195 protein-coding genes, 1 tRNA gene, 1 pseudogene and 1 riboswitch (1 of these 198 running past the window's edge) are annotated in these 230,686 nt (G+C 47.4%); of the genes and pseudogenes, 87 read left to right on the top strand and 110 right to left on the bottom strand.

Going from position 1 to position 230,686, the window contains the following annotated elements; translation table 11 throughout:
* On the top strand, positions 1 to 4,915 hold the 3' portion of the coding sequence (locus Q365_RS0103545; protein WP_028022053.1) for a hypothetical protein. Its footprint begins 3,020 nt before the window's first position; 4,915 of the gene's 7,935 nt are visible here — the last part of the coding sequence; its start codon lies off the left edge, out of view; it ends in the stop codon at positions 4,913 to 4,915.
* A gap of 201 nt (positions 4,916 to 5,116) precedes the next feature.
* On the opposite strand, the gene Q365_RS0103540 is transcribed toward Q365_RS0103545, so the two are convergent.
* The gene (locus tag Q365_RS0103540; RefSeq protein WP_028022052.1) at positions 5,117 to 6,316 is read right to left on the bottom strand and encodes an acetate/propionate family kinase; all 1,200 of its coding nucleotides are present in this window, start codon (positions 6,314 to 6,316) and stop codon (positions 5,117 to 5,119) included.
* A 244-nt stretch (positions 6,317 to 6,560) separates the two neighbouring features.
* Positions 6,561 to 7,022 (bottom strand): TetR/AcrR family transcriptional regulator, encoded by a 462-nt coding sequence (locus Q365_RS0103530; protein WP_028022051.1) that lies wholly within the window; start codon positions 7,020 to 7,022, stop codon positions 6,561 to 6,563.
* Positions 7,023 to 7,476: 454 nt separating this feature from the next.
* On the opposite strand from Q365_RS0103530, the gene Q365_RS0103525 reads away from it, so the two are divergent.
* Positions 7,477 to 9,123, top strand: coding sequence for an AMP-binding protein (locus Q365_RS0103525; RefSeq protein ID WP_028022050.1), 1,647 nt, complete (start codon positions 7,477 to 7,479; stop codon positions 9,121 to 9,123).
* A 198-nt stretch (positions 9,124 to 9,321) separates the two neighbouring features.
* Positions 9,322 to 9,618 (top strand): DUF406 family protein, encoded by a 297-nt coding sequence (locus Q365_RS0103520; protein ID WP_028022049.1) that lies wholly within the window; start codon positions 9,322 to 9,324, stop codon positions 9,616 to 9,618.
* 132 nt (positions 9,619 to 9,750) lie between these two features.
* Here Q365_RS0103520 and Q365_RS0103515 read toward each other — a convergent pair whose 3' ends face one another.
* Complete coding sequence (locus Q365_RS0103515; RefSeq protein ID WP_035024322.1) at positions 9,751 to 13,803, bottom strand: hybrid sensor histidine kinase/response regulator; 4,053 nt, start codon at positions 13,801 to 13,803, stop codon at positions 9,751 to 9,753.
* A 165-nt stretch (positions 13,804 to 13,968) separates the two neighbouring features.
* Between Q365_RS0103515 and Q365_RS0103510 the strand changes: the two genes are divergently transcribed.
* Positions 13,969 to 14,856 (top strand): DMT family transporter, encoded by an 888-nt coding sequence (locus Q365_RS0103510; protein ID WP_245621482.1) that lies wholly within the window; start codon positions 13,969 to 13,971, stop codon positions 14,854 to 14,856.
* Positions 14,857 to 14,969: 113 nt separating this feature from the next.
* Here Q365_RS0103510 and Q365_RS0103505 read toward each other — a convergent pair whose 3' ends face one another.
* The 3 genes from Q365_RS0103505 to Q365_RS0103490 all read right to left on the bottom strand — a co-directional run bounded on the left by Q365_RS0103505 (position 14,970) and on the right by Q365_RS0103490 (position 17,866).
* Positions 14,970 to 15,578, bottom strand: a complete 609-nt coding sequence (locus tag Q365_RS0103505; protein ID WP_028022046.1) for a DNA-J related domain-containing protein — start codon at positions 15,576 to 15,578, stop codon at positions 14,970 to 14,972.
* Positions 15,579 to 16,032: 454 nt separating this feature from the next.
* A complete protein-coding gene (gcvT, locus tag Q365_RS0103495) occupies positions 16,033 to 17,151 on the bottom strand; it encodes a glycine cleavage system aminomethyltransferase GcvT (RefSeq protein WP_028022044.1) in 1,119 nt (372 codons plus the stop codon).
* Positions 17,152 to 17,233: 82 nt separating this feature from the next.
* The gene (locus Q365_RS0103490; protein WP_028022043.1) at positions 17,234 to 17,866 is read right to left on the bottom strand and encodes a helix-turn-helix domain-containing protein; all 633 of its coding nucleotides are present in this window, start codon (positions 17,864 to 17,866) and stop codon (positions 17,234 to 17,236) included.
* Positions 17,867 to 18,499: 633 nt separating this feature from the next.
* On the opposite strand from Q365_RS0103490, the gene Q365_RS0103485 reads away from it, so the two are divergent.
* The 3 genes from Q365_RS0103485 to gcvP all read left to right on the top strand — a co-directional run bounded on the left by Q365_RS0103485 (position 18,500) and on the right by gcvP (position 23,305).
* A complete protein-coding gene (locus Q365_RS0103485; protein WP_028022042.1) occupies positions 18,500 to 19,900 on the top strand; it encodes an L-serine ammonia-lyase in 1,401 nt (466 codons plus the stop codon).
* A gap of 147 nt (positions 19,901 to 20,047) precedes the next feature.
* Complete coding sequence (gene gcvH, locus Q365_RS0103480; protein ID WP_028022041.1) at positions 20,048 to 20,425, top strand: glycine cleavage system protein GcvH; 378 nt, start codon at positions 20,048 to 20,050, stop codon at positions 20,423 to 20,425.
* A 15-nt stretch (positions 20,426 to 20,440) separates the two neighbouring features.
* Positions 20,441 to 23,305, top strand: a complete 2,865-nt coding sequence (gene gcvP, locus Q365_RS0103475; protein WP_028022040.1) for an aminomethyl-transferring glycine dehydrogenase — start codon at positions 20,441 to 20,443, stop codon at positions 23,303 to 23,305.
* Positions 23,306 to 23,414: 109 nt separating this feature from the next.
* Here gcvP and Q365_RS0103470 read toward each other — a convergent pair whose 3' ends face one another.
* The 3 genes from Q365_RS0103470 to Q365_RS0103460 form a co-directional block, all read right to left on the bottom strand.
* Positions 23,415 to 24,293, bottom strand: a complete 879-nt coding sequence (locus tag Q365_RS0103470) for an aldo/keto reductase (protein WP_028022039.1) — start codon at positions 24,291 to 24,293, stop codon at positions 23,415 to 23,417.
* 582 nt (positions 24,294 to 24,875) lie between these two features.
* Positions 24,876 to 25,889 (bottom strand): linear amide C-N hydrolase, encoded by a 1,014-nt coding sequence (locus tag Q365_RS0103465; protein ID WP_245621481.1) that lies wholly within the window; start codon positions 25,887 to 25,889, stop codon positions 24,876 to 24,878.
* Between the two features lie 89 nt (positions 25,890 to 25,978).
* Positions 25,979 to 26,872, bottom strand: coding sequence for a LysR family transcriptional regulator (locus tag Q365_RS0103460; RefSeq protein ID WP_028022037.1), 894 nt, complete (start codon positions 26,870 to 26,872; stop codon positions 25,979 to 25,981).
* A 520-nt stretch (positions 26,873 to 27,392) separates the two neighbouring features.
* Between Q365_RS0103460 and Q365_RS0103455 the strand changes: the two genes are divergently transcribed.
* Positions 27,393 to 27,809: a hypothetical protein gene (locus Q365_RS0103455; protein ID WP_028022036.1), complete on the top strand. Its 417-nt coding sequence runs from the start codon at positions 27,393 to 27,395 to the stop codon at positions 27,807 to 27,809.
* 340 nt (positions 27,810 to 28,149) lie between these two features.
* On the top strand, positions 28,150 to 28,371 hold the full coding sequence (locus tag Q365_RS27405; protein WP_035024317.1) for an EexN family lipoprotein: 222 nt from the start codon (positions 28,150 to 28,152) through the stop codon (positions 28,369 to 28,371).
* A gap of 131 nt (positions 28,372 to 28,502) precedes the next feature.
* On the opposite strand, the gene Q365_RS0103445 is transcribed toward Q365_RS27405, so the two are convergent.
* Entirely contained in the window at positions 28,503 to 29,000 is a 498-nt protein-coding gene (locus Q365_RS0103445; protein ID WP_028022035.1) for a hypothetical protein, read from the bottom strand.
* 352 nt (positions 29,001 to 29,352) lie between these two features.
* Between Q365_RS0103445 and Q365_RS0103440 the strand changes: the two genes are divergently transcribed.
* The 4 genes from Q365_RS0103440 to Q365_RS0103425 all read left to right on the top strand — a co-directional run bounded on the left by Q365_RS0103440 (position 29,353) and on the right by Q365_RS0103425 (position 31,654).
* Positions 29,353 to 29,577, top strand: a complete 225-nt coding sequence (locus Q365_RS0103440; protein WP_028022034.1) for a hypothetical protein — start codon at positions 29,353 to 29,355, stop codon at positions 29,575 to 29,577.
* Positions 29,577 to 29,948: a hypothetical protein gene (locus Q365_RS0103435; protein ID WP_028022033.1), complete on the top strand. Its 372-nt coding sequence runs from the start codon at positions 29,577 to 29,579 to the stop codon at positions 29,946 to 29,948. Before Q365_RS0103440 ends, Q365_RS0103435 begins: the two co-directional genes overlap by 1 nt.
* Before the next feature lie 114 nt (positions 29,949 to 30,062).
* Positions 30,063 to 30,911 (top strand): AraC family transcriptional regulator, encoded by an 849-nt coding sequence (locus tag Q365_RS0103430; RefSeq protein ID WP_028022032.1) that lies wholly within the window; start codon positions 30,063 to 30,065, stop codon positions 30,909 to 30,911.
* Positions 30,912 to 31,051: 140 nt separating this feature from the next.
* A complete protein-coding gene (locus Q365_RS0103425) occupies positions 31,052 to 31,654 on the top strand; it encodes a LysE family translocator (protein ID WP_028022031.1) in 603 nt (200 codons plus the stop codon).
* A gap of 89 nt (positions 31,655 to 31,743) precedes the next feature.
* On the opposite strand, the gene Q365_RS0103420 is transcribed toward Q365_RS0103425, so the two are convergent.
* Both Q365_RS0103420 and Q365_RS0103415 read right to left on the bottom strand, forming a co-directional pair.
* On the bottom strand, positions 31,744 to 32,850 hold the full coding sequence (locus Q365_RS0103420) for a M20/M25/M40 family metallo-hydrolase (RefSeq protein ID WP_028022030.1): 1,107 nt from the start codon (positions 32,848 to 32,850) through the stop codon (positions 31,744 to 31,746).
* 230 nt (positions 32,851 to 33,080) lie between these two features.
* Positions 33,081 to 33,737: a glutathione S-transferase family protein gene (locus tag Q365_RS0103415; RefSeq protein ID WP_028022029.1), complete on the bottom strand. Its 657-nt coding sequence runs from the start codon at positions 33,735 to 33,737 to the stop codon at positions 33,081 to 33,083.
* A gap of 146 nt (positions 33,738 to 33,883) precedes the next feature.
* Here Q365_RS0103415 and Q365_RS0103410 point away from each other — a divergent pair, with 146 nt between their 5' ends.
* Positions 33,884 to 34,759, top strand: coding sequence for a LysR family transcriptional regulator (locus tag Q365_RS0103410; protein WP_028022028.1), 876 nt, complete (start codon positions 33,884 to 33,886; stop codon positions 34,757 to 34,759).
* 116 nt (positions 34,760 to 34,875) lie between these two features.
* On the opposite strand, the gene Q365_RS0103405 is transcribed toward Q365_RS0103410, so the two are convergent.
* Positions 34,876 to 35,499 (bottom strand): LysE family translocator, encoded by a 624-nt coding sequence (locus Q365_RS0103405; protein ID WP_028022027.1) that lies wholly within the window; start codon positions 35,497 to 35,499, stop codon positions 34,876 to 34,878.
* 259 nt (positions 35,500 to 35,758) lie between these two features.
* On the opposite strand from Q365_RS0103405, the gene Q365_RS0103400 reads away from it, so the two are divergent.
* The gene (locus Q365_RS0103400) at positions 35,759 to 36,139 is read left to right on the top strand and encodes a hypothetical protein (protein ID WP_028022026.1); all 381 of its coding nucleotides are present in this window, start codon (positions 35,759 to 35,761) and stop codon (positions 36,137 to 36,139) included.
* Positions 36,140 to 36,246: 107 nt separating this feature from the next.
* Here the strand turns inward: Q365_RS0103400 and Q365_RS25335 are convergent, their stop codons facing one another.
* From Q365_RS25335 to Q365_RS0103380, 4 genes are all read right to left on the bottom strand, one after another.
* The gene (locus Q365_RS25335) at positions 36,247 to 38,235 is read right to left on the bottom strand and encodes a diguanylate cyclase domain-containing protein (RefSeq protein ID WP_081796124.1); all 1,989 of its coding nucleotides are present in this window, start codon (positions 38,233 to 38,235) and stop codon (positions 36,247 to 36,249) included.
* The gene (locus Q365_RS0103390; RefSeq protein WP_028022025.1) at positions 38,232 to 38,780 is read right to left on the bottom strand and encodes a YfiR family protein; all 549 of its coding nucleotides are present in this window, start codon (positions 38,778 to 38,780) and stop codon (positions 38,232 to 38,234) included. Before Q365_RS0103390 ends, Q365_RS25335 begins: the two co-directional genes overlap by 4 nt.
* A 28-nt stretch (positions 38,781 to 38,808) precedes the next feature.
* Positions 38,809 to 40,965 carry a TonB-dependent receptor plug domain-containing protein gene (locus tag Q365_RS0103385; RefSeq protein ID WP_028022024.1) on the bottom strand — a complete coding sequence of 719 codons (2,157 nt, stop codon included), beginning with the start codon at positions 40,963 to 40,965 and terminating at the stop codon, positions 38,809 to 38,811.
* Between the two features lie 359 nt (positions 40,966 to 41,324).
* Entirely contained in the window at positions 41,325 to 41,870 is a 546-nt protein-coding gene (locus Q365_RS0103380; RefSeq protein WP_035024446.1) for an NUDIX domain-containing protein, read from the bottom strand.
* 509 nt (positions 41,871 to 42,379) lie between these two features.
* On the opposite strand from Q365_RS0103380, the gene efpL reads away from it, so the two are divergent.
* Positions 42,380 to 42,946 carry an elongation factor P-like protein EfpL gene (efpL, locus tag Q365_RS0103375; RefSeq protein ID WP_028022022.1) on the top strand — a complete coding sequence of 189 codons (567 nt, stop codon included), beginning with the start codon at positions 42,380 to 42,382 and terminating at the stop codon, positions 42,944 to 42,946.
* Between the two features lie 167 nt (positions 42,947 to 43,113).
* On the opposite strand, the gene Q365_RS0103370 is transcribed toward efpL, so the two are convergent.
* The 6 genes from Q365_RS0103370 to Q365_RS0103345 all read right to left on the bottom strand — a co-directional run bounded on the left by Q365_RS0103370 (position 43,114) and on the right by Q365_RS0103345 (position 50,263).
* Entirely contained in the window at positions 43,114 to 43,839 is a 726-nt protein-coding gene (locus Q365_RS0103370) for a DUF3726 domain-containing protein (protein WP_028022021.1), read from the bottom strand.
* Positions 43,836 to 45,548 (bottom strand): hypothetical protein, encoded by a 1,713-nt coding sequence (locus Q365_RS0103365; RefSeq protein WP_028022020.1) that lies wholly within the window; start codon positions 45,546 to 45,548, stop codon positions 43,836 to 43,838. The genes Q365_RS0103370 and Q365_RS0103365 overlap by 4 nt, the downstream gene beginning before the upstream one ends.
* A gap of 120 nt (positions 45,549 to 45,668) precedes the next feature.
* Positions 45,669 to 47,240 (bottom strand): BCCT family transporter, encoded by a 1,572-nt coding sequence (locus Q365_RS0103360; RefSeq protein WP_028022019.1) that lies wholly within the window; start codon positions 47,238 to 47,240, stop codon positions 45,669 to 45,671.
* Positions 47,241 to 47,308: 68 nt separating this feature from the next.
* The gene (locus Q365_RS0103355) at positions 47,309 to 48,298 is read right to left on the bottom strand and encodes a membrane dipeptidase (RefSeq protein ID WP_028022018.1); all 990 of its coding nucleotides are present in this window, start codon (positions 48,296 to 48,298) and stop codon (positions 47,309 to 47,311) included.
* A 37-nt stretch (positions 48,299 to 48,335) separates the two neighbouring features.
* Positions 48,336 to 49,784: an aldehyde dehydrogenase family protein gene (locus Q365_RS0103350; RefSeq protein ID WP_028022017.1), complete on the bottom strand. Its 1,449-nt coding sequence runs from the start codon at positions 49,782 to 49,784 to the stop codon at positions 48,336 to 48,338.
* Positions 49,785 to 49,858: 74 nt separating this feature from the next.
* Entirely contained in the window at positions 49,859 to 50,263 is a 405-nt protein-coding gene (locus tag Q365_RS0103345; protein WP_028022016.1) for a RidA family protein, read from the bottom strand.
* Positions 50,264 to 50,403: 140 nt separating this feature from the next.
* Here Q365_RS0103345 and Q365_RS0103340 point away from each other — a divergent pair, with 140 nt between their 5' ends.
* The 4 genes from Q365_RS0103340 (at position 50,404) to Q365_RS0103325 (ending at position 54,114) form a co-directional block, all read left to right on the top strand.
* Entirely contained in the window at positions 50,404 to 51,303 is a 900-nt protein-coding gene (locus Q365_RS0103340; RefSeq protein WP_028022015.1) for a LysR family transcriptional regulator, read from the top strand.
* Between the two features lie 304 nt (positions 51,304 to 51,607).
* A complete protein-coding gene (trxC, locus tag Q365_RS0103335; RefSeq protein WP_028022014.1) occupies positions 51,608 to 52,036 on the top strand; it encodes a thioredoxin TrxC in 429 nt (142 codons plus the stop codon).
* Between the two features lie 286 nt (positions 52,037 to 52,322).
* Positions 52,323 to 52,703 carry a hypothetical protein gene (locus Q365_RS0103330; RefSeq protein ID WP_028022013.1) on the top strand — a complete coding sequence of 127 codons (381 nt, stop codon included), beginning with the start codon at positions 52,323 to 52,325 and terminating at the stop codon, positions 52,701 to 52,703.
* Positions 52,704 to 52,725: 22 nt separating this feature from the next.
* Positions 52,726 to 54,114: a class II fumarate hydratase gene (locus Q365_RS0103325; RefSeq protein ID WP_028022012.1), complete on the top strand. Its 1,389-nt coding sequence runs from the start codon at positions 52,726 to 52,728 to the stop codon at positions 54,112 to 54,114.
* Between the two features lie 156 nt (positions 54,115 to 54,270).
* Here Q365_RS0103325 and Q365_RS0103320 read toward each other — a convergent pair whose 3' ends face one another.
* Together Q365_RS0103320 and Q365_RS26640 are read right to left on the bottom strand one after the other, a co-directional pair.
* Positions 54,271 to 54,513, bottom strand: coding sequence for a hypothetical protein (locus tag Q365_RS0103320; RefSeq protein WP_028022011.1), 243 nt, complete (start codon positions 54,511 to 54,513; stop codon positions 54,271 to 54,273).
* Positions 54,514 to 54,527: 14 nt separating this feature from the next.
* On the bottom strand, positions 54,528 to 54,686 hold the full coding sequence (locus tag Q365_RS26640; protein WP_155858979.1) for a hypothetical protein: 159 nt from the start codon (positions 54,684 to 54,686) through the stop codon (positions 54,528 to 54,530).
* Between the two features lie 176 nt (positions 54,687 to 54,862).
* Here Q365_RS26640 and Q365_RS0103310 point away from each other — a divergent pair, with 176 nt between their 5' ends.
* Entirely contained in the window at positions 54,863 to 55,894 is a 1,032-nt protein-coding gene (locus Q365_RS0103310; protein ID WP_028022009.1) for an extracellular solute-binding protein, read from the top strand.
* An 818-nt stretch (positions 55,895 to 56,712) separates the two neighbouring features.
* The gene (locus Q365_RS0103305) at positions 56,713 to 58,437 is read left to right on the top strand and encodes a hypothetical protein (RefSeq protein WP_035024307.1); all 1,725 of its coding nucleotides are present in this window, start codon (positions 56,713 to 56,715) and stop codon (positions 58,435 to 58,437) included.
* A gap of 136 nt (positions 58,438 to 58,573) precedes the next feature.
* On the opposite strand, the gene pcp is transcribed toward Q365_RS0103305, so the two are convergent.
* The 3 genes from pcp to Q365_RS0103290 are packed head-to-tail and all read right to left on the bottom strand — an operon-like array spanning position 58,574 to position 60,852.
* The gene (gene pcp, locus Q365_RS0103300) at positions 58,574 to 59,212 is read right to left on the bottom strand and encodes a pyroglutamyl-peptidase I (RefSeq protein WP_028022007.1); all 639 of its coding nucleotides are present in this window, start codon (positions 59,210 to 59,212) and stop codon (positions 58,574 to 58,576) included.
* An 8-nt stretch (positions 59,213 to 59,220) separates the two neighbouring features.
* Positions 59,221 to 60,126 (bottom strand): DUF979 domain-containing protein, encoded by a 906-nt coding sequence (locus Q365_RS0103295; protein ID WP_028022006.1) that lies wholly within the window; start codon positions 60,124 to 60,126, stop codon positions 59,221 to 59,223.
* Positions 60,127 to 60,129: 3 nt separating this feature from the next.
* Positions 60,130 to 60,852, bottom strand: coding sequence for a DUF969 domain-containing protein (locus Q365_RS0103290; protein WP_028022005.1), 723 nt, complete (start codon positions 60,850 to 60,852; stop codon positions 60,130 to 60,132).
* 454 nt (positions 60,853 to 61,306) lie between these two features.
* Between Q365_RS0103290 and Q365_RS0103285 the strand changes: the two genes are divergently transcribed.
* A complete protein-coding gene (locus tag Q365_RS0103285) occupies positions 61,307 to 61,879 on the top strand; it encodes a hypothetical protein (protein WP_028022004.1) in 573 nt (190 codons plus the stop codon).
* A 121-nt stretch (positions 61,880 to 62,000) separates the two neighbouring features.
* Positions 62,001 to 62,528: a L,D-transpeptidase family protein gene (locus Q365_RS0103280; RefSeq protein ID WP_155858978.1), complete on the top strand. Its 528-nt coding sequence runs from the start codon at positions 62,001 to 62,003 to the stop codon at positions 62,526 to 62,528.
* Positions 62,529 to 62,647: 119 nt separating this feature from the next.
* Here Q365_RS0103280 and gbpA read toward each other — a convergent pair whose 3' ends face one another.
* The 5 genes from gbpA to Q365_RS0103255 all read right to left on the bottom strand — a co-directional run bounded on the left by gbpA (position 62,648) and on the right by Q365_RS0103255 (position 68,307).
* The gene (gene gbpA, locus Q365_RS0103275) at positions 62,648 to 64,222 is read right to left on the bottom strand and encodes an N-acetylglucosamine-binding protein GbpA (protein WP_028022002.1); all 1,575 of its coding nucleotides are present in this window, start codon (positions 64,220 to 64,222) and stop codon (positions 62,648 to 62,650) included.
* Positions 64,223 to 64,367: 145 nt separating this feature from the next.
* Positions 64,368 to 64,470, bottom strand: a riboswitch (cyclic di-GMP riboswitch).
* Positions 64,471 to 64,754: 284 nt separating this feature from the next.
* Entirely contained in the window at positions 64,755 to 65,234 is a 480-nt protein-coding gene (locus Q365_RS0103270; RefSeq protein ID WP_028022001.1) for a GNAT family N-acetyltransferase, read from the bottom strand.
* Complete coding sequence (locus Q365_RS0103265) at positions 65,234 to 67,210, bottom strand: monovalent cation:proton antiporter-2 (CPA2) family protein (protein WP_028022000.1); 1,977 nt, start codon at positions 67,208 to 67,210, stop codon at positions 65,234 to 65,236. The genes Q365_RS0103270 and Q365_RS0103265 overlap by 1 nt, the downstream gene beginning before the upstream one ends.
* Positions 67,207 to 67,860 (bottom strand): NAD(P)H-dependent oxidoreductase, encoded by a 654-nt coding sequence (locus Q365_RS0103260; RefSeq protein WP_035024304.1) that lies wholly within the window; start codon positions 67,858 to 67,860, stop codon positions 67,207 to 67,209. Before Q365_RS0103260 ends, Q365_RS0103265 begins: the two co-directional genes overlap by 4 nt.
* Positions 67,861 to 67,947: 87 nt before the next feature.
* Complete coding sequence (locus tag Q365_RS0103255) at positions 67,948 to 68,307, bottom strand: winged helix-turn-helix transcriptional regulator (protein ID WP_028021998.1); 360 nt, start codon at positions 68,305 to 68,307, stop codon at positions 67,948 to 67,950.
* Positions 68,308 to 68,772: 465 nt separating this feature from the next.
* On the opposite strand from Q365_RS0103255, the gene Q365_RS0103250 reads away from it, so the two are divergent.
* Both Q365_RS0103250 and Q365_RS0103245 read left to right on the top strand, forming a co-directional pair.
* Positions 68,773 to 69,357, top strand: a complete 585-nt coding sequence (locus tag Q365_RS0103250) for an NAD(P)H-dependent oxidoreductase (protein WP_028021997.1) — start codon at positions 68,773 to 68,775, stop codon at positions 69,355 to 69,357.
* 2 nt (positions 69,358 to 69,359) lie between these two features.
* Entirely contained in the window at positions 69,360 to 69,899 is a 540-nt protein-coding gene (locus Q365_RS0103245; protein WP_028021996.1) for a redoxin family protein, read from the top strand.
* A 115-nt stretch (positions 69,900 to 70,014) separates the two neighbouring features.
* Here Q365_RS0103245 and Q365_RS0103240 read toward each other — a convergent pair whose 3' ends face one another.
* Both Q365_RS0103240 and Q365_RS0103235 read right to left on the bottom strand, forming a co-directional pair.
* On the bottom strand, positions 70,015 to 70,389 hold the full coding sequence (locus Q365_RS0103240) for a DUF7079 family protein (RefSeq protein WP_028021995.1): 375 nt from the start codon (positions 70,387 to 70,389) through the stop codon (positions 70,015 to 70,017).
* A gap of 80 nt (positions 70,390 to 70,469) precedes the next feature.
* Positions 70,470 to 71,102 carry a LysE family translocator gene (locus tag Q365_RS0103235; RefSeq protein ID WP_028021994.1) on the bottom strand — a complete coding sequence of 211 codons (633 nt, stop codon included), beginning with the start codon at positions 71,100 to 71,102 and terminating at the stop codon, positions 70,470 to 70,472.
* A gap of 106 nt (positions 71,103 to 71,208) precedes the next feature.
* Between Q365_RS0103235 and Q365_RS0103230 the strand changes: the two genes are divergently transcribed.
* The 3 genes from Q365_RS0103230 (at position 71,209) to Q365_RS0103220 (ending at position 73,922) form a co-directional block, all read left to right on the top strand.
* Positions 71,209 to 71,646, top strand: coding sequence for a thiol-disulfide oxidoreductase DCC family protein (locus tag Q365_RS0103230; RefSeq protein ID WP_028021993.1), 438 nt, complete (start codon positions 71,209 to 71,211; stop codon positions 71,644 to 71,646).
* A gap of 213 nt (positions 71,647 to 71,859) precedes the next feature.
* Positions 71,860 to 72,558, top strand: a complete 699-nt coding sequence (locus Q365_RS0103225; RefSeq protein ID WP_028021992.1) for a PilZ domain-containing protein — start codon at positions 71,860 to 71,862, stop codon at positions 72,556 to 72,558.
* 71 nt (positions 72,559 to 72,629) lie between these two features.
* Positions 72,630 to 73,922: an alpha/beta fold hydrolase gene (locus tag Q365_RS0103220; RefSeq protein WP_028021991.1), complete on the top strand. Its 1,293-nt coding sequence runs from the start codon at positions 72,630 to 72,632 to the stop codon at positions 73,920 to 73,922.
* Between the two features lie 72 nt (positions 73,923 to 73,994).
* On the opposite strand, the gene Q365_RS0103215 is transcribed toward Q365_RS0103220, so the two are convergent.
* Positions 73,995 to 75,902 (bottom strand): methyl-accepting chemotaxis protein, encoded by a 1,908-nt coding sequence (locus Q365_RS0103215; protein WP_028021990.1) that lies wholly within the window; start codon positions 75,900 to 75,902, stop codon positions 73,995 to 73,997.
* A 453-nt stretch (positions 75,903 to 76,355) separates the two neighbouring features.
* Between Q365_RS0103215 and rarD the strand changes: the two genes are divergently transcribed.
* On the top strand, positions 76,356 to 77,255 hold the full coding sequence (gene rarD / locus Q365_RS0103210; protein ID WP_028021989.1) for an EamA family transporter RarD: 900 nt from the start codon (positions 76,356 to 76,358) through the stop codon (positions 77,253 to 77,255).
* A gap of 90 nt (positions 77,256 to 77,345) precedes the next feature.
* On the opposite strand, the gene Q365_RS0103205 is transcribed toward rarD, so the two are convergent.
* From Q365_RS0103205 to Q365_RS0103195, 3 genes are all read right to left on the bottom strand, one after another.
* On the bottom strand, positions 77,346 to 80,495 hold the full coding sequence (locus Q365_RS0103205; RefSeq protein ID WP_028021988.1) for an efflux RND transporter permease subunit: 3,150 nt from the start codon (positions 80,493 to 80,495) through the stop codon (positions 77,346 to 77,348).
* Positions 80,496 to 80,501: 6 nt separating this feature from the next.
* Positions 80,502 to 81,623 carry an efflux RND transporter periplasmic adaptor subunit gene (locus Q365_RS0103200; protein ID WP_035024301.1) on the bottom strand — a complete coding sequence of 374 codons (1,122 nt, stop codon included), beginning with the start codon at positions 81,621 to 81,623 and terminating at the stop codon, positions 80,502 to 80,504.
* 380 nt (positions 81,624 to 82,003) lie between these two features.
* Positions 82,004 to 82,528, bottom strand: coding sequence for an NADPH-dependent FMN reductase (locus Q365_RS0103195; protein WP_028021986.1), 525 nt, complete (start codon positions 82,526 to 82,528; stop codon positions 82,004 to 82,006).
* 499 nt (positions 82,529 to 83,027) lie between these two features.
* Here Q365_RS0103195 and Q365_RS0103190 point away from each other — a divergent pair, with 499 nt between their 5' ends.
* Positions 83,028 to 84,395: an ABC transporter substrate-binding protein gene (locus tag Q365_RS0103190; RefSeq protein WP_245621480.1), complete on the top strand. Its 1,368-nt coding sequence runs from the start codon at positions 83,028 to 83,030 to the stop codon at positions 84,393 to 84,395.
* 81 nt (positions 84,396 to 84,476) lie between these two features.
* Positions 84,477 to 87,380: a methyl-accepting chemotaxis protein gene (locus Q365_RS0103185; protein ID WP_028021984.1), complete on the top strand. Its 2,904-nt coding sequence runs from the start codon at positions 84,477 to 84,479 to the stop codon at positions 87,378 to 87,380.
* Between the two features lie 104 nt (positions 87,381 to 87,484).
* Here the strand turns inward: Q365_RS0103185 and Q365_RS0103180 are convergent, their stop codons facing one another.
* The gene (locus tag Q365_RS0103180) at positions 87,485 to 88,849 is read right to left on the bottom strand and encodes an MATE family efflux transporter (protein WP_028021983.1); all 1,365 of its coding nucleotides are present in this window, start codon (positions 88,847 to 88,849) and stop codon (positions 87,485 to 87,487) included.
* A 106-nt stretch (positions 88,850 to 88,955) separates the two neighbouring features.
* On the opposite strand from Q365_RS0103180, the gene Q365_RS0103175 reads away from it, so the two are divergent.
* Positions 88,956 to 89,843, top strand: coding sequence for a LysR family transcriptional regulator (locus tag Q365_RS0103175; RefSeq protein ID WP_028021982.1), 888 nt, complete (start codon positions 88,956 to 88,958; stop codon positions 89,841 to 89,843).
* A gap of 43 nt (positions 89,844 to 89,886) precedes the next feature.
* Positions 89,887 to 90,660, top strand: a complete 774-nt coding sequence (locus tag Q365_RS25330) for a heparin lyase I family protein (RefSeq protein ID WP_081796123.1) — start codon at positions 89,887 to 89,889, stop codon at positions 90,658 to 90,660.
* 109 nt (positions 90,661 to 90,769) lie between these two features.
* Here Q365_RS25330 and Q365_RS0103165 read toward each other — a convergent pair whose 3' ends face one another.
* The 6 genes from Q365_RS0103165 to Q365_RS0103135 form a co-directional block, all read right to left on the bottom strand.
* Complete coding sequence (locus tag Q365_RS0103165; protein ID WP_028021981.1) at positions 90,770 to 91,249, bottom strand: DUF3299 domain-containing protein; 480 nt, start codon at positions 91,247 to 91,249, stop codon at positions 90,770 to 90,772.
* Positions 91,250 to 91,253: 4 nt separating this feature from the next.
* Positions 91,254 to 92,510: an ABC transporter permease gene (locus Q365_RS0103160; RefSeq protein ID WP_028021980.1), complete on the bottom strand. Its 1,257-nt coding sequence runs from the start codon at positions 92,508 to 92,510 to the stop codon at positions 91,254 to 91,256.
* Positions 92,511 to 93,203: an ABC transporter ATP-binding protein gene (locus Q365_RS0103155; protein WP_028021979.1), complete on the bottom strand. Its 693-nt coding sequence runs from the start codon at positions 93,201 to 93,203 to the stop codon at positions 92,511 to 92,513.
* A gap of 39 nt (positions 93,204 to 93,242) precedes the next feature.
* Positions 93,243 to 94,025 carry a zinc uptake protein ZrgA gene (gene zrgA, locus Q365_RS0103150; RefSeq protein ID WP_028021978.1) on the bottom strand — a complete coding sequence of 261 codons (783 nt, stop codon included), beginning with the start codon at positions 94,023 to 94,025 and terminating at the stop codon, positions 93,243 to 93,245.
* A gap of 495 nt (positions 94,026 to 94,520) precedes the next feature.
* Positions 94,521 to 94,596, bottom strand: a tRNA-Asn gene (locus Q365_RS0103140).
* Positions 94,597 to 94,744: 148 nt separating this feature from the next.
* Positions 94,745 to 95,719 carry a Gfo/Idh/MocA family protein gene (locus tag Q365_RS0103135; protein ID WP_035024298.1) on the bottom strand — a complete coding sequence of 325 codons (975 nt, stop codon included), beginning with the start codon at positions 95,717 to 95,719 and terminating at the stop codon, positions 94,745 to 94,747.
* 280 nt (positions 95,720 to 95,999) lie between these two features.
* On the opposite strand from Q365_RS0103135, the gene Q365_RS26635 reads away from it, so the two are divergent.
* The 8 genes from Q365_RS26635 to Q365_RS0103095 all read left to right on the top strand — a co-directional run bounded on the left by Q365_RS26635 (position 96,000) and on the right by Q365_RS0103095 (position 105,194).
* Positions 96,000 to 96,668, top strand: coding sequence for a hypothetical protein (locus tag Q365_RS26635; RefSeq protein WP_245621479.1), 669 nt, complete (start codon positions 96,000 to 96,002; stop codon positions 96,666 to 96,668).
* A 217-nt stretch (positions 96,669 to 96,885) separates the two neighbouring features.
* Positions 96,886 to 97,494, top strand: coding sequence for a tetratricopeptide repeat protein (locus tag Q365_RS0103125; RefSeq protein ID WP_028021976.1), 609 nt, complete (start codon positions 96,886 to 96,888; stop codon positions 97,492 to 97,494).
* A gap of 106 nt (positions 97,495 to 97,600) precedes the next feature.
* Entirely contained in the window at positions 97,601 to 99,565 is a 1,965-nt protein-coding gene (locus Q365_RS0103120; protein ID WP_028021975.1) for an alkaline phosphatase D family protein, read from the top strand.
* 58 nt (positions 99,566 to 99,623) lie between these two features.
* On the top strand, positions 99,624 to 99,887 hold the full coding sequence (locus Q365_RS0103115) for a DUF2960 family protein (RefSeq protein ID WP_028021974.1): 264 nt from the start codon (positions 99,624 to 99,626) through the stop codon (positions 99,885 to 99,887).
* 283 nt (positions 99,888 to 100,170) lie between these two features.
* Positions 100,171 to 100,407, top strand: coding sequence for a YdcH family protein (locus Q365_RS0103110; RefSeq protein WP_028021973.1), 237 nt, complete (start codon positions 100,171 to 100,173; stop codon positions 100,405 to 100,407).
* 333 nt (positions 100,408 to 100,740) lie between these two features.
* The gene (locus Q365_RS0103105) at positions 100,741 to 102,753 is read left to right on the top strand and encodes a GGDEF domain-containing protein (RefSeq protein WP_028021972.1); all 2,013 of its coding nucleotides are present in this window, start codon (positions 100,741 to 100,743) and stop codon (positions 102,751 to 102,753) included.
* Between the two features lie 79 nt (positions 102,754 to 102,832).
* Positions 102,833 to 104,035 carry a PQQ-dependent sugar dehydrogenase gene (locus tag Q365_RS0103100; RefSeq protein WP_245621478.1) on the top strand — a complete coding sequence of 401 codons (1,203 nt, stop codon included), beginning with the start codon at positions 102,833 to 102,835 and terminating at the stop codon, positions 104,033 to 104,035.
* A gap of 379 nt (positions 104,036 to 104,414) precedes the next feature.
* The gene (locus tag Q365_RS0103095) at positions 104,415 to 105,194 is read left to right on the top strand and encodes a substrate-binding periplasmic protein (protein ID WP_245621477.1); all 780 of its coding nucleotides are present in this window, start codon (positions 104,415 to 104,417) and stop codon (positions 105,192 to 105,194) included.
* Between the two features lie 148 nt (positions 105,195 to 105,342).
* On the opposite strand, the gene Q365_RS0103090 is transcribed toward Q365_RS0103095, so the two are convergent.
* A complete protein-coding gene (locus Q365_RS0103090) occupies positions 105,343 to 106,650 on the bottom strand; it encodes a glycoside hydrolase family 18 protein (RefSeq protein WP_028021969.1) in 1,308 nt (435 codons plus the stop codon).
* 392 nt (positions 106,651 to 107,042) lie between these two features.
* On the opposite strand from Q365_RS0103090, the gene Q365_RS0103085 reads away from it, so the two are divergent.
* The 3 genes from Q365_RS0103085 to Q365_RS0103070 all read left to right on the top strand — a co-directional run bounded on the left by Q365_RS0103085 (position 107,043) and on the right by Q365_RS0103070 (position 110,718).
* Positions 107,043 to 107,546 (top strand): hypothetical protein, encoded by a 504-nt coding sequence (locus Q365_RS0103085; protein WP_028021968.1) that lies wholly within the window; start codon positions 107,043 to 107,045, stop codon positions 107,544 to 107,546.
* Between the two features lie 192 nt (positions 107,547 to 107,738).
* On the top strand, positions 107,739 to 108,605 hold the full coding sequence (locus tag Q365_RS0103080) for a lipase family protein (RefSeq protein ID WP_028021967.1): 867 nt from the start codon (positions 107,739 to 107,741) through the stop codon (positions 108,603 to 108,605).
* 442 nt (positions 108,606 to 109,047) lie between these two features.
* A complete protein-coding gene (locus Q365_RS0103070; protein ID WP_035024293.1) occupies positions 109,048 to 110,718 on the top strand; it encodes a VCBS protein in 1,671 nt (556 codons plus the stop codon).
* 82 nt (positions 110,719 to 110,800) lie between these two features.
* On the opposite strand, the gene Q365_RS0103065 is transcribed toward Q365_RS0103070, so the two are convergent.
* Complete coding sequence (locus tag Q365_RS0103065) at positions 110,801 to 111,259, bottom strand: YaiI/YqxD family protein (protein WP_028021965.1); 459 nt, start codon at positions 111,257 to 111,259, stop codon at positions 110,801 to 110,803.
* An 82-nt stretch (positions 111,260 to 111,341) separates the two neighbouring features.
* On the bottom strand, positions 111,342 to 111,665 hold the full coding sequence (locus tag Q365_RS0103060) for a c-type cytochrome (protein WP_407637567.1): 324 nt from the start codon (positions 111,663 to 111,665) through the stop codon (positions 111,342 to 111,344).
* Between the two features lie 441 nt (positions 111,666 to 112,106).
* Here Q365_RS0103060 and Q365_RS0103055 point away from each other — a divergent pair, with 441 nt between their 5' ends.
* Positions 112,107 to 113,924, top strand: coding sequence for a PhoX family protein (locus Q365_RS0103055; RefSeq protein ID WP_211254235.1), 1,818 nt, complete (start codon positions 112,107 to 112,109; stop codon positions 113,922 to 113,924).
* A 128-nt stretch (positions 113,925 to 114,052) separates the two neighbouring features.
* Here the strand turns inward: Q365_RS0103055 and Q365_RS0103045 are convergent, their stop codons facing one another.
* Complete coding sequence (locus tag Q365_RS0103045; protein WP_028021962.1) at positions 114,053 to 114,520, bottom strand: Mpo1 family 2-hydroxy fatty acid dioxygenase; 468 nt, start codon at positions 114,518 to 114,520, stop codon at positions 114,053 to 114,055.
* A 796-nt stretch (positions 114,521 to 115,316) separates the two neighbouring features.
* Between Q365_RS0103045 and katG the strand changes: the two genes are divergently transcribed.
* The 4 genes from katG to Q365_RS0103025 all read left to right on the top strand — a co-directional run bounded on the left by katG (position 115,317) and on the right by Q365_RS0103025 (position 121,771).
* On the top strand, positions 115,317 to 117,527 hold the full coding sequence (gene katG, locus Q365_RS0103040) for a catalase/peroxidase HPI (RefSeq protein WP_028021961.1): 2,211 nt from the start codon (positions 115,317 to 115,319) through the stop codon (positions 117,525 to 117,527).
* A 328-nt stretch (positions 117,528 to 117,855) separates the two neighbouring features.
* Positions 117,856 to 118,425: an S-(hydroxymethyl)glutathione synthase gene (gene gfa / locus Q365_RS0103035; protein ID WP_211254230.1), complete on the top strand. Its 570-nt coding sequence runs from the start codon at positions 117,856 to 117,858 to the stop codon at positions 118,423 to 118,425.
* A 288-nt stretch (positions 118,426 to 118,713) separates the two neighbouring features.
* A complete protein-coding gene (locus Q365_RS25320; protein ID WP_211254229.1) occupies positions 118,714 to 121,341 on the top strand; it encodes a hypothetical protein in 2,628 nt (875 codons plus the stop codon).
* 85 nt (positions 121,342 to 121,426) lie between these two features.
* A complete protein-coding gene (locus Q365_RS0103025; protein WP_028021959.1) occupies positions 121,427 to 121,771 on the top strand; it encodes a DUF1840 domain-containing protein in 345 nt (114 codons plus the stop codon).
* A gap of 194 nt (positions 121,772 to 121,965) precedes the next feature.
* Here the strand turns inward: Q365_RS0103025 and Q365_RS0103020 are convergent, their stop codons facing one another.
* The 4 genes from Q365_RS0103020 to Q365_RS0103005 all read right to left on the bottom strand — a co-directional run bounded on the left by Q365_RS0103020 (position 121,966) and on the right by Q365_RS0103005 (position 123,536).
* Positions 121,966 to 122,388 carry a hypothetical protein gene (locus Q365_RS0103020; RefSeq protein WP_028021958.1) on the bottom strand — a complete coding sequence of 141 codons (423 nt, stop codon included), beginning with the start codon at positions 122,386 to 122,388 and terminating at the stop codon, positions 121,966 to 121,968.
* A gap of 161 nt (positions 122,389 to 122,549) precedes the next feature.
* On the bottom strand, positions 122,550 to 122,840 hold the full coding sequence (locus Q365_RS0103015) for a YciI family protein (protein WP_028021957.1): 291 nt from the start codon (positions 122,838 to 122,840) through the stop codon (positions 122,550 to 122,552).
* Between the two features lie 10 nt (positions 122,841 to 122,850).
* Positions 122,851 to 123,177 (bottom strand): antibiotic biosynthesis monooxygenase family protein, encoded by a 327-nt coding sequence (locus tag Q365_RS0103010; protein WP_028021956.1) that lies wholly within the window; start codon positions 123,175 to 123,177, stop codon positions 122,851 to 122,853.
* Entirely contained in the window at positions 123,174 to 123,536 is a 363-nt protein-coding gene (locus Q365_RS0103005) for an NIPSNAP family protein (RefSeq protein ID WP_035024288.1), read from the bottom strand. The genes Q365_RS0103010 and Q365_RS0103005 overlap by 4 nt, the downstream gene beginning before the upstream one ends.
* Before the next feature lie 123 nt (positions 123,537 to 123,659).
* Between Q365_RS0103005 and Q365_RS0103000 the strand changes: the two genes are divergently transcribed.
* The 3 genes from Q365_RS0103000 (at position 123,660) to Q365_RS0102990 (ending at position 125,386) form a co-directional block, all read left to right on the top strand.
* Positions 123,660 to 124,358 (top strand): ArsR/SmtB family transcription factor, encoded by a 699-nt coding sequence (locus Q365_RS0103000; protein WP_028021954.1) that lies wholly within the window; start codon positions 123,660 to 123,662, stop codon positions 124,356 to 124,358.
* A gap of 63 nt (positions 124,359 to 124,421) precedes the next feature.
* Positions 124,422 to 124,631, top strand: coding sequence for a hypothetical protein (locus Q365_RS0102995; RefSeq protein WP_028021953.1), 210 nt, complete (start codon positions 124,422 to 124,424; stop codon positions 124,629 to 124,631).
* 221 nt (positions 124,632 to 124,852) lie between these two features.
* Positions 124,853 to 125,386, top strand: a complete 534-nt coding sequence (locus tag Q365_RS0102990) for a P-loop NTPase family protein (protein ID WP_028021952.1) — start codon at positions 124,853 to 124,855, stop codon at positions 125,384 to 125,386.
* Positions 125,387 to 125,467: 81 nt separating this feature from the next.
* Here the strand turns inward: Q365_RS0102990 and Q365_RS0102985 are convergent, their stop codons facing one another.
* From Q365_RS0102985 to Q365_RS0102960, 6 genes are all read right to left on the bottom strand, one after another.
* Positions 125,468 to 126,559, bottom strand: a complete 1,092-nt coding sequence (locus Q365_RS0102985; protein ID WP_028021951.1) for a TRAP transporter substrate-binding protein — start codon at positions 126,557 to 126,559, stop codon at positions 125,468 to 125,470.
* Positions 126,560 to 126,648: 89 nt separating this feature from the next.
* Complete coding sequence (locus tag Q365_RS0102980; RefSeq protein WP_028021950.1) at positions 126,649 to 127,935, bottom strand: TRAP transporter large permease; 1,287 nt, start codon at positions 127,933 to 127,935, stop codon at positions 126,649 to 126,651.
* A 42-nt stretch (positions 127,936 to 127,977) separates the two neighbouring features.
* Positions 127,978 to 128,502, bottom strand: coding sequence for a TRAP transporter small permease (locus Q365_RS0102975; RefSeq protein WP_028021949.1), 525 nt, complete (start codon positions 128,500 to 128,502; stop codon positions 127,978 to 127,980).
* The gene (locus Q365_RS0102970) at positions 128,502 to 128,978 is read right to left on the bottom strand and encodes a flavin reductase family protein (RefSeq protein ID WP_028021948.1); all 477 of its coding nucleotides are present in this window, start codon (positions 128,976 to 128,978) and stop codon (positions 128,502 to 128,504) included. The genes Q365_RS0102975 and Q365_RS0102970 overlap by 1 nt, the downstream gene beginning before the upstream one ends.
* Entirely contained in the window at positions 128,975 to 129,877 is a 903-nt protein-coding gene (locus Q365_RS0102965) for an aldo/keto reductase (protein ID WP_028021947.1), read from the bottom strand. The genes Q365_RS0102970 and Q365_RS0102965 overlap by 4 nt, the downstream gene beginning before the upstream one ends.
* Positions 129,874 to 131,034, bottom strand: coding sequence for an LLM class flavin-dependent oxidoreductase (locus Q365_RS0102960; RefSeq protein WP_245621476.1), 1,161 nt, complete (start codon positions 131,032 to 131,034; stop codon positions 129,874 to 129,876). The genes Q365_RS0102965 and Q365_RS0102960 overlap by 4 nt, the downstream gene beginning before the upstream one ends.
* A 305-nt stretch (positions 131,035 to 131,339) precedes the next feature.
* Between Q365_RS0102960 and Q365_RS0102955 the strand changes: the two genes are divergently transcribed.
* Together Q365_RS0102955 and Q365_RS0102950 are read left to right on the top strand one after the other, a co-directional pair.
* Positions 131,340 to 132,047: a GntR family transcriptional regulator gene (locus Q365_RS0102955; RefSeq protein WP_028021945.1), complete on the top strand. Its 708-nt coding sequence runs from the start codon at positions 131,340 to 131,342 to the stop codon at positions 132,045 to 132,047.
* A gap of 189 nt (positions 132,048 to 132,236) precedes the next feature.
* Positions 132,237 to 133,364, top strand: a complete 1,128-nt coding sequence (locus tag Q365_RS0102950; protein WP_028021944.1) for a Gfo/Idh/MocA family protein — start codon at positions 132,237 to 132,239, stop codon at positions 133,362 to 133,364.
* Between the two features lie 106 nt (positions 133,365 to 133,470).
* Here the strand turns inward: Q365_RS0102950 and Q365_RS0102945 are convergent, their stop codons facing one another.
* Genes Q365_RS0102945 through Q365_RS0102925 form a run of 5 tightly spaced genes read right to left on the bottom strand, consistent with a single transcriptional unit; the run spans position 133,471 to position 142,904 of the window.
* Entirely contained in the window at positions 133,471 to 134,535 is a 1,065-nt protein-coding gene (locus Q365_RS0102945; protein WP_028021943.1) for a toxic anion resistance protein, read from the bottom strand.
* Positions 134,536 to 134,550: 15 nt separating this feature from the next.
* On the bottom strand, positions 134,551 to 135,255 hold the full coding sequence (locus Q365_RS0102940) for a phospholipase D-like domain-containing protein (RefSeq protein ID WP_035024287.1): 705 nt from the start codon (positions 135,253 to 135,255) through the stop codon (positions 134,551 to 134,553).
* Positions 135,256 to 140,121, bottom strand: a complete 4,866-nt coding sequence (locus tag Q365_RS0102935; protein WP_028021941.1) for a DNA repair ATPase — start codon at positions 140,119 to 140,121, stop codon at positions 135,256 to 135,258. It abuts the gene before it with no gap.
* Positions 140,122 to 140,180: 59 nt separating this feature from the next.
* Positions 140,181 to 142,265 carry a flotillin family protein gene (locus tag Q365_RS0102930; RefSeq protein WP_028021940.1) on the bottom strand — a complete coding sequence of 695 codons (2,085 nt, stop codon included), beginning with the start codon at positions 142,263 to 142,265 and terminating at the stop codon, positions 140,181 to 140,183.
* Between the two features lie 24 nt (positions 142,266 to 142,289).
* A complete protein-coding gene (locus Q365_RS0102925) occupies positions 142,290 to 142,904 on the bottom strand; it encodes a hypothetical protein (RefSeq protein ID WP_028021939.1) in 615 nt (204 codons plus the stop codon).
* Between the two features lie 588 nt (positions 142,905 to 143,492).
* Here Q365_RS0102925 and Q365_RS0102920 point away from each other — a divergent pair.
* Positions 143,493 to 144,269 carry a siderophore-interacting protein gene (locus Q365_RS0102920; RefSeq protein WP_028021938.1) on the top strand — a complete coding sequence of 259 codons (777 nt, stop codon included), beginning with the start codon at positions 143,493 to 143,495 and terminating at the stop codon, positions 144,267 to 144,269.
* 85 nt (positions 144,270 to 144,354) lie between these two features.
* Here the strand turns inward: Q365_RS0102920 and Q365_RS0102915 are convergent, their stop codons facing one another.
* From Q365_RS0102915 to Q365_RS0102900, 4 genes are read right to left on the bottom strand one after another with little or no spacing between them, the layout of a single operon-like run.
* Positions 144,355 to 144,600, bottom strand: a complete 246-nt coding sequence (locus Q365_RS0102915) for a formate dehydrogenase subunit delta (protein ID WP_028021937.1) — start codon at positions 144,598 to 144,600, stop codon at positions 144,355 to 144,357.
* A complete protein-coding gene (gene fdhF, locus Q365_RS0102910) occupies positions 144,601 to 147,474 on the bottom strand; it encodes a formate dehydrogenase subunit alpha (RefSeq protein WP_028021936.1) in 2,874 nt (957 codons plus the stop codon). It abuts the gene before it with no gap.
* 52 nt (positions 147,475 to 147,526) lie between these two features.
* Positions 147,527 to 149,104 carry a formate dehydrogenase beta subunit gene (locus tag Q365_RS0102905; RefSeq protein ID WP_028021935.1) on the bottom strand — a complete coding sequence of 526 codons (1,578 nt, stop codon included), beginning with the start codon at positions 149,102 to 149,104 and terminating at the stop codon, positions 147,527 to 147,529.
* Positions 149,101 to 149,640 carry a formate dehydrogenase subunit gamma gene (locus Q365_RS0102900; protein WP_028021934.1) on the bottom strand — a complete coding sequence of 180 codons (540 nt, stop codon included), beginning with the start codon at positions 149,638 to 149,640 and terminating at the stop codon, positions 149,101 to 149,103. The genes Q365_RS0102905 and Q365_RS0102900 overlap by 4 nt, the downstream gene beginning before the upstream one ends.
* Positions 149,641 to 149,903: 263 nt before the next feature.
* Between Q365_RS0102900 and Q365_RS0102895 the strand changes: the two genes are divergently transcribed.
* Both Q365_RS0102895 and Q365_RS0102890 read left to right on the top strand, forming a co-directional pair.
* Positions 149,904 to 150,995, top strand: a complete 1,092-nt coding sequence (locus Q365_RS0102895; protein ID WP_028021933.1) for a PfkB family carbohydrate kinase — start codon at positions 149,904 to 149,906, stop codon at positions 150,993 to 150,995.
* Positions 150,989 to 151,906, top strand: coding sequence for a pseudouridine-5'-phosphate glycosidase (locus tag Q365_RS0102890; protein ID WP_028021932.1), 918 nt, complete (start codon positions 150,989 to 150,991; stop codon positions 151,904 to 151,906). The genes Q365_RS0102895 and Q365_RS0102890 overlap by 7 nt, the downstream gene beginning before the upstream one ends.
* A 14-nt stretch (positions 151,907 to 151,920) precedes the next feature.
* On the opposite strand, the gene Q365_RS26630 is transcribed toward Q365_RS0102890, so the two are convergent.
* Positions 151,921 to 152,058 (bottom strand): hypothetical protein, encoded by a 138-nt coding sequence (locus Q365_RS26630; RefSeq protein WP_155858977.1) that lies wholly within the window; start codon positions 152,056 to 152,058, stop codon positions 151,921 to 151,923.
* A 243-nt stretch (positions 152,059 to 152,301) separates the two neighbouring features.
* Between Q365_RS26630 and gbdR the strand changes: the two genes are divergently transcribed.
* Both gbdR and Q365_RS0102880 read left to right on the top strand, forming a co-directional pair.
* Entirely contained in the window at positions 152,302 to 153,336 is a 1,035-nt protein-coding gene (gbdR, locus tag Q365_RS0102885; RefSeq protein ID WP_028021931.1) for a choline metabolism transcriptional regulator GbdR, read from the top strand.
* A gap of 538 nt (positions 153,337 to 153,874) precedes the next feature.
* Entirely contained in the window at positions 153,875 to 154,561 is a 687-nt protein-coding gene (locus tag Q365_RS0102880) for an SDR family oxidoreductase (protein WP_028021930.1), read from the top strand.
* 83 nt (positions 154,562 to 154,644) lie between these two features.
* Here the strand turns inward: Q365_RS0102880 and Q365_RS0102875 are convergent, their stop codons facing one another.
* The 3 genes from Q365_RS0102875 to Q365_RS0102860 all read right to left on the bottom strand — a co-directional run bounded on the left by Q365_RS0102875 (position 154,645) and on the right by Q365_RS0102860 (position 157,674).
* Entirely contained in the window at positions 154,645 to 155,106 is a 462-nt protein-coding gene (locus tag Q365_RS0102875) for an Hsp20 family protein (protein ID WP_211254234.1), read from the bottom strand.
* 673 nt (positions 155,107 to 155,779) lie between these two features.
* Entirely contained in the window at positions 155,780 to 156,544 is a 765-nt protein-coding gene (locus tag Q365_RS0102865; protein WP_028021927.1) for a helix-turn-helix domain-containing protein, read from the bottom strand.
* Positions 156,545 to 156,768: 224 nt separating this feature from the next.
* A complete protein-coding gene (locus Q365_RS0102860; protein ID WP_028021926.1) occupies positions 156,769 to 157,674 on the bottom strand; it encodes an AraC family transcriptional regulator in 906 nt (301 codons plus the stop codon).
* A gap of 275 nt (positions 157,675 to 157,949) precedes the next feature.
* Here Q365_RS0102860 and Q365_RS0102855 point away from each other — a divergent pair, with 275 nt between their 5' ends.
* A complete protein-coding gene (locus Q365_RS0102855) occupies positions 157,950 to 158,303 on the top strand; it encodes a DUF6404 family protein (protein WP_028021925.1) in 354 nt (117 codons plus the stop codon).
* A gap of 155 nt (positions 158,304 to 158,458) precedes the next feature.
* On the opposite strand, the gene Q365_RS0102850 is transcribed toward Q365_RS0102855, so the two are convergent.
* From Q365_RS0102850 to Q365_RS0102835, 4 genes are all read right to left on the bottom strand, one after another.
* Positions 158,459 to 159,307: an ABC transporter permease gene (locus Q365_RS0102850; RefSeq protein WP_028021924.1), complete on the bottom strand. Its 849-nt coding sequence runs from the start codon at positions 159,305 to 159,307 to the stop codon at positions 158,459 to 158,461.
* A gap of 8 nt (positions 159,308 to 159,315) precedes the next feature.
* Complete coding sequence (locus Q365_RS0102845) at positions 159,316 to 160,572, bottom strand: ABC transporter permease (RefSeq protein ID WP_028021923.1); 1,257 nt, start codon at positions 160,570 to 160,572, stop codon at positions 159,316 to 159,318.
* Positions 160,573 to 160,643: 71 nt separating this feature from the next.
* Complete coding sequence (locus tag Q365_RS0102840; RefSeq protein ID WP_028021922.1) at positions 160,644 to 161,732, bottom strand: extracellular solute-binding protein; 1,089 nt, start codon at positions 161,730 to 161,732, stop codon at positions 160,644 to 160,646.
* 185 nt (positions 161,733 to 161,917) lie between these two features.
* On the bottom strand, positions 161,918 to 163,030 hold the full coding sequence (locus Q365_RS0102835) for an ABC transporter ATP-binding protein (protein WP_028021921.1): 1,113 nt from the start codon (positions 163,028 to 163,030) through the stop codon (positions 161,918 to 161,920).
* Positions 163,031 to 163,647: 617 nt separating this feature from the next.
* Here Q365_RS0102835 and Q365_RS0102830 point away from each other — a divergent pair.
* Positions 163,648 to 164,634: an ABC transporter substrate-binding protein gene (locus Q365_RS0102830; RefSeq protein WP_028021920.1), complete on the top strand. Its 987-nt coding sequence runs from the start codon at positions 163,648 to 163,650 to the stop codon at positions 164,632 to 164,634.
* 162 nt (positions 164,635 to 164,796) lie between these two features.
* Here Q365_RS0102830 and Q365_RS0102825 read toward each other — a convergent pair whose 3' ends face one another.
* On the bottom strand, positions 164,797 to 165,321 hold the full coding sequence (locus Q365_RS0102825; protein WP_028021919.1) for a hypothetical protein: 525 nt from the start codon (positions 165,319 to 165,321) through the stop codon (positions 164,797 to 164,799).
* Positions 165,322 to 165,648: 327 nt separating this feature from the next.
* Positions 165,649 to 166,425 (bottom strand): ribonuclease H family protein, encoded by a 777-nt coding sequence (locus Q365_RS0102820; RefSeq protein ID WP_028021918.1) that lies wholly within the window; start codon positions 166,423 to 166,425, stop codon positions 165,649 to 165,651.
* A gap of 234 nt (positions 166,426 to 166,659) precedes the next feature.
* Here Q365_RS0102820 and Q365_RS0102815 point away from each other — a divergent pair, with 234 nt between their 5' ends.
* Entirely contained in the window at positions 166,660 to 167,007 is a 348-nt protein-coding gene (locus Q365_RS0102815; protein ID WP_028021917.1) for a DOPA 4,5-dioxygenase family protein, read from the top strand.
* Positions 167,008 to 167,157: 150 nt separating this feature from the next.
* Complete coding sequence (locus Q365_RS0102810) at positions 167,158 to 167,724, top strand: DUF6151 family protein (RefSeq protein ID WP_028021916.1); 567 nt, start codon at positions 167,158 to 167,160, stop codon at positions 167,722 to 167,724.
* On the opposite strand, the gene Q365_RS0102805 is transcribed toward Q365_RS0102810, so the two are convergent.
* Positions 167,721 to 168,596 carry an AAA family ATPase gene (locus tag Q365_RS0102805; RefSeq protein WP_245621475.1) on the bottom strand — a complete coding sequence of 292 codons (876 nt, stop codon included), beginning with the start codon at positions 168,594 to 168,596 and terminating at the stop codon, positions 167,721 to 167,723. The genes Q365_RS0102810 and Q365_RS0102805 overlap by 4 nt on opposite strands.
* Positions 168,597 to 168,673: 77 nt before the next feature.
* On the opposite strand from Q365_RS0102805, the gene Q365_RS0102800 reads away from it, so the two are divergent.
* On the top strand, positions 168,674 to 170,392 hold the full coding sequence (locus Q365_RS0102800) for an RluA family pseudouridine synthase (protein ID WP_028021914.1): 1,719 nt from the start codon (positions 168,674 to 168,676) through the stop codon (positions 170,390 to 170,392).
* A 54-nt stretch (positions 170,393 to 170,446) separates the two neighbouring features.
* Here Q365_RS0102800 and Q365_RS0102795 read toward each other — a convergent pair whose 3' ends face one another.
* On the bottom strand, positions 170,447 to 171,013 hold the full coding sequence (locus tag Q365_RS0102795; RefSeq protein ID WP_028021913.1) for a TetR/AcrR family transcriptional regulator: 567 nt from the start codon (positions 171,011 to 171,013) through the stop codon (positions 170,447 to 170,449).
* Between the two features lie 142 nt (positions 171,014 to 171,155).
* On the opposite strand from Q365_RS0102795, the gene Q365_RS0102790 reads away from it, so the two are divergent.
* Positions 171,156 to 171,611, top strand: coding sequence for a cupin domain-containing protein (locus Q365_RS0102790; RefSeq protein ID WP_028021912.1), 456 nt, complete (start codon positions 171,156 to 171,158; stop codon positions 171,609 to 171,611).
* A 127-nt stretch (positions 171,612 to 171,738) separates the two neighbouring features.
* Here the strand turns inward: Q365_RS0102790 and Q365_RS0102785 are convergent, their stop codons facing one another.
* On the bottom strand, positions 171,739 to 172,071 hold the full coding sequence (locus tag Q365_RS0102785; protein WP_245621496.1) for a rhodanese-like domain-containing protein: 333 nt from the start codon (positions 172,069 to 172,071) through the stop codon (positions 171,739 to 171,741).
* Between the two features lie 202 nt (positions 172,072 to 172,273).
* Positions 172,274 to 173,164, bottom strand: coding sequence for a LysR family transcriptional regulator (locus tag Q365_RS0102780; protein ID WP_028021910.1), 891 nt, complete (start codon positions 173,162 to 173,164; stop codon positions 172,274 to 172,276).
* A gap of 126 nt (positions 173,165 to 173,290) precedes the next feature.
* On the opposite strand from Q365_RS0102780, the gene Q365_RS0102775 reads away from it, so the two are divergent.
* The 3 genes from Q365_RS0102775 (at position 173,291) to Q365_RS0102765 (ending at position 176,081) form a co-directional block, all read left to right on the top strand.
* Complete coding sequence (locus Q365_RS0102775; protein ID WP_028021909.1) at positions 173,291 to 174,220, top strand: NADP-dependent oxidoreductase; 930 nt, start codon at positions 173,291 to 173,293, stop codon at positions 174,218 to 174,220.
* A gap of 545 nt (positions 174,221 to 174,765) precedes the next feature.
* Positions 174,766 to 175,560, top strand: coding sequence for a hypothetical protein (locus tag Q365_RS25315; RefSeq protein WP_051563719.1), 795 nt, complete (start codon positions 174,766 to 174,768; stop codon positions 175,558 to 175,560).
* Positions 175,561 to 175,613: 53 nt separating this feature from the next.
* Positions 175,614 to 176,081: a hypothetical protein gene (locus Q365_RS0102765; protein ID WP_155858976.1), complete on the top strand. Its 468-nt coding sequence runs from the start codon at positions 175,614 to 175,616 to the stop codon at positions 176,079 to 176,081.
* A gap of 143 nt (positions 176,082 to 176,224) precedes the next feature.
* Here the strand turns inward: Q365_RS0102765 and Q365_RS0102760 are convergent, their stop codons facing one another.
* Positions 176,225 to 176,653 (bottom strand): hypothetical protein, encoded by a 429-nt coding sequence (locus Q365_RS0102760; RefSeq protein WP_028021907.1) that lies wholly within the window; start codon positions 176,651 to 176,653, stop codon positions 176,225 to 176,227.
* Positions 176,654 to 176,745: 92 nt separating this feature from the next.
* Here Q365_RS0102760 and Q365_RS0102755 point away from each other — a divergent pair, with 92 nt between their 5' ends.
* On the top strand, positions 176,746 to 177,180 hold the full coding sequence (locus Q365_RS0102755) for an Rrf2 family transcriptional regulator (protein WP_162176365.1): 435 nt from the start codon (positions 176,746 to 176,748) through the stop codon (positions 177,178 to 177,180).
* 185 nt (positions 177,181 to 177,365) lie between these two features.
* Here the strand turns inward: Q365_RS0102755 and Q365_RS0102750 are convergent, their stop codons facing one another.
* The 3 genes from Q365_RS0102750 to Q365_RS0102740 form a co-directional block, all read right to left on the bottom strand.
* The gene (locus Q365_RS0102750) at positions 177,366 to 177,683 is read right to left on the bottom strand and encodes a heavy metal-binding domain-containing protein (RefSeq protein WP_028021905.1); all 318 of its coding nucleotides are present in this window, start codon (positions 177,681 to 177,683) and stop codon (positions 177,366 to 177,368) included.
* Positions 177,684 to 178,132: 449 nt separating this feature from the next.
* On the bottom strand, positions 178,133 to 179,146 hold the full coding sequence (locus tag Q365_RS0102745; RefSeq protein WP_028021904.1) for an alpha/beta hydrolase family protein: 1,014 nt from the start codon (positions 179,144 to 179,146) through the stop codon (positions 178,133 to 178,135).
* Between the two features lie 371 nt (positions 179,147 to 179,517).
* On the bottom strand, positions 179,518 to 181,101 hold the full coding sequence (locus Q365_RS0102740) for an alkaline phosphatase D family protein (RefSeq protein ID WP_028021903.1): 1,584 nt from the start codon (positions 181,099 to 181,101) through the stop codon (positions 179,518 to 179,520).
* A 222-nt stretch (positions 181,102 to 181,323) separates the two neighbouring features.
* Here Q365_RS0102740 and Q365_RS27095 point away from each other — a divergent pair.
* Positions 181,324 to 181,404: pseudogene (locus tag Q365_RS27095) on the top strand (Mobile element protein); the annotation flags it as partial.
* A gap of 13 nt (positions 181,405 to 181,417) precedes the next feature.
* Complete coding sequence (locus Q365_RS26625; protein WP_155858975.1) at positions 181,418 to 181,558, top strand: hypothetical protein; 141 nt, start codon at positions 181,418 to 181,420, stop codon at positions 181,556 to 181,558.
* Positions 181,559 to 181,588: 30 nt separating this feature from the next.
* Here the strand turns inward: Q365_RS26625 and Q365_RS0102730 are convergent, their stop codons facing one another.
* Complete coding sequence (locus Q365_RS0102730) at positions 181,589 to 182,278, bottom strand: DUF1826 domain-containing protein (RefSeq protein WP_028021902.1); 690 nt, start codon at positions 182,276 to 182,278, stop codon at positions 181,589 to 181,591.
* Between the two features lie 4 nt (positions 182,279 to 182,282).
* Positions 182,283 to 183,488 carry a zinc metallochaperone GTPase ZigA gene (zigA, locus tag Q365_RS0102725; protein ID WP_028021901.1) on the bottom strand — a complete coding sequence of 402 codons (1,206 nt, stop codon included), beginning with the start codon at positions 183,486 to 183,488 and terminating at the stop codon, positions 182,283 to 182,285.
* A 210-nt stretch (positions 183,489 to 183,698) separates the two neighbouring features.
* On the opposite strand from zigA, the gene Q365_RS0102720 reads away from it, so the two are divergent.
* From Q365_RS0102720 to Q365_RS0102710, 3 genes are all read left to right on the top strand, one after another.
* A complete protein-coding gene (locus Q365_RS0102720) occupies positions 183,699 to 184,907 on the top strand; it encodes a low temperature requirement protein A (RefSeq protein ID WP_028021900.1) in 1,209 nt (402 codons plus the stop codon).
* Positions 184,908 to 184,913: 6 nt separating this feature from the next.
* Positions 184,914 to 185,684 carry an ion transporter gene (locus tag Q365_RS0102715; protein ID WP_028021899.1) on the top strand — a complete coding sequence of 257 codons (771 nt, stop codon included), beginning with the start codon at positions 184,914 to 184,916 and terminating at the stop codon, positions 185,682 to 185,684.
* Positions 185,685 to 185,933: 249 nt separating this feature from the next.
* Positions 185,934 to 186,503, top strand: coding sequence for a hypothetical protein (locus Q365_RS0102710; RefSeq protein WP_245621474.1), 570 nt, complete (start codon positions 185,934 to 185,936; stop codon positions 186,501 to 186,503).
* A 97-nt stretch (positions 186,504 to 186,600) separates the two neighbouring features.
* On the opposite strand, the gene Q365_RS0102705 is transcribed toward Q365_RS0102710, so the two are convergent.
* Both Q365_RS0102705 and Q365_RS0102700 read right to left on the bottom strand, forming a co-directional pair.
* Complete coding sequence (locus Q365_RS0102705; RefSeq protein ID WP_028021897.1) at positions 186,601 to 187,146, bottom strand: nucleotidyltransferase family protein; 546 nt, start codon at positions 187,144 to 187,146, stop codon at positions 186,601 to 186,603.
* A 49-nt stretch (positions 187,147 to 187,195) separates the two neighbouring features.
* Positions 187,196 to 187,828: a LysE family translocator gene (locus Q365_RS0102700; RefSeq protein WP_028021896.1), complete on the bottom strand. Its 633-nt coding sequence runs from the start codon at positions 187,826 to 187,828 to the stop codon at positions 187,196 to 187,198.
* Positions 187,829 to 188,208: 380 nt separating this feature from the next.
* On the opposite strand from Q365_RS0102700, the gene Q365_RS0102695 reads away from it, so the two are divergent.
* The 3 genes from Q365_RS0102695 (at position 188,209) to Q365_RS0102685 (ending at position 193,066) form a co-directional block, all read left to right on the top strand.
* Positions 188,209 to 189,312 (top strand): efflux RND transporter periplasmic adaptor subunit, encoded by a 1,104-nt coding sequence (locus Q365_RS0102695; RefSeq protein ID WP_028021895.1) that lies wholly within the window; start codon positions 188,209 to 188,211, stop codon positions 189,310 to 189,312.
* A gap of 10 nt (positions 189,313 to 189,322) precedes the next feature.
* Positions 189,323 to 192,439: an efflux RND transporter permease subunit gene (locus Q365_RS0102690; RefSeq protein WP_028021894.1), complete on the top strand. Its 3,117-nt coding sequence runs from the start codon at positions 189,323 to 189,325 to the stop codon at positions 192,437 to 192,439.
* Positions 192,440 to 192,574: 135 nt separating this feature from the next.
* Positions 192,575 to 193,066, top strand: a complete 492-nt coding sequence (locus Q365_RS0102685) for a peptidylprolyl isomerase (protein WP_028021893.1) — start codon at positions 192,575 to 192,577, stop codon at positions 193,064 to 193,066.
* Positions 193,067 to 193,151: 85 nt separating this feature from the next.
* Here the strand turns inward: Q365_RS0102685 and rodA are convergent, their stop codons facing one another.
* From rodA to Q365_RS0102670, 3 genes are all read right to left on the bottom strand, one after another.
* Positions 193,152 to 194,273, bottom strand: a complete 1,122-nt coding sequence (rodA, locus tag Q365_RS0102680; protein WP_028021892.1) for a rod shape-determining protein RodA — start codon at positions 194,271 to 194,273, stop codon at positions 193,152 to 193,154.
* 65 nt (positions 194,274 to 194,338) lie between these two features.
* A complete protein-coding gene (locus tag Q365_RS0102675) occupies positions 194,339 to 195,010 on the bottom strand; it encodes a DedA family protein (protein WP_028021891.1) in 672 nt (223 codons plus the stop codon).
* 119 nt (positions 195,011 to 195,129) lie between these two features.
* Complete coding sequence (locus tag Q365_RS0102670) at positions 195,130 to 195,507, bottom strand: hypothetical protein (RefSeq protein WP_028021890.1); 378 nt, start codon at positions 195,505 to 195,507, stop codon at positions 195,130 to 195,132.
* Between the two features lie 424 nt (positions 195,508 to 195,931).
* On the opposite strand from Q365_RS0102670, the gene Q365_RS0102665 reads away from it, so the two are divergent.
* Positions 195,932 to 196,261 carry a DHCW motif cupin fold protein gene (locus tag Q365_RS0102665; RefSeq protein WP_028021889.1) on the top strand — a complete coding sequence of 110 codons (330 nt, stop codon included), beginning with the start codon at positions 195,932 to 195,934 and terminating at the stop codon, positions 196,259 to 196,261.
* Positions 196,262 to 196,386: 125 nt separating this feature from the next.
* Here the strand turns inward: Q365_RS0102665 and rlmF are convergent, their stop codons facing one another.
* From rlmF to Q365_RS25310, 3 genes are all read right to left on the bottom strand, one after another.
* Positions 196,387 to 197,427 (bottom strand): 23S rRNA (adenine(1618)-N(6))-methyltransferase RlmF, encoded by a 1,041-nt coding sequence (gene rlmF, locus Q365_RS0102660; RefSeq protein ID WP_028021888.1) that lies wholly within the window; start codon positions 197,425 to 197,427, stop codon positions 196,387 to 196,389.
* Positions 197,428 to 197,561: 134 nt separating this feature from the next.
* On the bottom strand, positions 197,562 to 197,951 hold the full coding sequence (locus Q365_RS0102655; RefSeq protein ID WP_028021887.1) for a cupin domain-containing protein: 390 nt from the start codon (positions 197,949 to 197,951) through the stop codon (positions 197,562 to 197,564).
* A gap of 102 nt (positions 197,952 to 198,053) precedes the next feature.
* Entirely contained in the window at positions 198,054 to 198,431 is a 378-nt protein-coding gene (locus Q365_RS25310) for a YkvA family protein (RefSeq protein ID WP_051563718.1), read from the bottom strand.
* Positions 198,432 to 198,685: 254 nt separating this feature from the next.
* Between Q365_RS25310 and Q365_RS0102645 the strand changes: the two genes are divergently transcribed.
* Positions 198,686 to 199,714: an ion channel gene (locus Q365_RS0102645; RefSeq protein ID WP_028021886.1), complete on the top strand. Its 1,029-nt coding sequence runs from the start codon at positions 198,686 to 198,688 to the stop codon at positions 199,712 to 199,714.
* A 112-nt stretch (positions 199,715 to 199,826) separates the two neighbouring features.
* On the opposite strand, the gene Q365_RS0102640 is transcribed toward Q365_RS0102645, so the two are convergent.
* The 7 genes from Q365_RS0102640 to Q365_RS0102610 all read right to left on the bottom strand — a co-directional run bounded on the left by Q365_RS0102640 (position 199,827) and on the right by Q365_RS0102610 (position 212,690).
* A complete protein-coding gene (locus Q365_RS0102640) occupies positions 199,827 to 200,417 on the bottom strand; it encodes an OmpA family protein (RefSeq protein ID WP_028021885.1) in 591 nt (196 codons plus the stop codon).
* On the bottom strand, positions 200,417 to 201,823 hold the full coding sequence (locus Q365_RS0102635) for a TolC family outer membrane protein (protein WP_028021884.1): 1,407 nt from the start codon (positions 201,821 to 201,823) through the stop codon (positions 200,417 to 200,419). Before Q365_RS0102635 ends, Q365_RS0102640 begins: the two co-directional genes overlap by 1 nt.
* A 22-nt stretch (positions 201,824 to 201,845) precedes the next feature.
* Entirely contained in the window at positions 201,846 to 203,228 is a 1,383-nt protein-coding gene (locus Q365_RS0102630; protein WP_028021883.1) for an HlyD family type I secretion periplasmic adaptor subunit, read from the bottom strand.
* Entirely contained in the window at positions 203,221 to 205,395 is a 2,175-nt protein-coding gene (locus Q365_RS0102625; protein WP_028021882.1) for a type I secretion system permease/ATPase, read from the bottom strand. The genes Q365_RS0102630 and Q365_RS0102625 overlap by 8 nt, the downstream gene beginning before the upstream one ends.
* A gap of 81 nt (positions 205,396 to 205,476) precedes the next feature.
* Positions 205,477 to 209,196, bottom strand: coding sequence for a retention module-containing protein (locus Q365_RS0102620; RefSeq protein ID WP_028021881.1), 3,720 nt, complete (start codon positions 209,194 to 209,196; stop codon positions 205,477 to 205,479).
* Between the two features lie 1,223 nt (positions 209,197 to 210,419).
* On the bottom strand, positions 210,420 to 211,400 hold the full coding sequence (locus tag Q365_RS0102615; protein WP_028021880.1) for a GTPase family protein: 981 nt from the start codon (positions 211,398 to 211,400) through the stop codon (positions 210,420 to 210,422).
* 246 nt (positions 211,401 to 211,646) lie between these two features.
* Positions 211,647 to 212,690 carry a GTPase family protein gene (locus Q365_RS0102610; protein WP_028021879.1) on the bottom strand — a complete coding sequence of 348 codons (1,044 nt, stop codon included), beginning with the start codon at positions 212,688 to 212,690 and terminating at the stop codon, positions 211,647 to 211,649.
* Positions 212,691 to 213,261: 571 nt separating this feature from the next.
* Here Q365_RS0102610 and Q365_RS0102600 point away from each other — a divergent pair.
* The 3 genes from Q365_RS0102600 to Q365_RS0102590 all read left to right on the top strand — a co-directional run bounded on the left by Q365_RS0102600 (position 213,262) and on the right by Q365_RS0102590 (position 216,855).
* Entirely contained in the window at positions 213,262 to 214,662 is a 1,401-nt protein-coding gene (locus tag Q365_RS0102600; protein WP_028021877.1) for a tryptophanase, read from the top strand.
* Positions 214,663 to 214,862: 200 nt separating this feature from the next.
* Positions 214,863 to 215,522, top strand: a complete 660-nt coding sequence (locus Q365_RS0102595) for a response regulator transcription factor (RefSeq protein WP_028021876.1) — start codon at positions 214,863 to 214,865, stop codon at positions 215,520 to 215,522.
* Positions 215,512 to 216,855 (top strand): ATP-binding protein, encoded by a 1,344-nt coding sequence (locus tag Q365_RS0102590; RefSeq protein ID WP_028021875.1) that lies wholly within the window; start codon positions 215,512 to 215,514, stop codon positions 216,853 to 216,855. The genes Q365_RS0102595 and Q365_RS0102590 overlap by 11 nt, the downstream gene beginning before the upstream one ends.
* A gap of 96 nt (positions 216,856 to 216,951) precedes the next feature.
* Here Q365_RS0102590 and Q365_RS0102585 read toward each other — a convergent pair whose 3' ends face one another.
* The 5 genes from Q365_RS0102585 to malX form a co-directional block, all read right to left on the bottom strand.
* A complete protein-coding gene (locus Q365_RS0102585) occupies positions 216,952 to 218,229 on the bottom strand; it encodes an LssY C-terminal domain-containing protein (protein ID WP_028021874.1) in 1,278 nt (425 codons plus the stop codon).
* 65 nt (positions 218,230 to 218,294) lie between these two features.
* Positions 218,295 to 219,026 (bottom strand): glycosyltransferase family 2 protein, encoded by a 732-nt coding sequence (locus tag Q365_RS0102580; protein ID WP_028021873.1) that lies wholly within the window; start codon positions 219,024 to 219,026, stop codon positions 218,295 to 218,297.
* Positions 219,027 to 219,257: 231 nt separating this feature from the next.
* Complete coding sequence (locus tag Q365_RS0102570; RefSeq protein WP_028021871.1) at positions 219,258 to 220,865, bottom strand: glycoside hydrolase family 3 N-terminal domain-containing protein; 1,608 nt, start codon at positions 220,863 to 220,865, stop codon at positions 219,258 to 219,260.
* A gap of 358 nt (positions 220,866 to 221,223) precedes the next feature.
* Positions 221,224 to 222,402, bottom strand: a complete 1,179-nt coding sequence (locus tag Q365_RS0102565; protein WP_028021870.1) for a MalY/PatB family protein — start codon at positions 222,400 to 222,402, stop codon at positions 221,224 to 221,226.
* Positions 222,403 to 222,481: 79 nt separating this feature from the next.
* Positions 222,482 to 224,056, bottom strand: a complete 1,575-nt coding sequence (gene malX, locus Q365_RS0102560; protein ID WP_028021869.1) for a maltose/glucose-specific PTS transporter subunit IIBC — start codon at positions 224,054 to 224,056, stop codon at positions 222,482 to 222,484.
* Between the two features lie 217 nt (positions 224,057 to 224,273).
* On the opposite strand from malX, the gene malI reads away from it, so the two are divergent.
* From malI to Q365_RS0102540, 4 genes are all read left to right on the top strand, one after another.
* A complete protein-coding gene (gene malI, locus Q365_RS0102555; protein WP_081796119.1) occupies positions 224,274 to 225,323 on the top strand; it encodes a Mal regulon transcriptional regulator MalI in 1,050 nt (349 codons plus the stop codon).
* A gap of 118 nt (positions 225,324 to 225,441) precedes the next feature.
* Positions 225,442 to 226,524 (top strand): site-2 protease family protein, encoded by a 1,083-nt coding sequence (locus Q365_RS0102550; RefSeq protein WP_028021867.1) that lies wholly within the window; start codon positions 225,442 to 225,444, stop codon positions 226,522 to 226,524.
* 331 nt (positions 226,525 to 226,855) lie between these two features.
* Positions 226,856 to 228,565, top strand: a complete 1,710-nt coding sequence (locus Q365_RS0102545) for a hypothetical protein (protein WP_028021866.1) — start codon at positions 226,856 to 226,858, stop codon at positions 228,563 to 228,565.
* 193 nt (positions 228,566 to 228,758) lie between these two features.
* The gene (locus Q365_RS0102540; protein WP_155858974.1) at positions 228,759 to 229,544 is read left to right on the top strand and encodes a class I SAM-dependent DNA methyltransferase; all 786 of its coding nucleotides are present in this window, start codon (positions 228,759 to 228,761) and stop codon (positions 229,542 to 229,544) included.
* Between the two features lie 89 nt (positions 229,545 to 229,633).
* Here the strand turns inward: Q365_RS0102540 and Q365_RS0102535 are convergent, their stop codons facing one another.
* Positions 229,634 to 230,389 (bottom strand): hypothetical protein, encoded by a 756-nt coding sequence (locus Q365_RS0102535; protein ID WP_028021864.1) that lies wholly within the window; start codon positions 230,387 to 230,389, stop codon positions 229,634 to 229,636.
* Positions 230,390 to 230,686 lie beyond the last annotated feature (297 nt).

Below are 230,686 nucleotides of genomic sequence, written 5' to 3'. Positions count from 1 at the left end.
AAAGAATTTGCACTCAGTTGAAGGTTTACCTAGTGAAGGGGATTTAATTGGTCAGTTCGCGAAACTGGATGCGTCGGGCAATGCGTTTCAGTTTGGTACAGCAACGTTGAAAGCATCCGAGACAAGGGAATTTCACGACCAACGCGGCCTTTTAATATCGCCTCATCAATTCGAATTCGCAGACACAACTATTGCTCGGGAATTGCAAGTTCACGGTGAAAAGGTAACGCTATTGTCTGCGAAAAAGCCTTATTCTTGCGACGCAAATACATCTCTTAGGTTTTGGTTCAGCGATGTACCACTTGAAGAGTCCTCCAAAGAACTGCATCCACGCGCACGATTAGACAATAACAATGAGCAAGATAATTGGAGTCGTCACACAGTCAATGCCAACAGCTATCTCAATACGCCTTTTCAAGGCTTTCGTTGGTGGTTAGGATATAACGAGGAAATATATAAAACCGACGTCATCACTGTTGACGGCATCCGCTTTACTCCGCTTACTCTTCACAACGTAAAACGTGGAAAAGACGAACTGACCATTGAAATTATTGGCCAGCCATTTTTGTTAGTGAATACCCAAAACCCTGACACTGTACCTCCGAGAGGCAGTGATGGATTGCTAAAACTGGTGCTTACCATTTCTGGTGACACATTTACCTCCCGCTTCGAGACGTTCAATAGCACCTCGATTCGTTGGCCTTTAGCCTATCGTGCTGGCTTTGACGACCCCGTTCCAGTGCTGACATTAAAGCAATGGCCTAACACTGACGTGCCTTCTGAAGACAATGGTGAGTTGCAAGTAACACTACTTGGCACAACTCTTCGCATTCCACTTAAAGTTCATTTTGAAAAACAAGGGACGACAAGGTCTCTCAAGGCTGTATTCGAAAACAACAATTGTCATAAGGGAGAGTTGACGGTTTGTAGAGCATTTATTGACGCTGAAGAAAATGGTCTAGGGCAGTTGGCACTAAAAGCTGCAGATCTAAAAATTAAGGCTACTATCTCTGACAGCCTTAACAGCGATATTTACATCTATACAACTATCACGTTAGACCTGAAGCAACCATCAATGCCAGTCACGCATGCGGATGGCACTGTCACCACCCCATTGTTTTCCGAGGCCGTAAACATTCGCGTTGCACCCGAAACCGTGGTAATGGATAACACGGGGCTTCATTTTCTCTGGAACACGGGCAACGAGAAGGTTGTAGATAGCGAGCCATTCACCCCAAGTAGCATTCAAGGCATTTTTTCCGCAGGTATTTCATTGCCGAGTATTGAGAAAGATAAGAAAGATCGGGGTGAGTTTCGATTTCGGCTAAACAACGCAGTTTTGGAAGCAAAGGCTACTTTGTCTGTATTCAACCCAAATCTCACCAATCCAAAAGCTTCGACCCAGTCGAGCCTTACGCTTCAAAAAACACGGAGTGACAATAACTTCCGTCTCTATGGCTCAATTCCTGTGCAAAACTTCTTCACATGGCCCGAAATTGCAATGCCTGACGACCTTGTAAGTGGATGGAACAAGCTAGAACTCGATGCTTCCAGCACTGAGATAATAAAGCATACCGCTAACATCATATTAGAGGGGCAACCGTTTCATCGCTTTTCAGGGAAAAACCTGAAATTTGCTGCACGTGTCAAACATAGCCTGCATTGGGGTGGTCGAGAAAATGACCGTCCGCAGTTGTCCTGGATTCAGTACCAAGTGGTCAGGCTATTGAACGTTCAGGTTCTCAGCTCGAACCTCAGGAAACTGGACGAAGGTCATCCAGACAGAGGGGAATGTTCGATATTTGCCATCATCAAGCCCAAAAATTTAAACCTTGAAGACACAAACCTATCCAAAATGTTATTCCGTCAAAAAGTGGCTAAACACAGTGCACTTAATGGAACACTTCGCCAAAAATGGCTTGATGAAAACGTCGAAAATGGGCTTGTGGTTGACCTTTCTGCGCATCATCAGCTAGATTTTGCGGAAAACGGAGAAAGAGATTGGGTTGTTTTACCACTCCCCTTCTCAAGCATTCTTACTGCAAATCGTTGGCAGCCTGACGATGAGTTCCTGGACATTTTTCGCACAAAATTGGCGCACCCTGAATCCATATGGGTACATGGAACGGATCTTCCCCTGCCTGGCACAATCGCTAGACCAAGCAGGGAAATGTTATCCCAGGCCCGAAAATCAGTCACCGATACCACCCATAACAAACACCCTGGTGATGCCCCCGCCTGCGCTTTAGGACTTCCCGAGCTATTGGCCTCCAACGATGCCATAGTCCCTTATGAAACGCGTTCGGTTTTTCAGTCGTTCGTACTGATAAAACGCAGCCATAAAACGGTGCTCGCAGGGCTCCACTACCCGGCGTTACATCAGGTATTGATCTTAGGTGTTCTCGGTAAGCGTAAGCCAGACAACAATCCTCAAGGCTTTACGTTTTCACAGGGAGGTAGCAGTGCCGCCCCAACTTCTGAGTCAGGAGAAACAAATTTACAGTCGCTGCTTGCTTCAATGAAACACTATGCACAGAGCTTGGCAGGTCACTTGGTTGCCTCCCCTACAAGTGAAGTCAATGACGCTCAAAATGACGCTAAAAGCTCTAAATCAGAATCTTACGAGCTGATTGTCCATGTCGCTGCTCGTGATGGAAGAAAGATCCTTGAACTCAGCAAACAGCAAATAAAAATGACTATAGAGGGTGAAGATAATCTGCAGCGAGAGAAACGTTGGGCTTATCAAACTATCCAGCGGTTAGCTCCATGGAGCTCCTCCGGCACGCTCACACGCAGACACAATGATGGTGACAGCGATTTCTTTGTAATATCGAAAGACACAGAAAAAGCCCTAAGCAGCGCTGTAAAAAATATCCGCCCCAGTGCTGCAACTCCACTCCCAAGATTAACCCCACCTCAGGCTCAGCGAATTACACCACCCAGCGAGAAAAACATTTCTGTGCCCGACTATCTGGTTGCTGGCTTTTCTCCAATACGAACGCAAGCCGCACTATGGGCAAGTGAGGACAATGTGCTGTTTGGAACCGAAACGGATGGCCCAAGGCTAACTGCAACAGCTTCTGAAACCGTTTGGCAATTGCACCATGGCGCTGCTGCCTATCTTACCAAATCTGGGGAAAAAAAGATTTCAATGCGAATGCATAACCGCACTCAAGTCTCGTTCCGTGAGGCTGAAGTGTGGCATGAAAAACAGGAATCACAGCGATTGACTAGTGCTCTGCCAGACAATTTCCAAGCGCGTTTGCCAGATGGCATGCTTCCAACAGCACACCTTCACAAATCACCGGATGAAACGGCTTCATACATGCAAACGATACTCCCAGGCAGATCATTTACCGCAAGGTTGGCAGATAGAGCAGGAGCCTGGGCCGATACGCGACTTGGTCTCGATTTCTCCGGCCTGCGTGCATCTGAAGTGCCAATCAATATCAAACTACCCCGTCCTCCCTTATTGGCTGCCAACGACAGGACACGTGCGAGCTCTCATGAAAAAGGGGAAATCGTAGCGGCAGGAACCGACCCATTGCTTATTTTGCATGGCCCACGGGCGCAAAAGCCAAGCATTAACGGTAGCTACGATGGCTTAGACCGTTCTCCCCGATCAGCTTGGGCCTCATCATTCAAGGTTGGGTCTCCTTCTCGTGGGTTGATAGGTCGTGAATGGAATGGCGTTCTGTCATTCGAATTACTGGCTGGAACAAGTCTTGAAAAATGGCTAGTGAATAAGGCTGAAGCGCGTTTAGAGGGCGAAGTGTTTAGCCTTGACCTCCAACACATTGAGAAGATACTGAACACAGCTCAAAAGGCAGCTCAGGGTGAAATAGAACATCAGAAAGTCACGCTCGCACACGATCTCTATCCGTTTAGTCTTTCAACAAAGCAATCACTTCTCAGTGCGGCGATGAGCAAACCACCAGCTACACCGATAGAGGTAATCATCGAAGTGAAATCAGACGGAGACAATTCAATAGAGCGCCAATTACGCTTTGAGCTTCTCACTGCCAGTGGCGAACTCAGCTCGACAGAAATACCCGTATATCTGCGATTTGACGACCCTGAATACAACGATCGGCTAAATGGCATTGCAAAAATGGACTTCTGCCCTGTTGGAGTTGCCGAAAAAGTAGATCTGGTCTTTGCCGCCGACCTTAACGATGTCAGGAAAAATGACAGATTGGAGCTGGCTCTTGGGCTACGCCAAGACGATAGCGAAGAGACCAATGCATCAATAACATTTGGTGGAGGTTCAATCAGTAACAACATTGCCACACTCAAAGACAACGTTTTGGAATTGGCCGTATACCGTAACAGAACGTCGAATGGCCAACCTCAGAACGAGGAAATGGCAAAATTTGGCTGGCCCAACGCTATTGATGGTAGGGATCATTTGTCCTACACGCTGGAGCTCGATAACTATGAACTCCTACCGGACGACATTTTGGAACTTCGTGTTGTTTTGAAAACCGCATCATCGAATGGCAAAGACAACGCCAAAATGCACAATCAACTGTTCTTCGACGTGGTCGACAAACCGCTACATCCACAAAATCCCTCAAACTTTGCCATGCTTCAGCTCTCTGTTATTAAAGAGGAAAGTGAGGTTAAGGACACTGAGAAAAAGGACAAAAAAGAACAGCAAGAAAAACCGACAGAAAAATACCAGCTTTCTGCGCCACTTTACGCCGCAAGTCCCTCTGCCACAATTTTAGAAATCGTCGATCCTCAAGATCTGCTCGATGGCATTGTAAGACGTAGAGCTATTTATCAGTGGCGAAGTTTTATTCCCAGACAACAGACGTATTTGACCACGGTACAAAAGATAGCAGCATCAGGCTCGAGTTGGATTGACCCTGATCTTGCAGAAGGTTGGATAAGAGTTGGGGAGAACGATTAGTTAATTCTCTTTTATGATAGAAAGCGGTTAGTGAAAAAGTATGCCTGCTTCTTATTATCCGCTACCCGCTCTTACATAGAACAGTAACAGGTTAAGGCTAGTAACTTTTTTATTAGCAGCACAAAATGTATTAGCAGACGACTCAAAAAAAGCCGCTGATTCTCATCAGCGGCTATTCATATAACCATTCGGTGTCGTTACTTACTTAGCAAAGCTAGCCGCTTGTGAAGCGATAACGAACTCTTCGTTGGTTGGTACAACAATCGCTACCGCGCCCATCATTTCTGATTTCGCGATGATGCCACCATTGCCGAAGCGTGCCGCTTCGTTGCCCGCTTCATCTTCAACAAAGCCCAACAGTTTCAGGTTGCTTAGGATTTCACGACGGATTGGCAGCGAGTTTTCGCCGATACCACCGGTGAAGATAATCGCGTCTAGGCTGTCTAGAGGGATCAGGTAAGAACCGATGTATTTCGCCACACGGTAGGTGAATACTTCAAACGCCAGCTTCGAACCTTCGTGACCGCTTTCCATGGCTTCAAGAATGCCACGTGCGTCAGAAGTTAGGCCAGACACACCCAAGAAACCGGATTTCTTGTTCAGTGCTTCGAATACTTTCTCTTGGCTCCAGCCTTTTTTCAGCAGGAACTCAATGATGCCTGGGTCAAGGTCACCACAACGTGTGCCCATCATCAAACCAGAAAGCGGCGTAAAGCCCATTGAGGTATCAACTGATTGACCGTTGCGCACTGCACAAACAGATGCACCGTTACCTAGGTGAACAGAAATGAAGTTAGCTTCATCGATGTTCTTGTCCAATACCTTCGCGGCTTCGCGGCTAACAAAGTAGTGGCTTGTGCCGTGGAATCCGTAACGACGAATGCCGTAATCTTTGTAAAGCTCATTAGAGATTGCACCAGTGAAGGCTTTCTCTGGCATGGTTTGGTGGAATGCAGTATCAAACACAGCCACTTGTGGCAGGCTTGGGAACGCCTTCATCGCAGCACGAATGCCCATGACGTTGGCTGGGTTGTGCAGCGGAGCCAGATCGCTCAACGCATCAATCTCTGCCACAACACTTTCATCAAGCAAGGTCGCAGTAGCAAACTTCTCGCCACCGTGAACAACACGGTGACCGATAGCAACCAATCGGCTACCCACGTCCATGCTTTCGACCAATTCAACGATGAGACCCACCGCTTTTTCGTGGTGGCTACCACCTTGCTCAAGCATAACTTCTTGCTTGTCTTGTCCTTCGCGCTTCCAGCTAATACGCGCATCGTCAAGGCCGAAGCACTCACCAAGGCCAGATAACATCGCCTCGCCGGTTTGTGCATCCATCAATGCGAATTTAAGAGAGGAACTGCCTGCGTTCAGGACGAGTACTAGTGAATTGCTCATGAAAAATCTCGTTGGCAAATGGGTGATACGGAACGTTCAGAATACCCATTATTCAATTATTTTTGAGCTACTCAACTTTTATTTGAACGATAAGGTGTTTTTCACCCTTTTACTGTCTCAGATCAAGAATGGGTGCATTTCTAGAAAAAAAACACAGCGCCAATAAAGAGGTATGAACAAAAAACGCCCACTAGGGACGCCTTTATAAAAGAAGTGTTGTTGCCTTGCATCGATGACTCAGCGGTCACGCCATGGTAAGCAGTGATTTACCCAGCAGCCATTCAAATTCTTTTTCGAATTCTTCACCGTATCGATTGCAGCAAACATCATGCAGTTTCTGGCTCGCATGACTCGTGAACTCGACGGCATTCTCTGACGAAACAGTGTGCAGAAAAAAGAGACGGAGTACCGCGGTAAAACGATTATCTGAGCGAAGCGCTGTTAACCAGCTTTCAATAAACGAACGCTTATCACCTTCAAGGTCGAGCCGATCAATCAATATTCCTAGCAACCTGTCATCAAGACGCGTGATGAAATCGGTCTTCTTTGGAAAATGATGACTAATCCCAGTGCGTGATATACCCGTCTGCTGGCTAAGCGTCGTGTATGACATCTTGTCGTAACCCAACGTCACCAATTGATCGACCACAGCGTCAAGTATCAAGCGAATCGTGATTTCTGTATCTTCCTTGCTTCTCTTTGGCATCGTTTTATCCCTGTTTCATGGCTTCTGTAACTCATAAAAAACCAAGACATAGCGACAATTGCCGCGAGCGCTTTTAGTAGTGTTATCGCTTTGCTGTATGTCTTGATTCTGCATCACACAAAAGAGTTACCGACCACCAACCCTTAAGCTAACGATCTTAAAGATAGTACATGCGTTTATTTTTTGAGCAAAAGTAAGCCAAAATTCCGAGAAGCGTGAACAGGGTTAGATTTGTCGTCACATCAATCACCCAATCCTGTAACGTACTGAAAGCAAAATGCTATTGTTATACTTAAAAACAGTTTTAAAAGCACTGAGCGTTACCTGCATCAAAATTTGAACAAGCGTTTGAATGAATCACTTGACGTTAGCGCAACAAAATCCTTAATTTAACACTTCGATAACATAGAATTAAAACTATTACTCTATTCCCTACAGCTATACGGGGTCCTTTATGGCTCAATCAAAACCTTACCAACAAGCACTGCGCTGGGCTGAAGAACGTCCTAATGAGATTTTTCTTCGCCAAATCATTAATCGCCAGTTCACGGACTTCACGTATTCTGATGTCGTCGACCAAGCCTTAAGAATGGTATCGGCGTTAAGGGGGATGGGATTAGAGCCAGGGGACAAAGTCGGGCTTATCTCTAAAAACTGCGCCGAGTGGTTTATCACCGATCTCGCGTTGATGCTTGGAAGCTATGTCAGCGTTCCTATTTTTCCGACCGCAGGCAGCGACACCATTGGTCATTGTCTTGACCACTCAGAAGCCAAATTGCTATTCGTCGGCAAACTCGACGACACGAAAGCACTAAAAGAAACGCTAGAAACTCGCAGTAAGTTACCCACTATTGCGCTCCCCTACCCAACCATTCATTGTGGTTACGACTGGGGCGATTTAATTGCGCAGCATAGCCGAGCTGACGTTAACCCTGACCACAAAGACGACGACTTAATGTCGATTGTTTATACGTCAGGAACATCAGGTTTGCCGAAAGGTGCCATGCTCACCCACGGTGCGTTTGCTTGGTCATCACAGCAGCTGATCAACCATATCGGCATGAAAGACGGCGAGCGACTGTTCTCGTATCTACCCCTCGCGCACATCACAGAGCGTGTTTACATCTTGGGTACGGCATTGCTATCAGGTATCTGTACGGCGTTCCCAGAGTCTCTTGATACGTTTATTGACGATGTGAAAATGCATCGCCCTACTTTATTTATCTCTGTGCCTCGATTGTGGACACTGTTCCAGCAACGTATTCAGCAAAAGCTACCACCAGCCAAACTGAATCTGTTGTTGAAAATCCCTGTTGTGTCAGGGTTGATAAAAAAGAAAATTGCACAGAATCTCGGCCTAGACCAAGCGCGCGTGCTGGGTTGTGGCTCGGCGCCAGTTTCAGCCGCACTGTTAGAATGGTACGAAAAGCTCGGTCTGCACATTACCGAAGCCTGGGGTATGACTGAGGCTTTCGCTTACACCACCCTAAATTACCCTTTTAGAGCTGATAAAATCGGCACTGTGGGCAATGCAGGGCCCGGCATTGAACTGCGCATCGCAGCCGATGGTGAAATCTTGGCGAAAAGTCAGGGACTTTTTGCTGGGTACTACAAAAATCCAGAAGCGAGTGCAGAATCTATTATCGACGGTTGGCTGCACACTGGCGATATTGGCGACATTGATCAAGATGGTTACCTCACCATCCAAGGGCGTAAAAATGATACGTTCAAAACTGCCAAAGGTAAGTTTGTTAGCCCTGTTCCAATTGAAAAGCGCCTGTTTGAACTTAGTAACGTAGAAATGATGTGTTTGGTGGGTTCAGGTATGCCAGGCCCAATTCTGCTGGCTCTTCCTCATCAATTCCCTAACTTTGACCGTGCGCGCTATGAGCGCAAAGTGACGAATGCCATCGAGACCATTAACAAAGAGTTGGAATCACACGCGAAAATCAAAGGTGTGTTGATGATCAAAGAAGCGTGGAGCATTGAAAACGGCCTACTAACACCAACGTTGAAAATTCGCCGTCACTTACTTGAAAAACAGTACCACGATGTGGGCGCCAGCTGGCCGTCTGATAAATTGGTGCAGTGGGAAGAGTAAACTCCTCTCTTTATTACACTTCAATGATTTAAACGGGCCCTATGGCCCGTTTTTCATTTATCGCGGCCAGTACTCTTTCGATTTTTACTTTCTCTCGCTCGGAAAAAACCCTACAAAACGCACCGTTAAATGTAGTAATATTACGTCAAATATATCAGGCGATGACTATCCTCATCCCTAACATCGAGAGAGTGATCAATGAGCCAGGAAGAAATTCAAGTATGTGATGCTTGTGGTGTAACCGCTGAAATGGGTTACGTGATCAGCGAAGGCGACGACGTTGCTGAAGTCGAAATCTTTGCAACTGATAAAGCTGCTGCCCTCGCTGAGTTTGGTGCATACCTTGCACTTGCAAAAGAAGTTAATGACGCAGTGATTCATGATCTCGATGCAGAAGCTGATTTTTCCTTCAGCCCACTGAGCGTTAAACTGAAGTTCGAGTGCAGTGCTGAAAAGCTGATTTTCGAATTGCGTAGCCGCTCACTGGCAAAATAAGTCATATCTTGGTGTCCTCGACACACCAATGTTATGCAAAACAGACTGAAGAAAGGCCGCCAATGTTGTTCATTGGCGGCCTTTTAATTTTAGAGCGACAAGGTATTACCTTTCAAAACAAGGTATGGCCATTTAAAACAAGGTTGGCGTGTCTTCCTCTTCATCAACACCCAACGTTGCTAATACGGCTTCAAGTTTCTTCGCGGCAACTTCATACTCAAACTTACGAATGGCGTCTTCGACAGACGCGAGATCGACATTCATACTCTTCGAGCTTTCTTTAATACCTGAAATGAAATCAACGGCCTGCGTGTCAAAGTTGTTGAGCAAGATCTTCAGTTGTTCGAGTTCAATTCGAAACTCCCTCGGGGTATACCCTGCAAAAGCGGCTTCTTCCTCAACTTTTTTCTCTTTTTCTACCGGAATGTATGTTTTGATTTCTTTCAAACACACTTCGATTTTATCCATCAGCACAGGATCCATTTTAAGATCCGACCCTGATTGATCTTCCAATGTTCCAGCGATAACCGCCAAGCCCTTCGCTGACACATTGGCGGCAGCACCTTTTAATGAATGCGCAAACATTTCAACATCGTCTCGGTTTCCGTCAGCCAATGCTTGTCGGATTTTATCAATTACCGCCAATTTGGTGTCGGTGAATGCACCGATCACTTTCCAATACGCCGTTGCATTACCACCAATACGCTGTATGCCTTCGTTCGCATCCAGCACTAAGGGGTCAATGTTCGCCATATCCGCGTGGGTTTCTAGTGCCTCGGATTTAGGTGCGTTCATCACCACAGAGGTTTTAACGGTTTCTTTCGATGCCGCGGTCCAACGGCGAATCGCTGAAATCAACTCGTCAACATCAATTGGCTTAGAAACGTGGTCATTCATGCCCGCTTCTTTACATTGCTTAACGTCTCGCTCCATCGCATTGGCTGTCATTGCTACGATTGGCATGTCAGCAAGAGATTCAATCTCTCGGATTTTTTGAGTGGCTGTCACGCCATCCATGACAGGCATTTGCATGTCCATGAGCACAATATCAAATCGTTGCTCTTGCACCATGTCGAGCGCAATCTGGCCGTTGTCAGCCACTTCTATCGTTGGGTTAAATTGCTCCAGTATTCCTTTGGCAACTTCTTGGTTAATCATGTTGTCTTCCACCAGCAAGATATTCAAGCCGCTGAAATCTATGTCTTCGGAGACTTCTTCATGAGCATCTCGACTATTGAGAAGTTTCAGTTCCTCCTGCCCAAACGCTTCCATTAATGCATCAAACAACGACGACGGGTTAATTGGTTTCACCAATGACGCATCAAAGATGTTTTGGATGTCGTCACCAATCAACCCAGCATCCTCGCCATACGCACTGGCCAGAATCACTTTCGGCATTTTCCCAATGTCTAATGCGTGGATCTGCAATGTGGCTTCATCTCCATTGATGCCCGGCATCTTCCAGTCCATCACCACCACATCGAAACCATCATTACCTTCATCTGCTGATTGCACTTCAAACACGGCCTCTTCACCGTTTGATACAGCAGCAACGCGTAAATCCAAGTTATCAAGCAACGCATACATGATGTCTCGTGACGCTTGGTTGTCATCCACCACCAGCACACGTTTATCATTAAGCACTGTGGTTCTTGCCACTTGCTCTTTGATACTCGCTTCGCTTCGACCACATCGAATGGTGAATGAGAACGTTGAACCATGTCCTGGTTCACTCTCCACCCATATCCGACCGCCCATCAATTCAACAAAGCTCTTGGATATGGTTAAGCCCAACCCTGTGCCACCATATTTACGGGTAATTGACCCGTCCGCCTGTGAGAACGACTGGAACAAACGCCCAAGCTGCTCTTCAGACATACCAATGCCTGAATCTTGAATGTCGAATTGAACTTCCACCATATCGTCACATTCAGACAATTTCTTCGCCCGAATGATGATTTCACCGCTTTCGGTAAACTTCACCGAATTACCGGTCAAGTTGATGATGATTTGGCCCAAGCGCAAAGGATCACCCACCAGATCGTCAGGCAGGTCGGGATCGATATCGAATATCAATTCCAAATCTTTTTCTTTCGCTTTTACAGAAATGATATTGCTGATGTTGTCGAGCACTTCACTGAAGCGGAAGCCGATATGTTCAACAGATAGTTTCCCAGCTTCAATTTTGGAAAAGTCCAAAATGTCATTGATAATGCCCAACAGAGATTTACCCGCTTTCTCTATATTACCGACATAATTTCGCTGCTTATCATTCAAATCCGTCAATAACGCAAGGTGCGACATCCCTAGTATCGCGTTCATTGGCGTACGAATTTCGTGACTCATATTGGCGAGGAACTCACCTTTTGCCTTACTGGCTTCGTTGGCCTGATCTTTTGCGGAGATCAAATCAGATTCCAAACGTTTCTGAGTCGTGACATCAACGAATAACCCAACAATGCCTAGCGGTTCTCCATCACTGCCAAAGTAAGTCGCTTCATATACGGTCAAGATGCGAATATCACCGCTAGGATTGGGCAGTTCAATGTCATAAACACTCGACCCAGGGCTCTCCAGCAATGCGGTTTCTTTTTCGCTGAACATGCTCGCGACATCACTAGGGAACAACTCACTCGGCGCTTTATCCACCACATCGACATAAAACAGTCCGAGGAAATCGGTAAACGCATCGTTCACGCCAATGTATACGCCGTTGGTATTTCTGAAATAGGTCGGGTTAGGAATCGCATTGATAATTTGCTGGTTCAGTTTGAGCTGTTCAGAAACGCGCTGCTCGGCTTCAAGTTGTAGCTCAGAGTTAATGGTGAGCTGTATGCCTACCGCCAAATCTTCCTGCGCTTCCAGCAACCAATCAATTTCCTGATCAGTAAAGGAACGCGTTGAACCTAACTCAAGCACACCGACCATGTCGTTATTGACGACAAGTGGCATGAAATACATCTCTTCCAACCGCAACTCTCCGGCTGGCAGCATCAAAGAGAACTTATCTTTTTCATTTCGAATACGCAGATATTCTTTGGTGAGCATAATCGTGCGATGGAAAGAGACCGACTCAACGTCCATCTCTTTGGTGGTTTCGTCGATCCCGACGCCACCAACCAAATGCAGTTTCTCGTTTCGATGAACATAAATCGCCACATACGGCAATTCGAGACGTTGCGAATAGAAGTTCGCAACTTGTAAGCCGAGATCTTTGGTATCAGAACAGCCACGAATAAGGTCGGAAAACGCCTTAATCTGTCGACTAAATTCAAATCGCTGAGCAATCTCAGCCAACACTTCATTTTGCGCCGCGGCGAGGTCTTTCAGCTCACCTTGGCTGTCTACATCGAGTTTGAACTCAAATTCCTTGTTACGGACTTTGTTGACGATCACGCGGCGAATATTGTCGAGCGGTTTAAGGAAGCGATACCACAGCAGCACAGTGGAAAGACCAACGGTCAATATCAATAGGAATGACATGGAGGTGGCCACACCGTCCATATTACTGCGCTGCTGAATGAGTTCATCCAATTTGCTGCGCGTTGTTTTATTGATGATGTCGTAAAAGGCACCAATGGGCCCCATGATTTTGTTTTTTTCATGGATATACTCAGGGCCAAAAAGCATATCTTGAGCCAGTTGTCTATCAGGGATAACGCGCTCAAAACCTCGTGCGGTTCGCTTTCTGCCTTGCACAATCGACATGGCATCTTGCTCAATGGATATTAGTGCCTGAGACCGCGAAAGCGCCTGTGTTAAGAAAGACATATGCGCTTCACTGATGCCCGACTCTCGCAAGCGGCTCAACAAAGACGGATAGTCAGGACGGATAGGAATATCGGGTTCTTGGACTTCATAATTTGGATCGGACAATTGCGCCCAGTAATCGAAATTGTAGCTTTCTGGCAGTGGTAAATGCCCTTCTCGGACCGCGTTGACATGATCAAACAAATGACGCCAGCGCTTGTTGGAGGTTATCGCATAGTTGCGCGCAAACTGTGTGAGCAAATCTGAACTGTTCTTAAGTTCGGTCGCTAACCTAAATTGTTGGTAACGTTGCTCGTAGATCAAATTGATCTCTTTAGACAGCGCCTCCGAACGGAGATTGGCGGAAATTATTAGCACACCAAGCAGGAGAATAAATCCCATCAATGCAAAGAATATGTGACGAATCGATCTCATTTTGTCTCCAAGGATCTCGAATTGGTGACACTACCTCAGATAAGCGTAGACCCCTAGTCGCTGTTGATAAAGTGAGAAAAAGCAAAAGCATGATTGCACTTACGATTGGAACGCGTCATAAATGAACATGTCATTAACGGTTTATTGATGTAATAGGCACAGGGAGTGTATGCATTGGCACCGATTTACAAAGGAACGCTAGCCATGATGGCTGGCGTTGGCATATTGAGTGTTGATAGCCTTCTCATTCGCTTAATTGAATCATCCGGTTGGACGCTGCTGTTCTGGCGAGGAATCATTTCGGCCTTGGTGGTGTTAGCTTTTACGATGGCAACAAAACCTGAACAAACCCTGAAAGCCCTTCGCAAACCCTCTAAAAGCTTACTGATAGGTTCAGTGGCATTCTCTCTTTCGACAGTATGTTTTGTGTTGTCTATTGAACACACTCAAGTTGCCAGCACGCTCATTATCATCAACGTCAGCCCTTTAATCTGCGCTGCACTTGCTTTTGTTTTCCTAAAAGAAACCATCGAATTGCGCACCTTGATTGCCATTGTGGCGGCAACACTAGGCATTGTGTTTGTTTTCTACGGTAAAGCCCTGCCTAATGCCTCATTTGGCAATATGTTGGCCTTGGTCACGGCATTAATGCTCGCTATCTATTTCGTGGTGTTGCGAGAAAGCAAAAGTGAAAATGCGCCCCTGTTTTTGGTTTTTGGCGGGCTATGTACCGCAATGATTGCGATACTCGCAGGCGCGGAGCCACTCTCGCTAACATCACAAGAGTGGGTTTATGTCATCATCCTATGCGCGGTTGTGGTTCCTTCCGCGTTTATCCTGATATCCATTGGCCCGAAATTTCTTCCGGCAGCTCATGCCAATCTGTTCATGCTATTAGAGGCGATACTGGGACCACTGTTTGTATGGATGGTGCTGGGTGAAGTGCCCAGTGACAAGGTACTGATTGGCGGAAGTATTGTTATGCTAACCTTAGTGCTGTTTACCCTGTCATCGGCAAAGAGCCGACACTCGCTCAATAAAAAACCCAGCTAGTGATTCGCTGGGTTTCGGACTCTCTTCATCAGTTATCAAGAAGTCATTAACAAGACGTGGTTAACAATGCGCGCTTAACAAGACGCGGTTAACAATACATGATTATCCAGCAACTAGAGCCTTAAGCTCTGCCACGCCTCACACATGGTTCTGAATGTTTCCGCATTGCCTTCAGGGCGATCGGGGTGCCATTTCAGAGCCATTTTGCGCCATTGGCGGCGGATCTCAGTGTCAGTGGCACTGTCTGACAAACCCAATGCGTTTAGAGCATTTCGTCGTTCGACCGTTGTTTCGCTACAATGCCCAACATGCTGTTGATAGCGTTTCCAGAACGACTTCAGAAGTTCCCGTACATCTTCTGTTTGTGCATCATAGTTTTTCCAATCCATGTAATACTCGCGAAGCGGATCATCACGATTAACTTCATGCTGAACGAATCCTGCCCCCGCCCCTCGCCACATTAAACGAATATCCATTGATTCAACCTGCAGCCATTGATTTGGCAACAGGGATTCCTGCAATTGGTAGAGCGCGTTCATGATAAGGAAATTGCGCTTGAACAGATCCAATTGGGGATCATCATCCAAATGGTCCATGATGGTATTTTTCTGAAGTTCAGCCATCAGGTAGTGAACTTTCCAGCTCTCATTGGAGCCTTCTAGCACACTGAGTATTGGCCAGATCAGAGGGTTATCAATCTCATCCCGTTGTTCTGCAAGCATACTGCTATATCTCCTATCGACATCATGTCGTACATATAAGACATTAATCCAAATCTCTGTGAATCGCTCGCAAAATTCCATTGTTCTGCAATGAGTCACATCTCTATGTTGCCCTTTGCCTTGCATTCCATTTTGCTAATGATAAAAGGCTCAATACTCATTGCATAGAAAATGCCAGCTTTAGCATGATGTGTAAAAATATCTGACAGTCTCTCGGTGGGCAATTTGCAGTGTGTTGAGAACAAAGCAAAAAGGCCAGAGCGTTTGCTCTGGCCTTTCATTGGTCATTTCATTATTGCGACAATACGACGATGTCGTTCTAACCACCAACAGCGCATAGCGGCAACAAGTGGTGGCATACATGGCGGCAAAAAACTGACGCTGTTGTGCCACTGATTGTGTAGATGGTTATGCTGGCGACGCTTAGGGTTACATTATCCGCCTTAAGGTTACATTATCCGCGATAGTACCGTTGCGGTACGAATGGCATCTTTTCGATCACCATTGGTAACTTCTTACCACGGACTTCCGCAAACACTTCTGTGCCCAATACTGCTAGCTCAGTCGTCACGTAACCCATTGCAACGGGTTGGCCTTTGGTTGGCCCGAATGTACCGCTCGTCACGATACCAATTTCATTGTCATCGGCATCAAACAGTTTTGCGCCTTCACGAACAGGGGCTTTACTCGTGCCTAACAAGCCAACGCGTTTGCGTTGAACATCTTTGGTGGCAATTTGGTCGAGTACAATGTCTGCACCAGGGAAACCACCAGTACGTTCACCATCAGCACGGCGAGGCTTGCTGATCGCCCAAAGCAAACTTGCTTCGACTGGCGTCGTTGTCGTGTCAATGTCATGACCATAGAGGCATAGGCCACATTCAAGGCGTAATGAATCACGCGCGCCAAGACCAATCCATTCAACATCATCATGCGCGAGCAATTGACGAGCAAAAGCATCAGCTTGATCGGCAGGCACTGAGATTTCATAGCCATCTTCGCCGGTGTAACCCGAGCGGCTCACCAAACATTCAACGCCACCGAGATCCATAGCAGCCGCATCCATAAATACCATGTCAGCCACGGCGGGGTTCACGGTGGCTAAAATGGCAGCCGCTTTAGGGCCTTGAAGTGCCAGCAATGCGCGATCTTCAATCACTTCCAGAGATACGTCATTTGGCAGATTGGCTCGAAGATGCGCAATGTCTTGGTCTTTGCACGCAGCATTCACCACAACAAACAGATGGTCGCCAAAGTTTGCCACCATCAGGTCGTCCATTAGGCCACCTTGATCATTGGTAAACATGGCGTAACGCTGTTTGCCTGAAGGCAAGTCGATAATGTCGACAGGAACCAAGGCTTCTAATGCTTTCGCAGCATTTTCGCCATGCAGACGAACTTGCCCCATGTGTGACACATCGAATAGACCTGCGTTTTCACGACAATGAATGTGCTCCTTGCGCACGCCCAACGCGTATTGAACAGGCATATCGTAGCCAGCAAATGGCACCATTTTCGCACCCATCTCAACGTGCAAATCGTATAGCGGTGTTTTCAAAAGATCTTGAGACATGTTTCACTCCATGATCACGGCTTCTGCCGACGTTCTCACTGTCCACTACGTCACGTAGCGGCATTAATTTTTTCCTAAACCGTCAAGACGCGGTTACCCATAAAATCAGGGCATCTTCTTCACTGACCGAGGTAAGCATATGGCCCATTGCAGCGTCGTAATAAACGCTATCGCCCTCGTTCAACTCTATCGATTCATAAAATTCCGAAAAGAAAGCAATGCTGCCTTCCAACACCAACAAGAACTCTTCACCATCGTGTCGAATCCACTCGTCATACTCTTCAAAAGAACGTGCGCGGACACGAGATTTGAAAGGGAACATTTTCTTATTGGTTAATTGCGACGCCAACAGTTCATGCTCATACGTGCCTGTTGGTCGCATCTTGCCTTCATTAACGCGCGTAACGTCTCGGCGGCCCATCGCTTTGGTCTGTTTTGGCGGCGCGAAGAGTTGCGGAATATCAATACTCAACCCCGCCGCCAGCTTTTGCATGGCTTGAAAGGTCGGTGATATTTGTTCATTTTCAATCTTAGACAAGGTAGAACGCGCCAAACCAGTTAGCTTGCTCGCTTCTTCTAACGTCAGTCCACTGCCCGTTCGAATTTCCTTCAGCCTTTCACCGAGTTTTAGCGGTGCGATATGGGCATCCGCTTGACCATTCGATCTTTCAATGGTTACTGACGGATACACATCCTGTGCATCTGAATCTGTCATTGTTCGTCCCTCACCTTGCCGATTCTTCACAACGCCTTACTCGCGATTCTGTGGCACGGCCATTTTTACACGAGATTACGTTTACTCAATACGGGCAAGTTAACATTTTTAACAAAAAGTTTCCTATAGGAAACTTACGTATTTACCTTAGCGCCCTCAATGGAGAAGTCCAGCGCGATCCCTATTGATAGGAATCATGGCTATTCAGACCGCAAAATACACATCAAAACAAGAAACGAATTAAATCATTGTTTTTATTGATAATTAATTATTTATTCGTCATTTATAATTGCAATTCTTTCAGCAAAATAGTAAAAAGGCAAACGATTGCGTGAGATGGGTCGCCAAGTGACGATGAACTGGCGATTGAAACTCAGAACTGTCTATGAGATCACATTGAGAGTTTCCTATAAGAAATTTTGTTTTGCAGGCCGCAAATTCGAGTTGTATGTTACGCAAATGTTGATGCCAAAATAACGATAACGAACCACTGTTGCTATACCCAAAGTAGTGATGTGTTGAAACACACGCTAATAGACAACACGGTGCGAAGATAAGGCCACAACACATGACACGGTTCAGTCACAACGATGACATCCGTGATGCATAACCTACAAAGCAAGGATACGTGCGATGAGCCATAGCATGTTTGACCTGTTTAAAATTGGCGTAGGCCCATCAAGCTCCCACACAGTGGGACCTATGTTGGCAAGCGCCCGATTCGCTTCTGCTTTACGTGATAACGAACTGCTACACAGTGTGGAAAAGGTACGTGTCGAGCTATATGGCTCACTCGCCTTGACCGGAAAAGGCCACGCAACAGACGTTGCATGTGTTATGGGATTGATGGGGGAATGGCCAGACACCATAAACTCAGATGACATCCCCACCATGACAGCCATGGTGAAAGGCAGCAAAGAGTTACCGTTAGACGGACATCGCTTTATTCCGTTCGACTGGGAGACTGATTTGGTCTTCCATTTCGACAAGGTGCTCCCAGAGCACCCAAATGGTATGACGCTAACGGCTTTTGGGGAAAGCGATGAAGAGTTGCTCTCTTGCACGTACTTCTCTGTAGGCGGAGGTTTTGTCGTTAAGAAAGGTGAGACAGATGCACTCGCTTCTGATTTCAAACCGCCCTTTCCTTTTAGCAGCGCGGTTGAGTTGCTTGCTCATTGTGAAAGTGAACAAAAATCGATTTCACAAATCATGTTTCTTAACGAATTGGCACGAGCCAAACATGATGACAAAAAGGCAACGATAAACTCGGTCAACGAGCAGGTCGACGCAATATGGGAAGTCATGCTTGCCTGCATTGAACGCGGCATTGTTGAAGATGGTGTCTTGCCCGGCGGGTTGGAACTGAAGCGACGCGCCAAGAAATTACATGACTCTATCTTGAAGAAAGACACTGACGGTTTGCCTGTCGACACGAACGATTGGGTCAACATGTACGCGATGGCGGTCAATGAAGAAAATGCCGCAGGTGGACGTGTTGTAACGGCACCAACAAACGGTGCTGCGGGTGTCATTCCTGCTGTGTTGGCTTACTACAATAAATTTGTATCGCCAAACAATGATGAAGGTATACGCACATTTTTAGCCACTGCTGCGGCGATTGGTTCACTGTACAAAACCAATGCCTCTATTTCCGCGGCAGAAGTCGGTTGCCAAGGTGAAATTGGCGTGGCGTGTTCGATGGCTGCTGCTGGGTTAGCCGCTGCCATGGATGCCACACCAGAGCAAATTGAAAACGCAGCTGAAATCGGCATGGAACATAACCTTGGCCTAACCTGCGACCCGATTAATGGCCTCGTACAAGTGCCATGTATAGAACGCAACACCATGGGCGCAGTGAAGGCAATTAACGCAACGCGACTCGCCCTCAGTGGTGATGGCAGCCACCATGTTTCGCTCGATAGCGTGATTAAAACCATGCATGAGACGGGGCTAGACATGATGAGTAAATACAAAGAAACATCGCAAGGCGGCTTAGCAACGAACGCTATCGCTATCAACGTCGTCGCTTGTTAAGAGATTTCGCGTGTTAACAAACACCACGAACATATAGGTGTTCAGTTGGAAAAACTGAATACCTAAACCTGAACACCTAGGAAGCCCGAATTTTCTGTTGCTTGAGTAACAGACAACAATTAACTCGTTTCATACGGAGATGTAAAAATGGATGCAACCCTGAAGTTTTCTGAGAGCCATGAGTGGGTAAAAGACAATGGCGACGGCACTGTAACTGTTGGTATTTCTGAGCACGCTCAACAGCTTCTTGGCGATGTCGTTTTTGTCGATCTGCCAGAAGTCGGCAGCGACGTCGAAGTTGGCGAAGGCTTTTCTCTCGTAGAATCTGTAAAAGCCGCATCTGATATTTACGGCCCAGTAAACGGTGAAGTCGTTGAAGTGAACGAGAATCTCGAAGACAGCCCAGAGCTAGTCAACGAAGAACCTTTTGAAGGCGGCTGGATTGCAAAAATCAAGCTCGCAGATGACAGCAACCTTGATCATCTGATGAATGCTGACGCTTACCAAGAAACCATCGAAGACTAATTCAGGAGTCAGGTCATGACAGAATCACGCCTACTCGATCAACTTCAACCACATGCTGAGTTTGCGACTCGTCACAATGGTCCGCGTGAAGCCGACCAACAAGAGATGCTAAAAACCGTTAACGCCACCAGCGTCGAGCATTTGATTGAAGAAACCGTGCCCGCTGGCATTCGTTTGCCACAACCGCTAGACCTTGATGACGCATTGAGCGAAGTCGCTATGCTGCAAAAGCTTAAAGCCATTGCGAGCAAGAACGTCATCAAGCGCAGCTTTATTGGTCAAGGTTACTACGGCACACATACGCCACACCCAATTTTGCGCAACGTACTAGAAAACCCAGGTTGGTACACCGCCTATACGCCATACCAGCCAGAGATCTCTCAAGGTCGTCTTGAATCACTGTTGAACTTCCAACAAATGGTGATGGATTTGACGGGCATGGATCTGGCGAACGCCTCTCTACTGGACGAAGCAACCGCAGCTGCCGAAGCCATGACCTTGTGTAAGCGTGGCGGTAAAAGCAAAAGCAATGCATTCTTCGTTGCAGACAACGTTCACCCTCAAACGCTGGACGTGATCAACACTCGCGCCCTGTTCATGGGCTTTGATGTGATTGTCGGCCCAGAAGAGTCATTGTCAACGCATGATGTTTTTGGCGCATTGCTGCAATACCCTGGCACCACAGGGCAAGTCCGTGATTTGACCGACTTGATTGCTGCTGCACAAGCCAAGAAAACCTTAGTCGCAGTCGCTACCGACCTTCTCTCATTGACCCTGCTAAAAGCACCGGGTGAAATGGGCGCAGACGTGGTGATTGGTTCGGCGCAACGTTTCGGCGTGCCAATGGGCTTTGGTGGTCCACATGCTGCATTTATGGCAACACGTGACAAACTCAAGCGCACCATGCCAGGCCGCGTGATTGGCGTCTCGGTTGATACTAAAGGCAACCAAGCGCTGCGTATGGCAATGCAAACACGCGAACAACATATTCGCCGTGAAAAAGCCACGTCAAATATCTGTACCGCTCAGGCGTTACTGGCGAACATGGCGGCTTTCTACGCTGTGTATCATGGTCCAGAAGGCTTGAAGAAAATCGCGCGTCGCGTACATCACCTGACAGCATTGGCAGCCGCTGCGTTTAACCACGCTGGCGTGACACTTGCCTACCATGATTTCTTCGACACCATCACCTTGAACACAGGCGCAGAAACAGATGCCTTGTTCCAGAAAGCGCAAGATGCAGGCTTCAACCTACGCAAGCTTGATGGTCAACTCGGTGTAAGCCTTGATGAAACCACCACGCTTGAAGAAATCGATGGGTTAGTTGCAGCCATGACGGGCGAATCGAACGTCGCGCAATTTGCTTCTTCCGTCGAAGCAGATGAGTTCGCCGCGATTCCAGAATCTTGCCGCCGTACCAGCGATTACCTGACTCACCCAGTGTTTAACACACACCAAAGTGAAACGCAGTTAATGCGCTACATGAAGAAGCTTGAAAACAAAGACTTCTCACTGACGCACGGCATGATCCCGCTCGGTAGCTGCACCATGAAGCTAAACGCGGCGGCAGAGATGATCCCAGTCACATGGCCTGAATTCGGTGCGCTGCACCCGTTCGTGCCTGCTGACCAAGCACTTGGTTACAACGAACTCGCTGACTCTCTCAACAAAATGCTATGCGAAATCACTGGTTATGACGCCATGTCGCTTCAGCCAAACTCTGGCGCACAGGGCGAATACGCAGGCTTGATTGCCATTCAGCGCTATCACGAAAGCCGCGGTGATGCACAGCGTAACGTGTGTCTGATCCCAAGCTCTGCGCATGGTACCAACCCAGCATCAGCCGCCATGGTTTCCATGAAAGTAGTAGTTGTGGGTTGTGATGACAACGGCAACATCGATGTGAACGATCTGAAAGCGAAGATCGAAAAACACCGCAACGAATTGTCATGCATCATGATCACCTACCCTTCCACGCACGGTGTGTATGAAGAAGCGGTTCAAGAAGTGTGTGAATTGGTCCACGAAGCAGGCGGTCAGGTTTACCTAGACGGTGCAAACATGAATGCACAGGTCGGCCTCACGACGCCCGGCTTCATTGGCTCCGATGTTTCTCACCTGAACTTGCACAAAACCTTCTGCATTCCGCACGGCGGCGGCGGTCCGGGTATGGGCCCAATCGGTGTGAAATCGCACCTTGCGCCTTTCTTGCCAGGTCACGTCGAAGACGGCTCCAACTACGCAGTTTCTGCCGCGCAACTCGGTAGCGCCTCTATCTTGCCAATCTCGTGGGCATACATTGCCATGATGGGTGAAGAAGGCCTGACTGAAGCCACTAAGATAGCCATTCTAAGCGCGAACTACGTGATGGAGCGTTTACGCCCATATTATCCAGTGTTGTACCGCGGTACACACGGTCGTATTGCGCATGAGTGCATCATTGATATTCGTCCGCTGAAAGATGCGTCGGGCATTTCAGAAGAGGACATCGCAAAACGTTTGATGGACTTTGGTTTCCACGCGCCAACCATGTCGTTCCCCGTTGCGGGCACGCTCATGATTGAGCCAACAGAAAGTGAAGACAAAGCAGAGCTAGATCGCTTCTGTGACGCCATGATTGCGATTCGTGAAGAAATTGCCAAAGTGCAAGATGGTGAATGGCCTTTGGAAAACAACCCATTGGTTAACGCCCCTCACACACAAGCAGACCTCATGGCGAACGAATGGGAACGCCCATACAGCCGTGAACAAGCGTGCTTCCCGAGCGAACAAGCAAAAGCAGCCAAATACTGGCCAACCGTCAACCGTGTCGACAACGTTTACGGTGACCGTAACCTGATTTGTTCTTGCCCAAGCATTGAAAGCTACATGGAAGACTGATCGTCCTGATTGCTTCTAACCAAGTCAGGTTCTGACTTGAATAAGAAAAGGCGAACCGCTCGGTTCGCCTTTTTAGTGTTTGTTCTTTTACCTGTTAAGTGAGGTGACATTAAGCAACGTCATGGCCCACAGCAGCAGCCCAAATTTGATACCACTGCTCTTTTGAAAGCGCTAAATTAATTGAATCTACCAATGGTGCAATATTTTCAATCTTGCTAGAACCAGTAATGATTCTAGGCTGACACGGCAATTTAAACACCCATGCGTATACAACCTGTGAAATTGAGACTGCGCCAATTTCCTCTGCAATTTCATTCAACACTTTTGTCAGCCTAGCTGTCACAGGATGACTCTCATCAAAGAGTTTCCCTCCACCTAAACAAGACCAAATCATTGGGCTAACTTGATTTTGATAGCATTGATCAAACAAGCCATTATCAAGTGCTTCCGTATTAAATGGAGAAAACTCAATTTGGTTGGTGCATAGCTTGACGTCCAAGGCGTTTTGCAACAGGTTGAACTGCGTGACATTAAAGTTTGAAACACCAAAGTTCCTAACTTTTCCAGCGTTCTTCAATTCATTAAACGCTTCATTGACCTCTTGGACATTCATCAAGTAGTCAGGACGATGTAAAAGCAACGTATCAATATAGTCAGTTTTTAGATCCTTTAGCGAGTTATCAACTGATTTAATGATGGTTGATTTATCAGAATCATAGTGGCTAGTGCTCTTCGCATCTAAAGAACCAGGACCAACACCACGAATACCGCATTTCGTGATTATTTTGGTCTGATCTCTGAGGGAGTCTGAAAGTGCCATCGCCTCACCAAAAGCCGCTTCACTACGATAAACGTAGGCATGATCGAACGTCGTAATTCCACACTCAATAAGCTGATTTATAAAGTAATTCAACTCATTAGAAGACTTACCCCAAAGAGATGTTCGCCAGAATCCAGCTATCAGCTGTTCATTGATGTTTTCATTCATTACACTCTTCCCAAATTAAAATATTCGTCTTCACTTATCTTGGATTCTTCATTAGATGAATGATTAATCCACTTGTCATTTAGGGCTCTTGGTGCCGATGGTACAAGCTTTATTATCCCCTAAACCATGACACCCAAGTATAAATAAAATGACGGAAAATTTAAATAAAAAGCGCAATTAAATCTAATAGTTGTGGTAGAACACAATGAAAATCTAAAGCGAGCTTACAGAAAAATAGAAATCACACCAGAAGCTTATTAAAGTAGGTGAATTAAAATACACCACAAACAAATTAATTAATGCATTAACGAATGACTTGAATATTGATATTTATCGACAAAAAAACCAAAAATGAAAATATTAACGAAATAAATCCCACTGTTGGTTTTAGATATATCTACAAGCATCCTCAACCTTTCACCTCAGCCTGTAGAACAAAGAAAAATCGTGAACCCTTAAAACTTTTTTCATTGCGTTGACGCTCGTCTATGCATCACCGAGTGACGTTTACCTACACTCTATAATCGCGGTTAGATAGCTAGGCATCGTATCCAACAATGCCTGGCTACCATGGCTAACGCGTTACTTCTCTACCACGTCCAATTGCCCCATATCTGACTCAATGAGTGATGCTTCAAAAGATGTTCCCATCAACTCATACACATTGAAACGCACAGTGTTCCAGTTCTCACCAAAATTATATTCAAAGACACTGTCACCGGTTTCTAGGCTTTGTGAGAGAGTCCACTCGGTCGCATAACCTGTCATGCCCTCACCAAAATCCATATAAGGTGCATCTGCCGGTACTCTGTAAGGTACAGTCGAGAGCTTCATCATGCCGTTGAATGCACTGCTTGGCTCGTCTAGCTGGCTTAGGAAGTAACTTGCGTGAACAAAACGGCTGCGTGATGCACTATTACCATTTGAACCGAATGTCAGATTACGGTCCGCCGATTCCCACTTTGGGGTCAACTCTTTTAGATTGTCGATGTGCTCTTGCATTGACGGGTCATTTGTCATGACCGCGGCCTCTTCCCCACGGTAAATTTTTAGCCCATCAGGGTCCATTTCAATCACTGCTCGGTCGCCACTTTTGTCCGTAATTGACCAGTGCAGGACAATATCAGCGGGCATTCCTTCTAACTTTAGGTAACCGTAATCAAGCGTTGGTAAGGCTTCAACAGCTTCTGCAACAGAGGCATAGTTAGTGATGATATATTCACTCAACGTCAGCTGTGAGATTTGACTAGACTTTGATACCGCGTCCATCGTCATCGGGCGGTAGTAAAGCGTGTTGACCTGAAGACCTTCACTATTCACGCCGTCATGTACCAGATCCAAGCCGTATGGAAGTACCGCGACCACATCATATTTCACGGTGTAATCTATACCCGCACTTGGACCTTGGATATAGCGAGTCTCGCCTTTTACAATGCCACCTAAACGGGGATTAGTTGCTTCCATCCAATCGTTTGTACGTGACGTAATGGTGCCATGGTCTTCGGTGTTCCATGCAACAGAAGTACAGGCATGTGCTGCGCCAGCCGTCAAACCCGCCATTAAAATACCAAGCGCAAGAGGTTTTAATTTCATCATATTAAGTCCCACCAAAATTGTTGTTTCGTTGAGGAACATAGTATGGGTAAGTTGAAAATTACCAAACTCGCATCATGATGGAAAAGCCATCACATTAGCTCATATTTATTTACTCGCTGCTTAATTTGCTCAATAACGAACGACGCAACGGGGCCCATCGACTTTGACGCCTGCCAGCAGATAACGGGAAATCGTAACGTATTATTGAGTTCTTTGATTGGAATGACGTCTAGGTGTTTAGCGGCAATATCGTCACTGACTGAGTGCGAAGGCAGCATGGCCCATCCCTCGCCTGATTTAAGTAAACTGACCAATGTTGGCAAGCTATCAAACACCTGCACCTGATTGGAGGTACACACGGTTTTTGCTACGCCACTGTGATAGTAGTCTTTGAGCACGAGCTGATGTAAATGCTGCAAGCTGGCCATGCCTTGAGGTCTGTGACGGCGAATAAAGTCTTTGCTTGCGCACAGGGTATAAGGCATTTGAAACAGATAGGTAAAATCTAGTGATGTTACCGAATCACCCATTGGGTTAACAACCAAAGCTAGGTCAGCCTCTCTATTGCTTAATATTTTCAATATGTTGTCATTACTGTCTTTTAACCAGTGAACACGCACTTGTTGATAATGCTGTCTCAATTGAATCATGGTATCGACAATGATTTGGGCAGGCAGCTGCTCTGAATAGTAGATTTTCAGCTCTGTTTCTACGCCCTTTGATTGGTACAAACAGAGTTGCTCAAAAGCACTTGAGGCAACAGCTAGCGCTTTCGCTTGTTGGTATATTTTCTCTCCATCAGACGTCAATGATGGGTAGCGACCGCTTCGATCAAACAGCACTAAATCAATCTCGATTTCGAGGTTCGCAATCGTCTGCCCCAATGTTGTTCGGTGTTTCCCAATTTGTTTGGCAGCAGCGCTGAACGAGCCACTATCCGCAACGGCAATAAACGCTTCAACTTGGTCATAAGTGATATTCATAGAAACAAAGCCAACGCTGACATGAGGACTTTATAATCACATTACAGGCATGTTTGAGCAACAAAATCGGACGGTACAACGTTAGAATTGAGAGAAAGCAGACCTTTGAATTACGCCATTTTAAAGACCGGAATCCGTGTTAACTCGGGACGTTCCTAAACTGCTTTAATCAAAATCAGCTTTTGTGCGCACGACTATTGACGTCGAAATGTCAGTGATTCAGTGATAATGATGAACGTCGACCAGCCATTTTGGCCTCCGTCATTGCAATGGGTTTCGTTCGGATATTGGATGGCGGGTTGGCGGAAATCGGTTCCTAATCTATTGATGCAAAGACAAATTAAAGGAACAATAGCCACAGTTGATAAATGAAGGTTACAGTAGTACCCTTCAATTAGGTTAGTTGGAAACCTGCCTCGCAAAAGCAATCGTACCAACGTATAAACTAGAATTAGCAAGCATTTCACTTGCATATCATCCCACAACCAATAGCGAGCAGGTTGTATACAAGGAGGACGATATGCGTCATCAAGACGATTCCGATCTTAAATTGTGGCTTCGCGAAGCCAAGTTTCTACAAAAAGCAGCTCAATCTGATTCACTGGCGCAATCTCTGCCGGTACTTAGGCGTTTGCTTGAATCCAAGGTATTAACCAATATCACCTTGCCAGAACTCAAGCGTCACTCTGCGACCATTCAACGTAAACATCTACTTCATATGCTGGCAGCCGAGAATGGTGAAAGCTGTTGGGCGGACTTTAAAAAAATCATATCCGCAGCGCCGCAAGGCACCATTCTCCCCTATAGCACTGAACAGCTAGATGCCGGTTACTTGGTTCACTGGTTCTCTTCAGTTTCGGATGCGAAAGGCTACACCCATCAGCACGGCGGGAAAGTGGTCAAGGTGGGGTGTCAGGCAGCCGTAGTGCCAGAATAAGATCAAGCGCAACTTAAACGGAGGAACACCCTCCGTTTTTTTGATCGAGGGTTACAATGTGTCCACTTCCCCCAATGCTAAGACAGTCTAAACTGGAGTTTTCTGCCTTTTAAAGTGCCTGTCCGTGTTTCATTTTTAAAATCAGTGAACACCAGCCACTTCTTTTCATATGTGATTCGTAATCCTATTCCTCAACACCAAATGGCGCGCATTTTTAACCAAAATGAATTAAGTCATTTACATAGGTCACCTTTCCACCACGCAAAAAACAGAGGATTATTTCCTCTTAAAATCAACTTCTCTCAGTATTTTCCAGATTGAATTTAATGAGGTCTTAAAAATGAAACTATATGCCTTACCTTTATTGGTTTTCGTTGTTTCTGGTTGCGCTGAAGATGAGGTACCTCGAGACAGGGATTGGTACATGAGCAATGTCGATGCAATGAAAGTGAAAGTTGAAGAGTGTAAAAATGATGCACGAATTGCAGACACTCCAAACTGCAAGAATGCTCTTAATGCAATTTCACAGCTCGCGATCCTTGACATGTTTAAAACCAACTGATGAATTAACATTTTTCTGTCTGTCATTTCTTACTGAAAATACCCCTATTCGAGCCAGCCACACCTGTCTGGCTCTATATTCCCCCCCCCCAACCTTTCACTCTTTAACCATCGGTTTTCGATTAACGCCAATCACATCGTTTCTAGCCATGCTTTTATTTCTGTGTCCGCTGAGTGAATCCACATTTCCCAATTCAACATCTCTTGTTTAAAGGCATCATCGGTCAGTTTGGCAACACTGTCATTGGCTTCTTTGTTTAACGCGGTCATGGTGTAAGTGATTTCAACGGACGACGATTCGCCTTTTGAATCAATATTGATGTCAATTGTCGCGACGCTGACGCCTTCTGCAACTCGGACATATCCAATGTGGCCATTCTGTTCGTTGTAATCAGTGACGACAAATATCGTATTGTTATCGGAGGCATTCAAAAACGTATCCCCGGTATGGAAACCGTCACCTTTGATAAGAATGGGTAACCAATTCGGAGTCCAAAGCACTTCACCTTGCGCGGTGAAAAGCCTTGCTGCTTGGTGAAGAGGAAAATCCACGATGATCTTGTGCGTGCGGCTGACAGTGAGTGTTTGTTCCAAGAGTATCTGTGCCGTTGTCGTTGATTTCGTATTCATCAATTCATACCTCTCTATTGGGTTATGCCAAACCTGCAACCATTAACGATGGCAGATCCAAAATGTAACGCCTGTACCAATAGGCGGGTCAACAGTATTTGAACAAAAAACAGCCCCCACTTCCTTCTTACACGAAGCTTAGAGGTAAATTCTTTCACTGTTTCTGCTGGTTGATAATGATTAAAACCGCATCAAACCACTGGCAATAGGTTGACCAAGATCGCAAAACAACCCACTTTCACTACCCTTCCGGTTCCCAAACCGTAGTCTGAAACCACCCAAGCAGCAGAAACAAGCTATTCCGTTTCAAGTTGCAGCACGGGATTCTGACAGGGAAACCAAGGAGGGCGACATGGCAGAACAAAACCACACGCTTTACTGTGATGACTGTGGACAGGTAACGCCACACACGCACATTCAACTTGAGCCGCGAAAGATCTCGCCAGACAGCACGCTCTTTCAACGCGCTACGATTGTTCTTTCGAACTCAATGGATTTAATGCTCGGCAGCTCTTATGAACAGTGCACATGCTGTGGTTCAACATTTGGGCACACCGACAGTATTGGCGGTATTTAATGCAGTTAGACGCACTTTCTGACCTTCTGAATAACAATGGCTTCAACGCAACAATGAAAGACGGCAATGTCCGTGTGCATTCAGGATGGGCGGTGTTGCCCATCACCATCAAACACGACAAAGCCAAAGACACCCTTGCCGTAACCTACAATCAGATCGGGCAACTGCTTTGCGCTGTGATATTTGTGGTTCAGTGCTTTATGTTTCTTGGCTCAGGTGCGTTTTTCTCCGCAGGGCTGGCTGGCTCGGTCGTTTTCTTATGCGCAATGAACGTGATTCTCACCGACTCTGCGGCAAAAGAAATACGCCAGCATTTACGACAAATATCCCTTCCGCCCGAAGAGGTTCAATCAATCAACTTATCGGAATAGATCGTTTATACCCAAGTAACCTCTCTCTCAATCAAGCAATTTTGTTCAAGTTTTGGTTCCCTTCGATACATATACTTTGCAAAGATGTTAAGTAAGTAACGGGGGGGAATCACCATGACGACACAAAATCATTTTCAATTTGCTCAAAGCCAACACCTTGATGGTGTGTCTGTGCTTGACGCAAATATGTGTGATTTCTCCTACGACAAACACGCCCATGAAGAATTTTCGATTGGGGTGACCTTGCAAGGTCGGCAAGATTTCTTCTGTCAGGGGGCATACCACAAGAACCCTGCAGGTTCGGTGTTGCTCTTTAATCCTGAAGATGTTCATGATGGGCAGTCAGGTGGGCAGCAAGATCTTGAATATTTAATGCTGTATGTGCACCCAAGCAGTGTCGAAAGCCAATTCAAAGCGCTTGGGGTTAAAGACCCATCCAGCCTGCGCATTGACGGCTGTCTCATCGACAGCATGGCACTGCGCAACCAAGCATTGATTATGTCGTCTCTGATTAAAGACCCAACAAGTAACCGGATCGAGCAAGAGTCCGCGCTATTTCAACTCTCTCATGCCATGGTTTCCTGCTCGGGTTTTCTTGAAGATGTCGTGCCAGCACGACGACAAGAAACCCTGCTGCTTCGCGCCAAAGATTTCATTCAAGCCAATATCGATAAAGACATTTCCATTGATGACATTGCAAACGCGGCGTCTTTGTCTAAGTTCCACTTTATTCGCCTTTTCCGAGCACAGTTCGGTATTACTCCGCATCAATATGTCCTCAACTGCCGCATCAATGGTGCGAGGAAGGCGTTGGAATCTGGTATGCAATCGAGCGACGTCGCGCAAGCATTTGGCTTCTCTGATAGTAGTCACTTCAACCGCCGTTTTAAGCGAGTATTTGGTATGACGCCGAAGCAATATCAACTCCAAGTGAGGGCACTACCGCCTCCTGTCCTCGATTAGCGCTTAGCCCGCTATCAGCTCAACAACAGAGCGACGGCTTTACGTAGCCACTGATAACAAAGCAATTATCCAACACTCTCTGCTTCAGCCCGCACGCTGAGGACGCTTTCTCTCGCCTTCATTAATGAGGTTACATTGCCATGCTAGAAATTTTCGCCTACGCCATTGGCATTATGTATTCGCCTGGCCCCGTCAATCTACTGGGCCTCAATGGCGGTATTCAGGGTAAAACCAAACAAAACCTCCCTTACTTTACGGGCGTCGCCATTGCCATGCTGATTCTGTTTGTTTCATTAAATGTGGTCGGAGGGTCATTGGTAACGGAGGATTCGCTGCCTTTCGTTAGCGCGGCGGGGTGTGGGTATATTCTCTACATTGCCAGTAAGTTAATGGTCGCTCGGGTGCAAATCGATAATAAGGAAATCGATGATTCACTGACATTCAAAGATGGCTTGGTACTGCAATTGCTCAATCCGAAAGGCCTTATTGCGACATTGCCTATTGTGACCATTCAGTTTCCTGCCGCGGGTATTCATGGCACAAGCAGCCTATTCTGGATTTTTGTATTAAGTATCTTGGCCTTTGGCGCACCCACCTCATATTCGGTGATTGGCGGCTTGATAGGTCGTCGTATTCGGCAGCCCAACTATTTTCGTGTGTTCAACGTGTTAATGGCGCTCATGCTCGCCTTCGTTGCCATCGATATTTTCTACCAAAATGTTTATACCCCTTGGTTCAAATAGAAAAATCAAGATTCATTGGCTCATATCACTTTGATTTAGATAGAAAAAAACCGCCAGAACTCGGCGGTTTTTTCATTTATTGTCAATGCTTATCGTGTCACGTATGCACGAACAAATTCACTGATAGACACAAGGTCGCTCACAGCAATGAATTCTTCCGTGGTGTGGACTTTTGCCATGCCAGTAGACATGTTCACCGTCAGCAGACCTTTCTCGTTGAATACGTTCGCGTCAGAACCGCCACCCGTAGGTTTGGTCACAGGCTCAATGCCAATCGATTCAAACGCAGCTTTGATGGCAACAACGTGTGGGTTGTCATCAGCAATGCGGTAAGCATTGTAAGAACGCGTTGATTCGATTTGGATACCAGCTCCGTGCTTTTCAGCCGCGGCTTCAAACGTCGACACCATGTGCTCAACTTGTTTCGCCAGTTTACTGTCGTCTAGCGAGCGTGCTTCCGCTTCGATGTAAAGCTCAGGCATCACGATGTTAGTCGCTTGACCGCCGCGCACGACACCGATATTCGCGGTGGTTTCTTCATCAATACGGCTCAGGGTCATGTTACTGATCGCATCAGAGGCAACGGTCAGTGCATTGATGCCGGTTTCTGGTGCCAAGCCCGCGTGCGCTGGTTTGCCTTTGATGGTGATCTTCAGGCTTTGTTGACCCGGCGCAGTGGTGATGATGGTGCCGATAGGGCCCCCTGAATCCAACACGATCGCTTGTTGTGATTCAATCATGCCGATGTCGAAATGCTTCGCGCCTTCAAGGCCAAGTTCTTCATAAACCGTGAACGCCACTTCAATCGTTTTGTGGGCGTCACCGCTTTCTTGAATAGAACGCACCGCTTCCATGACCGCGGCAATACCTGATTTGTCATCACCACCCAGAATGGTCTCGCCATTTGAACGAATAATGCCATCTTCGATGATTGGCTCAATGCCGTTGCCCGGAGTGACTGTGTCCATGTGGCTGCTGAAAATAATGCTGCCTTCCAACGTGCCTTGTAATTTTCCGTAGATGTTAAAACCGTTAGAAATGGTGTCAGGAACAGGCAGTTTAGTCACTGCGAAGCCCATTTGACCCAGTTGTTCAGCCAGTGCTTCAGCAACGGCTTTTTCATTGCCAGATTCACTGTCAATTTTCACTAGCTCAATAAAATGCTCAACCAGTCTTTCTTGATTAATCTTTGTCATCAGAGTGCAACTTCTTTTCTACGGGATGAAGGCACACCTTAAACTGAAGCGCGGCGCATTTTATATGGGTTACATCAAAGAAATATTCGATTTGGTGAGAATATATACCCAAGCAACCTGAATCCTGCATCTTCAAGTTGCTTGGGTATAAACAAACAAAAAAAGACGGGCAAACGCCCGCCAAAAGTATGGTAACTGGTGGCATCGTTCATTGATGCCGAATTGTGCGTTTACCCGATTTCTGTGCCTGCTTCGTCTTCGGCAACCACAGAGGTGTCAGATTTCGATTCAGCGATCCATTGCTGTAAAGCAGCATGATTTAATACATGATTGGCGTAGGCTTGCGCATCATCAGATAGCGCCACGCCATAGGTGATAAAGCGCAACACAACAGGCGCGAACATGACATCCGCGATGGAATACTCGCCAAATAGCCAACCGCCGTTGTTTCCGAATTCTTGCCACTGTCCCGCCCAGATCTCATCGATGCGGGCCACGTCTTTTTGGCAAGCCTCTGACGGTGTGATTTTGCGTCGCCCACGAATGTTCATTGGCATTTCATTACGCAGAGCCATAAAACCAGAATGCATTTCTGCGGAGAAAGCGCGGGCTTTGGCGCGTTGTGCAACGTCAGCAGGCCAGCCTTTACCAGCCAGATATTGATCGTTGACGTACTCACAAATCGCCAACGAATCCCATACCTCTATCGAACCGTCTACCAATACGGGGACTTTTGCAGCGCCTGAGTGTTTGGCGATCTCTGCATAGAAATTGTCTGTAAATAACTCAAGTTCAATTTCATCGAACTCGATGTCGAAACCACGTAATACAAGCCAGCCACGCAGTGACCACGTCGAATAGTTTTTGTTAGCAATGATGAGTTTCATGGCACATTCCTTTGCAGTGAGATAGGTTAGGACGAGTTCAGTATGCAAGGTTGTGATGATGGTTTCTAACGCATAGTCTTGATACTTAATATTTGAATCGTTGATACTATCGACAACGAGGCAAGGTTTAGATAAGCGAGTGATGCATGGATATTGATTCACTGAGAAGTTTTTTAGCCATTGTGGACACTGGCAGTTTCACCCGAGCAGCGGCGCAGATTCACCGCACGCAATCGGCGATCAGCATGCAAATAAAGCGGCTTGAGGAAGAGTTAGACAGCCCACTGTTTGATCGTGAAAAGCGCCCTCTCAGCTTGAGCTTGTCTGGGCAACGTCTTGTCAGCCATGCGCGCCGCCTTGTTGCTGGGCATGATGAGGCTCTCGATACGTTCAAGCGCGAAGACACGTCACGCCCTATCCGGTTGGGCTGCCCTGATGACTATGCCAAATCCTTATTACCCGAATTTATTAACGCGCTTCGCTCACTGATTGGTGACCAAACCTTTGATGTTCTGTGTGCATCTAGCACGCGCCTGAGACAACGCTTAGATAGCGGTGAGTTGGACATGGCGATTCTTACCCGCTCACCAGATTCTGATGAAGGCTGGCTGCTCAAACATGACAAAGGTGTATGGGTAAGCGGCAGTGATGCGACTTTACTTAATCGTCGCCCTTTACCGGTGGCGTTGTTCGACAAAAACTGTAAGTTTCACTCCACCGCATTAGACGGATTAGGCAAGCTCGGTATTGAGGTGGACTTGGTTGCATTTACCACCAGTGCTTCCACCCTGCATGGTTTAGCGCGTGCCAATCTCGCGATTTCTGCCATGGCATCCGGCAGCGTCCCACCTGACTTACAAATCATCGCCAGTGCCAATCTTCCCCCTTTGCCGGCGGTCGATATTGTGGTGGTGACCACGAGTCGCTCTCACCCACTGATTTCACCGGCTATTATTTCGCAAATATCTCACCATTTTTTGGACAGCCCAGACAGCACACAAGTGGCTTCGATAGCGTCTTAGCATCGTCAAATGTGGCAAGTCATGATGCCTAAAAGCTGTTATTCCATAAGCACAAAAAAAGCAGCGATAACGCTGCTTTTTTTTCGTTGAGTTGACCGCAATAATTACATCATGCGTTATCGGCTTAACGCTAAGTACGCCCCTGCCCCAATCATGATTGAGCCAGCGCCGCGGTTCATGCGTCGCACCGCTTTTTCAGTTTTCAGCAGTTTAGCGGCTTTCGCTGCGCCAAAGGCCACCAGCATTGCACCACTCATTAGTGCGATAGCTGCCAATACGTTAGCTAACACCACATCAGCCATGCTGAGAACCGTTAAATCCATAAACGTCGGCAAGAATGCAATGTAGAACAGAATCACTTTCGGGTTTGATGCGGAAATTAGAAAGCCTTGAACAAAGGCAGAAACATGCCCTTTCCTTGTCTCCTCGGTTGAGCCCGAAACGGTTGCCAGTTGTGGCAGCGCACGGAACATTTTATAGCCGAGATAAATCAAATAGGCAGCACCAGCAAGGCGAATGACAGTAAACAACTCAGAGTAGTTTTCCGCTATCGTAGCCAAACCAAAACACGCCAAAGTGAGATAAACCAAATCACTCACCACCATTCCTGCAGCCAATGCAGTACAGCCTCGCGCACCTTTCACCATCGCGCGTGCAAGAATCGCGAAGATGCCAGGACCAGGCGTTAATACAAAAATGAAAATGGCTAACGTAAACGTCAGTGCCCCTTCGATAGACATTATTTTTCCTATGGATATTTCTAACAACAAATCGAAAGTAACAGAAAGTTTGCATGGAGACGAGAGGAGTTTTGTATGAGTTCACACACTGAATACGCGGTGGCATATTTGTCACTTCCTTTGGCATGAAAGAGGGTTAGGAAATAAGGGTTGAATCTTACATTTGTGAGCCTTGTAGCAGCGAAAACGCTGCTAATTTCACGATATGGCGTAGACATTCAGATAGGGACAGCCAGTGAGAAAGGAAGCCAAAAGTAGGATGGCAGAACACTCCCGAAACGGTGCGTCAGTCGCTATGTTATTAAGCTTATTTTTGAGCTTTACAGCTCAATCCGCTGTCAGCCCAGCCCTTGATAACCAGATATCGGTGTTGTGTGACAAGATGCAATCTTGTGCGCTTGAAAGTCTGGGTGGTGAGGGTGTTGATTCAAGCAACAAAGCCTTTGTGGAGAAGATGATTGGGGCGGCGTGTCGGCAGATACGTGGCGAATTTGATGTGATGAGCCTCAGCAACAAGGTTGATGCCGCGGCGACATCCTGTTTGAAAAGCATGACAGCGTTATCTTGCCAAGCTTTCGAATCAGACGTTGAAACGTCAGAGTGTTCCGCATTGGCTAAGTTGACCCAAAACAGTTCTTAGCCGCAATTTAGATAAGCGCCATTGCATCTATACCCAAGTAACCTGAAGATGCAGGATTCAGCGAGCATATTCAGTTTACTTAGGTATAGGCGCTTATCTTTTCTTCATCACTCTTCGGTGAAAGCCTCAAGCGAACCTTGGTTGGCTAGAGAATCTTGATTGGCTAAAGAACCTTGGCTGGCTAAAGAACCTTCTTTGGCCAGCGCGAAGCCATTCTTACCATTGGCCTTAGCACCGTACATCGCTTTGTCTGCCTGCTCGATAACCGTCGCCAGCGATGTATTATCATTCTCTGCCCAACGACGAATGCCGATACTCGCACTCACCTTTGGCTTGCATTGGTTGATCACCATTTCCTGACTCAGCCGTTCGAGTAGACGCTTCACAATGCTATCCACCGACGACGTGTCCTGAATCGCAATGAGAAATTCATCGCCCGATAAACGCGCAACAAAATCACTGCGTGGCAGACACGATTTCATACGACTTGCCACCACTTTCAAAAGCTCATCGCCAATGTTGTGTCCAAATTGATCGTTGACCGCTTTGAATCCATCTAAGTCGATAAACAGGACATGCATACTGTGTCCCTTCTCATGATCGCGAGAGAGCTTATCGAACGCATGTGCGCGATTCGGTAAGCCCGTCAATAAATCATGATTGGCGATGTGATTCAGGCGCTTAATTTCCATCTCTACGGTCTGATCAACAATTGAAACGACGTAGCCATCGATTTTCCCGCGATGGTTAACCAAGGTTTGAGCGGTGATTTGGCATGGCAGATCATCGCCAGCCTCAGACATCAACGTACCTCGCCATTGGTAGCTTCCTGCTGAAATTAACGCTTTAATCTCGCTGAAAGTAGCGCGGAAACGATGATCAACATCCAGTTCTTCCCACGTTCGATTTTCACCAAATAAGCGAATACTCGCTGTATTCTGCGTTTTTATTTTTAGTGAGCGTGATAACACCAAGGTGGCGTTTTGGCTCTTGTCAAAAATCATCTCAGCAAATTTTCGACGCTGCTCAGACTCGCGGTGAGCCGTCACATCTTCAAACTGCAGTAATGAGTGATGCGCAGTTGCCATTGGATCCGTGCTGATTAAAAAGACCTGCCCCGTTTTTGGGTGCGAGAGTTCCACATTTTTAAGTGGTAAATGCGCATCGATCGCATTGGATATCGCAATCATATTTTCCGCGGGCTCAAGCACATCCAACAAGCTTTCTAGGTCTGTAGGCGCACATCCAAAACGGCGAAGTTGCTTTTCTGCGGCAGGGTTGTAATACGTGACGTTGTCTCCCGGCGCAACAACCATAACACCTTGGTCCATGGTATCCATAACTTGGCTGATATATCGGCTCTTGTTCTCAAGTTCCTGCAGCGTTTGTTTCAACTGACCGTCACGCTCAGAAAGATTGGTCACCATTTCGTTAAAGCAGGCAGTCACTTGACCCAGCTCATCGTTGTGTCTCACCGGAATACTCCGATTCACCACACCAAGCCTAATAATCGCAGACATTGATTGGTGCAGTGATGCCAACGGAGAGGCAACAATGCGGTGAAGCATTTGCGCAAAGACCAAGGAAAGGATAGACAAAGCTGCCGTGCCCGCGGCTAAATACATCAACAACGCACGTCGCTCTTCCTCGATATTGTCTCTCGATACAATGAGGAAAATCTCCCCCAACTTATCGTCGCCGAGAACAATTTCAGCAGAGACTCTCTCTACCGCTGTGTTCACACATAGGATTTGCTGACCTTGTCGATAACAATCATCAGGCAGACGTGAGAACGAGGCAAATTCCCAATTTTCATTGGTCATGACTCGCGCTGCGATAAGGTCAGGATCAGCGCTCAAAGCATGAAGCTGTTCACGTCCTGTTTCCACATCGCCAAATGCCACCGCAGCATTTAAGTTGCTTGCCGCAGACATCGCCATCACTTTCGAACTGTCGATGAGGCTTTTCTCTAAGTATCGCACCACGGCGTGATCGACAGCACTGCCCAACACAATCAAGCCGAATGTCATCAATACCCACGTCGGGAATATGAACTTCGCTCTTAATGGAAGGTTATTGAGAAAACGAAGGATCATGCGTTATCTCCTTCTTCAATGATCGAAATTGACAACAATTGAGAGCGCATCGAAAAAGCAACGCCTCGCAAGTTACCAAGGTTAATCAGTGGTCTAACTCGATTATTCATTTTGACAAAAGCCGCCATACCACCATTAGCAGTAAACTCATTCCCCTCGCCTACAATCAAGGCGTCAGGAAATTGAGTGCGTAATGTCGTGATGTGTTGCGTCGAGGTTTCGGCGGTATAAATGATGTGGCAGTTCAAATCGGTTTCATACCGTTGTACAAGATCATTAAACTTCGCTTGTTCTGGTTTTTTCGCTATCACGTCTTTCAATCGAAGACTGACTTCGTTGTCGCTGTCTGAACAAAATTCATAGCGGCCAGATTTAGGTTGAAGGGTTTTCCAATCAATCAAAAATGCGAAGCGATATAAGTAAACCGCTTTCAAATCTTCATCACGAAATTCGTTCGCACGCACGCCTAAACTGACCATGATGACTGTCGTCAGCAATAGCCAGCTTATTCTTCGCGAGAAAGTACGTTTCGCCAAATCAATCATTCAAAAGCGCAACCCAATCAAATTGTCTTTATTTCCATTGCCAATCGACTTCTAGCCAATATTGTGTGCCGTTATTAAATCCAGCATAACTTTCTGGATACTCATTCACTTGGTCGTTAAACAAGCTTTCTGCGCTCAAAGTAACCAGTGGCATGTGTTCAGATGCTTGCCATCCGATCACCATATCCCACGTTAACACTTCTGGCCACGCGTAGAATTCGTCATCCTGAAGCAGGTCATCAGGATTGCTAGCATGCACATAGTTAATGACGTTGCTCACCCACCATTGTGACGTGATGTCCCACATGATTTGGGCATTGGCTAAATGCACAGGTTCATTTTCGTAAGAACGTATTGGGACGTCCGTCGAAGAACAGATAGCACCGTGACAGTCAGCTTTGATTTCACGATAGCTGTAACTTGCATTCACCTGTACCGCTGAAGATGGCTGCCATTTCATGCTCAACTCACCGCCGTAGGTCTGAGAACTGAGCGGCGCAATATGTTCATATTGGAAGACGTCGATGACCGTTGCTACGGTTCCAGGTGATGAATCTCCAATAAGTAATACGCGTTGAGAGTTAATCAGCTGCCAAGCCGTTATACCGTCTTCTTCGCTATAAAATAAATTAGCGTTAAACTGGAATCGGCTACCTTGCCAGAAACGGTAACCCACTTCGTAAGTATCAACGTTCTGAACTGGAAGATCTTCGTTTCCAAGGTTCTCAACGATCTGAAGGTAGTCAACCGGGATACAGTTTGGTGGCGTGCCTTGATCGCAAAATGCCAAGTTGCTTCCATAGGCATTTTGATGGAAATCCGTGGTGCGCCCTTGACGCGCAGGTGTCACGACCGCGCGGCCCCAACCAGCCCACACTCGCTGATTGTCACCCACCTCTTGCATGACACGTACTTGAGGCTGAGAGAAGGTCTCACTCACCATATTGAAATACTGCCAACGGTTACCCACCATCAATGACGTAGTGTCAGTGAGTGGATAGGTATAGTTGAAGTACGCCGCAGCGCTTTGATTCACGAAACCGGATTCGTCTGCCACACGCACGTACGGAGAGGTATAGATTTCACTCTGTTCATATGGTCGGAAATATTCGTCAATTACGCGATAGTCAAAACCAACCGTTAGCTGCCCACCCCACACGTTATTGTCGCTATAGCGCGTTTCCGAATCGATACGGGTGAAATAGGCATTACGATCCGCGCTATCGCTACTGCTATACGTTAGCCAGAATTGCTGCTCCCATTGTTTGGAATCACCTAATTCTTGTAAGAACTTAACGCCAGCAAAATATTCTTCCGCCAGCATTTCAGTTTCATAATTGACGTAATCTGGACCATCAACACCTGGGTTCAAAAAGTGAGGTTGATAAGAACCCCAGTTGTAGTCTTCGCGAGAACGAATGCCGCCAAGCTGGAACGACACTTCACGGTCATTTTTCTGATAGTCACCACGCACGCCAAAACGTTCAGTCTGAACGCGGAAATGCTGTATTGGCTGAACACGATCTTCATCACTGGTCCATGGCATGTGCTCGACAAGCTCGGCGTACCCGCTCATGTGAAGATTATCGGTGACTTGGCCACCGTGGTGAACCCGTGCTTCCTTGTATTTGTAGTTGCCGATAGAGGCTGACACTTTATTGCGTGGCGCATCTTCTGCATCATAAGTAATGACGTTAACGACAGCATTCACAGCGTTACCGCCCCAAATAGTGCCCACAGGGCCCATCACCACTTCAATACGTTCGATGCTGTCCAAGCTAACAGGGATAAGATCCCAGTCCACGCCAGAGAACATACCGTTAAATACACTGCGCCCATCTACCATCACTAACATGGTGTTGCTTAACGTCTCATTGGGCGAACGTGCGGCAATACCCCAGTCGTAGTTAGAGTATTTCGCAACGTGCAAGCCTGGCGCTAACACCAGCACATCTGCCACGGAACGCGCGCCTGAGCGCTGGATTTCTTTTGCCGTAATAACATGAACAGCCGCTGGCACATCGGACAGGCTGAGTGCTGTACGCGTAGCGGAAACAACTTTGGTATCGCTGAGCGATTCAAAAGGCATGTCTAACAGCGCGGCAAGTTCATCGTCAGCAAGGACGGGCGAAGAGATGAGTAGGCTTAAACAAGCAGTAGAGACTGCCAGACGGGCTTTAAGCATTATGGGCTTCCAGAAGATCGCAGTTTTATTTACGCTAAAGCTTCTTATTGCGTGTTATTACTGCGTTATTGTGTATTGACTGCTCCGCATTCGACCATATAAAAGAGCCGTTGGATTACAGTGTATTTTTTCATACATTATACGTGCAACAATCTGGATTTCGTACTCCTATAACTCAATGAATTCGCTATTTTTTAATTGTTCTGGGAGTGAAAGCAAGAGGTGTCATTTATATGACGGAAAAGACAGAGGGAGTGACAGTTATTCGACGCTAAAGTTTATGAAATAGACGCAATAAACATCATATTTATTGCGATCCAATCGATTGTGTTTTTTAGGTTTTCTATCAGAAAAATAAATTAAATAAGCCGCTTAAGTTTTGCCAAGCCATAAGCTGCGATAGTGACCGTATCTTTCAGTTTTCCGTCAATGATCATTTGTTCAAACTCGCTGACAGCAAAAGAGGCTGAAATCAGGTCTTCTTCTTCGGTATCAAGTTGTTTACCCACATCAGTTAATCCCGTCGCTAAATAGACGTGACAGGTCTGATTAAGAAACCCATAAGCCACAAACTGCGCGCCAAGATAAGTCATTTTTTCTGCCTGCATGCCCGTTTCCTCTCGCAATTCGCCTTTGGCTAATTCGAGGTGATCCGCATCAGGGTTTGATTCCCATGCCCCTTGAGGGATTTCCCAACAACGTTGCTGAACGGTGTAACGGAATTGTTGTACGAGATGAATTCTGTCATTGTCGATGGCGAGAATGGCTGCGCAATCCGGTTTATCTACCACACCGTAGATTCCCTCAGCACCGCTTGGTCGCACTACTTTGTCTTCTCTTACGCTCATCCATTTGTTCTGGTAAACAATGTGGCTTTCTAGTTTCTTTATCACAGGCTTATCCATCAAGTTGTTATAGGCACGAACACTTTGTTCGCCATAGTCCACTGTTTTTCATCAACAGATCAAGTTCTGCTACGTTGTTTTGCCGTCACCTCAAGGGACAATATGTGCATTCACGTCAGCTAAATTCGGGTCGCTAATCTCATTCACAGGCAAAGACACGGGTTGGTATTTTGATATATATACCCAAACAACCTGAAGATGCTCGATTTCAGAGGCCATCAGCGTGTTCAATTCGAGGCAAATTCTTGTAGGAATAGTCATTCTATTTCACAGGAATTTAACGATGAAGTGGACGCTCTGAGGGCCTCCCTTCGGGCGAGTTTACTGACGCCATGCTCGGTGTTGTCCCTTTTTGATGGAGCTCACTACATCGGCAAAGGGACGCCTTGATCATAACGTCAGTAAAGCTCGCTGAATCCTGCATCTTCAGGTTGTTTGGGTATATCCACTTGCGAAAATCCATAATCGTGATATTTTCTTGCCAAATTTTCTAAACTGGAAAAATGACCATGCCAAAGGCAAGTGAAATCAAAAAAAACGCAGTTATCGAACATGGCGGCAAAGTGCTTGCGGTTAAAGACATTTCTAAGCTAACTCCTGCTGGTCGTGCAGGTACAAGCCTATACAGAATGCGTCTTTACGATGTAGCAACAGGTGCAAAAGTTGACGAAAGCTTCAAAGCTGACGACATGCTAAACCTTGCAGACTTCAGCCGTCACGCGGCAGATTTCTCATACATCGATGGTGACGAGTACATCTTCATGGACAGCGAAGACTACACGCCTTACCACTTCAACAAAGAAACCATTGCTGAAGAACTTCTGTTCATCAACGAAGAGACTAAAGGTATTCAGGTTCTGACTGTTAGCGGTCGTCCTGTTGCGATTGAATTGCCTTCAACGGTTGATATGGTGATCACCGAGACCTCACCGTCTATCAAAGGTGCTTCTGCAAGTGCGCGCACTAAGCCAGCTACCGTTTCAACTGGCCTAACTGTTCAAGTTCCTGAGTACATTGGTATTGGCGACAAAATTCGCATCAACACCACTGAACACAAGTTCATGAGCCGCGCGTAAATCTACGCAGCACATTCTTGCGCCAACATAATTAGTTAGCGCAAACAGAAAGCCCTGAGTCCATGTCATCGATTTGATGAATTCGGAATCAGGGCTTTTTTTTTATTGGTTAAGCGGGTTATTTGCTAGATTGCTTCGTGGTTGTGGTTTTTAATCAAGCTAATAAACTACTCACCCGCGCCTTGCAACGACCGCTCACTGTTTTCCACCAACCCACGAGCGACATACTTCTTCAGCGCCTGCCAGTGGCTCTCATCGACATTAATGCCTTTCTTCCATGCTTTCGCTTCGGCAGCAATTTGCATGTCTGAGCTGATGCTTGGTTCACCGTCAAAAACCGTGTCGTCAAAAGGCGCGAGCTGAATATCGATCAACAAATCGTGATGTTGTAACTCACTCACCCATTGCTGTTTAGGTTTATCAAAATAGATCTCTGGGTAGCGATATCCCGCATTGTGAACACAGTCAACAAACTCAGGTGACTCGCCGTTTGCCCATTGCGCCCTCACTGACAAGCCCTTGCCTGCCAACTTAAGCAACTCGCTAAACCCGAACCATCTATTGCGACAATGGCGAATATGAAGCTGCACATGCTGATTGCCAATCAACTGTTCCACCGCAACATCAATCAACGCAGGAAAATGACACAGCAAACTAGCGCCTGACAAGTCAACGATGATCGTCTCTCCGTCCTGCACAACCGATGCGACAGGGTAATCCCCTTCTTGTTCAATGGAGGTTAACGCGGACAGAAACAGTGCCACGCCATTCATGCCCGCCATTTCTAAATCAACGACCATGTTGGCGATGTTTTCCGCTTCGCCACACTCTCGCTTTAAGCTGTCATAGGCTTTGGCACACAAGGTCACGAGTTCGTTATGTGACACCTTCATTGGCTGCGCTCCTCGTTACTCGCTACCGTGTTGGGTAGCAAAGGGAACAGCCAGCTCTCTTCTTCATGATCAGACGCCAAATCAGCAAACAACGGCGCACCTTGGAACAGCGTGACACGCACCCAGCGATCAGAACGAGGGTCGAACTTGGTTGCCCCAAACATCGAAAGTTTGCACCTAAGAAGGTGAATAGGCAGCATATCGTGCGCTAGCGCGTTGATCTGAATATCTCCCATTGGCACATTGCCCATGGTCCATACGCGTCGAGCAATGGTTCTGAGTTTTGGATGAATCAGCAAAAACTGAGCGAGCGACCCGTTTCCATCGCTATCTTGTAGCGAGCTATAGAGTCTCGATACTTGACGAGCAATGTCCAACGCCAATTCGTTTTCCTCGCCAGGTTCATCTCCGCGCACAGCGAGTCGTGGTTCTTCTTTGTCTACGGAGCGATACCAAAACCAATACTGGTTATCAGGCGCTGAAAAATCGATATTGATCGCCCACTGATAACGCGTTTCAATTAACGACATCATCTCGCTAACAGTCACGCCCGGTGTGAGCGAAAGGCTCGGATCGCAATTCATATCATCAACCAGCACATCCACCTGTTCAGGGTGTAACTCTATAATACAACTAAAAAATATCTCTTGCGTTTCAAAGCTGCACTCAGCACACAGTGCGTACACTTCAGCCCAACGAGCCACACTTTCGGCGTTATCTTGAACACGTAGAATAAGATCATTCAGCTCAGACACGCTGTGCTGGTTGAGCGTTCTTTGCTGATCATTAATCGTTGTAACTTGGCACAAATGGATCTTCGCTTTATCGAGCAGTTGGCAAACCCCATGCAATCGCTCAAGGTCGACAGCCAAAGCCAGTATGCTTGCAAACCCAATTTCGCGTTGCGTGATCCATTGAGCAACCACACGAGGATGGGTGATCAAAAACGGTGCCATCCCCAAACCTGTGGCGTTACCAATGCCAATGTAGCGTTGTAAGGCGGGTGTTAGTGTCACTGCTGTGTCGCCACCTTGCTGCGCCGCAATGAAATGTACCCAGTCCAAGCTGAACTGGCGCAGCAAATAGACTGCACACATCTGCGCACTGAAAGACAGGTTGAAGTCGGCATTGTCTTGTAAGGTTTCAAAGTCGGCAATGCCAAATTTACCATTGCCATATACCGCCGTGGTACGCAGGATGTAGCCAACCTTTGCGATCTCTATTGGATCCGGTTGAACACCTTTCGAGAGCGACGATATCAACGAATCAAACACCCGAACGCTTTTATTTGCTCGGGAAAGTACCAATACTTTCGGGGAGTTACGCCCCGCCTCTTGCAGTGGCACATTCTGTCTCAATTGATCGAGTCCTTTTTGACTAACGCGGCCTTTGATCAAGGCAAACGTCACATCCCATTTTTCGGCTATGACACGATCGTTTCGCTCTTCATCCTCAATCGCATCACAAAATACGACAAGTTGATACGTATGCGTCGGGGTCGTCAATTCGTAGATCGCCGTGCCCAAACCGTCAGACTCAAGATCCCATCGCTTTGTCGAGAGTGTCCATTCTTCGTTAGCCATTTTTCGAAGTAGCGAACGCACAAAACTGATGCGTGTTTGGTGCATTGCCCCGAGTCGAAGGGGATCCATCACAATCGAAGGATCCCGCAGTGCTGTTGTCGCTTCCAAGGCAGAATTTGTATTCATCACTTTACCTATACTCAATCACGTGACAAACAGGCCGTTCCTCAGCCTTTTTAGAGTATCGGGAACAACGCCAGTTGGCGTTGTCCTGATAATGCGTCGAATCAGATATCAAGCTTGGCGTTAATCCAGCCCTTGCGCTTTTGCCATCTGCAACGCGATTTTCGGCCCATTCCAAAGGGCAGGAAGAAGAATCAAAGACACGGGGACAGCCGTAATAACAATGAATGATTGCAGCGCTGACACTCCACCTGAACCTAGCGAAATGAGAATGATGGCCGTCGCCCCCATCATGACACCCCAGAAGGTACGCATTAGACCATTCGGGTTCAGATCCCCACTGATCACCACACTAATGGTGTACGTCATGGAGTCACCCGTTGTGACAATAAATACCGTGGTTAAAATCAAGAACAAGATCGAAATCAACGTCGGGAATGGCAACTGCTGCGTAATCGCCAACAAGGATGCAGGAAGATTAAACCCTTCAAACGCTTTACTGACCGATCCTGGTTCTGCCATTTCGAACGCCAAACCGGAGCCACCGACAATGGTGAACCAGAAACAGGTGATCAAAGGGGCAATAATGCTGATGGTGACAATCAACTGACGGATGGTTCTTCCTCGCGAAATTCGCGCAATGAAGATGGCCATCATCGGCCCGTAGCCCAAGAACCAGCCCCAGAAGAATACCGTCCACCAGCTCAACCATCCCATATCACCGCGGAACGTGGCCATGGGAATGAACTTGTCTATCATGGTGCCCACGCCTTGCACGTAGCCATTGATGATGAAGTCAGTCGGCCCGACCAATAAAATGTAAATCATGAGCGCGACGGCAAGGATAACGTTGTATCGGCTTAGGATCTGGATACCACGGTTCACACCGCTCAGTGCAGAAATGGTATAGATGGCGATGGCACATAAAATGATAATAAATTGGGTAGTAAAGCCATCAGGTAACGCGAACAATGCGTTCAAGGCATAGCTGATTTGCAAGCCAAGAAAGCCAATAGGACCGATGGTGCCCGCCGCCACAGCAACGATACAACACGCATCAATCACAGCACCTAACCAACCTGTCATGGCGCGATCACCAAACACAGGATACAGCAGGGTACGAGGCTTAAGCGGTAAGCCTTTGTCATAATGAAGATGCATCAACACGATGGTGGTCAAGGTGCCAAGAATCGCCCATGCGAGGAAACCCCAATGCATGAAAGACTGTGCGAGCGCATTGAAGGCCTGGCGCTGAATGTTTTCTTCCGGCACACCATAAAGCGGAGGCGGATTGACAAAGTGCGCAATCGGCTCTGCTGCGGCCCAGAAAACACCGCCGCCAGCCAATAAGGTACAGAGAATGATGGCCAGCCACTTGAACGTATCGAGTTCAGGTTTATCCATTGCACCTAGACGCACTTTGCCCGTTGACGGGTTGAACGCCAAGGCGAGGCCAATCAAAAAGGTGAATAGCAACAGCAACTGCCAGTAAGGGCCGAAGATTCTCACACTCCAACTGAAACCGCTATTGACCATGCTAGAAAGCAGTTGGTTATTAACCAACGCCATCACCACAAAGGCGGTAAGAAAGCCGCCACTTAGCCAAAGTACGGGGTTGTCGAGCCCCAGTTTGGCCCAAACACTTTGCTTTTTCTGCGTCGCTGTTGTCTTCTCGGTATTGAGTAAATCAGACATCATCTGTCTCCACGTCTTAGCAGACTGTATTTAATCCTTGTGAGCGGGCAAAACCCGCACTGCGATAGTTAGTGAGTGGGTTTTAAACCCGCTTCTAAAAAGTTGAGCCAATTTCGCCCCATCACCGCGGTGACTTCGGCGTCGTTGAACCCAATATCGCGCAATCCCTTATAAATATTTTTCATACCACTACTGTCTGGGAACCATGGCAGTGCCGCTGGCCACCCAGCATTCGAAGCCGAGCCTTCTCCATAATCGGGGCTTTTCGACCATTTACCATTTCGCATCCAATCCAACACACTTTGTGGTTGGTTCAGACACAAATCACTTCCTATTGCCAAATGCTCCACACCAAACTCATTGGCGGTGTCGGCGATCATCTGACAGAACGTATCTAGGCTGCAGTTACTTCCATCCGGTAAATGAAACGGATAGAGACTAAAACCCAATAGACCCCCACGCGCGGTGAGCGCCTGAATAACCTTTGAGGATTTGTTTCTTAATGCGGAGTGCGCTTTTGTTGGATTGGCATGACTGATGCAGATCGGGCGAGAGGACAGATCAACAGCCTCCAGCGTTGAACGTTCCGAGCTATGGGACATATCAATCACCATGCCGACACGGTTCATTTCTTCGACAACCTGCTTACCAAAGCGGGTAATTCCCGCGTCATCCTTTTCATAGCAGCCTGTCGCCAACAAACTTTGGTTGTTGTAAGTCAGTTGCATGATCAGCAGACCTTGCTTTCGCATCACTTCAACCAGACCGATCTCATCATCAATCGGGGAGCAATTTTGCGCGCCAAAGAAGATGCCGACTTTGCCCAGGCGCTTGGCTTCTCGCACATCATCCATCGTCATCACAGGCATAATGACATCCGCATTGCGTTCAAACAGCAGGTTCCACTCAGCAAAACGGGTCAAGGTTTCTCTGGCATTCTCGTGGTACACCAAGGTCGCGTGTACCGCGGTGACACCGCTTTGTTGTAGCGACTGAAAATAGGCACGATCCCAATGGCAGTACTGCAATCCGTCGATGATGATTTCATTCTGATACATGGAAACTCCTTGCTCGAAACGCGTAACGGTGACCAAATTAGTAAGGGCGTTGGTATGCGGTTTTCACAATGGTGTAAAAATCACGCGCATACATACCCTGCTCTCTTGGGCCAAAGCTCGATTCTTTTCTGCCACCAAATGGCACGTGGTAATCCGTTCCTGCTGTCGGCAAGTTGACCATCACACACCCTGTCTGAGCTTGTTGCTTAAACAAGGCGCTGTTTTTCAAACTGGTGGTGACAATGCCTGCCGTGAGACCAAAGCGCGTGTCATTTGCGTTAGCAATCGCTTCTTCTAGGGAATGAACACGTTGAACACATGCCATCGGGGCGAACAGTTCTTCTTGATTCACATCCCAGTTGTTTTGCGTATTGATAAACAAGGTTGGCGACATATAGAAACCTTCATGTTCGCGGGTTACACGCTCGCCGCCAGTGACAAGTTCACCACCCAGCTCTCTCGCACGATCGACCCAAGCGAGGTTTGATGACAGCTGTTTTTCATCAACCACAGGCCCCATGAACACGCCTTCATCCAATGCATGTCCCACTTTTAACTGAGCCATACGCTGAGACAGCGCATCCACGTAAGCATCGTGAATGCTGTCCATCACGATAAGGCGCGATGACGCAGTACATTTCTGACCCGTACCCGAAAACGAACCCGCAATGGTCGCTTCAACCGCGACTTGCAAGTCAGCATCGTCTGCAATAACCAAGGCATTCTTGCTGCCCATTTCTAACTGGCAACGAACGAAATTGGGGGCTGTAGCTGCGGCAACTTTTCGGCCTACATCGACTGAGCCAGTGAAGCTCACTGCATCGATATAAGGGCTATTGATCAAGCTGTCGCCCACGTCGCCGCCAGAGCCCAACACCAAGTTGAACGCACCAGAAGGCAAACCTGAACGATGAATGATGTCCGCTAATGCCACAGCGCTCGCTGGCGTTAAATTGGCCGGCTTCCAAATCACACTGTTACCAAACGCCAATGCAGGGGCGATTTTCCAAGACGCTGTTGCAGTCGGGAAATTCCAAGGAGAGATAATCGCCACCACCCCGACGGCTTCGCGGGTCACTTCTACCTGCACACCCGGCCTTACTGATTCTGCAATGTCACCCATCTGACGAAGCACTTCTGCTGCGTAGTACTGGAAAAATTGTCCTGCGCGATACACTTCACCACGCCCTTCGGCAAAGGGTTTCCCCTCTTCACAAGACAGCAAGCGTCCCAATTCATCGCAACGAGCGATTAGCTCATCACCAATGTTTTGCAGCACTTTTTGCTTTTGCTCCAACGGCGTTTTTTCCCACGTAGGCTGCGCTTCTCGGGCGCACGCTATCGCCATCTGAACTTGCGCTTCGCTTGCCTGCGCGTAATCACCAAGGGATTCGCGAATGTTTGATGGGTTGATGTTGGCAACCGTGCTCTTACCTTGTTGCCATTCCCCGCCGATATAGAGGGCGCTTTCCGTGTTGTGCGTCATTTGATGCTCCTTAAATTTTTCAAATCCGTTTCTTAGCCTGGCTATCCAATGTCGACATAAGCAGGTCGATAAATCTATTGTGGCACAGCGGCATACACGACCAATTCAATCAACATGCCTTCTCGCGCTAGTCCCGCAACAACCATTGCCGCTCTGTTCGGAAACGGCGCAGAAAAATACTCTGCATAGATAGTGTTTACCTTAGGTAGGTCATCACGATCTGTTACATAGATCAGAACTTGCAACACGGCATCACTGTCTACGCCAGCGGCCTCAAGTGTGTGCATCAGGTTATCCATGGTTTGCCGGGTTTGCGCTTCAATTCCCCCTTTCACTAAGTTGCCATCGCCATCAATGGGTATTTGCGCTGTATACAGCGTCCCGTTGTGAGTGACGACCCACTCAAGAGGTGCTTTAGATGCAAAAAGCTCGGTTTGATAAACCCTCTTCTTCGGCATAGAAAGAGATAAAGCTGACATGGATTTCCTTCTCATTTCGCGCAGTTGTTAACGTATAGTTAAATCCTGCCTCACAACACTTGATAAATCGAACGGTTAATTTTTGACAATTGTTCAATTTTACTTATCAATAGAAATGAAACTCACGGAGGATTACGCGCATGGACATCAAACTTCAGCAGCTCAAGCATTTTTCGTTGGTGGCAGAACAAAGAGGCTTTAGGGCGGCTGCGTCTAAGGCGAATCGCACACAAGCCGCTTTATCGACATCCGTCAAAGAGTTAGAAAAGATCCTCGGGCAGACACTGTTTGATTCAGGGCACAAAGCCAAGTTGACGCCATTTGGGGAATTCTGCTTACCGAAAATCAACGCGTTTCTAACCCGCTATGACGATCTCAATTCAGACCTACGCGCTGCCGCTGCCGGTCAACGAGGGCAAGTACGAATTGCTAGCGTGCCTTCGGTTGCCGCGAAACTTATTCCGGGTATTTTGGCTGAATACAAAGACAGCCACCCCAACGTTGAGGTAGCCCTGATTGACGACAATGCCGCAGGGGTTGAAGCTCGCCTGCTTGCGGGAGATGTTGATCTGGCATTGGGAAACTGTTTACACATTCAGGATGACCGTATTGAATTCACGCGGCTTATGGAGGATCCCATTGGTGTTGTTTGCCTTCGTGACCATGCACTAGCATCGACAAATGCGCCCTTAGAGTGGGAAGCGCTCACGCCGTTTCCGTTCGTCAAAAACGGTACCTGCTCGCTGTTGGAGCCGACTCCCGCTCATGTTCTTGCTGCTAACGCCCTTTATAGTGTTGAGAACATTACCTCACTGTTTTCGGTATTAGAGCTAGGGATTGGTATCACCACACTCCCAAAATTGGCTTTTCCTGAATACTCTGAACACCTGTGCTGGCTACCCCTAGCATCGCCAGATGTCGAAAGGCAAATTGGCGTATTTCGCCTGCGCGATCGGTACATTTCGCCGCAGGCTTATGACTTTTTCGAACTTTGCATTTCATCACTACGCACAGTTGAACCACGTAGCACTGACTCATAGTAATAATTAACAGCGTTAATCAATCGCGCTGATCAATTGCTCTTAGCTATCAAACTCATAGACAAAACCCAATGGTGTTTTTTGCATGAGCGGTTTAGTCTACACCCAAGTAACCTGAAGATGCTCGATTTCAGAGGCCATGCTCGGTGTTGTCCCTTTTTGATGGAGCTCACTACATCAGCAAAGGGACGCCTTGATCATAACGTCAGTCAAGCTCGCTGAATCCTGCATCTTCAGGCTACTTGGGTATACAAACCATAAACAGAACAAATATGAACAAGATAAACAAAGGGAAGGTTTGATTATGAGTACATTAACCGTGCGTTGTCCCCACTGCCAAAAACTAAACCGCATTCCGGCAGAGCGTGTTGATGACAACCCAAGTTGTGGCGTGTGTAAATCATCACTGATCAACGGCAAGCCTATCGAAGGCACCGAAGCCAACATGGACGCGCTAATTGCATCAGGAAAACCCGTCGTGATTGACTTCTGGGCACCGTGGTGTGGCCCTTGCCAAAGCTTTGGTCCGATATTTGAAGCCACCGCCGCCAACAAAGGTGACGATGTCATCTTCGTGAAAGTGAACACCGAACAAGAGCAGCAATTGGGTGCGAAATACCGCATCAGAAGTATTCCAACCATCATGGTGTTCAAAGACGGAAAAATGGCGAATCAAATCAATGGTGCGCTGCCACAATCAGAATTTACCGCTTGGTTAGATCAGTCAATTTAATCTGACGATATAGCTTCTCGTTTAGTTTTCTCGCTTGGGAAACCTATGAGAGAAGAAAACGATGAAAGGGCACCATGTGCCCTTTTTTGTTACCTATCGTTTGTGTTTTCAAGCTTCACTCGCTTTTGTTTGCGTCTTAATTTTACCCATAGGGTGAGGTTGGCGGTCAGTCTATTTCTCATTCATGTCTCAACCAGTAAACCCAACAAACTCAGGGTTGTTATAAGATTCATTAAATGATAATAATTATCATTGCAGTTTTGGCGGGGAAATAAAGAGACTGATAATGGATGCTGAACAACAACACTATAATGCATATTTCAAGGCGAAAGATCGATTCGATACAGACCATGGCGCCTTTGGTTACGAACCCGATGTCGTGCAGGGATTTGTGCAAACAGGATTGATGTTGGCGTCCTATCATGAACTTGGTGCCGAGAACGAAAACATCATATTGAACGAACTTTTTCTTCGTCAGGTCTATTTCAGACTCCTCGATGCCATTCAAAGTCCGTACAAGAACCATAATTTCCGACGAGTATGCCTAGATGCAGTTCATAGCCCGCTCTATGCGTTACAACGTCACTATGTGCAAGTACCCGACGGCGACAGAAAATTCATCCAGCTTCAAATGTTGCTGCAACATCTTCAAGCACCACTCGATTGATTTCAAAAGGACAGGATAAGGTATGACGCAAACATTTCGCACAGAAACAGACAGCATGGGCGACGTGAACGTCCCAGAGAATGCCCTTTATCAGGCGCAAACTCAGCGCGCTGTAGACAACTTTGCATTTAGCAAGCACACCATGCCTGTCTCATTTATCAAGGCGCTGGCATACATCAAACAGTCTGCGGCACTCACCAACACGCAGCTTGGTTTACTTGAAGGTGACATTGCACAAGTGATCGCAGAAGCGTCGCAAGACATCATCAACGGTCAACATCTTGATCAGTTTCCAATTGATGTATTCCAAACAGGCTCTGGTACCAGTTCAAACATGAACGCGAATGAGGTGATCGCAACACTCGCGAGCAAAGCGCTTGGTGGTGACGTATCTCCGAATGACCACGTTAATATGGGGCAAAGCAGCAATGATGTTATCCCAACCGCGATACAGATCAGCACCGTATTAAGCGTCGAAAAACAGTTACTACCGGCCCTAGAGCATTTGATATCAACACTGAGTGAAAAGCGTATCGAAGTCGGTAAGACAGTCAAAACCGGTCGCACCCACTTGATGGACGCGATGCCAGTGACGTTTGACCAAGAACTGGCGGGATGGCAATACCAAATAGACCACGCCAAATGCGCTATTGAACATAGTTTGTCAGCCGTTCGCGCGCTTGCTCAGGGCGGTACCGCTGTAGGAACTGGCATCAATGCGGATCCGCGTTTTGCTGCACAGTTTGCAGACAACCTTTCACAACTGACGAAAACGTCTTTTACTCCGAGTGTGAACTTCTTCTTTAATCTCAGCAGCCAAGACGCCATTGTTGCGCTATCCGGACAGTTAAAAACGGCTGCCGTTGCCATCATGAAAATCGCCAACGATCTACGCTGGATGAATTCAGGCCCATTAGCAGGTTTGGGTGAAATCGAGCTTCAGGCTTTGCAACCGGGGTCGTCAATCATGCCGGGGAAAGTGAACCCTGTTATACCCGAAGCGGCGGCCATGGCCTCGGCGCAAGTCATCGGTAACGACGCAACCATTACGGTTGCGGGTCAATCTGGCAACTTCCAACTCAACGTTATGCTACCAGTGATTGCGCACAACATTTTGGAAAGCATCGACTTGCTAGCAAACAGCGCTAATGCGTTGGCCGATAAGGCCATTAAGACGTTTACCGTGCGAGAAGATAACCTCAACATCGCGCTGGCAAAGAACCCGATTCTCGTCACGGCGCTGAATCCTGTTATTGGGTATTTGAAAGCCGCCGCCATCGCGAAGAAAGCTTACAAGGAAGGGCGCGCAATCATTGATGTGGCGGAAGAAGAGACGGAATTAGACAGAGAAACACTGGAACGATTGCTTGACCCAACCGCACTAACCAAAGGTGGCGTTGCAAACGAATAGACATCTGAAATCGCGAGTGAGAAGTGAGGATTATAGAGAAAGCCTTACTGAGAACAACAGCGCGACATAACACGGGTGTGACAACTAAAAAAAGAGGATCAGGGCTCGGCCTGATCCTCTTTTTTTATCATAAGCCAGCTGACAATAGCCTGCTGTTTATCGCTCTGTGCGTTGCATTTGTCGCGTTTGATTCATGGTACGAGACCCTGCGCCACCATAGGTATTGATGTCAAAACGATTTGGGGAATAGCCTCTGTTCATGCGGTAGTGCAGATCCAGTTTTCTAAGATCGATACCGTGTACGTCGAATAGGCGTTCAATCACGATGTTAATCTCAGCCTGAGGCGTGTTTTGGTTTCGCAGGAAGTAGTAAAGGTTCTCTGCGCGTGCTTGGTTCATCAGCGATACCTCCCTCAACTTGATGGAGAAATTGTAGCCTTTTTCATCGGCGAGATAATCGGCAATTCTGGCAAATCATCCTTACTCATTGGTAATAATCCGTCTCCCTTTTTTGTTTCCCATAAATTTGTTCTTTGTCTTGTTGCTTTTGTATTGCCTGAACTGAATTTCATGGGTAATATCCCGCGGTTTTTCGCCCGCAGCGCCCAACTGGCATGCGATGCGAAGAGTTTTATGCTCGAATAACCTACGAAAATGGCTGACATTTTCAAACACTAAGCGAAAGAGAAAACACTCTTTTCGCTGTATGAATGCTCCCGACACACGGGACTTGGAGTGGATAACACCAATGAAGAAATGGTCTGCAATTCTGGCCAGCGCTGCTTGTGCAGTTGCTATGTTCACCACACCTGCGAAAGCAGAAAACGATCAACTGATTTTCGCGAACTGGGGACCTTACCTCTCCACCGAGTTGCTAGAGCAATTCACACGCGAAACTGGCATCAAGGTGATTTACTCAACTTATGAGTCAAACGAAACCCTGTATGCAAAAATGAAGACGCACCCTCAAGGGTATGATCTTGTGGTGCCATCAACCTATTTCGTTGCAAAAATGCGCGATGAAGATATGTTGCAGAAGCTTGACCTTTCTAAGTTGAACAACTTCAACGAGCTAGACAAAAACTACCTTGACAAGCCATTCGACCCAAACAATGACTACTCGATCCCTCACGTGATTGCGATGACGGGTCTGGCAGTCAACACCGACATGTACAACCCTGACGATTTCACCAGCTGGGGCGATTTATGGAACCCAGAGTTGGAAGGTCAAATTATGCTAATGGACGACACCCGCGAAGTGTTCCACATTGCATTGCGTAAACTCGGTTACTCAGGTAACTCGACCGATCCTAAGCAGATCGACGAAGCCTACGAAGAGTTGAAAAAGTTAATGCCAAACGTTTTGGTATTTAACTCAGACAACCCAGCTAACCCTTACATGTCAGGCGAAGTAGGCCTAGGTATGTTGTGGAATGGTTCTGCGGCAGCGGCGCAACGCGAAGGCTTGCCGATTGAATTGGTATGGCCAAAAGAAGGTGGCATCTTCTGGGTAGACAGCCTGTCTATTCCAAAGAACGCGAAGAACGTCGAAGCAGCACATAAGATGATCGACTTCCTTCTACGTCCTGAGATTGCAGCAAAAATCAGTGCGGATACCGGTTATCTGACGGCGGTAGAGAAATCAAACTCAGCCTACAAAGACAACCCAGCATTATTCCCACCACAAGAAGATCTCGATCGTGGGGAATGGCAAGACGCTGTGGGTGAATTAACAGAGAAGTACGAAAACTACTTCCTACGCCTTAAAACTGGCGAATAACACCCGAAGCCGCCCTCAATGGGCGGCTATTTATTACCTAACTAGCCTTGCTATTCCCAGCCGCCTCCCTGCACCCATCTGCGACAAAATACCTAATATCAAGAAATACTTAATCTAAAAAACGGCCATTCAGAAAAGACAACAACGCGATATTCCACGAGAAACTATCAACCCGGGAAATACAATCTTGGGATGGGCATGAATAGATTTCTAATTTAGAAATCAATACATTAGTGATTATTACTTTACAGAGATTCTCATTGTTAACGCCTGCTTTTTACTTGGTAAATCGGTAACATCGCCTTCGATGACTTCAACACTTAACCTTTGTGACGCAACATTGTTATAGAGTGCTGAAACTATCAATTTCTATTAACCCCAGTGGCCATTTGCTACCCAACAATTTTGTCATACGTCAGCATGATTTTGGCGACTGTCGTCGTGGGGTGATTTTTAGTTTGTCATGCCTTTGTTCTGCGAAGCTCCCTTACGCACCTTTCTCTTCAAACACTATTTTGAGAATAAGCCTCGCTTGATAGACGTTTTCTAAGACAGAAAATGCAGAGATAACCCTTCTCGTTTAAAACACTCACGTGTTCTTTTTTCCGCCCCAGCCAAGCCAAAGCCGTTCTAATTAAAGGCTTTCTTTCAAAAAAGCTAAGCCCTAATTTAGGTTTCCAAACATTAGTTTCACTACATATACACAAGGTCTCATAAGTGAGCCGCTCTGCGTGTCATTTTCGAGGATAGAGTTGAGACAACATGCTTCGTCTTCATGACAGGGATTGTCACAAAATAATTAGTATAAGGAGCTCCTCATGGTCAGAAACTATCAAAAGAAAGCCCTTGCTCGATTCATTGCCGTTGTAGCACTGGCCTCAAGCAGTGCATACGCAGCCTGTCCCGGGAATGTGTATTCCATTAATGGTGGTCGAGGCCAAGTCGGTTTATTGCTGGATATTCAAGAAGGCAAACAACTCGTAGGATATTCAGATGCCACGTCTCGCGCTCTTTTAGCGTCTCGTGCATTATTTAGTAGCTCCGCAATGGCCTATGACCCTACGACTAATCGTACCTATTACGTGAGCGTGCCACAGCCTGAAAGCTATTACATTGAAGGCGTAGAAAATGTGGTTAGCGCTGACGAGTTTAACAGTTTGTCGATTCATGCTGACTCGACAAAACCAAACCAATTAGCGTATTACGATCACAACACCCAAACCCATACCGTGGTTGCCAATGTGCCTGAAACCTATCGAATGGCATATGACAGTGCATCACAAAGACTTATCGCGTCAGACAAAGCCACCATTTTTTCTATTAACCCTAGTGACGGCGTCGTTACCCAACTTTCCAATTTTAGTGACTCGGTGAGATTTGGCGGCTTTAGCTCGTGGGGTGATTTTTTGTTCTATGAAGGAGAGTTGCTGTATGTCACGAATACACGCACTTTCTCCGTGAACACCGCGACTGGCGAGTTGGCACTCAAGTCATTTCACAATATCAACTTTGTGACCGCGGTGACCCTTGACCAAAATGGCCAAGTGTTGGCAGCAGCAAAAAATCAAAACGTCACCAGTAATATCAATAGCACCATTCTCTGGCGATTAAACCCAGAAACGGGCGAGAAAGTAAGAGCTGGGCTATTCCCCGCTCGCATCAATGCCTTTTCCACCAACACGCAGGAAGATCATACTTGCTATGATCCCACCATCTTCCCAAGTGAAAAAATTATTAATGTCCAGTCGGTCGGCAACGACACCGTCACCGAAGGTGAAACAGGCAGTCTCTCTGTGGCATTTGATGTGGAAACGAAAGCGACAAAAGACATTAACTTATCGCTGAAAAACGGCACAGCGAAAGCAGGGGAAGATTATGAGCGCGATGTGACCATTGTCTTTAGCGATGATACATCCATCGATACGAGAATCTCTGGCGGCGGTATCGTCGTTAACGTCCCTGCAGGCGTTGATGGGTTTGTCGTTCAAATCCCCACCATTGATGACGCCACTGATGAAGAAACTAAATCCGCCACGTTGAATGCTTGGTTTAAAGATGACGAAAGCGATAAGCAAACCGGCACATTGACGATTGATGATAACGATGAACCTGTGGTTCCAAATCTCTGTGGCACCAACAATTCTGTATCAGTGACTGTCAACGGTGCTTACGTGCAAGTGAACTGCGCAAACGGTCGGATTGGCGGCCCTTCAATCAGTGCACAAAGTACCAGCAAACGTGTTTCTTGGTCGACCAACAGCTATGGTGGTGGCACTCGAAATGACTGGAATACCCAAATTGGTGTGACTGAGGTAAGAGACCTTCGCTCCGTCACCTATTCTGGCAGCGGCTCTAACAACTCATCAGTTTGTAGCAATGGCGGCACCACGGGCACCCGCATTAACACCAGTATCAGCGGCAGCATTAAGCTTGATGCCAGCGGAAACCTTGAATGCCAAATTACGTTGAATGAAACCTTCTGTAACGGTAGCGGTGGTCTTCGTTATCAAAATGCCAGCAACAACGTCTGTGTTGTCCGCTAACAGAAGTGAGTTAATCACTCTCTGTTAATTAACCACTATCAGTAAACTAAAAAGCCTGACAGCTTTCGCTGTCAGGCTTTTTCACGTCACATTCATCCCTCGCGTCAGGGCGCTATTTGATGAACGATTAATAATATTAGCAAATTTTACCTGCACCTACGGCGACGTCATACTTATTGTCCAGTGTCGCTTGCGCCGCCACTTTCAAACCTTCAACGATGGTTTCTAGTGACATCGATGGCTGGTCAGTTGCAGCAGTTTGCTCTGGCAAAAGTGGGATATGGATGAAACCATGTCCAATGTCCGTGTCACGCAAGAAGTGCTGAACACCGTAAAACACATGGTTACATACAAATGTTCCCGCTGTGTTGGATACGCTGCAAGGAATACCATGTTCCTGCATCGCCAATGTCATGGCCTTGATTGGCAAGGTGCTGAAATACGCATCTGGCCCATCATCAAAAATTGGCTCATCAATGGGCTGATTGCCACCGTTATCTGGAATGCGAAAATCATCGATGTTAATCGCGACACGCTCAGGGGTAATGGCACTGCGACCTGCCGCCTGACCCACAGTGATAACAAATGTTGGCTGATGAAGTTCAATCGCCTTTGTCACTGCGTTAATCGCATCGTAACGAGTAACAGGCACTGAGCAAGTTACAATTTCGCCACCATTTAACTTAAGCCCATCCAATCGCAAAACCGCTTCTAAGGCTGGGTTAACAGATGCACCACCAAAAGGCTCGAAGCCCGTAATCAATACTTTTCTCATCACTACTCTCAGAATGCAAAGCTATACATCACGAAGATGTTGAAGGCCAAAATGCATAGACCTGGCAACACCTGCATCAAAATAACATGGTGCTTGTTTTTTAGTTCAAGCAAGGCAGCTGGCACAACGTTGAAGTTGGCCGCCATCGGTGTCATCAGCGTACCGCAGTAACCCGAAAGCATACCCAACACACCAATGATCGCTGCGTTACCGCCGTTTTCTAACACCAACAATGGAATACCGATACCCGTGGTGATCACAGCAAAAGCAGCAAATGCGTTACCCATAACCACGGTGAAAATAGTCATGCCCACACAGTACGCAATCACGTTCACCAATAGCATGTTTTCAGGGATCATCATTTTCACGATCTGTGCGACCGTGTCACCGACACCCGCTTGGTTAAAGAGATAACCTAGCGCGGCAAGAAACTGCGACAGAATCGCCGCCCAGCCAATTGAATCGATCAGTCTGCGACCTTCACTTAGGCTATGCATCGGTTTACTTTTGGTGATCATCAGCGCAACCAAAATAGACGCAATCGAACTGATGCCTAAGCCTACCAACGCACCCAAAGTGGTTAACTGACTGATCGCAACCGTACCCACTGGAACAATAGCAGCAGGAATGAAGAGTTTGTTTTTCAGTACCGTGGCAGTTTTCTTACGTTCTTCTTCTGTGGTTGTGCGGTAGTTGCCCACCCCCATAAAGCCACCCGCCGCCAAGGCTGTCAGTGCGAGCACCATCAAGCCTGTTACCCAGTTGGGAATGACTGCGCCAAACATGAACGTCATGCCGTAGATGAGCCAAAATAGCCCGCTACCGATACGTTTAGGATTGTCCTTATCAAGGAAGCTTTGAAGTGAAAAAGCGAGAAGCAGCAAACCCGTGGTCTGATAAATGTACTCTAACATCGTTTATTCTCCCGCTTTCTTCGAAGTGGCGTTTGCAGACGCCGTCACTTGGGAGCTAGCTGCTGACTTAAGCAGCCTCGTTTCCATGATCTTACTGAAAATGACAAACACCACGAATGACGCAACGGCAGTCGGAAGTGCCCACAACGCCATGGTTTCTAACTTCACATCCAATTGATTGTCAGCCATCACGCCTTTAATCAACAAAATACCGCCAGTACCGACAAACAGAAGTTGACTGAAAAAGTTACCAAAGTTCTCACTCGCCGCAGAAAGCGCTCTAATGGATTGACGTTTGGCATCAGACATATTCGGAGATTCTTTTTCTGCTGCGGCTTCTGCCATTGGCGCGATCAGTGGTCGAATCATAGCCGGATGACCGCCGATACTTAGGCCCATGCCATTTGTGACTTTTCGCAGCAACAAATAGGTCATTAGAATTTTACTGACTGATGCCTTTTTCATGGCTCCAATCAGGGCTTCAGCACGCTGACGAAGACCGAAGCGTTCTAGAATGCCAATCATAGGAAGAATGAGAATAAACAGGGACATATAGCGGTTTTGGGTGAAAGATTGCCCCAAGGTGGAGAGAATATCCATGATGGCAATATCTGCAATTAAGCCGGTGGTAACACCTGCAACAAGAATCACCAACAATGTATTGAGTTTTAACGCTAACCCTACCGTAATTATTACCACGCCAATTAATGGCCAAAAATCGATCATAGTTCCCTCTACACGGCAGTTTTATATTCATCATGGTCAACAGCTTTTGCCGATTGACACCCCGAGTATACGAAAGCACCAAACCCACCTCCAATCAGAGATTTTTGTGGTTATGACCAATAGAACTACTGATGAAGGTCAACATATAGTCAAAATGCTTAATTTAACTAAAATTGTTTAATTTCAATGATTAATTAATATTCAAAAAATGGTTTATTGGTCAATTATTCATCATTTTTAACATGTTTATTCATGGAAAAATAAATCAATGCACTCAATTCCATTTAAATGCCGATAAGTCAGACAGTATATGAAACCTCTAAGAATCAAGCTTCGACCTACCATCCCCTAACGGTCTCAATTTGGGAACAAAAGCAACAAACCGACAGCGGTATACTCAAGTTTGTTAGTTACCTAACGGACTCGAACTGGATTCTGTTAATAAGGATGTATGATGTCTCCGACGCGTTTGACTCTGGCCACTTTGCTACTTTCAATGAGCTTGGTTGCCTGTACTACTGCACCCAAACCCGTAAAACCCATTCAGCTCTACTCAAAAAAGGAAGTGATTCAGCTTTCTTACTGCTCAGAGTTGGCCGACACGGCCTATTACATCGCGTCTGCAAAGCTAAAGGGTCGCTCTAAACAAGCCTTAATTAATGAGTTTACTCAGGGCCAAACCGCTCAGATTGATATCAATGCCGTTCAGCGTATTTACAGCACGGACGTAGATAACGCCATGGATTACGCAATCAATCTGTTTGAACAATGTGCCGTGAAAGTCGTCAACGTGTCCCCCACTCGCATCAAAATCGCAAACTATTGCGCGCAGAAATCCATTGTAGCGAGCGGCGCTTACGCGCTAAAACAAAGTGGTGCACCCAAAATGGATGCGTACCTTGAGTTTGCTAGCTACAAACCCACACGTCCTTATGAGGTGATCGATAGCATTTACGACAATAACTCTCGTCACCAGAATCCGTCCGAGGGTGTGTGGAATGCCTGTATTGATGTTATGTCGGAGTAAGTTGGAAAAGAAATATCAGCTTGGTAACTGCCACAGGCGGTCATAACGACGATTTTGTTCTAATACTTAACAAAGAATTTTGAATCGAGTACGGCTCACGTCAGGGAATCTATTCAACGCCATGCAGCCTTTGTTTATCTTCATAATCTCATTGCTTTTGGTGGGTCAGGCAGACGCCACCACCAGAGAGAAAACAGCCGCCGCTTCGGCAAACACAAGCATTGTCGATATTGATTTGGTGAAGGTCGATAAATCAGCCAGAAAGATGTATCTGATCCAAGGGGATAGGATCTTAAAATCTTATTCCATTGCGCTGGGGGCGAACCCAAAAGGACATAAACTCCGAGAAGGCGATAAACGCACGCCTGAAGGGCAATATACCCTCGACTATCTGAACGAAGAATCTGGTTTTTACCGCTCTATTCGTATCAATTACCCCAATGATAGAGATATCAAACGCGCCAAATTACTGGGCGTTGATCCCGGTGGGCAAATTATGATCCACGGACAAAAAAACGGGAACGGCCCTCACCCTAGCGAAAACAGAGGTGAAGATTGGACTGACGGTTGTATCGCTATTGCCAATGAAGAAATGGACGAGTTTCTTCGCATGGTCAAGCTCGGCACGCCTATCGATATCGAATGGTGATCATCAATTAAAAAGCCCGTCGCTAGCGACGGGCTTTTTGTTATCACTCTGTTTGAGCGCTTAAGCATTCATAGTGCTTTACACTCTGGCATGCGTTGCGCTAGTTCAGTTACGATGAATTACTCGCAATCAAACGCGCCTTTGTCTTCCCATGCTTCAGGTGAAGAAGCAGGGCTGCTGTTCACCCACCACTTCGCGGCATATAGGCGACCTTCAAAGATCACTTCTTCACCACCGGTGTAGGCTTTTCCTGCTGTCCACGATACTGGCATATTGCTGATCAGTTTCCACGCATCGCTGTTATTGGGTGCGTCGCCTTTCACCCAGTATTTGGCTTCCCAAACTAAACCATTAAAACTGACTTTCTCGCCACCTGTGTAGGTTGCCGAGCTTTCCCAGCTTGGGTGATTCGCCGCGTCTGGATCAACGCCACACTCATCACTTTTCTCGATAAGGTGGAAGTCGAATGTTTGCTGTTCAACAAGGTTGCCTTCGCTGTCTTTCACGCGAGTTACCAGCATATGGTGGCCAGCTTTCACTGTGGTCAGAGACATGTTCACGTTCTCAGATACACCATCAGCCAATGCCAGTTTTTCATAAGCCAATGTATCTTGTGCGTGGTCATACACAGTCATTTCAACGGTTATATCACCTGATGCTGTGGCGGTGAAATCTAGTTCAACGGCATCGTCAGCAATCATGTATTCTTTCGCCAAACCATCAATGGTCACACCATAGTCAGGCTCCGGAGACGTTATCTCATAACCCACTTCAACACGTGCTAGACCACTGTCTTTGTTCAGGTAAATTGGGTTAGCGCCATAAACTGGCATGAACTCGCCATTGCCAGCGTGTTTACCCGCTTTAATTTGACGGCTTGATTGGTTAATTTTCGTCGCAAGATCATAAGACCAAGTGTTTGCCACGCCAGCTTTGTCGCTCTCAATCGTCAAACGCGTCGACAGTTCAGGACGCTCGCCTTCGTTGTCAAATACTCGCGTGAATACCGCGTCGCCTTTCGCCAAGTTCATACCCGGGAAGATTTGACCCGCCTGCTGCCACTCCGGCAGTTCAGGTTGCTCTCCATCAAACTCCACATCGATGGCATTGTAGAACGCAGCTGCGGTATCACCCACATCCCATACAGCCAAAATCACGTGGTAGCCTTCGCGCTCTGGCACTTCACAGCTATGGATCATGGTCTTAGGTGGCTTTTCCATGTTGCCTTGCACCACACAGAATGGGTTCAAATCCAACGACGCACGCGCCAAAGGTTGGTTCACATTCCAATCTGGTTTGGTGATGTAGTATTTCCAAGTACGCGTCACGTGATTGGCAGTGAACGTCCATTCGAAATCATTCTGACCCGCTGAGATTGAACGCTTCACCCAACGTGACGCCGTTTGCTCATCCAACGGAGAGAATTGAATCAAACCTGCGCTTGCCAGTTTGCCGTCTTCTGGGCCGAATTCTGGGAATCCTTCTGGGCCTTCAACGCTCTGAGGTTCCCATTGCACTTGTCCGCAATCGGTATTTTGTTGGCCTGACTCTGTGCTCAATTTACACAGAGCGGCGCGACCTGCAGTACCGTTATCAACCGCACTGATATAGCCATGAGACATCGCACCCGCACTAAACAGTGCAGCCGCGAGGGGAAGAAGTGTAAATCGTTGTTTAGATATTAGTTTGAGCATGTTTGTACTTCCTGAGTGTTTATAGATTCACCCACAGCACGGACAAGCGTCGCAATTGAACATTTTCTATTGAGCTCAGTTTTGGTTGAAACAGGCTCTCATGGAGCACGGTTCACAACGAGCATAGTTCTCTCTGAACTCAGAAAATGGCGGCCCCGCTGTCATAAGCTGTTACCTCTTATTGGGTAATTGCCCTTAGACCGGAAGCTTTGCGTCCTGCTTTTTCAAGCAGTTTGCCGATAAATGTGGAACGGCGGAAAGAGTATTCAGAAAACGAAACAAGACAATCTTTTAGTTCTGAGAAGGGTCGAACAGATCAATTAATGTGACACGAGTCACATTTAAATTAAGGCAGAAAATCACTTACTGTCGAGAGATTGAGCAATGCGTTCAATAAACACACTGCGTTGATAAATAACAAAAAAGCCAGACATACTAGGCAGTGTGTCTGGCTTTTCATTTGCTCAAGCTTATAGCCAACAACGTTGACGCCGGCAGTTTGTGTACCCTTTAATCTAACGATGCACGCCGACTATAACCAACGTTCCATTCGCAGTAGGGTCCACGTTTCTCCATTAGAGATTCGTGTTTTTGTCTGCTCAGGCGACACAATAAACCCCAGAGAGGAATAGCAGGAAATCGCCGCTGTATTGTGTGCAAACACTGCCAATGACACCTTATAAACATTCGAGATCAATCGCGCTTTTTCCAACGCCAATTCGACCAATCTGCGACCCAAGCCTTTTCCTCTATTCGCCGGTGAGGCAATGAGAACCCGACATAAACGATATTCATTGTCAGACACCCGAAAAAGTTCGATATACCCCAACGCTTCTCGGTTATGGATGAGCAAAAACGGCCTAACCTCGTCACGCGCAATGTGCGTGCAGATCTGCTCTGGTGTCACTGGGAATGAAAATGTTGGCCCACCCCACTGAACATTAGTGGTCGCATCAGGGATCCAAGCACAAAGCTGCGCCGCATCGTTTTCACCGAACGGCACAAGCTCCATTATGCTGGCTTCTCACTGCCTGAAAGATCATCCTCGTCATCCACCACTTCATCCAACGGATGATCGGTAAAACTATCGAGGTAATCCTTCGGTGGTGGCGTCCACTCTCGCTCAGTCAGGCCATGTTTATCCATGCGATCTTCATCCATGGCGTCACGGATGGTTTCTTCCAACTGAATAAACAAATGCTGATAGTGGTTATCGTACGATTGCGTTTCCTCGCCGCCCATCCAAGACTCATACAGCATTTCTGAACTGCTGGTTTCGAGACGCTGGAACTTAGCTTTCTGTTGCTCAACCAAGAACGGGTGAACACCTAAACAGCGCAGAGACGTCGCGCCCACTTCAAGCGCAGAGTGGAAGGTTTCCTTCTCAACGTAATCCGCACCGGCTTCACGCAGCATGTAAGAATGACCACGGTCAAAGGCGCGCGCGATGATCTTCACGTGTGGATAGGTATGTTTCACATACTTCACCAGCTCAGTGGTGGTCTCTTGGTTATCCATAGAAACAATCAACAACGACGCTTCTTCAATGCCCGCGGTGTGCAGCAAATCAGGGCGTGTCGCATCACCAAAGTAACTCTTGATGTTAATTTGACGAAGGTTTTCCACTTGGGTGGCTTCGTAATCGAGGACCACGGTTTTTACGCCGTTTGCCGTTAGTAAGCGGTTAACCACCTGACCGAAACGACCTACACCCGCAATGATGGCCGTACCTTGCTCGTCAATTTCATCCGCTTCGCGATCGTTCGAGGCTTTCTCGTAGCGCGGCAAGATGACTTTGTCATACAAGATGAACAGCCCAGGCGTTAGGAACATGGAGATCGCAACCACGAGTGATAGCAACTGTGCAATGTCCATCGGCAACACGTGGTTCTGCGTGGTGAAGCTGAGAAGCACGAAACCAAACTCACCGGCTTGCGCAAGGCTCAATGCGAACAACCAACGGCCGCTGCCTTTGATTTTGAAAATAAAGCTCAGTAGCAACAAAATGAGGGCTTTCAGCACCATCAACCCAATGGTGAGGCCAATGATCAAGAAGAAGTCTTCAAACAGAATGCCAAAGTTGATGCCCGCACCGACCGTGATAAAGAAGAGGCCTAACAGCAGCCCTTTAAACGGCTCAATGTTGGATTCCAACTCATGACGGAATTCGCTGTTCGCCAAGATAACGCCTGCAAGGAAAGTACCCAGTGCTGGAGACAAACCGACAAGGCTCATCAAGGTCGCAATACCAATGACCAGCATCAATGCAGTTGCCGTGAAGATTTCACGCAGGCCAGAACTCGCCACAAAGCGAAACAATGGACGGCTCAAGAAATGTCCGCCAACCACAACGCCCGCAATGGTACCTGTGATCACCAAGCCCATCGCCCAGCCCGGCAGCCCCGCGACCAAGCTCATTTCTTCATGGTGTTCCGCAGCATTCGCTGCTGCTGTTTGTGCCGCAGCCACCAGCTCAGGCAGCGCGAGTAGCGGTATAAACGCCAACATCGGGATCACTGCGATATCTTGGAACAAGAGCACCGAGAACGCGTTGCGTCCACCTTCTGTCTTGGTTAGCCCTTTCTCATTAAAGGTTTGAAGCACGATAGCGGTTGAAGAAAGTGCGAAGATCAAACCAATTGCTAGTGAGATGCTCCACTGCAAACCAAAGCTAAGCGCAATGGCCATGACCGCCGCTGTCGTTAATCCGACTTGCAGGCCGCCCAATCCCATTAGACGATTGCGCATCGCCCACAGCATTTTTGGTTCAAGCTCCAAGCCGACCAAAAACAGCATCATCACCACACCGAATTCTGCGAAATGCTGAATGGTGGTAGTTTCATCGCCAACAAGACCCACAACAGGACCAATCACCACACCCGCGATGAGGTAACCCAGCACAGAGCCTAAGCCCAAGCGTTTTGCAATTGGCACTGCGATAACGGCAGCGACCAAATAGATGAACGCTTGCAGAAAAATACCCGTCATGATGTTGCTCCTTTCATCATGGTGCTGAGGTTAGCTGCCGTCACTTTTTCGCGTGTCGCGACAACATCCAAATCAAGCGTTTCATTCACCAACGCCGATAGCAATTGGCGATACCCTTCGGTATGGCTGGCCACCTTGTCATCTTCGACCGCGGTACGAGAACCAAACAAGGAAAACGGTGCCATATAACGCATACCCACCAAGTTCGACATTTGCTCTAGCGGATGCAACAGTTCGCGAATTTTAAAATGGTTATAGCCATCCGCTTTATAGAACTCCTCTTTACCGCCTGCCGAAATCGCGCACATAAAGATCTTTCCGTGAAGCGCCGTTCCTTTTGAGCCATACGCAAACCCGTATTCCAGCACCAAATCCTGCCACTCTTTCAGAATGGAAGGCGTTGAATACCAGTAAAGTGGGAATTGAAAGATCACTATGTCATTGTCCAGCAAACGTTTCTGCTCGCGGTCAATATCAATGTGCAATGTTGGGTATTCTGCATAAAGGTCAACAGCCGTGACGCCCTCCGCTTGCTTAGCAACATTAAACAAGGGAGCATTGACTTCTGAGCGACGCAGAGAAGGGTGTGCGAATAACACCAATACCTTTTTCGGCGCGGCACTGCCGTTATTGTTCTTATCGTTTTCCATGTCCTGTCCTTTCGTTATCACGCATCTGCTTTCTTCATTCACTCATTGCTTCACGAGTGGAAAAACAACCTAGTGATAAGGGATTACCTAAACCCCGTACTCTTCTGTCCAATCTCTCAGTTTTTCCAACACACACAGTGCGGAGCGACCAAAATCCGTAATTTCATAGCTGACCGCAATCGGGCGAGTACTCAACACATTGCGAGTCACAAGCCCGTACTGCTCCATTTCCTTAAGTCGCTGATCGACCATTTTTTTACTCGCGCCACCCAGTTGGCGACAAAGGTCGTTAAATCTCACTGGCTGATCTTTCAGATGCCACAGGATAGACGCCTTCCATTTCCCACCAATAATGCGCATACCACGTTCGATTGGGCATGGCTCAAGGCAAACCGCCGGCTTTTCTTTTTCTGGCATTTCAGCAGGCGCTTTTTCGGTATTTGCCATACTTACTCATGCCTCCTTGTTAGCGTCACTTTCGCTTCGTGCTTTTCTAGCAGTCACCAAAAGTAACCTAGTTAACATATGTAACTAATCGTAACAAAGCGACTGAGGGTTTTTCAACCGCATACATCGTTGCCACGTGTTAAGTTTGGCCATAACCAAAATCTAATAGAACGAGTAAAGTCAGAGAGTTATATCGTTTATTTTAGAAAAGTATCGTCACAAAAGTAGGACTGATGAAAAAAGAACTAATTTAGGACTTCCTTAGGTACAGGTCTGTTCTGTGTGCATATAACACCGCAGACATATCCCGTGGAAGGAACAAAAACACCGACCGACATCGGTCAGCTTTGGCAGGTCTAGAATGCGCGAAAATAGTGACTAGGTTACAAAAAGTACACTGATTGACAGGAAGGATTAAGGACAACAAAGTAGCACGGAAAGTTTACATCACAGGGAAAAGCAAAGATGAACATCCTGATCATTAATGGACACCACTATTACCCGTTTTCAGAGGGAAAACTCAACGCACACATGATTGATATCGCGACCTCAACCCTAAGCGCGATGGGTCATGATATTCAGCATTCCGCTGTCGACAGCGACTATGATGTGCAGCAAGAGATCGAAAAACATCAGTGGGCAGACACCATCATTTTGCAATCGCCCGTTAATTGGATGGGCGTGACATGGAAAATGAAGAAATACATGGATGAGGTCTACACTGCGGGTATGGCAGGCCAACTTTGCAGTGGTGATGGCCGTCATCGTGGGACTGACGATCAATACGGAACCGGTGGAACATTAAGCGGCAAGAAGTACATGTTAGCGCTGACATACAACGCCCCGAAAGAAGCCTTCGACAATGCGGACCAGTTTTTACTTCAGGGGAAAGGCGTGGACGATATGTTCCTTCCGATCCATCTGAATTTCCGTTTTTTCGACATGACAGCGCTCGAGACGTTTGCATGTTTTGATGTAATGAAAAACCCGACGATTGCCGATGACGAGATACGATTTAAACACCATCTAGAACAACAGATAGGAGCGTAACAATGCCTTATACCAACAAACTAGAAGCGGGTGGCACATTCCCGACCATCACACTGTCAGATCTGGATGGCAATGCACACACCTTGGGTAAACCGCGTGAAGGCGCAACATGGCAAATGGTGGTGGTCTACCGAGGTCGCCATTGTCCTTTGTGTACCAAGTACCTTAATCAGCTTGAAACCTTCAAGTCAGCCCTTGCCGATATTGGCGTGGACATTCTTGCTGTTTCTGGCGACAGCCAAGCACAGCTTGAAGAACACCTGTCTCGCATGGATGTGTCGTTTCCGTTTGTTTATGGCCTGAACGAAGCGAAAATGCGTGAGTTAGGCTTGTATGTGTCGCTGCCGCGTTCGGAGCAGGAAACAGACCATAACTTCGCGGAACCTGGCCTCTTTGTCACCAATGAGCAAGGCACTGTGCAAGTGGTGGATATCGCCAACAACCCGTTCTCTCGACCAGACTTACAAACCCTGATTAACGGATTGACCTGGATACGTAACCCAGACAACAACTACCCCATCCGTGGTACTGCGCCGTATTAATACGCATCAAGCGGCGTTTATGACGCAAGGTTTTTGGATGTAAAGTGCTTTGGTGTAAAGTGCTTTGGTGTAAAGTGCTTTGACATAAAAAAGGGGCGCTGTTCTGCGCCCCTTTTTATTGTTGAAATGCAGCATCAGCGTTAATGACCGACTTCAGCGTTTCCCATTCATCAGAAAAACGTCGTCGCAAATAAGTCTCCAGCCACCGAGCTTTAGTCGTTCGCCACCAACCTGCTGTCGCCTGCCGTCTTTTTAGTCTCTCAATGTCTGTCAGCAATTGCTTCCTATCAAACATTGCCCAAACAGGCGGCACGGGCGAATTGAGATTTTGATAACAAACGGGCGCAACAAAACGAAAGAGGGCAATTTCTACCTCGGCAAGGGGGAATTCGCGCGCCACCGCCGCGATATGTGCGTACTCCACGTCGTTATCAATAAACAGATCTGACAAGGCATACATCAAATCGTCTTCGGTCGCTTGTGTGGTCATTTGGGCTCTTTCATTTCAGCACGTGTTGAGCGCGATATGCGTGACAACGCCCGACGACGCGTACCTTTCATCGTCTTCCTTTACTTTGTGGTGCTGGTGAAAAGTAACTTCAAGCCAAACACCAACATCACCGAACCCAACACCCTATCAACCCAATGGCCGATTTTCTTGAATTTTGCTTGTACCGAAGGTTTTGAAAGCACCATTGCCACCGAACCAAACCACACCATTTGAACAAACATCATCCACGCACCCAGCAACGCAAGTTCAATGACTGGCATGTCTGGCGACAACACCAGCGTGAAGACAGAAAGAAAGTACAACGGCGCTTTCGGGTTGAGCGCGTTACACACAAATCCCATCGAGATCAGTTTGCCCGCAGAACGCGGTTTTACATCAGCTTGCTGCTCATCATCACCGACCGAGGCTTTGCTACGAATGCCTTTCCAGCCAAGGTAAATCAGGTAAGCGGCTGCCAAGTATTTCATCACAGATAAAATCGCGGACGATTCACTGATCACTGTCGCCAATCCAACAGAGGAATAAATAATGTGGACGGAAAGGCCAAGCGCAATACCTAAACTCACGAGCAATCCCGCACGACGACCGTGCACCAAAGACTGCTGTGACACCATCACGAAGTCTGGCCCCGGTGAAGCTGCCCCCAGTAAATGCACCAGCGTTAAGGTTAAAAATGCCTGATAAAATTCCATGTCGTCACTCCCGTGGTTATTTCTTGTTCAACGAGTGATATTCTGTCAATCCGAATCGAATTCAACGCCGTATCATAGTTTATTGCACTTTACAGGAGCTTATTGAATGACGCTCACAGTTTTCTATGACGGCAGTTGCCCACTTTGCGTAGCAGAAATGGACCAGCTTCGTGCGTTGAACACTCAAAATCACCTGCGTTTTGAAGACATTCTCGCGGAGGATTTTCAATCACGTTACCCAACTATCGACCCCGCTGCTGCAAGCAATGTCCTGCATGGCCTTCTGTCTGACACCGACCAACTCAACGACGCCGACGGGCAACTGCTTTTAGGTTTAGACGTGACACACAAAGCGTGGTCATTGGTGGGCAAAAAACGCTGGATTGCGGTGTTACGTTGGCCTGTCATTCGTTGGTTTGCTGATCGCGCCTATTTGTTCTTTGCGCGAAATCGATACCACATTTCTTACCTCTTCACAGGGAAATCTCGCTGTGAACCTTGCTCAAAAGGCGCGTGTGATCTTCCCCGCTCCTCGTCAAAATGATTCTCTCGCCATTGCATTGAATGCTATTCGCTCAATAGGTATTCAGTTAACACCCTGTTATGGCTTAACTTATTGACTTAAATGATAATTAGCCGCACCATTCTTGTTTAGCGAACCCCGCCGCATTATTTTGCAATTCATTGATCGCGTTATTCGCGCGATCACCGAAGGGAATAAGTCGGCGTATATCAACAATTACCGTTTGCAATAGACATGAAGACGACCGATACCTTAACCCCTTCACAATTTTTGCCCATGTTGCCTGTTGGCACCCCCTTGACGCTTGAACTTCGTTACAAAGACCAATCAAAGGCCTTTGGCGGTGCATCACGTGTGATTGGCTACCGCGACAAGAAATATGTGCTCATTGAAATGCCTGCCGACCGTGAGCTGGGTAAACTGCTTGAAGATCCTTCGATGTTTCATGTCGTGATCCGCGGATTGTCAGCGTCTAAGTTTGGCGATATTTTTGCTTTCCAAAGCCATATTCTGAGCGTCATGCATCGCCCTGAAAAAATGCTCGCCATTGCTATCCCACAATCGATTGGCATACACAGGATGCGGCAGAATCCCCGTTTTTCGATTTCTCGCATCGTTCAGCTCGAATTGGAAGATCGCATGGCGATTGCAAAGCTATCCGACATTTCACTGACGGGCTGTGGCATTCGCGTTTCAAGCAGTGTGTTCGTCGAAAAAGGCCAAGCCATTCGTGTGGTTTTCAACAAGCTGTTCGATTCGCCTATCGCGTTTTCAGGTGAGATCGCCAACGTGCAAGGCATCGGTGATGGCCTTCAATTGGGCGTTTGTTTCAGTGAAAAACCGCCCCACCGCATTCGCGAAGCCATCGCACATTTATTAGCGCAAGCAGAGCTGGCCGATATCTACGAGCAGCTTGAAAACACCGTCGCATGATGTTTTTTGGGTAAATCCCCGTCATGATCTGCTAACGTGGTGTCATATTCACAAATGGCAGTAAGACCCTCATGCAGAAAACATTTATCGACGGTGATTTGCTTTTTCGCCAACATACTTTCGATGTTCCCCTTGATTACACGCAACCGAATGGTGACACGCTTTCTGTGTTCGCGCGTGAAGTGGTCGATCTCGACCGTGATGGGGATGCACTCCCTTGGTTAGTTTATTTTCAAGGTGGCCCGGGTTTTCCTTCTCCACGCCCAGATGCGCGAAGTGGTTGGCTAAAGCGTGCATTGCAACAGTATCGCGTTCTTTTGTTAGACCAGCGCGGCACAGGCCTAAGTTCACCGCTTACCCACCAAACCCTTGCGCACCTGACGGATGAAGAACAAGCGAACTACATCGCGCATTTTCGTGCGGATAACATTGTTCGTGATGCAGAAGCGATCCGCGAAGCGCTGGGCGTAAAACAGTGGTCAACCCTCGGGCAAAGCTTCGGCGGCTTTTGTTCATTAACGTATCTGTCTTTCTACCCTGAAAGCCTCACACGCGCCTATATCACAGGCGGTGTGCCTTCGTTGTCGCGCCCTGCCGATGATGTGTATCGCGCAACGTATCAGCGCGTACTCGACAAAAACCACGCCTTGTTTGCTCAATTCCCATCAGCACAAGTGCGCTGCGCGGAAATCGCGGATTACCTGATGAATAATCATGTCACGCTTGCCAATGGGCAACGCTTTACCGTGGAGCAATTTCAGCAGATCGGCATTAATTTGGGTCGTAGCGGCGCAAACGTGCCCATGTACTATCTGCTTGAAGAGGCGTTCGTCGAGACCGCACAGGGCAAGATGTTAAGCGATACCTTCTTGCACGCCATGCTTGCCGAGCAAAGCTACCAAACCAATCCTATCTATGCCTTCTTGCATGAGCCGATTTACAACCAAGGCGACGCATCAAATTGGTCTGCACATCGCGTTCGTCACCGCTCTTTCCCTGAGTTCAACTATGAGCAAGGCAAGCCGTTTTTGTTTACCGGAGAGATGGTGTATCCGTGGATGTTTGATCAGATGGAGAACCTGAAATCACTCAAAGGTGCAGCAGAACGATTGGCATCAAAAACCGATTGGCCAGCGCTGTACGACGTTGATGCGTTAGCAAACAACACCGTGCCTGTTGTTTGCGCTGTGTATGCGGAAGATATGTATGTTGAAATGGATTACTCACGCGAAACGCTGAAAGGGATACCTAACAGCCGCGCATGGATCACCAACGAGTACGAGCACAACGGTCTTCGTGCTGATGGAGAGAGAATTCTCAGCAAGTTGATGGATATGGGTGAACAGATCGCCAATCTGCCGTAATCGCGGTTTGTTCTCTTAATCCGTACCCAAACTGTCGATGGCAGTTTGGGTACATAAGCCTCCCAAATCGAATTAGAGCTTAAAGCGCTTAACCACGTTCGAGAGTTGGCCGTTAACCTCCGAAATAACGTTGGTTTCATTCATGGAGTGCTGACTGTTACTTTCAATTTCGCTCGCCATCTCTTTGATGGAAGACACCGTTTGATTCAGGTCTTGAGTGATCTGGGTTGTTTCTTCAACAGCGTCGGAAACACGCGCACTTATCTCTTCAATGTTTCCCACGAATTGCGTCATCACATCCAGGCTTTCTGCCACATTCCCTGTTCCTTGTGACGCCAAATGGCAGCCCTGTTTCGTTTGCTCCATCGACTCAACAACGCTTTGGTTTCCTTTGAGCAGACTTTCCAGCGCCGTTTCAATTTCACCTGTGCTGGATTTCGTTCGGCTCGCCAGATTTCTAACCTCATCGGCAACAACGGCAAAGCCACGACCCTGTTCGCCCGCGCGTGCTGCTTCAATGGCAGCGTTCAACGCGAGCAAATTGGTTTGCTCTGCAATATCGCCTATCACATTCAAGATCTGATTGATGCCCGCGGTCTCTTTCGACATTTGATTCACGCTATCAGAGGCCAATTCAACCTCTTGCACCAAGGCTTGTACGCTCTTTTGAGCGCTGTCTACTGTGGTTTTTGATGACGCAGCGGCGTCGTTCGCTTGTTTGATGATTGTTGTCGTTTCCGTCGCCCCGTCCGCCATTGATACAGCGGCAAGGTGCATGCGATCAATTGACCCCACCACCAGTTCGGTTTCAGCAACGTGCTTGGAAAGAATGTGAGCATTTTTGCCGTTAGACGATTTCAGACCCGCAACGTTTTCATCTAACTTTTCGGTTGCTGTGCGCACTTCAATCATCATGGCTTGAAGGTTACCAATGAAGGTGTTTATCCCATTGCCGATTTGCCCAAGATCGTCACTCGATGTCACGTCTATGCGGCGGGTTAGATCAGCATCTCCCGCACTGAGGCCGTCAACGGTCTCACGCAACGCAAGAATCGGGCGATAGAGCATTTGGAGCAAAAGATACGCCGCAACAATGCTCACTAGCACCGCAATGCCACCGACTAAAATGGCAGAGTGTTTTGCTTGATCCAGTGCCGCGAACGCAACCGATGCATCCAATCCCGTCAGGAAATACCAGCTGGTATCGCCCACGTTAATTTGGTGCGAAAAGAACAGTTTTTCTGACGTGCCAACGCTGCCTTCCACCATAGCATTGGGTTGTCCTATTGCCACATCGGCGATGGGTTTCAACCAATCAAATTCCGAGGCTTTTTCACCCGCTTTGATGTTCTCGGAAGACGATGCCAACACGGTAGAATCAGCATTGAGTATGATCGCCATTGCGCCAGGAATTTCGTTTGCGCTCTTCGCCAGCTCATTCAAGAAACCCAACTGCATGTCCACGGAAATCATGCCACTAAGGGTTTTCCGCACGATCGACACCCAATACACATCCCCATCGCTGCCCAAATAGGGCTGGCTCAAAGAAGCACTCTCACTTTCTCTGCCTTGCTGATACCAGCCTCGCGTGGTGACATCACCATTTAGTTTGTGATTCGGCCATGATTCAGATGTTTGATTCCAATACGCCACGCCATCGGTAAACGCCACCACTGAACTGTTCAGGTTCATGGCATTTGCCATGGTATGCGTCAGCTCAATCAATTCTTGAGGGCTGCCTTCAATGGCTTTATTTTCAAACTGCGTACCGAGTTTGTTTAAACCATTCACTTTTTCAAGCAGTAAGCTTTCAATTTTGGTGGCCTGTTTCGACGAGTATGCTTCGCTAGAAGCAATCACCATCCTCTCCAACGTCTGCTGTTGCTGAACAAACGCAAAATAGCTTGAAAGCCCTACCGCAATGGCCACTAACGCAATAATAGAGATCAGCAGCAGTTGCTTAAACCCGAGTTTCGACATCACGTACCCTTCCATCCATGCACTTACATCTCAGCAAAACCCACACTGCTTGCGGCGCGCCTGTTTCACTGGAAGGGTTTGCTCCATCGGCTTCACCTCACACCTATCCCGCAGCAAACACACGTAGCTTTTGACACATATATAACTATATACATCAATCTTAAACATGCGCACCTGAGTGCGTATTGAAATAATACCAGCCGACGAGGAAATGGTATTCAACACCCCAAGACAGACAGAAAAAACAACAATCTCGCAACACGCCGGCCGCGCAAAAAACAGAACCTAAATTATTGTTTTTAAATGCCTAATTGGTAAACCATCGAAAAAACCACATTGGAAAAATAAATGCATAGGGAAATCGCCGTTTTAATGATCTTATTCGGTTTACTATTTTATTTTTCGCCCTACAATCTCGCCTCCTTTTCGTCACTTTCATTCCGGTATTTTTCTATGAATCCGACACGTTTTGGTAACGTGATGGCAGCTATTGCCTTTCTGTTGTGGGGCGCAATGCCGCTTTACTATCAATTTATGCCCAACGCCGCGATGGACGAGTTGCTTGCATTGCGAATCGCTGCATCGGTGCCTTTCTTGTTGCTCATGTTGCAATGGAGAAAAGGAAAATCGCCTACATGGAAATCGCTCACCGCAGACAAGCGCTCTTTTATGTTTGCCTCACTCGCGTCGGTGATGATGTGTGTGTCATGGAGTGCATTTACGTGGGCAATGACGAATGACCGTGTATTAGACGCGAGCCTCGGTTTTTTCATCAATCCTTTATTGGTTATTGGCCTTGGTGTGGTGGCGTTTAAAGAATCATTGAGCTTGGGCCAAAAAGCGGCGGTGTTCTTTGGCGCGCTTGGTTTGAGCTATCAGGTTTGGCAATACGGTGAATTGCCAGTAGCGGCAGTATTGATGGCGGTATTTTTCACTTTATATGGTTGGTGCAAACGCCATGTGAAATACGATGCTATCTCTAGTCTGCTCGTCGAAGCGATTGCATTGATGCCTTTTGCGGCTGTCTATATGGCATATAAAATCGGCACGGGAACAAGCGTCGCAGTATCAGGCGATATGTCGACGTTACTGTTATACCTAGGCGCGGCGCCGATTACCCTTGCGCCCCTGTTCTTCTTTTCTGAAGCGCTTAAGCACGCAAAATTGTCGATGATCGGATTGATGCAATACATTGAACCCAGCCTGCAATTTGTGTTGGCGGTGGTTCTTTTTGGCGAGGCGTTTGATAGTGTCAAAACCGTCAGCTTTGGCCTGATTTGGTTGGGCTTGGCCATTTCAATTATTGAAAGTTTGGTGAAGATAAAACCAAAGCCGGATTTACCGCAAACCTAGTTAGCCATATCTGGACCTAGACCTAGCATTGAATCAAAAAAAAGAGGCATCCTAGGATGCCTCTTTTCACAACGTCAGTGAGCGTAGTACTTAATCTTCCAAATCCACCAGCTTGGTAGAACCACCATGGTGTTTCTCACGCAATCTCTGGATTAAGGCAAAGAAGCCAGGTATGAGGAACGTACCCGCCAACAGCACACAAAGCAGACCGCCTGTTAGCGATATACCCAGTGAGTTCTGACTGATGTGACCTGCACCGCTCGCGAAAATCAGCGGCATGATACCGAGAATGAATGACCAAGACGTCATGTTCACCGCACGGAAACGAAGCTTACCGCCCATCACCGCCGCTTTCTCGATAGAGTGCTCATTCTGTTCGCGTTCATTCTTACCGAATTCCACGATCAATATGGCATTCTTCGCCGCCATCGCAATCAACAACACCAAACCAATTTGTGCGTACAAGTTGAGCGGTGTGCCTGTCATGGCGAGTGCGAGAAACGAACCTAACGTCGCGACGGGAACCACCAATATGATGGCAAGCGGAATACTCCAACTCTCATATTGCGCCACCATAAACAGGTAGATAAAGATCAGCGCAAGAGCAAACGCATAGATGGCAAGGTTGCCCGCTTGCTTCTCTTGGTACGCCATCCCTGTCCACTCGTATTGGTAACCTTGTGGCAGAATTTCAGCAGCAACGCGTTCCATCGCCGCAATCGCATCACCCGACGAATAACCTGGCGCTGGAGAGCCTTGGATCACCGCAGAACGATACATGTTATAGCGCCACGCAACATCAGGTTCAAACACCTGCTCAACATCAATCAAGGTACTGAGTGGCACCATATCGCCCGAGGTTGAACGCACATGGAAACGGCCTAGTGAATCAATGTCATTACGGAAGTCGGCGTCCGCTTGAATCGTCACTCGGTAGTTCTTACCAAACAGGCTAAAGTCATTCACGTACATTGACGCTAGGTTACCCTGAAGTGTCGTGAAGATTTCAGACAGCGGGATCCCTAATTGCTTGGCTTTTTCACGGTCAATATCAATGTAGAAATGCGGCACGTTGGCGCGGAATGTACTGAACGTACGAGCAATTTCTGGTTGCTCATTCGCCGCTTCCATCATTTGCTGCATCACCATGGCCAAATCACCACGGCTTCGGCCCAAAGTATCTTCCAACACGAACTCGAAACCAGATGCTGGGCCCATACCCGGAACCGCTGGCGGCCCCATTGCGAACACGATGGCTTCTGGCAACTGCATCGCAGCAGCGATATTGATGCGGTTAATGATGTCGAAAGATGAATGGTCGCCTTCAAGTTGCTGACGTGTATCCCAATCCTTCAACTTCACAAACATCGACGCACCGTTTGAAGCAGCCGCTCCCGTCAGGAATGCATAACCATTTGCAACGGTTGCACCTTCCACGCCCGGTTCACGCGTCACAATCTCATTAAGCTTGCCGGTCACTTCTTCGGTTCGTGATAGAGACGCTGCATCAGGCAACTGGATGTTAATCAGCAAAACGCCCTTGTCTTCCTGAGGCACAAAACCAGTAGACGTTGTTTTTGCAAAGTAACCCGCCGCACTGACCGCCACCAAGAACAAGACACCCAGAACCGCCGTTTTGCGCACCAAGAAACCTGCCACCGAACCGTATTTGGTGGTGACCTTATCAAGGCCACGGTTAAACGCGGTAAACCAACGAGCATGGTTGTCTTTGCCTTGCTTGAGCACCAATGCACACATCGCAGGAGACAAGGTCAATGCGTTAATCGACGAGATCAATACCGAGATACAGATGGTCAACGCAAACTGGCGATACATGATCCCTGTGATGCCCGGGAGCATCGCAACGGGCAGGAATACCGCCAGCAGTACCAAGGTTGACGTGATGATAGGACCGGTCACTTCTTTCATCGCCAGCAAGGTCGCTTGGCGAGGCGTCAGTGAGGGGTCTTTCGCCATGTTAGTATCAACGTTTTCAATCACCAAGATGGCGTCATCAACCACGATACCAATGGCCAAAATCAGACCAAACAGTGTCACCGTGTTGATGGTGAAACCCGCTGCCAACATGATGGCAAATGTACCAATCAGGGACACGGGGATGGCAACGACAGGGATCAAGGTTGAACGGAAACTACCCAGGAACAAGTACGTAACCGCGATAACTAGCAATACCGCTTCTATCAAGGTTTTCAATACGCCCTTGATAGACTCCGCCACGAACAATGTCGTGTCGTAGCTGGTTTCGTAAGTCATGCCTTCTGGGAAGTTCTGAGACAGATCTTCCAATCGTTCCATCACCAAACCACCACTTTCTAGCGCGTTAGCGTCAGATTGAAGGTTTAGGATCACGATAGAAGCTGGCTGGTCGCGGAACTGACCGTTACCTGTATAAAACTTACGACCCAAAGAGACTTCTGCGATGTCTTTTAGGTAGACCATTGAGCCATCAGCATTGGCACGAACAACCACGTTTTCAAACTCTTCTGCAGAGCCTAGACGCCCTTGCGTGACCAGTTTGAAGGTCATTTCTTGTGCGTTGTTAAACGGTGGCGCACCGATATCACCGGCAGCCACCTGAACGTTTTGTTCAGCAAGCACTGAACGCACATCAGACGTGGTAATACCAAGGTTTGCCATCTTCTCTGGGTTCATCCAAACACGCATTGCGTATTCGCCGCCACCCAGCACGTTGACTTCACTGATGCCTTTCACACGGGCAATTTGGTCTTTTACATTCAAGTTGATGTAGTTAACCAAAAACTGATCGTCGTACTTGCCATCCGGTGAGTAGAAGTTCAGAACCATCAGTAGATCGGGCGAACGTTTTTTCACCGTCACACCCACCTGACGAACTTCAGGCGGGAGTTTTGACTCAATTTGAGCAACACGGTTTTGTACGTTGACCTGCGCCATGTCAGGGTCAGTGCCGATATCGAAGGTCACGTTTAGACTGTAAGAGCCGTCGTTCGCACTCTTGGAAGACATGTAGATCATGTTTTCCACGCCATTCACCGACGTTTCAATCGGGTCAGCGATAGCCTGTTCAACAACCTCCGCACTTGCGCCAGAATAAACGGCATTCACGCTCACTGAAGGCGGACTGATCCGCGGGTATTCTGCAACGGGAAGGTTCAACAATGCGATGAAACCAGCCAGCGTGAGAATAATGGATATCACCAGCGCAAACTTAGGGCGCTGGATAAAAAAGCGACTTAACATATCAGCTTATGCCCCTTGCCCTTGAAGGCGAACCGTCATGCCGTTACGAACGCGTTGCAGACCTTTGGTCAGTACTTGTTCGTCATCACTTAAGCCACTAAGCACAATCACACCTTGGTCGGTTTGTGGACCCAGTTTGACGTTACGACGCTCAGCAATGTTTCCTTCCTGCAGAACCATTACAAAGTCGCCTTCAAGATCGGTTTGAACCGACAGACGAGGCACGACAATGCTTGGTGTCGTTTCTTTATCTTTCACGATAACTTCGACATATTGACCCGGAAGCAAACGGTGCTCAGGATTTGGAAAGGAAGCACGAAGTGCAATGGTGCCCGTCTTCGTATCGATACGGTTACCGAGGTAATCTAACTTACCAGGATATTCATAGTCGTAGCCTTTGCCTAAGCTAAGAAGCACTTCAACTCTGCCACTGTTCCCTTGACCACCGCCAGTCACACGATCCGCGCCTGCACTAAGACGTTGCTTTTCACTCATAGAAAACGACGCTTGCATTGGGTCGAGGCTAACGATGGTGGTAAGCACGCCCGTAGAAGGAGACACTAAGTCGCCCAAACTGGCGCGGCTTTCACTGATTCGCCCTGTAAAAGGAGCAACAATCTGAGTGTGGGATAAATCGAGTTCTGCAGCTTGTAGCTGAGCTTCAGCAGATTTAAGCGCGGCTTCAGCTTGCAGTTTTGCTGCGGTAAGACGGTCAAATTCGGATTGGCTGATACCACCGCGAGGAAGCAGATCTTCTCCGCGTTTAAAATCAAGGTTTGTATTGGTCACACCCGCGTTTGCTTGGGCAACAGCCGCTGATGCGCTCGCCATCTTGGCTTCATAAATTGAGGGGTCAATTTGGAACAACGGCTGACCCGCTTGAACCATTTCACCTTCTTTGAAATGTCGCGCCGTCAGGTAACCAGACACTTGCGGAACGATACTCACGTCTTCAACCGCTTCTGTGCGACCCACAAAGGTTTGCTGCGCTTGATAGTCAATAACTTGTGCTGACTGAGCCGTCACTAGCGGTGCGAAACCGCCTTTCTGACCCGTTTCTTGGCCCCCACATCCAGCAAGCAACGAAGCGCCGATAAGCGCTGGAAGCAACAACTTCCGTTTAATCATGGTTCTCTCCTTCCCCTTTCGCTGACTACACGCCACCCAACAAGGAATTGAATTATTTTTTAATGGAATTATTCGGTCTAAATGACATACGCATTTTGTCTTAAAAAAGGCACCACAGTGACAAAAATGCAGCATACCGCCGGCAGTATGCCAAATGTTCCTTTCTGCTAGCTGTATGAACGGAGAAATTGCGACTAAAACGTAAGAAAATAAGTCAATCAATTAAGGATGGGGACGTGAGGTTGAAATGGAGGGTGGAAGCATGAAGAAAACCGGCTCAAGCCAGCGTAAGTGATAAATATTTATACCCAAGCAACCAAGCAACCAAGCAACCAAGCAACAACAAGATGCTTGAAGATGCTTGGGTATGTCATTTTAGGTTAACGAAGCAGATTCATCGCTTCAGCTAGTTCCGCTGATAACGCCTCATTGGTCAACACGCCAGCTTCACCATCAAAGTTATCAAAGAATGAAGGAATAGAGAGTGATGCTTTTAAGTCGCCATTAAAATGCGGACAAGATGCAGACGCTGACGCCAATACATTCTTCGCGCCACCAGGCCCTGGAGAGGTCGCCAGTAACACCATTTTCTTACCTTGAAACACTTTTTGGTTGATGCGGGAAGCCCAATCAAACAGGTTTTTGTAAGCCGCCGCATAGGATCCATTGTGCTCAGCGAACGAGATGACCAACGCATCGCACTCACCAATCTTATTGAAAAATTCCTGTGCTTTTTCAGGATGTCCGAGTTCTTCTTCCCTATCCGTGCTAAATAGCGGAAGTTCATAGTCATTAATGTCCAAGACCTCAGAGTCTGCACCATCAATCAGACTAACCGCATGAGTGACCAATTGTTTATTGATTGATTTCTTACTGCTTGATGCTGCAAAAGCCAGTACTTTCATACCTTTCTCCAAAATGGTTGTTTTTTCTTTGGTTTTCATCTTAACGCTTAAGCAACTTACTACTCGTATTACTTTTCAGATCTCCGAAAAATGCACTCGGAATCATCTCAAAAAACCTTAGTCACTCGCGCCACAACCCCTCGATACTAACATGAAAATAAAATCTTTAAATTCAACACCCTAGGAATAATGGGTTTAAATTTGAGTCATCAATCCCATAAATGAGTCATTGATTAACTACACTTTTTTAAGGAATTACCGTTGTACAGCGGCACTTAATCAGACTCGGGGTCACGTATTTGATATGAAAAATCTACAATCATTCATCACTAAGAGCCTAACATTACTCATTTTTTTACCAACGTTAGCGTGGTCAGCACCGACACCCGGTTCACAGTTGAATGTATTCATTCCCAGCCTGCCTTACTTGTATATCTCCCATTCAATTAATGGTGCGCTCTTGCGGCCGGCAGATAATGACCGCGGATGGGATTACGATATGGCCACTTCGCACCGAAAAGTGGACGACACGACGTACGAGTTTTCACTGCGTAAAGGTGTGAAATTTCAAGATGGCACCCCGTTCAACGCCGATGCTGTATTGCTCAATATGAAACACTTTAAAGAAGCGCCGTTTCTGTTCACAAAAATTGATACCGTGTTCGATAGAGCGGAAAAAGTGGATAACTACACGGTTCGCTTTCATTTAAAAGAAAAGTACGGCCAGTTCCTCAATGATGCCATTTGGATTCAGTTCTACACCGAAACCTATCTGGATAAATTTGGCTGGAATGGCAAAGCAACCTGCCCCAACCTTGCTGAGCCGGGTCCATACGGTTTGGGACCTTACATTCTCAAAGAAGGTTACATTGAAGGCGATCGTCAAACCCCCAAGGCTGTTTTGGTTGCTAACCCCAATTATTGGAACCCTGAATACCCAAAAATCGAAACCGTTACCGTCTATACCGAGCTTGATTCCAAAAAAGCGCTAGAGATGACACTCGATAACGACAATTCACTCGACATCATGCCCATCCCCTTCTCTGAGAAAGAACGCGTCCTGCAATCCCGATATGCCAAATTGGTATCAGCGCCTTCCACCAATAATATTGCCATCCATATCAACATGCGTACGGGTAATAAACGACTGTTAGACAAAGAGGTGCGCGTCGCGCTCAACAAGGCGCTGGATCAAAGAAGGTTGCTTGAAAAAAGCTATCAAGGAGAAGGACAAATCAGCCCAACCTTGGCGGCTCCGCTTTACCCTGGCGTCGACAAGGTTGTAAAGAATCTTAAAGCCTATTCTGAAGTTCAAAGTCCAAAAGCTATTCGAGACGAACTGAAGAAAACCCTCGATGGGCTAGAACTGAACGTCTATACCCAAGACCGGTTTATGTACATTTGGAAAGGCATCGATCGCGACCTAAGAAAAGTCGGCGTCAAACTCAAATTCAATATCACTAACAGTGAGAAAGATGTATTTGGTCAATTACTCTCAACCAATGCCAAGAAAAACACTGAAGACTGGGATCTGCTGGTTTGGGGTGACGACGATTGGTACTACAACCATCCTTGGTCAGCCTTCTTTGTTTACCGCACCCACAACGCTTGGAGTACGATTTTCCAAGACAACACGATGGATGATTACATTGAACAAATGTTCAAAGAATCTGTGGGAACCGCCGAGTTCGATGACATAGCCGAAAAGATTATGCGTAGAGCCTATGACAATGGCTACATGCTGTTTGTCCCCACCCCTAACAAAGTGTTGGCCGTCAACAAACAGGTCAACTACTCGCCTTTCCGTATGGCGAACATTCCCCTTTGGGAAATTAGCGTCAAGCCAGAACACTGGTCAGCAAAGTAAAGATTCTGCTGGCTGAAAACGTCATGGAATTGAAATTGGGGCGGCGAATTGCAGTCCCTCTTTAGTGAGAAAGGGTGTCGAATGTTTTCAAAGCTAAAAATAAAGCTTCTTATGATCTTCTTGATCATTGGTGTGTTACCCATTTTGATTGTGGGTTATTTAGCCCTCTCGCAATCTAGTTCAGCGCTGCAAAACCAAGCTTTTGCCCAACTAGTGAGCATGCGAGAGGTGAAAAAAGATCAGATCCTTTCCTACTTTGAGAGGGCGGTAAAAGACACTCAGGTACTTGCTGGAAGTGAGGACACAAAAAAGATTCAAAAATTACTGCAGTTTTATGCAAGCGATGAAGAGGTGGAGCGCAACGAAGCATTTCCAACCGATACCTATGAATATGAAGATATCTGGGAGAGTAACGGCCATACACTGACAGACTACGTCAGTGTATATGGTTATTCAGATGTGTTTATCATTCAAGCAGACACAGGCCATGTCGTCTTTACTGCCAATAAAAATAGTGACTTAGGTACCAACCTCAATACCGGACCGCTTAAAAACAGTCCATTAGCAACATTGTATAAAGATGTCCTCAAAAACAACAAACTAACGATACAAGACTATGAGCGTTATGAGGCTCAAGACAATGCGCCAATTGCTCTGATTGGCAGCCCAATAACGGATTTGAGCGGCAATGTTTTGGCCATCGCCGCTCTCCAACTTTCGATGGATGAAATCAATCAAATCATGCTGCAACGCACTGGAATGGGTGAGTCGGGCGAAACCTACCTTGTGGGACCCGACTTTTTGATGCGTTCAGATTCCTATCTATACAACGATACTCACTCGGTTATTGCTTCATTTGCCAGCCCTGCAGACGGCATGGTGAAAACCTCTGCGACAGAAAAGGCCCTGAACAATGAAACGGGATACGACGTTGCACGTGACTATAAAAACACGCTGGTACTCACTGCTTATTCCCCCATTCAGTTTGGCGAAAACAATTGGGCGCTAGTGGCTGAGATAGACGAAGAGGAAGCCTTTGGTCAAGTGATCGCTCTTAAATGGATGATTGGTATCGCCTTGCTCATTGGTGCTGCTTTAGTCAGTCTCGTCGCTCTCTTGGTAACTCGCTCTGTCACCACGCCCGTTATCACCCTTACTCGTAATTTAGAGACAGTGGCGCTATCTGGTGATTTTTCCGCAAGAGTTGCAGTAAAAAGTAAAGATGAGCTTGGTCAATCTGCCAGTGCCTTCAATACGCTAATGGAAAGTATGCAAGCCGCGATTTGCGACATCAGAAAAGTGATGGAAGGCCTCGCTGAAGGAGACTTCAGTCATCGCATAGAATCCGATCTCAAAGGCGATTTACTCTCCATTAAGCAAGCGACAAACACCTCGTTGGAAAACGTGGAAGCATCAGAACGAATGAAAGCGGAGTTAGAGCGAGACGCGAAGATTCAAGCGGAAGAAAATGCACGTGTTCGCCAAGCGCTAGACAATGTGTCGACTAATACCATGATTGCCGATAGAAACTTTGACATTATCTACCTTAATCGGGCAGCCAAAAATCTCCTGAGTGAAGCTAAAGACGATTTCTCCCAAGTTATCCCTCATTTCTCTCCGGAAGAGACCCTTGGCAAGAACATTGATTTTTTTCATAAAAACCCAGCTTATCAACGCAATATTCTCAACGACCTTAAAGATACACACTCAGTAGAAATGGCAGTTGGTAGTCGCATCATGGCGATTGCAGCCAACTCCATTCTCGACGAGAACGGAGAGAGAATTGGTACCGTCATTGAGTGGACAGATCGCACCGCTGAAGTAGCTATTGAGCGAGAAATTGATGGCATGGTTGATGCCGCCGCGCAAGGTGACTTCTCAATGCAGCTTTCGCTCGAAGAGAAGTCAGGCTTTATGCTCAAACTCGCTCAAGGCCTCAATTCTCTCACCACCAATACCGACACCGCGCTAGAAGATATGCAGCGAATGTTAGGGGCGATGGCTAAGGGTGACCTCACCCAGAGGATTGAGAAAAATTACAGCGGCCGATTTGGACAACTAAAAGCCGATGCGAATACCAGTATTGATAAACTCACTCAGGTCATTGGCGATATTCGTCGGGCCTCTGAAACCATCACCAATTCTTCCAATGAGATAGCCTCCGGCAACCGCGATTTAAGCCAGCGTACTGAGGACCAAGCGACGTCATTGCAAGAAACGGCAGTCAGCATGGAAAACATCACTGACACAGTGAAGGAAAGTGCAGAGAATGCCGTTGTGGCCAACAAACTCAGTGAAAATGCCCGAATCAAAGCACGAGAAGGCGGCAATGTCGTCATGAGAACCATCACTGCAATGGACCAAATTAGCGGTGCGAGTAACAAGATCTCTGACATCATTGGCGTCATTGATGAAATCGCATTCCAAACCAATCTACTGGCACTTAACGCGGCTGTTGAGGCCGCGCGTGCTGGCGAGCAAGGTCGCGGATTTGCGGTTGTCGCAGGTGAAGTGCGAAGTTTGGCACAGCGCTCTGCCGAGGCCGCGAAAGAAATCAAAGAGCTTATCCGCGATACCAACAAGAAAGTGGAAGACGGTGCCGAGTTGGTAAGTGAGTCAGGGGAAACCTTGCAAGAAATCGTCAGCATGGTAGAAGAAGTGAGTACCAAGATGTCTGATATCAGTGTGGCCGCACAAGGCCAAAGCACTGGTATCGAACAGGTTAACATTGCCGTTGTTCGCATGGATACCATGACACAGCAAAACGCAGCCCTTGTTGAACAAGCGACAACAGCGGGCGAAAGCATGCTTTCACAAGCTCAAGACATGAGCTCTATTGTCGAGTTCTTCACCATCACTGGCAAAAAAGAAGAAATTAAAACTCCCACATTCAAAAAAACCATAAAGAGGGCTGCCCCAAAAAAATCGGCTCGGGTAACCAAAGAAGATGATGATGACGATGAGATCGAATGGGGAGAGTTCTAAATGAGAAACCAGAAGAACCAGTCTATACGCAAGTAACCCAAAGATGAGCGGGTATAAAACGGGGAGCGACTGCTCCCCTTTTTGTTTTCGTTATGCTGTTTTCGTTATGCGACCGCTAGGTTTGGTATATCTTTATCAGGCTGTTGCTTAAGAATATGTCGCCACATAATCGGAATCACTATGGATGCAAGCAACACATTGGACAATGGCATTGACATCCACACGCCCTCCACACCGTACATTCTTGGTAATACCGCCAAAAATGGTAGCTGGATAAACATGTTACCCAAAGAAATAGCCAACGACGTTCCACCTTTGCCCACTGACAAGAAATACATTGATGCCAGAATAATGAGCCCGTCCAGATACATCGCTGATAAGTGTAAACGAATGCCTGTGGTTGCCTCTTGAATCAGTGCGGTGTTACCTGAATTAAACAGGCCAATTACGGTTTCAGGAAACACGTTAAGCACGGCCAACCAAGCAACGCCAGCCACTAACGATACAATCGTGGCAAGTTTCGCAACTTTAACGATGTTTTTGTACTGTTTCGCACCATGATAGAAGCTGACTTGTGGTTGCATACCCTCGGCAATGCCTTCTGCGACGACGTAGTAGAGCGTCATCAAGTAACCCACGACAGCGAACGCCGCTACACTGACGTTTGACCCATAGATCACAAACAGCTTGTTGTGAAAGGCCACCAGCACACCGTAATACATAAACATCGCCAGCGACGAGCTACCCAAGACTACCGTTTGCTTCGCGTCGGACAAGTTACCCTTCGCTGAGTGCTTAAATATTGAAAGCACCGAATGCTTAGAAAACAAATAAACAAACGCCATCATGACTGTGATTAGCTGCGCCACAATGGTTCCCATTGCGGCGCCTTTGAGGCCCCATCCCAATACACCAATGAAGAGATAATTCATCGCGATATTGCTCAGTGCACCTGCCACCATCATGGCAGTCGCGACGATCGGGCTATCATCATTTCGAATCAAAAATGGCAGTGCAGATGCAGCCACTGTCAGCACAGCACCAAACGAAAATATATATAGGTAGTCGACGGCATACCCTTCAGCAAGCCCCGTCGCACCTTGCAACTGCACTAACGGTTCGCCAAGCAAGATGATATAGAGTGAAGATAAAGCACCAAACAAGGCTGTCAGCCATAAGCCTGTCGCCATCGCATTACGCGCCGCGCCTAAATTCTCTTCGCCACGATATTGAGAGATCAGACTTCCCGCTCCCATACCGATCATTAGGCCAGCGCCGCCCACAATGGAAATAACCGGCCATGCGATATTCACCGCTTCTAGGCCTTCTGCCCCCACAAAGTGACCAATGAAAATACCGTCAACGAGATAATAGAGCCCGTTAACGATCATCGCCGCAATAGCAGGGACAGTAAAACGCCAAAACGTTTTCGTGATCGATTCACTCGGTTTTGGTTCTATAGCATGCATAAAAGACTACTTTAAAAGGGAAAATGAGACAGGCGCGATTTTGACGTTGTTTTGATATAGATAAAAGTTACAATCAATCCTAAAAACGGATAGGTTAGATGTCACGATGCAGTGGACACTTGAACAACTCAAAGCCTTTGTAGAATCAGCTGAAGCAGGCTCTTTCTCAGCGGGCGCACGTAAGCTGGGTAAGGCTCAATCTCGAGTGAGTACCGCCATCGCCAACTTGGAAGTCGACCTCGGGTTCGACTTGTTCGACCGCAGCGCCAAGCTTCCTGTGCTAACCGAGGCCGGTAAGGAAATGTTGGTGGATGCAAAAGCCATCTTGCAACAGTGCCAACGCATGAATTCACGCGCAATGGCGGTCACGCAGGGTGATCCTGTCGCCTTTACCGTTGCCATGGATGAAGCCGTACCCATGCAGACGTTTGAGATACTGTTTGCGATGTTGGCGGAGCACTTTCCCGAATTAAAAGTCACCATACTCAATGGCTCTCAAGACGACATTTCTACATGGGTGAGCGAAGGTCGAGCGGATATGGGGTTTATCTTCCGGGTTAAACCCCTATCGCAGTCACTAGATTGGTACGACATTACCACGGTTAATCAGGTGCTTATCGCGGCTTACAACCACCCTCTTTCCGCCATTGACCACCCTCATGAAGATGACCTGGTCAAACATCGCCAACTCGCCATACGCGACCGTTTGGGGTATTCACAAGAGCAACCCCTATCACCGCGCTATTGGCACATTGATAGCTATTTTTACATTGCTAACCTTGTTATGCGCGGTGTGGGCTGGGCATTCGTTCCCGCTCACGTGGCCAACCATGAATGGCTTGAAGGCACAGTAAAATTACTTTCTATCGATGAACTCTCTAGCCCACCACTTCTGACACTCAGTGCCATAAAAACGAAAAAGCGCGGTTGGGACAACGTCATGCTTTGGATAGACAGCACACTCCATACGCTCTACCCTGGACAGCACTCGTGATCCCGTAAGGACACATGCTCAAACTGCGGCTACGTTTTATGTTATGAAGATTGCTTTCAACGTAAAACGGGTTGCACCAATATTCGGTATAGTTATCGGTGGTTGTGCGTCCGTCTCCAGCCACCATTCAAGCCCAGCAGGCGGGTTTGAATGGTTTCAACGTTCGTTAAATACCACTAAACATGGTTATCGAATCGAGCCCGACATGACGGGAGCCGCATCGACACCAATGATCGACGTCTTCGATGTGCGCCCAGGAGATTGCTCTTTCAATTCGGGATGGAATGACTGCCTGAACGACCGCGAGCGAAGTGAGCTTTCAGAGATAAAAAAATCAACCGGTCTACATAGTGAATACTGGTACGGTTGGTCTATCTACTTTCCCGATACCTACCAGAATGTATATCCAACCAAAGTTGCGCTCGGCCAATTTCATCAAAAAGGCTCTCACCCTGTCTGGATGTTCCAAAACAGCGACGGCGGTTATCACCTTGATAATCAGGTAACGGGTCGCAGCAGTGAATATTATCTGCTAATTCAAGAGGCTACGCTTCGCGGTCGCTGGCATCGTGTCGAAGTTCACGTGCGATGGGAGAAAGACAAAACGGGCTTTTTTCGGGTATGGGTAAATGGAACTCAGAAAGTGGATTATGAAGGAGCAACAATGGATGCCTCCTACGTGTACTTCAAATATGGCCTTTATCGCTCTTTCTTATCTCGCTATAAAAGCAAGAACAACGTCGATAGCGTTCCAGCACAGACAGTCTATTTTTCAAATGTTAAACGCAGCCTTTCGCGACATGGGCTATCTCAATAACCCGCCCCGTTGACCATCAAAACCTGAACACATAGACGCGAAAAGTTAGCGAGTAGCAACAAAAAACCGCCCTAGCGTGGGCGGTTTGGTTATACAAAAGCCAAATCACTTATTCGTCATACGGCTCTATCGACACCCCTTCAAGCAAGTAACCTGCTTGAGCAATATCGTGTGAAACGGTTTGTGTTTTCAGCGTACCGACCACGTAAACCACATCCCAAAGTTCTTGAACTGGTGCGCCCGCTTCAAATTTCACGTACACGATTTGGTTTGGTGGTGGCGGTGGCACGTGAATACAAGCGCCAAAAAATGGCACAAGCAAAAACTCAGTCACCGTGTTGGCATCTCCTTCAAGAGGGATGACAAAACCCGGTATTTTGACCTGACTGTTATTAAGCTCAGCGCGGATATTTCCCACTAAATTTTGCTGTGTGACATCACTATTGTGATCGATCATTGGCATACCATTCTGAGCAAACATTTTTCGCTCGGCTTCCGGTATCAGGTCAATCCAATCAAGGGTCAAGGTATCGTTGGCTTGCGCCAACAAAGGCAAACACGTTGCCAACAATAAAAGTAATTTTTTCATTATGTTATATCCGTATCGTCATTCCGTCGGAAAGTGACTGGCGGTAAGCACGCAATGCAGGCAGTACACCCACCAGAAAGCCTGCGACCAAAACAATGCCAATCAAAGTCAATTCTTGTGTATTCAGCCAAGTTGAAGAAAGTTGAAGCCCATACTGACTCAACACAAATGGCGCGGAGACTCCGAGAATGATAAACAGTGCAAGTACACCCAATATGATCCCCAGTAGGGTTAAGAATACCGCTTCACTGATCAACAACGCAAAAATATGAGCAGGTCTTGCACCCATAGCCCGCAATATCGCCATTTCTCGTCGGCGTTCGTTCAAACTGGTCAGAAGGCTAGATAACATACCCAAAAGACCCGCAATCACGACAAAACCCGATACCACCAGCAAAGCTTGCTCTGCCACAGACATTAAGCCCCAAAGCTCGTGCAGCGCAATGCCGGGCATAATGGCGGTTAATGGCTCCCTTGGATATTCATTAATGGTTCGCATCAAAGCAAAAGTTTGAATCTTGCTTTTAAGCCCTACCAACAACGCGGTGACTTGCTCTGTTTGCAGCGTGTCTGGGTCAATGTCTTTGGCACTCACCCCGTCGCCCATCTGCACACCTCTTTCCCAGCCGACATGCACGGCTTCAATGGCGGGAAGAGAGACATGTACGCTTTGGTCAACAGGCGTTCCGGTTGGCGCAAGGATCCCTGTAATTGTAAATGGCAAATTGTCGTGACGACTAAACTTCACGTCTGACAGGCCGTGCGCAATGACAATATCATCGCCCATTTTATAGCCAAGCTTTGCCGCGACTTCAGCGCCGATCACGGTGTCAAACAGGCCCTCAAATGGCTGGCCTTCAGAAAAGGTAATAGGCTGCTTATTGCCATATTTATAATGCTTAAAATAATCCCCCGTGGTGCCTACCACACGAAAGCCTCGGTGAGAATCTCCAAGGGAAATAGGAATGGACCATGCCACGGCAGGATTACCTTGTATCTCTTCCACGCTAGACCAATCAATATTGTTGGTTGCATTGCCGATACGGAAAACAGAATAAAGCAGCAAGTTCACCTGTCCTGAACGTGCTCCCACAATAAGGTCAGTACCAGAAATGGTGTTGGCAAAGCTCTCTTTTGCTTGGGTTCGAACTCGTTCTACGCCTAACAGCAAGAGTAACGAAATCGCGACGGTCAATATGGTCAAAAAAGCCGTGGCTTTGCGGTTGTTGAGGCTCTGAAGCGCTAGTCGGAAAATAGCCATCTACACCAACTCCATTTGCGTGGCACCACGGTTAATTTCAGTCAGAGAGACGGCGCGGTCAAAATGCGATTCCAGCGTGTGGTCGTGGCTAACAAAAAGCAAACTGGTTCCTGCACGCTCACATTCTTTCATCAACAAGGTAATAAAGGCATTTCGGCTATCATGATCCAGTGCGGAGGTTGGCTCATCCGCCAACAATAAAGCTGGGCGCCCAATTAAGGCTCGGGCTGCGGCAACACGTTGCTGCTGGCCAATACTCAACTCGGTCACAGGCTTATTTAGGCAACTATCAGGCAGAGCCAACGCGCGCAACAAACGCGTCGCTTCTTCTTCAAGTGTGGCCTCGACACGCTGTTTTCTTAAAGAAGAAAATCGACAAGGCAGCGTCACATTATCAAGCACAGAAAGATAGGGCAGTAAGTTGAACTGCTGAAAGATATAACCCAAGTGATCTGCACGAAAAGCGTCTCTTTTGGAACCTTTCATTGCCGACAGTTCCGCATCCAAAATGCGCAGCTCACCCGATTGTGCAACATTGATGCCAGCGATCAGTCCAAGTAATGTCGACTTACCGCAACCACTCGCCCCTTTGAGAAATACTTTCTCATTTTGCTTTACTTCAAAATGAGGAATATCAATTTGCCACTCAGCCTGCCCTGGCCACTTAAAACATAGATTTTCAATTAACAGCATTTTTTGTCTTGAGGCCCCAATTGTGGGGCCACCCTAAAGCTAGAAACGAATGGTATTGGACTTTGACGTCAATTCAGTCGCCAACACACCTTTATCTGTAATGGCTTGAACGCTGATTTTTTCCGTCTTTTCAAATACAGTAAACCAGTCAGTTACCGCTGTCTCTAGGTCAGCAGGACTGCCGCAGTTATACGTGTACTGAGCCGAAAACTCGCCGTGTGATGAGCCTGACTTTTCATGTTCGTCATGGTCATGTCCTTTGTGGTCATCATGACCCGCATGCTCGTCGTGATGCTCTTCATGCGATGCATGTGCATCGTGGTCATGATCTTTGTGGTCATCGTGATCGGCATGTTCGTCGTGGTGTTCATCGTGCGAAGCATGTGCATCATGGTCATGATCTTTGTGGTCATCATGATCGGCATGTTCGTCGTGGTGATCATCGTGCGACGCATGTGCACCATGGTCATGATCTTTATGGTCATCATGCTTATCAAGGGTCTGCGTCACCAACGCTTCCACCAGCTTACAATCCGCTGAAGCGTTCAGCGCGACCAAGGTGCCAGGCTTTTTAAGAACGTCTATTGCCTTGAGAATTGCGGCTTCCTGTGCATCATTTTCAGGCGCATGCTCAAATCCCACTATATCGCTTCCTGGGGCAGTGATCTCAACCAAAAAGTCATTTCCATCCTGAGCCATGTGCCATTCAACAACACCGTGTTGATGAGAATCATGTTGAATAAAGTCGCCATCTTTCGCGGCAACCGATGCGGTCATCCCCAATGCTATTGCACTAAGCGTAAAACAAGTTTTAGTAAGCATGTTATCTCCAGTTAATTTAAAAAGTTCTTATCTCGAAGGTGAAGAACACACTGGGGGTGCACGCGCTTTGGGAGCAAATGATAAGGTTTGAGGGGGAGAACAAGGAACGTCGAACGTGACATAGCCAATGGCCTTGACCACAGGAATAGCAACATTGGGAGGCGTAGTAAAAGGAACGCCCATCGCGCAGAGAGCGCAATGATGGTCAGACTTGAATGAATGTTGATGACTGGCTTGATGCTCGGAAAACGCAAAACCCTGCCAACCCAAAAGGACAGCAAGACATAAAGGCAGTAATACGTTACGAAGCAATAGCAGCATGATCCATCAAGCTTTTTCCGTGTAATGTTATAATATAACATTACACGTGGCTGCCGTTAACCCGATATCAGAATTTTGTCATGAATGATGGAGTGCAAAAGGTCAGACTCGCGACAAATCGCGTAGCGATCGCCCAGACGCAAAAAACCCGCCATAAGGCGGGTTTCTTAAATTTGGCTCCCCCTGCAAGACTTGAACTTGCGACATACGGATTAACAGTCCGCCGTTCTACCGACTGAACTAAGGGGGAATTGTGCGTTCCAGAGAACGAGAGTGATATTAGGAAAAGCACGCTAGGCTTGCAAGCACTAATTCACATTCCGCCGCATTTTTTGAGTCAAGTGGCTAATTGATAACCTATTCCAGCCATATCACCGTGTTTCAAGCAAATGCTCGCTTCATTTTGAAAGAATTTTCTCCATGGCCCACGTGGTGTTTCGTGCGCTCTTAGCAAGGCTTGGGTGCGTTTTTTGTCCTTTTAAATGCTTCACCATGTTTTCCACATGAAAATACTGCACAGGGTCGGGGTTTTCTTGAAGTGAAGTTAACGATTCCAGCCCTTCCAATACAAAGTCTTCTTCGCCAAAAACAGAGCACACAATCTTTCCTTCGCTGCCAATGATCTCCACACGATCTTCTCGCGTGGCCGCAGCAAAATTCCAGTAGCCCGAGCCGAGCACACCTGATTCAAACGCAAAAGACGCAGATACGGCATCCTCAGCCTCATAGTAACCCTGCTGGTTAGACGCAATGCCATGAGCCAGTGTAATGTCACCAAACCACTGCTGGAACAGATTCAAGCCATGGCTGGCCAAATCGACAAAATAGCCGCCACCCGCTTGACTGGGATTGACTCGCCAATTTGCCTCGCCCGCAATATCGTTGGGATTGGGGGCACGATGATAGGTCCAGTGGATATGTCGCACTTTGCCAATTTTGCCTTGAGCGATCCAATCACTGACGGTGCGAAAACGAGGTAGAGAACGGCGATAATAAGCGACAAACAAAGGGACGTTGGCTTTTTCGAAAGCGGCAATCATGTCATCGCATTCGGCAGTGCTTAGCGCCATGGGCTTTTCGACAACACAGGGTTTGCCTGCTTTGGCAGCCATCAACGCGTATTCCCGATGACTATCTGGTGGTGTCGCCACATAGATAGCATCAATGTCTGGATGATTAATCAACTCTGTCGCATCAGTCGTGTATTCCGGAATATCGTGTCGCTCGCAGTAGTCTTTTGCCTGCTCTTCACGACGCGCCGTGACTAGATTGAGTGATGAACCTTCGACTTGAACAAATGCAGGGCCACTTTTTCGCTCTGTCACATTTCCACACCCAATCATGCCCCAGCGGATCGTTGTTTGTTTCTTCATCTTTTCCAACCTTAAGAATTCATAATTGGTTTTAGATCTAATCTCTTATGGCAATTTCCTGCAATTAGAACACTTTAACCACAACTGTCATTTTATCGTTAAATCTCAAATATAAGTCATTTCATTTCATTAGTAATTGCTACTGTAGTCATCCGCCCATCACCGAATGGGCAATTGCACGCACATTAATGGTGCAATATTCAACACGCAATGTGGCGATTATTTTGAAGCGTTTGTTCGCTAATAACCAAGGTAGTCGTTCGATAGTACGGAGCTTATGATGCCGCTTAAAAACACACAGAAAACCGCCATCTTGAGCGCTTTCGGACATTTCTTTTTATTTTCAATTTTGGTTGCTCTTCCCGTCGCCATCCTCAAGCTCGATCTTAATGTATTGAAAAATGACATTTCCGAACAATCACTCACCGAATATAGTGAGAAGCTTTTACTGGTAGCAACAATCCTCTGCTACCTCTACGTTGCAAAAATAGACCCTTCTTTTCGCCGTTTTAGTGCATTAGTCATCGGTTTTTTTGCCTGTATGTTGATTCGTGAACTCGACAAATTTTTTGATGACTGGGTAATGCATGGTTTTTGGAAATACCCTGTCACACTCGTAGCGGCAAGTGCCATCTTGTATTCATTACTCAACAAAGCAGAAACAATGAAAGGGTTTAGCGACTTTGTCAGCCATCGATATTTCTCAATTCTTAGCTTAGGGCTAGCGCTTCTATTGGTATTTTCACGCCTTTTTGGCATGAGTTCGCTATGGGAAGATGTACTGACAAACGGTTATGTTCGAACCGCTAAAAACGTTGCTGAAGAAGGCACAGAGCTTATGGCTTATTTCACCATTTTTTACGCCTCGCTCCGCTATGCCTTGGATAAAAGGCGCCGTTCAATAGAGCACCACGATCATTACAACTGCGATCTCAACTCGTGCAGATAAAGTGACTGAACGCCAGTCAGTCAAGCCAACCATCGACATCCGCAAGGTACAAAAACCAGTTTGCTTTTGGTAACGACAGAAGTATCTCTAACCACATATCTTGCGGTGGTTTCGATCAGTAGCATTCATTTAAATCCCAATTTTGGTACGTCTCCCACTTTTGTCGCTTCTTATACTGGGGATCTTGTACGCACAGCAATCAAAGCAGGAGCGTGGTATGAAGTGGTTGTTTCCCTTGTTGTTTGTTAGTGCAACCAGTTGTTCAGACGAGACCCTCCCGCTGGTCACCGATTGTCCCACCGAACAGAATTATTCAACGGCATTTCTTAACAGCGATTTCTATCAAGGATGGCAGACTCTCCGACGCGGAAAGTCACCGAGACAGAACTGTGACATTGCGTCACCTTACTTCGTAACTGGCGTCAGCAAAGAAACCGCGTTTGAACTTTCCACTCTTTACCTCGACTTTTGTAACGATACGCCTGATATCAACGCGCTGAACACCAGCAGCATTTATCAGAGTGAGAAGTTGACGCATGGTATTGACTACGATGAATTCAAATGGGTATTGGACTTGGCCTTGTGCAATAGCCCTGTTGAGCAATATGCATTAGGTAAAATGCTTCACGATGGATTTATTACTGATCAGGATACAGAGAAAGGCATCTATTTCTTAAGTCTTGCCGCGCACCAAAACCACATTCAAGCCCAGTTTGCGCTCTCTAATGCATTAGAGGGGATCAATGAAGATGTAATGGCCGCACTCTGGCTCGACAATGCAAACCACCTTACAGGACAAGCCCTAGTGGGGAGAAAAGCAAATTGACGGCGACTTAAGTTGCGAATTTGCATCAATTTACACTTGTGACGCTACAAATTCTGTTTCTTGCCACGTAGAGTAAGGGGATAAGAACTGAATCATTGAGTCTGACATGTCGACGTCGCTGCCCCTATTTTTAGCGGGGCCTATTTTAAGAAGAACCACTCAACATGAGCTTTGTGTCTGGGCAGTCACCTCTGCACCTCTTGACGCCGAGTTTGCACTTTATTCACCAGACAATGAACACGCTATTTTTCGCGCCCCGTTCAGTGCTCAGAAGCAAGTTAAGCTTGGTGAGCAGTGTTTTGTTGTATTCGCCCATTTCTCCAACGGCAACACAGCCGCAACGGATAGCGAGCACAGCGCCGGTTTCCCCATTGATACACCACTTGAATACGATATTCTGACAGACCAAGGCTCGTTGTTGTCAAGCATCGACGGTCTGCTTTATGCCGAAGAGAAACGGCCAACATTTATCATCTCGACACGCGCTGAAAATATCGCTCACGGTTCGTGTCGCCACCCTCACCACCGCTGTGATGACGCACTCGTGGCGCTCGACAACAAATACAATGCCACTACGGTCCAAGAACGTGCTGATCTTCTGATAATGGGTGGCGATCAGATCTACGCGGATGATGTTTGTGGCCCAATGATGTTCGCCATTCGAAAGACAATCGGCATGCTTGGGCTGTACGACCAAAAATTGGACGACGACACCATTACGCATTGCAGTCAATTAGCTCCTGATACCATGCCATTTTACGGGCGCTCTGAGCGACTACCACAAACCACGGTGAACCATGGCCTGATCAAGCGTTTGCTCAAATCCGCCCCTGAGCCGGTATTCAGTTCGAATACCACGGAAAACCACCTGATCAGCTTCAACGAGTTTATCGCAATGTATGTATTGGTGTGGTCGCCAACATTGTGGTCTCATATTTCCCTTCCTGACGCCGATAGCGTGCAGGGATTAAGTGATGAGAATAGGCTGCGGTGGACAAGGGAAAAACAAGAGCTTTCTCAATTCTGTTCGGGCTTGAAAAATGTCAGGCGTTTATTCGCCCACATTCCTACCTACATGATTTTTGACGATCACGATGTTACTGATGATTTTAATCTCACGGTTGGTTGGGAGCGGGCAGTATACGAATCGCCTTTAGCACAAAACATATTGACCAATGCCATGCTGGGGTACTTCTTCTGTCAAGGCTGGGGAAACAACCCAAACGCATTTGACGAGGGCTTTTGGCACACCATTACCCTATTCGCAGCGGAACCCACACCACGTACCCTCAATGAAGTAAGCCAGCTTATCCTTCATTTTGAGCGTTGGCACTACACGCTTCCCACGACACCTAAAGTGGTTGTGTTAGACACGCGAACACGGAGATGGCGCTCTGAGTCCAGTAGCAATAAACCATCAGGATTAATGGACTGGGAATCCCTCATGGATTTTCAGCAGGACGTCATTGATTCCAATGCCGTTGTCGTCGTGTCGCCTGCACCGATGTTTGGTGTGAAATTCATTGAAACCCTGCAGCGTGTTGTCACCTTCTGTGGGTACCCTCTGGCAACTGATTCAGAAAACTGGATGGCGCATCCTGGTTCTGCCAATGCACTGTTGAACATTTTCAAACACCCCAAAACGCCGAAAAACTTCGTGATCCTGTCTGGTGATGTTCATTACTCTTTTGCCTACGACATTCGGATACGTTTTCGAAAAGGAAGCCCAAGAATATGGCAAATCACGTGTAGCGGCTTTCGCAATCAGTTCCCTGAACCCTACTTGTCTGTTTTTGAATGGTTTGACCGCAAGCTATTCTGGCCAGAATCCCCCCTCAATATTTTCACGCGCCGAAAGCGCATGCGTATTGAAAGACGACGCCCTGACAACGGTAGCCCCCAGCTTCTGGTGAACGCCAGTGCGGTGGGAGAAGTAAAACTTCACCCAGACGGTTCCCCAGCCATCATTGGTTTGCTAACAGGCTCAGGAGAGCAGATAGTGTTCAATCCCTGTGAAGAGCATCCTAGTGAATCTTATGTTTCTCGCTCTGATTCTGTGACGCGGGATTGACTTGCAGAGGTGGCTGATAAATACTCCGCCACCTAAAAAACTTGTTCAAGGTGCAGATATGTCACGCCAACTCCAATATGAATACAAAGGCGAAACCAAAGTCATGACTTTCTCCTACCGTCAGCACCGCTCTCCACACGAAGCTGCTGCCGAAGCGGAAGGTATCGACATCACTGACTTTCTGAAAATGGAAAGACAGCTCGAAGTGATTGCGGACGGCAAAGCGGTGAGAAATCACCGAGACAGCTACTTCAACAAGCTTGGATTTAGCAAAATCTTCTTGTTGAAGAAAGAAGCGGCGTCAATCAAAGACAATCGCTAAGTGCTACAAATGCCTTAATGCCAGTGACGGGATAGTTATCACTACCCGTCCTATCTGCAAGACCCGTTTTACCATCAAGACTTGCCCTCATCCCCTATCACCTCCTGCTAGAATCCCATCGTCTTTGTTCTTATCCTCTGTGTTGTGAGCACAATGCAAGAAGAGCCAAGTAACGTCGACTTGTTCACGAAAACCTCTTCACCATCGTCACCATCATTGTTGGAATGGCGTTTGGAGAGATGCGGTAGCGTCAGGCGTTCGTCAATTACCTACAGGAGCGACTATGCACGGTGAAAATCACGCACTCATGTTCGAGTTCCCCGAGTTAAAAGACAAGATTCACGATATGAAAATGGCAGACACTGCCTTCTGCAGCATGGTTGATGAGTACCACCATCTCGACCACAAAATTCGTGGTCTTGAAATGGCCAAAATTCCTACCGATGATGACAACTTTCGACACTTACGAATGCGGCGCGTACAGCTCAAAGACGAAATTTATCAGCAAATTACTCAATAACCACACCCAACAACCACAATCAACAACGCTATCAATCAAGCTCACAAAGCTAAATTCAAAGCCCGTCTCGCCGTCTTCAAATCTCGTGTACGGGCTATTCCCCTATTATTCCCTGCATTCCATACCCAATAAACAGCTTCAAATCCATCGCAGGAAAAATGCCTTATCCCTATCTACGCTTAACGAGAGATGATTTAAACAATCAAACAATCGTCTCCAAAATAAGACACGGAGAAATCTTCCGGTTGAGTAATCTATAGCCACTAAAAATATTAAAGATACCTTCAATACATTTACTCATATATCGCGATGTCGGTCAGGGAAGCTCAATCAATGCGTATACCTCTCATTCACTCGGCTCTATTGATTATTGCAGTGCTTTTCACTGCGAATGCTCACGCTACGGTAGAGAAGACACAATCTTTCGAACGCGCGCTAAACGGCGTGCAATCAATCCTTTATTCTGTGCCTATCAAGGCGAGAGCCTTGTTAAGTGAACTCGAGAAGGTCGAACTAAAGGAGAATCAGCCTCTGCCTCTTCTTGCTCGTTATTACTTGCAGAAGTCGACTGTTGATTTGATTTTGAACGACCCCGAGAGCGCGATTGAGGCGGCAAACAGAGGTATAGAACTCACTGCTAGCGACCCATTGCTTCAAGCCGACAGATTTTTGATGCAGTTACGGCTCAGCCAAGCCCGGATACTGAAAGGGGAAGAGGCGCTCGTACTTACACAGCTTGATGAGCTGCTGGAAGAATCACAGTCTCTCAATAACCCCGAAGTCACCGCAGAGATTTTGTTGGTAAAGGGTCAAGCCTATAAAGCACAGAACGATTACGATGTATCGATGGCAGCCTTAATGAGTTCATTAGAAGCCGCGAAGAATACTGACAATGATCTGCTTATTGAGCGCATTGCATCGAACCTTGGCGGAATTTTGGTTCAATTGAATGGCTTTGATAAAGCCTCGCTGTTACTCGAACAGTCATACCAATTTTTCCGTCAACGCAAAATGTCATTTAACCAACTGCTGGTTAAACTCGACATGGCTGAGTTGGCGAAAAAACAAGGCGACAAAAACCAAGCCTTGCTCGAATACAAACAAGCACTGCAAATCGCAGAAGTGCTTGGTGATGGCTCTAACCGCTTCCGCATCAATCTACAAATTGCCGACCTACTGCTTCAAGCTGGCGACACAAAAAACATGATGCGTTACTTGAAGGCCACGGATACGTTGCGTGAACGTGAAAACATCCGATATTACATAAGCAAATATAACTACCTAAAAGCCAATGAAAGTTTGCTCAGCAATAACTATCAAGCCGCGATTGACCTCGTCACTCCGCTCATGGGTACACTCAAAGAGCAGGCTCGCTTGTATCGCTCAGAGATTGCACTTTACTTGGTGGCGTCAAAAGCACATTTTGGGTTGGAAGACTATAAGAATGCTTATCTGACGTTACTGGATTACCAAGAACGCTTTAATACTTTTACGTCGGATGAGCAGGTTGACAGTTTAGAGCGACAACAAATGTTGTTTAACCTCGAAAAACTCAAAGCCGAAAACCAGCATTTGAGCTGGAACAATGTATTACAAACCCTTGAATTAAAAACCAATGAAGACAAAGTTGAATACCTGAATGTCATAATTGTTGCGAGTATCGGTGCCGCTATCATTGCCTCACTCATCGCACTTTGGGTAAACCGACGCCGTATTCGCTGGGGTAAAATCGCCAACACAGATAGTTTGACCGGGCTATTCAATCGCCGCTACTTCGGTGCGCAGCTTGAGCGCGTTCAAAAAGACATGGCAGCGGGCGATATGCCAGTGAGCTGCTTACTCCTCGATATCGATCACTTCAAACAAGTCAACGACACCTATGGGCACCCAGTCGGTGACCAAGTGTTAGTGGGGGTTGCCGAACTGTTCAATAGCAACCTCCGTCGTGATGACATATGCGCACGCGTAGGTGGTGAAGAGTTCATGCTGCTGCTCCCCACGAGTGAAATAGAGAAAGCGTCGGTGATCGCAGAAGACTTGCGCCTGCGTATCAAAGAGTTGTCGTTCCAAAGCGAGCAAGGTGATAGCTTTAATGTTACGGCGAGTTTTGGTGTCATTGAGATAGGAAAAGATCAATCGCTCTCTGACATACACAGCGATGTCGACAAGCTGTTGTATCGCGCCAAACAAAATGGTCGAAATCGTGTTGAAAGCACCATGAGTAAGGAAAGCGAAGAGAAACCAGATTCTATGACAAACAATAAGCATAATCTGAACGATCGTGTGCAACGTCTATCTCGAGGCGTTAGACGATTGAAGTTTCGATTCGCACAACACTTTACATAGTTCGACACGCGTTATTCACGTAATACTGATAAACGCGCTAACCATCTGTTTAGCGCGTTTATCGTTAAGGATAGGTGTTTTGTTTACCGTCACTCATTTTGCACATCTCCGTCATGTTATCGCGCGTCGCGCGGCCTCATTTGCTTTTCTGCCTGTCGTTGTGGGAACACTATTGGTTACCCCTGCACATGGTGAAACCATCAAGTCGCAGAAACACAGTTTTACGGTCAGTACATTAGCCACTGGCCTTAATCACCCTTGGTCATTGGTTTTTCTTCCTGATGCTTCCATGCTGATATCTGAACGAAATGGTGGGTTGAAACATGTGTCGACTGACTATGTCGTCACGAATGTTAACGGGCTGCCAGACAAATTGAATTATTCTGGTCAAGGCGGTTTGTTAGGTTTGGCATTATCTCCAGACTTTGAAACCTCAAAGAAAATCTACCTCGCCTACGCAGAAAAAGGCGACTATCGAAAATCAGGTACCAGTGTCGTCAGCGCCACGCTAGACGAAGACACCCGCACTGGCGCCAGATCGCTCTCCAATATCACCCAAATATTCCAGCAATATCCCAAACTGGCGGGTGGCCGTCATTTTGGTGGCCGTTTACTCGCCACTGAGCAGCATCTATACATTGCATTAGGCGATCGTGGCAATCGAGATAAAGCGCAACAGAATGATTCTCACATCGGTACGCTAGTGAGGCTCAACCTCGATGGGTCGATTCCTGAAGACAACCCTTTCCTTTCAGACCCAACCGCCAAGCCTGAGATTTTCAGCTTCGGTCATCGCAATATACAAGGGATGACATTGGATAATGACGGCACGTCGCTCTGGACGCACGAACATGGCCCTCAAGGGGGTGATGAGCTCAACCTGATCACGTCCGGCACAAACTATGGCTGGCCTACCATCACTTATGGCGTGAATTATGTCACTGGCTCATCGATTGGTCAGGGAACGACCGCTGAAGGAATGGCGCAACCTGTGGAGTATTGGGTTCCATCGATAGCCCCTTCTGGTCTGGACATGGTTAAGGGAAAGGCTTTTCCAAACTGGCAAGGAGATATATTGCTTGGTTCGCTAAAATTTGGTCTTTTGGTGCGTTTGGAAATAGAAGATACACAGGGTAAATATGTTGTCGCACAAGAAAAATTACTGGATGGTAAATTTGGTCGTATTCGAGATGTCGTCGAAGGGCCAGATGGTCTCATTTATCTTTTAACGGATTCGTCTGATGGTGCAGTGCTCCGTCTCTCTCCAGCGCCAATAAATTAGGATGCAGATTGTCTGCTATATGACATTCAAAACACAAAGTGTAAAGAATTCATTACAAGCATAAATTTTTTATTCTGCCCGAATATTGGTGTATTTTTGGAAATGAATCGCCAAAAAATCCATGTAACAGAATTAGTTACACTGGGAAAGTGATGTACTGTCCAACCTTTAAATTGGATGTGTTATTTATTGGACAGCGTGATTATCCATCACTATATTCAGCGCATACCAAGAAAAAACGAAGTCACCTTTGCTTGCTAGTAAAAGACAAAACCCCGCCATGCGGGGTTTTTGTCTTTCTGACTACGGCTATTTTTTTGCCCCAACCAACCCTTTAATACTGGCTATACTGTTCTTATTAATAAGAAAAGGTTGGCATATGAAGATGCACTCTTTCAAATGGCAAAACTGGGGTTTACTGATTTTAGTGGGCTTAGTGTCAACAAATATTCAAGCCGCCCAAAAAACCACGTTTACCATCGGAGTCCAGCCTTTCACTGACTACTCGCCCTACTCCAGCTATCAGAACGGCGACTACCAAGGCTTTAACCGAGACTTACTGGATGCGTTTGCTGAGAAAAGTGGCTATCACTTTGAATACCAGGCTTTACCGTTAAAGCGGCTATATCGTAGCCTGCTCACTGGCAGCATAGATGCGAAGTACCCAGACAACCCAAGATGGTCACAAAACCTCAAAGAAGGCTACGAGGTTGTTTACAGCCAACCTGTCGTGTCATTTGTCGACGGTATTGTCATGTTGGATGAAGACCATGACAATCCAAGAGAAGAACTTCATAACATCGGAATGATCTCTGGCTTTACTCCCTGGCCATTTCTTTCGGATATCCAAGCGAAAAAAATCAACGTGTTTGAAGCCGTCAATATGGATGCACTCATTAAGATGCTTTTAACGGAACGAATCGATGGAATCTATACCAACACAGCGGTCATTCGGCTTAAGCTTCTCAAAGATCATCAGGACGCACCTGCAATATCTTTAAATCGTCAACTTCCCTTTCTTTCTGGTACACGACATCTATCGAGCACGCAACATCCCGAGCTTATCATTCAGTTCAACCAATTCTTGAAGGACAACACAGACTACATATCGTCACTCAAGAAGAAGCATGGGCTGAACACGCAAATTGATGTCCCGTAGACGACCGACGACCCCCAACGATATTCATAGCAGTACCAAGCCTCTTGCAGTCTGTCACTTGCACAAAAAAGCCCAGCAATCTTTGCTGGGCTTTGTGTACTAGCCTGACTATCGACGATGTCGTGTCAGCATTGGCTATTAGTCTGTATTAGTTTTGTGCGGTTTTGCTTCGAAGCACTTGGTGCATCACACCCGTAAGTTCGTCATTTGGATCACCCGAGAGTTCCCACGTAAACACACCCGCAAGACCTTGCTTTTTAGCCCACTCGGCTTTTGCCTTCACAGAGCGTTGGTCTTCAAAAGAGATAAAGACTTTCTTCTCTGCGTTCCATAAGAACGGGGCATGTGACTCTTCGTCGTAACCATACTCGTAACCTTGGTCTTTCGTATAGTTAGCTTTCAAGTCCCAGTACATGAAGTAACCTGGCTCACCTGAACCAAAGCTTGCACCTTTTTCTGACGCCAAGTCTGCTGAAGGCAACGTGCCGTCAAATTCAGACCCTTCCCAACCACGACCATAAAACGCCGCGCCAAGAACCAGTTTGTCTTTCGGAATACCCACTTCAATCATTTGATTGATAAATACATCGGCACCCATGCCCCACCAGCTGCGGTCAGTGGCGTGCAAATTGGTTAAGTGACCCGTTTGCGGTCCCCAACCACCAAGGAAGTCATACGTCATTGCAAACATATTGGTCATCATCGGAGCAACCGCGTTCCAATCGATTTGCGCTGCTTTTGGTCCAACGCCTACCGCAGTAGAAAGCTCATACTCTGAACCTGTTTTGTCAGAGAGCGCATCCAACTCGCTGCGCAATGCAGTCACCAAGGTAGTAAACGCTGCACGCTCTGACGCTTTCGCTTCATCCGACAGTTTGGTATCTGGGTTCCAAGGAGAAGTCGTCAAACCGCCGCCGCCAGGGTATTCCCAATCAAGATCAATGCCGCCAAAGAAATCGTATTCAGCAATCAGCTCAACTGCGGTTTTCGCAAAGTGCTTAATCGCGGCATCGTCTTTTGCCATCGCATGAAACGGTTCTGACATTGTCCAGCCACCAAACGACGGCAAAATGGTCATTTCAGGATGGTCTTTTTTCAATTGCGCCAGTTGGGCAAAATGACCTTTGTAAGGAACATCGACACTGACATCACCGAAATCGATATCAAATGCAGATTTCTGGTCGACCACAATCGCCGAATAAGGTGCTTTACCTTCACAGGCTTTAGCCACTTGTTGTTGAACGGTTTCTGATGCACTTTCATGAGGGCCACACATGCTTAGGAAAGCATAAATGACATGCGTAAGGTTCTCTGCAGGTATGTCTGCAACCGTGTAAGGGTTTTCAGGGTTGGCATACTGCCAATCAGCAAAATATCCACCAACGACGTGATTTTCTGCAAATGCTGGCACTGTCAAACACGCACTTAGTGCAGCCCCTGCTATTATCTTTTTCATACCTTCTCCTTGTACGATGCATTGAATATACCCAAGCAACCTGAAGATGCAGGATTCGGGTTGCTTGGGTATAACCGTCTAATTATTCAACGATTAAGCGAAAATAAATGCTGGGTATGTTCAGAACGACGTTTTGGTAGCACGTCAGTTACGAGGTTTGCGAGGGTAAGCATTTTTCAAAAGAGAGTGAGGTGAAAGGCCCACATTTTTTTGCATCATTGCGCACGTTTTTCTTCGTATTATTGACCCGTTAGTTGTGGGCTTTCATGCAAAGCGATTCCGTTTTATAGGTGGACAGAGTATGCTCCGTCTACATTGGTATATATCATCATTTTGTCATTCATTCGCACGTTCGCGCTAAGACAAAGTACAGAAACAAGGACACCAGCATTTTGAGCAATAAACTCATCAGTATCGATTTGTTTTTTGTGATTGAACGGCTTTTACCGGGCAAACGCACTGTTGAGCTATTTCGCAGCAATACCAAACACTTACCGATTACCACACTGTCACTCAACCATTGTGATTCGGCTTCAGCCTTACAACTTGCTTTATATAAATACTGCATCAACTATGCGGCCTTCTCTCAAGGCACGCCACTGGCTGACGAATATTTCATCGATGGGAAAGACGAGCAGATAGCGCCTGCAACCACGATCGTGGCTTCCTTCATACGTGGTGCATATTGGTGGGTAGAGCACTACCATGAGACCTATCGAGAAGATTGGAGTGAAGATCAGAAAGATCGTTGGTTAAGAGATTTTAAACTGCTTGTGCAAGCCATCATCGGTATTGGTAACTGCACAAAAGCTGAATGGCTGCTCAAGAACCACAGTGCCGTAAAAGCGCTAACATACAACAGCCACATTACGCCTTTTCTACAACACTACGATTGATCCATTCTACTATGCCGCTGTCAGCGGCATTATCCTCCTCTACTTTTACCTTTTACCTTTTACCTTTTACCTTTTACCTTTTACCTTTTACCTTTTACGACCCGATTTTTCCTCTCCTTGGACCACTGTCGTCGTATCGTCATTTACGCTGACTACACTGTCACTAAATCAGTGAAAAAGTGCGGGTAGGCATTGCGTCCAAAAGTAGAAAAGCTCAAGCGTTATCAATATGAACGTTACGCCATTCTTTGTCGTGATGCTTACCCTCTGCAATTTGACCACCGCCAATACGGCTTTTCTGAACTAGGCAGACGCGATATCCACAATCGATGGGGAAAGACAATTATTCGCGTGCTTTGGAAAGAAGACGGAGACGTCGTGGTTGTTTTTAAAGGATCACATAGCTTATGGGATTGGGCGCTGAATCTGGCCGTTTTCCCAAGCCGCGTCGATGCTCCTAACTATGCTGGACATGTCCATTGGGGTTTTCAGTTTCTTTTAAAGCAACCAAGCCACTTCATGCAAAAAAACAGAATAAGACAGGCAGCTAACCTCACCACTGCTCAGCAAGCTGACATCATCCATTCCATTGAAGACAACCATCTCGATGGTGTCTCCGTTATCGAAAAACTAGAGTCCTGCCTATTACCGCTGATTAGCCAAGGAAAGAAATTGTCGTTTACGGGACATTCCTCTGGTGGAAGTATGGCGATCATTGCTGCCGAAATTATCGAGCAAAAGTATCCCAACTCCATAAAACGCATTGTCACATTTGGGCAGCCCGCGACGGGCTATTGGACGTTTAAAGACAGATACAGACTCAAATCAAAAACATATCGGATATGTTGCGATGTCGATATCGTGACCTTCTTACCGGGAATCCCTTTTCTTTTTTGGCACGTTGGCCAGCTATTGTGGCTCCACAATGACCGTATTCATCACAATATGCCTTCTATCATTCGAATCATCCGAGTACTGACAAGCTGGTTATTGCGCCCCATCGCCTATCACTTTATGGACAAGTACATTCGTCGTAAGGACTACTTTGATATGCACTAATTTGATATGAAATCAAAGCGATTCATATGCATCAAATTAGAGAATATAAATTTAGCTATAACGCCAACACACTGGCCAAAAAAACAGACATGTCATTGAAAGTAGATGCACTTTACGGCAATGATGGCAAACACTAGACCTGCCACTTTTACCATGCTTTATGTGATAGAAGCATGAGCCTCGCATAACGAGGCACCCCATATTTCTTAATGCTACTACCCCAAAAGTTCTATCGCGTTCTCCTTATAAGTCATCAAAAAACCACATGTCTCAATATTGAGATAACAAAGTCATTCACTTTTCCATAATCTCCAATCATCGCTAACGCATCGCCAGCAATGCAACGTTGAACAAACTCGAGTGACACAGTAACTCGTTTTGTACAAAACCAAGTACGAACGGCGATTTTGCTAACCTTTTACATGGATGACAGGTAATCGTGATGAAAAAGACACTGCTTACTACTGCAATTCTTGCTGGGGCACTGACCTCCACACAAGCTCTCGCTTATTGTGCGGGCAATGTTTACTCAATGAATGCAGGCCGCGGACACGTCGGGTTGTTGGTTGACGTTCAAGAAGCCAAAGAAATGTCATCCACCTACTATGCAGATGCACAAGACCGTGAGCAGTACCATTCTCGCGCATTGTTCAGCGCATCGAGCATGTCTTATGATCGCATTACTGACCGCCTTTACTACGCGAGCGCACCACAACCGACGGCTTACCATCTTCAAGGCGTAGAAGGTGACGTGACGGAAGAAGAGTTTAAGAGCCTCGATTTACACGCGAAGAAAGTAAAGTCATACCAACTCGCTTACATGGACCCAGCCACGGGTAACCACGTTGCAGGCCCGACAACGAAGAAGCAAATCCTTCGCATGGCCTTTGACCCAGATAGCGGTGAGCTGTTCGCCTCGGATGCGAGAACCATTTTTACCATCGACCCAATCACTGGCGAATCTACGCACATTGCAGATTTCCCGAGCGATCTAAAGTTTGGCGGTTTTACTAGTTGGGGTGACTTTGTCTTCCAAGATGGTGAACTGCTGTTTGTGACGAACGGCCGCACGTTTGCGGTGGATACCACAACGGGTGCGCTTACCTTTAAAGCCTTCCACTTTATCGATTTCGTCACCACTGCAACGCTAGACCAAAACGGTCAGGTACTGATTGCCGCCAAGAACCAGAACGTTTCAGGCAACGTGAACAGTAACCACCTCTTTCGCGTTAAGCTTTCGACTGGCGAAAAGAAAACCGTGGGATTGTTCCCAAGCCGCATCAGTGCAATGGGTACTGTTACCTCAGAAGATCATACCTGCTATGAGAAGACCATCTTCCCAAGTGATTTGACACCAGAAGTTACGGGAATCACCTTGGCATCGGCTTCGGTGAATGAAGGCTCAACCGCCTACTTTACGATTAACTTTGACAAAGCAACAGGCGATGCGAATACCAAAGTACGTGTCTCACTGAAAAATGGCACCGCAGTATTAAACAGCGACTATCGCAATACAGTGGCCTTGCTATTCTCTGATGGCTCAACAGGCTCTGCGACTATCTCCTCAACGCTAACAGAAATCAGCTTGCCGCAAGGCGTAGATTCAGTGCGTATCGGCGTACCAACCGTCAACGATTCTACCCATGAGAACAGCGAGTACTTTACGTTGAATGCTTGGGTGGCTTCAGACAAGAGCGATTTGAGTGCTGCTAATGTCACCATCATCGACAATGACCCTGATGTACACACACTCTTGACCAACGCGGCAAGCAACAGCCGCGTCGCGTGGCACGGCAGCAGAGGCGGCCACGGAAATGACCAGTATATTCGAGGCGTGCATGCGAACATCAGCGGCACCATTCCAGCAGGCACCACGCTTGAGTTCTATCAAACAGGTTCACACCTTCGTAGCATTTCCATCAACAGTGGTGGTCAATACTATGAGCAACATGGAAATCATGAGCGTTACTACCAATCAGGTGATATTGCTTGGGCACGACTGAAAGGCCCTAATGGTCAATACTACAACGTTCGAAAAGGTCACCGTGCACAGTTACATTCGAACAAGGATGTTATCTGTACAAGTGGCTGTTGGAGCAAGATCTTTAACTAACTCCCTGCGAAGGCGTTAATAGATCCAAAAGAAAAAGGAGCGATAATTCGCTCCTTTTTCACGTTTGCTACAAGACGACACGCTATTTGGCCGCTTTGCTTCTTTGCAGAAACTTGTCGAGTTCATTGGCAAACATTTGTCTGTCTTGCTGGCTCATTGTCGCAGGGCCACCGGTCTGAATTCCGCTAGAGCGCAATGTATCCATAAAATCACGCATGTTCAGTCGCTGGCGGATATTCTCCTTGGTGTACAATTCGCCCCTTGGATTCAACGCCACAGCCGCTTTATCGATAACTTCTGACGCCAATGGAATATCTGCCGTGATCACCAAATCTCCACGCTCAACACGCTGCACGATTTCGTTGTCTGCCACGTCAAAGCCTTTCTCTACTTGAATGCTGCGAATAAAGCGAGATGGAGGCGTACGCAATGACTGATTGGCTACCAGCACTAATTCAGTTTGCGTGCGCTCTGCGGCGCGGTATAGCACTTCTTTGATTACCGTCGGACAAGCATCGGCATCAACCCAGATTTTCGCCATTATTTCTTCCTTAGGAATACGTTTGGTTGGCACATTACCAGCGGCACCGTTAAGCCGCAAATTATCAATGTGATCAGACCTTCTAACGTGACTGTTCCGCGTAATACGCGGCAATGTCTGCCATGTCCTGCGCGCTCAGCACTGACATCTGTTGTTTCATTAGTCGACCCATTGCACCGTCACGCTGACCCTCTTTATACGCCATCATTGCGTCATAAAGATATTCAGCATTTTGGCCGTTCATATTCGGATAGTCATCTCGTGGGCTAACACCCGTCACGCCATGACAAAACTGGCAGGTGTAGGCTTTTTGCATTCCAATGTCTGAATTACCTTCAGGCATATTGGCTATTACAGGGCTCGACATTGCTGCCATCAAAATAAGGCTGCCCAAAAGGTTGTTCAATGTATCGTCTCCAAAATGTTTCACGCTTGTCTAATTTATTGCACCACACTTGACCGTGCATACCCAAGCAACCTGAAGGTGCTGGATTCAGCGAGTATCTTCAGGTTGCTTGGGTATATAAGTGAAGAGTGATGCAATTTTTCATTAGTATTTATGCATCGCATTGTACAGGGGTGAGCGGCATATCAACATGCAATTTACTGCATTTGAACTTTCAATATTCCTTCAATGCCAATCAAGTATTCGTTAAATGACATCTTATGTTCATTGGTAGGTCACGAATACTTCACATTTCCTACGCAAACTTCGCAGCCTAAACAAAACGTTTTCATTTCCGTCAAACAACACGTAAAGGAAGTTATCGTGAGCGAATATAACCAACATAACGATCAACGTGAACTGGACGCAGAACCAGCCTTCAACCGTTTTATTGATGCAGCGATGAATCGCCGCAATTTCCTTCGTGCAACCGGGGCCGCAGGTTCTGTTGCATTTTTCGCAGCAACGCCAGTTGCACAGGCCGTGGCTGGTTCCATGGACAAAAGCACGCTAATGGGTTTCAAAGCCATTCCAGCATCCACGGCAGATACGATTGTTGTGCCTGAAGGCTATGTGGCTGAACGCCTTGTCTCTTGGGGTGACCCATTGTTCGCGAACTCACCGGCGTTCAGTCAATCCAATGATTCGAAAGCGCAAGAAATGCAGTATGGCGACAACACTGACGGCATGACTTTCTTCCCGATTTCAGACACGCGCGCTGTGTTAGTTGCCAACAACGAATACACCAACAACGAATACCTTTACCCACACCAAGGCAAGAACATTTCTGCCGATGATGTGCGTAAATCTCAAGCTGCGCACGGTGTCTCTATCATCGAGTTAGTGAAGAAAGACGGTGAATGGCAAGTGAACGTAGAAGGCCGTTTGAATCGTAAGCTAACGGCTTACACCGAAATGGAAATGACGGGCCCAGCCGCAGGGAATGACCTACTGAAAACGGCTGCAGACGCTTCAGGTAACAAGATCTTAGGTACGTACAACAACTGCGCAAATGGTCAAACACCTTGGGGCACTTACCTCACCTGTGAAGAAAACTTCAATGGTTACTTCGCCGCGTCAAAAGAAGTAGAGCTGACTGACGAATACAAACGTTACGGTGTGAAAGACAAAGACTGGGGTTACGACTGGTGGAAACACGATGATCGCTTCGACATCGCAAAAACACCTAACGAGCCAAACCGCTTTGGTTGGGTTGTTGAAATCGACCCAATGAACCCAAATTCCACGCCGAAGAAGCGCTCAGCATTGGGTCGCTTTAAGCACGAAAACGCTGCACTCACGATCAATGATGACGGCCATGTGGTTGTTTACTTGGGCGATGATGAGCGTGGTGAGCACTTGTACAAATTTGTTTCTAAGAACAAGTACAAGCCAGGCGTCCACACGTCTAACCTCAACCTGCTTGAAGAAGGCACGCTTTACGTCGCGAAATTGGACGGCAAAGAAGGTGAGATCAAGGGCAATGGCGAATGGATTGAACTGACGTTCGGTAAAAATGGCCTAACGCCTGAAAATGGCTTCAACAGCCAAGCAGAAGTCATGATCTTCGCACGTAAAGCCGCGACACACGTTGGCGCAACCACCATGGACCGCCCTGAGTGGGTTGCTGTTCACCCAGACAATAAGCACGTGTTCTGTACGCTAACCAACAACAAATACCGTGGCGTAAGAGACACGCAGCCTGTGAATGTGGCTAACCCGCGTGTTAAAAACCCTTATGGTCACATCATCCGCTGGGAGCCAAAGAATGGCGACCACACAGCAACAACCTTCGATTGGGATTTGTTTGTGATGGCGGGCAACCCAGAAGTGCATGATGACCTGATGGCGGGTACACCAAACATCAATAAAGACAACATGTTCAACAGCCCAGATGGTCTAGGTTTTGATGCTGCAGGCCGTATGTGGATCCAAACTGACGGTAAGTATTCAAACAAAGATAACTTCGCAGGCATGGGCAACAACCAAATGCTATGTGCGGACCCGAAAACTGGCGAAATCCGCCGTTTCTTGACGGGCCCTATCGCGTGTGAAATTACAGGTTTGGCTTTCTCACCGGATCACAAAACCATGTTCGTGGGCGTACAGCACCCTGGCGAAGATCTTGCGCCTTCACACTTCCCAGATGGCGGAGACTCGGTGCCTCGCTCCACCGTTATGCGTATTACTCGTAAAGACGGCGGCGTGATCGGCGCATAACGCCAATAACTTCAGCATCGACTGATTCGTCGCTGCTAAACACCTAACAAAAACCAGCCTGATGGCTGGTTTTTTTGTCCTGTCGCGGAAGCCAAGTTCAACGAATCTTCGTTGCTAGCCTTGATCATCTAGCCTTGTTCATGGCGAGTTAGTGGCACATAGAAGTGAAAAACCCACGCAGGGCCAATCAGCAAGAACTGCACATCTTTCAAGAAAGAAGGCTTCTTCCCCTCAATGTGATGACCCACAAATTGCAATATCCACAGAACCACAAACATCGCTAAGGATAAATTGATAATGCTGATGTTCGCAGCCTCAAGTTCAATCAATACCATGGTGCAAAATGCCGAAAAAGACGCCATCGCAGCCAGTGCTTTGATAGACAACCGCGCATAGAATCCCAAGACAAATGCCAAAACGAGAAAGTATGGGGCAATCTGGATGCCCAAAACGGAAAACGATGGGAGCAGCCAGAGAAATCCAGCCACTGAGAAAAATATGCCCGGCACGGCGACCTTATGGATCTTTTGGTTTGTCGGGTGTTGGTGACTTTCACCGTATTCTTCGAACCAGTCATCCAATGATTTCTTCTTCATCAAGCTCTCCTTCTCTTTGTTTTTATTCACCAATCTAACAACAATGTGCCCCTATGCATACTCGAGCACCGACAAAATGCTTGTTAAGTGAAGCTATGGATCTGAAAAAACGCCATGAGAATCATCCTAAACAGACAGCGCTTAGACGATTCCCAAGTAACCTGAAGATGCCGGATTCAGCGAACATCTTCAGGTTACTTGGTTATCGCTCCCTCATAAGTGATAATAATTCTTGTAAATTGGAAAATACAATTAGATTCATATTTACACACTGCAAAGTTCTGACATTTAATTAAAATAAAAAACACAGAAAATAACCAGACACCCAAAAATAACCCCTCAAGATAAAATAATAAAATCAATTATATTAACCAGTTAATACACCAGATTGAAAAGTCACACCTAAATTATTTGTTTTTTCTATCGAACCCATCGGAATAATTATTTTTATATATTGATGAATTTCTGCCTACAATCTCATCACTGGTCATTTATTTAGACAAATACAGACCATTCAATTCTTGCCAGAACGTGGGGCTTACTTTTTATTAAATTAATATCATGCGGTTATGAAAAAGCATTCCGTCAACAGACGGCGGTAAGAGAAGAAAATCTTTTCTACTCAAAAACCAAGTGAACAATATTTAAGACACTTTAATTAATTCAATTGCATAACACGCATTCTAAAAGCACCAATTAGTATGTAATCACAAAGCATTCTTTCACACGGAAATTATCGAAAACATTGAGTTATCGACACTCAGAGTAAACGTAGAAATATTAAAAGGAGACGAATATGTTCAAGCGCACGTTACTTTCTATCACGTTAACAAGCCTCCTCGTGGCTGCTCCCGCCTTTTCTCAAGGAGAGCCGAAATCAAATCAATTCTGGTGGCCGGATCAACTCAACCTGGCACCACTTCGAGACCACGATAGCTCCTCAAATCCCTATGGCGAGAGTTTCGACTACGCATCAGCCTTTGAAGCACTCGATCTTTCGCAAGTCAAAGCAGACATTGCCACTGTTCTCACCACCTCACAAGACTGGTGGCCTGCAGATTATGGTCATTATGGTCCCTTCTTCATTCGCATGGCATGGCATGCCGCGGGCACCTATCGTGTGAACGATGGACGTGGCGGTGCCGGTGGTGGTCAGCAACGTTTTGACCCACTCAATAGCTGGCCGGACAACGGTAATCTAGACAAAGCAAGACGCTTGCTGTGGCCAGTAAAACAAAAGTACGGTGCTAGCTTATCTTGGGCAGATCTCATGGCATTAACAGGCAACGTATCTCTGGAAGCGATGGGCTTTAAAACCTTTGGTTTTGCAGGTGGCCGTGAGGACGATTGGGAACCGGATCTTGTCTATTGGGGGCCAGAAGAGGAAATGCTTGCTGACGAACGCCGAGATGAAAATGGCAAGCTAAAAGAAGGATTAGCCGCGGTGCAAATGGGGCTGATATATGTGAACCCAGAAGGCCCGGGCGGTGTCCCCGACCCACTCGCTGCAGCCAAAGATATCAAGCACTCTTTCGGTCGTATGGCCATGAATAACGAAGAGATCGTGGCGCTTATCGCAGGCGGTCATACCTTCGGTAAAGCACATGGCGCGCACAAACCTGAAGAGTGTGTAGGACCAGCTCCCGCTGGCGCAGAGATTGAAGATCAAGGCTTCGGCTGGAAAAACAAATGTGGTACAGGAAAAGGCGGCGATGCTGTCACCAGTGGCCTTGAAGGCGCTTGGACAGTGACCCCAACGCAATGGACAACGAACTATCTCGATAACCTGTTCAACTTCAACTGGGTATTAACAGAGAGCCCAGCAGGTGCAAAACAGTGGATCCCTGATTCAAAAGCCGCTGCGCAATTGGTCCCTGATGCGCATGACCCACGCAAACGCCATGCCCCAATCATGTTTACGACGGATATTGCTATCAAAGAGGATCCTGAGTTCCGCGCCATTGCAGAACGATTCCGTGAAAATCCTGCTGAGTTTGAGCTGGCCTTTGCCAAGGCATGGTTCAAGCTGAATCACCGTGATCTTGGCCCTCGCGCTCGTTACATTGGTGCGGAAATTCCGGAAGAAATTCTGGTATGGCAAGATCCGATTCCAGCCGTTGATCATCCTCTCATCAGCGATCAACAAGCCGACGCAATCAAAGCCAGCATACTTGCTTCCGGACTGACCGTTCCTGAGCTTGTGAGAACGGCATGGGCATCTGCCGCCAGTTACCGTGGCACCGATATGCGTGGTGGCGCTAACGGGGCCCGCCTTGCTCTCGCTCCGCAAAAAGATTGGGCAGTAAACAATCCTAAAGAAACTAACAAAGTTCTGAAAACGCTCACAAAGATTCAGACGGATTTCAACAAAGAGGCTGGAGATACCCAAGTGTCACTGGCAGATGTCATTGTACTTGGTGGTGATGCTGCCATTGAGAAAGCCGCAAAAGACGCTGGTTATGAGACAGACGTACCGTTCACCCCGGGGCGAATGGATGCCACACAAGCCATGACTGATGTCGAATCCTTCGCTGTTCTCGAACCGACCGCTGATGGCTTCCGCAACTACTATGACGGTACCAAGAACTATCGTTCCCCCGCTGAAATGTTGGTAGAACGTGCAGACTTGCTGACACTAACCGTACCGGAAATGACGGTACTGGTGGGCGGTATGCGAGCCCTAGATGCCAACAGCAATGGATCTGACAATGGCGTGTTTACCGACAAACCGGGCACACTCAACAATGACTTCTTCGTAAATCTATTGGATATGTCCACCAAGTGGTCACCTTCTCCAGACCAAGAAGGCATCTATGTTGGACTTGACCGTAGCTCTGGCGACCAAAAATGGACAGCAACACCTGTTGACCTCATTTTTGGCTCCAATGCCGAGCTGCGCTCGATTGCCGAAGTGTATGCGTCAAACAACGCGCAACAAAAGTTTGTAGATGACTTCGTTGTCGCATGGACAAAAGTGATGAATAACGACCGCTTCGACGTGAAGTAAATCGGTGACTCATACATTGTTTTTGTGATGCTATTGTCACCCTCTAGGCACCGCAGCCGCGGTGCTTTTTTCTTCTCTTCACCCATGAATCAGAAAGCTCACCGCACTCACCTTCAGTGATCTACTGACGGATCAACGCCCTCCGCATGTTCGCTAAATTTCACAACACTGTTTTGCTGGAATACCCATACTCACACCATCTGTAAGGATTAGGCTTAAAGGGACACTCAATGTGCAGCATGACGCTGTGTGTTGAGTCCATGTATTTCAACATTGAGGTCAAACAATGTGGAAAGGAATTCGAAGTCTCATTGCTAAGGTGTTCCCTATGACAATCTCAATCCATCCCGCTGTGAACAACGGCGTGCAACATAACGACGTTGACGGATTTACTGGCGGAAAACTCACGTGCAAATGCTCATCAGATCCTGTTGTGGTTAATGTTTCCGCTCAAACCGCCTTTAATCATGTCTGCGGTTGCTCAAAGTGCTGGAAGCCAGAAAACGCGCTGTTCTCGCAAGTAGCTGTGGTCTCAAAAGACAGCGTCGCCATCGACCAAGGCGCAGACAAGTTGCGGATCATTGATACCAACACCGCCATTCAACGGCATGCTTGCCAAGACTGTGGCGTCCACATGATTGGACGTATTGAAGATACCAACCATCCGTTCTACGGGTTGGACTTTGTTCATACTGAGCTATCAAACGAACAAGGCTGGTCTGCGCCAGAGTTCGCCGCGTTTGTTTCTTCCATCATTGAAGCTGGTACGCCTCCCGAGCAAATGTCCGCTATTCGCGATCGCCTCAAAGAGCTCGGCCTTGAGCCTTATGACTGTTTATCACCCGCATTGATGGATGTGATTGCAACCCATGTCGCCACACAACGTGCGAGCGCCTAACCGCTTTATCTTTTCGTATGGCTACACGTCAAGGTGACAAACAAATCAGACAGCGCAGACATTGCTCAGCACTGTCTGATTTCCTTCCTTTAATCATGACATTAGCATTGGCTTAATATTCTCGTTAATTCACCACCGCGGAAACACCCTGCAGCGCTAATAAAAACGCTAAACGCCTCTTCCTCTCACTGACTAATTGATCGGTTTATTGTCACGATTATCAGACAACAATCATTACATCACTCATGTACAGTTTCCTTGGCATCTCTTTAAAAAGGCATAGGGAATATGTTCAACTTATTCAAGCAACAAGGTGTTTGGCGAACACTGATGACGCCCGTTCGAGCCACTGTCACGCTCATCGAGCGGATCATTACTTTCCTCGCAGGTTGGATCCGCAGCATTCTTGAAACCGGCGAAATCACGTTCAACTTAGAATCGATAGGCTTAACCGCCGATGAAGCCCGCAGAAAATGGGCAAGCGATCGCGAAGGTGTGATTGCCATGGCGCAGCGAAACCAAATTAAGATTGAACAAGGGCTTCGTCTACGGGATCTCAATGGTGATTTGGTGCCAGCCTCCAAAGAAAGGTATGACTTCAATGTGGTGATGGGAAAAGGCTATTTTCCCATCGTCGGGAACTTGCTTATCCCTGCTGGCGCCGGCACGTTTCAGGGGCAAGGCTGCTTTGTGCGAAGAAAGTCGCTGTTTTCTGCCGTCAAAAGCGTCACCACACATCCCACTGCACTTTGTCCGATTGGCGGCACCGATAACGACGGACTTCTCACGCAATGTGGTTCCAGCCGTATCTTTGATTTTGCCGTCAGCGGGTGTTTAAAAGATCCCGGCGACGGTGGCAACGGCATAGTCATCGGACACACTCCGCCCGAGCCCGATGTGGCAAAATCAGCTCCACCGACATCCCCGCAGTATTGGGCGGGTCAGCCAAACCGAACCCCTCAGAAGCGATTTGGTAAACCTCAAGTTTGGTCAGATTTAACATCATTTAAGCTCAAAAACAGTAACGGTGACACGGAGATCATCGTTCCCGCAAAGGGCACTTACAGCACGTCAAAAGACGTTTTGCTCGATGACACCGTAGACATCCCCTTGGTGAGATGGGTGCGCGCATTCTCCGCAAACGGTACCGAAATCGCACGTTATGCGAACGTCGGGAACACCCTATCTGGGAAGCCAGTGGGCATCAGTGCAGAAGACAGACAAACCACCAGCAATCCCCTTCCTACTGGGGAAACGCGGGTGTATCACGAACCAATTAAACCATCTGACAAAACCACAACCGTCATCGTTCCCAATGGCCTTCCCTCAGCCACTAAAACCGTTGAAGTGTCGTTCTATAACCATATTTCCTATTACACCGTGCTGTCGCAGATGACGCCCTACCTTCCTGGCAACTACTACACGGTGGCGCGCGCGTCCTATAACGCTTTCGCCAACATTGTGGTGGAGGATATGCCTTGGAATGGGTTTGTGGGTGTCGATGGCGCTTACAACACACTCATCAATATGATGGCGCGTGCCAATGGCCTTGATGGCTGGTTCTTCCCCGGCGGGTATGAAGATTACATGCACAATAGCTTCATTGGCTGCGCTGGCGTCAATAACCAAGGTTGGGCTCTTTTCATGTCAGAGCCTCTGCAAGGAAGCCGAAACCCTGCAGATAGCAATGGATGGCCCACATCTAAAGGGCAACTCGAGGTGCATCGAAAGGTCACCTATATTGCCTCTTCAAACGATCTTGCCAACTTTGACGGCTACGGGAATCGAAATGGCGCGTTATACATGGGCGCGAACTCAAACTCCATGCAAACGGGCAGCATGGAACATCATTTCGATACCCACAATATTGACCCGTTTGGTAATGCGTCGACGAAAGATGATGCAGATTGGAACCCAATGCGATGGACCAGCCTTATCGTCTTCACCGCGGAATCACGACGCAATGCGATTGTGATGACCAGTACCCCGACAGATACCCGTCGAGTCACCTTCTGTAAAACAAGACTGGAGCAACAATCGCCTTTATCCGGCAACCCAGACAGCAACATATACAGTGGCCTTAGCGCCAACCACTATTGCCACCCTCGCCCTGATGATTTTGCATCTTTGCTCGAAGTGCGTCCCCCATCCATTGCGCATTTCCATCTCACACCTTACGACGAAAATGAACGTGTCGCGGGCGATCTCCCCGCAAGACCAGGTGGAACTGGTGAGTTACAAGGCCTGTTTTCAGGCAGCCGCACAGTCTTATTCCGCCCTTGGATTTACGACATTACCCCAATAAAAAACCATCTTCCTTATGGCTGGAAAGTGGTGTTTTCTGCCAAAGACAAAGAACTGCCCGGTGCAGGGAAAGACGTCGCTTTGTCTGCCGACTCCATTGGTATTGCCGGTCAGCATCAGCTCAATACCCTGTATTTCGGCACACATACTCACAACTTCAAAGGACGCACCATCGAATCTGGGCGTGTATACACCGTGTCCGCCGATATTTCATTTCTGAGCGATCGTTTTGATGACATCAACATGAACTTGCTAAGCGTCTCTGCGAACTACTTGTTTGATGAGGTCAAAAAAACCTCAGGCACGCCTGCGGAAAAACTTCCAGTGACCTTACTGGTGATGCCTGCAAGAATTAGGCTCTGGGAAAACGCCAAAGGCGCCAAGAAGTTCTATGTGGAAATCCCATTGCTGAACACAGACAGCAAAGACGTTTCCTTCCCCGACAACAGTAACCACCTCCAGTATTTTAAAATCAAGGTTGAAACCGCGTCGGTCGATACCTCGCTTAACCGAGACGCTGATCAAGATGCCCTGCAAGACACCAGGCAAGAAGATGACGACCTTCTATTGAAAGATGCGAGCGTTACTCAAAGTCGAGATGCCTTAAACTGATACGATGACATAGGGTTAAGGAGTCGCACTGCTTAGAACTTGTGCGACTGCGTCTTCTTTCCATGCATACAACAGGATGAATCGTATGTTGATCAGATTTAGCTGCAAGGCTTACGCCGATATCACCATGTTTGGTGAAGTTGGCCTACAAATGTTGAAAATGATGGGACACAGCGAAACCGTACCCGGCGCGATTTTGGCCGAGGATGTCCCTGCTGCGCTCGGTAATCTCTTCGATGCCATTCAAGCGGAGAAAGCCAAATCGGCGTCTGCGCCTATCAGCAACGATGAAGACGAAGAAGACAGCTTCATGGAGTCTCCCGTTAGTATCGGTCATCGCGCTATCCCGTTGATCGAATTGCTGAATGCCGCATCTGAGAATACTTGCGACGTGATGTGGCAGGACGCAACAGACAGTTCGTTTCTTTAAGTCACCTTAGGATGTTAGTGAGAGAACACGGGCAGGGACGCTTTGATCATAATCCTGCATCTTCAGGTTGCTTGGGTATAAGTTAGATTGCCAACGTCTCGCCGTCATAATTTACGAACGAAATAAAAAAGCACCGATGCGTTTATCATCCGTGCTTTTTTGTTCAGCGATAACTTGAGTGACATAAACCCTTGCTACGCCCACTTCACCGATTCTGGCAGAGACTGCTCTAATCCATACAAGTGACGAATCAACTGCGCTTCGTGGTTGGTTTCATGTTCTAACAAATACATAAGTAAACTGTCTCTTTCCGGTGTCCACTCGTCTACGTGCGCGAGTGCGCTCTCAAACGCCGCTTCCGAAGACACCAACGCGGATTGCACATCCCCTCTATTTTCGGTTGACGATAGTGAACAGGAAAACCCGTTCCAATCCCCGGCTAACAGTGCGTTTGCATAGCTTTCGCGTGCGCCGACAATACACCACATATGCTCACCGACGGTCTTGTTTTTCGGGACATCAAGGTGCGAATTAAACAACTCAGGGGCGAGCGTGTCGACGATGTTATTGAGCGATTGAAAGCGTTCTCTAAGATGCTGTAATACGAGGTCTCTCATTGCCTTTCCTTGGGTTCTGTTAGCCAAAAACACCCACCAATTATAGAGACGGGATCCTCTGAGAAAACCGGAAAATCGCGAGAATACGCTGCGCTTCGACGAAGCTCTCATCACCGACTCGATGCTGTCGCTTTGCTATGTCCGTGATGCTGAAATCCACCTTATATAACAACAGGCTCGTCAAACGCTTTGCCCCACAGCTTTAACGTATAGTTTCTATATGCTGGTACATAGTATGGGTCGCTTTCAATGATCGCCTTAGCACGAGCAAAGCTCTCTACCTCCATGATCCAGAGACCGCCGACGAATGCGCCGCCCTCTTCATCTTTCAAACCACCTCCCACCAAGATTTCCGATTGGTTAGCTTTCAGAAAATCCAGATGGGCTTGCCCATGCTGCTTTCGGTGCGCAAGCATCTCGGGTGTATCGGTGAATACTGCGACAATTCTCATACCTCTCTCCTTAGTGGGTATCCGTGTTCGGCGTAATTCCCATGCCATAATCTCTCACCACATCCGCAACCCGAATTCGATAATCACGAAACAATCGGTGCTTCCCTTCTTTCTGGGCAATTTGGTGCTGTAAATGCTCGCGCCACAGAGAAATTGCCGCCTCCGTCTCCCAGAAAGAGAGCGACAAAATCCGTCCTTCCTTGGTCATAGATTGAAAGCGCTCGATAGAGATAAACCCTTCCACTGCCTCCAGTGACTCTCGTAGCGATGCCGCCATATCAAGATACGCTTGTTTGTGTTCGGGATACGGTTCAACTTCGAAAATTACCGCAATCATTGTTCAGTCCTCGCTTCCTGTTTATACGTCGCATCAACAACACGCAGAAACGAACGCCGCTCTGAGATGATAAAGCGCTCTTTATTGGCAAACAGAAAATTCCGCTTACCCGCTTCATCTGAACGTAACCGCTCTCGGTAAGCTTCATACTCGGCAAGGCTCGGAAAAGTGATCAACCCAAACGCCACATCATTTGTCCCCTCATGGGGTAGAAAATAACCCAACAAATCGCCACCACATTGTGGAATGATCTTGCCCCAGTTCTTGGCGTATTTTTCAAACTGACTCAGCTTAAAAGGATCAATTTTGTACTCAATCAAACACGTAATATTCATCGCCAACGCTCCTTTCCTATCCATTGAGCCACCAGCCTATCGCGGCAAATAACCGCTTGCTTCGACCACGGTCGAAGTAAACTGGGCTTTCAGTTGCTACCCTTCTTTCATAACAACCCGAAGCGCAACCGCACTTGGACACGAATCATGGAACCCAAGATCACACACATCGCCTCGCTGATCGCAGATGATGCACGCTCGAAAATGTTGATTGCCCTGCTTGGCGGCAAAGCATTAACCGCGACAGAGCTTGCTCTTGAAGCGGATATCACCTCGCAGACCGCCAGCAGTCATTTGGCGAAATTGGTAATGGGGGAATTACTGGTCGTGAGAAAGCAAGGCCGACATAAGTATTTCCAGCTCGCAAACTATCAAGTCGCTGAGCTACTAGAGCAACTGATGAACATCACTGTGCCCCTCACCACGGTGCCAACAGGCCCAAGCGACCCGAATCTTCGCCATGCTCGAGTCTGTTATGACCATCTTGCCGGAGAGGTTGCCGTCCGTCTTTACGATGATCTCGTGGCGCAAGAACTCATTGTGGATGCGCATATTGAAGCCACACTCACAGATAAAGGCAGGCAGTTTTTTCAGTCTATCGGTGCCAACATCAGCGAACTTGAAAAACAGAAACGACCAATGTGTAAAGCCTGTTTAGATTGGAGTGAGCGACGTACTCACCTCGCTGGAACTTTGGGGAAGTGGCTGCTGAACGACGCCATGGATAAGGGTTGGATCGCGCGAATACCAGACTCGAGGGTGGTCGGCTTTACTCCAGCAGGTGTCATTGCTTTTAACAAAATCTATTGCACCTCTCTGCGCGTGCCGCAGCGAGGTTCAGGCTAAAACTTTGGAAATCCAAAGCTAGGTGTACGCTGGTGGTACACAGTAACTTTATAGAGTATCACCATGATTTTTAGAGTATTGAGTACACTGATTTGGTTCGTTGTTCTCGCTGGTATCGTCGACCCTGAAGCACCAGCGTGGTTCCAATGGATATCGTGGATGGCAATGTTAGGCATGATCGCTGTCTGCATCTTTGCTCTGTATGCCGAAAAGATCTCAGCTTGGGCAGAACGGAAAGAGGCCGAATTAAAATCAAGATCGAAGCGCAAGTAAAATGGATGGATGAATAAAGAGAGAAATATAACTCTTCGTTGACAATCAACACGTTCCATATAAGGATGGTTTCATGAGAGCAAATAATGAACAGCTAACCGCACGAATTATCATCATTCCATAGGAATGGTGGGATGCTCTACGCGCATTTTAAAACCCACCCTTAGAGGTGGGTTTTCTGTTTTCTGCCTCAAGGGATCATTTAATATAAAGGAGATCCTATGAATAAAGTCGCCGTTTTTGGTAAACCGGGCAGCGGTAAATCCACGTTGAGCAAAGCACTGTCTTCATCAACACGCATTGAACTCTATCCGCTCGACGCCATGGTGTTTAAGAAAAATGGCGAGCACGTCGAGCGCGAAGTATTCGATAAAGCCCATGACGATATTCTATCGTCTGAGCGTTGGATCATCGATGGGCTTGGGCCGTTAGGTTCCTTTAACCAGCGCTTAGAAGCCGCAGACACCTTGATCTATATTGACCTCCCTTACCCAACCAGCTATTGGTTTGTGACTAAGCGTCTTCTTAAAGGGTTATTCGTGAAGCCAGAAGGTTGGCCTGATGGGAGCTCTGTGTTTAAAGGGTCATTAAACAGCTACAAGTTTCTTAAACTCTCCCCTAGATTTTGGAATGATGATTTCACATCTCGACTGGAAAGCTTATCGAGCCATCAAACCGTGCACATCATTCGGTCGGTTTCTGCGCTCAATGCGTTTGTGGAGCAACTTCAAGATCATCAAGAAATCACGAGTTAATCCCAATGATCGGGCACAAAAAAATCAGCCCAATCGGGCTGATTTTATATAGCGTTAAACATTTACAGCGGCCAATCTTGACTACATTAGGTCAGACTTATCTGCGTCAGCAATTTGCTTCTGCGCTTTGTCTGATTCCACTTGAAGCAAATCAAACCACTTCTTGCCGTCTTTTACGTTCTCTTGGAACCACGTATAAACAGGCGCGGCTGATTCTTGAAACTTGGCTTTTTCAGCAGGAGTTGGAACATAGAGCGTTCCGCCAGATTTCTTGAACGCTTCATACGCAGCAATAGATTTGCGCTTCGGTGACGCAAACGTCGCTTGCTGCAGTGCGCGGAAGCCATCAACAATCACTTTGCGCAATTCCACAGGCATATCCAAGAAGGCTTCGTTGTTCATGTACCAGAGAGCTGACATGTATGCGTGACCATCGAGCGTGACATATTTCAGGCCCGCTTCAGGGAATTTCATGCCCATGATATCAGTGATACCATTTTTCGAACCTTCAACCACGCCCGTCTGGAAAGACGTGTAAAGCTCAGGCCATGGAATGGGTGTTGGGCTTGCGCCGAGGGCTTTCACTAGCTCTTGTGGCAAATCAGCCACCACGGTACGGATCTTCAACCCTTCCAAATCACTGGGTTGTTTTACGGTTCGCTTGGTGTTGGCAAAGTTACGCCAGCCACCTGTGTTACCAATCGCCATAAGGCGAAGTTTGTCATCAGTATCCGCCAAAATCGCTTTGCGTAGCTCGCGAACAAAGTCGCCTTGGAACACAGCTTCAGCAGTGCGGTCATCAGGAAGCACATAAGGCAAATCTAACACCTGAATGTACGGGAACATGTTCGCCGCACCGCCAGAGGTAGAGATGTAAACATCAACAGAGCCGTCTTCAACCGCTTGGATACACTCCGTACCGTTGCCACACAGCTGCGTACCGATGTACAGATCGACTTTGATCTTGCCGTTAGAGTGCGCTTCGACAAAATCTTTGAATACCACTAAACCATCATAGTCTTCGTCGTTTTCGTTCGAGTTCGCTACAGCACGAAGGTTGAAATCTGCCGCCATCGCGGGAACAGACAACGCCGCGGTAGTCATGAGTCCCGCCAACAGTGCCAGTGCACTTCCCTTAAATGCTTTACGCACCTGATTTACTGTTTTATTCATACTTCACCTTTCACTTCCGTGATCCTCAGCTTTCGCTGCACTTGTTAAGGTAAGAACTCACGTTCTCGCTTGCTAACGTCCCGTCGAAACTACGCCAACCCCAACCAACGTGGGATTGTCATAGAAATAGACGGGAAAAACGTAATGAGGAAAATCACCGCCACTTCCACCGCCAAAAACGGCAGTATGGCGCGTGACAATGTTTCAACTTTCACACCCGATACACTCGATGCCACAAACAGCACCAAGCCCATAGGTGGTGTCGCCAGCCCCACCGTGAGGTTCACACTCATGATGATGGCGAAATGCACAGGATCGATGCCCAAGCTGATAAATACTGGAGAGAGAATGGGCCCCAAAATGATGATGGCTGGCCCTGCATCGAGGAACATGCCCACGATGAACAACAGAATGTTGATAAGAAATAGCAGTATCAGCGGGTTCTCACTGATGGTTAGCGTCCACGCGGCCATTTCTTCCGCAGCGTGAGAAAGCGACACCACGGTTTTGAACGCCAATGCCGCGCCCACCAGCAACAAAATCACTGCCGACGATTTGGCACTGTTGGTGAAAATCTCAGGAATGTCTTTCAGCGAAATGGTACGCAGCACGAACATGCCAACCAATAAGGTATAAAGCACCGCCACCGCTGAGGCTTCTGTCGGTGTAAAGATGCCACCGAGAATACCGCCAAGAATAATCACGGGGGTCAGCAACGGCCAGAACGCTGATTTCGTTGCGCTACCGCGCTCTCTCCACGTGGCTTTTTCACTGGCAATGGGTAAGTTCTGACGCTTTGCCATCGCAGCGATAAGCAGCATCAAGCCTAGGCCAATCATCAACCCGGGAATAACGCCAGCTGCGAACAGTGCTGCGACGGAGATTTCCATGGTGTAGGCGTAAATGATCATGATGCCAGACGGCGGAATGATAGGGCCAATCACGGATGACGCCGCGGTTACTGCTGCCGCAAATTTGCGCGAGTAACCGTTCTTTTCCATCGCGGGGATCATCATTGAACCAATTGCCGAGGTATCTGCAACCGCAGAGCCCGACAAACCCGCAAACAACATGCTAGACATGACGTTAACGTGCGCGAGACCGCCACGCACATGCCCAATAAACGATTGGGAGAAATTCACCAAACTTAACGTAATGCCCCCGCGATTCATCACTTCGCCCGCGAGCATGAAGAAAGGAATCGCCATTAATGGGAAGGAGTCTATTCCGTTGTAAATATTGCGGAAAAGCAAAGGGATATCGCGATCCATGCCTTCGACGTAAAGCATGATACCCGGTGCGGCCAACAGGGCGAAAAACACGGGCATACCGATAAGTAGTAACACCAAAAACAGGGGTAAAAAGAAAATCAACATTTACAGCCACATCCTTATGTCAGTCATTCTTTTTGCTCATCCTTATTCTGCGGGGGCAGTTTGGGGAGTCTCTTTTCGCTCAAGAAACGTTCTGAGAAATAGTTCGATATTGGCAAGCAGCATGGTGCCAAAGCACACTGGCATGGCGAGATAAATCCAAGCGCGTTTTAGGGGGAAAGATGCGGCACGTGTCCGAAAGCCGCGATCGAAAAATTCAATGGCAACCACGAACAGTTGCACGAGTACGGCAAACGCCAGCACCAACAAGATGATTTTTATCATGCGTGCCACGGAGTGCGGCACGTAGTTGTAGAGCATGTCGATTGAAACAAACATGCCCTTGCGATAGGCATTGCCAGCAACCAGCGCCATCATCCAGATCATCAACGCCCGAGCCACTTCTTCCGGCCACGGCAGCGCGGAATTGAACACATAACGACACACAACCTGTAGCAAAATGCTGCCGACCATTAAGGCCACCAGCACCCACGCTATCGACGCGCCAATCTTACCTATGCGGTCATTAATGTTTTCGAGTACTGCGAGTGTCGATTCCAAAACTGCCATTAGGCGACTTCTCCCACCCGTCCAAATCGACTGCGTTCAAACACTAAGCCGACGCTTTCCTGTTGCGAGCTAAATTCAGTCACTTTGCCGAGCAAAATGTCATGGTCACCAGCAGCAATCACACCATTCAAATCGCAATCAAACCACGCCACGGCACCTTCGATAATGGCGCGACCACTTGGCGCTCGTTCGATGGCAACGCCATTGAAACGCTCCTCGTGGCTATCACGACAGAATTTCATGGCAAGTTCTGAGTGCTCAACCGCCAATACACTGACCGTGTAACCGCCAGATTTCAGTATAGGATCCTTGGCAGACGAGGTTTGATTGATACTCCAAAGCACTATCGCTGGGTCGAGCGACACAGAATTGAACGATGAACAGGTCAAGCCAAAATCTGCGTCATCATGACGTGCGGTGATAACAGTGACGCCCGTTGCAAAGCACGAGAGTGCATTTCGTAGTTCACGGCTCATGCCACTTCCTCCCCGGCCGCTGCCGTCCACATTTCAAACCATGTTTCTCTATCAATCTTTACTTTCAATGCATCACTCGCCGTGCGAATACGTGACAAATTATTGGTGCCAAGTACTGGTAAAATTCCGGCAGGATGCGCAAGCAACCACGCTGTCGCGACCGCATCAATACCCACGCCGAATCGCTCCGCTTCACGCTCTAAAATCGGTTTCACACGCAGTGCTGCGTCGCCGTCGCCAAACAGCTCACCACCCGCCAGCGGTGACCACGCCATAGGCAAGACGCCGTATTGCTGCATGAACGCCAAGGTGCCATCAGTAAAGCTACTGCGTGATAGCAAATTCATTTCAATTTGATTCGTCACTAAAGGATGCGACATCCCCGATTGGAGCAAATCCCAATCCCAACGCTGGAAATTAGACACTCCAACCGCTTTGACTAACCCTTCGTTGACCAAGGCATCAAGCGCTTGTCCAGTTTCATGGTGATCCATAAACGGATCAGGGCGATGTATAAGGAGAAGATCGAGATGATCGGTGTGAAGGTTTTTCAATGACTGCGTCACCGATTGACGAATGTGAGCTGCCGAGGTGTCGTAGTGTTTCACGCGACGATCAGGGTAACGATCAGACAACAGCATGATGTCGCACTTGCTCACTAACTGGATCTGGTCGCGCAGAGATGGCGTCGCGGCCAGTGTTTGTCCAAACACTGCTTCACACGAATAATCACCGTAGATGTCCGCATGATCAAACGTGGTAATGCCTTGCTCTAGACAAGCATCCACTTTGGCGCGGACATGGGCTTCCGATGTATCGCTGTCATCCGATAGACGCCAGGCACCATAAACAATGCGGCTAAATGCCGACAGGCTTGAATGAAGTTCGCTATATATCATTTTCGCTCTCCTACACCCAACGGTGTTGCTGGCGTGGTTGCAGGTACACGTCCATATTCTTCAGGCAATGAACACGTTTTCAGTTCTGGTAGAATTTTTTGACCGACGATTTCGCATTCGTCTTTGTGTGGGTAACCCGAAAAGATAAACGAGCGGATTCCCATCTTCTGGTAACGCTCAATTTTACTAAGCACTTGATCAACACTGCCCACCAATGCCGCACCGCAGCCTGAGCGAGCGCGTCCTACGCCGGTCCATAAGTTCGGTTCCGTGAAACCAAATTGGTCGGATTGATCGCGTTGCTGAGATTGCAGCGCCACACCCAAGCTTTTCGCATCCAGGGCACGCTCTTTGATTGATTGACCAAAGTTATCGTCAAGTTTGGAGACAAGCGATTCCGCATACTCGCGCGCTTCTGCTTCGGTATCTCGCACCACCATATGCACGCGCAGACCGTAATCTAAGGTTCGGTTATGGCGTTGTGCGACTTCATTAACTGCACGCATGCGGGTTTCTAGCATGTCTTCGGTTTCAGGCCACATTAAGTACACATCACATTCCGAGCCACATAGCTCAAGTGCATCAGGCGAATAGCCGCCGAAGTACAGTAACGGGCCGCCATTTTGCTGATACGGGCGCACCGGGTCGCTTGAAATCTCACTCAGTTTGTATATTTCACCGTCATAGCGAATTTCATCTTGTGTCCATGCTTGGCGCAAAATATCGACCACCTCTTTTGAACGGCGATACCGAAAGGCGCTGTCTACTTTTTCACCGGGAAAGTCAGAAGAAATGACATTCAGTGTTAAGCGACCTTTCATAATGTGGTCAAGCGTTGCTACCGAACGTGCCAGCATGGCGGGGTGCACTTCTCCGCAGCGAATAGCTGCCAGCATATTGATGCGCTCTGTGAGTGGTCCCATCGCAGACGCAAAGGTCAGAGTGTCTTGACCCACTTGATAAGACGATGGACACAAAATATTGCGAAAGCCTTGTTGCTCGGCCATCAACACGATGTCTCTGGTATTTTCCCAACTGCTTCGCAGTCGACCCTCTGGTACACCTAAATAACGGTAATCGTCACTGCACAAGGGCGCGAACCATGAAACCTCAGCGGCATCCAATCCTGCACTTGTGATGGGTACAACACTCATCATCAATCTCCTGATATTCGGTAAATTAGCCAACGCGTTATTTGAATTATTTATTGTCTGCGCGATATCTATTCAGTCACTTCTCAGTCACATCAGTCAGTCAGTCACTTCTCACTTACGTCTTCAGCCACTTCTTAGTCGCCTTAATTGCAAATGAATAGTGAATGAATTGTTAATAAATGCTATAAGATACTCATTAAAAGTAAATCAATAATGAATGAATTGGCGTAAAGTTTTGCCCATTTAACAGAAAAAGCATGGCTAACTCGCTAATATCAAATCGATTATTTTTTTTGAGAATTTTTGTGATGAGTGAATCAACCCGATTGCCCCTGTTCATTCAGATAAGTGAACTGTTGCGTAGAGAAATTTCTGCAGGCTATTGGTTACCCGGAGAGCGCCTGCCCACTGAGGCAGAATTGGCCAAGAAACTGGGGGTCGCCGTAGGGACGCTAAGAAAGGCCCTGACTGAGCTTGAAAGTAATGGGTTACTTGAACGAAAACAAGGGTCTGGGACGTATGTAAAAAACGCGCCTGACAGCAGCGCCGTGTATCACTTTTTTCGGTTAGAACTTAAGAGTGGCGGCGGTTTGCCAAACGCTGATGTTTTGAACCTTGAGCGACACACAAATACCCACGTCGCATCCTTGCTGGGGTTACCTTCCAATGCACCGCTTTGGCGGTTCAGGCGTCTGCGAAAATTAGACCAGCAACCCGCCGCTATGGAAGAGATTTGGATTGATGGCAGGCACAGCGAACATATCGCGATTGAGGACGTGATTGAGTCTCTTTATGTGTTTTATCGCGAAAAGCTCGGCTTTTGGATTTCAAGAGTGCAAGACAGCATCACCGTCGATCACGTTCCTGATTGGAAACACCCTGACTTCGCCCCCGACGTTGGCAGCGCATGTGGTTATATCGAAAGGCTAAGTTGGTCAAACCAAGATCGCATCGAAGAAGTCTCATTCACTTGGTACGACCCAGAATCAGTGCGGTACGCAGCAAGATGGACATAGCGCAGTAAGGAAAGCAAAAAGCGGCAGATAGACACAGATGATTTGTGAAATATACAAATTCTTGTGAAATAGAATGGCTATTCCTACAAGAATTTGCCTTGAATTGAACACTCTGATGGCCTCTGAAATCGAGCATCTTAAGGCTGCTTGGGTATACAGGATTAACAATAAAAACAAAAGGACGGCTCAATGACAAACAAACATCCAATTCGATATGGGATCCTTGGTTGCGGCATGATGGGACAAGAACACATCCGCAATATTCAGCTACTCGAACAGGCAGAAATCACGGTATTGGCCGAGCCTGACCCAGAGATGCTCGAGAAAGCCCACGCGCTGGTCCCCAACGCACGCACCGTGTCGGATTTGGATGCACTGCTAGACGCCGACGATGTGGATGCGCTGGTCGTCGTCACTCCTAACTTCCAGCACGCCGAGCAACTGCTTGGCATCATGAGCCGCTGCACACTCCCTATTTTGATTGAAAAACCCATCTGCACCGACATTAATGATGTCGCGCGACTCAGCGAAGCCGCAGCCAATTACCCTGCTCCTATTTGGGTCGCGATGGAATACCGCTACATGCCGCCTATCACGCTATTGCTGTCATTGCTCAATGATAACGATATCGGGCAACGACACCTCTTTTCAATTCGTGAACACCGTTTTCCGTTCCTTCGCAAAGTGGGGGATTGGAATCGCTTCAACCACAAAACTGGTGGCACTCTGGTCGAGAAATGCTGCCACTTTTTCGATTTGATGCGCCTGATGGCAAACGCCAATCCAGTGCGTGTATTTGCTTCGGGCAATCAAGCCGTTAACCATCTCGATGAGCAATATGACGGGCAAGCACCTGACATCATCGACAATGCCATGGTGACCATAGAGTTTGATAACCACACCCGCGCTAGCCTAGAGCTTTGCATGTTTGCTGAAGGCTCACGTTATCAAGAAGAGATTTGCGTGGTTGGCAACAAAGGTAAAGTTGAATGCCTAGTGCCAGGACCGGTGCGATTCTGGCCAACTGACACATTGGGTGATGCTCCCGTGCCGCAAGTGATTGTAAGCCCACGCGACCCCAAAGGCCCGAAAGTCATGGATGTTCCCGTTGACCCCGCACTGCTTGAAGCAGGCGATCACAACGGTTCGACCTTCTATCAGCACCAGAAATTCCAACGTGCTATTTGGGGAGAGCAAGAAGTGGAAGTATCGCTATCCGATGGCTTAAAAGCGGTGGTGATTGGGTTGGCGGCGCAGGAGGCAATAAGAACACATACCGTGCTATCTATTGCTGCAGACGGGCTTTCGTATCAGTAAGTAAAAATATAGATACCCACTTGATGTACCACAACAACCTGAAGATGCCGATTCAGCGAGCATTTTCAGGTTGCTGGGTATATAGCAATATAAGCGGGGATATCAATTAGCCTTCCAGCGTTTGCTGCAATGCTACTTTGAGTTCTTGTTCAGCTTTTTCTATCACTTGCTGTGCATGTTCTCGCTGGGCTCTGCCTTCTTTCACGCGTGAAAGTGTATTGTTCAGCGTTTCGATCGTCAGCTTGTTCACCGTTTCAAGCGAATCCAAATCCAGAATACCTCGCTGATAGTTCTCTGCGATCTGTTCTTCCAGTACTTTCAGCTTCTCAGCATTTTGAACGTATTGCTTGTTGGTATAATCCTTAACAGCCCTCGTGACCTTCAGCGCTTTCTCTTTTTCATAATTGGAAATCGCAATCAAGAACTGGCGTTTCCATAGTGGGAAGGTGTTGTGAACGATATCTTGAATATCCTCCATCAACATTTTATTGCCTTCCTGTGAGAGGCGAATTTGAGGCGCGGTTTGAATCGCGGCTAAACGTGTTAGTTCAAGGTTGTGAACGCGCTTTTCAAGGCGCGCAATGGCTTGAGAGGCATCACGATACTTCTGTGCATCCAACGCGTCACCACTTTGCTCAGATTGCGCCAGCAAATCGGGTAACACACTCTGTACAAGGTCGTTCAATTTGTATTTGCCCGCCGCGATGTACAGATCTAATCCGCCAAGCAATTCCAAGTTATGATCGTAGAGCGTATCAAGCTGTGAAATGTCATGCGCAAGTTTCACTTCCTGCGCTTCCAAGCTGCCAGACAATTGCTCTAACTGACCTTTGACAGAATCAAAGCTCGCTGAAAACTTTTTGAAGGAATCAAACAGCTCGCCGACCAACGGAAGCCTTGATAGTAGGCTCTTCTTACCCAGATTATCGAACTCTGCACTGTCCATGGACGACACCATGGCATGCAGAATATCCCCGGCTTCACCGCTGTCGCGAACGCGCACTTGCTCCAATACTTCATCAGAGAATGCGGTGATCTTTTCAAGCGCATCTTTACCAAACGTAATGGTGGCAACAGTGTCAAACGCATCAAACTGTTCAGCCAACGCGACGATTTGAGGCGTTACCTCAACATCCAGTACCTGACTCTGAGAATTCGTCAATTCAGTCATTGGATCTCCCTGTCTCTATGACGGCTTATGGCAGGGAAATTTCTGCCATAGCGTTTCAAACTGCCTTGAGAACGCGGTAACAAACCTGCGATCATCGGTAAGCGTAATATCTTCCTGATTATATTTGGAGGCGCTGCGCGTCCAGTTAAAACTGCCGTTAATCAATCTTTGTTCATCAAATATCGCAAACTTATGGTGCATATGGTACTGAGTTGTATCAATTTTGACGGCAACACCTTGTTCAGCAAGGTATTCAACATCACTGCCCCTGTCATTCATTTTATCGTTATCCGTGACGATGCGAACCTTAATCCCGCGCTTGTGTGCGTCAAGGATCTGTTTGGTCAAATCATTGTCGGCAATCGTGAAAACACAAATATCAATGGAATGACGTGCAAGTTTTAATTGCTCAGTAATGCCCGCAGCACAGGTTCTTCCGGGTGAAAACCAACTCGTTGCGGTTTCTGATGAACTCGCGCTCATGATGTTATCAAGTACCTTGACGACGCGCTCTAACCAACGCACCAATGCCGCCGCATCACCTTGATTTGAAATTTCCTTCTGCACCAATTTGAAGCTCAAATTGCGTAGATAAGAACGGTCTTCATCGCTTAACACCGATTCTGCAAGTTCAGCTTGAAGCTCACGGCGCTCATTGTCATCAAGACGGTAATCTTCTATCGAGGCTTCCAACCACGCCGACCATTTCTGTCGATTCATTTATTTGCCTCCTTGGCTGTCACCACCAAAGCGGGCAACATGTTGATTTAGCATGGCGAGCTGTTGCACCACCTGCCCTGCACGGTCTTCGGAATCACCCATCATTTGTTGGCGTTGATAGCCGTCAGTAATTTCTTGCCAACGCCCCTGCTGCTCTGGCGTCATGTCACCGCGTAGCTCTGCAAGTTTCAGCAGGTTCTCTTCCGTGCCTGCGGCCAATGTTTGCGCTTCACCTTGATAGTGGTCTTGCAGCATGGTGTTAAGCTCATCGTCGGTCATGACTGACGAGATTTTCTCCGCGAGTTTATTCATGTTTCGATAAGAGCCTTGAAGCTTAAACGGTGGCTCTATACGGTACTGATCCGCTGTTGCTGCCGACTTGATGTATTGCTGGTTCACCTTAAGCACGGTTTGCTGCGCTATCATCATTTTTTGAAGCGTTGAGACAATCTCATTGGATTCAGTCGCCGAATACGAATGGCTCATGTCACTCAACGCAATGCTCTCCCCTTCTGCCATGCGAACAAAACGGTACAAGTCATTCAAATCTCGGGTAGCCAACGGTGCCAGCACAGAATTCGATGTCAGTGAGTTCTCAATGAAGCTAAGTTCGAACGCCTGCTTCTGATCAGACAGCATGTCACCAAGGTTGTAGATATCCGCACGGTTCGACAACATATCTGGAATACGGAACGCTTCACCGGTTTCGGTATATGGGTTACCCGCCATCACAACAGCGAACTTCTTGCCACGCATGTCGTAGGTTTTAGTTTTTCCTTTCCATGTCCCTTCGATGCGACGTGTTCCATCACACAGTGAAATGAATTTCTGAAGGAACTCTGGGTGGGTGTGCTGAATATCATCAAGATACAGGAGCACGTTGTTGCCCATTTCAAAGGCGAGGTTGATCTTTTCGATCTCGCGCGCAGCATTCTGATCAGGTGCATCTGCCGGATCAAGTGACGTAGCCTGGTGCCCGATCGATGGGCCATTGATCTTCATAAACACCAGCCCAAGCTTGTGGGCCACATATTCGATCAAGGTGGTTTTACCGTAACCCGGAGGAGAGATCAGCAGCAGCATCCCCATCAAATCAGTGCGTTTCTTATCGCCCATTGTGCCCATTTGCTTCGCAAAGTTATCGCCAATTAATGGCAGATAGCTTTCGCTGATAAGCTTATTACGAACAAAGGAGGTGAGAGGGCGAGGTTTGAACTCCCCGAGTCGGAAATCATCTTTCGCGGTATTGAGCAGTTCAGTGCGCTGATTGAGGTAGGCATCAAACTGCGGAACAACCGCACTTCGGTGATGCTCGTTACGCTGAATAAAGTCATCTAACACCAGTGTTAGCTGGCCCTTCTCAATCCGTTCGTGTTCACCCAGTAAGCCATCGATGCTGGATAACAGCGAAAAGTCGACGCTACCGATGGGGAAACTGGAACATGATTTCAACACGGCAATGGTCGCGGCTTCCAGAACAAACGCCTCGCCATAATTTTTACGAGATGTGTACGCAGCAAGCCATTGTTTGTGATCAGCAAAAGCGACGTCAATGGCTTCATCACCTTGATGCCAACCCAGACTGCGACGGAACTGAAGGTAGTCTTCACAAAGCGTTAGGGCATCCTGACTGACTTCAATGTTGAGTTCACTCTGACCCAGCAGGTTCACCAGATACTCTGCCGCCTCATTGGCTTGTTTTGTCTCTAGCAGCGCCACCAGCTGAGTTTGTAGCTGTTGATAAGCTTCTGCCGAATTCAAATGCTCACGCAACAACTGCGCATTGATGGCTTGTTGGCGATAATGTTCAACGGTTTGGCTATCTTGAGCGAGCAACCACAGCAGTGCAGAGGAACGGGCAGATTGACTGAATCGTAGCAGTCCCGCTTGCTGGTAGATGGGTAGCACTTTGTCCAAAATACGGATGGCATCGTTATCGTGAATGCCTTTCACGTAACCTTCTTTATAGCGAGGCGCTGCAAATTTTTGTACGCACTCGCTCAAGATGCCTTCTTTTTGGTCGGCATAGAGCTTATCGAGGCTCAACCCGTCGGTATTGAGTTCCGCGCCGTGAAGGATCAGGTACGCCAAATACTCCGCGCGATAAACATCTTCACTTTCTGAGGCTACATCTAAACGGGACATAGATTGGAGAGTTAAGAAGGTTTCATCTTCAACAGATTGATAGAAATCTGTGCCCGAAATATGCGTAGACAGTTGGCCGTCATGATCGACAAGACTCAAGTCGAGCGGCTGTTGATTCACGCTAAAACGGTGTTTACCAAGACGAAGGACTTTACCGCCCTGCTCGAAGATATCCTGATTATCACGCAGCGAACGTAAAGACTGATCTTGCAGTGCTTTGATTTTTGAATCGACACTGTCAGCCTTCACGCTGTCACCCAACTCTCGAATCGTTGTCGACAGTTGATGCAGCTTCAGCACCATCGCATCCGTTGCGAAGTAGCTGTTAAGCCCCGCCACATCATCAAAGCGTTCAACACGTTTTTCGATGCTCGACATAGTGACATTGGCAGCTTGCAGAAGGTTCTGGACTCGACGCTGTTGTGCCGCAATCAATTGCTGCTTGTGGTTATCCAGCGTCGACTGAATCTCATCTCGCTTGGCATAAATTTCAGCGAGGAATTGGTCAAAATCCGCAAACCGTGATTCCAGCTTATCTAACTGGCCCACCAGCTTTGCCAATTGATTGTCACAATCATCAGGGCTTGTCGCTTGTTCCATCGCACTGCTAACCGACTGGCTAAGCAGCTTAAATTGCGCACTGAACTCAGCTTGCGCTTCTTCACTTTGAAGGCCTTTAGACTTACCACGAAGTTTCGCAGACACAGTGTTTAGCATTGACGAAACTTCCGTCGTCAAATCCAAAATCCGTGTGGCTTGCGTGGGGTCATCCGTTTCAATATCGGTGACTTCTTCCGTCACCAATTGAAGCTCGCTTCTCAGTGTTTCAACCTGCTCTTGCAGGATCTGAATTTCAGCGGTTTTATCCACCTCTTCAAGCTGCGTTTCAATGGTCTGGATGTGCTTTTTAAAAGGCAGGTAAGCCTTTTCATCTTGCAGCAGGTTTAACAACTGCAGATTCAGATTTTCGCGTTGACCCTGAAGCGTTTCCAGTAACGCATCAACCCGCACTTCATCAATGTAATGCTGTTGACGCAACGCCATGACAGCACCCACCTGCCCTTTCACTTCTGAAAGCAAGGTGAGCAAGGTATTGGCTTGTTCTTTCGGCGCGAGTTTGATCTTGCCGATCAGCTCAGAAACGATCCTGTGCTGATCTTCAATGCTTTGTGCGGCATGGCTTTGAAGCTGCTGTACCTTGGCGAACTCATCGATGATTTTGTCCGCAGTGCCCATCAACTCACTGATGGCTTTGCCCATGCCTAATGCGTATTCATGACCGAGCCAGGTATAGTGATCTAGCGTTGACTGACACTGTTTGAGCAGCATTTCAAAAGCTGCCTGCGTCACTTCCTCGGTCTGCGCTAATTGGCAAATCGATAACACTGACGACAAAGCACGAACCAGCTCGGTATTACCTAAGTTAAATAACGGGCTGCTGCCATCTCCTTGAGCATTTTCAAGCGCATAGTGTTCTGGCGTTGAAAACGGAGTATCCCAAATGCGTAACGGATGGATCGTAGATGCTTCTGCGTTTTCAGACAATTGGAATACAAGGAACCGTCCATCGGGGTAAAGGCTATAACCATGGCTTTCCATGGGTGCTTCGAATTTCTTCTCAATCAAGTTGTAGGTGAAGGCGATGTAGTAACCGTCTACTGCGTTGAAAAAGAAATACAGAATGTCTTCACCGTTGGGTGAAATGACTTTCTGAAAGAATTTGAGATTATTGGCAGGGAAATCGAATTGCTTGCTTTCACCATTGGCGAGCACATACCCATTGGCATAAAGCACACCATGATCTTCAGGCAAGGCTTTTGCGCTTTCACGCAACGCATCGGCGCGCACTACAGATTGATTAAGCGGGTTGTAAAGAAAATAGCGGCTGTATTTTTCGCGATTTGGTTTCACACGTAATGCAATCAAATCACCAATAAAGGCATAATCGATTTGCGCATCTGCAATGCTCTGGTGAGCATCTTCCACGTCTTCGCGATAAATGCCTTTTCCATTTGAGGTGTTGTCTTCGACCTTAATGGTTAAATCACCACCCACACACTCAACGAATAACTTGTCTCGAATAGACACATGCGGGTGTTCACCCAATACATGGTCTTCACGCGTCGTGGCTATCCAATCAAAGTCATGCTGTGTCGCGCTCTCAAGCGGCGCATGGCCATAAGAGTCCATGTACTCGGCGGAATTTGCATTTAACTGGAAGCGAAATACCTTACGGTCTTCGGGTCTGCTACCAATTTGAAACGCGATATAAAGAATACTTTCCTGACGCGAGATTTGAGATAAACGTGCGTCGCGGTAATAAGTAAACAGCTCGGTGAATTCATGCAAAAAACGTGAATCATTCAGAAAGCTGTTTTCTAGAGGTAAAGGTTCAACACGGAACGTGCCTTCATTTTCATGAAGTTGGTAAACGCCAAACACATCGTCCAATGATGGTACAGCCTTCATGCCCACCTGAACGTGGTAACCAAACAAAAGCTGTTGGTTTACCTGCGCCATATCAATGGGAATACACTTGGCGTCAGTTTGCACATTGGTTTTGCCAATCAGCGTGAGTTCTTGTCCGCCAAACACATCCTGACGTTGTTGATTGAAAGACTGAGAAAGGTTTTTTAGCTGGTTGCCCTGTTGGGACAGGCGGGATTTGAGAACCTCATACGCACCACCTTCACTCACAGCTTGTTGAGTCGTCTCTGACATAATAATACCTATCAATCCCGCCTCTGAAGAGGCGGGATTCTGTGAGAAGAAATGAAGGGTTATTTATCGTCTGATGACGGCTCCATTGAGCTCTGAATTTTCTTCAATAGCTCGGTCGCACCGCCTTGAGAATTCAACAAGCTCGCCAACGCCACATTGCTCAGATCGCTGCTTTTCAGTTCTGTGTTTTCCAAAATGGCTTTCAGATCGTCTGGAAGGCTTCGGTTTCCATCCACATACTCAGACACCAATGGATTCAGCACTTTAGATTGCTCAAATTTGGCATCAATCGCGGAGGCATCCATGATGGTGCGACGAATTTGTTCCATCCCTTCACCACCGAACAGGCGGATATCCGCTTTAGACAGTGCTTCAGCCAGTGCCTTCGCGTTTTCACTGACGACGGTTTTCTGTGCATCAATACGCGCGATTTCCAAGTCTTTGTCTTGTTGAAGTTGCATCACCCACTTATCGTGATCGCGTGTGTGCTCATCGTATTGTTGCGCCGCTTCAAAGCGTGCTGTTTGTGATTCTGCTTCTGCCAAGCCTTTGGCACGAAGTGCCTGCGCTTCTGCTTCACCCGCGCTTTGCATAGCAAAGGCTTCCGCCTCGCCAGTTTCTTTAATGGCCTGAGCACGTTCGCGGTCCACTTCGACCTCAGCCAGACCCGTTGCGCTGATCATTTCTTTTTCTGCATGCGCCATACGCTCTTTGGCTGCGGCTTCACGTTCTTTCGCCACATAACCCGCTTCTGCACGCTTGGTGGTGACAATATGCTCAGCTTCTGCTTCGCGTGTCTTCACGGCCAAATCATTTTCCGCATCACGCGTTTTCACTTTAAGTTCGGCTTCATTTTCAATCAGCAAACGCTCCGCACGTTCTTTTGCTGCATCTTTCTCAGCGCGAGCACCAACCAGTAATTCAAGCTGTGCCGCTTCTGCCGCCGCTTCTGCTTCAATCATCTTCACGCGTTTTTCACGACCTACACGCTCATTAACACGTAGGTTCTCAGTCTCTTCCTCTTCGCGGGCAATTTTGCGTTCAATCTCAACACGTTGAGAGCGTGTTTCAGATACAGCTTTAAGCGCTTCTTCTACTGTGGTCTCTTTGTGCATCTCGCGCTCAACCACTTCTGTGGCCGTGCGAACTTTTTCTGTTTCAACAGAACGATTTAGCTCTTCTTGTTGAATAGCGACTTGGCGCTGATTGGCGATACGGGTCATTTCCACTTCCATTTCCACGCTTTCACGTTTCTTGGATACTTCTTCTTCCGTTTCTAGTTTCGCCAGTTCAGTGACACGTTGATACTCTTCGCGTTTCTCTGCCGCAAGCGCTTCTTCTTGCGCCTCAATGATGTCGACTTCACGCTGAGTGCGGGCAATGCTCTCTTTCTCTTGCTTGTCTAATTGCAGACGGTTCGCTTCCGCTTCAACGTTTTTCTTCTTCATCGTTGTGCGTTCATCCTGACGGATGGCATTCGTTTCTGTGTTTTTCTGGGCGGTGATCGCCGAGATCTTACGAATACCTTCAACATCAAGAATATTGTCTGGGCTGTGTGCATCTAGCGCGGTTTGGTCAACTTTATCGATAACCACATCGTAGATTTTGAAACCATCCATTTCGCTGCCAATCACTTCAACAACGGCATCACGGAATGCGCGGCGATTCGTCAACAACTCTTCGAATTCGAACTGTTTTACCGCCGTTTTCAACGCTTCAGAAAATTTAGGCTGAAAGTGTTCTTTGAGGCGCTCAAGATTTGACGCTTCATGTGCAGTGAACAGTTTCGCAACGCGGACAATATCTTCTTCTTCATGGTTTACACCGATGTAGAAATCAACTCTCAAGTCTGCACGAATATTATCTCTGCAGTGAAGACCCTCGTATTCTTCGCCTTCCTGATCTTTACGACCACTACGTACAACCGAGATTTTCTTACGCGTGATGTCCATGTACTCAAATCGGTTGATAATCGGCCACACAAAGGTACCGGTTAGCGAAGCACGTGTGCGGTGAAGTCCGTTCACTATTAAGGCATCACCCTCTCCGCGAACTTTCTTGTAGCGAGAAGTAAGGAATATCAGTAGCAGCAGGAATATACCTACACCTACAGCAATAAATATCAAACTCGGTGAAACTTCCATGTTCATCTCCTGATCAAACTTCCATTATGCTTTGGCAACAACATATCGTTTTGTTGCAGAATCCTTATAAACGATGATGACTTCATCACCGTAGCTTGTTGAAACATCGTCTTGTATTACTACATCTAGCAAAAATTCATTGCCCTGATGTAACACCATTATTTCCCCTTTATCCTGAGTCACGACACTGCTGTGAACGCGCCCTTTCAAACCAATAAACTCAACTTCTGCAAACGCCTTCTTCCTATCGAATAAAGGAGAAATAGGTTTCAACAACCAAGCGGAAATTGCTAACGATAAATAAGCGATAATAGGGATTGATACGAGGTCTACAACGAACTGGATAGTGCTTGGGAAAAGCACAGATATATACATTGTTAAATAGAACGATATAACGGTTGCAACGAAAAATGAGACACTCAATGCTACCATAAGCGGTACTTTTGAAAGCACCGGTGGCAAAAGCAGCCCTGAACCAGGAATATTATCTAAATCGAACAGATCCAAATCACCCGTAACCCCTTCGACGACATTAAATACTAGATCTATCAATAATATCAGTAGGAAAAGTAAGAACGGCAAGAAGAATACATTCGTGGGAAATGCTAACAACGCATCAAAAAAATCACCTAAAACCATATGACGTTACTCTTAAACGCTAGTGTGTTTATATTTTTATTCACACTTAAAAGAATCCCGACAGACTACCTGACGTTATAAAACTATAAAGCAATGAAAACCACTTATTTGACTCGGTTCAAAAAACACTTAAAACCAAATCACATAAAATACAAACAGCTCAATAATAAGAGCGACAATCTAGCCCCACTGAATTAAAAGCACCATACACATCAGTCATTAATATACGTCGCCACACGGTTAAATTCTCTGATGTCTTATCCTTAGCTATTTGAATCTCACAAAATAGAATTTCATAAACACATGTATACCCAAGTAATCTGGAAATGCTCGATTTCAGAGGCCATCAGGTTGTTTGGGTATATACCCAAGTAACCTGAAGAGGTTCATTTTCAGATGTCAGCAAGACCCGCCAAGCAGTTCGTCTTAAGATTTGATGTTAGAAAAACTCAGGTAATCACGCTGTCTGACAAAATGTAAATTTACGCAAATGATAATCGTTATCATTGAAAAAATCATTCATCTGGCTTATTGTGGGTGAAAGTTAAGCAGTCTTTGCACCACGAGACGGAAACCACGAGAACAAGAATGAAAAAACCTACCCCTACTTCGCTTGTCGTTCAGTCCACTGAGCAAATCACACCGAACATGCAACGTATCGTGCTGCACGGTACTGACCTTGCTCGCTTCCCTGTGGATTGCGAAGGCGGCTATATCAAATTGATGTTTACGCCTGAAGGCAGCACTGACCTAAGCGCTCTCGCTGAAGGTGAGCGCCCTGTCCTTCGCACCTATACCATTCGACATATCGATTTGTCAGCTCATACGGTGACGGTCGATTTTGTTCGTCATGAAGTGAAGGATTGCGGATGTGGACATGCAGCGCGCTGGTCGATGGCCGCCAAAGAAGGCGACACTATTAACATTGCAGGGCCGGGAACCATCCAAGCTATCAACCATGAAGCCGATTGGTTCTTTATGGTGGCAGACATGACAGCACTGCCGGCTTTGTCAGTCAAAATTGCCGCGCTACCAAAGCACGCCAAAGGCCATGCTGTGATTGAGGTGCTATCAGAGGCTGATATTCAAACGATTAATGCGCCGGAAGGCATGATGCTCACTTGGGTGATCAAAGGGCAAAATGGCACGCTAGCATCGCATGTTCAAGAACAAGTCTGGTTGGACGGTGACGCTGCTGTGTGGTGCGCCTGTGAATTCGAGACCATGCGCGCGCTACGCCAATACTTCCGCAATGATAAAGGCGTGGATCGCGACAATATTTACATCAGCAGCTACTGGAAAAATGGCGTTACCGAAGAAGGCCACAAAGTAGCAAAACGCGAAGATGCAGAAGCAACGGCCTAACGCGGTTTACTCACTGCCACTTACGCCAAAGACGAAAAAGCTAGCACAGACGCTAGCTTTTTGATTTCTCGTCACTGCCGTCAAACTACTTGCGATAGTCCAACGCCAGCTTTTCAGCCGCCTGCTTGGCAATAGGATTCAGCACCTCGGAATCTACCGCATCAAACAAGCTTTCTTTCATATCTAAAGACCAAAAACGTCGAATGTGGGACGCCACCTCGTCAATCGTGTCTTCCTGTTCTCTGCCATGAACGAGGTTGTCAGCAATCTGGTTTGCCATGTCATACAAACGTTGATTGCGGACATGCTCTCCGTGAAATTCATCCGCCATTTATGACTCTCCTTCCTGTGTTGCTGCTGACAAATGGGCTTGCTGTTGTTCGTCGAACTGCTTAAATCTCGCCTGCCATTCCGCCGGTTCCACGGCCACTTTGACCTGAACCGCAGTCACTTTATATTCAGGACAATTGGTGGCCCAATCAGAATTGTCTGTGGTCACCACATTGGTGCCGGATACAGGGTGGTGGAAAGTGGTGTACACCACACCTGGCTGCATGCGGTTACTGATTTGCGCAGGCAACGTTACTTCTCCGGCTCGGCTGGCAACGCGCACCGGCGAGCCATCAGTAATGCCACGATCTTCAGCATCAAGCGGGTGGATTTCCAGTACATCTTGCTGATGCCACTGCGAGTTCTCAGTACGTCGAGTTTGCGCGCCCACATTGTATTGAGACAAGATGCGTCCCGTAGTTAGTAACAGCGGGAAGCGCTTATTCACTTTCTCTTCCGAGGCGACGTAATCGGTCACCACAAAGCTGCCTTTTCCCTTCACAAAGTTACCAATGTGCATGGTCGGCGTACCTTCCGGTGCTTCATCGTTACACGGCCATTGAATCGAACCCAACTTGTCTATTTTCTCATAGCTCACGCCATGGAATGTCGGTGTCAGCCTTGCGATCTCATCCATAATCTCAGACGGGTGACTGTAGTCCATCTCGAACCCGAGCGCATTGGAGAGCGCAACGGTGGCTTCCCAATCTGCTTTGCCTGATAACGGAGCCATCACTTTGCGTACCGGAGAAATACGACGTTCGGCATTGGTGAAAGTCCCGTCTTTTTCCAAGAAGGTCGCGCCCGGCAAGAATACATGCGCGAACTTCGCGGTTTCATTTAAGAAAATATCTTGAACGATCAGACAATCCAGTGCCGTCAGCGCCGCTTCTACATGCTGTGTGTTGGGGTCGGATTGGGCGATGTCTTCGCCCTGCACGTAAAGTGCCTTGAAGCGACCCGCTACAGCGGCATCGAACATATTAGGAATACGCAGTCCCGGTTCACTGTCGATAGGCACGCCCCACTCGCTTTCAAACAGCGCCCTAACCTCAGGATCAGAAACGTGGCGATAGCCGGGTAGCTCATGCGGGAACGAGCCCATATCGCAGCTGCCCTGCACATTATTTTGACCGCGAAGTGGATTCACTCCCACACCTTCGCGACCGAGATTCCCCGTCGCCATGGCAAGGTTGGCAATCGCCATCACCGCAGAGCTGCCTTGGCTGTGTTCGGTGACGCCTAATCCATAGTAAATCGCACCGTTACCCGCTTTGGCATACAGTCTTGCTGCTTCACGGATCAACATAGCAGGCACGCCAGTTGCCCCCTCCAATTCCTCGGGAGAGCATGACGCTTGGGCAATGAACGTTCGCCATTTGTTGTATGCTTCCACGTCACAGCGCTCTTCAATAAAGGCTGTCGCTTCCAATCCTTCATTGATGATCACGTGTGCTAACGCATTGAGCACAGCGACGTTGGTGCCGGGGCGCAATTGTAAGTGGTATTGCGCACGAACATGTGGCGCATTAACCAAGTCGATTTCACGTGGGTCAACAACAATGAGTTTCGCGCCATCACGTAAACGACGCTTAAGCTGAGAAGCAAACACAGGGTGTCCGTCTGTTGGGTTGGCACCAATGACGATCACTACATCAGCTTGTTGGACTGAATCGAACGTTTGTGTCCCTGCGGATTCACCCATGGTGGTTTTTAATCCATAGCCCGTCGGGGAGTGACATACTCGTGCGCAAGTATCGACATTGTTGGTACCAAAACCCGCTCGAATCAACTTCTGAACCAAATAGGTTTCTTCGTTGGTACAGCGCGAAGAGGTGATGCCCCCCAGCGCATTTACGCCATGATGATCACGAATATCAGTGAGTCGTTGAGCAGCGAAAGCGATGGCCTCATCCCAACTGACTTTTTTCCACGGTTGATCAATAGAATCTCGGATCATCGGATCGAGAACGCGATCTTGGTGCGTAGCGTAACCAAAGGCGAAACGCCCTTTCACGCATGAGTGCCCTTGGTTGGCTTTGCCGTCTTTATTTGGCACCATGCGCACCAACTGATCGCCTCGCATCTCAGCACGGAATGAACAACCGACGCCGCAATAGGCACATGTTGTGGTGCGGAAATGGCTCGGCGTACCCTGCTCGATCACGCTGTTTTCCGTCAGTGCTGCCGTTGGACAAGCCTGCACACAAGCGCCACAAGACACACATTCCGATTCCATAAAGTTACTGTCACCCGCAACAATGCGAGATTCGAAGGCGCGGCCGTCGACCGTGAGCGCATGCTGCCCTTGGATCTCTTCACAGGCACGCACACAGCGTGAACACACAATGCACTTACTGGTATCAAAGGTGAAATAAGGGTTCGACGTATCTTTTTCCATATTCAGGTGGTTTTCACCGTCGAATCCATAGCGAACATCACGAAGACCCACTGCACCTGCCATATCCTGCAATTCACAATCGCCATTCACGGCGCAGGTTAGGCAATCGAGAGGGTGATCTGAAATATACAGCTCCATGACGTTACGGCGTAACTTCTGTAGTGCCGAATTTTGCGTCGTGACCACCATGCCTTCCGCCACAGGGGTAGTACAAGACGCGGGTTTTCCGCGCATGCCTTCTATATCCACCACACATAAACGACACGATCCAAACGCTTCTAAGCTATCCGTCGCACACAATTTCGGAATTTGAATGTTCATGGACGCTGCTGCACGCATCACGGATGTGCCTTCAGGCACAGTGACGGGCCATCCATCAATCGACAACGTGATTGCTTTTAGATCCTCACCCTTGATTTCAGGTGTACCAAAGTCTTTGTTGTCTTGTTCAATGGGAATGTAAAACTCAACCATTGTTTGCTCCTCGCCGCGCTATTCGCGCTGGCACCGCTAGATAATCGAAATCCTATTGGTCTGGCTGTTCAGCCAATCCAAAATCATGAGGAAAATACTTCAGGGCACTTTTAACGGGATAAGGGGTCATTCCCCCCATGGCGCACATAGACCCAAGTTCCATGGTCTCGCAAAGCTCACGCAGCAATATTTCTCGCTCCGCTTTCGCTTCGCCTGTCTCTGCCACCAATTGATCAATCACTTCAACCCCACGCACCGCACCAATCCGACAAGGTGTGCATTTTCCGCATGATTCAATGCTGCAAAACTCCATGGCAAATCGCGCCATTTGGCTCATGTCGACGGTGTCATCAAACGCCACAATGCCGCCGTGACCAAGCATGGCTCCTTTGGTAGATAGCGCTTCGTAATCCATATCGGTGTGCCACTCTGAGGCGGGCAGATAGGCTCCCAATGGGCCGCCTAGCTGGGCTGCTTTCAACGGTCTTCCCGTTTTGCTGCCACCACCAAACTCATACAATAGCTCATGAATCGACACGCCAAATGCCAGCTCGAACAAACCTGCCTGTTTGAGGTTTCCTGCCAGTTGAACGGGTATCGTGCCCAATGAACGCCCTTGCCCGAAGTTTTGATAATAGTCAGCGCCCTGCGCCATGATCGTGGGAACCGACGCCAAGGAAATCACGTTATTAATCACGGTCGGCTTTCCGAATAGCCCTTCAATGGCTGGCAATGGCGGTTTGTTTCGCACTAGGCCTCGTTTGCCCTCTAAGCTCTCCATCAGTGACGTTTCTTCACCACAAATGTAAGCCCCAGCGCCGACGCGCAGTTCAAGATAAAATGAACAATGAGAACCCAAAATGTTGTCACCCAGATAGCCCGCGGCTTTGGCGATATCAATCGCTTTCTGGAAAATATCGCAAGCTTTTGGGTATTCAGATCGGGTGTAGACATAGCCATGATTCGCGCCGACAGCGAGTGCGCAAATGATCATCCCTTCTATCAAGGTGAACGGATCACCTTCCATCAACATGCGATCGGCAAATGTGCCTGAATCCCCTTCGTCGGCATTGCAAATAACATACTTCTGACGATTATTTTGATCTGCGACGGTTTGCCATTTGATGCCAGTGGGAAACGCAGCACCGCCTCGTCCGCGCAGACCGGAGGTCTTGATTTCGTCCAAGATGCCTTGAGAACTCAGAGCTAGTGCTTTATCCAGCCCAACAAAGCCGCCGTGTTGCTTGTAATCATCAAGATCTAGCGGGTCGATAACACCCACTCGCGTAAACGTCAGTCGTTGCTGTTTTTTCAGGTATGAAATATCTTCTGTCAGGCCAAGGCATAAAGGGTGGTTTAATCCCGCGCTACCTTTGTCATCGGGGTCAAAAAAGCGAAGTGCTAGCAAAGCATCAACGTCATCTGGTGTGACTGGGCCAAACGCGACGCGACCTTGCTCTGATTCCACTTCCACCATCGGCTCAAGCCAAAACAAGCCACGAGACCCGTTGCGAATTACTGCAATGTCTTCACCTAAGTTGGCGGCGCTATGCAAGATATGGTCAGCAACCACATCAGCCCCTCGGGAGACTGACGATGTATCCAGCGGAATATAAATGCGATAACTCATGGTGACTGCACCTCTATCACTTTCGTCAGAAGACCACTGAGCAAGAGATCAAACTCTTCGTCAGTCATCTCGCCATAAACTTGGTCATTCACTCGTACAGATGGGGAGTTCATGCAGTTGCCCAAGCAATACACGGGCTCTAACGTGAAATTGTTGTCTGTTGTGGTTTGGTGATAGTCGATACCTAACCGCGAGCACGCATGTTGCTCTAGCGATTTAGAGCCCATAGCCTGACAGGATTCAGCGCGGCAAATCTGAATGACGTGTGCACCGGGTGGGGATTGTCGAAACTCGTGATAGAAACTCATCACACCATGCACATCTGCATCTGATAGATTGAGTCCTTTGGCGATCACAGGCACTGCCGACGGAGGCACGTATTGCAACGTCCCTTGAATATGATGAAGCACGGGCAATAGTGCGCCAGCCTTTGACTTAAGCGCATTGATTGCCTCATTAACGGCGGTGTGTTCCTGTTCTGTCAGCGAACCTGATAACGCACCACGCGATGGTGAATGCGACGCAGAGTATTCCATTTGCCTTCCTTGCTAAACGAACTCGTCCTCCTTAGTGTAGTGGCATTTCACCTACCTCCTGTTCACGAAATGAGACCATTTCAGGCCATTTTCCGACCTGAATGACTCGCCACAACACAGACAAAGCGCTTAATAAATCACCACTTTTTTTCTTTACTCAATCACACTTTGACTAATTGTTGCCCAACAACAATTGACAGTTTACGCAGTAAGATAAAGACTAACATTTGTTTACTTTATAAGCAGATGTTAGGTAGATACCGATGACAAGCCGCGAAGACCAAATACTGCAACTGATCAAAGATGACCCTTTCATTCAACAGCAACAAATCGCTACCTTGTTGAATATCAGTCGTTCTTCGGTTGCCGTGCATATCATGAATATGACCAAAAAAGGGGTGATCCGCGGTAAAGGTTACATCGTCAACCCACCGCGATATGTGGTGGTGATTGGCGGCACCAACATCGATGTTGTAGGTCAGCCCCAATCAACGCTGATACCGCGAGATTCCAATCCCGGACATGTATCCCATTCATCGGGAGGAGTAGGTCGAAACATTGCCGAGAACTTAGCAAGACTTGGCACCGACGTTAAGCTCATTTCCGTGGTTGGCGACGACACCTATGGCAACCTCGTATTGAACCAAACGCGACGAGCAGGCGTCGATGTTCGCGCAGTGAACATACTGAAAGGGCAAACAACCTCTACCTATTTGTCTTTGCTTGATCATGACGGAGACATGCTCGCCGCCGTGGCGGACATGTCGATTCTCGACAAATTAGACGTATCACTGATTAGCCAACACGCTGACATTATTCGTCATGCAGAATCCATCGTGGTAGACACCAACCTGAGTGACAGTGTCTTGGCATATATCTTCAGCCATTTCAGCGACCAAGCGATTTATCTTGATACCGTGTCCGCCACCAAGGCCGTAAAAGCACGCCCTTACCTGTCCCATATTCACACGCTTAAACCCAACTTGGTCGAAGCGCAGATGATTTCTGGCCTGCCCGTGGATTCGAAGAATGACATCAACAACGTCGCCGATTGGTTTATCGCCCAAGGCGTAAAACGACTCTTCCTCAGTATGGGCGCTGATGGCATCTTATTTCGTACCCTTCGCCATGAGCGGCTCATTCAGGCACCAAGCACCAAGGTAATCAATGCCAACGGCGCGGGAGATGCATTTTTGGCAGGCCTTGCTCATGCCCAAATAAACGGTATGGATGAGGATACGGCTAGCGACTTTGCAATACATTGCTCAGGGCTTGCCATGGAACACATCAACACGATTAACCCCGATATCACCGAACTTTTGGTACAACAACGCATGGAAGGCGCAAAATGCTAAACCCTAATATTGATATTCACCCAGACGTTAAAGCTGCGATAGACGCGGGCAAACCCGTGGTGGCACTTGAGTCGACCATTATTTCTCATGGCATGCCTTATCCAGAAAATGTTCAAACCGCATTGCTCGTCGAACAAGCTGTTCGCGACAACGGCGCGATACCCGCGACGATTGCGATATTGAAAGGACGATTGAAAATCGGACTGACGGAAGACGAAATCACCTACCTCGGCAAGCGCGGTCTTGATGCGATAAAAACCAGTCGCCGCGACATTCCGTTTGTGGTGGCGAACAAACAAGACGGCGCTACAACCGTTGCTTCCACCATGATTTTGGCAGACATGGCAGGCATTCGTGTGTTTGCAACCGGAGGCATTGGCGGCGTGCACCGAGGCGCTGAAACCAGCTTCGATATCTCGGCCGATTTGGAAGAACTGGCGCAAACTAACGTGGCTGTTGTGTGTGCGGGCATCAAGTCGATTCTAGACTTAGGGCTCACACTTGAATATCTCGAAACCAAAGGCGTACCCGTCATTGGCTATCAAACGTCTACCCTGCCTGCTTTTTACACCCGCGAAAGCGACTTTGGTGTCGATTATTGTCTCGATTCTCCAGAGCAAATTGCTGCTGCGCTGAGAGCAAAATGGGATATGTCGTTAAACGGTGGTGCAGTCATTGCCAATCCGATCCCGACAGAACATGCTATGCCTTCTGCTTTGATGGACAGCGTGATTGCCGAAGCGATTGAAGAGATGGAACAAAAAGGCATTAAAGGTAAAGATTCAACGCCCTTCTTACTGGCGAAAGTGGCTGAAAAAACAAAAGGAGATAGCTTAAAAGCCAATATCGCCTTGGTACTAAACAACGCCAAACTCGCCGCAAACGTGGCAGTGAGTTTTAGCCAGTTATAGCCAGTTATAGCCAGTTATAGCCAGTTATAGCAATACGCTAGTGCCTTAATTGACGCGGTACCAATGGCGTTGTAAGGCACTGGTTTACGCATGAAAATATGCTGCTGGTCGTCATCAGTACACACCAAAAAAATCATTACACGTCTAAACACATTGCTTTTCCCTTCTATGGAGCAATGTGTTTCTTAAGCGATATATTGCCCCACAATTCGTCGTATTCTAAAGAATCACGTCTTCTACTGAACATTTTCTTACTTTCCTATTTTACTTTTACTTTGTTCTCATCTACGCAAGGGAGAGAGGATGCTGTTTAGTGCCGCTGAAATCTCTACGAACTGTAATTAATTAGAGTGAAAACGGTGATCGTTGTTATCCCATTACGGAGGGATCCATCCATGGGCTCAGTATCCGCACTACCACAGACTAAAAGAATCGGCTTCTATCTTTGCAATGGCTTTACCATGCTGGCGATGGCTTCGGCCATAGAAGTGCTTCGCATGGCAAACCGACTCTCTGGTGAAAACCTATACGAATGGTTCACGTTAAGTGAAGACGGAGAACCCGTCTCCGCCAGTGATTCGCTAAGTATCAATGTAGATCACGCGATTTCATCGCCACGAGATATGGATATCGTCATCGTGTGTGGAGGCATCGATATTGAGCAGAATCACCCGAGACAACTCCTTAGCTGGTTGGCCATGCAAGACCGAAAACAGAAAACGCTGGGGGCGATTTGTACTGGCAGTTATGTGTTAGCAAAAGCAGGGCTGATGCAAAATAAAGTCTGCTCTATTCACTGGGAAAATCTTGCTGGGTTTCAGGAAGCATTTCCATCTGTCAGGGTCAGCAACAAACTGTTTTCCATTGGCGACAAAAGAATGTCCAGCGCAGGAGGTACAGCCCCCATGGACATGATGTTAACCATGGTGGCACAAGAACACGGTAACAAACTCAGTGCGGCAATTTCAGAAATGTTCATGTGTGAACGTGTCAGAAATAGTGAAGATGTTCAGAAAGTCCCGCTTCGTAATTTGATCGGTACAGCTCAACCCAAACTTCTTGAAACCGTTTCGCTGATGGAAGCCAATCTCGAAGAGCCCTTTTGCATTGACGAACTGGCTGCATTAGTTGAGCTATCACGGCGACAATTGGAGCGCCTGTTTCAGCGACACATCCAATGCTCCCCTTCCCGTTATTATCTGCACTTGCGCTTGAGTCGAGCGCGGCAATTGCTTAATCAAACTAACTTGTCGATCATTGAAATCTCGATTGCTTGCGGGTTTGTGTCGACACCACACTTCAGTAAATGTTATCGCGACTACTTCGGCATTCCTCCGCGAGAAGAGCGCTTGGGACTCAAGCATATCGATGTGCCACCTGCAGTTCGTGACCCTATGCTTGTCACCGAAGATGCACAAATTGCTGTATGACGCATTGTGCGTCCAGTTAAGCAATCCATAAGTAATCACTTCGTATAACGCCCTGGTAGTAATCAGGGCTTTTTTTCAAAAAGATTTCATTGATGCTCTTTTCCCCAATCGCGTTTGATTAAATTTTAACCACGCATTGAAAACGTGCTGCTAACTCACACTCCCTGCTCATAAAACTAGACGGTGTCGACATTTGGATAAGAAGGAGCATGCATACAGCAACCTGTGATAACACCGCACTTTTTTGGCCAAAGAATAAAGTCTCCCCTGTTTAAACTGGCTACCTTAACTGACTAATTTGCCACAGCTATCAGGTCAAATCATAAATGATAGTTGTATGAATAAAATGTTACCCAAAGGGTTATCCACCGTTTCTGTGGGTAACTTTATTTGCGAAGCGTAATATACTGAACAATCATGACTATTTTTCTGTTCAGAGCAATTTGCGACCAAATACATAGAACATGAAGCAAAATTTTCTCGAATTCTCAATGACATATAATCTGTCTAAAACTGCAGGCAAACGGAGGGAATTGATATGAATACAGTTTTAATAACAGGTGCCGCAAGGGGCATTGGCCTAGAACTGGTAAAACAATTCTTAGAAAGTGGAAGCCAAGTCTTTGCCACCTATCGTGGCAACACGCCTCCCGCCTCTCTGACTGACTTGCTATCCACCAACCGACTTTCGCTTAGACCTCTTGAAGTGACCGACCAAAACAGCATTGAAGCCTTGGCTGTGCTGCTGGAAGGCATCTCTATCGATATTGTCATTAACAATGCAGGTATCATTGGGCCGAAGGATCAGTCCTACAACAAGATGGATGTGAAAGGCTGGATCGAAGCGTTCGAAATAAACACTGTAGCTCCACTCATGCTCACCAACGCACTCTTGCCTAACCTCGCCATGAGTGACCGTCCTCGTGTCATCACCATTACCAGCCAGATGGGCGCATTGAATCGAGAATCAAAAGGTATGCTAGCCTACAGGAGTTCTAAGGCTGCAGCTAACAAGGTGATGCAGGTGCTAGCGTTGGAGCTCAAAGAACAAAACGTGACCGTTTGTCCTGTGCATCCTGGTTGGGTGAAAACCGACATGGGTGGTGAAAACGCTGAGATTTCGGTAGAAGAAAGCGCACAAGGTATAGTTACGCTAGCAAACAATATAACAATTGCAGATACAGGAAAGTTTTTAACATGGGAAGGGAAAGAGCACCCATGGTAAATAATTATCAATAGTGGCACTTACTTTAGCAAGCGCCACTATTTATTTAACATCCCAGTGAGTTATTCAATAACCCAACAAGGTTATGCAGTCAATTCTCTTTCAACATCAAACACTGGCTTCTTATTTGTATTAATCGCCACTGTTTTTGGTTTCATTGCTTCTGGAATAACTTTCAGAAGGCTAATGGTTAATAAACCATTCTCCAAATCTGCACCTGTCACTTCCACAAAGTCAGCAAGGTTGAATTTACGCTCAAACGTCCGGTTAGCGATACCTTGGTAAAGGAAGTTTTTTCCTTCCGCTTTCTGCTTTTCACCACGAATAGACAGTACACCGCGCTCAACGTTGATGTTAAGCTCCTCTTGCGTGAAGCCTGCCACAGCAAGGGTTATGGCATAGTTGTTCTCTTCAAGAGATTCGATATTGTAAGGAGGGTAACCACCCGCAGCACTTTCTGCGCGGAATGCGTTATCCAACAATGACGCGAAGCGGTCAAAGCCAACACTGTTACGGTATAGGGGTGTTAAATCGATAGTTTTCATCATATATCCTCCAATGAAGCGATATTATTTATTTAATTATTGAGTTATCAGAAGCCGCACGAATATCGCCACAACTCCCTCACCAATATATTTGGAGTCTGACAAAATAACTTTCAAGGCATAAAGTGAAAAATAATTTCAACTAAAACCTAACACCATGAGTTATTGAGGTATTTTTTAAGGGAGCAATGAAAGAAAAGCAGGAATAAACATATTATTAACATCATTGCATTGGGATTGGTTTTTGCTATTTCAAGTGCCGATTTAAAATTAATAGGTGATACTTTTCACAAGAGAATGTTTCAGCGCTGACATTCCCACTTTCCTCGGTTCTTCCTCACAGATTCTGTGCATGCACGTATTCAAGCAGAGGGATTGCACAGCACGTTTTGACTCAACGTTAAGGCAACTAAACTTAGAGGCGCACAACAGACCCGCCACAAAAAGCCGTTCTAATTCATCGACACCAATTTCAATCTGTACCTTACTGGTTTGTCCTTGTCGCGTGTTACTCGCTCGACTTTCCCTATCACTGTCGTTGCAACTGTCGCTAGTTTTCTCAGACGCCATGACCGTTCTCCCAATTAATGTTTCCTTCACATTAAGTGAGAATGAATATCATTTCAATGAATTTACGGTGTAAATTTCATACAAGTGGGCGAGATCAAACTGACTAAATGTAACGCCCTGGCGTATCACCCGTCATTTTGCGGAAAAAACTAATAAACGCACTGTCGCTGGAAAAGCACAGCGCTTCAGCCACTTCAGACACACTCGCACCTTCAGACAGCCGTTCAATCGCTGCTTGCAGACGCCACTGTTGACGCCAAGATTGGTAGGGCATGCCAGTTTCTCTTGTGAATATTCGGCTTATCGTTTTAGCGCTAGCGCCAATACGAGTTGCCATATCAACTAAATGTTCTGGCAGTCGCTCACCATCCATCACTTCGGAAAGCCAATGGGTTAAACGGCGGTCATTTGGAAGCTTCAAAGAAAAGTACTCTTGCTCTGCCGTATTAAGCTCATCGCAAAACAATGAAAACATCGTTTGCTGCTCTTCAATCGACTTGTCCCACTCCCAATAAGCCATTCGCTCAATCAACTCGCGAAGAAGGCCATTAACCGTGATGATTCTAATCTCTCGAGGAAGGTCGGACGAAACCCTGCGATCAACGTATAGAGAGCGATAAGCAACGACATTTCGCATCATCGCACAGTGCTCTGTACCCGAAGGAATCCAAGCCGCTCTAGATGGCGGTAATACGCACCAAACGCCATCAAGCGTTATGCTCATGCAACCAGAAGACGCGAACAATAGCTGGTGCTTGCGATGCCTATGGATACCTGAATCATGATTACCCACTCGCGCTGCAACACCCACTACCATGTTATTAATCTGGTCTGCATTGAATCGTGTTGTTTCGTTGATCTCTGCCATCTATACCAAACCGCCCTTAAAAACTCATGATTCAATACGACAGAGGCGAGGCGCTTGGTTTACTTTCCATAGAAGAACACTGATATCGCGCCACTAGCGGCCGAGGCGTCAGATGAGAATATATACCCAAACAAACTCAAGATTCGACATTCAGGCTGCTTGGGCATATATCGAATCGCCCGCAATATAGCGGGCGATGATGAAGAGAACACAAAGGTTGGCTTTTACAGTTTTATCGCCGTACAAAAGCTCACATCAGCATGTTGTGTTTGCGGGTCAAAACTATGATAAAGCTCGAAACAAGGGCGATTATCGTTTTCAAAACCCGACTCAATCACATCCGCCATGATGTCATCCCATGCCGCAGGGTATTGGCTGAAATCTGTGATTGTTTTTCGCATTACACCATAGTTGCCGCCAGAAAAATCTTGAAGCTCAATTCCTGGTATCACTTCCGTATCAGCAGGCACCATTAAACAGATGTCAGTTCGGCACTTCTCTGCAGGGGTAATTTCAGGGTTGTCATGGTAGATAAAGATACAAGTGCAACCCGCCAACCCTTTCGGACCAGCCCATTGATATAAGCGGCCTGACGCTTCTTCATAACCTTCTCCATAAGGACCTGTTACACGGACATAAGCCAATGTTGCACTGTCGAACGTTTGCGTTTCCATATATGCACTCCGTTGTTTTGTGTAGTTGGAGCCAGTATATGGATAGTTCTCATCGCCAGCGTTTCCAATCTTGCGCAAAGCGTGTCCAATCTTGCTGTTTCGAGATAACTCTGCAAACGCTGCCAGATCAGGACAATCCCTAAACGCACTGGGAGACACACCAAAATGCTGATTGAAGGCTTTTGCTAAGCTTTGCGAGGATGAAAACCCATAGTCCAGCGCGACATTCATTACAGGTTGTTTACTCTTGAAAAGATCATCGGCAGCAGATTCCAATCGTAAGCGACGAATATAGTCGGCCAACGTTTCTTTCTGTACAGCTTTGAATGTGCGATGAAAGTGATAAGGAGACAAATTGGCGAGCGCAGCAACCTCGGTGAGATTCAATGGGTCATTGAAGTGTTTTTCCAAGTATCGGATAACTGGCAGCAGGCGCTTTTGATAATCCACTTTCATCGCTAATTTCTCGCTTCATTACATGACAAGTTCGTACACTATCGAACACGTTTTCTCCAAGCAAGTTGGAGCTGACTAAATCAGAGTTACCCCCAACACACTAAAAATGCCGGATTCAACTCGCCTGAGAAAAGGCTTTCGATGCATAACGTCTCGAAAAATCCCCGAAAATACGTGCTCCGCGAGAGCAGAGTCACCAAATAAGAGGACGTCGCTTCAATATGCAAACGGTTTAGGTATAGTTTCGAGCATTAAGTTGTAGATAGTGAAGAACCATGGATTTTGAACAACACCTAGAACGCGCCCACCAAGTGCTTCTAAAAAAAGGCTTTTCTGGCGCGGCTATAAATCCCATCATCTACCGCCTTGCTCGTAAAGTCGGGATAAAGCTACCTCCACCCCAGTTCGCTCATTTTGGTGCGAATATTCTTGCTGGCACATTGTGGTTTGGCACGTTATGGGGCGTGATCATGTGGTTTATGCAATGGCAATCTTTGGGCGTCTCCCTGAGTTACGCCGTAAACGCATCACTGATCACCGGCATGTTCTTTGGCCTACTCATGGCAATTTGGTACAGAATCAGCGCAAAGCGTAAATCCGTACCTAGCTGGCAATCGCTGGCTAACTAGATTGTCTGGTTTGCCAGCCATCTCATTTGGGGGAATGGATCGCTGGCAGACCAGCACTAAAAAAGCACGATGACGTAATCGTGCTTTTTTTATTTCCGTTTGTATACGTAAGCAAGCCTTGGTGAACCAAGTTCACACCACCACAGGCTTACCATTTATTCTTCAATACCACGCAATCTCGCACTGCGTCGTCGTAAGAACTCAAGCGTTGTCAGCAAAGCAATCGAAAGCACCACCAGCAAGGTTGCAGCCGCGAGAATGGTGGGACTAATTTCTTCACGTATCCCCGACCACATCTGAATCGGTAAGGTGGTTTGTTCTGGGCCTGCGATAAACAACACCACGACCACTTCATCAAACGACGTAATGAACGCAAACAACGCACCCGAAATGACACCTGGTGTCACCAGTGGCAGCACCACTTTAAAGAAGGTTGTCACTGGGTTTGCGCCTAAACTTGCTGCTGCGCGAGTCAGAGAGTGATCAAACCCGCTCAACGTTGCCGTCACCGTGATCACCACAAAAGGAATGCCCAGCGCGGTATGCGCCAATACAACGCCTATATAAGTATGAGTCAGCTGGAAACGGGAAAAGAAGAAGAACATGGCTGCCGCTGAAATAATTAATGGCACTATCATTGGCGATATCAAGATCGCCATCACCAAGTCTTTGTAAGGCATGTAGCGGCTTGAAAGCCCCAATGCAGCGATCGTTCCCAACACGGTCGCTAGAAACGTCGATGCTATTGCGACGATCACACTGTTCTTAACGGCGGATTGCCACGCATCTGAGGTAAAGAAGTCTTCATACCAACGCAGTGAATAACCGGCAGGGTCAAAGCTCAACATCTCTTGTGTAAACGTAAAATAGGGCTGCGCATTAAAGCTTAACGGTAAGATGACCAGTAACGGACCAATCAAAAACAAAAATATCGCTGCACAAATCACACGAAAGACAACAAACCATACTTTTTCGCCTGTCGTCGCACATTCTGGTAATGCCATTGTTATCCCTACCCTAACTTCACGTTGTCGACGCCAACTAGGCGGTTATAAAGCCAATATAAAATCATCACCACGACTAACAAAATTGACGCGATAGCCGCTGCTAGACCCCAATTCAAAGATGTTTGCATGTGGTAAGCAATGAAATTGGTGATGAATGTTCCCGTTTGTCCCCCAACGAGCGCAGGAGTAATGTAGTAACCAATAGAAAGGATAAATACCAATATCGAACCCGCGCCAATGCCCGGTAACGTCTGAGGAAAATACACGCGACGGAATGCCATTGATTGTGTTGCCCCCATTGAGCGAGCGGCACGCATATAGCTTGGGGAAATAGTTTTCATCACAGAATAAAGCGGCAAAATCATAAACGGCAGCAAGATATGGGTCATCGCTATCAAGGTGCCCGTTTGGTTATAAATCATTTGGATCCGACTTTCGTCGTCTAGCACCCCCGCGCCCACCATCAAATCATTCAACACGCCTTGCTGTTGCAAGATAGCAATCCAAGTCGCGGTGCGAACCAACAGTGACGTCCAAAATGGCAACAGAACCAAAATCATCAGCATGTTAGCTTTCTTCGCTGGCAAGTTTGCCAACAAGTACGCGATCGGATAACCCAATAACAAGCAAAGGAAGGTGATGGACATACTCATGTAGAGCGTGCGCCAAAATAGAGAGTTATAAATTTGCAGGTATTCAGGTTGCGCGACAATGTCACCGTTGTCGTCATACCTTAGGTCGACGGCATTTAAGTAGTAAGACAAGGTATAAGGCGAGGACTCACGCTCAATCAGCTTCCAAACACTAATATCACCCCAGCGTTTATCCACCTTTAACATGGCCTCTTTGTAAGGCCCATCAGTCATTCGTTTTGATTTGCGCGCTGATTTCATAATCAACGAACGCATGCCTGACTTCTCGTAGTTCAAACGAGAAGCTGCCTTACCAATATTTCTCGCTTTGGCGCCTATTTGCAAATCTGACACCAACGCAGCATACACAGCTTCGTCCGGCAGTCCTTCACCATCCCAACTTTCGAGTGCCACGGTCGTTTGCGGCAAATAGGTATGGACTTCTGGGTTCTCGACACTACGTTGCAGCATATCGAAAATAGGGAGCACGAAGGCGATCAGCAAAAACGCCAACAGAGGGGCGACGAGCATAAACGCTTTGATTTTATTGCGACGAATCGAGCGTTGTTGGCTCACTCGCAGTGATACACCGTCTGCCGTTTTAATGTCGTTGGCTGTACTTCCTTGCACCACACTCTCCCTACTTAACAAAACGCAAAAGGCGGGGATCGCAAATTACGATCACCCGCCAATACTTCAACTTATTTCGCTAACCATGCGTTAAAACGCTGAGCTAGCTCATCACCGTTATCCGCCCAAAACTCATCGTCTTTCGGAATAGCCGTTGCGAAGTTTGGTCCGTATGTCGGCATGTGTGGTTTCATTTCAATGCCTGATTCAGCATGCGTTGTTACCATTGCTGCTGAAGAGTTACGTGCTGGACCGTAAGAAATGTATTTAGCTTGGTCAGCCAAACGTTGTGAATCGGTCGCAAAACGAAGGTAGTCTTTCACTTTGTCCATTTTGCCTTTTGGCACAACCCAACCGTCTAGCTCAAACACCTGACCATCCCAAATGATGTCGAAAGGTTGTTTTTCGTTGACTGCGGCGTTAAAGATACGACCGTTGTATGCAGAAGCAAACGCCACTTCTTTATCCGCCAGTAGTTGTGGTGGTTGTGCGCCTTCTTCCCACCAAATGACAGAATCTTTAATGGTGTCGAGCTTCTTGAAGGCACGCTGTACGCCTTGTTCAGTGCTCAGCACATCGTAAACATCGGCAGCTGCAACGCCATCCGCAATCAACGCCCACTCAAGGTTATTGATCGGTTTTTTCTGCAGTGAACGCTTGCCTGGGAAGTTTTTCAGGTCAAACACGTCTTGGATTTTGCTCGGTTGGTTGCCACCGAACATTTCTGAGTTGAACGCAACAATATTGGAGTAAACAATAGAAGGGACGAAACACTCACTCAGTGAACCTGCAAGGAAATCCTTGGTTGCTGCAGTGCCATCAGGGGCTGCGGCCAGCAATACATCATGGTCAAGAGGTTCAGCCAAACCTTCATCACACGCAACAATCGCATCTGATGGAAGAATATCCACCAAATCCCACGTTACATTTCCAGATTCAACTTGCGCACGCAAACCTGACAAACCGTTTTGTGCTTTATCGATGTTAACGACTTTTTGCCCAGTCTTCGCTGTCCAAGGTTCATGATAGGCTTTCGTCTGGCTAGCGGTATAAGCGCCGCCCCAAGAAACAACATTTAGCGCTTCTTCAGCAGCCATTGCTGTCGAAGCAACACCCGTAAAACCAGCCAGAATGGCAACATGTAACGCGAGTTTTTTCATTGTATTCATCCTTAATTCTTTCGCATATTGACGTCTGAGCAGGATAAGGAATCCATTTCTAAGCCTTGAACTAGGCGAAAGAAAAACTGCGTTCCTGACTTGCTCGATCTTTTCCCGATATTTAAATCGTTTTCATTTCCGGCAGAGCATTTTCGTATTCGGCGCTAACGCATTTACCTGTTCTATTAGGAAGCATCGAGCGCTCTGCAATCATCTTGCGACCAACCAATACTGATCATGTCGCCACGGCGCAAATCTGGATGGCCTTCCGCATTCGGTGTTTTGATAATGAATTCGTCACTGTCGCAGACCTTAACGCGTGTTCGAAGGTGGTCACCGAGGTAAATAACTTCTTCTACCTTGGCATCAAAAATATTGGGTAGCCCCCCTTGAGCAGGGTTGATAACAATACGCTCAGGTCGAAGGGATAACGTGGAAATGTCACCCGCTTTGTTCACAGCAACGGGATTAGCCGTAATGATGTCACCATTTGGGACTTGAACCTTACAGTGGTTGTCATCTAGCGACAGCACATTACCTTTCAAGCGATTATTCTCGCCAATGAACTGAGCCACAAATGCATTGGCAGGGCGCTCATAAAGCTCCTCTGGTGTTGCCAATTGCTGAACAATGCCATCGTTAAACACCGCAATTCGATCAGACATCGTCAGAGCTTCAGACTGATCGTGCGTTACGTAGATCATGGTCACGCCCAAGTCTTCTTGAATATGTTTGATTTCGTACTGCATTTCTTCGCGCAAGTTTTTGTCTAGCGCTCCGAGCGGTTCATCCATCAATACCAGCTCGGGTTCAAACACCAAAGCTCGCGCTACTGCGACTCGCTGTTGTTGACCACCGGACAAATGTGCAGGGCGACGATGACCAAATTCAGAAAGACGAACCATATCGAGCGCTCGTTTCACTTTCTTTTCGACATCGGATTTAGACATATTGCGAACTTGAAGAGGAAACGCGAGGTTTTCTTCAACCGTCATGTGAGGGAAAAGCGCGTAGTTTTGAAACACCAATCCAATACCACGCTTGTGCGGTGGAAGTGTTTTAATCGGATTGCCGTTGAGAAAGATGTCACCATGGGTTGGCTGTTCGAACCCTGCCATCATCATGAGAACTGTCGATTTTCCTGATCCCGATGGCCCAAGCAGAGTGATGAACTCACCTTGCTCGATATCCATTTCGAATCCTTTGACCACCAACGTTCTTCCGTCATAGCTCTTCTGGATATTATCGAACTTTACGAAGGGAAACGGTGAATCCTTTGAATATTCATCCTGTTGCATCTCTCGAGCATTCCTTACACCTCTAAACAAACATAAGCGTATAACATGCCCGTAACATTGACCAAAGCGCATACTGACTTGTGAGAGACTGATCAAAGCTAACCTATGCAAATTGACACATTTTACAGTGATAAAATATGACGATGACTGTAAGAAACATCACGTTTATAAACAAAGAGTAAACATCAGTTGCACAGCCTTTGCTATCGTGAACACAGATATACAAAATGACTCGACTCCGATAGTTCTGAACTATTATCGATCAACGCGAAACTAATGGTGACTCGATACCCTGCTCGCGAAGTCTGTCAGCTATATGATTATACCCAAGCAACCTGAAGATGTAGGATTCAGCGAGCTTTACTGACGTTATGATCAAGGCGTCCCTTTTTGATGTAGTGAGCTCCATCAAAAAGGGACAACACCGAGCATGGCGTCAGTAAACTCGCCCAAAGGGAGGCCATCAGAGCGTCCACTTCATCGTTAAATTCCGGTGAAAGAGGATACTATTCCGACAGGAATTTACCTCGAATTGAACACTCTGATGGCCTCTGAAATCGAGCATATTCAGGTTGCTTGGGTATAAACACTGTATTCTTTTGTTTGAGGCGATATAAATGTTTGCACGGTTAACTCCTTTGGCTCTTCTTGCTCTATCTCCTTTTGCGCAAGCCGACGAATGTGGCGATGTCACCATTGCCGATATGAACTGGAATTCGGCGACGCTGATGGCGCACGTTGATCAGTTCATCCTTCAAAATGGCTATGATTGCAACGCGGAACTCGTTCCCGGCGATACCATGCCGACAGGCGTATCAATGACGGAAAAGGGCGAGCCTGACATTGCACCCGAATTTTGGAGCAACTCACACAAAGACATGCTCCAAAAAGGCGTCGATGAAGGCAAACTTCGCTTCGCTGGTAAAGCCTTCACAGAAGGTGGCGAGGAAGGATTTTGGGTACCTAAGTACATGGTCGATAAACACCCAGAACTCGCTACCATCGAGGGCATCAAAGCTAACGCAAAACTGTTTCCCCATCCTGAAGATGACACGAAAGCGGCGTTCATGACCTGCCCGTCTGGTTGGACATGCCAGATCACAGCGGGGCACTTGTTTGATGCGCTCGACATGGAAGAGTCTGGCTTTGAGCTGGTTGACCCCGGCTCAGGTGCAGCGCTTGCTGGCTCTATCGCTCGCGCATACGACAGAGGGAATTCATGGTTAGGTTACTACTGGTCACCTACGCCTGTTTTAGGTCGTTATGACATGGTCAAAGTCGATTTCGGTGTAGAGGCAGATCCCGCGCACTATGAAAGCTGCATTACCCAAGAGGACTGTGAAAACCCAAAAGTAACGGCCTACCCGCCGTCAGCAGTGAATACCATCACCACAGAGTCTTTCGCTCAGAAATCACCATCGGCATATGAATATATTTCTAAACGTGCCTACGCCAATGCCGACATGAGCGCCATGATGGCATGGATGGAAGAGAACCAAGCGGACGGAGAAATTGCCGCATTTGAGTTCTTGGAATCCTACCCGCATGTTTGGACCCAGTGGGTGCCTGCAGATGTGGCAAGTAAAGTGAAAAAGGCGCTGTAATATTTCTTAGGCGTTGCTGGCGATGTGAGCGACAAGATTACGCCAACATTCATGCAGCAGACAGATCAAAAAACGGCTTAAGGCGTTATTTCCCTTAAGCCGTTTTTCATCATATATCTGAGCTTCATTCAACCACGACACTATCACTCACAGACTTGAGAATTACTCGACCGTTATCGTGATGTAATTGGTAACAAACGGAACAATGGTCGCTTCACCCGTTGCGTGATACTTCGTTCCTGTTTTTTCACTTTCCAATTTAAAGTAATACGTCCCTGACGCAACAATTCGGCTTTGATAGTAGTCCGAGTCAAAGATAACTTTATCATCTAAAAGCCAGCCTTCTGAAGTCACTTCATAAAGATAACCTTTACAATCTACTGCACCAATACGAGGGTGAACACAGCTTTGCAAATAGATTTCAGTTTTTGACTTGGGATTTTTTTGCGTCTTGGTGATTTCAATTGAACCATAGTCTTTCTTAGTTCGAGTCGCGTTAGTGGTGTAAATGGTTTCTTCTTCAATGGTGTACCCTTTATCGCTATTAATTACTGGAGCACTGCCAACTGAGCCCAGTACCCCATTAATTGCGCCATTCACACCTTCATTAACCACTTGACCCAAATCATTGCTCGCGCAACCCGTCAACATCATCGTCAGCACGATGGCAAATGTTTGTTTTTTCATCATCTTTCCCTTTACGATTGTCATCCCTCGCCAAGCGGAGAAGCCTAACATTTGTGCAACAAGATGAATATTCGTACAGAAGACAACGATAACAAAGTCGGATGTGATCGCATTAGCCATGCACAGGCCAACACATATTGCAGTCATTGACGTGCGCTATGCATCTAAATCCAGTCATCAGCATGTGGAATTAATGATAAAAGTAACTAAAACAGAGGGAGGAAATGATAAGTGATGGCATAGAAACACGTTGTATCTACGCCGTTATCTGATGAGCCGTTATCTGATAGACCATTGCCTGATGGACCATTGTCTGACAACGCGCTCCTAACCTTTTCTAAGCGCTAGAATTTCGTCGATGTCCGTCGTTTCTTGATACAAGGTCAATGCTTCATCTTGACGCTCAATCGCCACAATCGACATTCGATCTGCGAGTTCGTTACCTTCAATGCCAACGTGACCATTCACGTGATGAATTGTGATTTGCGACTGTAGCGTTTGATAAAGTGCGTAAGCAGGTTGAATGATGTCGAGGTTTTTAATTTCTCCCCCCGCCTTTTTCCACCCTTTCTTTTCCCAACCTGACGCCCACTTGGTGACACAATCAATGGAATAGCGGGAATCACAGTAGATCGCCACTGACAAACCTTTCGCGAGCTTTTCCTTGGCGATCATGAATGCTTGGTGTAACCCGTGCAGTTCGGCTGTATTGTTCGTGCCCACAGGTTGATAAAGCCCATACCACAGCTCGCATAGAACGTTGTTTTGATAGACCGCAAGCCCCGTTCCCGCTTCGCCAGGGTTGGGTTCACACGCTCCGTCAGTGAAAATCTTGATATCAAAAGGCATGTCGGTGATTTGCGTTTGCGTGAGCGCAGCAGGCTTGGATTTCGCGGCGGTGGAACTTGAGGATGTTTTAGCGGCAGAAGGCTTGGATGAAGCAGCCCCCGTTTTACCGCCGAACGCGGCCTCAGCTTCTACAAGTGTCGGAAATGATTTGAATTTCGCACCTTGAAAGCCATCAACTTGCGCTTTGCACTGTGCCCAGTCGGTGTAAATGCCGTTCTTGCGACCTTTCCACACGACATAATATTTTTTAGCCAAACCGAATCCTTACTTAATGATTGAGGGGAACTGACTTGATGGTGAAGAGAAAGTGCCCGTGTTTCGAATACGCTGCCATACAGCGATTGTCTTACCAATGTCATTATTCATAAATCTACCGCGGACGCTACATAACAACAAAAACAGGTGCACAAGATGATGCAAATAAGTCATAGAATCTTCACAGACAAATGCGCTAGGCTGGAATAAAGATTCAAGGCTGAGGAGACAAGGATGAACAGCCCGAAAAAACCGATAAATGCACATAAAGCCTATCACGCACATGTGTATTTTGATGCAAACACGTTAGACGCTGCAAAGCGCCTATATGAGAAAACCAAGAATGCGTTTTCACTCAAACTCGGTCGAATACATGAAAGGCCTGTCGGCCCCCACACGATGTGGAGCTATCAGGTGCTTTTCTTTGATACCGATTTTGACAACTTCATTCCTTGGCTGGATGAGCAACGTGACACCCTCAATGTGTTGGTGCATGCCAGCACCGGCGACGATCTTGCGGACCACACACAGCACGCCTATTGGCTGGGGAACGCCGTAGAACTCGACCTACGCGGATTTTAAAGAAATACCCAGGGTCGTTTGTGAGAAAGGCACTAAAGTGCCTTTCTCAACACTGGCTCCTTAATGCCATTCGTTATAGCTTCAAGGAGCGCTTTAGTCAGGATTCGAGGAATCGACTAAGTTTTAATATTTAACGAATGGAACTCTCTTATGACAGACTTATCATTGCAGTGTGAATGCGGAACCTTAAAAGGCACAGTGAAAGGCGTCTCCCCTAAAAAGGGCAACCATGTGGTTTGCTACTGTGACGACTGCCAAGGCTTCGCAAAGTACATTGGCAATGAAGAGAAATGGCTCGATGAATTCGGCGGCACAGATTTATTCCAGCTGGCTCCCTCGCAAGTTGAGATCCACCAAGGGGCAGATCAATTGCGCTGCATGCGTGTGACACCCAAAGGCGTTTATCGCTTCTACACCGCGTGCTGTCACTCCCCTATCGTAAACACCATCAGCAGAAAAATGCCGTTCGCTGGCATTCCGCTCACCGCGCTTCAAGGTGAAGGCAAAGAGGCCGCGGTTGGCCCAGTGAAATGCTATGTCATGGGCAAATTTGCCAAAGGCACACCACCGACTAACCCACACCCTAAGTTTTCCTTTGCTTCACTCGTGGCCGTGATGTCATTCATGCTCAAGAATAAAATTCAGGGAAACAACGTGCCGACGCCCTTTTTCAGTGACAACGGCCATGCGGTCGCAAAGCCTGATAAGCGCGATTAATCCGAAAACAATTGTGCCAACATCGGGCCTGGATTGTTTAAAAACGCTTTGGTGACCTGATAATGCTCGGTGTCTTCGTACTTGATTTGGTTGATACCAGACGTATCGATCTGATAAATCCGCGCGCCCGGGTAGGCCATCAGTATTGGGGAATGCGTCGCGATAATAAACTGAGAATTGGCTTTCACCAGTTGATGCATGCGGCTCAATACGGATAACTGTCGGGTTGGCGACAGCGCCGCTTCTGGTTCGTCTAGGATGTACAACCCCTCCCCGCCAAACCTTTCTACCATCAAAGCAAGAAACGACTCACCGTGAGATTGATGATGCAAAGAGACACCGCCGTATGAATTGATGATCGGCGGCTGAGGCCCGGGTTCTTCATCCAATTCATCAATGTTCGTGGCGACGTTGTAAAAGCTCTCCGCCCGCAGAAAAAAACCATCACGATGTTTCTTATAGGATTTTGATAACCCTAAATACTCATAAAGAGACGAGTGTGTAGATCGGGTGCCGAAATTGAAATTTTTAGTACCGCCTTCAGCGTTAAACCCCATTCCTACTGCGATGGCTTCTAGCAGGGTCGATTTACCGCTGCCATTCTCTCCCACTAAAATAGTCACGTCTTTTGCAAACTCGAGCGTATCAAGATGATTCACTGCCGGAATAGAAAACGGGTAGGCGCTAAATGAATCAACCCGATCGCGCTTTAGGCTAACCTCTTTGAGATAGGGCAATGCTTCCATATGTAAAATACCTGACGTTGGAAGAGATAAAGTAGAAAGTGAAACATAACGCGCCTGCAAAAACACGCCGAATAGCCCTGATTTTGAGGTTAAGACGGAACCAACCGATGGAAAGCGACTTATCACGAGGCTGCCCAAAGTAGTATTTCTCTCTTAAACAGGTAAAATCACGCCCCCAATCGAGTTGCTGATAGACTTTTACCATGCACACAGACGCATTGTTCACACCAGACGGGCTGTTTACCCGCTTTAACGCCAATATCGACCACCTCGAATTGCCGAGCGCGTTTACCTTCCCATTTTACTATCAGCCACACCCGCTTTGTGTGCGTGCTGCACAAGAGCTGCAGCAACACCTTGCCACGCAAACCGATTGGCAGCATGACTTTGGGCTTAACAGTGAGCACGAACTGGATGGCGCAAATGCGGCAGAAGGCACAGGTAAAATGTTCGGCGTCTTGCTCGTGCGTTCTCCAAGCGCGGAGCTTGGTTATTTCAGCGCGTTCTCAGGCAAAATTGCTGATCAAAACATCCTGCCGAATTTCGTACCGCCTGTGTTTGATATGCTGGCCGAAGAGTGTTTCTTCCAAACTGAATTGGAAGCGATCACCGCCCTTAACACGCAAGTCACTGCACTTTCTGCCAACCCTCAAATAGCGCACCTGAGTGGCCAAATAGCGCAATACCAAGCCGACTACAAAACGCTAGAGCAACAGCAACGACAAGCCATGATTGAAGGACGCGCCGAGCGTAAGCAGCAGCGTCAGCATGCTGAAACCCACTTAACGGGCGAGGCGTTGAAAGTCGCGCTAGACCTGCTTGCCAAGCAAAGTGTTGCTGAAAAAAACGACCTCAAATACCTCAAGATGGCATGGGACGAAAAAATCGACGCCCTTCACTCTGAGTTAACTGCCCTAACCGCCGCCATTGACGATGCGAAGCAGCAACGTAAAACCTTGTCGAACGCGCTGCAAAACAAACTGTTTGAGCAATATTGCTTCCTCAATGCGAACGGTGACGAAAAATCCCTCAAAGCGATTTTTGCCCCAACCGCCAGCCCAACGCCGCCTGCAGGTGCAGGGGAATGCGCCGCGCCTAAGCTGCTGCATTATGCCTACAAGCACGGATTTACCCCGCTCGCGATGGCAGAGTTTTGGTGGGGTGTTTCGCCGAAATCAGAAGTGCGTCAGCATAAAAAGTTCTACCCATCGTGCCACGGTAAGTGCAACCCCATTCTTGGGCACATGCTGGAAGGGTTAACGGTTGATCCAAACCCGCTCGAAACCAACTGGGCAGAAGATAAAGCGTTAGAGGTGGTTTATCAGGACGACGCCATCATCGTCGTGAACAAGCCATCAGGCCTGCTTTCCGTGCCGGGAAAAACCATTAAGGATTCGGCCTACACCCGTGTGATTGCCATGCTGCCAGAGGTTGAAGAGATCTTTGTTCTGCATCGATTAGACATGGCGACATCCGGCTTGTTGGTGTTCGCCCTTACTCGACGCGCAAACAAAAACCTACAAAAGCAGTTCATTACTCGTGGTGTTGAGAAGCGCTATGTCGCGATGGTAGAAGGGGTTGTTGAACAATCTAGCGGTGAGATTAACCTGCCGATGCGCGGCGATCCTGACGACAGGCCACGCCAATTGGTTTGCTTTGAACATGGCAAACCCGCGACCACGTATTGGCAGCTTATTCATGCCGAACACGGTCGCAGTAAGCTTTACATGCACCCCAAAACAGGCCGCACCCATCAGCTACGCGTGCACTGCGCGCACCATTTAGGCTTGAACATGCCGATGGTCGGTGACGGATTATATGGCGAACCCGACAAGCGTCTTCACCTGCATGCCGAACAGCTTTCGTTTGATCACCCTTACACCCATCAACGCATGACGTTTGATGCTGAGTGTGAGTTTTAAGGCGCGAATAAGACACTCGCCTCTAACGCCACTGGCTGCTCTCGTGCCTCGCTTTTACTTGAGTAATTGCGGGGCTTTGGAAATACAGGCGGCAAGAAGTTCGTTAATGGTTTCTTTGTCATTCAATGCGCGAGACACCACCACACCGCCAATCAACAACGCCGCCAATGACAAGGCGCTTTGGCGATCAGTGATACTTCCATCAGTTTTGCTTTCGAATATATCGATCATGCCCTTAAATACTTCGGTATAAGCATCTTTGGTCTCGCCATTTTGATTGGACGTATCGGTTGCAAATGCCGCGAGCGGACAGGGGGAGAACTTTTGCTCAACATGGTCATGACTGAGATAAGTACTCACTATTTTATCAACGCTCAAAGTGCCTTCTGACCGTCTAAGGATCTCTGCCAGCGGGCTATCTTCCGTCGCTGCATATACCGCTTCCTTGTAGAGTTCTTGCTTGGACTCAAAATGCGCATAAAACGCTCCATGCGTGAGTTTGGCATCTTTCATTACATCTCCCAGTGAGACGCGGTTAAAACCTCTCTGCGCAAAAAGCGTCACTGCACTTTTTAAAATCTTCCTTCTCGTTTCCTGTTTTCTCGCTTCAGGCCAAGGCATGGTAACTCCAAAATATTATGTTGAACATATAGTCAATCTTCTTAATCTACCCACAGAAAAGAGAGAAAACAATGCAGGGTTTCTTTCTCGTGAAAAACAGTTCCAATTTATATTTCAGATGGTTAAACGAAGGATCGACATAATGAACAATCTAAAAACACTATCAAAAGGACGTAACCATTGCGCTATCTCAACCGGTAGCTTAGACAGCATTGACCAGTTCACCTTTGCGCATGAAGCAGTGCCATTTAAGATTGAAGGTAAGGTATTTGTCAGCGAAGCACTGGGGATGTCTGGCGGGATTCTTTCACTCAATAAGCTCGCACCGCATGCATCTATGCCTTTTCATCATACTCACGTTGAACATGAAGAAATTTACATCTTTATGGGCGGTAAAGGAGAGGTCATGGTCGACGATGATCGCTTTGAGGTTAAACCAGGCTCAGTGGTACGCGTTTCGCCTGAAGGTGTTCGCTGTTGGCGCAACCTCAGTGATGAGCCGCTCTACTATGCTGTTCTACAAGTTAAAGAAGGGGAAGGTGTCATTGAAACGACCATTGAAGATGGAAGAGGTGTAAACCGCCCTGTCGAATGGTAGCGACAAATAAACGCTTTGTGGATGGACGCACTCAGGCGTTCATCCATATGTGGGTGTGTCCATCAGAAGAGCAGCAAAACAAGGTTCATTGGAGGTTCCGTTGAACGCCAACTCACAGATCACCTAATCATTCGTCAAGCAAACCGCGCTGGGCTCTCGCGTCTTCAATGCCACCCGCGTTAAATACATTCTGGTAGCCTTCAGCTTTGAGCGCTTTCATTGCTTTTCCAGAACGAACGCCACTGAGGCAATATAGACGAATTTCTTGGTTTTTATCGGGGTAAAGCGCCGTCACTTCGTTAACGATATCGGTATGAGAAAACCTGATGTCACCCGGAATGTGATCGAAAAAGTGTTCGGCTGCGCTTCGGGTATCAATCCATACCGCTTCTGCATGCACGACCCCACTGAGTAGCATCGCCACCAATCCAATCACAATCTGTTTTGTCTTCACAAACATCATCCTTTCGCTTCCTATGCCGACACGCACACCTAAGGTATTTTGTATCATTTCTTCACCACTGTACGCTACCCTCTCCCATTTCGCAGAATGCGCTTTGAGTTTCAACTCACAGCAACTTTACTCAAGTGACAGCCACAACCCATTCTATCAACCCACTGTCACATTCAATTAGATCCTGTTTTCGCTTCAAAATAAGGCCTCAACATCCTCCCATATGGCGTTGAAACCATTCTTGGAAAAAGGCGATAAATTTATGGGTTTTAACTGGCGTAAAAGCCCGTTCAGGGTAAACCGCACTGATGTCGATACTTGATGGATGGCAGTGCGGAAGTAATGTCACCAAGTCAGGATTAGAGTTTTTAAAGTAAGCAGGAAGAAAGGCAATCCCCTCGCCCGTTTCAACTAACTGACGCACAAAGTATGTGCTATTCACGCGCACTTTCTTGGGTATGGTCACCTTGTCTATCCCGTCATCATGTTTGAAGGTGAAAACCGAATTCTTAACGTAAGTATGACCGATGAATCTGTGGGAAGAGAGTTCCGAAGGATGCTTGGGTTCGCCGTATTTTTCGATGTAACTTTTTGAAACCAATAAGTGTGTTGTCATCTCTCCGATATTTTTTCGAATTAGCGAAGAATCAGGCATTTGTGTGCTTGCTCGAATGCAAAGATCAAAGCCCTCTTCCACCAAATCAACAACACGATCGTCGATAAGAATATCCAAATCCACATCGGGGTAAAGCTGCATAAATTCGGTACAACACGCCGCGGTATTTTTCTCGCCAAGAATACTCGAAAAGCTAATTCGTAGCCGGCCGGAAGGCGCGCCTCTCAATTCGGTCAGGTTCGACTCTGCGACAGAAATATGCTCAAGGATTTGCTTACATTGCGTTAAATACTCCTCCCCTACTTGCGTCAAACTGATCGAGCGTGTGGTTCGTTGAAGAAGACGAACACCCAGTTCACTTTCCAAGTAAGCGATCTGCTTGCTAATAAAAGACGGCGACACGCCAAAATCCGCAGCGGTTCGGGAGAAGTTCCCCGCTTCAGTAACGCGCACAAAAGTTCGCATGGCTTCTAACTTGTCCATTCATCTGTTCCAATTTGGAATAATTGTTTCCACATTATCCCTATTTTTTATCTCATTTGGAAAAAATATAGTTATCCCATCAAAACGATAACGACGCATTCACAGATGATTAGGAAGGGTAATAATATGAAAGCGCTACGAATTTCAGACTATGGTCAAATTTCAACAGAATCAGTAAACCGTCCAGTGCCGAGTAAAGGCGAGGTTTTAGTGAAAGTCGCCGCAGCAGGCATCAACCCTGTGGATTGGAAAATAGCTAGCGGGGATTTGGCGGTGCTAGTGAACCAAGCCCTGCCTTTAACGCTAGGTTGGGATCTGTCGGGTGACGTTGTTGAACTGGGTGAAGAAGTATCCGAATTTAACATCGGTGACCGTGTATTTGCCATGCCAGTGATTGGCTATGATGGTGCCTTTGCTGAATATTGCGTGGTGAATGTAAACAATCTGGCGAAAGCCCCCAGCTCTGTTGATAACACCGTCGCTGCTGCTTATCCCTTGGTCAGCTTGACGAGTTGGCAGGCTCTATTTAACGCAGGTCAACTTGAAGCAGGCCAACGTGTGCTTATTCATGCTGGCGCGGGCGGTGTTGGGCACATTGCCATTCAATTGGCGAAAGCCAAAGGTGCAGAGGTGATTACGACAACGTCTGCTGCAAATGCAGAGTTCGTATCGAGCCTTGGTGCAGATCAAATCATTGATTACACCGAAGCGGATTTTGAAGAGGTTCTTGCTAGCGCAAAAGTGGACGTGGTGTTTGATACCTTGGGCGGCGACGCTCAGCGCAAGTCTCTCAATATATTAAAGCGTGGCGGTAAGCTCGTTTCTATCACGGGTATCTCACCGGAAATTGAAGCCGAAGCAAAAGCCCTCGGTGTATCTGCAGAATTCGTATTTGTTCAGGCCAATGGTGAACAGTTGCGACAGATCGCAGAGTTAGTGGATGCAGGTCAATTGACCGTGACAGTAGCGCAGACCTTTACTCTAGAGGACGTACCTACGGCTTTTGAAATCAGCGCTCAAGGTCGCGTTCGCGGCAAGTTAGTGATGAAAATCTAGTCATCACATCGAACATTCTAGGGTGCTCATTCGAACACCCTATTTTCATACCAGTCCGAAATACCCAGATAACCCGATATTCATTGCGTATCACTTTCGTAATTATATGACCTAGGCAACGATTCGATTCAGCTTATCCGGTGGAAAAAATACCGAACATCATGCTGGAATGCTTCTTGTATCGGTAAATTCATAGCCTTATTTCCGAGGTTATCACAAAGGAATTTTTTTCAAATTGCAAATAATATGCTTTTTGAGAAACAAAATAGTAAACGATACATACCTTAAGGGCATATCGATGAATAATGGTTTTAAATTGATTTTATCGTCAGGTTTTCTTCTCATATCCACCTATACCTACGCTGTACCCGATGCAGTATGTGGAAATGGAAAGCATGTTGGAAACCCTCACTGTGCATCTTCTTCTTCTGCACCAATGGGAGAGTTCTCATCTGGGATTTTGGGGGCAGCATTATTATTTTCCGCAGCTGGGATAGGCTTATACATGAGAAAACGGGCACTACGTCTCGACGAGAAATAAGTCGATGCATACTAAGCAGGAGCAAAAAACAGAACAAGGTGTATTTAATTACACCTTATTCTTCTTGCTCGCATTATTAGCAAGTATCAACGGGTTAACAGGTGGCTTTATTTCTTGGTCGCAAGGGCTAAGCTCAATTCCTATTAATCCGGTTCTTCTATTAGCATTCTTCTCAATCATCTACTTGCACTTCTCAAACCGTGACTCGCAAACGAATCTGATCATACCTTGCTGTATTCTTGCTATATTCTCGATAATCCCCAGCTCTTTAGCCGCTTGGGTTGGTTTGCTACTAGCAATAATCACATATCGAATTCAAACAGGGGAGTTCAAAGAAGAACTGGCAATTCTCTTTATGCTGGCGTTGAGTTTCATCTGGCAAAACTGTCTATTCAAAGTATCCAGTAATATGATACTTAACGCCGAAACTTGGATTATAGGTAAATTTCTTTCTCCCTTTTACACAGATCTCTATGTCGATAAGAATCATCTCATGCTTAGCGATGGTCACAATCTTTCTATTGGAATTGGTTGTTCGGTTTTTTCTAATTTCTCTTTTGTTCTTCTCGGTTGGATGTGCATTTACTTCCTCATAGGTTACAAAAAACTGAACATCAAGTGGATATTTCTCATGTTTATCACCCTCGCCTTTATGAATATCATGAGAATTGGAATTATGTCTATCGACTATCCTACCTATGTTTTTGTTCACGATGGGTGGGGGGCGATTGTTTATAACTTTCTTCTTTTAGCCATTTCTGCATCACCTCTGGTGATATCATTCCAACGAACGGGGTAAATACAATGAGGTGCCACATCACCACTTTTGCCATTATTATCTTGGTTGCCTGTATGAGCCTGTCGTTTAAAGTGATTCGCTACTCGCTAGAACTGACAGAGTCAAAACACCAACTCTTCGAAAGACAATTTCTAGCTAATGTGGCAGACGATGGTTGGGAGTTGAAAATGAAAACGCCGCTTAATACCAACGAAAGTAGCTTCATCTACCAAATTGAACGACTACATTGCCCAGAAAATTTGTTGGTCAGTATTCTAGGAAAAGACGCAAGCGACAAATATCTACTATCTCAATACATGGGAAGCGAAGATATTGTTTTCCTTTTAGACGGTGAGCGGGTTGATACTCTCTTCACCGCTAGATTCTACGCCGCGACCACCCTAGCAAACCTAAAGAGACTTCTGGATGAATCACAGCCTATGCCCCTGGCCCTTTCTATATATGGACCTATCGACAACAAACATTGCCAACTGTTTGCACAGAAAGCCTTTTCAACACAGAGCGTCCGCATGAATGGTTAGGATTTAACCATTGACGTCAAAAGAACTGAATCACTATCTGACTTTCCATCACTTCCTATTTCAACTGATACGTTAGAGAGGAATGGAGAATGAGAGAGAAACAATGCGACCGGTGATGACCGATCGCACGCTTAAAAAGGCTGTTAGTTGTTTCGTCGAAAGTAGGCGAGGAAGCTTAGAACAATGGCTAGCGATGACACTATCGTCATGACTGTACCCGGCACAAAATTCACAAAACCACCTAAGTCTAGGAACATAAAGTAGCCCAAGTCAGCTAAACCACCCACCAATGCTGATATGAAAATTGCCGTCACATTGCCACGCCAAATAAATATGCCGCCAATAATGGTTACAACACCAAACCATGCTAAATTCCAACCATGCTGGTTAATAATTGCCCCCGCTGCGGCAGGATACTCCGCCAGAAGCAAATTGGGGTCTACCCCATCAGCAACGGCCTGCACGGCCATCGCCGCGTCATTACTCATCACAATAGTACCCGCGAGCGTATGTACTAAACCCCATATCACCCATAAAACCGCAGATACCTTTAACATTCCCGATGTATTCACACCTCACTCCTTTAATGTGTCGATTTCAAATTAACACTAAAAAGGTTACAATTAGAAATCACATAATGCAACTGATTAGGTTACATTTAATTATGAACATTGATTTTGCCATTGGACTACACATCGTCGGCTACCTCGCATCAACTGAAGATAGGCTAGTGTCATCTACCATTTTGGCGAAGAGCTTTGGTACAAGCCCTGTGGTACTGAGACGCGTACTCGTTCGGCTGAACAACTCCCAACTGGTTGAAACTAAAAGAGGTGCTAGCGGAGGCAGTAAGTTGGCGCGCCCTCCATCAGAGATCAATTTGCGAGAAGTTTATGAGTCTGCATGCCAAAAAGTAGAGGTGTTTGCACGACACCCAGAGGGAGCAGAGCCGATTTCAAACATACTGGGAGGGTATATAAATGAATTCTACGCAAGTGCAGAAAATTCAATGCTGAATCATTTAGCGTCGATCAGTGTTGCAGATATGGACGCAACGGTTAGACCTCAAATTATGGCAGCAGTCAGGTGTGGGGAATAGCGACTCAAAACGTGTCTCTGCCGGTGTGCCTGCATTGCTTTTGGACAGAAGTCATTTAGAACCAATGATACAGGATGCTCGTTTCGAATACGTTGAGTTTCGGGAAATGCTCATGCCATGGTGATGAAAGGGTATTGTTCAACACCCGAATAAAGTGCCGGCTACGCGACACTTATTCTTATTTGTTATGTTCGTAACTTCACTGCTGTTCCGAAAGCCATAATTTCAGATGAGCCATCCTTTATGGCACTCGTAGAGAACCGAATACCTACTACCGCATCAGCACCTAAGTCAGTCGCTTCAGAAACTAGCCGCTGAATAGCTTTGTCCCTAGCCTCTGAAAGCATTTCCGTATAGCCTTTTAATTCTCCACCAACAATGCTTTTTAAACCAGCCATAATGTCTCTACCAACATGCTTTGTTTGGACAACACTTCCAGTTACAACACCCAGAATATCCTCAATCTCACGATTTGGAATACTTTCTGTAGTAGTAAAAATCATAATTTTCCCTCTAGAGCATAACGTTGTGATTACAGGAGCTAACCAAACCACCCAAAATCGCTTTAGTCCTTTGTATGGCTTTCCACCCTAAACGGTGAAGAGCCACTTATATACATGAAAAAACTCAGTTAAGATTACAATAACTATGTAAAAAAATGTCTACATTACTGCGTTAAAATTAAGATTGGCTGACTTTGGGGCATGAACGTGCCAGAACTGATCGGCCTGACACGGGTTTGGACACAAATAATCTAGAGCCAAAAGCTAACTTGCTTGTGGGGACAACCTTGCCGTTGCTAACCCATTATTTATTTGATGATTATCCGTATTGTGCTTAAAAACGTAGCTGATTTTTAGGTCGAGACTAGCCAGAAAAACGTGAAAACTCACTTCGCGCTTTGCTTGTTTAAGCAGACAATGCGGAAGAGAGTACCGCTTTTTGGCTATTCTTATGACTTTGTTAACTGAGCCAGAATGACATCCAAAATTTGCTGGTGGCTATCCTTTACGGAAACCTCGTCACGCCCCTGACAAAGTGCTTCTTCCCCTTCTGATGCGAGAATTTTAATGCCACGCTCAGTGCATTCTGCGAACGCACTAAACTGAGTCGCACTGGGTATATCTTGAAGTGTTACATTGGGAAGAGCAACAAGTGGTTCGGCAGGGGTCAGTGCGGGATGTAGCCCAGCAGAGAGCGTCACCACGGTGATGGCATTGTTCATCAAGGTCAGCGTTTCAGGGACAAAGGTTTTAGTTAGCTCAGGGTTAATAACGACCACCGATTTCAGTTTGTTTTCAGACTGAAATCGGTGGAATTTTTGATCTGGGATTTTGGTAACGTCAACGTTATTTTCACGTAACCAATGACAGTCTATATTGGTGCCGTCTTCACACGATGTTCGGTATTTTTCCGGACTTATTTGCGCGCCGGAGAGCATCAGCATTGACGTGCCACCTAGAAAAAAGCCGACACCCTGTACCTCACCAGTATCCACTCCTTCGGACAGTATTCCGACCGAACTCAATGCTTTCAGCCCAAGCACCAAATCACTGGTTCTGAATGTGATTTCATCGACGGCCATTTCTGCATTGATTTCGTTCGGTGCTGGAGGCTTAGGTATAATAACGACATAACCTTGTTGCGCCAGGCTTGAGGCTATCCAACCACTGTGGGAAAACGCTGACCGTGTTCCGCCCTGCGACAAAAGCACAGCGGGAAATTTGCCACGGGCTAAAGGGGCGTCTAACTGTGTTTCGACGGGTTTAAAAATGTTGCCCTTTCCAAACGTGAAGTTGTTTTTTTCGTTCGTCGTGGGATACCAGTAATAGACTTCTACAGGTTTGTTTCTGTCCTCACTGAATACCGTTTTGACTGTTAGCGCAGAATGGTATTTCGACTCCTTGGCACTGACACTGACACACAATGCAGCAAGCAGAAACGACATAATTATCTTAGTTTTCATTTTGCCCTCAGCCAATCCAGACATTATTCTGCACGGTATCTGGAAAAATAACGCGCACGCGATTCTCAATATATTTTGCGAAACATAGCAATAAAGTTACTCGGAATCGAGTAACCCAAAGTAAATGTTTGCTGTGAACTGCGCCAGCACGCTCTTGGACAGAAGTGACGTGGATTCGGAGATCTAGGCCATTGGCTTCGAATAAACTAAACTGAGACTACACTGAATGCCATTGCCTATTCATGGCAAAAGTCTTGATGTCTTAAAGTGTCTTTCCAAGCAATCGGTTTTCCTTTTGATGCAATCACCGAAGCTAAGTTTTAGTCGCTAACGCGCAAACAGCCCTCCCATAAACAGGAGGGCTGTTTTCATTACGCGGGTTTCTTCGGTGTCAGCGTCTTGGTGTATAAACTGCTGCCAACCAGATCTTTCAACGTCACCTTCATTTCTTCCGATTCACCATCAATATCCACTTGTCCGAAGAACTGTAAGCCCGCTGATGGTGGCAGATTGATTTGTCCGCCTTCCGGATGCTTGCTGAACAAGACTTGCGGACCAAAGGTATTATCCATGTCACTCGGGCCGAAGGTGCCTGCATGGAGCGGACCAGAGACAAACTCGTAGAAGGGTTCGAAGTCCTGGAACTGCGCTTTGTTTGGATCATAATAATGCGCAGCCGTGTAGTGAACATCTGCGGTCAGCCAAACCACATTTTCAATCTTGTTCTGCTTGATGAAACGCAGCAACTCAACCATTTCGAGTTCACGCCCTTTGGGCTGTCCATTGCCGTTTGCCATGTTTTCAAAGGTCGATTTGGTCTTCCAGTCATCATAGACAATCATGCCAATTGGCATGTCTGAAGCAACAACCTTCCACGTGGCTTTTGACGCCAGCAGTTGTTGCTTGAGCCAAAGGATTTGCTTGCTGCCAAAGAAAGCAGTATCTGCGTTCTGTTCGGTTTGATTATTCGCCCCGTTATCTCCGCGATAGCTGCGCATATCAATCGCAAATACATCCAGCAGTGGGCCGTAATGAAATTTACGGTAAATACGTTGAGGATCCGTGTCGGTACTGCGAATCGGGTTCATTTCAAAGAAAGCACGACGCGCTCGGGCAGAGAGCAAGGCTACGCTCTGTTCGTTCTGATAACGCTCATCGTTTAGCACTTCTGCCGGATACCAATTGTTCACGGTTTCGTGGTCATCCCATTGTACAATCATCGGCACTTCATTGTTAAAGGCACGAACGTTCTTGTCCATCATGTTGTAGGAGAAATTCCCGCGAAATTCCTGAAGCGTCTCCGCCACTTTGGCTTTTTCTGGCGTGACAATGTTCTTCCACACATCGCCGCTCTTGAGGGTGACTTCTTCTTTCAGCGGGCCATCCGCATAAATGGTATCGCCACAATGAATGAAGAAATCCGGTGCAGTCTGACGCATGGTTTCATAAATGCGCATTCCGCCCCACTCTTCGTTGATCCCCCAGCCTTGCCCTGCAGTATCGCCCGACCAAAGGAACCGGATGTTAGAAGCCACTGCCGGTGGCGTATTAAACGAACCCACCACGGGCTCGCCCCAGCTTTGCCAATCTTCTAACGACTGGTAGCGAACACGGTAAAAGACTTTCTGGCCTGGTGCCAAACCGTTAATTGCCAGTTTGCTGGAAAACCCAGTTTCGCCCAGTGCATTAGGGCCCTGTAAAGTCATGTGCCTGCTGAAATCTTCGTGATAGGAAACATCAACCCACATCTGGGCAGGTACTTTGGACGAAGACCAAAGCATAGCTTCACCTTGTGTCACGTCACCACTTGCCACGCCGTAAGGTGTGCCTGGTCTTTTGCTGTCTCCACGCGCAAATGCCGGAGCGATACCACCGAGCATCAACGTGCCGGAAGCAGCCGCTGAACCTGCAATAAAACGACGTCTGTTGATTCCATTTTTTGATTGTTCTGACATTGCGTTCATCCTTTTCGAAACTGAAAGAAGCCAGCGCAAAGTCAACGGACCTTAAGCTGACCGAAGAAGCTTTACAGTGGAAAAAGACAAGATAGTGATCGCCAGTTTTCTTCTACATGACGTTAATGAGACAAAGACAGAGCATTGGTTTATTTTCAATGTGTTAGTTAGATATCTTACTTCTGAAACGAAAGGGGTTTCGGTACTTTCTTGTCATCCGGAATCATCAATCAACATATTGTCACTGAACCCAACCGAGAAGATGAATGCACGGTGCATTTCATGGAAGGACGTTTTAAAAGTTAGGCGCTGTTGGATGAATTGGCCTTGGCGGCTGCATTGGGCGGCGTGTTTGTTCTCTATCTGGTTTGGCGAAAACCGCTTGATCGCCGATAACGAAAAACAGCCCCATGTGGGGCTGTCTGCGTTAGGCATGAGCTTAGCAGTCACGGCCTAAGACTCTCTGGCTCAAATCCTACCTCTTCCATCAATCCGCAAAATCGAGCGTTAAAAGCAGTCGGCATTGGTCAGGATCATGCGCGGGGGATCGGTGTACAAGACCTGCTTCTTCGTTTCCTTCCCAGCTTTCCCCTTTGAGTAAGGCGACGTCAAAACAATTGAGCTGACGGATTTCTGCCTCACTGTTGTACAAGCCTGATTCGCTGTCCAGTTTACCGTCGCTTCCTCTTCCTAGCTTGGATTGGTCGGCAACATTGTGGGGCAGCCATTCTGTCGCAACGTTTTGATACGTGGTGACCAAACGACAAGGGACTTTATCGGTGTGAAAACGCGGACACATGGCTTTATCAATCACCGTTAACCGCAAGCCTGCACGTTTGAGATCAAACAAACAGCAGAACATGTTAACCAGTAGCTCGATGTCATTGATCAGTGATTGATGCACCACCAGATCGAGAGATTCTTCTAGGCTTTCGCGCACATTGTCTGGTGTGACGTTCATGGAAGCTTGGTAATGGGGCTTCTCTTTGATCAACGCGCTGACAGCGTTTCGAACTGTCATTGGGAGTTCTCTCTCCCAAATCGCGATGTTTGTGTCATCACGGTAGATGTCACCTAGCACAGTGGGATGCGAACCTATCGCTTCTGTGCGCGTAACAGCCTCAGCAGGGTAAGGGCCGATGGTGTCAGTTTGAGAAAGAGAAGTATCAGAATACATGTGGTCACTCCGCCGTAATGAATGGGTCGTTTACGTCTTGCCAATAAGCGTGGCCTTTTGAGAGTTCATCGTCATTCAGCAAGCACGCATCCAAGTCGGCCATCATTTGGGCTTGATCTAGCCCTTGGCCGATGAAAACAAGCTCTTGACGCTTATCGCCGAACGGTTCTACCCATTGCTTTTGAATGGATTCGAGGTAATCAGTGTCTGTCGGCCATTCTTCCTTTGGAACGGCTTTCCAGAAGAGTCCCGCTGCGCCGTATCTCGCCATACCACCCGCTTGGCTCCATTGCCATGCAAAATCAGGGTGAGAGGCTAGCCAGAAGTACCCTTTTGAGCGCAGCAATTTGCCGTAGTTTTCTGTGCGATGAAGGAATTGATGGAATTTTTCAGGATGGAAAGGACGACGCGCCAAGTAGCTAAAACTACCAATGTTGTACTCTTCGGTTTCAGGTATGTGTTCACCGCGCATTTCCTTTAGCCAACCCGGTGCTTGTTGAGCGCGTTCGAAATCAAACAAACGAGTGTTCAAGATGGCGTCAGTGTCTACGTTGCCTTCCGCAATCGGGATGATCTTGGCTTCGGTGTTGAGGCTTTTAAGGATGGCAATTAAGCGCTGCAGGTCATCGGGTGAGGCAACGTCTGTTTTGCTGATCAGAATGACATCAGCGAACTCCACTTGATCCACAAGGAGGTCGGCGACACTTCGCTCGTCCTCTTCGCCCAACGATTCTGCCGTTTCGGTCAGATCTTTGGCTTCATCAAAATCTTTGAGGAAATTGACGGCATCAACCACGGTGACCATGGTATCGAGCTGTGCGACATCTGAAAGTGAAACGCCATTTTCATCCGTAAACGTAAAGGTTTCAGCGACAGGAAGAGGCTCAGAAATACCCGTGGATTCAATCACGAGATAATCAAACTTCCCGCTATTGGCGAGGTTGGAAACCTCAACCAGTAAGTCTTCACGAAGCGTACAGCAGATACACCCATTGCTCATTTCAACGAGCTTTTCTTGGCTATGGTTCAGCGATACCTGATCTTTAACTATCGCGGCATCTATGTTTATTTCACTCATGTCATTCACGATGACGGCGATTTTTTTTCCGTCTACGTTGTTGAGTAGATGACTGAGAATTGTCGTTTTACCTGCACCTAGAAAACCAGATAACACCGTTACTGGTAACTTTTGTATTGCACCAACTGACATTGCTAGCATCCATTCACTTTGTTCTTAATTGTTATGTTATAACATAACACGAATATCAAGCGGGTCGCCAGTATGAACAAGCGCCTTACGCTCATATCACCCTTAGCTCGAAATTTCGGGACTGCTTTCTCAATATCAATAAATATGACCGAGAGGTTGGGAATTAGAATGCACGTCTAATTCAGTCATTCCTGATACACGGAAGTTGTTATGAGTTTTTCAGATCACCCATTATGGCGGAAGCCACAACACTATCTTGATAGCGACTCAAACAGTGATCATGTTCACTGGATGGAGCTGTTCTATGACCTTGTGCATGTGGTGTCTATCTTTGTGCTGGGTAACTATCTGAGTCACCATTTGGGTTTCAGCGGTTTTTTCGTCTTTGCAGCCCTATTCATTGTTATCTGGCTTGCGTGGTTTGACCTCAGCCTGTTCAACTCCATTTATGTCAGCACAGACATTCACCATCGCTACATGATGTCGGCACAAATCATCACTGTGATGTTGATGTCTTCCTCGATCTCGACGATAGATGGCAATGGCTGGTCGTTCTTTGCCATGGGTTACGCCATAAACCGTTTTATTATTGCCAACCTTTACCGGCGAGCGCGGTTTGTTGGCGCGAATAGCCAAGACCCATTTCCGTGCGAAATGTCCCGTAACTACGGTATTGGGGCGACCATCTTTGCCGTAAGTGCTTTCCTGCCACAGCCTTATGGCTATCTGCTGTTTGGCGCTGGGGTTGTGCTGATGATGTGCCTATTTGCCATGCCAAAAATCGGGGTCACACGCTTCGATCGCTGTGTACCGCGTATAGGTCACATGGCAGAACGTTTTGCTTTGTTACTGTTGATTGTTGCTGGCGAAGGCTTTTTTAAGCTTGTTATCACCTTGTCTGACGTTGGTATTGGTACGGTGACTGCCGATGTATTTGTGAACTATGTGATTGGCGGAGCAGCGATTTTTGCGATGTGCTGGATGTACTTTGACTTTGTTGGTAACGGCAAACCCAAAGATACCAGCCAGAAAACCTTAACCATTTGGACGCTTGCGCACGTGACTTTAATGCTATCGGCGGTCTGTGTTGGCGTCGCGCTTTCCGCTGAAGTGAAAGTCGGCTTCTGGGAAAGCTACCCTTACAAATACGCAGTGATAGGTTGCCTTGGACTGGCCGTTTACTTGTATAGCCTCTTGGTGATTCAGAACATCATCGAGTTGCGTAAAGCTCACCAATTTGCGACCGCGAAAATCCGATGGTTTGGTATCATCATGGCGATATTGGCTTTGATATTGGTGCCCTACATTCCCGCTATTCTGGGTAACCTTTTGTGGGGAACTGCATTGTTCTCTCAAATTGTTATTCCTGTGACAAACGCTTACCGCACCTTGTCTCGTGAAATCGCAGAGCAGGATTAACGCCACATGATCAACCTAAGGACAACACATCTCAACGAACGATTACCCGAATCCGTAACGCCATTTCAAATTGGGGTTTTGGTTCTGTCGCTGTTTGTTGTCCTGTCTCTGATGGTGGAAATGCTGTTTCCACTTTCAGAGGAAGCGAGGGAAATACTTTTCTACGTCGACACGTTGATTTGTTTAGTCTTCTTCGTCGATTTCGTGCAACAGTTCCGTGCTGCGCCGAATAAAATGGAATATATGAAATGGGGATGGCTTGATCTCATCTCCTGCATTCCCTTGATGGATATTAACCAATATGCGCGCATTCTTCGTGTCGTGCGTTTGGTGCGTGCTATCAAATCCATTTCGATGATCAGCCATGCGATCACAGAAAACAAAGCCTCGTCGTCCCTTCACTTTCTGATCGTTACATCATTAATGATGATGGTGTTTGGCTCTATCTATGTGCTTTATCTTGAACGAGGCATTCCAGGCGCCAACATTCAAACCGCAGCAGACGCATTTTGGTGGACGTTTATCACCATCACTACCGTCGGATATGGCGACTTCTATCCCGTGACATTTGAAGGGCGGATTGTGGCGATCATATTGATCACCATGGGAGTCGGTTTGTTTGGTAGCTTTACCGCCGTATTTGCATCCTGGCTGATCAGCACCCCCGAAAAGAAAGCGGAACAAGAAGCCAAAGATCACGCGGTGTATGAAGAAGTAAAAGCCCTGAAAGCCGAGATTCAGGAGCTAAAACAAATCCTGAAAGACACACGCAAATAACATTGCGCCTGCACACTGCAAAATCCCCCTTCAACGTTTTTCGAACTATTGTCTTACCAATGAGTGTCTGCTGTAAGACAGATTGCGTTAGCGTAGAGTATGGCTCACTGACAAAATGAGTTCAGACAATGGATTGGAAAGGAAATCTCGATGTTTAGTGACACGCTTTCAAGCACTTTTTGGTTCACCTTCAGAAACAAAACGGTGCTGCTTCGCACAACCATTATTCCAATTCTGATAGCGATACTCGTGAACTTGGTAGCGATAGAATTACAAGACGAATTGTTTTACTGGGCAGTGACTTTCATTGAAGCATTGCTAAGTACAATCATCGCCATCAACGTTCATAGGATTGTGCTGCAAGGGGAAGATTCAGTACCCAAATGGGGACGATTTACCATAGGAAAAATAGAACTGTGGTTTTTTGCTCACTATAGTGCGCTTTTAGTCGGAGTCTACGTGATCTTTCTGCTGACGCCGTTGATTGGTGCTGTGGTCGGCATATTGGCCATCGTTGCAGGAGTCATCTCTTGCCGCTTGAGTTTGGTGTTCCCAGCAATCGCGCTTGGACAAGGCGTATCGTTTCCCTATGCATGGCATCAAACCGCTCAAAAAACCTTATATATGTTTTGTGTTGTGGCGGTTACACCCTTCATCTTTGGTTTCTTTTTGGTCCCTTTTGCGCTGCTCTCCGTTCCTCCTGCTCTACTCACCTTTTTGAGTTATGTCGTCACCATCATAACGGTGATCGCCCTCTCTTTTGCCTATCAAAACCTAACTGAAAAACCCAAGCCACTTGAGCCGAATGTCGAAGAATAATGTTGTGGAATAATGTTGTGGAATAATGTTCTGGAATAAAAAGGCTGATTGCCTGATTCTCAATACTTGAAACATTTCCAACACGCCTGAACTGACGCTAGTCAGCAGGCATAACCACCTTCAACTTAGGCCAGTGCGTTAACCACCCTTTTGAATTCATGCGTTGTTCAAATACCGCACGTTCCCGTTTGGGGTTATGTGTGACGTGAAGGGCGAACAGAGACTCAAAGCCGAAGGCTGACACGCATTCGTATTGGTTATCGCCCAGTATTCGAATGCCAACTGCGGTTTCTTTTTCCGGCCAGTAGCGCATAGCGTCAACCGAACTCACATACGCGGGGTCGCCGTTTCGTTCATGCATGGCAGCCTGATTTCGAACCTGCCAGTTTAGTTCTGGCATCATGCTATTGAGCCTTTCTTCGTATTCCAGATACGCATCCCAGCGTGTTTCGGTTGGATCGAAATAAATCACATCAAGGTCGTTGAGGGGCGTGGGATCGGGCTTGTCGTGTAAGTAATCCCAAACGAGATTACGAACAAACCCCGCAGCAAGATAAGATTGAGGTAAACCGAGTTGAAAGACGCAATCAAGCGCCTTCATTCGCATTGGGTCTTGTTTGACGAGTTGTACGATTCTGTCCATGTTCTCTTTTTGTTTGAGCGACTCAGCGTCGCTTTACGTGACGTTGCGATTATCGATCGCTAACCGCCACCTTGCCAGCTAATCCAATTAACAGAAAGCCTGATACGCCTTCTAATGCACGGGAATAACGCTGGGCGTTAGGTCGACGAAAAGCCCAACTGCCGACGAAGGCATACAACACATTGATGACTGTTGCTAACCCGCTGAACAATAAGCCAAGCATTAACAACTGCAGCGATGCAGAGCCCGCGGATGTATCGATAAATTGCGGCAAAAACGAGAGAAAAAACAGCGCCACTTTGGGGTTTAACACGCTGACGATCACGCCTTGCATAAATACGTTCTTGGTTGATGACTTGGCTTCCTCTTCCGTCAACACCACTTTACTGCCGCCACGCCACATTGAAATCAACGCCTGAACCCCTAAATACATCAAATAGGCAGCACCTAGCCATTTCACAATGCTAAAGAGCATGGCCGAACTAAGAATGATGGCGGACAACCCCAAACAAGCCGCGAGGGTATGGACAAAATAACCAACCCCCAAGCCAAACGCCGCTTTCATTCCGCTGGCCATCTTTCCTTTCATGGTATTGGAAACAATGTAGATAACGTCAGGCCCCGGGATCATGTTGATCGCAAGACAAGCGACGACGAAAAGAAGCAGCGAATTGAAGTCCATATCATATTTTCCTTGTTCGTGCGGTGTTGAATCTCATGCTTCATGGGGTAACCCAGTACGCCGATTAGTTTGGCATTCCAAAACCAAACTTAGCAAACATAACGATCTGTTTAATGACTCTTTTCCCATATTGTTGACGCCTCCAACCCGTCAATTGTCCTTTCACTGGGGTTTTTCAGCTTTAGTAGCCGGTGATTCAAAACTCGGTGGCCTGCCAAGAAATGCTGTCATATTGCCGCCGTTTCGTCCCAACATGGACACACTCCCAATTTACCCGCCACTTATACTTTTCACATAATGCGACCGACGAAGTGAGTCATGTTGCAACTGAGCTGGCGCTTTATCGCCTCACAAGATGAAACAAGCATGGAGATTCGCGCATGAGTAAGTGGGTAATAGGGATGATAGTGATCGTCGTGCTTGCTTTCGGCACAGTGATTGGCTTCAACCTCTTCGTAAACAATAAGATTGATAATGCGCTCGCTAACCTACCGGAGCCTGTCTACCCCGTCACTACCGCAAAGCTCACCCCCACGGTTTGGCCGCAAGGCATCAGCGCAATAGGCTTTATTGAACCCAATCAAGGGGTCGATGTGTCTAACGAAGTATCAGGTATTGTGAACGCCATCAACTTCAAAAATGGCGGTTCCGTGTCACAAGGTGATGTGCTGATTGCGCTGGATTCTTCGGTTCAAAAAGCCGATTTAAAAGCTCAGCAAGTGCAGCTTCCTTCCGTTCGGGATGATTACAACCGACTGGTGAAACTCTACAAAGAGCGTTCAGTGTCTGAACAAAGTGTCGAAACCGCGCAATCAAAATATCAAGCCATGCTCGCGAACATTGAAAGCCTTCAAGCAACCATTGCTCTGCGTGAAATTAAAGCCCCGTTTAATGGGTTGTTAGGGATTAGAAACGTCAATCTCGGCCAATATGTCTCTGTCGGAACAGATCTCGTGCGCTTGGAAGATCTTTCCGTCATGCGGGTTCGTTTTAGCGTTCCACAAGCAGAACTTGGAAACATCAGCATTGGCCAAGCCATCTCATTAACCGTGGAAGCCTACCCCGACCGCACTTATAAAGGGGCAATCAATGCGATTGAGCCTGTCGTCAGCAATCAAACTGGGCTTGTCATGGTGCAGGCCGAACTGCCCAATGATGACCGCTCATTGCGCGGTGGCATGTTCGCCGACGTGAATATTTCGCTCTCCAATCTTGATGACCAATTTGTCGTCCCTCAAACCGCGATCGTCTTTGCCTTGTATGGCAACTCTGTGTACGTGGTGGAGAAGAAAGACAAGGAAACTCGGGTGAAACAAGTCACCGTTGAAGTGGCACAACGCAGCGGCAACGATGCGTTGATAACAGGCGACCTCAAGTTTGATGATGAAGTGGTGACAACGGGCATATTGAATTTGGGCAACAACACCAAAGTGGACATTGTTCCTAACCCAATATCCGTGCCTGAAAAGATGCCGCAACTTTAAGGAGCCGGACATGAAATTTACCGATATTTTCATACATCGTCCGGTCATGGCGGCGTCGCTCAGCGTGCTGTTGCTCTTATTGGGCTTGAACGCAATGAAAGACCTCCAAGTGCGTCAATACCCAGAGATGACCAACACGGTGATCACCGTAACCACACCGTATCCTGGTGCCGATGCCAACTTGGTGGAAGGCTTCATTACGCAGCCGCTTGAACAAGCACTTGCGCAGGTAGATAACCTCGACTTTATGACCTCCGCGAGCCAACTAGGCTCTTCGAGCATTGTGTTGAACATGATGCTCAATACCAACCCAGAAGCCGCGTTGGCTAACGTGTTATCCCAGATTAATTCGGTCACAAACCAATTACCTCAAGAAGCCTATGACCCCTCGGTGACATCATCGACAGGCTCAACCACCTCTATCATGTATATCTCCTTCTTCAGTGGTGATTTAAATTCCAGCCAAATCGCAGACTACTTGGAACGGGTGGTGAATCCGCAGCTGTCGACCGTCAACGGCGTATCCAATATCGTCATGATGGGGGGCGCACCGTTTGCGCTTCGAATATGGCCTGACCCAAAAAAACTAGGGCAATACGGCATATCGACGTCTGAGCTTGTCGGCATTTTGCAGCAAAACAATTACCAATCTGCCGTTGGTCAGTTCAACAGCTATTTCACGGTCTTGAACAGCACCATTGATAGTCAGGTAGACACGGTTGAAGGGCTGAAAAATCTGATCATCAAAAGTGATAATGGCCAGGTGGTGATGCTGCGTGATGTGGCTGAAGTGAACTTGAGCAAAAGCAGCGATAGTTCGCGCGCGCTCGCCAATGGCCGTGAAGCCGTTATTGTCGGCATCAACGCAACGCCCACCGCCAACCCGCTGGATGTTGCTGCTGGCATACGGGTCCAATTTGAATCCATCAAGCGAAATCTCCCCTCCACTATTGAAGCCGAAGTGTTGTATGACTCCACGCTCGCGATTACTGATTCCATCGACGAAGTAGTGAAAACCATCGTTGAAGCCGCAGTGATCGTGATTATCGTAATATTGCTGTTCCTTGGTTCATTCCGCGCCGTTGTTATCCCCATCGTGACCATTCCTTTATCCCTCATCGGCGTCATGGTCGTCATGCAAGCCTTTGGCTTTACGCTGAACTTGATGACACTGCTCGCCATGGTATTGGCGATAGGATTGGTGGTTGATGACGCCATCGTGGTGGTCGAAAACGTCGACCGTCATATCAAAATGGGCACCAAACCCTTTAAAGCAGCCATAGAAGGCACACGAGAAATTGCCGTTCCAGTGATCTCCATGACCATCACGCTTGCCGCGGTTTACGCGCCGATAGCATTGATGGGGGGCGTCACCGGTTCATTGTTCAAAGAGTTCGCCTTAACACTGGCAGGTTCTGTATTTATTTCGGGTTTTGTTGCCTTAACCCTCTCACCCATGATGTGTTCGAAAATACTCAGACATCATGAGAAACCGAGCAGGTTTGAAGCCACGGTTGAGCGTGTTTTAGGAGGATTAACGACACGCTATGAACGCGCCCTTCACGCCGTGTTAAACCGTAAGCCTGTTGTGGTGGTGTTTGCGATTCTCGTCTTGCTCGCCTTGCCCTTGCTGTTCACTTTCATCCCGTCGCAACTTGCACCAGATGAAGATCAGGGGGTGGTAGTCGTGATAGGCAGCACGCCGTCGACATCAAACAATGACTACATCCAAGCAAACATGGAGATCATTGGCAAAATCATCTCCAAACAACCACAGGCGGAAGCATCTCTTGCCATGATTGGCGTGCCCACCAGCAGTCAAGGTATTGCGATTGGCCCGCTGATCCCTTGGAGTGACAGAACACAAAGCCAGAAAGAAATTTCTGCGACGATCAACGAAGCTGCCAAGAAAATCCCGGGCATCAATGCCACGGCCTATCAAATGCCATCACTCCCGGGGGCATCCGGCGGCTTACCCGTGCAGTTCGTGATCACGAGTCCTTCAGACTTTGAAACCTTGTATAACATCGGCAGCAAAATATTGGAGAAAGTGAAAGCCAGCCCTTTGTTTGTGTATTCCGATGTGAACTTGAAATATGACTCAGGTCTGGTGCAGCTCTCCATCGATCGCGAAGCTGCAGGCGCATATGGTGTAACCATGCAAGCCATTGGCTCGACATTAGGCACCATGATGAGCGGTGGCTATATCAACCGCGTCAATATTGATGGGCGCTCTTATGAAGTCACCCCAGAGGTGGAACGCGCCGACCGCGCTAACCCTCACCTTATCAATCAGTTCTATGTCACGGCGCAAAACGGCGCTGCCATTCCGCTTTCTAGCCTAGTGAGTTTTGAAGTGAAGGGCCAAGCCAAATCCTTGCCTCACTACAACCAGATGAACTCGATTTCGATTGAAGGTGTGCCCGCCCCTAACGTTGCTATGGGTGATGCCATTAGCTTCCTTGAAAACCTTGCGGTGACTGATTTACCGCAAGGCTACACCTATTCGTTTATGGGTGAAGCAAGGCAGTTTGTTGAAGAAGGCAGTTCGCTCTATCTGACGTTTGCGCTGGCATTGGCGATTATATTCCTCGTACTTGCCAGCCAGTTCGAAAGTGTGCGCGACCCACTGGTGATCATGTTCACTGTGCCGCTCGCCATCAGCGGTGCGTTGATTGCGTTAGGCTGGACACACATCTCAGGCCAAACCTCCATGAACATATACTCGCAAGTCGGGTTGATCACCTTAGTGGGGCTAATCACCAAGCACGGCATATTGATGTGTGAAGTGGCGAAAGAAGAGCAAATCATGAAAGGCGTGTCGAAGCAGGAAGCCATTGTAGAGGCCGCCACCGTGCGTTTACGCCCAATATTGATGACCACTTCGGCCATGATTGCAGGGTTAATCCCGCTGCTGTACGCAACGGGTGCAGGTGCGGCATCGCGCTACAATATTGGTCTCGTGATTGTCGCGGGCCTCGCTGTGGGTACCATGTTCACCTTGTTCGTGCTTCCTGTGCTGTATACCTATATCTCAGGAGGACACAAATTCCATGAAGGCGAGATGGATGATGACGAAAACAACCAGCCGGATGAAATTCCCGAACGGCCAGAAACCAGCAATTAACGGCCGTTGACCACCCTATAAACTGCGCTCAATCTCTGTGACTGAGCGCAGTTTTCGTTAAGCAGCAAACCATCACATCTTTTACTATTTGGGGTTATACTGCGCCCCTTTCATTTTTCGAATGAGTCAGCACCAATGATTATCTTCACTACAAACTATGGCGACATTGAGATCGAACTAGACATGGACAAAGCGCCTGTCACGTCTAAAAACTTTATGCAGTATTGCCAAGAAGGCTTCTACGAGAACACCATCTTCCACCGTGTTATCAAGGGTTTCATGATCCAAGGTGGCGGTTTCACGGCGAAAATGAAAGAAAAGCCGACTCACGCACCTATCGTGAATGAAGCAAACCGTGGCTTGAAAAACGTCATTGGTTCACTAGCAATGGCTCGCACTGATGCGCCGCATTCAGCCACTGCACAGTTTTTCATTAACTTGGAAAACAACAGCTTTCTAGATTACACCGCAACCACCAACCAAGGTTGGGGCTATGCCGTATTTGGTAAAGTAACAGCAGGCATGGACGTGGTGAATAACATTGCTAACGCGATGACAACGCGTGTAGCAGGGCATGACGATGTGCCGATGGATCCGATTGTTATTGAGCGTGTCACCATCAAATAGGTCGCTTGCTCTGAGCAGCTTCAGATGCAAAAAAGGCAGGTTGAACACCTGCCTTTTTCATGACTAATTGTTGACTTAGCTCTTGTTAACCCAGTGAAGATTTCGAAATGCTTCTCTGTGACCAAGTCGCTTCAGCGCGCTGAACTCCGCAGCAAAGCGCCATGATAATACCAAAGCATGCCCCTTGCGTAATCATGGCTGTTCCCCCATAGCTGATGAATGGTAATGGGCTTCCCATTACAGGCAGTATACCGCTCACCATACCGAGGTTAATAAACGCGTACAAAAAGAAACTCATCGCCAAAGCACCACTCACAAGACGAGAAAACATCGACGGCGATCTGCTTGCCAACCACAGGGTTCGCCCTGAAATAAACAAGTACAGAAGCACCACAACTGCACTGCCCATGTACCCCCATTCTTCCGCGAGCGTCGAAAAAACAAAGTCAGTGTGGCTTTCTGGAATAAATCCGAGTTGGCCTTGTGTAGCACTCATGAAGCCTTTCCCATCAAAGCCCCCTGAACCAATCGCAATCAAAGATTGGATAATTTGATAACCAGATCCTAGTGGGTCGGATTCAGGGTTTAAAAACTGGGTAACTCGCATTTTTTGGTAGTCTTTCATAATGAGAAACCACATCACTGGCAATATCGCTGCAACCGCTGCCAACACAACGCCAATGATTTTCCAACTCATCCCCGCAAGGTAAAGCACAAACAGCGAGTACATCACGGTGAATATTGCACCGTCCAAATCAGGTTGAATCGCAATCAAAACAACGGGTAAGGCTGAGACCAATGCACACACAGCGATTTTCTTTAACCCAGGTCGACCAGGGTCTTTCACGATCAACCAAGCCATCATCATTGGCATGGCCACTTTGATTAATTCTGAAGGTTGAAAGCGAATGGGTCCCAATGCTAACCAACGTTTTGCACCATTCACGGTATCGCCAGCGATGATAACGCCCAACAAAAGCACAATTGTGATAATAAAAAGCTTGGGGGCGACATTTTCATAGACTTTTGCTGGAACAGTAGACAAACCTATCAGCGCTAAAATAGCCAACGCGACACGCGCTAAATGGCGCTCAAGAATTGGCAAGCTAAACCCACTCGCGCTCCAAACACTAATTGACCCCAAAGCTATCAAAGCACAAATCGCAACAAACAACGGATAATCAATCCGTAAGCGATAGCTGTTCACAAAATTCTCAATTTTACTTTATAAAACAGTGCGCGAAGATATCGTCATCGCGCACAATTACAACCTTATTCCGCGGGACTAAGATCTGGACGTAGCACTTTTCGGATGCGCCATGTCAATGCTGTTAAAATCGCAATACACAGCGTGATCACTGGTGCAGCCATCAAGCCCATGGTCACCAATCGGCTAATTGGCTCTGGCAATGACGGCAATAAGAAGCCAAGGCCAGACAGCAGACACACCCACATGGTCGCACTCAACCACGAGAAGTAATGGAAACGTGGCACTTCGTTCACGCGCATTCCCATCATCATCGGCAACACAGAACGCACACCAGGCACAAAGCGTGCGACAAACAACGCCACCAAACCATGACGACACAGCAAAGAATCAACGGTCAGCATTTGCTTTTCTGGCACTCGCTTCAGCCATGACTGAACGAGAGGAAGTCGATTTAGCCAACGCCCTTGCATAAACGCAAACCAGCTGCCCATTGCCGCGGCGATAATCAGTAGCGGGAACGAAAAGAACGGGTCAAGAACACCCACTGCTGACAAGGTTCCCACCAAGACAACGATGCTATCGCATGGCAATGGCGCTGCGGGTAAAAAGCCACTTTCCAAGCAGATCAGAGTTGCCACAATAATGTAGATGAGGGTAGCACTACCAGGTGCTAGCAAGGCGTCGAAGTCTTGGTGCCAAATGGCCACTAAAACTTCTTGAATGGCTTCAAACATGGTTTCTCCAAAATACCAAAGTTCAAGAAATGCGTGTTACGGGAGTCATTGGAACGATTTATGCGTTTTTTATAGCCTGACGATGCAATGCATCGGCGAAATGCAACGCAAACACGTCACTAACGGGAATGAATAAAGCGAAACTGAAGATTGGCGTCTTGCCAGCCTGCAAGGCGGCGACTATCAAATAAGAGATGACTTTGGGGCAATCCGTAAGATGCACGGTTGAACGTCAAAAGTGCGCCAATGGATACCAGTACTAGCGGCCAATGCAGCCCATTGTTTTTCAGCGGACGAGAAACGGAGTAAAGCACTCGCGGCGACGTGGTTTTCGCCGCTAACGTGTCAATTTTAGTGTCTGGCGCGGAATCTTGGCTAATCGCTCTATTATAGGTAATTTTGGCGTCACTTAACCCAATCACACCAATGGCGTAACTGCAAAGTAACACAGTAAGCAATACCATGAAAAACGGCAGCTTTTTGAGCGATTTTTCCACGCCAGAACCAACAAAATAAAGTTAGTAACTATGTACTTCTAATCTGCATAAAAGACAACATTTTTGTCAGGGACATAGCATGTAAAGGTGAGCAAACACTCACTGTTATAAAGTCGCCCAAACTCGCTTTGACAAAGGGCTAGGAGAGGACTTCCTTTCCCGCCTTACGTCTACACGGGAGGTAGTATCACACCGCAACAATCGCCACGTTGTACCGGGGTCAATGCAAAATTCTCTGGTTATTTTTCCTTTCTATTGAGTATCAATTAATTACAGCGCAACTGTTCAAAATATCGCCTATTGATTCCACTCCGCTCAAATGCAAAACTGACGATAACGGTAGAGTCAAAGAGGTTTATCCTCGATGCTTTCGTTTTGTACGCTCTCAGCTATGAACATCGCAACACACCAGGAAGAAATACGAATGGAAATGAAAGACTTGCCGTTTGGCACAACGGATTGGGAATCCATCACCCCCACGGAACATACGGGCGAAACAGGCGTCGCTTTTTGGCGCACTCAACAGTTTGGCGAGATCAGAGTGCGCATCGTCGAGTACTCAGCGGGTTATCTGGCTGATCACTGGTGTTCTAAAGGGCACATTCTGTTTTGTTTATCGGGTGAACTGACTACGGAACTCGATGACGGCAGTATTCACATTCTCAAACCCGGCATGAGCTACCAAGTTGCAGACAACGCCGAAGCACACCGCTCGTCCACCGAGATCGGTGCCAAGCTGTTTGTGGTGGATTAAGGCGGTTTCAGCGTAAGTTTTCTCTATCACCAGCGGGAATGAGATTCACGAAATGGCACATACTAAAACGCGGCAAGTTCTTCGCCGCGTTGTCTAATCACTTATCTTGTTTTCTTTAGCCCGAGTTACTCACCCCAGCCACTGCACCATTCAGCTTGTGCTTCTTTGTTTAAGAATGTCCACGCTACGATACGAGTCACCTTCTGGCCTTGAGCCATTTCAATGACGCGAATGTCTTTCGCTTTCACGGCTTTTAGCGATTGCTTAATGACAGGAAGATTCTCTTTTTTCGACACCATGGTGGTAAACCACAGGCATTGGGTTTTGAAATCCGCACTTTGATCAATCATTCGCTTGATAAAAGCAGCTTCCCCGCCCGGACACCAAAGCTCGGCATTCTGTCCGCCGAAATTGAGAACAGGTTTTCCCTTCGCAGGAAGTGCACCTTTCGCGCCTGCATGTGACATAGCGTGAGATGGACGAGAGTCAGCACCTTTTTTACGAGCGTTAGCAGCAAGGTTACGCACTTTACGCTCGGAGCCGCGCGTCGCTTCTTCCATCGAGGTATGAAATGGCGGGTTGCAAAGAGTGAAATCGAAACGCTCTTTGGCGTTGATCATACCGGTGAAAATGTTATCTGGGTTACTCTGCAATCGGCATTGGATGCCACCTTTCAGTGATGGGTTCGCTTCCACCAGCAGTTTGGCACCTTTGACTGACACAGGGTCAATGTCTGCCCCCACAAATTGCCAACCGTAGGCACGATGCCCAACCATCGGATACACACAGTTCGCGCCCATGCCGATATCCAGACCTTTAATCTGTTTACCTTTGGGGATCTTGCCATTATGAGTATCGGCCAATAGATCTGCGAGGTAGTGGAGATAGTCCGCGCGCCCAGGAATCGGTGGGCACAAATAGCCTTTGGGAATGTCCCAAAAACTAACCTGATAGAAATGACTCAACAGCGCCTTGTTTAAGGTTTTGACTGCCTCTGGATCAGAGAAATCCACCGACAGGTCTCCGAACGGGTTTTTCTTCACAAACGCACCTAGAGCAGGAGTGCTTTTGACTAAGGCCGGAAAATCATATCTCGCTCTGTGTGGGTTGCGAGGATGAAGGCCTTTTTTCTGTTGTTGTGGAGATGTCTTGCTCGGTTTTGCCATGTGAAAGCCTAATCGGTGCTGTCTAGAAATTGCAGGGCTGGCATTCTACGCCCTCAATGCATTCACGGGTAGCGACAATTAACCAAAGTCACCGGTATCTGTTTAGCAGATGCTTTCGAGCTTAGATTTCGCGCTTAGGTCGCTGGTGTCTCAATGCTGTGTTCTGTCGGCTGAGGTGTAATGGTAAGCACTTTCACGCCATTGGGGGTATCGAACCGATGCCACACCATTTCTGGAACCACAATCATTTCCCCCTCAGACAACGAAACAGGACGCTCTTCGCCGTTTTCCAATAAAAATACCGTGGTTTGCCCCTCGATAATTTGCACCAGCTCATCACCGGGGTGGCGTTCCCATTCACTTTGCCCATCATAGAAAGCAATGAACACGCCGCCATCACGATATGGCGTTAACGTCGCGAACGCTTCCTCGCCTTCACCACTCAACGAATGCTCGGGTGTTCTTCCTTCTAGAAAAGAGACATTGTCAAAAGCATGTCTGAGATTGATTCGAGTTCCTTTCATGCGCTTTCCCTTAATCGACTTTATTTTACCCAAACAACCTGAAGATGCTCGATTTCAGAGGCCATCCCTTCAGGTGAGTTTACTGACGTTATGATCAAGGCGTCAGTCAAACTCGCTGAATCCTGCATCTTCAGGTTGTTTAGGTTTAAACCAATGGTCGAGCTTCTCTGAAGCCTTTTCGCTGTGCTCCGACTTCACATGCATTACGACCGCTGCGGCAGCCGCAACGAGCACACCGAGATCATCGGAAAAACCCACGGCAGGTGTGAGATCAGGAATGGCATCAATCGGTGTAATGAAGTAGCCCAAGGCAGCAAATATTGTGGTTTTCGCCCACTTCGGCGTATCGTCATCCGTTGCTGAATAGTAGAGTTTTAACGCTTTCTCCAATACGTCATATCCTGCTTTTTGCGCAAAGTTGCGAGCTTTCGTCCAAAAGCTATCTTCAGAATACTCATCAAGATATTTGTTATCGCTCATCACAACCTCTCTATGCCTTTTTCATACCGAGCTTCACTTATGCATGGCTTCACTATGCATGACTTCTTTATACTTGGCTTTTTATGCTTAGCTTAAATGGCTTCGCTTTTTCTTCGACATTAGCGGGAAAGTTTCTATGCTTCCAGCACTAAGATGAGAACTTTTTCACAGTCAGCAGTATTGAGAAATTAGCATCACGATTAGGCTGTTATAGTGTGCGGCTAGTTGAAATAACACGGAAAGGAAGACGTCTGATGACAAAGTGGTACATGGTTCGCCGATGGATCACCTCTCAATTTCAGCGTTTAAGTGGCAAACATGTTCTGACTGCGGTGGTGACATACGCCGTATTGAGCTGGATTCTCCTCAAGCTGGCAGGTGAGCATTCGCTCACATCGCCATTTGTTGATTATGTTTACTACTTACTCGTGACCGCATCGACGGTCGGCTATGGCGATATGTCGCCACAAACGGTTGCAGGAAAGTGGATTGTCGCCTTATTCGTCATCCCCTGTGGCTTGAGTATTTTTGCCATTGGGGTCGGTCGTTTAGCTGGCATTGGCATAGAATTTTGGCGTAAAGGATTACTGGGAAAAAGGAGCGTTGACGTGTCTGGACACATTTTGATTTTGGGTTGGAATGAAAGCCGTACCCTACACCTTATCGACATGCTGCTTCACGAAGAGAAAGACAAGCGTCCGATTGTCTTATGTGTTCGCGCTGAGATTCAAAACCCCTTGCCGAAAGAAATCGAGTTCGTCCGAACCACCAGCTTCACCGACGAAATAGCGATGTCTCGTGCAGGCTTTGAAGACGCAAGCTGCATCATCATTGATAACCCAGAAGACGACATCACATTTGCGGCAGCGCTGTTCTGTGCGAGCAAGAACCCAGACGCCCACATTCTGGCGTACTTCCAAGAAGAAGTGTTGAGCAACCTCCTCAAGAGTCATTGCCCGAAAGCGGAGTGCATTCCGTCAGTGTCTGTCGAGATGATGGCAAAATCCGCCGTCGATCCTGGTTCATCAGAACTGCATCACGAGCTACTGAATACGCGAAAAGGGATGACGCAATACGCCGTTACTTACCCGGGCGATGCCAAGTACACCACAGTTAGTGAACTGTTCATGCGAATGAAGCAACAACACGATGCGACACTGATAGGCATTCGACGCAACGATGAAGTGAAGCTCAACCCTGCGCTTGATGCAGAAGTAAAACCCAATGATTTACTGTTCTACATTGCTGATGAGCGTGTGAGTGATTTCAACTGGGAACACTGATAGATGTATTGATCGCTGCATCTAAAACGCCATAACCACACAACCTGAACATACTGGGTTTCAGAGGCTCTAAGTGTTGCACTTAGAGCCTCATTGTCTTCTGTAGAATCGTTTAATCAGCAGTGAAAACAGTCCAACGCATATCAGGGCTACTCTCGCTACCTGACAAGGTTGCCATGGCGCGTCGATTTGCCTCATGGGCAGACTCAGAATCCTCATTAACCAACAATTCTGTATCTCCGAAGCCTAGCGTCTCGATACGGTGTGACGCGATTGAAAAATCGTTGACCAATGCCTGCATGACTGCGTCTGCACGGCGCTCCGATAACGCCAGATTATAACCAGCGTTTCCAACCTTACTCGCATGCCCCTCAATGATAATGTTGGCATCCGATTTTTCATTGAGCAGGCTCGCCAACCGCTCGAGCTTGACATAGTCGCTGGGCTGAAGCGCAGCAGAGCCATTGTCAAAGTTCATGTTCAACTGATATTTCTCCATGGCGTGATAACGTGGGCAACCATCGTTATCCACTGCTGCATCGCGTAGCGTTTCATCACACTTCTCACGCGCATCAATCACGCCGTCATAATCCAGATCACGAAGATCATTCACTTGTGACGCATTACCCTGCATCGTCACGACCTCTTGCGAGCTGCAGCCAAGAAGCAGCAGTGCGGAAAGGGTTACGAGTATCTTTTTCATTACTTTACGCCTCCTTCATAGTTGCCTTCGCCTTTCCACACTTCATGCGTATTAACACGCAACGATGCCAGCAACTGACCAGTTGCATTCAACAGTCTGTATTGGGCGATGATGTCGTCAAATTCCCCATCGAGGTATTCTCGACGTGCCTGAAAAAGCTCATTTTCCGAGTCAAGGACATCTATCAGCGTTCGCTGACCGAGCTTGAATTGGTCGTCATACGCATTACGGGTTTCTACAGCAGCCTCAACGTGCTGTCGAAGAAACTGCAGTTGTTGTTTTAGGAAAACACGTGCATTCCATGCCAGGGTCGTGCCCTCTTCAACGTCGCGGTATGCACTAAGCTGAATCGATTTTGATTCGGCAATGTAATAGGCCGCTTCGCGTTCTCGCGCTCTGTCCGCGCCACCCGCGAAAAGATTGTAGTTAACGCGCACCATGGCAAGAATTTCGTCGTTGCTTCCGCCAACATCGGCGTTACTGCCAAACGATGAACCGTCAACACCATCGAGGTTGTCATCCCAGCGAGCGGAGAGATCAAAAGAAATTTCTGGGTAATAATTTCCCTTCGCTGAATCGCGTTGTGCCTTGGCTGCGCTGATGTCATTACCAGCCACTTTCAACGTAGGGTGTTCTGTCTTGGCCATGTCTAAGGCGGCCTCAAGAGAGTTCGGTAACATCACTGCATCTGGCACAGGAATGCGAGTATCTTCCGGCGCGGCATTCACGATTCGTTGATAAGAAACGCGCGCATCAGACAAGTTATTCTGTGCGGAAGTCAGGTTTGAGTGTGCGCGAGCAAGTCGACCCGTCACCTGAGAAAGATCGGCGGTGGAGCCTAGCCCAGAGTTCGTCTTCTCTTTGACTTGGTCATAGATGGTTTGATGGCTTTCCAAGTTTCGTTTGGCGAGCGCCACGAATTGCTCAGCTCGCAAGAAATCCACATACGCCCTCGCAACATCAAGTGCTAGATCCTCAGCGCTTGCAAACAGTGTCCATTGTTCAGCAATGGCCTCAAATTCGGTGCGTTTCACTTCATTAGAGATCTGAAAACCACTGAAGATGACCTGACGAAGCGAGACACCGATTTCACTGCGGGTCAGTTCCACTTCTTCGTCGATATTATATTGTCCGGCGTCCCGACGGGTAGACGGAGTATCTGTCCACTCTCTGCCAATTCCTGCATCAAAGTTGATCGTCGGGTAATATCCCGCTTCAGCTTGATTGATAAGCTCTTCACTCGCTTTAAATCGATTGAATGCCCCTTGGATTTGCGGATTGGTATCGAGTGCTGTTGCGACTGCTTGCTCAAGAGATTGAGCGACAACTGAAGCAGAAAGCAAATTAGCCGTTACTGCTAGTGCAATAGAACTTATTCTGAGCGCACTAACGACACTGTTTTTCATGAACTTCTCCTTGTTATTGTTCTTAGCGCTCTCTAAGCGCTGACTCTTTCGCTCTAAGTAATGGATTCAACACATATTCCAAAACTGTCCGCTTTCCAGTAATGATGTCCACCGAGGTCAACATGCCTGGAATGATGGGTAATTCACCGCCGTCTTTTTTGAAGACACTGGATTCATCTGTCCGGATCCTCACTAAGTAGAAACTATTGCCTTCGTCATCCTGAGTAGTATCCGCACTGATGTGCTCCAACGTGCCATCAAGGCCGCCATAGCGAGTGAAATCGTAAGCGGTTACCTTAACGACGGAGGGTAAACCTGGGTGCAAGAACGCGATGTCCTTTGGTGCAATCTTGGCTTCAATCAAAAGTTGATCTTCGGCGGGAACCATTTCGATCAAATCAATCCCAGGTTGAACGACGCCGCCAAGCGTATTGATATGAATGGTTTTGATGGTTCCAGTGACAGGGGCGGTAATAACGGCTTTGTCCACCTTATCTTGAGCACCGACCTGAGCTTGATTTAAGCGAGAAAGCCGCGTTTCCAGCTCCCCCATTTTTGAGCGAGTTTCATTTCTATAAGTCAGCACGGCTTCACGGCGTTTTAAGATGGCTTCATCGAGGGTGGCTTTGATTTTAGGTTTCATCAGACGAAGCGAAGCCAGTTCACCATTGAGGTCATTGACCTGACGCCTAAGCTTGAGTAACTCGACTTCCGACACAATGCCTTTTTTGGCCAGAGGAATGGTGATCTTGAGTTCACGTTTTATCAGCGCAAAGCTGTCAGATAAGCTTTTAACTTTCGAATCTATTTCCTGAATTTCGTGCTGTTTTTGAAGAATTTGACGACCAAGGATCGCCAAGCGATTGTTGAGGTCAAGAATACGGCCCTCATATTCCTGCCTCTGTCGAGCAACCAGTTCCGGTTCCAATTCAGATAAATCATTCGAAAAATCAATCACCTTCAATGAAACAGTAATTTGCTCTTGCCAACTTGAAGCTGTCGTATCGAGAACAATGCTACTCAGTTCAGCTCGCATCCGAAAAATATTGGCACGGAGACTAAAGACCTCTTCTTCCTGCTGGGCAAAGTCTGAGCGGAAGCGGGTGTCATCAATGAGAGCCAGCGGCTCACCTTGCTTCACCAACTCCCCTTCTTGCACATACATTGCCTGTAAAATGCCACCATCAAGACTCTGTATAAGCTGAATCTGAGATGACGGAATAACTTTACCTTCACCGCGAGTGACACGGTCGAGTGAAGCAAAAGCTGACCATGTGATGATGCAAACAAAAAAGGCAAACACGCCCCAAATAACCGCCCGATAGCGCACTGGCGCATCCGTCAGCATCGCACCGTAGACGTCATCGGTCATATCAATGTCGTCACGCTTGATACGGCTAGTCATGTTGAGATCTCGCTTTCGCGTTCAGGTTTTGCAGCGCTTTATCTCTCGGTTCATCCATGACGATACGACCTTTATCCATCACAATGACGCGGTCGACCAACGATAGGATCGCTTCCTTGTGGGTGATCATCACCAATGTTCGGTCTTTCGCTGCAAACGTCATCGCATCGATAAACTGCTTTTCTGCATAGGCATCGAGACTGGCCGTGGGCTCGTCCATAATGAGCAATGGCGGATCGTTAAGCAGTGAGCGAGCAAGAGCCACAGACTGTCGCTGACCGCGCGATAACGCTTCGCCCCGCTCTCCCACCTGTTTATCCAAACCTTCACTATCTTGTGAGGTAAAGAGACCAACACCAGAAAGCTGCACAGCACGATTCAACTGGTGTCCTGTCACTTGCCGTGTACCGAACATGATGTTTTCTCGGATCGTCCCCATGAACAAGGTGACATCCTGAGCGACATAGCCAACGTTACGCCGCAGATCAGCAGGGTGGATTTGCTTGGCATCGACACCGTCAAAGCGCAAGCTCCCAACCGTTGGCTGATAAAGCCCTGCCAGCATTTTGATAAGCGTACTTTTCCCCGTCCCGTTTTTTCCCAAGATGGCAATTTTCTCGCCCGCGTGAACGGTAAAGTTAGTCGGTTGAAGGGTGGCTTTGTTCGCCTCTGGATAGCTAAACCCTATGTTGTCGGCATAGATGTCACCGTTGAGGCGCTTTCTGCTAACTAGGTGGCCTTTATCGGCAAACTCGTCCTCCTGCTCCATCAAGGCGTTGAGCTGACGCATCCCTGATTGGGTCTGATTCCAACGGGTCATCAAGCTTGCTAATTGCGCCATCGGGGAAACAGCACGGCTTGATAGCATGACCGCCGCAATAATGCCTCCCATGGTGATTTGCGCGTCAGCAACGCGATACACACCCAGAACAACAACCGCAATAGACGATACCTGAACAACAAAGGCTGCAAAGTAGGAAACTGAGTTGGTGATTCGTTTCACCTTCAAGTTCCAATTTGCGGTGTGTGCCGTCATCTGTTGCCACGTTTTCTGCACGATACCTTCGGCGACATTGGCTTTTATTCCTTCCAATGCAGAAAGGCTCTCAATCAAATGACCATGCTTTTGGCTGGTGTATTTATTGGACTCTTCGATAGCCGCTTTCAGCTTTGATTGAACCATCAATGCATAGCCAATAATGAGGAAGCCAGCAACGACGGGAACAACCGCCAGATCACCAGCAAAAATGTAAATCACGAACAGAAACAAGAGGGAAAATGGCAAATCCACCAGTGCCGTAAAGGTTGCCGAGGTCAACATATCTCGGATGCCATCGAACTCACCGAGCTGTTTCGCCATGACGCCAACACTCTTTGCACGCTTATCTAACGGGATCCCCATCAAACGCGCAAAGAGACGTGAAGACACGATGATATCGACTTTCTTTCCCGCGATATCAATCAAGCAGGAACGCATTTTCTTCATTAGAAAATCAAAGCTGAACGCGATGAATGCGCCAACTGCCAATACCCAGAGCGATTCGAACGCGAGGTTAGGCACAATTTTGTCATACACATTCATGACAAATAACGGAGACACCAAGGCAAAAATGTTCACCAGTACTGAGGCGATCAACGCATCACGATATATCGGCGCGGCGTCTTTAACTGTGTGCCAAAACCAGTGCGTTTTCGTTTCATGAAGGTGAAGATCAATGCTGTTGTCGCCACGATATTCACGTTTGAGTAAGAACACATAACCGGTATAAATCGATTCCAGTTGCTCAAGGGTTAACCGCTCCTCGCCTCCCGTTTCCGACGTTTGAATTAATGCCGTTCCTTCCTCTTCATTCACCTCCCTAAGAATGCAGGCTTTCTGCTCGGTCAAAAGAAGGATGCAAGGCAATAATAATGAGGGCAATGCGTTCAGTGGCCGACGAGCAAGCTTGGCCGTTAGCCCTGCGCGGGCAGAAGCCTGAGGAAACAGATCTGGCGTTAGCAGCACGTCTGTCATAGGAAGACCAGCCGTTAAAGCATCCCCAGAGCATGGCGAGCCATAGTGCTCGGTTAACAAGACCAAACAATCTAACAACGGATCATCTACCGCCGATGTTGACGCACTTATACGCCACTGCTGCTTGTGTTCTGCCATCGCTATGTCAGTCATCGATAACCCATTCAAAAGTGGAAACAAAACCTACACATAAATAAACGCAGCCACGAATAGGCGACGCATGAATGATGTGGGCTACATACTCTCGTTCCCGTCAAAGTCGATGACGACTCTGCTTCCTTGGTCTGTATATTGGGTATCGTTGCTGATGATGAGGGCGGTCGTATCAGCATCAAACATGCCGTTTTTGACGATGTCTTTTATCTCAGCGAAGCGGGTATTACTGAGAATGATTTCCTGCTCAAACGTTCCATCACCATCTGAGTCAATCGAAATGACCGTGTTGTTAACGTCTTCTTCTTCATGGAGGGTAATCGTCGCACTCGCGGAAACAAGCGCTGAAATATCCAGAGTATCTTGCTCATTTTCATTGTTGGCTCTAAAGTCGCTGACCACCGTTTTTGTTGTTTCGCTGTCGTCGCTGGTACTCGCAACCTGACGCCACAAGAAAACGTCATCTCCATCACTGCCTTTTAGCGCATCTTCGTCACCCGTCGCAGTCACAACGTTTTTTGTCTCTCCACTATACAAAGCGTTTGTGCTGTTCTGAGCATCGTCATTCGACGAATCTACCCCTTCAATAATGACTTGGTGGGAAACGCCATCGCCATCACCGTCCGTTAATTGAACAATAATATTGATGGTTTGATCTTCAGTATTGGAGAATGGCTTTAACTCGAAGCTCCCTGATTGAATATCCACCACCAGCGTATGCTCACCACCAATCTCTACCGTCAGTTTTCCGTTCTCATAATCTATTTCGTCATGAAGAGAAGAGAGTATTGGCGTTCCGTTTTCATCGAAGATAAAGAGGTAAGAAATCGATTCAATCGTGAGTGCAACGCCCCCTTTGCCATCCGCGCCAAAGTCGCTGTCGTTATAAAGTTGACCCGTTACACTCGGTGGCGTGACTCGAATCGTCGGTGGGTTTTCAAAGTCATCGAGATCCTTGTAAACCACTGGAAATAATGGCGGATTATTGTCAGTTTCCCAGTCGTAAGAGAGATACCGTATGTCCTCACTGAACGTGAGATCGGCAGGCGAAACCACGACTCTTTCGGCTCGAATTTGGTTATCCGACAAATGTTTATACCAATCGTCAATGGTCTGATCCGACACATTTCCTTCTGCATGCGGCGCGAAATCGCCCACGAAGTAGGTCACATTCGTTGCGTTATCAACCTTACCGTCTTCATTCCACCATAGTTGCCCTTTTTCAAGTGCCTCAGTCACACCGATATACTCAGTTTCGCCACTAACAAGTAGGCCTTGCCTAATCTTCAATAGCCCGTCATTTTGCAAAAAGCGCTTGGCCTCTTCAACGCTCATCCAAGGATCACCATTTTCCGCACGGACTAACCCAAAGACACTGTAGAAAGGGACAAACTGAACTTTCGTTACACCCGCTTCCTCATACTGAGTCAGTGTATTGATAAAACTCGTTTGTATTAATTCAGTGCGACTTTCACCGGAAACCAACGTACCCATTGACCCGGACATATCGACAATGATTTGCACATTCGAGTTAGAATTAGACGATGTTTCAGAGGAGTTTTGCGTGGTGGAGAACGTACCCATGGGCATATCATCTTCAATGCGAATGTCTAAGAGCGACACTTCATCGATGCCTTCCAAATCACCGTTTCCTTCCACGTTCACTTTGGGCTTGAGAGAGGAAATGTCTTCAACGCCTTTGTCCGCATGATCTAGCGTTTGATAAAGTGAGACGCTAAAGGTCGGTTTGGTGTCCCCGTTTCCTTGCTGCAAAGATATGTTCAGAACAACGTCTGCTTTATCATTCCCTTTATAACCGACCAATTGATCGGACTCGTCGACGAACCAGTTAATTGCTACGCCATCGGAAGTTAGACTGGGTGTCCCACCCTCAAACAGTGGTTGATCCACATCGCCCTCTTCGTATGCGAAGCTGATAGTTACGTCACTGTAATCTCCGACATTCACTTCCATCTCGACATCGACAGCTGATGTGCTGCTTGCGCTATCATCAGGCGAACCGTTGTCATCCGGATTCCCCTCTGAAAAACCCTCTTCAGAGACCGAAGCTTGAGTCTTGAGATCAAACGCATCGTTATCAATAACGGTATTGGACACTGTGCCAACAGCAGTCACTCGTTCAAAAGAATTCGTCGATATGCCAGTAATCGTGACGTCCAATGATTCATCAGCTTGAACGTTATTGTCATCAGCACGGACTGCAAGTTCGCCAGTACCAGAAGATGCGCCTTTTGGGATATCAATGGTAATGCCATTACTCAATGAAATGGTGATAGCTTCTTTGGCAGGATGAGTAAGTTCTACTTTATACTCAATCTTTCCGCCTTCAGTGATGTCTTCACCGTTGGTGCCTGAACTCAGGGTGAATGTGGTTAAGTCACTGTCGTCGACCACGGTGTTGTTCACCGTTCCTTCGGTCGACAACTCCTCAAAACTATTAGCAGATACGCTATCGATAGTGACAACAAGGACATCGTTAACTTGTTTGTAGACATCATCAGCCCTCACATTCACTGTCACGAAGCCCGACCTTTCCCCCGCCAACACAAGAACTGACGCTCCGTTGCTCAACACGACGGTGATGTCTTCTTTTGCCACGTTAGAAAACTCAACCTTGTACTCAATGCTCCCACCTTCGGTGATATTCTCACCATCGGTTGTTGAGCTGAGAGAGACGATGGTCAGATCGTTGTCATCTACCACGGTGTTTTTCACCGTTCCCTCGCTCAATAAGTCCTCAAAGCTATTGGCAGATACGCTATCGATAGCCACGACAAGGGTGTCGTCATCTTGTTGGTAAACATCATCTTCTCTCACATTCACAGTGACGAAGCCTGACGTTTCACCAGCCAACACGACAACAGAAAGACCATTACTCAAACTAACGGTGATGTCTTCTTTTGTTGTGTTAGAAAACTCAACCTTGTACTCGATACTCCCGCCTTCGGTGACATTGTTTCCATTGGTTGTCGAGCTCAATGTAACGATGGTCAAATCATTGTCATCGACCACAGTGTTATTAACTGAGCCTTCGACCGTCAAACTGTCAAAGTTGTGGTCCGAGATATCGGCGATTGTTACCGACAGGTAGTCATCTTCTTGCTCATAGACATTGTCTTCTCTCACAGCGATGGTTACGGAACCTGACCTTTCACCTGCCAACACGAGAACAGATACGCCATTGCTCAAGGTCACCGTGACATCACGTTGCACCATTTGGTCAAAAGTGACGATATAAGTGATCTGTCCACCTTCGAGAATGTCTTCACCGTTGGTCTTAGACGACAAGGTCACTTTTGCAAACACGCGTTCAGCCGCTGCATCCTCTCTGACTACTCTTTCTGTCGAATATCCGCGGCTAATCGGCCCGGTATCATAACCAGCGTGTGCTATGGTCTCTTCCCCGATCCGGTCTATTGACTCGAACCCCCAAGATCCAGCGCCTGACGCTGTGCTCCCCCCTGCAGCAGTGGCGGCCAATGCTTCTGTCGGATCTAAGCCCTCTTCAATCAATGCCTGAATTACAGTCACTTGATCGTTGAGAGTGAGGTTAAACGAGTTCTGGGGAGGCTTGTCTACGTCACCAAGGTCACCAAGCGGGAGCAAACTGCCATCTTCAAGTGATAGGAGCGCGTTTGAACCCTCAGTAAGAATGATTTTCGCACCAGGATCGAGCACTAAAGCCTCAGTCACAGGAACATCCGAACCGTTAACCGAAACGGACATTTTTCCATTCACAGAAATGACCGTTGCATTCTGTTTGGTGGTGATTGTTTCCATTTGTTCATTCCTTTGAAAATCCAACTAATATTAAAAATATTCAACTGATTAATTTTCACCCAGCAAGCAAGAACTACCCCGCAGGCTAATGGCATCGACACATTATTTAGAATAATTTAATTAAGATGGCACTAATTAAGGGCATTAACAGTGAAATAAAAATAAAAGAAAAACCGATACGCACATAAATGGTCGGAAATGAAATAATACCTATGTCATTTCTCAACTCACCACCACAGCTTAACGAACGACTGCAAAATAAAATCTATATGATAAAAACCCCTATGTCTAACACCACAAACTAATACACGCAAAAACTCCTAACATTAAAAACCCTCATCATGAAAAAGAAAACAAATACAATTAAAATAAAAGAATCATAAAGCGAGAGTTCTCCGCACTGCGTTCACTCTCTGTTACTTCTTTTGAGCCTCATTGGCTTATGATGCAATTGAAGTCCTTCAATATCGATAATGAGCAAGGTATGCAGTGTCTTACGCATCTGGGAAGGAGCACGTACCCATTGTCTGGCACCGCGATAACACTTTGACGGCACAGAGGCTAAGCCGTTACGCACCAAGCTATTAATGAACATCGCATTTGATTTATGACGCATATAAAGGGGCGTTTTGTAACATAGGACTGAATTCATTATCTCGAAATCAAACCAAATAAAACAAAGAGGAAAAACGGTATCGCACAAAAAATCGTTGAGGAAATATAAAAATTCAACGGTAGAAAGTAACCACTAAAAATATAATGTTAAACACATTAGAACATTCTTGATTTCCACCATCTCAGTTTTACACTCGCACGTTCAATAATAAGCCACCCACCTCCATTAATTGACCAAAGTGTACATTACCCTTTAAAACTCGCACTTAACAGCAATGACATAAATAAAAACAATCACCCAGCCCTCATGCTAAAATCAGTTTAATTTATTAATACTGCAAGCCACTAACAATCACTAATATTTACTCACTCATAGTAAAACCAAAAACAGAACCGAAACATGACCGACAAAGTGACGAGAGTGGACAGCCAAATACTTTTCTAGTCCATTTTCAAAGAGTAGCTAAGTTAAATTTCCAAAAAAAACCGAGTGTACATAACACTCGGTTTTTAGTTTTTAAAGAGAGCCGCTAAGCTGAAGCTTTCACCGAAGCAGGTCAATACTTAACGTCATTGATCTGATCAGTGAATGAGCAGCAACACAGCGCTCAATCTTGATGAAGTGTTCTACGAACGTTACGGCGAATCAAGTAACCTAGCTCTCGGCCCTGCTTACCCAAATACGCACCGAGCAGACCACCAAACCTTGCGCCGTCTTTTGCGCCTTCATAGACCAAGTCAAACAGGTTGTTTTCCATCTGCACAAGGTAATTGATGCGATCGTCACTCTCATGCCAAGCCAAGGTTTTATTGTTTAGTGGCGCATCAAATACCATGAGTTTTTTCTCGATCGGCAGTTTTGACACCATCTGATTAACGAGCTTTAGCAAGTTGAAAGGACGCGAAACATCGTCTTGGCGTGAAAATTCAGCGGCGTAGCAGACAGGGGCAATTTCTAGCCCTGATTCATCCAACATGCAGTGGCGCAACAGAGAAGCCGTACTTTCCGGCCAGATTTCGACTTCTGACGATGCAGAGTCCGCCACGAAATCCCATTCATAGCCGTAGCTTGCAGCGTCTACCTTGTTCAGGCCCACCACCAAACGGTTATCGAATTGATCGCCTAGCGCAGGCACAATCACTTCACAAATGAGGCGATAGCCACTGTTGAGGTTTCTTTCCGCCGCATCCAGCACCACGACAACCATGTCGATAAGTGGTTTTCCTTCACCGTCGCACTCTGTAAGGGTCGCGCCCAATTGCATGTCGAGCAGTGCATCGTGTTCTGCGTTACCAGTATGTCCGGGGGAATCCCACACCACCAGACCGCCCTTTTCGTAACGGCTGACTTCAGAGGAATTTGATGCTGCATTGTCGGGTACAGCGCCGCCAACTAACTCGTCACCAAAGAGTGCTTTGATGGTGGAGGTTTTGCCAACGCCTTGCGGGCCTGCGAAAAGAATGTTGAGAGATTGCGCTTCCAAATCATGCAGGCGCAATTGAAGTGTGGCTTTCTTAAATTCATCCAATAGCAAGGAATGGCTGATATCCATTGCCAATTGCCTAGAGAATACAGTGCTATTTTGCATGGTGCTGCCCTCAATGAGTACTACTTAACCAAATGCAACTATAAGCAAAGCAACAGAGTGAATCTGTCTCGCTCTTGATAGAGTTTAACAATTTGTTTACTTACAGGCTGTTGTACGGATAAATCATGAGGGATAATCGAAAGGCAGTTTGCCCAAATGTCGCGCCCTCTAGCCAATATTAGACAAAGAAAATGGCCGAAGACGCGACTTTAAAGAATGACGAAAAACGCGAACTTTTTTCGATGATTAGACCGTAACGCCCATCTGCTCCTGTAGGGTATCAGAGACAATATTGCCCAATGCCCTGCCATGCTTACCCAAAAACGCGCCCAGTTGACCACCAAAACGATCGCCATCCCTTGCGCCAAGATGTAAGCCATCAAAGCAGAGATTTTCGATACTCTGGCGGTATATCTTCTTGTCATCATGCTCACGCCATTGCTCATCACCAAGCGTAAATGGTTGATTAAGTAGCAAGAGACGTTTCTCTTCCGGAAGTTTTTCCAGCAAATTCGCTAACAGCTTTTGCAGATTATAGGGGCGGCCAGATGGTGATTCGCCCGCCAGTGCACTGTAGTAAAGCGGCCGAGTTTGAATGCCTGCGTTGTGGATCAAGCGATACCGCAAGGTAGCTGCAGTGCAGTCCAGCCAAATTTCTGCGTCTAACGGCATGGTTTCATTCACACTGGTGCCACGAATGTGTCGCGCCACCTTGTCGGCTTTGTTCATCAAGATCATCAAACGGTTTTCAGTCATGGTACCGAGCATAGGAATCAGGGTGTGGCAGAGTTCAAGATAACAATCATCGATATTACTGCTGGCTGAATCCAATACCACGATCACGCGGTCAATGAGTGGCTCGCCATTGTCCGTGGTTTCCGATAACAGCGCACCCAACTCACCCACTAGTTGCGGCGACGGCTCACTGTAGTGCGGCAGTTCCGCTTGCCAAATCGTCAATTGATTCAGTTCATGTCGCGTGACCTGTTGAGTGTGATCTGACTGATCCGCCTGCCAATCATGCCCCCCGAACAGCGCCTTCATGGTTTCGGTTTTACCCGCGCCTTTCTGCCCAATCACTAACAGGTTGAGTGTTTGATCTGAGAGATCTCGAATACGTTGATGAATACGTGATTTGTAACTGGCTTCCATGTCTGAACACGCCGCCACTTTGTCCCTGATTGCCTCAAAAAAAGGCAATGCGGCAGGGGCTTTTTGATTGGCTTCATGGTGTGTTTGAGACACTAATGTGCGGAAAATCGTGGTATTTACTGGGTTATCAAATTGCATCGCGAAGGCTCTCCTCTCAATAAGAATCACTGCTGAACCGTTGTGATCTCGCACCTCTACTATATGCATGTCTTTGAGTGGCAATGTGTCTCACACTTGATAGGAGCCGTAAGGTTTATTTCTCTGATACTGTTTTGCTGATGCTACAAGGGCTGTAATTTGCTGAACTAACACAGACTTGCATCCGTGCTTCAAATTGACTAAGTTATCATCAACGAAGCGACCAATTATCATGTTAACCAAATCAAGGAGGGTAGCGGATGAACACATGTCAGCATAGCAATAGCGCAGTGCTATTCCATTGGTATAACAACGATATTCAACTCGCCTACGACTTCCCTCGCGTTTGATCCTGTTTGACGCCTTCGCGTCACCTTCACATATTTAATTTTCTCGTTCACAGAGACCTTAGCGCTTTCTTTCGCGATCTTTTCGTTTTCTGTTGAAGCAAACAGGTCGCAGTAAAAGCCATCTCGTGTGATCGACAAGCCCAATGCTCCATGCGCCCTGTTCTACACAACAAGACGAAAAATCAAGGGCGTGGCATTGAGCGAAAAATAGGATCAAGACCATGAAACGATTACCAGAACCTTTCCGCATCAAGATGGTTGAGCCCATCAAAATGACCACGCCTGAATACCGTGCTCAAGCACTCCAAGAAGCAGGGTTAAACCCTTTCTTGCTGCGCAGCGAAGATGTCTACATTGATTTGCTGACCGATTCGGGCACAGGTGCCATGAGCGACAATCAATGGGCAGGCATGATGATGGGCGATGAGTCCTATGCGGGTAGCCGAAACTATTACCACCTCTGCGACGCGGTTAAGCATTTCTTTGGCTACGAGCTCACCGTGCCAACTCACCAAGGTCGTGGCGCAGAGCAAATCTTATTTCCCTGCTTAATCGAGCGCATGCGACAAGTGCGTGGCGGCACCGATCCGGTGTTCATTTCTAACTACCACTTTGATACCACAGCAGGCCACGTTGAACTGAACGGTGGCATTCCCGTTAACGTGTTAACCGAGAAAGCCTTCGACACCAACACTTATGATGATTGGAAAGGCAATTTCGACCTCGACAAACTGCGCGAAACCATCGCCCATTATGGTACGGAAAACATCGCCGCAATTATCACCACGGTGACGTGCAACAGTTCAGGCGGTCAGCCGGTATCAATGGCGAACATGCGCGCGGTGTATGAGATCGCCAAAGAAGCTGATATTCCCGTGGTGATCGACTCCGCGCGGTATTGCGAAAACGCATGGTTTATCAAACAGCGTGAAGCGGGGTATGAAAACGCCACGATCACCGAGATCATTCGTGAAATGTACACCTACGGCGACATGCTCACCATGTCTGCGAAGAAAGACCCACTCGTGAACATTGGCGGCTTATGCTGTGTACGTGACCACGAGGAATTGTTCCAAGCGGTGCAAACTCGGTGTGTGCCGATGGAAGGGTTCGTGACTTACGGCGGCATGGCTGGTCGAGACATGGAAGCCCTCGCCCGTGGCCTGTATGAAGGCGCTGATGAAGACTACCTCAACTACCGGATTCGCCAGGTCGAATACTTGGGCGAACGTCTGCGCGAAGGCGGCATTCCCATTCAATACCCAACCGGCGGGCACGCAGTGTTTGTCGATGCTGGGAAAATGCTGCCTCACCTCCCTGGTGATCAGTTCCCCGGCCATGTCCTTGCGAATGCGCTTTATGTGGAAGCAGGTATTCGTGCCGTTGAAATTGGTTCCTTGTTACTCGGGCGAAACCCAACCACGGGCGAACAAAAAACCTCGCCGATGGAGCTAATGCGACTCACCATTCCACGTCGGGTTTATACCAATGACCACATGGATTACATCGCGGACGCACTGATCGAGCTGAAAGACAAAGCCGTCTCACTCAAAGGATTAGCATTCACCTACGAGCCCAAAGTGCTGAGGCACTTTACGGCGAAATTCAAAGAAAAGGTGTAAATAGCCAAAGCCCGCACTCGCGGGCTTTTTTACATGCTTTGTGTAGCGACATTTCTACCTTCTTTTCACATTCTCTCGACCATACTTTTGTTATGGCGTACTTTCAGTACGTGTTGATTTACGTCGCTTTTCAGCAATGGGACGTCATTTGATATTTCAATCAGGCAGGATAGAGAAGACAACTTTGTGAGAGTAAAACAATGAAAATTTTGGTGGTAGAAGATGAACCACGTTTAGGTGAACAGATACTCGAAACGCTAGAGAAGAACGATTGGGTGCCTGAACTTTCGCAAGACGGCATTGATGCGCTTTATCGCGCCACATCTGAATCGTGGGATGCGATCGTCCTCGATCTCGGTCTGCCAAAAATTGATGGTTTGACCGTGCTAAAAAGCATTCGGGATGAAAACATCAACACGCCTGTGATCATTCTCAGCGCTCGGGATACCTTGTCGCAGCGCGTTGAGGGATTGAATGCCGGTGCCGATGATTACCTCACCAAGCCTTTCGAAATGCTTGAGCTCACAGCGCGTTTGCGGGCGCACCTTCGTCGCGCCTCTGGCACCGCTTCCCCTGTTCTACAGTTGGGCAGCCTGAGTTTAGACACGCGCACCTCTAACGTCCTTTGGCAGGGGCAAGCTGTGAGCCTGACGGCATTGGAGTACAAGGTCATCGCTTATTTCATGCATAACCCAGAGAAGATGATCTCCAAAACTGAGTTAACCGAGCACATCTACAAGCAAGATTTCGAGCGCGATTCGAACACGGTAGAGGTGTTTATCGGCCGAATAAGAAAGAAAATATCGCCTGACATTATCAAAACAGTTCGTGGCTTGGGGTACCAATTAAATGCGCAGTAGAGTCAGTTACATTGGAAAGCTGAGCCTAAAAAGCCGCTTATTGCTCGCAACTGTCATTTGGTTAACCGTGATGGTGTCCATTGCAGGTGTGGGCATTCCTGTATTGGTGAATGACTACCTTGTTGATGCCACCAAAGAGCGCCTGCAACTCTCGATGAGCGAAATTTCGGCCAACTTGCGCGTCGATGACGATCAAACGCTAAGCCTCACTCAACCGCTTTCCGATCCCAGATTCCAACAACGTTTTAGCGGTTTGTATTGGTCTATCAAAGTAGGAAACCAACAGCTGCGCTCACCTTCTCTCGCGGGAAAGGATTTCATTGACCACCAGAACGGGCCACTCAAAGAAGTGCATGGAGCGCGCAAAGAAAACCTGATTACCATTAGCGACTCTTGGATACCGGATGGCAGCGAAAAACCTGTCGAGGTGACAATTGGCATCGATGAAGATCCCACTGAAGATGTGCTTAAAAGCCTGACCAGTAAGTTGTGGGTGATCTTGTCGATGCTGTTCATTGGGGTGTTGGTGCTCATTGGCTTGCAAGTCGCGTGGTCGCTGCTGCCTTTGAATGACATGCAGCGGGAATTGGTCGCACTGAAAGAAGGAAAACAAGATGCTCTGAGCACCAATTATCCGCAAGAAGTGTCGCCTTTGGTATCAGATTTGAACGCCCTGCTTTTCCATTATCATGAGCTGCTTTCACGGGCGCGTAACCATGCAGGGAATTTATCCCACGCGCTAAAAACGCCATTGTCTGTGCTGAAAAATGACATTTTAACCCTCGACGAAGACACCCAGAAAAAGCTGTTGCCATCCGTGGCGCAAATCCAAACCCAAATCGATTATCACCTTGGGCGCTCTCGGGTTGCTGGCTCAATGAACATTTTGGCGGTGAAATCGAACCCCAGCGAACGCGTCGACGCCATCACCATGGCGTTTGATAAGGTTTATGCGTCGCGGGAAATCATCGTGGTTAACGAACTCGACGATGCATTGGATGTGGCAGTAGACCCTGCGGATCTGGATGAAATGCTCGGAAATCTGCTGGAAAATGGCTACAAGTGGGCGAAATCGCTCGTTCGTGTGTACGCAGTCGATGCAGGCAAAGAAACCGTTCAACTGTGTATTGAGGACGATGGCGACGGCATTCCCAAAGAAGAAATGGCGCATGTACTCGAACGCAGCGTGCGTTTGGATGAATCCGTTCCTGGCACAGGGTTGGGGTTGAACATTGTGAAGGAAATTGCCCGCAGTTATCGCGGTGAACTCGACCTGCGAAAGGGGCGCATGGGCGGATTGAAAGTGGTGTTGACCGTGAAGCGAGCACGCTAACTCTTTCAGTTTCTCCTCATTACGATCACTTTTGATTTAGTTGGCGACATTCACGTTATTGTTACTGTGCATGTCGCCCCGCTAGCGTTGGAACACTCAGTTGGCTTGATGCGTAAGAACGAGTTGAGGATCGTTCACCACCAGCACACGTCCATCGCTGTAATAATCATGGTCTTCATCGACTGCTAATGCTGGCATGGCTTGGTAGTAATCCGTCGTCATGTCCGGTAGCTCGGCGTTAATTAAGGACGCGAGCTTGTCGCGTTCTGCATCAATGTTGGGGTCTATGCTGTGTAACACGGTAATGATCCCCGAATACATGGTGAGCTTTAATCCATCGTCATAACTGATTGCTCCCACCCAAATCGGTTGATTCAACCTGTCATCAACCCCTGCTTGCCACCAGCGAATATGCGCACGCTTGAGCAAATCCCCCGGCAATTGGAACGCCATGTCTTGCGGACGACCATTCCAGAACAAGTCAGACACAGGCGGTGTTTGCCCTTTCAGCAGATCTACATAACCTTTCCAATCTATGTCATGGCGCGAAAAGGTCTGGTTCTCAATCCATCCCAATGCCGTCATCATGGTTTTTGGTGTCTCACCCACAAACAGTACATTGACGCCCTGAGCATCAAAGATCGGCGATTTCCCCGGGTACGCTTTGTAATTCAACGACAAAGGCGTGACGCTGGATGTCGGAGTCGAATCGACAAAGTTATCAGCAAACCAAAAGTAGTGGCTATAATTCACCGTCAGCATGGCGGCGAGGAAAAATACGCTCACTTTAGGCAGCAATTTTTTCCAACGATAAACATACCCCACCCACGCAAGCACAAGTGTTGTCGCCACCGCCATCAGGCTGTATTTGTGCTCGGCTAACATGATCATGAAGGCGTCGATATATGGGTATTGTTCAACACCGGCGGCAAGTAAATACCCCCAGAAAATAAACTGCCCCGCCCCAAGCAATAAGCCAATGCTAGAGAAGATCGTAAATCGTCCCCAAGAAATTTTTTGTGTGCCTGCCATAAACGGAACAACCCAAGCTACGGGGCCGAGCAAGCGTGAGAAAGTGAGTGCGGCCGTGCCTTTGGTTGCCATGAGGTGACGACACCGCGCGAATGCGCGTCGGGTTTTCGGTTGCAACTTCATCAGTTTCTGTTGGGCAGGCTTACCAAATCTTCTGCCTGCTAAATAGCTCAATTGATCACCGAGAAAACCGCCGAGCAACACCATGAGAACGCCCGATACAATGCCATCGTAAAGCTGGTATCCCGCGGCCAGCAGAAACGGCTCTGCTGGCACGAACAGGTTAGGCCCAATCAGCGCATCGAAAAATGCGCCCAGAAACAGACCGAAAGACTCAAACATGATTGCCTCGAATTACCGTGTTTGTATTTGTGTGAATGCTTGTGTCACGAAAAAATCGGTTCACGTTACTTTTGCTCGTGATAGTGGCCGAACTTGTATTCCATTTCGTTGTTACGCATTTCGCCAAAGAAGAAACGACGCACATTGGCTTTCACATACGTCATGCCTGTCGCCATCATGCCGTCTTGATCTAATCGTCGAGGGTCAAAATCAAACGTGGTGTTGATGAACCTGAACCGCGCATTTTTACTGGCACGGCGCACATAGTCGCAGTCTTCACACAGGGTGATCCTTTCATCAAAGCCGTTCAGTTTTTCGTGGGCGGCGCGTGTCGAGAAAATGCAGGCACCGACCGCAGTTGGGAAGAAGAACTGGGTGGCGAACATGCCGCCGTTGAACGCCGCGTAACACATCTTTTGCACCATCGGCAGGTGGGTTGCGCCCATGTAAACGCCAGCCACCTCGAGGTTTTTGTCGTTCAGTTGATTAACCGCTTTCGCGAGAAAATCCGCAGACAAGCGAACGTCGGCATCCAAGAACAGTAAGCGTTCGTTGTTAGCGAGCGACGCCCCCGTATTACGGCCAAGGCTGACGCCACGGGTTTCCATGCGGTGAATGGTCAGAGATGGCAGGCTTTCCGCGTAGGAACGGGCAACGTCGCAGGTTGCATCGTCGCTGTTTGAATCCACCAAGATGACTTCAAAATCGCGGTGCGTTTGTTGGCACAAATCGTCCAGCAGACGACCAATTCGTTTTTCTTCATTCAGAGTAATAATGACAACGCTAACTGATTCCATGTGTTGCTCCTTACCTTGCAATAGGTGTTTTTCTTGCAATAGATGTTTTTGCTTAAGTTGGTAAGAAGCTTAACGGGGGCACACTTAACCCAGCGTGAGGAGGTTATTCATATTCCGTTCAGGTTCGTCGAAAGGCGTTTTGCGCAGGGAAGCCTGCGGAGAGCATTCAAGAAAAAGCCTGCGATTAAGCAGGCTTCGGTAGAATTGCGTTTATATGTGCAAATCGAATAACTATTTAACGCGCACCACGGCGCAACCTTGCGCGGGGGATTGCAATCCCAACAGCACATTCGCAGCGGCAACCGCACTTTCGGGGCGTGGTGAATGGGCACACAAGTAATGCTCTACATCTGCATACTCCAACGCATCATAAGGGCTGCGCAAGGCAATCACGATCACGTTATCAAACTCTCGGCTAAGATGCTGAACGGTTTGCTTCGCCTTCACTTGGTCAAAATCTTCACCAGGTAACGGGTGGTTTTCCGTGACCACAACCAAATACCCGTCATCAACATTGGGTAGCTGATCCAGCGTTACTGTTTCACAATTCGCGTGCTCTTCTTTGATGGCGAACGCTAACGCATCATATGCGGGTGTGCTTTGGTTAGGGCCAATGCCACGCGGGTTCATTAAGTTATGGTAACTCGTCTCTGGTGTGGCATTGAGTAGATAAAGCGGCTTTTCAAACACGTCTGCCACACCACCACGCAGCCAAACCACGCCGGTGTTCGCGACGTCTTGTGCAACACGGCGATTCTCTTCAAATTCAACAGGCTGATACAGCTCTTGAGGAACAAGCTTTTCAAGCTTGAAGCTAACAACACGTGAAACCGCGTCATCAATCACGGATTCACTCAATTCGCCACTTTCAACCGCATCCATCAGCCCATGGATCATGGCAAGCTGTTTGTCCAAATACGCATCAGAATGGTCGTAATGTTCTTCTGACAGCATGATCATGGTTATGCCCGCTTTCATGGCTTGAACAGCCGCATCAACCGGCGCGTAGTGGTTTTGAATCGCCCCCATGTTCATGCTGTCTGAAATAATGATCCCTTCAAACCCCATGTCTTGTCGCAAAACGTTCTGCAGAATGGTGGAGGACAGGGTTGCGGGTGATTGGTCATCGAGTTGCGGATAAAGAATGTGGCTTGTCATGATTAAATCGACGCCTGCATCAATCGCCGCTTGGAAAGGCGCTAAATCATTGGCCTTCAACTCATCATACGATTTATCGACACGAGGAATATCTCTGTGCGTATCGCCCTGCGTGTCACCATGTCCCGGGAAATGCTTGGCACATGCCACAATATTGCCCGCATGCAGACCGACAACGGCCGCAGCAGAGTGCGCACTGACTTTGTCTGGTTGGTCACCAAACGATCGCGTGTCGATGATAGGAGATGCAGGGTTGAGGTTCACATCGCAGCACGGCCCTAAAATGCAGTTAAAGCCTGCGCTTCGCATCTCTTCGCCAATCACCTGATGCATACGCACCGTACCGGAAACCGTATCAGCGACGCCAAGCGCGAGGTTACCCGGCCCGGTCGTTGATTCGCCAACCAGCACACCCCACGCCCCTTCTTGGTCAACACCCAGCAAAAGCGGCAAACGGTCATGTGCGTTCAAAATGGCATCTAAACCTTGGTTTAACTCGTGCGCTTCGGAAAAAGTTTCAGCGTTGTCTTGGCTGAGATAGCAACCGCCAAGATTGTACTCAATGATCATGCGTTCAGCGGTAATCGCAGATTTTCCCGGAAAAGCCAATATAAACAACTGACCGACTTTCTCTTTTAAGCTCCAGCCAGAAACGATATCTGCGATGCGACTTTTATTCATACTCTCTTCTCCTTAAAAGTCTGTGATGTCATCAGCCCTTATCCCCCCTCTACGCTTCAGCATGTAGATGCTGAAATTCAGGTCTGACTTGCTAACATCAGGCCAGCAACTCAAGAGGAAATCCACGCAATAAAGGGCATAATAAAACAGTCTGTTATTGAATTTAGGCGAGTACCAATATAGGTATTTGAGCAGTATTTTTTGAGACGAACATCTCGCCAACATCAACCGGCTTAGAGAGAAGAATCGCAATTTAAAAAGAAAAAATCTAACGGTTCAGGAGGGATGATTGTTGAGGCAGTTTCTGCCCAAAGACAACCAATCAGCACCACCGAAAGTGGCACTGATTGTTGAAGGTTTACGCGGTTTGAAGCTTAATCGCGCCCACTAGCGCATCTAACCCCGTTTGAACTTTCGATCTTGGGCAGCCGAGGTTTAGTCGAACATAGCCTTTTCCAGACTCGCCATAAACGCCGCCATCCATGATTGCCACATTGAAATGCTCAATCAGGTCACTTTGTAGCTTTTGCATATCTAGATTCAACGATGAAAGGTCAATCCATGCCAAATACGTGGCATCAGGCACCTGATATTTCACGTCAGCAAAAGCACTATTCAACGTATCACGCACCAGCTCGTGGCTTTCTTTCACATAGGCATTCAGCGCTGTCAGCCAAGTTTCGCCGTAGTTATAAGCCGCCATCATTCCAATAACGCCCATGATGGACGGGGAAGACAAACCATCGACTTCTTTCAGTTTAAACAGGTAGTCGTTACGCGATTGCTCGTGTGAAATCATGGCATACGCGCCATTCAATGCCGGGATATTGAATGACTTAGATGCGGAGGTCACCAACGCCCAGCGCTGCTTCATGCCAAAACCCAGCCACGGAGTATGTGCGTTAAACGCCACGTCCATGTGAATTTCGTCTGAGATCAGCGCCACATCATGTTCATCACACAGCTGTGCAATGCGAAGCAACTCTTGACGACGCCACACGCGACCGGTTGGGTTATGAGGGCTGCAAAGCAAAAACACGGTGGTATCTGGAAGGGCAAGTTGTTGCTCCAGTAGCGCCCAGTTCACATCCCAACCGTCTTGAGTTTTCACCAGCGGGTTACGAATGCAACGACGGCCAGCGCCTTCTACCAATTTATCAAACGCGTCATACGCAGGTGTTTGGAACACGATGCCATCGCCTGCGTGGCTCCATTTTTCAATCAACTTCGCGATGATGTAAATCACCGACGGGCCGTAAACGATGGTGTCTTTATCTACCTGAGTATCGAACCTACGCTGATACCAGCTTTCAATCGCGCCTTTAAAATCGTCATGGTTCCAACGGCTATACCCCAGCACAGGGTGCTCTAAACGGGCTTTCAATGCGTTCATTACGGCATCTGGTGCCGCAAAGTCCATGTCTGAAATAGTAAATGGCAGCAAACCTGCTTTACCAAATCTGTCCTGCACGTAATCCCATTGCGTGCAGTAAGTGCCTAAGCGGTCAATGGGCGTATCGAAATTGAGTGTTGTCATTTTAAGGTCCACACAAACAAGAAAACCCTCGGTCTGACTGTGACCGTCAATCCGAGGGTTTTAGGGGGATATTGTTGAATTAGCTCGCTGTCATCAGGGCTTGCATTTCATTCTTCACAAGGTGTACTTGCGTACCGATAACCACTTGCAGGCTGTGAGCATCTAGCTTCACCACACCCAGTGCGCCGTAAGCTTTTAGCTTGTTCGCATCCACCAAGTCCATGTTGTCAACGGTCAGGCGAAGACGAGTAATACAGTTGTCTAGTGAGGTAATGTTGCCTTTGCCGCCTAGCGCTTTCAGGATGGCAGCGCCTTTACCTGATTCGTTAATGAATGCGGCTTCTAGCTCGCCATCCACTTCAGCGGTATCAACTTCACGACCTGGGGTTTTCAAGTTGAACTTCAAAATCGCGAACTTAAATACGGTGTAGTAAACCGCGAACCAAGCTGCTGCGACCAAGGGTACCAAGTACCATTTGGTTGCCGTGCCTTGAAGGACACCGAATACCAAGAAGTCGATGATGTTGCCGTCGGTGTTACCGATGGTCACGTCAAGCAGGCCCATTACCATGAAGCCAAGACCCGTCAGAATGGCGTGAACCACATACAGAACCGGTGCAACGAACAGGAACAAGAATTCCAATGGTTCAGTGATACCGCCAACCACACAGGCCACTACACCAGAAATCAGTAGCGCTTTAATCTTTGAGCGATTTTCTGGTTTTGCACAGTGGTACATCGCCAGTGCCGCGCCTGGTAGACCACCAAGGAATGCAGGCATCTTACCTTGAGAAAGGAACGCAGTAACTTCTGGGGTGAAGCCGTTGGTGTCTGCACACGCTAATTCAGAATAGAAGATGTTCAGTGCGCCAGATACAGTCTCGCCACACACAGCCATGGTGCCGCCCGCTTCAGTGAAGCGAACCAGAGCCACGAGGATATGGTGCAAGCCGATAGGCAGCAGCAAACGCTCACCCGTACCGAATAGCATTGGGCCAAATGCGCCCGCACTTGCAATCAGGTTACCGATACCGTTGATGCCCGCTGCAAAGTAAGGCCATACGAACGGGACCAATACACCCACAACACCCAAGGTGATCGCAGAGATGATAGGAACAAAACGTGCGCCACCAAAGAACGCCAATGCATCCGGCATCTTGAAGGTGTAGAAGCGCTGATGCAGTCTCGCAACGATAATACCCACCAACACAGCACCTAAAATGCCCGTGTCGATTGATTCAATGCCGATAATGCTCTTCACGCCGTAGGCTTTGCTCGCCACAGGATCGCCAAGCACGTTAGCGACGGTCAGGAAGAAGTTAATCGCGAGGTTGAACGCGGCATAACCCACGAAGCCTGCAAACGCAGCAACGCCTTTTTCTTCACGCGCCATGCCCAATGGAATGGCAATTGCGAACATGACAGGTAGATAGATGAATGCCACCAAGCCAATCTTGGTCATCCACATGAACAGGTATTGAAGCAGTATGTTATCTAAAAAGGGGATGGCTTCACGGATAGCAGCGCTCGAAAAAGAGCTACCGATACCCAGTAAAATACCTGAAAACGCAAGAAGTGCCACAGGCAACATAAAAGTTTTGCCTAGGCTTTGTAGAAACTCCCACATGGTGGTTTTTGTCGCTTTGTTCGTCATAACAACTCTCCGAAACATGAGAACATGACAGATGTGGCGGGTCATCGGACCAGCACACTGAATAAGTGATTTCGGGGCCATCATAGGGCAATAAAATTTAGGTAAAACGTTTTATCAAAACAAATGTGATCTCTGCATACTCTGTAAATCCACAAATTTGACCCGGTTTAAAAAACGAGAAAATAACGCTATCCTTTCTAGGTAAAACGTTTTATCAATGCACCCTACCCAAAGACCCATTCAAGGAATAACGTTGAAAAAAGTGACCATCACGGATGTGGCCCAACACGCTGGCGTTTCTGTTACCACGGTGTCGATGGTGCTCGGAAACAAAGGGCGTATCTCCCCTGACACGATTGAAAAAGTAAACCATGCGGTGACTGCGCTTGGTTATATACGCAATCGCGCTGCCGCAAACCTTCGCTCCAACAGCAGCGAAATCATCGGTTTGATTCTTAAAGACATCAGCGACCCCTACTATGCGCAAGTCGCGGCAGGGCTTTGCGAAGAAACCGAAAAGCAAGGCTATATGGTGTTTCTGACCCAGAGCAGCGATGAAAGTCAGTTCGAACAATGTGTGCTAACCATGGCGCGTCAAGGTGTAGGTGGCATTGCCTTTTGCCCGGCCAATGAAAATCAGCAAGTTAATGTTGAAGCCTTACACGCCCACAACTTACCTGTGGTCTGTATTTCTCGCGCTTCCGTCAACCAACACATTGATTATGTCGGCCCCGATAACGCGAGTGCCGCCAAAATGGCAACTGAACATTTGATCAATCAAGGGCACCGACGCATCGGTTATGTAGGCGGAAAAAGCAGTTCACTTTGCCGTGCGGAACGCGTGGGAGGTTATTGCAGCACCTTGATGCAGTTTGGGTTGCCTTTTAAGCCGGAATGGGTCGTTGAATGCGATGCGGGTCAAGCGCCAGCGGCCTCAGCCGTTGAAACACTCTTGGCGAATCATCCACAAGTCACCGCCATACTTTGCCATTACTCTTCAACGGCAGTAGGCGCGGTTCAAGGTGTGCACCGTTTAGGACGAACCGTGGGCTCAGACAATATTTTCAATAAACAAATCGCGATTGTGGGCTTTGATGCCGTGCAAGATGCCGAGTTAACCGAACCGCCTATCACCTTTGTAAATTCTGATGCCAGAGAGATTGGCCGTCAGGCAGCGCGACGTCTTATTGAGCAGTTTGAAACCAGTGACCCCATTGCTCGCAAAGTCATTGTGGCTCCGACTATGATCAATGCCAACGTGAGTTAATCCCGAATCTTCAAGTTGCTTGAGTATCACCATGGGCGTTCGCGCCCTCCCCCGTTTTCTCTGCTTTGCAAAAGCTGCTACATTAGCGCCCATCATCAATCAGATTCAGACCATCATTTTGGAATTATTCAATATTTCTTGCCTAGGAAAGCCGCTTCGCCTCGAAGGCTCTTTAGCGGGCTGGCAAGCGCTTTACTGGGACAATCAACTCGTTTCTCAACTGGCCGCCAGTGCAGACAATGACGGCGAGAAAAGCCATTCATTTCAGCTTGCCAAAGACGACCTTATTCTCACGGTTGTCGTTAACTCCACCGTTGCATGGCAACCATTCTCGATTGATTACAACGTCACGGTGAACGACGAAGTGGTTGAAACTGGCACACGCGATGAAAAAGATATCGAGCGCCAAACCCCCGTTGTTGAGCCGCAAGCCAAGACCAAATTCAGCCTGATTGGTTTAGCGTCTCTCGGCATGAAGTTATTCAAAAGTGCCAAGGTCATCAAAGTGGTGCTTGCTGGCGCCAGTGTTGCCGCCTATTCATGGCTGTTTTCTTGGCAATTCGCCGTCGCGTTGATTGCGTGTTTGGTGGTGCATGAGTATGGCCACATCCGTGCCATGAAGTACTTTGGCATGAAAACCAAAGGCATCTATTTGATCCCATTCATGGGCGGACTTGCGCTCTCAGATGAAAAAATCAACACGCGCTGGCAAGACGTGGTGATCTCCATCATGGGGCCAACTTTTGGCTTGTTCATGTCATTGGCTGCGCTGGTCGCTTATTGGGTCACCGGCAATATATTTTTCGCCGGCATCGCCACCTTCAATGCCTTACTCAACCTGTTTAATTTGCTGCCGATTCTGCCGCTAGATGGCGGACACATACTGAAAAGCATCAGTTTCTCGATGAACAGCATTGCAGGTTTAATTGCTTGCATCGCAGGGGCTGCCATCGGCGTATTTGTCAGCTATACCTTCGGACTCGCGCTGCTTGGCTTTTTGCTGTTGATAGGTAGCGCAGAAATAGTGTTTGAATGGAAATATCGTCACCATTCTCACCTGCTGCCGCTCACCCGCTATGGGCAACTGTTCAGCACAGCATGGTATTTAGCAACCGTTGCATCTCTTATCGGCGTGATCATGTATTTCGCAACAAAAGGCGATGACATGCTGGCATTGCCTTTGATGATTTTGCAGAGCTAATGACGCAGTAAGCCGCCAATAACACCTCAAAACGCGAGCTTAGGCTCGCGTTTTTAATGATTTGCCACAGTACAAAAATTAGAATCCAGGCTCATAAATGAGTCACTTTTACTGCATCCATTTTCAGAAATTTTCAATTGCTACATTAGAAATCATTAATTTAGCGCACCAATATGCCCATAAGTGCATCTCATGCTTTTTAAATGCTTTCTACTGCTTCTCATTTAACGCCTCACTAACGAGACAATATTCCCAGCCTTTTCTTTGTAACGTGAAAGCTAAATCTGTTGCTGGCGATTCAGCGCATTTGCATAACATAGAGATGGAAAACATGAAAAAAACAATATTGGCAACGTTAGTGATATCTTCCGCTCTCGCACAGCAGGCCTACGCGGCGTGTTTGGGCAATGTTTACTCACTGAACGCAGGAAGAGGACATGTAGGGATCCTTGTTGATGTTCAGGAAAGCGATAAGCTGACTGGTCCTTACAATGGCACGCGCGCGCTCGCAGTTTCCAGAGCTGCATTTAGCGGGGCGGCCATGACCTATGACAGCGAAAATAACCGTATTTACTATGTCAGCTCGCCACGTCCTACTTCTTATTACGTGCAAGGGTTAGAAGACCTTGTTTCGGAAGAAGAGTTGAAGAGTCTCGATTTTCACTCTTCAAGAAACGTTCCGACTGAACTCGCCTACTACGACCCAAGCAACGGTGATCATGTGATTGTGGGGGAAGTGCCTGCAACATTTCGCATGGCCTACGATGCTAGCTCTAAATTGATTTACGCATCAGACAACCGAAAGTTATTCACCATTGATCCGCTAGATGGCAGCACAACACCTATCGCTAATTTCGATTCAAATCTTACGAGTGGTGGTTTTACCTCATGGGGTGATTTCATTTTCTACAAAGGAAAATTGCTGCATATCACCAACACTCGCACATTCTCCATTGATACAACCACGGGCGCATCAACCCTCGAATTCTTCCATTACGTCAATTTTGTCACGGGCGCGACGCTGGACCAAAACGGTCAGATTCTTATCACCGCCAAGAACCAAAATGTCACAGGGAATATCAATAGTACGCATCTGTGGCGACTCAACCCTGAAACGGGTGAAAAAGCCTCTGTCGGTTTGATTCCTGCAAGGCTGAGTGCACTAGCAACCAACACACAAGAAGACTACACCTGCTACCCTGCTACGATATTCCCAAGCGACATGGTGCTTAACGTTACAGGCGTCACCGGCTCTACCGTTACCGAAGGCGAAACGGGGTCATTTACCGTCAATTTCGACAAAAAGACCGCAGCCGATACTGATCTAATGCTGCAGCTGAGAAATGGCAGCGCTGCCATTAACAGTGACTATAGTGGTTCAGTCTCGCTGCAGTTCGAAGATGGCACATCCCAATCTGTTTCGCTCTCAACCTCTGCCGTCACTGTGACTGTGCCACCAGGTAATAGCTGGGTAAAAGTTCAGGTTCCGACCATCGAAAACACGTCGTACGAGAATACTGAAGCCTTCTATTTGGATGCTTGGTTTAAAGATGACAAGAGCGATTTGGCATCAGGCACCACCACTATTAACGACGACGATTATCGTTTAGGCGAGCGTCTGTCTAATACGCAAATCGACGGAACGAGTTACTGGAGCCAAAGTGGCAATGTGTTCTGGCACGACAATGGCTATAACTTCAACTGGGCAGGCTCTGGGTCTGGTGGCCAAATCTGGCAAAACTTCACGGCCGTGAGCAATAGCTCTTATTCGGTGAATGTACGTTTTTGGGCGCACAACTCGAGAAATGGCGCATCACATAATGGCCGAGTTGAAATCATCGATTTGTCGGGTTATCGAACACTCACTAGCAGCAGCTTCAATTTGCGTGAGGGTAACTCGACCAACATAAGCCTTAATTTTAATGGGTCACATTCTGGCAACTTGAGAATTCGCATCACCAATACCTCAACTCATGGTGATACGAGCAGCACCGATTTGGTCGCTGATTCTGCCAGTATCTACGGCGCTATACCGCGCTAGGTAAGCAAAATATCATTTTCAATTGGCCCAGCTTTCGCTGGGCTTTTTTTTTGACACCATCAGTGCGCGACTCCATTACCAACCGCAACGAAACGATGTTCCCTAAGTGTCTATTCAGCAGAGCATTGAAACATAATGTATGGCTGATAAATTGATGTGATTTATGTCGCATTTAATTTTTTTGTGATGTAGCATGCGCCACCTTTTCTCTTTGCGGTGGTTTGGCTTGATTACTTCATCATCCAATGCGCTGTATACAGATCTATCGGGTTACTACGATCTGATGTGCGCAGACATTAACTATGAATCACAGAGTCACTGTGTTCGTAGACTTCATCAGCTATTTGGTAATCAAGGAAAGCGCCATTTAGACCTTGCTTGTGGCACTGGCCCTCATATACGTCATTTCATCGATACTGGCTTTATGAGCAATGGTCTGGATTTAAACCAGCCTATGTTGGATCAGGCGAAACTTCGCTGCCCAGAGGCCGAGTTTTCGCTACAAAACATGTGCGATTTTGTCGTGGACCAACCTTACGACTTGATCACCTGTTTTCTCTATTCCATTCACTACAGTGGCAGCATTGAAAACCTGACTGCGTGCATTCGAAGCGCACATGCTGCATTAAAAGAAGGCGGCATTTTTTGCTTTAACACCGTAGAGAAGAGACTGATCAACAATAATTCGTTTGTTCGACACAGTGTGGAGCAAGACGGCAGTCATTTTGTCTTTCAGTCAGGCTGGTTTTATGAAGGAGACGGTGACAAACAAGCACTGAAACTTAGCATTGAAAAAACCACCAACAAAGTGACCGAAGAGTGGCATGACAACCACCCAATGGTTGCCATCACGTTTGATGAGCTGAAAGCGCTGCTTGACCCTTACTTTGAAGTGACAGTGTTCGAACACGATTACGAAAAACTTGAGTTGTGGAATACGCAATCAGGAAACGCGATCTTCGTTTGTGTAAAACGATAGCGATGAAAAGGCCGGCAAATCTGCCGGCCTACTATACCCACCGACGAAGCTCAAAATTCTTATTCAGCGAGCTGTTGTTTAGATAGTCTCTAAATGGCTTTGCCGTTAATCGTGGCGGACACAAGCTCATCCGTGCCAGTCAACGTCACACCGTCTGATCGCGTTGTCTCAAAGGTCTCTTTGAGCGTAATACCATTTCCAACACCAATATGTTGAGTAAACACCGCGGTAAATTGCGTACCATCCGCGTCAGTTACATCAAAGGTCAATGCCATCACACAGGCATCGAATGTCCCCGCAGGCACCGTGACTTCCTCGCTCCGCAGAAATTCCATGCTGTAATCCATCGTGGTGGTTTGTACATTATTCACAAATTCCGTCACCGTTGAATAGGTTTTCTTCTCACCCTTATCCAAGGCGTAATCGATCATCAAACCACTTGGACGGTAAGTGAACTCTTTACTGTCCAACACCTGCCCAATTGTGGTAATCGTGCCTGCATTGGTGTCTACAACAATATAAGTGCGGTTGTCAGTGCTTTCACCGTCTTGAGTTGTTTCTTCTATGGCATTGGTGTAACCACGATAGGTTGTTATTTGCGTGATTTCAGTGGTGCTCGACTCCGTCATCGGTTGAGAGTTGCCTGAAACTACTGAATACTCTTCCGTTACCTTGGTTCCAACGGCATACAAACCTCCATTGAAGCAAGCAGATGAATTTGTAACTTGCCCTGTCGGGGTATCTTCATTATCTGTTCCTGCACCACTGCCCGAGTCAGAACCACCTCCTCCGCCGCAACCAGAAAGAACTAGCGCAATACTCACGCCTAATAAATACAACTTCATACTTCCCTCTCCAACCTATATCCATAAACTTTTGCATTGTCGCTATTTAAAAATCAGCGTGCTTGCCATCGTAAGAATTGAAAAGTATTCAACTCATGCCGAGTCTATCGCTCCGGTATACAAGAAGTTGATATGAAATCGAGACAGGAGAGTAAAAAATACAGTAAAAAAACATATGAGAGTAAGGAGATGAAAGAGGACTATTGCAGAGACGAATGTTATTAGTCGCAACCCATTTATCACTAGGTCTGTTAAGGACTCAATAAGAACTAGAAGCCTATAGAAAATGTTTTGTTT

This window comes from Enterovibrio calviensis DSM 14347, from assembly GCF_000621165.1.
In the GTDB taxonomy this organism is placed as follows: domain Bacteria; phylum Pseudomonadota; class Gammaproteobacteria; order Enterobacterales; family Vibrionaceae; genus Enterovibrio; species Enterovibrio calviensis.
Note: the sequence above shows the minus strand (reverse complement) of the source record. Positions and strands in the feature narration are given on the sequence as shown.

What these genes read in the sequence shown, in the direction of transcription:
- Q365_RS0102720 (WP_028021900.1), top strand. Translation starts at nt 183,699, where the DNA reads ATGAGTTTTTCAGATCACCCATTATGGCGGAAGCCACAACACTATCTT.
- Q365_RS0102895 (WP_028021933.1), top strand. Translation starts at nt 149,904, where the DNA reads ATGACAAGCCGCGAAGACCAAATACTGCAACTGATCAAAGATGACCCT.
- Q365_RS0103485 (WP_028022042.1), top strand. Translation starts at nt 18,500, where the DNA reads ATGAGCCATAGCATGTTTGACCTGTTTAAAATTGGCGTAGGCCCATCA.
- Q365_RS0102675 (WP_028021891.1), bottom strand. Translation starts at nt 195,010, where the DNA reads ATGTTTGAAGCCATTCAAGAAGTTTTAGTGGCCATTTGGCACCAAGAC.
- Q365_RS0103360 (WP_028022019.1), bottom strand. Translation starts at nt 47,240, where the DNA reads ATGTCTGATTTACTCAATACCGAGAAGACAACAGCGACGCAGAAAAAG.
- Q365_RS0103525 (WP_028022050.1), top strand. Translation starts at nt 7,477, where the DNA reads ATGGCTCAATCAAAACCTTACCAACAAGCACTGCGCTGGGCTGAAGAA.
- gbpA (WP_028022002.1), bottom strand. Translation starts at nt 64,222, where the DNA reads ATGCTCAAACTAATATCTAAACAACGATTTACACTTCTTCCCCTCGCG.
- Q365_RS0103350 (WP_028022017.1), bottom strand. Translation starts at nt 49,784, where the DNA reads ATGACGCACAACACGGAAAGCGCCCTCTATATCGGCGGGGAATGGCAA.
- Q365_RS0102800 (WP_028021914.1), top strand. Translation starts at nt 168,674, where the DNA reads ATGCACACAGACGCATTGTTCACACCAGACGGGCTGTTTACCCGCTTT.
- Q365_RS0103200 (WP_035024301.1), bottom strand. Translation starts at nt 81,623, where the DNA reads ATGATTAAACGGAAGTTGTTGCTTCCAGCGCTTATCGGCGCTTCGTTG.
- Q365_RS0103240 (WP_028021995.1), bottom strand. Translation starts at nt 70,389, where the DNA reads ATGACCACACAAGCGACCGAAGACGATTTGATGTATGCCTTGTCAGAT.
- Q365_RS0102995 (WP_028021953.1), top strand. Translation starts at nt 124,422, where the DNA reads ATGATTTTTAGAGTATTGAGTACACTGATTTGGTTCGTTGTTCTCGCT.
- Q365_RS0102850 (WP_028021924.1), bottom strand. Translation starts at nt 159,307, where the DNA reads ATGGCATTACCAGAATGTGCGACGACAGGCGAAAAAGTATGGTTTGTT.
- Q365_RS0102975 (WP_028021949.1), bottom strand. Translation starts at nt 128,502, where the DNA reads ATGGCAGTTTTGGAATCGACACTCGCAGTACTCGAAAACATTAATGAC.
- Q365_RS0103120 (WP_028021975.1), top strand. Translation starts at nt 97,601, where the DNA reads ATGTCGACGTCGCTGCCCCTATTTTTAGCGGGGCCTATTTTAAGAAGA.
- Q365_RS0102755 (WP_162176365.1), top strand. Translation starts at nt 176,746, where the DNA reads ATGAACATTGATTTTGCCATTGGACTACACATCGTCGGCTACCTCGCA.
- Q365_RS0102665 (WP_028021889.1), top strand. Translation starts at nt 195,932, where the DNA reads ATGGAAATGAAAGACTTGCCGTTTGGCACAACGGATTGGGAATCCATC.
- Q365_RS0103025 (WP_028021959.1), top strand. Translation starts at nt 121,427, where the DNA reads ATGTTGATCAGATTTAGCTGCAAGGCTTACGCCGATATCACCATGTTT.
- Q365_RS0103325 (WP_028022012.1), top strand. Translation starts at nt 52,726, where the DNA reads ATGACGCAAACATTTCGCACAGAAACAGACAGCATGGGCGACGTGAAC.
- Q365_RS0102940 (WP_035024287.1), bottom strand. Translation starts at nt 135,255, where the DNA reads ATGAATCGACAGAAATGGTCGGCGTGGTTGGAAGCCTCGATAGAAGAT.
- Q365_RS25335 (WP_081796124.1), bottom strand. Translation starts at nt 38,235, where the DNA reads ATGATCCTTCGTTTTCTCAATAACCTTCCATTAAGAGCGAAGTTCATA.
- Q365_RS0102765 (WP_155858976.1), top strand. Translation starts at nt 175,614, where the DNA reads ATGAGCCTGTCGTTTAAAGTGATTCGCTACTCGCTAGAACTGACAGAG.
- Q365_RS0103115 (WP_028021974.1), top strand. Translation starts at nt 99,624, where the DNA reads ATGTCACGCCAACTCCAATATGAATACAAAGGCGAAACCAAAGTCATG.
- Q365_RS0103195 (WP_028021986.1), bottom strand. Translation starts at nt 82,528, where the DNA reads ATGAAAGTACTGGCTTTTGCAGCATCAAGCAGTAAGAAATCAATCAAT.
- Q365_RS0102930 (WP_028021940.1), bottom strand. Translation starts at nt 142,265, where the DNA reads ATGGAAGTTTCACCGAGTTTGATATTTATTGCTGTAGGTGTAGGTATA.
- Q365_RS0103435 (WP_028022033.1), top strand. Translation starts at nt 29,577, where the DNA reads ATGCAGTTAGACGCACTTTCTGACCTTCTGAATAACAATGGCTTCAAC.
- gfa (WP_211254230.1), top strand. Translation starts at nt 117,856, where the DNA reads ATGACAATCTCAATCCATCCCGCTGTGAACAACGGCGTGCAACATAAC.
- Q365_RS0103180 (WP_028021983.1), bottom strand. Translation starts at nt 88,849, where the DNA reads ATGCATGCTATAGAACCAAAACCGAGTGAATCGATCACGAAAACGTTT.
- Q365_RS0102780 (WP_028021910.1), bottom strand. Translation starts at nt 173,164, where the DNA reads ATGGACAAGTTAGAAGCCATGCGAACTTTTGTGCGCGTTACTGAAGCG.
- Q365_RS0102690 (WP_028021894.1), top strand. Translation starts at nt 189,323, where the DNA reads ATGAAATTTACCGATATTTTCATACATCGTCCGGTCATGGCGGCGTCG.
- Q365_RS0102825 (WP_028021919.1), bottom strand. Translation starts at nt 165,321, where the DNA reads ATGAAAAAACAAACATTTGCCATCGTGCTGACGATGATGTTGACGGGT.
- Q365_RS0103225 (WP_028021992.1), top strand. Translation starts at nt 71,860, where the DNA reads ATGAAGACGACCGATACCTTAACCCCTTCACAATTTTTGCCCATGTTG.
- Q365_RS0102615 (WP_028021880.1), bottom strand. Translation starts at nt 211,400, where the DNA reads ATGCAAAATAGCACTGTATTCTCTAGGCAATTGGCAATGGATATCAGC.
- katG (WP_028021961.1), top strand. Translation starts at nt 115,317, where the DNA reads ATGTTCAAGCGCACGTTACTTTCTATCACGTTAACAAGCCTCCTCGTG.
- efpL (WP_028022022.1), top strand. Translation starts at nt 42,380, where the DNA reads ATGCCAAAGGCAAGTGAAATCAAAAAAAACGCAGTTATCGAACATGGC.
- Q365_RS0102745 (WP_028021904.1), bottom strand. Translation starts at nt 179,146, where the DNA reads ATGAAAACTAAGATAATTATGTCGTTTCTGCTTGCTGCATTGTGTGTC.
- Q365_RS0103430 (WP_028022032.1), top strand. Translation starts at nt 30,063, where the DNA reads ATGACGACACAAAATCATTTTCAATTTGCTCAAAGCCAACACCTTGAT.
- Q365_RS0103110 (WP_028021973.1), top strand. Translation starts at nt 100,171, where the DNA reads ATGCACGGTGAAAATCACGCACTCATGTTCGAGTTCCCCGAGTTAAAA.
- Q365_RS0103010 (WP_028021956.1), bottom strand. Translation starts at nt 123,177, where the DNA reads ATGATTGCGGTAATTTTCGAAGTTGAACCGTATCCCGAACACAAACAA.
- gcvH (WP_028022041.1), top strand. Translation starts at nt 20,048, where the DNA reads ATGGATGCAACCCTGAAGTTTTCTGAGAGCCATGAGTGGGTAAAAGAC.
- Q365_RS0102880 (WP_028021930.1), top strand. Translation starts at nt 153,875, where the DNA reads ATGAATACAGTTTTAATAACAGGTGCCGCAAGGGGCATTGGCCTAGAA.
- Q365_RS0102785 (WP_245621496.1), bottom strand. Translation starts at nt 172,071, where the DNA reads ATGTTTGTGAAGACAAAACAGATTGTGATTGGATTGGTGGCGATGCTA.
- Q365_RS0102990 (WP_028021952.1), top strand. Translation starts at nt 124,853, where the DNA reads ATGAATAAAGTCGCCGTTTTTGGTAAACCGGGCAGCGGTAAATCCACG.
- Q365_RS0102950 (WP_028021944.1), top strand. Translation starts at nt 132,237, where the DNA reads ATGACAAACAAACATCCAATTCGATATGGGATCCTTGGTTGCGGCATG.
- Q365_RS0102875 (WP_211254234.1), bottom strand. Translation starts at nt 155,106, where the DNA reads ATGAAAACTATCGATTTAACACCCCTATACCGTAACAGTGTTGGCTTT.
- Q365_RS0102595 (WP_028021876.1), top strand. Translation starts at nt 214,863, where the DNA reads ATGAAAATTTTGGTGGTAGAAGATGAACCACGTTTAGGTGAACAGATA.
- Q365_RS0102600 (WP_028021877.1), top strand. Translation starts at nt 213,262, where the DNA reads ATGAAACGATTACCAGAACCTTTCCGCATCAAGATGGTTGAGCCCATC.
- Q365_RS25315 (WP_051563719.1), top strand. Translation starts at nt 174,766, where the DNA reads ATGCATACTAAGCAGGAGCAAAAAACAGAACAAGGTGTATTTAATTAC.
- Q365_RS0103265 (WP_028022000.1), bottom strand. Translation starts at nt 67,210, where the DNA reads ATGACGGGTATTTTTCTGCAAGCGTTCATCTATTTGGTCGCTGCCGTT.
- Q365_RS0103155 (WP_028021979.1), bottom strand. Translation starts at nt 93,203, where the DNA reads ATGCTGTTAATTGAAAATCTATGTTTTAAGTGGCCAGGGCAGGCTGAG.
- Q365_RS0103245 (WP_028021996.1), top strand. Translation starts at nt 69,360, where the DNA reads ATGCCTTATACCAACAAACTAGAAGCGGGTGGCACATTCCCGACCATC.
- Q365_RS0102830 (WP_028021920.1), top strand. Translation starts at nt 163,648, where the DNA reads ATGTTTGCACGGTTAACTCCTTTGGCTCTTCTTGCTCTATCTCCTTTT.
- Q365_RS0102740 (WP_028021903.1), bottom strand. Translation starts at nt 181,101, where the DNA reads ATGTCAGAACAATCAAAAAATGGAATCAACAGACGTCGTTTTATTGCA.
- gcvP (WP_028022040.1), top strand. Translation starts at nt 20,441, where the DNA reads ATGACAGAATCACGCCTACTCGATCAACTTCAACCACATGCTGAGTTT.
- Q365_RS0103235 (WP_028021994.1), bottom strand. Translation starts at nt 71,102, where the DNA reads ATGGAATTTTATCAGGCATTTTTAACCTTAACGCTGGTGCATTTACTG.
- malI (WP_081796119.1), top strand. Translation starts at nt 224,274, where the DNA reads ATGCACCCTACCCAAAGACCCATTCAAGGAATAACGTTGAAAAAAGTG.
- Q365_RS0103415 (WP_028022029.1), bottom strand. Translation starts at nt 33,737, where the DNA reads ATGAAACTCATCATTGCTAACAAAAACTATTCGACGTGGTCACTGCGT.
- Q365_RS25330 (WP_081796123.1), top strand. Translation starts at nt 89,887, where the DNA reads ATGAAGATTGCTTTCAACGTAAAACGGGTTGCACCAATATTCGGTATA.
- Q365_RS0102810 (WP_028021916.1), top strand. Translation starts at nt 167,158, where the DNA reads ATGACAGACTTATCATTGCAGTGTGAATGCGGAACCTTAAAAGGCACA.
- Q365_RS0102900 (WP_028021934.1), bottom strand. Translation starts at nt 149,640, where the DNA reads ATGGAATACTCTGCGTCGCATTCACCATCGCGTGGTGCGTTATCAGGT.
- Q365_RS0103185 (WP_028021984.1), top strand. Translation starts at nt 84,477, where the DNA reads ATGTTTTCAAAGCTAAAAATAAAGCTTCTTATGATCTTCTTGATCATT.
- Q365_RS0103345 (WP_028022016.1), bottom strand. Translation starts at nt 50,263, where the DNA reads ATGTCAGCTTTATCTCTTTCTATGCCGAAGAAGAGGGTTTATCAAACC.
- Q365_RS0103270 (WP_028022001.1), bottom strand. Translation starts at nt 65,234, where the DNA reads ATGGAGCTTGTGCCGTTCGGTGAAAACGATGCGGCGCAGCTTTGTGCT.
- Q365_RS0102730 (WP_028021902.1), bottom strand. Translation starts at nt 182,278, where the DNA reads ATGTATTCTGATACTTCTCTTTCTCAAACTGACACCATCGGCCCTTAC.
- Q365_RS0102705 (WP_028021897.1), bottom strand. Translation starts at nt 187,146, where the DNA reads ATGGACAGAATCGTACAACTCGTCAAACAAGACCCAATGCGAATGAAG.
- Q365_RS0103540 (WP_028022052.1), bottom strand. Translation starts at nt 6,316, where the DNA reads ATGAGCAATTCACTAGTACTCGTCCTGAACGCAGGCAGTTCCTCTCTT.
- Q365_RS0103400 (WP_028022026.1), top strand. Translation starts at nt 35,759, where the DNA reads ATGGCAGAACACTCCCGAAACGGTGCGTCAGTCGCTATGTTATTAAGC.
- fdhF (WP_028021936.1), bottom strand. Translation starts at nt 147,474, where the DNA reads ATGGTTGAGTTTTACATTCCCATTGAACAAGACAACAAAGACTTTGGT.
- Q365_RS0102965 (WP_028021947.1), bottom strand. Translation starts at nt 129,877, where the DNA reads ATGATATATAGCGAACTTCATTCAAGCCTGTCGGCATTTAGCCGCATT.
- Q365_RS0102535 (WP_028021864.1), bottom strand. Translation starts at nt 230,389, where the DNA reads ATGAAGTTGTATTTATTAGGCGTGAGTATTGCGCTAGTTCTTTCTGGT.
- pcp (WP_028022007.1), bottom strand. Translation starts at nt 59,212, where the DNA reads ATGAGAAAAGTATTGATTACGGGCTTCGAGCCTTTTGGTGGTGCATCT.
- Q365_RS0103255 (WP_028021998.1), bottom strand. Translation starts at nt 68,307, where the DNA reads ATGGCAAATACCGAAAAAGCGCCTGCTGAAATGCCAGAAAAAGAAAAG.
- Q365_RS0103000 (WP_028021954.1), top strand. Translation starts at nt 123,660, where the DNA reads ATGGAACCCAAGATCACACACATCGCCTCGCTGATCGCAGATGATGCA.
- Q365_RS0102935 (WP_028021941.1), bottom strand. Translation starts at nt 140,121, where the DNA reads ATGTCAGAGACGACTCAACAAGCTGTGAGTGAAGGTGGTGCGTATGAG.
- Q365_RS0103320 (WP_028022011.1), bottom strand. Translation starts at nt 54,513, where the DNA reads ATGAACCAAGCACGCGCAGAGAACCTTTACTACTTCCTGCGAAACCAA.
- Q365_RS0103420 (WP_028022030.1), bottom strand. Translation starts at nt 32,850, where the DNA reads ATGACAAAGATTAATCAAGAAAGACTGGTTGAGCATTTTATTGAGCTA.
- Q365_RS0102915 (WP_028021937.1), bottom strand. Translation starts at nt 144,600, where the DNA reads ATGGCGGATGAATTTCACGGAGAGCATGTCCGCAATCAACGTTTGTAT.
- Q365_RS0103405 (WP_028022027.1), bottom strand. Translation starts at nt 35,499, where the DNA reads ATGTCTATCGAAGGGGCACTGACGTTTACGTTAGCCATTTTCATTTTT.
- Q365_RS0103470 (WP_028022039.1), bottom strand. Translation starts at nt 24,293, where the DNA reads ATGAATGAAAACATCAATGAACAGCTGATAGCTGGATTCTGGCGAACA.
- Q365_RS0103530 (WP_028022051.1), bottom strand. Translation starts at nt 7,022, where the DNA reads ATGCCAAAGAGAAGCAAGGAAGATACAGAAATCACGATTCGCTTGATA.
- Q365_RS0103045 (WP_028021962.1), bottom strand. Translation starts at nt 114,520, where the DNA reads ATGAAGAAGAAATCATTGGATGACTGGTTCGAAGAATACGGTGAAAGT.
- Q365_RS0103055 (WP_211254235.1), top strand. Translation starts at nt 112,107, where the DNA reads ATGAATCGCCGCAATTTCCTTCGTGCAACCGGGGCCGCAGGTTCTGTT.
- Q365_RS0103095 (WP_245621477.1), top strand. Translation starts at nt 104,415, where the DNA reads ATGAAGATGCACTCTTTCAAATGGCAAAACTGGGGTTTACTGATTTTA.
- Q365_RS0103090 (WP_028021969.1), bottom strand. Translation starts at nt 106,650, where the DNA reads ATGAAAAAGATAATAGCAGGGGCTGCACTAAGTGCGTGTTTGACAGTG.
- Q365_RS26625 (WP_155858975.1), top strand. Translation starts at nt 181,418, where the DNA reads ATGAATTGGCCTTGGCGGCTGCATTGGGCGGCGTGTTTGTTCTCTATC.
- Q365_RS0102570 (WP_028021871.1), bottom strand. Translation starts at nt 220,865, where the DNA reads ATGAATAAAAGTCGCATCGCAGATATCGTTTCTGGCTGGAGCTTAAAA.
- Q365_RS0102610 (WP_028021879.1), bottom strand. Translation starts at nt 212,690, where the DNA reads ATGCAATTTGATAACCCAGTAAATACCACGATTTTCCGCACATTAGTG.
- Q365_RS0103380 (WP_035024446.1), bottom strand. Translation starts at nt 41,870, where the DNA reads ATGGATAAGCCTGTGATAAAGAAACTAGAAAGCCACATTGTTTACCAG.
- Q365_RS0102890 (WP_028021932.1), top strand. Translation starts at nt 150,989, where the DNA reads ATGCTAAACCCTAATATTGATATTCACCCAGACGTTAAAGCTGCGATA.
- Q365_RS0103330 (WP_028022013.1), top strand. Translation starts at nt 52,323, where the DNA reads ATGGATGCTGAACAACAACACTATAATGCATATTTCAAGGCGAAAGAT.
- Q365_RS0103260 (WP_035024304.1), bottom strand. Translation starts at nt 67,860, where the DNA reads ATGGAAAACGATAAGAACAATAACGGCAGTGCCGCGCCGAAAAAGGTA.
- gcvT (WP_028022044.1), bottom strand. Translation starts at nt 17,151, where the DNA reads ATGTCTCAAGATCTTTTGAAAACACCGCTATACGATTTGCACGTTGAG.
- Q365_RS0103445 (WP_028022035.1), bottom strand. Translation starts at nt 29,000, where the DNA reads ATGAATACGAAATCAACGACAACGGCACAGATACTCTTGGAACAAACA.
- rlmF (WP_028021888.1), bottom strand. Translation starts at nt 197,427, where the DNA reads ATGGCAAAACCGAGCAAGACATCTCCACAACAACAGAAAAAAGGCCTT.
- Q365_RS0102585 (WP_028021874.1), bottom strand. Translation starts at nt 218,229, where the DNA reads ATGTTTGAGTCTTTCGGTCTGTTTCTGGGCGCATTTTTCGATGCGCTG.
- Q365_RS0102540 (WP_155858974.1), top strand. Translation starts at nt 228,759, where the DNA reads ATGCGCCACCTTTTCTCTTTGCGGTGGTTTGGCTTGATTACTTCATCA.
- Q365_RS0103250 (WP_028021997.1), top strand. Translation starts at nt 68,773, where the DNA reads ATGAACATCCTGATCATTAATGGACACCACTATTACCCGTTTTCAGAG.
- Q365_RS0102695 (WP_028021895.1), top strand. Translation starts at nt 188,209, where the DNA reads ATGAGTAAGTGGGTAATAGGGATGATAGTGATCGTCGTGCTTGCTTTC.
- Q365_RS0103205 (WP_028021988.1), bottom strand. Translation starts at nt 80,495, where the DNA reads ATGTTAAGTCGCTTTTTTATCCAGCGCCCTAAGTTTGCGCTGGTGATA.
- malX (WP_028021869.1), bottom strand. Translation starts at nt 224,056, where the DNA reads ATGACGAACAAAGCGACAAAAACCACCATGTGGGAGTTTCTACAAAGC.
- Q365_RS0102715 (WP_028021899.1), top strand. Translation starts at nt 184,914, where the DNA reads ATGATCAACCTAAGGACAACACATCTCAACGAACGATTACCCGAATCC.
- Q365_RS0102980 (WP_028021950.1), bottom strand. Translation starts at nt 127,935, where the DNA reads ATGTTGATTTTCTTTTTACCCCTGTTTTTGGTGTTACTACTTATCGGT.
- Q365_RS0103410 (WP_028022028.1), top strand. Translation starts at nt 33,884, where the DNA reads ATGGATATTGATTCACTGAGAAGTTTTTTAGCCATTGTGGACACTGGC.
- Q365_RS0103520 (WP_028022049.1), top strand. Translation starts at nt 9,322, where the DNA reads ATGAGCCAGGAAGAAATTCAAGTATGTGATGCTTGTGGTGTAACCGCT.
- Q365_RS0103460 (WP_028022037.1), bottom strand. Translation starts at nt 26,872, where the DNA reads ATGAATATCACTTATGACCAAGTTGAAGCGTTTATTGCCGTTGCGGAT.
- Q365_RS0103215 (WP_028021990.1), bottom strand. Translation starts at nt 75,902, where the DNA reads ATGTCGAAACTCGGGTTTAAGCAACTGCTGCTGATCTCTATTATTGCG.
- Q365_RS0103285 (WP_028022004.1), top strand. Translation starts at nt 61,307, where the DNA reads ATGTCTCCGACGCGTTTGACTCTGGCCACTTTGCTACTTTCAATGAGC.
- Q365_RS0102795 (WP_028021913.1), bottom strand. Translation starts at nt 171,013, where the DNA reads ATGCCTTGGCCTGAAGCGAGAAAACAGGAAACGAGAAGGAAGATTTTA.
- Q365_RS0102925 (WP_028021939.1), bottom strand. Translation starts at nt 142,904, where the DNA reads ATGGTTTTAGGTGATTTTTTTGATGCGTTGTTAGCATTTCCCACGAAT.
- Q365_RS0103365 (WP_028022020.1), bottom strand. Translation starts at nt 45,548, where the DNA reads ATGAATACAAATTCTGCCTTGGAAGCGACAACAGCACTGCGGGATCCT.
- Q365_RS0103015 (WP_028021957.1), bottom strand. Translation starts at nt 122,840, where the DNA reads ATGAGAATTGTCGCAGTATTCACCGATACACCCGAGATGCTTGCGCAC.
- Q365_RS25320 (WP_211254229.1), top strand. Translation starts at nt 118,714, where the DNA reads ATGTTCAACTTATTCAAGCAACAAGGTGTTTGGCGAACACTGATGACG.
- Q365_RS0103340 (WP_028022015.1), top strand. Translation starts at nt 50,404, where the DNA reads ATGGACATCAAACTTCAGCAGCTCAAGCATTTTTCGTTGGTGGCAGAA.
- Q365_RS26640 (WP_155858979.1), bottom strand. Translation starts at nt 54,686, where the DNA reads ATGAAATTCAGTTCAGGCAATACAAAAGCAACAAGACAAAGAACAAAT.
- Q365_RS0103280 (WP_155858978.1), top strand. Translation starts at nt 62,001, where the DNA reads ATGCAGCCTTTGTTTATCTTCATAATCTCATTGCTTTTGGTGGGTCAG.
- Q365_RS0103065 (WP_028021965.1), bottom strand. Translation starts at nt 111,259, where the DNA reads ATGGCGAAAATCTGGGTTGATGCCGATGCTTGTCCGACGGTAATCAAA.
- Q365_RS0103165 (WP_028021981.1), bottom strand. Translation starts at nt 91,249, where the DNA reads ATGAAAAAATTACTTTTATTGTTGGCAACGTGTTTGCCTTTGTTGGCG.
- Q365_RS0103310 (WP_028022009.1), top strand. Translation starts at nt 54,863, where the DNA reads ATGAAGAAATGGTCTGCAATTCTGGCCAGCGCTGCTTGTGCAGTTGCT.
- Q365_RS0103070 (WP_035024293.1), top strand. Translation starts at nt 109,048, where the DNA reads ATGAAAAAGACACTGCTTACTACTGCAATTCTTGCTGGGGCACTGACC.
- Q365_RS0102970 (WP_028021948.1), bottom strand. Translation starts at nt 128,978, where the DNA reads ATGAGCCGTGAACTACGAAATGCACTCTCGTGCTTTGCAACGGGCGTC.
- Q365_RS0102985 (WP_028021951.1), bottom strand. Translation starts at nt 126,559, where the DNA reads ATGAATAAAACAGTAAATCAGGTGCGTAAAGCATTTAAGGGAAGTGCA.
- Q365_RS0102635 (WP_028021884.1), bottom strand. Translation starts at nt 201,823, where the DNA reads ATGAAAAACAGTGTCGTTAGTGCGCTCAGAATAAGTTCTATTGCACTA.
- Q365_RS0102960 (WP_245621476.1), bottom strand. Translation starts at nt 131,034, where the DNA reads ATGATGAGTGTTGTACCCATCACAAGTGCAGGATTGGATGCCGCTGAG.
- Q365_RS0102905 (WP_028021935.1), bottom strand. Translation starts at nt 149,104, where the DNA reads ATGAGTTATCGCATTTATATTCCGCTGGATACATCGTCAGTCTCCCGA.
- Q365_RS0102835 (WP_028021921.1), bottom strand. Translation starts at nt 163,030, where the DNA reads ATGCAACAGGATGAATATTCAAAGGATTCACCGTTTCCCTTCGTAAAG.
- Q365_RS0102700 (WP_028021896.1), bottom strand. Translation starts at nt 187,828, where the DNA reads ATGGACTTCAATTCGCTGCTTCTTTTCGTCGTCGCTTGTCTTGCGATC.
- Q365_RS0103190 (WP_245621480.1), top strand. Translation starts at nt 83,028, where the DNA reads ATGGCCACTTCGCACCGAAAAGTGGACGACACGACGTACGAGTTTTCA.
- Q365_RS0102565 (WP_028021870.1), bottom strand. Translation starts at nt 222,402, where the DNA reads ATGACAACACTCAATTTCGATACGCCCATTGACCGCTTAGGCACTTAC.
- Q365_RS0103515 (WP_035024322.1), bottom strand. Translation starts at nt 13,803, where the DNA reads ATGAGATCGATTCGTCACATATTCTTTGCATTGATGGGATTTATTCTC.
- zrgA (WP_028021978.1), bottom strand. Translation starts at nt 94,025, where the DNA reads ATGCTTACTAAAACTTGTTTTACGCTTAGTGCAATAGCATTGGGGATG.
- Q365_RS26635 (WP_245621479.1), top strand. Translation starts at nt 96,000, where the DNA reads ATGCCGCTTAAAAACACACAGAAAACCGCCATCTTGAGCGCTTTCGGA.
- Q365_RS25310 (WP_051563718.1), bottom strand. Translation starts at nt 198,431, where the DNA reads ATGAGCGATAACAAATATCTTGATGAGTATTCTGAAGATAGCTTTTGG.
- Q365_RS0102545 (WP_028021866.1), top strand. Translation starts at nt 226,856, where the DNA reads ATGAAAAAAACAATATTGGCAACGTTAGTGATATCTTCCGCTCTCGCA.
- Q365_RS0103505 (WP_028022046.1), bottom strand. Translation starts at nt 15,578, where the DNA reads ATGCTTGCAGAACAACGGGATGAGATTGATAACCCTCTGATCTGGCCA.
- Q365_RS0103125 (WP_028021976.1), top strand. Translation starts at nt 96,886, where the DNA reads ATGAAGTGGTTGTTTCCCTTGTTGTTTGTTAGTGCAACCAGTTGTTCA.
- Q365_RS0102855 (WP_028021925.1), top strand. Translation starts at nt 157,950, where the DNA reads ATGGATTTTGAACAACACCTAGAACGCGCCCACCAAGTGCTTCTAAAA.
- Q365_RS0103160 (WP_028021980.1), bottom strand. Translation starts at nt 92,510, where the DNA reads ATGGCTATTTTCCGACTAGCGCTTCAGAGCCTCAACAACCGCAAAGCC.
- Q365_RS0102685 (WP_028021893.1), top strand. Translation starts at nt 192,575, where the DNA reads ATGATTATCTTCACTACAAACTATGGCGACATTGAGATCGAACTAGAC.
- Q365_RS0102630 (WP_028021883.1), bottom strand. Translation starts at nt 203,228, where the DNA reads ATGACTAGCCGTATCAAGCGTGACGACATTGATATGACCGATGACGTC.
- Q365_RS0102790 (WP_028021912.1), top strand. Translation starts at nt 171,156, where the DNA reads ATGAACAATCTAAAAACACTATCAAAAGGACGTAACCATTGCGCTATC.
- Q365_RS0103355 (WP_028022018.1), bottom strand. Translation starts at nt 48,298, where the DNA reads ATGTATCAGAATGAAATCATCATCGACGGATTGCAGTACTGCCATTGG.
- Q365_RS0103175 (WP_028021982.1), top strand. Translation starts at nt 88,956, where the DNA reads ATGCAGTGGACACTTGAACAACTCAAAGCCTTTGTAGAATCAGCTGAA.
- Q365_RS0102860 (WP_028021926.1), bottom strand. Translation starts at nt 157,674, where the DNA reads ATGAAAGTGGATTATCAAAAGCGCCTGCTGCCAGTTATCCGATACTTG.
- Q365_RS0102645 (WP_028021886.1), top strand. Translation starts at nt 198,686, where the DNA reads ATGACAAAGTGGTACATGGTTCGCCGATGGATCACCTCTCAATTTCAG.
- Q365_RS0102620 (WP_028021881.1), bottom strand. Translation starts at nt 209,196, where the DNA reads ATGGAAACAATCACCACCAAACAGAATGCAACGGTCATTTCTGTGAAT.
- Q365_RS0103370 (WP_028022021.1), bottom strand. Translation starts at nt 43,839, where the DNA reads ATGAAGGTGTCACATAACGAACTCGTGACCTTGTGTGCCAAAGCCTAT.
- Q365_RS0103290 (WP_028022005.1), bottom strand. Translation starts at nt 60,852, where the DNA reads ATGATCGATTTTTGGCCATTAATTGGCGTGGTAATAATTACGGTAGGG.
- Q365_RS0102590 (WP_028021875.1), top strand. Translation starts at nt 215,512, where the DNA reads ATGCGCAGTAGAGTCAGTTACATTGGAAAGCTGAGCCTAAAAAGCCGC.
- gbdR (WP_028021931.1), top strand. Translation starts at nt 152,302, where the DNA reads ATGGGCTCAGTATCCGCACTACCACAGACTAAAAGAATCGGCTTCTAT.
- Q365_RS0102840 (WP_028021922.1), bottom strand. Translation starts at nt 161,732, where the DNA reads ATGAAAAAACTCGCGTTACATGTTGCCATTCTGGCTGGTTTTACGGGT.
- Q365_RS0103105 (WP_028021972.1), top strand. Translation starts at nt 100,741, where the DNA reads ATGCGTATACCTCTCATTCACTCGGCTCTATTGATTATTGCAGTGCTT.
- Q365_RS0102920 (WP_028021938.1), top strand. Translation starts at nt 143,493, where the DNA reads ATGAAAAAACCTACCCCTACTTCGCTTGTCGTTCAGTCCACTGAGCAA.
- Q365_RS0102655 (WP_028021887.1), bottom strand. Translation starts at nt 197,951, where the DNA reads ATGAAAGGAACTCGAATCAATCTCAGACATGCTTTTGACAATGTCTCT.
- Q365_RS0103425 (WP_028022031.1), top strand. Translation starts at nt 31,052, where the DNA reads ATGCTAGAAATTTTCGCCTACGCCATTGGCATTATGTATTCGCCTGGC.
- Q365_RS0102750 (WP_028021905.1), bottom strand. Translation starts at nt 177,683, where the DNA reads ATGATTTTTACTACTACAGAAAGTATTCCAAATCGTGAGATTGAGGAT.
- Q365_RS0102865 (WP_028021927.1), bottom strand. Translation starts at nt 156,544, where the DNA reads ATGGCAGAGATCAACGAAACAACACGATTCAATGCAGACCAGATTAAT.
- Q365_RS0103005 (WP_035024288.1), bottom strand. Translation starts at nt 123,536, where the DNA reads ATGGATAGGAAAGGAGCGTTGGCGATGAATATTACGTGTTTGATTGAG.
- zigA (WP_028021901.1), bottom strand. Translation starts at nt 183,488, where the DNA reads ATGTCAGTTGGTGCAATACAAAAGTTACCAGTAACGGTGTTATCTGGT.
- Q365_RS0102955 (WP_028021945.1), top strand. Translation starts at nt 131,340, where the DNA reads ATGAGTGAATCAACCCGATTGCCCCTGTTCATTCAGATAAGTGAACTG.
- Q365_RS0103230 (WP_028021993.1), top strand. Translation starts at nt 71,209, where the DNA reads ATGACGCTCACAGTTTTCTATGACGGCAGTTGCCCACTTTGCGTAGCA.
- Q365_RS0103305 (WP_035024307.1), top strand. Translation starts at nt 56,713, where the DNA reads ATGGTCAGAAACTATCAAAAGAAAGCCCTTGCTCGATTCATTGCCGTT.
- Q365_RS27405 (WP_035024317.1), top strand. Translation starts at nt 28,150, where the DNA reads ATGAAACTATATGCCTTACCTTTATTGGTTTTCGTTGTTTCTGGTTGC.
- Q365_RS0103295 (WP_028022006.1), bottom strand. Translation starts at nt 60,126, where the DNA reads ATGTTAGAGTACATTTATCAGACCACGGGTTTGCTGCTTCTCGCTTTT.
- Q365_RS0102775 (WP_028021909.1), top strand. Translation starts at nt 173,291, where the DNA reads ATGAAAGCGCTACGAATTTCAGACTATGGTCAAATTTCAACAGAATCA.
- Q365_RS0103440 (WP_028022034.1), top strand. Translation starts at nt 29,353, where the DNA reads ATGGCAGAACAAAACCACACGCTTTACTGTGATGACTGTGGACAGGTA.
- Q365_RS0103220 (WP_028021991.1), top strand. Translation starts at nt 72,630, where the DNA reads ATGCAGAAAACATTTATCGACGGTGATTTGCTTTTTCGCCAACATACT.
- rarD (WP_028021989.1), top strand. Translation starts at nt 76,356, where the DNA reads ATGAATCCGACACGTTTTGGTAACGTGATGGCAGCTATTGCCTTTCTG.
- trxC (WP_028022014.1), top strand. Translation starts at nt 51,608, where the DNA reads ATGAGTACATTAACCGTGCGTTGTCCCCACTGCCAAAAACTAAACCGC.
- Q365_RS0103390 (WP_028022025.1), bottom strand. Translation starts at nt 38,780, where the DNA reads ATGATTGATTTGGCGAAACGTACTTTCTCGCGAAGAATAAGCTGGCTA.
- Q365_RS0102640 (WP_028021885.1), bottom strand. Translation starts at nt 200,417, where the DNA reads ATGAAAAAGATACTCGTAACCCTTTCCGCACTGCTGCTTCTTGGCTGC.
- Q365_RS0103465 (WP_245621481.1), bottom strand. Translation starts at nt 25,889, where the DNA reads ATGATGAAATTAAAACCTCTTGCGCTTGGTATTTTAATGGCGGGTTTG.
- Q365_RS0103020 (WP_028021958.1), bottom strand. Translation starts at nt 122,388, where the DNA reads ATGAGAGACCTCGTATTACAGCATCTTAGAGAACGCTTTCAATCGCTC.
- Q365_RS0103385 (WP_028022024.1), bottom strand. Translation starts at nt 40,965, where the DNA reads ATGCTTAAAGCCCGTCTGGCAGTCTCTACTGCTTGTTTAAGCCTACTC.
- Q365_RS0102625 (WP_028021882.1), bottom strand. Translation starts at nt 205,395, where the DNA reads ATGACTGACATAGCGATGGCAGAACACAAGCAGCAGTGGCGTATAAGT.
- Q365_RS0102580 (WP_028021873.1), bottom strand. Translation starts at nt 219,026, where the DNA reads ATGGAATCAGTTAGCGTTGTCATTATTACTCTGAATGAAGAAAAACGA.
- Q365_RS0102945 (WP_028021943.1), bottom strand. Translation starts at nt 134,535, where the DNA reads ATGACTGAATTGACGAATTCTCAGAGTCAGGTACTGGATGTTGAGGTA.
- Q365_RS0102815 (WP_028021917.1), top strand. Translation starts at nt 166,660, where the DNA reads ATGAACAGCCCGAAAAAACCGATAAATGCACATAAAGCCTATCACGCA.
- Q365_RS0103490 (WP_028022043.1), bottom strand. Translation starts at nt 17,866, where the DNA reads ATGACAGATTCAGATGCACAGGATGTGTATCCGTCAGTAACCATTGAA.
- Q365_RS0103455 (WP_028022036.1), top strand. Translation starts at nt 27,393, where the DNA reads ATGCGTCATCAAGACGATTCCGATCTTAAATTGTGGCTTCGCGAAGCC.
- Q365_RS0103135 (WP_035024298.1), bottom strand. Translation starts at nt 95,719, where the DNA reads ATGAAGAAACAAACAACGATCCGCTGGGGCATGATTGGGTGTGGAAAT.